The sequence below is a fragment of the Pseudobacteroides cellulosolvens ATCC 35603 = DSM 2933 genome, assembly GCF_001262605.1.
GTDB lineage: Bacteria > Bacillota > Clostridia > Acetivibrionales > DSM-2933 > Pseudobacteroides > Pseudobacteroides cellulosolvens.
Map to the genome: position 1 here is coordinate 1,038,085 of NZ_LGTC01000001.1, position 230,686 is coordinate 1,268,770.

Annotated in this window: 195 protein-coding genes and 4 pseudogenes (1 of these 199 cut by a window edge); 51 read left to right on the plus strand and 148 right to left on the minus strand. The window is 34.5% G+C overall.

Annotation, left to right across the window (positions count from 1 at the left end):
* Positions 1-227: 227 nt before the first annotated feature.
* Positions 228-1,391 carry a stalk domain-containing protein gene (locus Bccel_RS04325; RefSeq protein ID WP_050753109.1) on the plus strand — a complete coding sequence of 388 codons (1,164 nt, stop codon included), beginning with the start codon at positions 228-230 and terminating at the stop codon, positions 1,389-1,391.
* A 139-nt stretch (positions 1,392-1,530) separates the two neighbouring features.
* Positions 1,531-3,312, plus strand: a complete 1,782-nt coding sequence (locus Bccel_RS04330; RefSeq protein ID WP_036940830.1) for a glycosyl hydrolase — start codon at positions 1,531-1,533, stop codon at positions 3,310-3,312.
* Positions 3,313-3,421: 109 nt separating this feature from the next.
* Here Bccel_RS04330 and Bccel_RS04335 read toward each other — a convergent pair whose 3' ends face one another.
* The gene (locus tag Bccel_RS04335) at positions 3,422-4,312 is read right to left on the minus strand and encodes an AraC family transcriptional regulator (protein WP_036940827.1); all 891 of its coding nucleotides are present in this window, start codon (positions 4,310-4,312) and stop codon (positions 3,422-3,424) included.
* 132 nt (positions 4,313-4,444) lie between these two features.
* Between Bccel_RS04335 and Bccel_RS04340 the strand changes: the two genes are divergently transcribed.
* Both Bccel_RS04340 and Bccel_RS04345 read left to right on the plus strand, forming a co-directional pair.
* Positions 4,445-6,283, plus strand: coding sequence for a sensor histidine kinase (locus tag Bccel_RS04340; protein ID WP_036940822.1), 1,839 nt, complete (start codon positions 4,445-4,447; stop codon positions 6,281-6,283).
* Positions 6,258-7,817 (plus strand): response regulator transcription factor, encoded by a 1,560-nt coding sequence (locus Bccel_RS04345; RefSeq protein ID WP_036940819.1) that lies wholly within the window; start codon positions 6,258-6,260, stop codon positions 7,815-7,817. Before Bccel_RS04340 ends, Bccel_RS04345 begins: the two co-directional genes overlap by 26 nt.
* Positions 7,818-7,829: 12 nt before the next feature.
* Here the strand turns inward: Bccel_RS04345 and Bccel_RS04350 are convergent, their stop codons facing one another.
* Together Bccel_RS04350 and Bccel_RS04355 are read right to left on the minus strand one after the other, a co-directional pair.
* Positions 7,830-9,347 (minus strand): ABC transporter substrate-binding protein, encoded by a 1,518-nt coding sequence (locus Bccel_RS04350; protein ID WP_050753110.1) that lies wholly within the window; start codon positions 9,345-9,347, stop codon positions 7,830-7,832.
* A 103-nt stretch (positions 9,348-9,450) separates the two neighbouring features.
* On the minus strand, positions 9,451-11,436 hold the full coding sequence (locus Bccel_RS04355) for a CotH kinase family protein (protein ID WP_081926884.1): 1,986 nt from the start codon (positions 11,434-11,436) through the stop codon (positions 9,451-9,453).
* A 426-nt stretch (positions 11,437-11,862) separates the two neighbouring features.
* On the opposite strand from Bccel_RS04355, the gene Bccel_RS04360 reads away from it, so the two are divergent.
* The 6 genes from Bccel_RS04360 to Bccel_RS04385 all read left to right on the plus strand — a co-directional run bounded on the left by Bccel_RS04360 (position 11,863) and on the right by Bccel_RS04385 (position 24,899).
* On the plus strand, positions 11,863-15,126 hold the full coding sequence (locus Bccel_RS04360; protein ID WP_036940816.1) for a leucine-rich repeat protein: 3,264 nt from the start codon (positions 11,863-11,865) through the stop codon (positions 15,124-15,126).
* 325 nt (positions 15,127-15,451) lie between these two features.
* On the plus strand, positions 15,452-16,369 hold the full coding sequence (locus tag Bccel_RS04365; protein ID WP_036941157.1) for a nucleotidyltransferase: 918 nt from the start codon (positions 15,452-15,454) through the stop codon (positions 16,367-16,369).
* A 34-nt stretch (positions 16,370-16,403) separates the two neighbouring features.
* Positions 16,404-19,271 carry an excinuclease ABC subunit UvrA gene (gene uvrA / locus Bccel_RS04370; protein ID WP_036940813.1) on the plus strand — a complete coding sequence of 956 codons (2,868 nt, stop codon included), beginning with the start codon at positions 16,404-16,406 and terminating at the stop codon, positions 19,269-19,271.
* Positions 19,272-19,481: 210 nt separating this feature from the next.
* On the plus strand, positions 19,482-21,494 hold the full coding sequence (locus tag Bccel_RS04375) for a dockerin type I domain-containing protein (protein ID WP_050753111.1): 2,013 nt from the start codon (positions 19,482-19,484) through the stop codon (positions 21,492-21,494).
* A gap of 227 nt (positions 21,495-21,721) precedes the next feature.
* A complete protein-coding gene (locus Bccel_RS04380) occupies positions 21,722-23,311 on the plus strand; it encodes an NAD(P)/FAD-dependent oxidoreductase (protein ID WP_036940806.1) in 1,590 nt (529 codons plus the stop codon).
* Positions 23,312-23,363: 52 nt separating this feature from the next.
* A complete protein-coding gene (locus Bccel_RS04385) occupies positions 23,364-24,899 on the plus strand; it encodes a stalk domain-containing protein (protein WP_242853110.1) in 1,536 nt (511 codons plus the stop codon).
* Positions 24,900-25,178: 279 nt separating this feature from the next.
* On the opposite strand, the gene Bccel_RS04390 is transcribed toward Bccel_RS04385, so the two are convergent.
* A complete protein-coding gene (locus Bccel_RS04390; protein WP_050753112.1) occupies positions 25,179-26,081 on the minus strand; it encodes an IS982 family transposase in 903 nt (300 codons plus the stop codon).
* 250 nt (positions 26,082-26,331) lie between these two features.
* Here Bccel_RS04390 and Bccel_RS04395 point away from each other — a divergent pair, with 250 nt between their 5' ends.
* Positions 26,332-26,928, plus strand: a complete 597-nt coding sequence (locus tag Bccel_RS04395; RefSeq protein ID WP_036945606.1) for a hypothetical protein — start codon at positions 26,332-26,334, stop codon at positions 26,926-26,928.
* Between the two features lie 19 nt (positions 26,929-26,947).
* On the opposite strand, the gene Bccel_RS04400 is transcribed toward Bccel_RS04395, so the two are convergent.
* The 4 genes from Bccel_RS04400 to Bccel_RS04415 all read right to left on the minus strand — a co-directional run bounded on the left by Bccel_RS04400 (position 26,948) and on the right by Bccel_RS04415 (position 30,442).
* The gene (locus tag Bccel_RS04400; RefSeq protein WP_036945605.1) at positions 26,948-27,643 is read right to left on the minus strand and encodes a DUF421 domain-containing protein; all 696 of its coding nucleotides are present in this window, start codon (positions 27,641-27,643) and stop codon (positions 26,948-26,950) included.
* A 12-nt stretch (positions 27,644-27,655) separates the two neighbouring features.
* Complete coding sequence (locus Bccel_RS04405; RefSeq protein ID WP_036945604.1) at positions 27,656-28,030, minus strand: DUF4363 family protein; 375 nt, start codon at positions 28,028-28,030, stop codon at positions 27,656-27,658.
* Between the two features lie 220 nt (positions 28,031-28,250).
* Complete coding sequence (gene clcA, locus Bccel_RS04410; RefSeq protein WP_036945603.1) at positions 28,251-29,843, minus strand: H(+)/Cl(-) exchange transporter ClcA; 1,593 nt, start codon at positions 29,841-29,843, stop codon at positions 28,251-28,253.
* A 14-nt stretch (positions 29,844-29,857) separates the two neighbouring features.
* Positions 29,858-30,442 (minus strand): TetR/AcrR family transcriptional regulator, encoded by a 585-nt coding sequence (locus Bccel_RS04415; RefSeq protein WP_036945602.1) that lies wholly within the window; start codon positions 30,440-30,442, stop codon positions 29,858-29,860.
* Between the two features lie 283 nt (positions 30,443-30,725).
* On the opposite strand from Bccel_RS04415, the gene Bccel_RS04420 reads away from it, so the two are divergent.
* Genes Bccel_RS04420 through Bccel_RS04440 form a run of 5 tightly spaced genes read left to right on the plus strand, consistent with a single transcriptional unit; the run spans position 30,726 to position 33,285 of the window.
* Entirely contained in the window at positions 30,726-31,049 is a 324-nt protein-coding gene (locus Bccel_RS04420) for a PadR family transcriptional regulator (protein WP_036945601.1), read from the plus strand.
* Entirely contained in the window at positions 31,049-31,396 is a 348-nt protein-coding gene (locus Bccel_RS04425; RefSeq protein ID WP_036945600.1) for a DUF1048 domain-containing protein, read from the plus strand. The genes Bccel_RS04420 and Bccel_RS04425 overlap by 1 nt, the downstream gene beginning before the upstream one ends.
* A 9-nt stretch (positions 31,397-31,405) precedes the next feature.
* A complete protein-coding gene (locus tag Bccel_RS04430; protein WP_036945599.1) occupies positions 31,406-31,756 on the plus strand; it encodes a DUF1048 domain-containing protein in 351 nt (116 codons plus the stop codon).
* 15 nt (positions 31,757-31,771) lie between these two features.
* Positions 31,772-32,533, plus strand: coding sequence for an ABC transporter ATP-binding protein (locus Bccel_RS04435; protein ID WP_036945598.1), 762 nt, complete (start codon positions 31,772-31,774; stop codon positions 32,531-32,533).
* Positions 32,530-33,285, plus strand: a complete 756-nt coding sequence (locus tag Bccel_RS04440; RefSeq protein WP_036945597.1) for an ABC transporter permease — start codon at positions 32,530-32,532, stop codon at positions 33,283-33,285. Before Bccel_RS04435 ends, Bccel_RS04440 begins: the two co-directional genes overlap by 4 nt.
* Before the next feature lie 680 nt (positions 33,286-33,965).
* Here the strand turns inward: Bccel_RS04440 and Bccel_RS04450 are convergent.
* The 8 genes from Bccel_RS04450 to Bccel_RS04480 form a co-directional block, all read right to left on the minus strand.
* On the minus strand, positions 33,966-34,148 hold the full coding sequence (locus Bccel_RS04450) for a DUF4926 domain-containing protein (protein ID WP_036945595.1): 183 nt from the start codon (positions 34,146-34,148) through the stop codon (positions 33,966-33,968).
* A 444-nt stretch (positions 34,149-34,592) separates the two neighbouring features.
* Positions 34,593-35,774, minus strand: a complete 1,182-nt coding sequence (locus Bccel_RS04455) for a phage/plasmid replication protein, II/X family (protein ID WP_036945594.1) — start codon at positions 35,772-35,774, stop codon at positions 34,593-34,595.
* Between the two features lie 176 nt (positions 35,775-35,950).
* The gene (locus Bccel_RS04460; RefSeq protein WP_050753113.1) at positions 35,951-36,652 is read right to left on the minus strand and encodes a zonular occludens toxin domain-containing protein; all 702 of its coding nucleotides are present in this window, start codon (positions 36,650-36,652) and stop codon (positions 35,951-35,953) included.
* A 13-nt stretch (positions 36,653-36,665) separates the two neighbouring features.
* Positions 36,666-36,917, minus strand: coding sequence for a hypothetical protein (locus Bccel_RS04465; protein ID WP_036945609.1), 252 nt, complete (start codon positions 36,915-36,917; stop codon positions 36,666-36,668).
* 1 nt (position 36,918) lies between these two features.
* Complete coding sequence (locus Bccel_RS04470; protein ID WP_036945593.1) at positions 36,919-38,229, minus strand: hypothetical protein; 1,311 nt, start codon at positions 38,227-38,229, stop codon at positions 36,919-36,921.
* Between the two features lie 61 nt (positions 38,230-38,290).
* Positions 38,291-38,539 (minus strand): hypothetical protein, encoded by a 249-nt coding sequence (locus Bccel_RS04475; RefSeq protein WP_050753114.1) that lies wholly within the window; start codon positions 38,537-38,539, stop codon positions 38,291-38,293.
* Positions 38,540-38,687: 148 nt separating this feature from the next.
* The gene (locus Bccel_RS30090; RefSeq protein ID WP_160317691.1) at positions 38,688-38,843 is read right to left on the minus strand and encodes a hypothetical protein; all 156 of its coding nucleotides are present in this window, start codon (positions 38,841-38,843) and stop codon (positions 38,688-38,690) included.
* A 4-nt stretch (positions 38,844-38,847) separates the two neighbouring features.
* Positions 38,848-39,153 (minus strand): hypothetical protein, encoded by a 306-nt coding sequence (locus Bccel_RS04480; protein ID WP_036940293.1) that lies wholly within the window; start codon positions 39,151-39,153, stop codon positions 38,848-38,850.
* A gap of 380 nt (positions 39,154-39,533) precedes the next feature.
* Here Bccel_RS04480 and Bccel_RS30700 point away from each other — a divergent pair, with 380 nt between their 5' ends.
* The 3 genes from Bccel_RS30700 (at position 39,534) to Bccel_RS04490 (ending at position 40,787) form a co-directional block, all read left to right on the plus strand.
* Positions 39,534-39,710 (plus strand): hypothetical protein, encoded by a 177-nt coding sequence (locus Bccel_RS30700; protein ID WP_162838927.1) that lies wholly within the window; start codon positions 39,534-39,536, stop codon positions 39,708-39,710.
* A 10-nt stretch (positions 39,711-39,720) separates the two neighbouring features.
* Positions 39,721-40,056: a hypothetical protein gene (locus tag Bccel_RS04485; protein WP_036940297.1), complete on the plus strand. Its 336-nt coding sequence runs from the start codon at positions 39,721-39,723 to the stop codon at positions 40,054-40,056.
* Between the two features lie 518 nt (positions 40,057-40,574).
* Positions 40,575-40,787, plus strand: coding sequence for a hypothetical protein (locus Bccel_RS04490; protein WP_036940300.1), 213 nt, complete (start codon positions 40,575-40,577; stop codon positions 40,785-40,787).
* A 138-nt stretch (positions 40,788-40,925) separates the two neighbouring features.
* Here the strand turns inward: Bccel_RS04490 and Bccel_RS04495 are convergent, their stop codons facing one another.
* The 9 genes from Bccel_RS04495 to Bccel_RS04530 all read right to left on the minus strand — a co-directional run bounded on the left by Bccel_RS04495 (position 40,926) and on the right by Bccel_RS04530 (position 47,928).
* Complete coding sequence (locus tag Bccel_RS04495) at positions 40,926-41,108, minus strand: DUF4926 domain-containing protein (protein WP_036945595.1); 183 nt, start codon at positions 41,106-41,108, stop codon at positions 40,926-40,928.
* A gap of 445 nt (positions 41,109-41,553) precedes the next feature.
* Positions 41,554-42,735 (minus strand): phage/plasmid replication protein, II/X family, encoded by a 1,182-nt coding sequence (locus Bccel_RS04500; protein ID WP_036945594.1) that lies wholly within the window; start codon positions 42,733-42,735, stop codon positions 41,554-41,556.
* A gap of 121 nt (positions 42,736-42,856) precedes the next feature.
* Entirely contained in the window at positions 42,857-43,612 is a 756-nt protein-coding gene (locus Bccel_RS04505) for a zonular occludens toxin domain-containing protein (RefSeq protein ID WP_050753115.1), read from the minus strand.
* Between the two features lie 13 nt (positions 43,613-43,625).
* The gene (locus tag Bccel_RS04510) at positions 43,626-43,877 is read right to left on the minus strand and encodes a hypothetical protein (protein WP_036945609.1); all 252 of its coding nucleotides are present in this window, start codon (positions 43,875-43,877) and stop codon (positions 43,626-43,628) included.
* Position 43,878: 1 nt separating this feature from the next.
* The gene (locus Bccel_RS04515) at positions 43,879-45,189 is read right to left on the minus strand and encodes a hypothetical protein (protein WP_036945593.1); all 1,311 of its coding nucleotides are present in this window, start codon (positions 45,187-45,189) and stop codon (positions 43,879-43,881) included.
* Between the two features lie 61 nt (positions 45,190-45,250).
* The gene (locus tag Bccel_RS04520) at positions 45,251-45,499 is read right to left on the minus strand and encodes a hypothetical protein (RefSeq protein WP_050753116.1); all 249 of its coding nucleotides are present in this window, start codon (positions 45,497-45,499) and stop codon (positions 45,251-45,253) included.
* Positions 45,500-45,920: 421 nt separating this feature from the next.
* A complete protein-coding gene (locus Bccel_RS04525; RefSeq protein ID WP_036945548.1) occupies positions 45,921-47,201 on the minus strand; it encodes an IS110 family RNA-guided transposase in 1,281 nt (426 codons plus the stop codon).
* 261 nt (positions 47,202-47,462) lie between these two features.
* Positions 47,463-47,618, minus strand: a complete 156-nt coding sequence (locus Bccel_RS30095) for a hypothetical protein (protein WP_154673454.1) — start codon at positions 47,616-47,618, stop codon at positions 47,463-47,465.
* A 4-nt stretch (positions 47,619-47,622) separates the two neighbouring features.
* A complete protein-coding gene (locus Bccel_RS04530) occupies positions 47,623-47,928 on the minus strand; it encodes a hypothetical protein (RefSeq protein WP_036940293.1) in 306 nt (101 codons plus the stop codon).
* A 380-nt stretch (positions 47,929-48,308) separates the two neighbouring features.
* Between Bccel_RS04530 and Bccel_RS30705 the strand changes: the two genes are divergently transcribed.
* The 3 genes from Bccel_RS30705 to Bccel_RS04540 all read left to right on the plus strand — a co-directional run bounded on the left by Bccel_RS30705 (position 48,309) and on the right by Bccel_RS04540 (position 49,560).
* Complete coding sequence (locus Bccel_RS30705) at positions 48,309-48,485, plus strand: hypothetical protein (RefSeq protein WP_162838927.1); 177 nt, start codon at positions 48,309-48,311, stop codon at positions 48,483-48,485.
* Between the two features lie 10 nt (positions 48,486-48,495).
* The gene (locus tag Bccel_RS04535; RefSeq protein WP_036940297.1) at positions 48,496-48,831 is read left to right on the plus strand and encodes a hypothetical protein; all 336 of its coding nucleotides are present in this window, start codon (positions 48,496-48,498) and stop codon (positions 48,829-48,831) included.
* Between the two features lie 516 nt (positions 48,832-49,347).
* Complete coding sequence (locus Bccel_RS04540; protein ID WP_036940300.1) at positions 49,348-49,560, plus strand: hypothetical protein; 213 nt, start codon at positions 49,348-49,350, stop codon at positions 49,558-49,560.
* A 332-nt stretch (positions 49,561-49,892) separates the two neighbouring features.
* Here Bccel_RS04540 and Bccel_RS04545 read toward each other — a convergent pair whose 3' ends face one another.
* From Bccel_RS04545 to Bccel_RS04620, 17 genes are all read right to left on the minus strand, one after another.
* On the minus strand, positions 49,893-50,150 hold the full coding sequence (locus Bccel_RS04545; protein ID WP_036940303.1) for a hypothetical protein: 258 nt from the start codon (positions 50,148-50,150) through the stop codon (positions 49,893-49,895).
* Positions 50,151-50,314: 164 nt separating this feature from the next.
* On the minus strand, positions 50,315-51,679 hold the full coding sequence (locus tag Bccel_RS04550) for an SGNH/GDSL hydrolase family protein (protein WP_036940306.1): 1,365 nt from the start codon (positions 51,677-51,679) through the stop codon (positions 50,315-50,317).
* Positions 51,680-51,690: 11 nt separating this feature from the next.
* Entirely contained in the window at positions 51,691-51,843 is a 153-nt protein-coding gene (locus Bccel_RS30710; RefSeq protein WP_162838928.1) for a DUF5989 family protein, read from the minus strand.
* A complete protein-coding gene (locus Bccel_RS04555) occupies positions 51,843-52,262 on the minus strand; it encodes an SxtJ family membrane protein (RefSeq protein WP_050753117.1) in 420 nt (139 codons plus the stop codon). Before Bccel_RS04555 ends, Bccel_RS30710 begins: the two co-directional genes overlap by 1 nt.
* Before the next feature lie 11 nt (positions 52,263-52,273).
* Positions 52,274-54,115, minus strand: coding sequence for a carbamoyltransferase family protein (locus Bccel_RS04560; protein ID WP_036940308.1), 1,842 nt, complete (start codon positions 54,113-54,115; stop codon positions 52,274-52,276).
* A 182-nt stretch (positions 54,116-54,297) separates the two neighbouring features.
* Positions 54,298-57,486 (minus strand): methyl-accepting chemotaxis protein, encoded by a 3,189-nt coding sequence (locus tag Bccel_RS28705; protein WP_050753118.1) that lies wholly within the window; start codon positions 57,484-57,486, stop codon positions 54,298-54,300.
* A gap of 189 nt (positions 57,487-57,675) precedes the next feature.
* Positions 57,676-57,948: a hypothetical protein gene (locus Bccel_RS04570; protein WP_036940310.1), complete on the minus strand. Its 273-nt coding sequence runs from the start codon at positions 57,946-57,948 to the stop codon at positions 57,676-57,678.
* 363 nt (positions 57,949-58,311) lie between these two features.
* Complete coding sequence (locus Bccel_RS04575) at positions 58,312-59,796, minus strand: zinc ribbon domain-containing protein (protein ID WP_036940311.1); 1,485 nt, start codon at positions 59,794-59,796, stop codon at positions 58,312-58,314.
* 32 nt (positions 59,797-59,828) lie between these two features.
* Complete coding sequence (adhE, locus tag Bccel_RS04580) at positions 59,829-62,441, minus strand: bifunctional acetaldehyde-CoA/alcohol dehydrogenase (protein ID WP_036940313.1); 2,613 nt, start codon at positions 62,439-62,441, stop codon at positions 59,829-59,831.
* 96 nt (positions 62,442-62,537) lie between these two features.
* Positions 62,538-63,710 carry a SpoIIE family protein phosphatase gene (locus tag Bccel_RS04585; RefSeq protein ID WP_036940317.1) on the minus strand — a complete coding sequence of 391 codons (1,173 nt, stop codon included), beginning with the start codon at positions 63,708-63,710 and terminating at the stop codon, positions 62,538-62,540.
* A complete protein-coding gene (locus Bccel_RS04590) occupies positions 63,707-65,428 on the minus strand; it encodes a [Fe-Fe] hydrogenase large subunit C-terminal domain-containing protein (protein WP_036940319.1) in 1,722 nt (573 codons plus the stop codon). The genes Bccel_RS04585 and Bccel_RS04590 overlap by 4 nt, the downstream gene beginning before the upstream one ends.
* A 1-nt stretch (position 65,429) precedes the next feature.
* On the minus strand, positions 65,430-65,675 hold the full coding sequence (locus Bccel_RS04595; RefSeq protein WP_036940321.1) for a (2Fe-2S) ferredoxin domain-containing protein: 246 nt from the start codon (positions 65,673-65,675) through the stop codon (positions 65,430-65,432).
* Between the two features lie 126 nt (positions 65,676-65,801).
* Entirely contained in the window at positions 65,802-66,086 is a 285-nt protein-coding gene (locus tag Bccel_RS04600; RefSeq protein ID WP_036940324.1) for a hypothetical protein, read from the minus strand.
* Between the two features lie 29 nt (positions 66,087-66,115).
* Positions 66,116-66,361, minus strand: a complete 246-nt coding sequence (locus tag Bccel_RS04605; RefSeq protein WP_036940327.1) for a (2Fe-2S) ferredoxin domain-containing protein — start codon at positions 66,359-66,361, stop codon at positions 66,116-66,118.
* Positions 66,362-66,376: 15 nt separating this feature from the next.
* Entirely contained in the window at positions 66,377-68,062 is a 1,686-nt protein-coding gene (locus tag Bccel_RS04610) for a [FeFe] hydrogenase, group A (RefSeq protein ID WP_036940330.1), read from the minus strand.
* Positions 68,063-68,066: 4 nt separating this feature from the next.
* Complete coding sequence (locus Bccel_RS04615) at positions 68,067-69,938, minus strand: NADH-quinone oxidoreductase subunit NuoF (protein WP_036940333.1); 1,872 nt, start codon at positions 69,936-69,938, stop codon at positions 68,067-68,069.
* Positions 69,928-70,416, minus strand: coding sequence for a complex I 24 kDa subunit family protein (locus Bccel_RS04620; protein ID WP_036940336.1), 489 nt, complete (start codon positions 70,414-70,416; stop codon positions 69,928-69,930). The genes Bccel_RS04615 and Bccel_RS04620 overlap by 11 nt, the downstream gene beginning before the upstream one ends.
* 281 nt (positions 70,417-70,697) lie before the next feature.
* Here Bccel_RS04620 and Bccel_RS04625 point away from each other — a divergent pair, with 281 nt between their 5' ends.
* The gene (locus Bccel_RS04625) at positions 70,698-71,558 is read left to right on the plus strand and encodes a hypothetical protein (RefSeq protein ID WP_036940339.1); all 861 of its coding nucleotides are present in this window, start codon (positions 70,698-70,700) and stop codon (positions 71,556-71,558) included.
* 202 nt (positions 71,559-71,760) lie between these two features.
* Here the strand turns inward: Bccel_RS04625 and Bccel_RS04630 are convergent, their stop codons facing one another.
* The 20 genes and pseudogenes from Bccel_RS04630 to Bccel_RS04720 form a co-directional block, all read right to left on the minus strand.
* Complete coding sequence (locus tag Bccel_RS04630) at positions 71,761-73,134, minus strand: ABC transporter substrate-binding protein (RefSeq protein WP_036940342.1); 1,374 nt, start codon at positions 73,132-73,134, stop codon at positions 71,761-71,763.
* 1,015 nt (positions 73,135-74,149) lie between these two features.
* Positions 74,150-76,045, minus strand: coding sequence for a cellulase family glycosylhydrolase (locus tag Bccel_RS04635; RefSeq protein ID WP_050753119.1), 1,896 nt, complete (start codon positions 76,043-76,045; stop codon positions 74,150-74,152).
* 82 nt (positions 76,046-76,127) lie between these two features.
* Positions 76,128-78,623, minus strand: coding sequence for a glycoside hydrolase family 9 protein (locus Bccel_RS04640; protein ID WP_050753120.1), 2,496 nt, complete (start codon positions 78,621-78,623; stop codon positions 76,128-76,130).
* Between the two features lie 280 nt (positions 78,624-78,903).
* Entirely contained in the window at positions 78,904-80,547 is a 1,644-nt protein-coding gene (locus Bccel_RS04645) for a response regulator transcription factor (protein ID WP_036940345.1), read from the minus strand.
* 74 nt (positions 80,548-80,621) lie between these two features.
* The gene (locus tag Bccel_RS04650; RefSeq protein ID WP_036940347.1) at positions 80,622-82,433 is read right to left on the minus strand and encodes a cache domain-containing sensor histidine kinase; all 1,812 of its coding nucleotides are present in this window, start codon (positions 82,431-82,433) and stop codon (positions 80,622-80,624) included.
* Positions 82,434-82,485: 52 nt separating this feature from the next.
* Positions 82,486-83,760: an ABC transporter substrate-binding protein gene (locus Bccel_RS04655; RefSeq protein ID WP_242853101.1), complete on the minus strand. Its 1,275-nt coding sequence runs from the start codon at positions 83,758-83,760 to the stop codon at positions 82,486-82,488.
* A 471-nt stretch (positions 83,761-84,231) separates the two neighbouring features.
* On the minus strand, positions 84,232-84,972 hold the full coding sequence (gene recO / locus Bccel_RS04660; RefSeq protein WP_036940353.1) for a DNA repair protein RecO: 741 nt from the start codon (positions 84,970-84,972) through the stop codon (positions 84,232-84,234).
* A 46-nt stretch (positions 84,973-85,018) separates the two neighbouring features.
* Complete coding sequence (locus Bccel_RS28710) at positions 85,019-85,159, minus strand: YqzL family protein (protein ID WP_081926868.1); 141 nt, start codon at positions 85,157-85,159, stop codon at positions 85,019-85,021.
* 196 nt (positions 85,160-85,355) lie between these two features.
* Positions 85,356-86,255 carry a GTPase Era gene (gene era, locus Bccel_RS04665; protein ID WP_036940355.1) on the minus strand — a complete coding sequence of 300 codons (900 nt, stop codon included), beginning with the start codon at positions 86,253-86,255 and terminating at the stop codon, positions 85,356-85,358.
* A 77-nt stretch (positions 86,256-86,332) separates the two neighbouring features.
* On the minus strand, positions 86,333-86,752 hold the full coding sequence (gene cdd, locus Bccel_RS04670) for a cytidine deaminase (RefSeq protein ID WP_409372123.1): 420 nt from the start codon (positions 86,750-86,752) through the stop codon (positions 86,333-86,335).
* A gap of 96 nt (positions 86,753-86,848) precedes the next feature.
* A complete protein-coding gene (locus Bccel_RS04675) occupies positions 86,849-87,223 on the minus strand; it encodes a diacylglycerol kinase (RefSeq protein WP_036940357.1) in 375 nt (124 codons plus the stop codon).
* Positions 87,213-87,707, minus strand: a complete 495-nt coding sequence (ybeY, locus tag Bccel_RS04680) for an rRNA maturation RNase YbeY (RefSeq protein ID WP_036940361.1) — start codon at positions 87,705-87,707, stop codon at positions 87,213-87,215. The genes Bccel_RS04675 and ybeY overlap by 11 nt, the downstream gene beginning before the upstream one ends.
* A 123-nt stretch (positions 87,708-87,830) precedes the next feature.
* Positions 87,831-90,008, minus strand: a complete 2,178-nt coding sequence (locus Bccel_RS04685; RefSeq protein WP_036940364.1) for an HD family phosphohydrolase — start codon at positions 90,006-90,008, stop codon at positions 87,831-87,833.
* A 37-nt stretch (positions 90,009-90,045) separates the two neighbouring features.
* Complete coding sequence (locus Bccel_RS04690) at positions 90,046-91,044, minus strand: PhoH family protein (protein WP_036940366.1); 999 nt, start codon at positions 91,042-91,044, stop codon at positions 90,046-90,048.
* Entirely contained in the window at positions 91,045-92,244 is a 1,200-nt protein-coding gene (gene yqfD, locus Bccel_RS04695) for a sporulation protein YqfD (RefSeq protein ID WP_036940370.1), read from the minus strand. It lies immediately after the preceding gene.
* A gap of 46 nt (positions 92,245-92,290) precedes the next feature.
* Entirely contained in the window at positions 92,291-92,602 is a 312-nt protein-coding gene (gene yqfC, locus Bccel_RS04700) for a sporulation protein YqfC (RefSeq protein ID WP_036940373.1), read from the minus strand.
* A 57-nt stretch (positions 92,603-92,659) separates the two neighbouring features.
* Positions 92,660-93,411 (minus strand): annotated as a pseudogene (pdaA, locus tag Bccel_RS32485) (delta-lactam-biosynthetic de-N-acetylase).
* Positions 93,412-93,749: 338 nt separating this feature from the next.
* Positions 93,750-94,445, minus strand: coding sequence for a DUF881 domain-containing protein (locus Bccel_RS04710; RefSeq protein WP_036940378.1), 696 nt, complete (start codon positions 94,443-94,445; stop codon positions 93,750-93,752).
* On the minus strand, positions 94,432-95,169 hold the full coding sequence (locus tag Bccel_RS04715) for a DUF881 domain-containing protein (RefSeq protein ID WP_036940381.1): 738 nt from the start codon (positions 95,167-95,169) through the stop codon (positions 94,432-94,434). The genes Bccel_RS04710 and Bccel_RS04715 overlap by 14 nt, the downstream gene beginning before the upstream one ends.
* A 269-nt stretch (positions 95,170-95,438) precedes the next feature.
* The gene (locus Bccel_RS04720; RefSeq protein WP_036940384.1) at positions 95,439-97,901 is read right to left on the minus strand and encodes a mannose-1-phosphate guanyltransferase; all 2,463 of its coding nucleotides are present in this window, start codon (positions 97,899-97,901) and stop codon (positions 95,439-95,441) included.
* Positions 97,902-98,146: 245 nt separating this feature from the next.
* On the opposite strand from Bccel_RS04720, the gene Bccel_RS04725 reads away from it, so the two are divergent.
* Positions 98,147-98,467, plus strand: coding sequence for a carbohydrate-binding protein (locus Bccel_RS04725; protein ID WP_036940386.1), 321 nt, complete (start codon positions 98,147-98,149; stop codon positions 98,465-98,467).
* 88 nt (positions 98,468-98,555) lie between these two features.
* Here Bccel_RS04725 and Bccel_RS04730 read toward each other — a convergent pair whose 3' ends face one another.
* The 5 genes from Bccel_RS04730 to yneA form a co-directional block, all read right to left on the minus strand.
* Entirely contained in the window at positions 98,556-99,260 is a 705-nt protein-coding gene (locus Bccel_RS04730; RefSeq protein ID WP_036940388.1) for a zinc dependent phospholipase C family protein, read from the minus strand.
* A 173-nt stretch (positions 99,261-99,433) separates the two neighbouring features.
* Positions 99,434-100,603, minus strand: a complete 1,170-nt coding sequence (locus Bccel_RS04735) for a cysteine desulfurase family protein (protein WP_036940390.1) — start codon at positions 100,601-100,603, stop codon at positions 99,434-99,436.
* A gap of 47 nt (positions 100,604-100,650) precedes the next feature.
* A complete protein-coding gene (locus tag Bccel_RS30100) occupies positions 100,651-100,818 on the minus strand; it encodes a hypothetical protein (protein ID WP_160317692.1) in 168 nt (55 codons plus the stop codon).
* Positions 100,819-101,105: 287 nt separating this feature from the next.
* Positions 101,106-101,765, minus strand: a complete 660-nt coding sequence (locus tag Bccel_RS04740) for a PilZ domain-containing protein (protein ID WP_036940393.1) — start codon at positions 101,763-101,765, stop codon at positions 101,106-101,108.
* Positions 101,766-101,846: 81 nt separating this feature from the next.
* Positions 101,847-102,134: a cell division suppressor protein YneA gene (yneA, locus tag Bccel_RS04745; RefSeq protein WP_036940394.1), complete on the minus strand. Its 288-nt coding sequence runs from the start codon at positions 102,132-102,134 to the stop codon at positions 101,847-101,849.
* A gap of 197 nt (positions 102,135-102,331) precedes the next feature.
* On the opposite strand from yneA, the gene lexA reads away from it, so the two are divergent.
* The gene (lexA, locus tag Bccel_RS04750; RefSeq protein ID WP_036940395.1) at positions 102,332-102,973 is read left to right on the plus strand and encodes a transcriptional repressor LexA; all 642 of its coding nucleotides are present in this window, start codon (positions 102,332-102,334) and stop codon (positions 102,971-102,973) included.
* Between the two features lie 78 nt (positions 102,974-103,051).
* Here the strand turns inward: lexA and hfq are convergent, their stop codons facing one another.
* The 10 genes from hfq to Bccel_RS04795 all read right to left on the minus strand — a co-directional run bounded on the left by hfq (position 103,052) and on the right by Bccel_RS04795 (position 116,365).
* On the minus strand, positions 103,052-103,294 hold the full coding sequence (gene hfq / locus Bccel_RS04755) for an RNA chaperone Hfq (RefSeq protein WP_036940396.1): 243 nt from the start codon (positions 103,292-103,294) through the stop codon (positions 103,052-103,054).
* 72 nt (positions 103,295-103,366) lie between these two features.
* Positions 103,367-104,308 (minus strand): tRNA (adenosine(37)-N6)-dimethylallyltransferase MiaA, encoded by a 942-nt coding sequence (gene miaA, locus Bccel_RS04760; protein ID WP_036940397.1) that lies wholly within the window; start codon positions 104,306-104,308, stop codon positions 103,367-103,369.
* An 8-nt stretch (positions 104,309-104,316) separates the two neighbouring features.
* Positions 104,317-106,443, minus strand: a complete 2,127-nt coding sequence (mutL, locus tag Bccel_RS04765) for a DNA mismatch repair endonuclease MutL (protein WP_036940400.1) — start codon at positions 106,441-106,443, stop codon at positions 104,317-104,319.
* A gap of 100 nt (positions 106,444-106,543) precedes the next feature.
* Entirely contained in the window at positions 106,544-108,439 is a 1,896-nt protein-coding gene (gene mutS, locus Bccel_RS04770; protein ID WP_476748369.1) for a DNA mismatch repair protein MutS, read from the minus strand.
* Positions 108,439-109,158 carry a MutS N-terminal domain-containing protein gene (locus tag Bccel_RS32795; protein ID WP_476748352.1) on the minus strand — a complete coding sequence of 240 codons (720 nt, stop codon included), beginning with the start codon at positions 109,156-109,158 and terminating at the stop codon, positions 108,439-108,441. The genes mutS and Bccel_RS32795 overlap by 1 nt, the downstream gene beginning before the upstream one ends.
* Before the next feature lie 56 nt (positions 109,159-109,214).
* On the minus strand, positions 109,215-109,601 hold the full coding sequence (locus tag Bccel_RS04775; protein ID WP_036940404.1) for a YlbF/YmcA family competence regulator: 387 nt from the start codon (positions 109,599-109,601) through the stop codon (positions 109,215-109,217).
* Between the two features lie 283 nt (positions 109,602-109,884).
* Positions 109,885-110,757, minus strand: a complete 873-nt coding sequence (locus Bccel_RS04780) for an EFR1 family ferrodoxin (protein WP_036940406.1) — start codon at positions 110,755-110,757, stop codon at positions 109,885-109,887.
* Positions 110,758-111,296: 539 nt separating this feature from the next.
* Positions 111,297-113,063, minus strand: coding sequence for an S-layer homology domain-containing protein (locus tag Bccel_RS04785; RefSeq protein WP_050753121.1), 1,767 nt, complete (start codon positions 113,061-113,063; stop codon positions 111,297-111,299).
* A gap of 405 nt (positions 113,064-113,468) precedes the next feature.
* Positions 113,469-115,268: an S-layer homology domain-containing protein gene (locus Bccel_RS04790; RefSeq protein WP_036940409.1), complete on the minus strand. Its 1,800-nt coding sequence runs from the start codon at positions 115,266-115,268 to the stop codon at positions 113,469-113,471.
* Positions 115,269-115,513: 245 nt separating this feature from the next.
* Positions 115,514-116,365 (minus strand): cohesin domain-containing protein, encoded by an 852-nt coding sequence (locus tag Bccel_RS04795; protein WP_036940412.1) that lies wholly within the window; start codon positions 116,363-116,365, stop codon positions 115,514-115,516.
* A 352-nt stretch (positions 116,366-116,717) separates the two neighbouring features.
* Here Bccel_RS04795 and Bccel_RS32490 point away from each other — a divergent pair, with 352 nt between their 5' ends.
* From Bccel_RS32490 to Bccel_RS04805, 4 genes are all read left to right on the plus strand, one after another.
* Complete coding sequence (locus Bccel_RS32490) at positions 116,718-116,891, plus strand: zinc-ribbon domain-containing protein (RefSeq protein ID WP_152965924.1); 174 nt, start codon at positions 116,718-116,720, stop codon at positions 116,889-116,891.
* A 30-nt stretch (positions 116,892-116,921) separates the two neighbouring features.
* Entirely contained in the window at positions 116,922-117,269 is a 348-nt protein-coding gene (locus Bccel_RS04800) for a hypothetical protein (RefSeq protein WP_036940415.1), read from the plus strand.
* A gap of 26 nt (positions 117,270-117,295) precedes the next feature.
* Complete coding sequence (locus Bccel_RS32005) at positions 117,296-117,424, plus strand: hypothetical protein (protein WP_276326142.1); 129 nt, start codon at positions 117,296-117,298, stop codon at positions 117,422-117,424.
* A 108-nt stretch (positions 117,425-117,532) separates the two neighbouring features.
* Complete coding sequence (locus Bccel_RS04805; RefSeq protein WP_036940417.1) at positions 117,533-118,390, plus strand: YitT family protein; 858 nt, start codon at positions 117,533-117,535, stop codon at positions 118,388-118,390.
* A 118-nt stretch (positions 118,391-118,508) separates the two neighbouring features.
* Here Bccel_RS04805 and Bccel_RS04810 read toward each other — a convergent pair whose 3' ends face one another.
* From Bccel_RS04810 to Bccel_RS04830, 6 genes are all read right to left on the minus strand, one after another.
* A complete protein-coding gene (locus Bccel_RS04810) occupies positions 118,509-121,292 on the minus strand; it encodes a UPF0182 family protein (protein WP_242853103.1) in 2,784 nt (927 codons plus the stop codon).
* A gap of 31 nt (positions 121,293-121,323) precedes the next feature.
* Positions 121,324-122,154, minus strand: a complete 831-nt coding sequence (locus Bccel_RS04815; protein WP_050753122.1) for a carbon-nitrogen family hydrolase — start codon at positions 122,152-122,154, stop codon at positions 121,324-121,326.
* Between the two features lie 9 nt (positions 122,155-122,163).
* Positions 122,164-123,072, minus strand: a complete 909-nt coding sequence (ftsY, locus tag Bccel_RS04820; protein ID WP_036940420.1) for a signal recognition particle-docking protein FtsY — start codon at positions 123,070-123,072, stop codon at positions 122,164-122,166.
* A 59-nt stretch (positions 123,073-123,131) separates the two neighbouring features.
* On the minus strand, positions 123,132-123,389 hold the full coding sequence (locus Bccel_RS32800; protein ID WP_338053626.1) for a hypothetical protein: 258 nt from the start codon (positions 123,387-123,389) through the stop codon (positions 123,132-123,134).
* Entirely contained in the window at positions 123,365-126,703 is a 3,339-nt protein-coding gene (smc, locus tag Bccel_RS04825) for a chromosome segregation protein SMC (protein ID WP_242856992.1), read from the minus strand. Before smc ends, Bccel_RS32800 begins: the two co-directional genes overlap by 25 nt.
* A 232-nt stretch (positions 126,704-126,935) precedes the next feature.
* A complete protein-coding gene (locus Bccel_RS04830) occupies positions 126,936-127,382 on the minus strand; it encodes a response regulator transcription factor (RefSeq protein WP_050753123.1) in 447 nt (148 codons plus the stop codon).
* 393 nt (positions 127,383-127,775) lie between these two features.
* Here Bccel_RS04830 and Bccel_RS04835 point away from each other — a divergent pair, with 393 nt between their 5' ends.
* The 4 genes from Bccel_RS04835 (at position 127,776) to Bccel_RS04850 (ending at position 132,484) form a co-directional block, all read left to right on the plus strand.
* Entirely contained in the window at positions 127,776-128,372 is a 597-nt protein-coding gene (locus tag Bccel_RS04835; RefSeq protein WP_036940429.1) for a helix-turn-helix domain-containing protein, read from the plus strand.
* Between the two features lie 159 nt (positions 128,373-128,531).
* Positions 128,532-129,551, plus strand: coding sequence for a C40 family peptidase (locus tag Bccel_RS04840; RefSeq protein ID WP_050753124.1), 1,020 nt, complete (start codon positions 128,532-128,534; stop codon positions 129,549-129,551).
* Positions 129,552-129,575: 24 nt separating this feature from the next.
* Complete coding sequence (locus Bccel_RS04845; RefSeq protein ID WP_036940432.1) at positions 129,576-131,450, plus strand: ATP-binding protein; 1,875 nt, start codon at positions 129,576-129,578, stop codon at positions 131,448-131,450.
* 386 nt (positions 131,451-131,836) lie between these two features.
* The gene (locus Bccel_RS04850) at positions 131,837-132,484 is read left to right on the plus strand and encodes a hypothetical protein (RefSeq protein ID WP_050753125.1); all 648 of its coding nucleotides are present in this window, start codon (positions 131,837-131,839) and stop codon (positions 132,482-132,484) included.
* Positions 132,485-132,663: 179 nt separating this feature from the next.
* On the opposite strand, the gene Bccel_RS04855 is transcribed toward Bccel_RS04850, so the two are convergent.
* Positions 132,664-132,906, minus strand: a complete 243-nt coding sequence (locus Bccel_RS04855) for a hypothetical protein (RefSeq protein ID WP_036940438.1) — start codon at positions 132,904-132,906, stop codon at positions 132,664-132,666.
* Positions 132,907-133,133: 227 nt separating this feature from the next.
* Between Bccel_RS04855 and Bccel_RS04860 the strand changes: the two genes are divergently transcribed.
* Genes Bccel_RS04860 through Bccel_RS04870 form a run of 3 tightly spaced genes read left to right on the plus strand, consistent with a single transcriptional unit; the run spans position 133,134 to position 136,907 of the window.
* The gene (locus Bccel_RS04860; protein WP_050753126.1) at positions 133,134-133,787 is read left to right on the plus strand and encodes a TetR/AcrR family transcriptional regulator; all 654 of its coding nucleotides are present in this window, start codon (positions 133,134-133,136) and stop codon (positions 133,785-133,787) included.
* On the plus strand, positions 133,780-134,487 hold the full coding sequence (locus Bccel_RS04865; RefSeq protein ID WP_036940440.1) for an ABC transporter ATP-binding protein: 708 nt from the start codon (positions 133,780-133,782) through the stop codon (positions 134,485-134,487). The genes Bccel_RS04860 and Bccel_RS04865 overlap by 8 nt, the downstream gene beginning before the upstream one ends.
* 50 nt (positions 134,488-134,537) lie before the next feature.
* Positions 134,538-136,907: an ABC transporter permease gene (locus tag Bccel_RS04870; protein WP_036940443.1), complete on the plus strand. Its 2,370-nt coding sequence runs from the start codon at positions 134,538-134,540 to the stop codon at positions 136,905-136,907.
* A 19-nt stretch (positions 136,908-136,926) separates the two neighbouring features.
* Here Bccel_RS04870 and Bccel_RS04875 read toward each other — a convergent pair whose 3' ends face one another.
* A complete protein-coding gene (locus Bccel_RS04875; protein WP_050753127.1) occupies positions 136,927-137,847 on the minus strand; it encodes a VanW family protein in 921 nt (306 codons plus the stop codon).
* A 161-nt stretch (positions 137,848-138,008) separates the two neighbouring features.
* Here Bccel_RS04875 and Bccel_RS04880 point away from each other — a divergent pair, with 161 nt between their 5' ends.
* The 5 genes from Bccel_RS04880 (at position 138,009) to Bccel_RS04895 (ending at position 140,801) form a co-directional block, all read left to right on the plus strand.
* Complete coding sequence (locus Bccel_RS04880; protein ID WP_050753128.1) at positions 138,009-138,698, plus strand: N-acetylmuramoyl-L-alanine amidase family protein; 690 nt, start codon at positions 138,009-138,011, stop codon at positions 138,696-138,698.
* A 175-nt stretch (positions 138,699-138,873) separates the two neighbouring features.
* Positions 138,874-139,431, plus strand: coding sequence for a sigma-70 family RNA polymerase sigma factor (locus tag Bccel_RS04885; protein WP_050753129.1), 558 nt, complete (start codon positions 138,874-138,876; stop codon positions 139,429-139,431).
* Entirely contained in the window at positions 139,424-140,134 is a 711-nt protein-coding gene (locus Bccel_RS04890) for a DUF4367 domain-containing protein (protein WP_036940448.1), read from the plus strand. Before Bccel_RS04885 ends, Bccel_RS04890 begins: the two co-directional genes overlap by 8 nt.
* 48 nt (positions 140,135-140,182) lie before the next feature.
* The gene (locus Bccel_RS30105) at positions 140,183-140,353 is read left to right on the plus strand and encodes a hypothetical protein (protein WP_154673456.1); all 171 of its coding nucleotides are present in this window, start codon (positions 140,183-140,185) and stop codon (positions 140,351-140,353) included.
* A 49-nt stretch (positions 140,354-140,402) separates the two neighbouring features.
* Positions 140,403-140,801, plus strand: a complete 399-nt coding sequence (locus Bccel_RS04895) for a hypothetical protein (RefSeq protein ID WP_050753130.1) — start codon at positions 140,403-140,405, stop codon at positions 140,799-140,801.
* A gap of 202 nt (positions 140,802-141,003) precedes the next feature.
* On the opposite strand, the gene Bccel_RS04900 is transcribed toward Bccel_RS04895, so the two are convergent.
* From Bccel_RS04900 to Bccel_RS04915, 4 genes are all read right to left on the minus strand, one after another.
* A complete protein-coding gene (locus Bccel_RS04900) occupies positions 141,004-141,756 on the minus strand; it encodes an amino acid ABC transporter ATP-binding protein (protein WP_036940722.1) in 753 nt (250 codons plus the stop codon).
* Between the two features lie 16 nt (positions 141,757-141,772).
* Positions 141,773-142,429 carry an amino acid ABC transporter permease gene (locus Bccel_RS04905; protein ID WP_152965925.1) on the minus strand — a complete coding sequence of 219 codons (657 nt, stop codon included), beginning with the start codon at positions 142,427-142,429 and terminating at the stop codon, positions 141,773-141,775.
* Positions 142,430-142,523: 94 nt separating this feature from the next.
* Complete coding sequence (locus Bccel_RS04910) at positions 142,524-143,366, minus strand: transporter substrate-binding domain-containing protein (RefSeq protein WP_036940451.1); 843 nt, start codon at positions 143,364-143,366, stop codon at positions 142,524-142,526.
* Between the two features lie 32 nt (positions 143,367-143,398).
* Positions 143,399-143,782, minus strand: a complete 384-nt coding sequence (locus Bccel_RS04915; RefSeq protein ID WP_036940454.1) for a hypothetical protein — start codon at positions 143,780-143,782, stop codon at positions 143,399-143,401.
* A 264-nt stretch (positions 143,783-144,046) separates the two neighbouring features.
* Here Bccel_RS04915 and Bccel_RS04920 point away from each other — a divergent pair, with 264 nt between their 5' ends.
* Positions 144,047-144,958, plus strand: coding sequence for a DMT family transporter (locus Bccel_RS04920; protein WP_036940455.1), 912 nt, complete (start codon positions 144,047-144,049; stop codon positions 144,956-144,958).
* 14 nt (positions 144,959-144,972) lie between these two features.
* On the opposite strand, the gene Bccel_RS04925 is transcribed toward Bccel_RS04920, so the two are convergent.
* The 6 genes from Bccel_RS04925 to Bccel_RS29570 all read right to left on the minus strand — a co-directional run bounded on the left by Bccel_RS04925 (position 144,973) and on the right by Bccel_RS29570 (position 158,952).
* Positions 144,973-146,709, minus strand: a complete 1,737-nt coding sequence (locus Bccel_RS04925; RefSeq protein ID WP_036940458.1) for an ABC transporter ATP-binding protein — start codon at positions 146,707-146,709, stop codon at positions 144,973-144,975.
* Positions 146,706-148,511, minus strand: a complete 1,806-nt coding sequence (locus tag Bccel_RS04930; RefSeq protein ID WP_036940459.1) for an ABC transporter ATP-binding protein — start codon at positions 148,509-148,511, stop codon at positions 146,706-146,708. Before Bccel_RS04930 ends, Bccel_RS04925 begins: the two co-directional genes overlap by 4 nt.
* 317 nt (positions 148,512-148,828) lie before the next feature.
* On the minus strand, positions 148,829-155,923 hold the full coding sequence (locus Bccel_RS04935) for a S8 family serine peptidase (protein WP_050753132.1): 7,095 nt from the start codon (positions 155,921-155,923) through the stop codon (positions 148,829-148,831).
* 861 nt (positions 155,924-156,784) lie between these two features.
* Entirely contained in the window at positions 156,785-158,095 is a 1,311-nt protein-coding gene (locus tag Bccel_RS04940) for a methyl-accepting chemotaxis protein (protein ID WP_036940462.1), read from the minus strand.
* 60 nt (positions 158,096-158,155) lie between these two features.
* Positions 158,156-158,686: a hypothetical protein gene (locus tag Bccel_RS04945; protein WP_050753133.1), complete on the minus strand. Its 531-nt coding sequence runs from the start codon at positions 158,684-158,686 to the stop codon at positions 158,156-158,158.
* Entirely contained in the window at positions 158,665-158,952 is a 288-nt protein-coding gene (locus Bccel_RS29570) for a hypothetical protein (protein WP_152965926.1), read from the minus strand. Before Bccel_RS29570 ends, Bccel_RS04945 begins: the two co-directional genes overlap by 22 nt.
* Positions 158,953-158,995: 43 nt before the next feature.
* Here Bccel_RS29570 and Bccel_RS30110 point away from each other — a divergent pair, with 43 nt between their 5' ends.
* On the plus strand, positions 158,996-159,157 hold the full coding sequence (locus tag Bccel_RS30110; protein ID WP_160317693.1) for a hypothetical protein: 162 nt from the start codon (positions 158,996-158,998) through the stop codon (positions 159,155-159,157).
* Between the two features lie 271 nt (positions 159,158-159,428).
* Here the strand turns inward: Bccel_RS30110 and Bccel_RS04955 are convergent, their stop codons facing one another.
* Together Bccel_RS04955 and Bccel_RS04960 are read right to left on the minus strand one after the other, a co-directional pair.
* Positions 159,429-160,493, minus strand: coding sequence for a DUF58 domain-containing protein (locus Bccel_RS04955; RefSeq protein ID WP_050753135.1), 1,065 nt, complete (start codon positions 160,491-160,493; stop codon positions 159,429-159,431).
* Positions 160,494-160,499: 6 nt separating this feature from the next.
* Positions 160,500-161,467: pseudogene (locus tag Bccel_RS04960) on the minus strand (AAA family ATPase).
* Between the two features lie 390 nt (positions 161,468-161,857).
* Here Bccel_RS04960 and Bccel_RS04965 point away from each other — a divergent pair.
* Together Bccel_RS04965 and Bccel_RS04970 are read left to right on the plus strand one after the other, a co-directional pair.
* A complete protein-coding gene (locus tag Bccel_RS04965) occupies positions 161,858-163,699 on the plus strand; it encodes a protease inhibitor I42 family protein (RefSeq protein WP_050753136.1) in 1,842 nt (613 codons plus the stop codon).
* A gap of 162 nt (positions 163,700-163,861) precedes the next feature.
* Entirely contained in the window at positions 163,862-166,192 is a 2,331-nt protein-coding gene (locus Bccel_RS04970) for a putative bifunctional diguanylate cyclase/phosphodiesterase (protein WP_036940469.1), read from the plus strand.
* A 6-nt stretch (positions 166,193-166,198) separates the two neighbouring features.
* Here the strand turns inward: Bccel_RS04970 and Bccel_RS04975 are convergent, their stop codons facing one another.
* From Bccel_RS04975 to Bccel_RS05105, 25 genes and pseudogenes are all read right to left on the minus strand, one after another.
* A complete protein-coding gene (locus Bccel_RS04975; protein ID WP_036940471.1) occupies positions 166,199-167,947 on the minus strand; it encodes a tetratricopeptide repeat protein in 1,749 nt (582 codons plus the stop codon).
* Between the two features lie 27 nt (positions 167,948-167,974).
* The gene (locus tag Bccel_RS04980) at positions 167,975-168,595 is read right to left on the minus strand and encodes a type IV pilus inner membrane component PilO (protein ID WP_036940473.1); all 621 of its coding nucleotides are present in this window, start codon (positions 168,593-168,595) and stop codon (positions 167,975-167,977) included.
* A 121-nt stretch (positions 168,596-168,716) separates the two neighbouring features.
* The gene (locus Bccel_RS04985) at positions 168,717-169,256 is read right to left on the minus strand and encodes a PilN domain-containing protein (RefSeq protein WP_036940476.1); all 540 of its coding nucleotides are present in this window, start codon (positions 169,254-169,256) and stop codon (positions 168,717-168,719) included.
* Position 169,257: 1 nt separating this feature from the next.
* The gene (pilM, locus tag Bccel_RS04990; RefSeq protein ID WP_036940478.1) at positions 169,258-170,265 is read right to left on the minus strand and encodes a pilus assembly protein PilM; all 1,008 of its coding nucleotides are present in this window, start codon (positions 170,263-170,265) and stop codon (positions 169,258-169,260) included.
* A gap of 20 nt (positions 170,266-170,285) precedes the next feature.
* The gene (locus Bccel_RS04995) at positions 170,286-170,732 is read right to left on the minus strand and encodes a hypothetical protein (protein WP_160317694.1); all 447 of its coding nucleotides are present in this window, start codon (positions 170,730-170,732) and stop codon (positions 170,286-170,288) included.
* Complete coding sequence (locus Bccel_RS05000; RefSeq protein ID WP_036940482.1) at positions 170,713-172,440, minus strand: PulJ/GspJ family protein; 1,728 nt, start codon at positions 172,438-172,440, stop codon at positions 170,713-170,715. The genes Bccel_RS04995 and Bccel_RS05000 overlap by 20 nt, the downstream gene beginning before the upstream one ends.
* Positions 172,441-172,499: 59 nt before the next feature.
* Positions 172,500-172,892, minus strand: coding sequence for a hypothetical protein (locus Bccel_RS05005; protein WP_036940484.1), 393 nt, complete (start codon positions 172,890-172,892; stop codon positions 172,500-172,502).
* Positions 172,889-173,371, minus strand: a complete 483-nt coding sequence (locus tag Bccel_RS05010) for a pilus assembly FimT family protein (protein WP_036940486.1) — start codon at positions 173,369-173,371, stop codon at positions 172,889-172,891. The genes Bccel_RS05005 and Bccel_RS05010 overlap by 4 nt, the downstream gene beginning before the upstream one ends.
* Before the next feature lie 4 nt (positions 173,372-173,375).
* Complete coding sequence (locus Bccel_RS05015) at positions 173,376-174,623, minus strand: type II secretion system F family protein (protein ID WP_036940488.1); 1,248 nt, start codon at positions 174,621-174,623, stop codon at positions 173,376-173,378.
* Positions 174,624-174,724: 101 nt separating this feature from the next.
* Complete coding sequence (locus tag Bccel_RS05020; protein WP_036940489.1) at positions 174,725-176,416, minus strand: GspE/PulE family protein; 1,692 nt, start codon at positions 176,414-176,416, stop codon at positions 174,725-174,727.
* A gap of 121 nt (positions 176,417-176,537) precedes the next feature.
* Positions 176,538-177,089 carry a type II secretion system protein gene (locus Bccel_RS30865; RefSeq protein ID WP_050753137.1) on the minus strand — a complete coding sequence of 184 codons (552 nt, stop codon included), beginning with the start codon at positions 177,087-177,089 and terminating at the stop codon, positions 176,538-176,540.
* 508 nt (positions 177,090-177,597) lie between these two features.
* Complete coding sequence (locus Bccel_RS05030; protein ID WP_050753138.1) at positions 177,598-178,485, minus strand: hypothetical protein; 888 nt, start codon at positions 178,483-178,485, stop codon at positions 177,598-177,600.
* Positions 178,486-178,658: 173 nt separating this feature from the next.
* Positions 178,659-180,491: an HD domain-containing phosphohydrolase gene (locus Bccel_RS30870; protein WP_050753140.1), complete on the minus strand. Its 1,833-nt coding sequence runs from the start codon at positions 180,489-180,491 to the stop codon at positions 178,659-178,661.
* Positions 180,492-180,575: 84 nt separating this feature from the next.
* Entirely contained in the window at positions 180,576-185,390 is a 4,815-nt protein-coding gene (locus Bccel_RS05045; protein WP_036940492.1) for a diguanylate cyclase, read from the minus strand.
* Positions 185,391-185,467: 77 nt separating this feature from the next.
* Positions 185,468-185,650 (minus strand): DUF6472 family protein, encoded by a 183-nt coding sequence (locus Bccel_RS05050; protein WP_036940495.1) that lies wholly within the window; start codon positions 185,648-185,650, stop codon positions 185,468-185,470.
* 83 nt (positions 185,651-185,733) lie between these two features.
* The gene (locus Bccel_RS05055) at positions 185,734-186,570 is read right to left on the minus strand and encodes a DUF1848 domain-containing protein (RefSeq protein WP_036940498.1); all 837 of its coding nucleotides are present in this window, start codon (positions 186,568-186,570) and stop codon (positions 185,734-185,736) included.
* A gap of 29 nt (positions 186,571-186,599) precedes the next feature.
* Positions 186,600-187,244, minus strand: a complete 645-nt coding sequence (locus tag Bccel_RS05060) for an MBL fold metallo-hydrolase (protein WP_050753141.1) — start codon at positions 187,242-187,244, stop codon at positions 186,600-186,602.
* Between the two features lie 95 nt (positions 187,245-187,339).
* Positions 187,340-188,425 carry a GerAB/ArcD/ProY family transporter gene (locus Bccel_RS05065; RefSeq protein WP_036940501.1) on the minus strand — a complete coding sequence of 362 codons (1,086 nt, stop codon included), beginning with the start codon at positions 188,423-188,425 and terminating at the stop codon, positions 187,340-187,342.
* Between the two features lie 7 nt (positions 188,426-188,432).
* Positions 188,433-188,642 (minus strand): hypothetical protein, encoded by a 210-nt coding sequence (locus Bccel_RS05070; protein WP_036940503.1) that lies wholly within the window; start codon positions 188,640-188,642, stop codon positions 188,433-188,435.
* Between the two features lie 3 nt (positions 188,643-188,645).
* Entirely contained in the window at positions 188,646-189,803 is a 1,158-nt protein-coding gene (locus tag Bccel_RS05075; protein ID WP_036940505.1) for a Ger(x)C family spore germination protein, read from the minus strand.
* 5 nt (positions 189,804-189,808) lie between these two features.
* The gene (locus Bccel_RS05080) at positions 189,809-191,359 is read right to left on the minus strand and encodes a spore germination protein (protein ID WP_036940507.1); all 1,551 of its coding nucleotides are present in this window, start codon (positions 191,357-191,359) and stop codon (positions 189,809-189,811) included.
* A 79-nt stretch (positions 191,360-191,438) separates the two neighbouring features.
* Complete coding sequence (locus tag Bccel_RS05085; protein WP_050753142.1) at positions 191,439-192,989, minus strand: spore germination protein; 1,551 nt, start codon at positions 192,987-192,989, stop codon at positions 191,439-191,441.
* Between the two features lie 60 nt (positions 192,990-193,049).
* Positions 193,050-194,009, minus strand: coding sequence for an alpha/beta hydrolase (locus tag Bccel_RS05090; RefSeq protein ID WP_036940509.1), 960 nt, complete (start codon positions 194,007-194,009; stop codon positions 193,050-193,052).
* Between the two features lie 50 nt (positions 194,010-194,059).
* Positions 194,060-194,635, minus strand: a complete 576-nt coding sequence (locus Bccel_RS05095; RefSeq protein ID WP_036940511.1) for a TetR/AcrR family transcriptional regulator — start codon at positions 194,633-194,635, stop codon at positions 194,060-194,062.
* Positions 194,636-194,779: 144 nt separating this feature from the next.
* Positions 194,780-195,903: pseudogene (locus Bccel_RS05105) on the minus strand (GGDEF domain-containing protein).
* Between the two features lie 317 nt (positions 195,904-196,220).
* Between Bccel_RS05105 and Bccel_RS05110 the strand changes: the two are divergent.
* From Bccel_RS05110 to Bccel_RS05125, 4 genes are all read left to right on the plus strand, one after another.
* Positions 196,221-199,295 carry an MMPL family transporter gene (locus tag Bccel_RS05110; protein ID WP_242853104.1) on the plus strand — a complete coding sequence of 1,025 codons (3,075 nt, stop codon included), beginning with the start codon at positions 196,221-196,223 and terminating at the stop codon, positions 199,293-199,295.
* A 112-nt stretch (positions 199,296-199,407) separates the two neighbouring features.
* Positions 199,408-199,608, plus strand: a complete 201-nt coding sequence (locus Bccel_RS05115; protein WP_036940516.1) for a hypothetical protein — start codon at positions 199,408-199,410, stop codon at positions 199,606-199,608.
* Between the two features lie 135 nt (positions 199,609-199,743).
* A complete protein-coding gene (locus Bccel_RS05120) occupies positions 199,744-201,261 on the plus strand; it encodes a BsuPI-related putative proteinase inhibitor (protein ID WP_081926873.1) in 1,518 nt (505 codons plus the stop codon).
* Positions 201,262-201,557: 296 nt separating this feature from the next.
* Positions 201,558-202,208, plus strand: a complete 651-nt coding sequence (locus tag Bccel_RS05125; RefSeq protein ID WP_036940519.1) for a flavodoxin family protein — start codon at positions 201,558-201,560, stop codon at positions 202,206-202,208.
* A gap of 41 nt (positions 202,209-202,249) precedes the next feature.
* Here the strand turns inward: Bccel_RS05125 and Bccel_RS05130 are convergent, their stop codons facing one another.
* The 11 genes from Bccel_RS05130 to Bccel_RS05180 form a co-directional block, all read right to left on the minus strand.
* Positions 202,250-202,450 (minus strand): alpha/beta-type small acid-soluble spore protein, encoded by a 201-nt coding sequence (locus tag Bccel_RS05130; protein WP_036940521.1) that lies wholly within the window; start codon positions 202,448-202,450, stop codon positions 202,250-202,252.
* A gap of 187 nt (positions 202,451-202,637) precedes the next feature.
* Positions 202,638-202,862 (minus strand): alpha/beta-type small acid-soluble spore protein, encoded by a 225-nt coding sequence (locus Bccel_RS05135; protein ID WP_036940524.1) that lies wholly within the window; start codon positions 202,860-202,862, stop codon positions 202,638-202,640.
* 115 nt (positions 202,863-202,977) lie between these two features.
* The gene (locus Bccel_RS05140; RefSeq protein ID WP_036940527.1) at positions 202,978-208,608 is read right to left on the minus strand and encodes a non-ribosomal peptide synthetase; all 5,631 of its coding nucleotides are present in this window, start codon (positions 208,606-208,608) and stop codon (positions 202,978-202,980) included.
* 173 nt (positions 208,609-208,781) lie between these two features.
* On the minus strand, positions 208,782-209,504 hold the full coding sequence (locus tag Bccel_RS05145) for a M50 family metallopeptidase (RefSeq protein ID WP_036940530.1): 723 nt from the start codon (positions 209,502-209,504) through the stop codon (positions 208,782-208,784).
* A 61-nt stretch (positions 209,505-209,565) separates the two neighbouring features.
* On the minus strand, positions 209,566-210,129 hold the full coding sequence (locus Bccel_RS05150) for a glycoside hydrolase family 9 protein (RefSeq protein WP_050753145.1): 564 nt from the start codon (positions 210,127-210,129) through the stop codon (positions 209,566-209,568).
* Positions 210,107-211,951: a glycoside hydrolase family 9 protein gene (locus Bccel_RS05155; protein ID WP_050753146.1), complete on the minus strand. Its 1,845-nt coding sequence runs from the start codon at positions 211,949-211,951 to the stop codon at positions 210,107-210,109. Before Bccel_RS05155 ends, Bccel_RS05150 begins: the two co-directional genes overlap by 23 nt.
* Before the next feature lie 163 nt (positions 211,952-212,114).
* Positions 212,115-212,870 (minus strand): class I SAM-dependent methyltransferase, encoded by a 756-nt coding sequence (locus Bccel_RS05160; RefSeq protein ID WP_036940533.1) that lies wholly within the window; start codon positions 212,868-212,870, stop codon positions 212,115-212,117.
* Positions 212,871-212,951: 81 nt separating this feature from the next.
* Positions 212,952-213,305 carry a VOC family protein gene (locus Bccel_RS05165; RefSeq protein WP_036940536.1) on the minus strand — a complete coding sequence of 118 codons (354 nt, stop codon included), beginning with the start codon at positions 213,303-213,305 and terminating at the stop codon, positions 212,952-212,954.
* Positions 213,306-213,401: 96 nt separating this feature from the next.
* Complete coding sequence (locus Bccel_RS05170) at positions 213,402-214,097, minus strand: DinB family protein (protein WP_036940539.1); 696 nt, start codon at positions 214,095-214,097, stop codon at positions 213,402-213,404.
* 87 nt (positions 214,098-214,184) lie between these two features.
* Positions 214,185-215,996: a WD40/YVTN/BNR-like repeat-containing protein gene (locus Bccel_RS05175; RefSeq protein ID WP_036940542.1), complete on the minus strand. Its 1,812-nt coding sequence runs from the start codon at positions 215,994-215,996 to the stop codon at positions 214,185-214,187.
* 177 nt (positions 215,997-216,173) lie between these two features.
* Positions 216,174-218,363, minus strand: coding sequence for a glycoside hydrolase family 11 protein (locus Bccel_RS05180; RefSeq protein WP_050753147.1), 2,190 nt, complete (start codon positions 218,361-218,363; stop codon positions 216,174-216,176).
* Between the two features lie 240 nt (positions 218,364-218,603).
* Between Bccel_RS05180 and Bccel_RS05185 the strand changes: the two genes are divergently transcribed.
* On the plus strand, positions 218,604-219,830 hold the full coding sequence (locus Bccel_RS05185; protein ID WP_036940545.1) for an MFS transporter: 1,227 nt from the start codon (positions 218,604-218,606) through the stop codon (positions 219,828-219,830).
* 37 nt (positions 219,831-219,867) lie between these two features.
* Positions 219,868-220,104 (plus strand): hypothetical protein, encoded by a 237-nt coding sequence (locus Bccel_RS05190; protein WP_036940548.1) that lies wholly within the window; start codon positions 219,868-219,870, stop codon positions 220,102-220,104.
* A 136-nt stretch (positions 220,105-220,240) separates the two neighbouring features.
* Here the strand turns inward: Bccel_RS05190 and Bccel_RS05195 are convergent, their stop codons facing one another.
* From Bccel_RS05195 to Bccel_RS05265, 15 genes and pseudogenes are all read right to left on the minus strand, one after another.
* Complete coding sequence (locus tag Bccel_RS05195; protein WP_036940551.1) at positions 220,241-221,083, minus strand: MBL fold metallo-hydrolase; 843 nt, start codon at positions 221,081-221,083, stop codon at positions 220,241-220,243.
* Positions 221,084-221,388: 305 nt separating this feature from the next.
* Positions 221,389-221,848, minus strand: a pseudogene (locus Bccel_RS05200) (GrpB family protein).
* A 26-nt stretch (positions 221,849-221,874) separates the two neighbouring features.
* Positions 221,875-222,432: a hypothetical protein gene (locus tag Bccel_RS05205; RefSeq protein ID WP_036940554.1), complete on the minus strand. Its 558-nt coding sequence runs from the start codon at positions 222,430-222,432 to the stop codon at positions 221,875-221,877.
* Positions 222,433-222,486: 54 nt separating this feature from the next.
* On the minus strand, positions 222,487-223,095 hold the full coding sequence (locus tag Bccel_RS05210) for a putative immunity protein (protein WP_036940557.1): 609 nt from the start codon (positions 223,093-223,095) through the stop codon (positions 222,487-222,489).
* 144 nt (positions 223,096-223,239) lie between these two features.
* A complete protein-coding gene (locus Bccel_RS05215) occupies positions 223,240-223,806 on the minus strand; it encodes a DUF4256 domain-containing protein (protein WP_201781998.1) in 567 nt (188 codons plus the stop codon).
* A gap of 51 nt (positions 223,807-223,857) precedes the next feature.
* On the minus strand, positions 223,858-224,472 hold the full coding sequence (locus tag Bccel_RS05220) for a hypothetical protein (protein WP_036940562.1): 615 nt from the start codon (positions 224,470-224,472) through the stop codon (positions 223,858-223,860).
* 80 nt (positions 224,473-224,552) lie between these two features.
* Positions 224,553-224,828, minus strand: coding sequence for a hypothetical protein (locus Bccel_RS05225; protein WP_036940564.1), 276 nt, complete (start codon positions 224,826-224,828; stop codon positions 224,553-224,555).
* Between the two features lie 43 nt (positions 224,829-224,871).
* Complete coding sequence (locus tag Bccel_RS05230; RefSeq protein ID WP_036940569.1) at positions 224,872-225,528, minus strand: class I SAM-dependent methyltransferase; 657 nt, start codon at positions 225,526-225,528, stop codon at positions 224,872-224,874.
* Between the two features lie 109 nt (positions 225,529-225,637).
* Positions 225,638-226,183 carry a GNAT family N-acetyltransferase gene (locus Bccel_RS05235; RefSeq protein ID WP_036940572.1) on the minus strand — a complete coding sequence of 182 codons (546 nt, stop codon included), beginning with the start codon at positions 226,181-226,183 and terminating at the stop codon, positions 225,638-225,640.
* Positions 226,184-226,507: 324 nt separating this feature from the next.
* Positions 226,508-226,951, minus strand: coding sequence for a hypothetical protein (locus Bccel_RS05240; RefSeq protein WP_242853105.1), 444 nt, complete (start codon positions 226,949-226,951; stop codon positions 226,508-226,510).
* 63 nt (positions 226,952-227,014) lie between these two features.
* On the minus strand, positions 227,015-227,362 hold the full coding sequence (locus tag Bccel_RS05245; RefSeq protein ID WP_050753149.1) for a hypothetical protein: 348 nt from the start codon (positions 227,360-227,362) through the stop codon (positions 227,015-227,017).
* A 147-nt stretch (positions 227,363-227,509) separates the two neighbouring features.
* Positions 227,510-228,598, minus strand: coding sequence for a DUF5991 domain-containing protein (locus tag Bccel_RS30875; RefSeq protein ID WP_201781945.1), 1,089 nt, complete (start codon positions 228,596-228,598; stop codon positions 227,510-227,512).
* 46 nt (positions 228,599-228,644) lie between these two features.
* Positions 228,645-229,109, minus strand: coding sequence for a hypothetical protein (locus Bccel_RS05255; RefSeq protein ID WP_036940575.1), 465 nt, complete (start codon positions 229,107-229,109; stop codon positions 228,645-228,647).
* Between the two features lie 26 nt (positions 229,110-229,135).
* Positions 229,136-230,014, minus strand: coding sequence for an NADAR family protein (locus Bccel_RS05260; protein ID WP_036940578.1), 879 nt, complete (start codon positions 230,012-230,014; stop codon positions 229,136-229,138).
* Between the two features lie 105 nt (positions 230,015-230,119).
* A protein-coding gene (locus Bccel_RS05265; protein ID WP_036940581.1) for a hypothetical protein crosses the window boundary here: on the minus strand, positions 230,120-230,686 show its 3' portion. The gene runs 456 nt beyond the window's last position; only the last 567 of its 1,023 coding nucleotides appear in the window; its start codon lies beyond the right edge, outside the window; its stop codon occupies positions 230,120-230,122.

Below are 230,686 nucleotides of genomic sequence, written 5' to 3' on the forward strand. Positions count from 1 at the left end.
ATTTTTATTTATATTCTGCTTTATCCTAACACAGACTTTATTAGGAATCAATAACATAATTGATAATAAGATATCAACAAAATAGCAATATTTACAGACAAAAAGTTTGCAATCTTTTAATAACATTATAAAGCTAATTTAAATCTATTTTGCTTAAATATTTAAAATAAAATGTTATAATTAATTAAAAATGTAAAATGACTATTGCAAAACATATAGGAGGAATTATGAAATACAAAGAAACTAAGCTTATTTTAAAATTCTTGCTTTACATATCTGTCATATGTTCGGTTCTAACACTTCCAGTTCACTTTACATACTGTGAACAGCCGAACAATACCCAATATATTGTCCAATTTGCATCTACAAGTCCTATAATAGACGGCATGAGATCGGACAAGTGCTGGGAAAAGGGAGAATGGGCTCCTATAGAAAGCCTTTGGCTGGGTGAGCAGCCTTCTAAAACAGATTTTAACGGCCGGTATAAAATATTATGGTCAAAAGAAAGATTGTATTTCCTATTAGAAATTGTTGACGATGTGGTTTCCGATACTCATGATGATCCACTAAAAGACTATTATAAGGATGATACCTTGGAGATATTTATTGATGAGGATTGCTCAGGTGGTGACCACAGGTTTAATTATAATGCTTTTGCATACCATATATCAGTTAAGGATTTCAATGCAGTTGATTTGAACATAAACCAGTCACCCATGCTGTATAATGATCATTTAAACATAAAAAGGACAAATGTCGGCAATACATATACATGGGAAATTGAATTAAAGGTGTTTTCCGATAAATATAAAGAAAATTTTAAAGGCAATGAACAAGTATTATTGACAAAAAATAAGGTTGTGGGATTTGGAGTAGCTTATTGTGATAACGACGGCGGGGAAGACAGGGAAAGCTTTATTGGCTCCTTTGATATTCCCGGCAATGATAAAAACCTTGCATGGCAGAATGCAAGCGTATTTTCGCAATTAAAGCTTGTTGATGAAGAAAAAATTATACAAAAATATTATATTGATAAATCCTATTATTATGTGAATGACTATAAAAAGTTGTTGGATACCCTTCCGATAATTAAAAACGGTCGCACTTTTCTTCCCATAAGATACATTACTGAGGCAATAGGAGCAAAGGTTGATTGGAATAGCAGGGAGAGAAAGACAACGATAGATATAGGGGATAAAAAAGTTGAACTTTGGGTTGGAAAGAATTTGGCACTTGTGAATGGCAATACTATAACAATTGATTCAACCAGTAGGGAAGTGGTACCATTTATATCCAATAATAGAACGTATCTTCCAATTAGGTTTGTAAGCGAGTGTCTTGGTTTTAAAGTAAACTGGAGGCCGGAATTAAAAGAAATAGAAATCTATTAGTTGCTGTGTAAAATACAATGAGTTAAGGAAAAAAGATTATTGCACCCCCAAACTTAGAATTTAATTCCTTTAATTAATTACCATGTGTTATAATTATAATAAAAGAAGAAAGAGTTTTTACAAGGGGTGTATTTAAACTATGAAGAAAATTTTTAAAAGAGCATTGTCTATGTTGACAGCCATTACAATGGCATGTTCCGTTCTTTTAACCATGCCTGCTTCGGTACAGGCTGCCAATTCAGTGCCTGTAGATGTTGAAGCGGAAGCTTGTACTCTCAGTAACGGTGCTGTTGTTGCTACCAATGTTTATGGCACTAATTATCCTGGGTATTCAGGTGATGGATTTGTATGGGCAACCAATGCAGGTACAATAACGCTGGAGGTCAAAATTCCTAAAGATGCTATGTATGAGCTTAAAACAAGATGTTGGATGTATTTGGGGAAAGAAAATGAAACCAGGCTTCAGGCTGTTACTGTCAACGGCGTTTCATATAGCGATTTCTATATTCCAAATAAAAATGGATGGATTGATTATAGTTTTGGATTCTTCTTTCTTAAAGCAGGTACAGCAAAAATTGAAATTGGTACTTCCGGAAGCTGGGGCTATATACTATATGATAAAGTGAAATTTGACTATGCAGATATGCCTGATCTTAAAATTGACCCGGCTACATGTGATACAAAAGCTACTTCCGAAACAAAAGCCCTTAAAAAGTATCTTACCAACGTTTATGGCAATAGTGTCATTTCCGGCCAGCAGGAAATTTACGGCGGGGGAAATAACGGTGATATGGAACTTGAGTTTGAATATATTTACGGTAAGACAGGCAAATATCCTGCAATTAGAGGCTTCGATCTGATGAATTATAACCCATTGTATGGATGGGAAGACGGTACAACAGAACGTATGATCAAGTGGGTAAAAGAGAAGGGCGGTATTGCAACAGCATCTTGGCATATCAATGTACCATCTGATTTTACATCCTATAAACTCGGTGATAAATTGGATTGGACAAAATGTACATATAAGCCGACTAAAAGTTTTAATACAGCCAACTGTCTTGATAAAACAACAAAGGAATATGCCTACCTGATGAGTGCGATAGATGATCTCGCCGAGCAACTCCTCATTCTCCAGGATGCAAATGTTCCTGTACTTCTGCGTCCTTTCCATGAAGCTGAAGGTAACAACAACACTGACGGTTCAGGTGCATGGTTCTGGTGGGGTTCTGCAGGTGCAAACGTGTACAAGCAGCTCTGGAAACTCCTTTATACAACTCTAACTGAAAAGTATGGCATTCATAATGCAATATGGGAAGTAAATCTTTATTTAAATGCAAATTCATATGAATGGTATCCCGGAGATGACTGTGTAGATATCGTTGCATATGATAAGTATGAAGGTTCACCTTATACATGGAAAACAAGTGCTGCAACAACAGCATTTCTTAAACTTGTAAATTACACAAAGGATACAAAGATGGTTGCAATGACTGAAAATGACGTTATTCCTGACATTCAGAACATAGTGAATGAAGGAGCTTGGTGGCTGTATTTCTGCCCATGGTATGGTGAGTTTATTACTAGTCCAAGTAAAAATGATCCTACACTTTTAAACACTATATACAACAGTAAATACGTAATTACACTAGATGAACTGCCGGAAAACTTATATGAATTTACACAAACCGGTGAACCATCTATTACACCAACTGTTACTCCAGTGCCAACACATGTAAACAATCTTGATATAAACCATGACGGTGCTATAAACATGGCAGATGTAATTATTTTGGCGAAAGTATTTAATTCAGTCCGTGGTGATTCCAAATATGTGGATGCATACGACCTTAATAAAGACGGAGCCATAAATATGTCGGATGTAATAATGCTTGCATCCAAATTCAATACGGTTGTTTAAGGTCCGGTACAAGTAATGATAGGGAAGTGGGTATTGAAATCAATTTATACATTTCAATACCCACTTTTATAATCTTAGGTCATTTATTATAATGCTTTCTTCAAAAGCCTTACAAACACCCAATTGGAAAATATAAATCACATTCACAATACTGCTTGCTGCACCGTGCATAGTTTATGTATTGCAGCCAGAATGACTCTTTTAAACAAAACTCTACAGTTGGCATCCATTTTATGTTGATGAAGTCCAATAATTCCTTAAGATTCCTGGAGGAAATCTCTTCAGGCCTATGAAGTCCCATATATGTAAAAACTCCATATTTATGTGCGGGTATTTGTTTTTTGGCCATTCCTGGGGGAATGATACTTGATCCATCAACTTGTATTGACGGCTGATAATAAGCATATTTCAAACCATCATTCATTACTGAAGTATATCCGACATAAATGTCTTTTTCAACGGGATTTAGCACTTTTGTACGGTGTTGGTGGAAAAATTCAACGCCCAATCGATTGGCTGTTTGATTATACATATTATCTTCAAAATCCAATTCATGAGTAATGCCAGCTATAGAAAAAGCAGGAAGCACCGTCACGGATTTTAGAAAGATTAATCCGCTGCCTGCCTGATTCATAAAATCCGCATTGAAACGGTCAAGTATATTGAGAGGAGCAGGGGTTTTACGCCATTTTGCCGGAGTAATGCCAAACTCATCCTTGAAGGCTCGATTGAATGTTCGTTCCGAACCGAATCCATACTTGTCTGCAATAAAATTAATTGTATTGATATGACTTAAAAGATCAGACAGGGTAGAGGCGATACGGCGTCTTCTCACATACTCCATAAGACCTGTTCCTGTTGCACCTTTCCATATCCGCAGCAAGTGAAATTTTGACATATTAACATTTTCAGATATGGAATCAAGTGTCATTTCATTGCAAAGGTGGTCTTCAATATATTCTGTGGTATCATTAAGTATTTTTAAAAGATAATGTTCCATAATCAGCCTCAAATGTAAAAGATATTACATACTATTGTACTACAACCCAATAGACAAGTTCAAATAATGATTTTTCTGATATAATGAAAGTATTATGTAATTTTAGTTATTACTAAACATCCGGGTGGTTATATGGTTATCAATAATTTATACGAACGATATATAAAGCGAAAATTATTCAATAAAATATTTATTATATTTTCATCAGTTGCTGTTATTTGTTTTTTTCTCTTTGCATATATGGCATCTGTAAATATAAAGCTTTATTTTAAGAGCAAGTTGAAAGAAGCAAATGAAATGGCAGCGGTAAGTATACATTCATATATTGAAGAAAAAACAAATGAATCAAGGGACATCATTGATAACATATATACCAACAAAGTTTTGTATACCGAAATACTCTACCTCATGGAAAATGGTTATAACAAACATATAGAGTACAAGATGAATAAGCTCTTTGAGAGTCAGGATAACAAATATAACGGATTTGAGAACTATTTCAACTCATGCCTGTTAAGAGACGCCGGAATAACAGGAATCAGCATATATAGCAGTAAACAAGTCGAAGCATTTGTTTATTCTCTAAATTGTGGCGTCACATTTCCAAAAGACAGCTATGTAATTAAATCTCTGGAAAAATGGAACGAAAGCTTTGAAAGCATAAGAATACTGCCTAGTCATAATGCTCATTATCTTAGTAACCCAAAAAATGTTTTTTCCATGGTCTATATAGTGAAAGAAAGATTCACTTCAAATAATCTTGGGTTTATAGTTATCGATTATGCAGTAGATGGTATAAAGAGCAAGCTTCCGATATCAGCTAAAGGATATCATGTTGAAATTGCAGTCTTTACACCTCAGGGCACAAGTATATATGTTTCATCAGGCAAGCTGGAATATCAACATCTTTTTAGTGATTTGAAAAATAACAATACTTCATCAGTAATACATAAGAATAATATGATATATACTATGACTTCAGGAAACATGGGTATTATAACTGTAGCCGTTCTTCCAAATCAGTATGTTTTATCACATTCATCGGTGTTTACAAAAACTATCTTTTTAATTGCGTGTATTTTTATTGTAGCTATTTTATTGTTTACAGCCTTTTCTATCAATAGGTTTTCTTCAAGGATTGCTTCACTTGTTCATGGCATCAAAATTATAAAGCAGGGAAATCTTTCTTACAGGATTGATACTGCAAAATCCGGAGATGAGCTAAGTGAAATTGCAGTGAGTTTTAATGGTATGTGCGAGGATTTGAAGAATTATATCGATAGGGCATATATGTCGGAAATAAATCAGAAAAATGCACAGATAAAAGAACTGCAAGCACAGATCAATCCTCATTTTTTGTATAATACCCTGGAATCCATAAGGATGAGGGTTTTAGCAGGGGAGAATAAGGAAGCTGGAGATATGATTTATCTTTTGGCATCGTATTACCGCAGTACCGTAAAGGGAAAAATGGTAATTGGCATATGGGAAGAAATAAAACATGCCAAAATGTATGTGGAACTTCATAATATCAAATCCACCTATATGGTTTTTGTTGAATTCCATACAGATGAAGAGCTATCGGACTATGGGATTCTTAAGCATACTCTTCAGCCTCTCATTGAAAACTATATCTGCCACGGTATAAATTGGGAGAAGGATGATAATCAGTTGGTAATAAGTGTATATAAAAAAGAAAAAGACATATTTATATCTCTTGAAGACAACGGAAACGGAATCGCAAAAGAAAAGCTTGATGACATAAAGGAAACTTTGGAAAGAGGAAGTAAAAAAACACAAAATGGAATTGGCATAAAAAATGTGCATGATAGAACTGTATTGTTTTTTGGAGATGGATATGGGCTCACAATAAAAAGCAGTGCAGGGCAGGGAACTTCTATAACCATAAGGATTCCTGCAATACCAAAGGAGGAAATGGAAGTATATGTACAAAGTTTTCATAGCGGATGATGATCCTGCTATTGTCAGAGGTCTAATGAATATAATTGATTGGGAAGAGTATGGATTGGATACTCCTGAGACAGCATGCAACGGACTGGAGGCATGGAAACTTATTGAAAGCAGCACTCCGGATATACTTATTACCGATATTAAAATGCCTTATATGAATGGACTTGAGCTTATCAGTAGAGTTAAACAAATAAAGCCTTATACTCATTTTATAGTACTTAGCGGCTATGATGATTTTGAATATTTGAAGAAATCAATCAAGCTTGGTATTGAGAACTATATATTAAAACCTGTAAATGTAGAGGAATTGTCATCAACCCTGGTAAATGTCCTTGAAAAGCTTCAAAACAGCAGATTATGCCCTACTCATTTTGAAAGGGATAAGGATATCATTAGGAATAATGTCCTCTATCGCCTTGTTGCAGGTTCTATCAGTGAGGAAGAGTTAAATGAAAGACTATTACATCTAAACATCAAACTTAATGGACCTTATACAGTTTGTGTTTTTAGGGCTATAGAAAGTAAGACAGGGCAGACGGTATCCGGTGAAATTATGTCAGGTGTTGAAAAAGTATGCAGCAGAATTATTGAAAAGCATGGATTAGGGCTAACTTTCCGTTCGCCTGAAGGAGGTACCCTGTTATTGATTTGCAGTAATAAGGAGCCTCTAGAGTCAATTATGCTAAGAGATGTGCTTCATGAGTGTATGATGGAGGTAAAAAATTCGTACTGTATCAACCTTTTTATTACTGTTGGAAGCTATGAAAACAACTGGAGGCTTCTTGAGAAAAGTTATAAAAAAGCGATGGAACTTCAGCAATATTCAATAATACTGCCTCTTGACAGTATACTGGACAGTGAAATCGAAAAAGACATTTGTGAAATAGAAATAAAGGAAATTCTTTCTTTTAATGAAATGATTAGGTTTATAGCTTCAAAAGATATAGAAGGTCTACTATCTTATATTGATGGCATATTCGGAAGGATAGCAAACATGAAAGGCATTACGCCGCACTTTGTTCAGAATACTTCAGTGGAAATTCTTTTTTCCATAATTAACATAGTCATGAATACTCCGGAGGGAAGCAATGTACTGGATCAGGAATTTAACAAGCCTGTTTCGGATATCTTCAATCTTCAAAGTCTGGAAGATATAGTTGTATTCACTAAGGACAAAGCTAAAAGGATTGTTCAGCATCTATTTTATAAGCAGGAAAATCTGCATCCAATCATAAAGAGGGCAATGGAGCATATAAAAATAAACTATTCCAAGGATATCTCGCTAAAGTGCATGGCGCATGATTTCAATATCAATGCCAATTATTTGGGGCGGCTTTTTAAAGAAGAACTGGGAGTGTATTTTACCGATTATGTCAATACAATTAGAGTTGAAAAAGCAAAGGAGCTTTTGCTAACCACAAATAAAAGCACCCGAGAGATTTCAATGGAGGTTGGCTATTCTGATCCAAACTATTTTTACAGCTTATTTAAAAAATACACAGGTATTTCACCATCTGAATTTAAAAACCAATAAAAAGGGGAAATGCTACTTTTTTATTCTCTTTTTATCTTGCCACGAATTAAGCCACGCATCAAGCTGCTTTTGCTGCTGGGCCATCACTTTATCAAGTCCTGCAGATTTGTACTTTTGAATAATTTTCGGCAGATATATTTCAGGGTCTACAGCACCAACAAAGAGCGGTCCTTCAAATTCTTCGGTGACCTCGGTTATCTTCTCAATTTCGTTTTTAACAGGTTCAGGATCAAAATTAAATTCAAGTAATGGAGAAATTATCGGAGAAGCATTAAAATTCTCAATTTCCTTTGATATGCTTTTAGAATAAGAGGAAAGCTGATATGAAAGCTTCATGTTTCCAAATGAAAATGGCTCTATATGATATGAATTATCCAGCAGCTTAAGTGTATATTCACCTGTTTTTTGGTAATGGATTTCCTCTATTCCGTAAGCTATCAAATTGAAGAGATACTTGTCTGTGTTAAGCAGTTCCAAAAACATGACAGCCCTTTCAGGGTCTTGGGAAGTAGATGATACGGCGTGCATGAAGAATACCGTGTCCTTTTTTGTTATAAACGGACTGTTGATAGGAATAATTGCAACATCATAACCTAATTTTTCCTTTAATCTACTTTGTACCAATGGATTATAGGACGCTGAACCTGAAAACCAGTTTCCTGTATTTTCAAAGTTACTGATATTTTTTAATGATGCTGCATCCTTTAAAATATACCCGGCTTTATACCACTTGTGCATAAGGGACAAATACTTTTTAAATTCAGGAATCTCCATGGCACTAACAATCTTGTAGCGTGTCCTGTTATCCAAATACAGACCGCTTGGTACCTGCTCTTCAATTCTCTCCATAGGCATGGAAAATGCATGACAGGAATAAGGATAAATGAGGTAGGGAACAACACCTTTTTCTTTTTCTTTAATCACTTTAAGCATAGGCTCAATATCTTCTATTTTTTTAATACAAGACACATCAAACCCATACTTATCGACATATTTTTTATTTAAAGAAATTCCCCATTGATGTGCAAGATCCTTGTTTGCCGGAAGGGTATAAAGTTTATCTTTGACCCGTGCTCCGTTAAGAAGTTCTTTGGGGAGCACATCCAATGTGCCCTTGCCATATTTTTCAAGGAGAGGATCAAGCTCAATAAAAGCCCCCCTCAGAGCATTAGAAGTGTAGCTATTCATCCAAACAGACGTAAAGCAAATATCAAATTTCTCACCTGAGGAAATGGCTGACTTAAGCTTGCTATCATAATCAGCTTCTGGAATCAGCCTCATTTCCAAAGTTGCATTTATTTTTTTCGTTAAATATTCATTGACTTTTTTAAGTACAAGCTGCATATCCTTTTGGGGGGGATAAGCGTGATACCATATAATTTTATATGGCCGGAGTGACTTGCCGTTTTTATTACTTTCAGACACCACAACGTCTCTATTGAAATCAATGCTGCAAGTGCTTCCTTTAATATTGGAGAATAGCATAATTATAATAAAAAATGTTAGTAATGCTTTTTTAGTATTCTTCATGCAATATCCTCCGTAATTTCCTTAACATAAATAAAAGCCTGCACACTTTGAATATATCAAAATGGGCAGGTTTTTTCAATGTCTAAGAAATTATGGTAATACATTAGTCATTTATTGTTTTATTGAAATTTAAAGCAATAATAACTGCATCAGCCATATTAATTGAACCGTCATTATTCAAATCACAAGAAGCTTTATAATCGCCGTCTCCTATAACCGAATTGAATACGGCTGCCATAAGAACCACATCAGACATGTTAACAGCACCGTTTCCGTCTATATCACCTATAAGTACTTTTGTTGCAGATTTTTTTACAAGACTTAAGTTGTCAAAAGTAACAACTGTACCGTTAAAAGTGTCTTCGCCAAGGCTAAATGCTAGAGCACAGTTTGAGTCATTTGCCGATGCTGTAAAAGCAGCCTGGTAATGTTGAAGTTCACTAGTAATATTTAAGTTACCTGAATGAAGTGGTGACCAAGGTGCGTGATTTAGCTGAACAGCGAACGGAAGTGTGCGTTCATCGGTGCATTTGTAATCGAAAGAAAGAACATATTCTTCTCCCTTTTCCAGCATGAAACCGGAGGCAATCGCCTGGGTAGCCCAGCTTTCTGAACCACCGTTTTGAACTGCCACAGCAATTCCTGTGTTGGGTAAAATTTCATAGGTCATTTCGTTTCCAAATGCCAGAATTGAACTTAATTCCAGTAAATTGGATTTGGCAGATAATTCTTTGCCGTCTTCCTTTACAAATATTCCATTTTTAAAATCTTCGTTATTAAAATGTTCTGTTAGCCAGCTTACACGCTTGGACAGCCAATTACTAAGGTACATATAATGGTCTTTATATGTTGGAAGTTTAACTATTTCCTCTGGAGAGATATTTGTCTGCTTACCTAATATATTCCATTTGTCAAAATTTCTGCAATAAGACTTATAATTGGATTCAGCTTCACTAATAACTATATTTGGCAGGTCATTTAGGTCGTTTTGAAGTTCATTCCAACGTTCTTTTACCAATTCGCGAAACCATTTATTAGTAAGTGCATTGCAGAACCATGGATTTGAGTTTGCATTGACATTTAAGACAGTATATGGACTAAATCCTACCCAAGAGTCAAATCCTTTAACGCAATTTGCATTTCCCATAGCAAGATCAAAATCCCACATAGGACCAAAGCAAAGTTTTCCATTAATATCTTTGTACATATAGAAGCTGTCCCAGCCGGCATCAACATTTTTTACAATTTCATTGCCTATGTATATATCAACTAATGAGTCTAGGTCAATATACTTTTTTGCATTTTCCTGATTGCCATTTTTTAATGCGTCATAAGATTCTTTAATGTAATTGGATATGTAATTAATCTGCTGTTCTTTTATTGCTGCAGTTTCAGATAATTCACTTTTAATTACATAGCTCTCAGTATCGACGTCAAACTTATTTTCTCCCTCATACCTGGACATTTCAACTAAATAACCGTTGTTTTCAACTTCATCCGGTGATTCTTCGATTGCTACACGATTTTTATTAACGTTATTGTCCTCACAAAGCAGATAAACACCTTGATACTCACCGTTAAGATACAATTCTATAGAGCGGCAGTTCGGTGAATAAGACATTCCGGTAAGTTTCTCTGCAAAACGATAGGCTGTAAGGTTTCTTAAAAGAGAGTGGTCGGAATGATTAGCTATTAAAAGCCAGGGCTTTCCTTTACCGTCGCCAATACCTAATAAATTTTGTTTTTCTTCAAATTTCATTTTATAGCTTTTCTTTTCAGCATACATGGAACTGCTGCCGCGAAGTCTTACCGATGTAGTCATATCAGTTATTTCATAATTACCCTTATCATTAATTATGCTGACTTTCGCACCGGCATATTCTTCATCGGAATTGATTTGGCTTCCCGAATCGGTGTTGATTGCAAGTATTGGCATTTCAAGCTGATTATATTTAGTATTTAAGGAAGCTATTGTGGTACTTCCTGTTTCAGACGCATACACTTTTTCTTTATATCCCCATCCAAACATACTTATAGCTAAAACCATAACCGTTAATGATACTGTTAAAGCGGGTAATTTTACTTTCATAGCTATAATCCTCCTATTCTAAACTTATAAAGGAATGATTAAAGAATTACTTCCCCTTGCGAGTGCGAGTTCACGAAATTAGGTGAACTTGAAAACTAGCATATAGTAGAAGTTATTTCTTTAATATGCCTAACGATTTTGCCCGGGCGTTTTACTACAAGAACTTTACGCTTCTAAATATAACATTTAAATACATATATGGATACTTTAATAATTGTAAATTTACTTTAAAAAAAATACATTTTCTTAAATATCTTTAAAGCTATAAAAAACTTAAACAACCAAGAAGTTTTTTACTACTAACAGGTAATTATATTCTCAGTTGTAAAATTAGTCTAACTTTGATACAGTAAAATAGTAGATGTAAATAATATTTTACATTATAACTAACAGTATGTTGATTAATTTATAAGGGGAGGGTATTACATGAAAATGAAAAAAGTGTTATTTTATTATGTACTCTTATGCAGTATTATTGCCACATTTTTTGTGCAGGCCAGTGTAATGTACGCTGCTACACCATTAACAGAACTATCGATTTCTTCTGTGGACTTTAATGATGATGGGGCGGTAAACATGCTCGATGTTATTGTTTTAGCATCAGCATTTAATTCTAAATCTGGAGACACCAGATATCTTGTCAAGATTGACATAAACCATGATGGTGTAATAAATATGAGTGATGTAATTTATATAGCCAAATATTTTGGAAGAATAATAGAAAAACCGACATCAACCCAGATGCCAACTCCAACCAGCACTGATCCTTCATTGATAGACACAGGTGATTTTATAATAGATACTGATACAGGAACAATTGTAAAGTATAAAGGAAGCAGCAGAAATGTTACAGTACCGGAAGGGGTAAACGCAACTAAAGTAACTCGCATAGGAACCAATGCATTCTATTATTGCAGCAAATTAACAAGCATATCTATACCGGATGGTGTTACCAGCATAGGTGATTCTGCTTTCTATGAGTGCAGCAGCCTTAAGGATATTAAATTACCAAAGAATTTAACATATTTAGGCTGTGATGCATTTTATGGCTGTGAAGCATTAACAAATATAGTGATACCTGAAGGTGTGAGCATGATAAATGATGGTGCATTTTCCGGCTGCAGATCCCTTGCAAATATAACCATACCAAGTAGAGTATCAAGGATAGGCATGTCAGCATTCAGCGGCTGTACAAATCTAAGTAATGCTTATTTCGTGGGTGACCAGCCGGATTTTGGAAGTTATGCCTTTTCCAACACAAAACTTGGTTTCAAAATTGTAATTTTACCCACTGCACAAGGCTTTGGCAAGCCTGAGCCATACAATAATGAAACTTCCTGGGTTTGGTTTCTCAGTTGTTCAGAAAGCTATGATGTTGTTATGGCTGATAGCATTTATACTTTTGATGCAGCTACAGGAACAATTCTGAAGTACAATGGGCAGGGTGGAGATGTGGTGATACCAAGTACGATAGATGGAGTAAAAGTGACAGCTATAGGTGATATGGCATTCGGAGATACCGGTTATAGTATAAAAAGTGTAATAATACCGGATGGTGTCACCAGCTTGGGAAACTGTGCGTTCCATGAGTGTGCAATAAGTGATATTACAATACCAGCTAGTATTACCAGCATGGGGCCTGCTGTATTTATGGAATGTCCGTTAAAAAATGTTACTTTTCTAGGAAATGAACCGTCATTTTCGGGGTTTATTCCTTTCTGGGAAATTTATAACGAGAATTTCAAAATTACTGTTATGCCAAATTCAAAAGGCTTTGGTAAGCCTGTGCCATACAATAGCGAAACGTCCTGGAATTGGACTCTGGCGGTTCCAACGGTGGGCAATGTTACATTAAGGGTATGTTTATTTGATTCGTCAGTAGTAGAGAAAGGTGATTATGTTATCAGTGCTAAAACTGGAACAATTATAAAATATAAAGGTAAGGGCGGAGATGTTATAATACCCGGCGAAATAGACGGAATTAAAGTGATCTATATAGGCGAAGATGCGTTTGCCGGATGCAAAGAACTGACAAGTATATCTATCCCTCAAGGTGTTAAAGAAATATATTATGGTGCGTTTACAGACTGTACAGGACTAAAAAGTGTGAGCATGCCAAAAGATATGACAAAAATAGGTGCACGTGCATTTGAAAGATGCAATAATCTTACTGATATAACAATACCCTATGGGGTATCAAGTATAGAGAGATATGCATTTGCAGGATGCTGGAAACTAGAAACAATATCACTGCCTGATAGTTTGATCAGTATAGGAGAATATGCTTTTTCCTATTGCATTAGCCTAAGCGAAATAATAATACCTGAAAATGTTTACAGCATAGGAGATAATGCATTTTATGGTTGTACGGAACTAAGTAATGCATCATTTCGGGGTGATCAACCACAAAACTTTGGTAGGAGTATTTTTAGTAATGCAAAAGAAAGCTTCAAGATTACTGTATTTCCAAATGCATATGGTTTTGGTAAGCCTGAACCGTACAATAATCAGACGGAATGGATTTGGGATTTAAGTTCCAATAATAGCGAAATATATAAAGTAGTTTTAGATAGTAACTATTATGATTTTGATGCAGCAACAGGAACAATTTTGAAGTACCGTGGGCCAGACGGGGATGTTGTAATACCAAATACCATTAATGGAGTAAAAGTGACAGGTATAGGTACAGTGGCATTTGGTGATCGTTGTAATAATATAAAAAGTGTAACTATACCGGATGGTGTAACCAGTATTGGTAATTGTGCTTTTCATGAGACTTCAATTACAAGCATAACAATACCAGCCAGTGTAACCAGAATGGATGGAGCCGTATTTGCGGAAACTCCATTAAGAAAAATAACATTCCTTGGTAATCAACCGTCATTTGAAGAATTTGACCCGTTTTATGCTGTGGGTAGTCTTGCAATCACGGTTTTACCAACTGCAAAAGGTTTTGGCAAACCTGATCCATATTATAATGAAATTTCATGGAATTGGATCCCTGACCCGGAAAATTGGGATGGTGTCAATATACACAGAGTTTTTTTACAGGAACCATCTGTGATAGATACAGATGATTATGTTTTTGGTGCTTCAACAGGAACAATTATTAAATATAAAGGCAAGAGTGAAGATGTAATAATACCAGACAAGATAAACGGAGTTAGTGTGAAAGGCATAGGGGATGATGCATTCTCAGAGTGTAAAGAACTGACAAGTATAACTATCCCTCAGGGTGTGACTGCCATACATTATGGAGTTTTTAAAGACTGTACAAAGTTAAAAAGTGTGTCAATGCCGGAAAGTTTGATACGTATAGGAGTGTGTGCATTTTCAGGATGCACAGGCCTGACCAATATATCAATTCCAAAGGGTGTGACCAGCATAGGATTGTGTGCATTTGAAGGATGTACAGGCCTCACAGGTATTGAAATTCCAGATGGTGTAACTTTTATTGATGCCTACACCTTTAGAAATTGCAGCAGTCTGGCTAGTATTAAACTGCCTGAAAGTTTGAAGAGTATAGGAAGTCTTGCTTTTAGCGGTTGCCATAGTTTGACTGATATAAAAATTCCAGAGGGTGTGACCAGCATAGAAAATGGTGCTTTTTCTGATTGCCCATACCTTGAAAATATAACATTACCTAATGGTTTAAAGCAAATAGGGGAACATGCTTTCGGTAAAGTTTGAATAAAATAAACTCTTATGCATTCAAAAATTGCAGTAACCTAAGTGTCCGACAAAGAATATCTCTAAAGATCGGGACTTACATAAAGTGGTGATTAGTGATATGGATTTTTATTACGGCATTTAATCAATAATTAAAATAAATAACAGGTACAGGTATTTAAATCAATTCCTGTCCCTGTTATTTTTATTTGTTTACAAACTCAATAAACTTTTTCAAAAGCAATTTTTGTCCTGTATAATATTAAATTTACTAGTATAATGATTATGAAAAAGGGGTCTTATGAGGTATGAGACAAGATTCGCCTATATGGAAAGGACGCTGACTATGAATAAAATAGAACAGGCAGAGCTTAGAATTCGCTATCAAAGTGCAATTGATCAATTTATCGATAAGATAAGGGATGATATCAATGTAATTGCAGTTATAGTAAGCGGTAGTGTTGCCTATGATGTTATATGGGAAAAAAGTGATGTTGATATAACAATAGTTGTTAGGGATCAGAAACTTATGAGTGAAAGCCTGAGCATAGTTGAAGACGGCATTACCTTTAATGTGTACATGAAACAGAGAAGTTTATTTAAAAGAGGTATGGAACAAGCTGTAGGAGGTTCTATTTTACAATCCTACTTATCAAATGGGAAGATTGTATACACAACTGATGAGAGTTTGTACGATTTTTTTGAAGATATAAAACAAATCGGTGAGGATGATATGGCATTAACTGCATTAAATATTGCCAATGAGTTGATTTCAATAATGCACAAAGTGCAGAAATGGATGACAGCAAGAAATGATCTGATATATTCCCAGTATTTCTTATTGAAAGCAGCGGAACCTATTGCCAATATGGAATTATGTATCCGGGGAATTCCTACTTCCCGCAGTGCCATACAGAAGGCTATAGATTTAAACCCGGAGATCATGAGAGTTTTTTACCAGGAACCGATGGAGCATCTTCTTACGGAGGCAGAATTGAATAATGGAGTTAAGTTGTTGGACTCATATATAGAGGATAAGATGGACATATTCAAGAAGCCCATTATAGAATACCTCTCAGACCAGGAAATTAGAACAACCTCTATGATTGCAAATCACCTTCGTTCAGACAGCCACTTTATAATAGAGTCACTTGACTATTTGTCTGAAAAAGGTGTTATAGAAAAGGTGTCTCAAATCATCAAGCTAACGCCAAAAAGCCGTTTGTCCATTGAAGAAATTGGGTTTTTATACATTCCGTTGTAATAAAGCAAATGAATTTGAGAAAGGGGAATAGAGGATGTCCATTCGTACAACCATTGAAGTTTCGGGTGCAAAACAAAACAACCTTAAAAACATTTCGGTAGAAATCCCAAGGGACAAGTTAACCGTCATAACCGGAGTTTCCGGTTCTGGCAAGTCTTCTTTGGCATTTGATGTCATTTATGGAGAGGGGCAACGCCGTTTTTTAGACTCAATCTCGACATTTGCCAAGAGTCGTATCAGCCAATTGAAGAAGGCAAAGGTGGACTATGTACGAGGGCTTTCACCTGTTATAGCAATAGAGCAGAAAAAAAGCAACAATAACCCTCGTTCAACTGTTGGTACGGTAACTGATATTAACGATTATATGAGACTTCTATTTTCAACTGCAGGTATTGGACGATGTCCCGAATGCGGCTATCCACTAAAACAGTTGTCAGCTGCACAAATCGCTGAGCATATCATGACTTTGCCTGTCGGGACAAAGGTAGAACTAAGGGCACCGGTCTATAAAATCTTCGGTGAGGACTATGTTTATACATTCCATGAACTGCGTGAAAAAGGGTATAAGAATTTACTTGTAGACGGTGAAGCATTTTCTTTGGCACAAAAGCGGGAATTGGACGAGAGCAGGGATTATCACATAGAACTGATCATTGACCAGTTTACGCTTAGAAAGGATTCCTACATACAATTAACCAAGTCAATAGAAGCTGCAATGTTGTCATTAGATGAAGATATCATGATTAAAGTAGAGGTGTTAGGTGAGGTTGATCCAATGTTTTATACTGGATTTGCCTGCCCTGAACATCATTATTCTTTATGTGAAATGCAGCCTTTCCATTTTTCGTTTAATACGCCTGCCAGCAGCTGCCATACCTGTATGGGTGTGGGAATGTCATATGTAGTAGAGCCGCGATTTTTAATTGTTGCACCTGAAAAGAGTATTAACCAGGGGGCATTTAAAAATACAATATTTAATCCCTCAGGCAAGGATAGCTATAGAACGGTAATGATGTACAGTTTATCACAAAAGTACAATTTCAGTCTAGATAGACCATTCAATGAGTTACCAAAGGAAATTGTTGAAATCCTGCTATATGGAACCAAGGGTGAAACAGTTGAAATGGTTCAACCGCCGTTTTCTCAAAAGCGTAATTGGATGGTTGGACGGGATCGGCCGTTTCCTGGATTTGTGCATGAGTTTGAAAATTGGTACAAGCATTATATTCGTAAATCAGCTACATCAGAAGCATTTGAACCGACATTTATAAAGGATTGCATGATCGAGAAAGTTTGTCCCGAATGCCATGGGGCAAGGCTTAAGCCACAACGCTTACAGGTAAAAGTTGGTGATAAAAATTTCGACGAGCTCAGCCGAATGCAGTTACCGGAGCTCCTTGAATTCCTGGAAAGTCTAAGCTTTGATGCTGACATTGAGGATGTAGCAAGAACCATTGTACGCGAAATCAGTACACGTATCAAGCTGCTAGTTGATATAGGCTTGCATTACATAAACTTAGGACGCAGGAGTGACAGCATCTCCGGCGGTGAAATGCAGAGAATAAAGATGTCAACCCAGATAAGCAGTGAATTGATGGGCATGCTCTATGTTATGGATGAACCAAGCATTGGACTTCACCCAAGAGATTCAGGCCGAGTTATTGAAACAATGAAAAAGCTAAGGGATATAGGTAATACAGTCATTGTTGTGGAACATGACTTGGAAACCATTATGAATGCCGACCATGTGATTGAAGTGGGCCCCGGTCCAGGAGTCCATGGAGGTCAAATTGTTGCTTCAGGCCAGCTTGAAGATATTATGAAATCACCGGATTCCGTCACAGGAAAATATATTTCAGGCAATGCAAAAATTCCAGTGCCAAAGAAGCGTCGTTCACTAGGGGATTTGTTTCTATCAATACAAGGTGCAAGAGAGAACAATCTTAAAAATGTGGATCTGGATATACCTCTTGGAGTTTTCGTCTGCATTACCGGAGTTTCCGGCTCAGGCAAAAGTTCACTCATTAACGAAATATTGTATAAACAATTAAAAATAAATAAAACCGGTGCAAGGATTGTATCTGGAGAACATGATTTCCTGTTCGGTTCGGAACTAATAAATAATGTAATAAACATTGATCAGACACCTATAGGAAGAAATAGTAAATCAAATCCTGCAACGTATATAGGGATTTATGATAAAATCCGTCAAGTTTTTGCAATGGAACCTGATGCTATCGCCAGGGGATATAAGGAAATAGACTTCAGCCTTACACATGCCAATGGTACACGATGCGAACACTGTGCAGGGGACGGTATTATAGTTACCAATCTTCAGTTTATGGCAGATATCGAAACAATCTGTCCCGTTTGTAAGGGTATGCGTTTTTCAGACGAAGGGTTGGAGATTAAGTATAGAGGTAAGAATATTGCCGAAGTCTTGGAAATGACAGTTGAAGAAGCTCTTGTGTTCTTTAAGGATAATCGGTACTTGAAGCATAAACTAGGCATCATGAATGAACTAGGGCTTGGTTATATATGCCTTGGGCAAAGCTCAACAACACTATCCGGCGGTGAAGCACAAAGGGTTAAGCTTGCCTATGAACTCTCAAAGATTAAAAGAGGAGCACACAACTTGTACATATTGGATGAACCGACAACAGGGCTCCATTTATCGGATATTCAAAAATTGTTGGACTGCCTAGGTAGACTTGTTGAAATGGGGCACTCTGTTCTTGTGATTGAGCATCATATAGATGTCATAAAATCAGCGGATTATATAATCGATATGGGACCTGAAGGAGGCAACGGAGGAGGCTATGTAGTGGCAGAAGGTACGCCTGAACAAGTTGCGAAGGTGGAAGCATCCCATACTGGAAGGTACTTGAAGGATGTTCTTTAATCATCTAAGTGTTAAATCCCGATTGGCTATTGCCTTAAATCGGGATTTTTTTATACACTGCTTAGCATTAATTGTTTTTTTGTCTATTTTTTGATATAATTTTAAAAACAAGAGACAAGCTTGATAGTAAAACAGATAAAAGTGGTGTAGTTATATAGAATTAGTGAGATTCTTCTATTATTTGATTATTTAGTTTTCATAGGGGGAAATATGTTGAACAAGAAAGTTAAAAACTATATTTCATATCTTGTGTTGTTATTGATAGTATTGTTAAGCTGCAAGGTATGTTTCTCAATCAATAATCAATACCAATCAGAGGCTACATTAAAAAATCATTTAGTATCAAATCAAATATACTCGTCTTCATTGGCTGATATATTTGAGAAGTCGGTTGCACTTAGTAGAGGTATACAGGTTGACGGAAAAGTAAGTGTTCCATATATGGATTGTTATACCATAATGCCTGAAATGGACTCAAACATTGTTGTTCGAATTTCTCAAGCAACTCCTTTAAGTATTTATTTATATGATGAAAATGAAGAGTTAATCAAAGAAGAGACAAACAGTGATAGAAAGGTTACATTAAGATTTTATGGACTGAAAGATAAGAAATATTTTTTGATTATTTTAGGTTTGGAAAGTGGTAATTGTGAATATTCAGTTAAATTTGACTATTTTAGTACTGAAGATGATTATGGCAATACTATGGAAAATGCTTATCCAATCTTTATTAATGACGAAATAAAGGGAAGTACAAATTTCAATAATGATTGTGACTACTTTAGTTTTACACCTTCCTCTGATGGAAAATATTTTATAGAAAACCTTTCTTTTATCACCGATACTTCTTATACCCCACATTATTATCTTGTATTTAATATTTATGACTCAGATGGTAAAATGGTATATACTTCTACAGATTACCATAAATACGTTTACTTTGATCTAATAAAAAATAACACTTATTATGTATTAATTACAAATAAAAATTATTCTAGTTATATGGATTATTCATTTAGTTTAAAAGGGCCTGTTATTGACGACTGCGGCAATTCATTTGAAACTGCAAAGGAAATCAAACCAGGAGAGAAACTTTCGGGATCATTGGATTATTTTTTTGATTCAGATTACTTTAAGTTTGTGCCTTCAGAAAGCGGCAGGTACTATTTGAAAAATTATAAAGTCGATAACGGAAATGACATAAGTAAAATTCCTGAATTAGGTTCAATTATAGAGTTGTTTGATGGAAATGGAAACGGATTAAGAAACATTTATTTTGGCTCAGAAAACATAATTTTTGACATAATAAAGGATCATGAATGTTATATTAAAATTTCAGATGGTTATGAATTATTTAACTATTCCTTGGATTTTGAAGGACCTTTTGAGGATGATTATGGAAATTTTATAGAAACAGCAACTGAAATAAGCTTAAATAAAGAAGTTCATGGAAAGGTGAATTATTATGATGATTTAGATTATTTAAGTTTCACTCCTTCAACATCAGGTAAATATTATTTTAAACTTGATTGTAACTTTAATTATTATTTGACAGTTCGTGAAAATAATTATTCTTATGAAACATATGAAAAAATCAATAATAATATAATGATGTTTAAACTTTTAGCTGATACTAAATATTATATTATAATAGGTGATTATGATACAGAAGAAGGAGGAATTTATAAATTAGCTATTAGTGATAAAGTTGAAAACCTTTTGCCTGAAACAGTTATAATAAGTGGATATGTAAAACCTGAATTTTCAAATGAAAAAACCTATCCATCACGAACAGGATTTCTAGTTTCATTAAAAGATACTGATCTTTTTGCATATACAGATGAAAATGGATATTTCCAGCTTCCAAATGTACCAGTCTCTGATCAAGGCTATGTGATTGAAGTCTCAAAAAACGGTTATTTAAGTAGAATGATACATAATGTTATTGCAGATAGAGATATTTTAATAGCACAACCCATAGAAGTTTGGGCAGGGGATATTGATTCTTCAAGAGATGGAATTATTAATATGCTTGATGTTTTAGTTCTTGCAAAGACTTTTAACACAATTAAAAATGATCCGGATTTTATGGAAAGTGCTGATATCAATGGAGATTTTGTTATTAATATACTTGATGTATTCTTAATGGCAAAGCATTTTAACCAAACTATCAATTGTTACCCCAAATATTTTAGGTGTTATTCTATAAGCTTTCCGAATTAATTAATTTGTATTTATTAAAATTAAAGCTGGTTTACATATTATATATCATGTTATAATATTAAAATGAGCACAATTGGTGATTTTATCTTTATAATTATTAATAAGGTTATCTTACCCTTATTTTAATAAGTTCATTAACATAAAAAAACAAAGATTGATATATTATTTAAAATATATTTTTATTTAAATATAGAAAGTAATTTTATTTTATAGGAGACAATTGGATAATGGAAACCAACAAAAAGATCGCTATTATAATTGGAGCTGGTCCAGCAGGTTTAACTGCCGCACATGAAATTTTAAAACAAAACACTGGTATTCATCCTATCATACTTGAAGAAAGCAATGAAATAGGCGGTATTTCTCGGACAGTAAAGTACAATAATCATCGAATTGATATTGGAGGTCACCGTTTTTTTTCAAAAGATGATAAAGTAATGGATTGGTGGATGAACTTAATGCCAGTTCAGGGTGCACCTTCAAAGGATGATATATTGCTTAATAAACAAAAAGATTTGGTATCAGGCGGACCTAATCCGGAAACAGAGGATAGGGTAATGCTGATCAGGGAACGTGTTTCCAGGATATTTTATTTAAGAAAATTCTTTGATTATCCTATATCATTAAAACTTCAGACTTTTACAAACATGGGGCTTTTTAGAACCATTGCTGCCGGTTTTGGTTATATTTCAGCAAGATTTCACAAACGTGAGGAAAAATCACTTGAAGACTTTATGATAAACCGTTTTGGTGTTGCACTTTATAGAATGTTCTTTGAGGATTACACCGAAAAATTGTGGGGAGTTCACCCTTCAAAAATAGCTGCTGACTGGGGGGCTCAAAGAATCAAGGGTTTATCTTTAAAAAAGGCGGTATTAGCGGCTATAAGTAAGATATTCAGTTCAAAAGGAAATAAAAATGGAATTAAACAAAAAAATGTGGAAACATCATTAATAGAACAATTTATTTATCCCAAGCTTGGCCCTGGCCAGTTATGGGAAACTGCTGCAGCTGACATTCAGTCAATGGGCGGCGAAGTTCGCTTAAATAATAGAGTTGTAGAAGTAAAAATGCAAAATGGAAAAGTTACATCTGTTATAGTTGAAAAAAATGATGGTCAAAAGGAAGAGGTTTTTGGAGATTATTTTATATCATCAATGCCTATTAAGGATCTTGTTACTTCTATAAAAGGAACACAAATATCTTCAGAAATTAAGGACGCAGCTGATAAACTACCTTATCGTGATTTTATCACAGTAGGCCTTTTGGTAAATAAATTAAAAATAAAAAATAAAACTAAAATCAAAACAGTAGGGGACATAGTACCAGATACTTGGATATATATTCAGGAAAGAGACGTAAAAATTGGTCGTCTTCAAATCTTTAACAACTGGTCTCCATATCTTTTAAAGAACTTTAAAGACACCGCATGGATAGGTTTGGAGTACTTCTGCAATGAAGGTGACAACATGTGGAACATGTCAGATAAGGACTTTATAGAATTTGCAAAAAAAGAATTAGCTAAAATTGATATTATTGATGAAAAAGATGTTCTTGATCAAGTGAGGATCAGAGTTAAAAAAGCTTATCCAGCCTACTTCGGAACATACAGTAAATTCCCGCAAATAAAAGAGTGGCTGGATGCAATTCCTAACTTATATTGTGTTGGCAGGAACGGCCAGCATAGATATAATAATATGGACCACTCAATGCTGACAGCTATGGAGGCTGTAAATTGTATTACTAAAAATATTAGTTCAAAAGATTCAATTTGGGCTGTAAATAGTGAGGAAGAATATCACGAAACAAAGAAGTAATATAATTACTTTATATTTAATATTTTATATTATTTTGAAAAGGGGATAAAAAATGTTTTCTAAAAAAATTTTAATGACATTAGTAGCAATAACAATGTTGGTGGTAATGAGTTTATGTACACAATATGCTTTTGCATCCATGAGTGATGAGGCTAAGCCAATATCAGTCAATGAGGTATTTACTGATAATTTACTTAAACAAGATTCTGTTAAATATTACAAAGTAGAATTACCATCATCAGGCAAAGTAAACATAAGTTTTAACCATAGTAATATTGAAAGCTCAGGTATATATTGGAAGATTAATATGTTTGATAATGTAGAAAATGAGGTTCTATATCTTGAGTCTACTGGAAATAACACAACGGGAAAATCAATAAATGCTTATTTAGACAAGGGAACACACTATATTCGCGTTACTACCAAATATGGTAGTCTTTATCACAGCGACACAGATTATAACCTTACTGTAAATTATACCGAAAATAAAGGCGAATTCGAAGTTGAACAAAACAATGAAAAGGAACAAGCAACGGTTATTTCAGAAGTGAATAAGCCCATTATTGGTAATCTTAGATTAGAATCTGACGTTGACTATTACAAATTTAATTTGCAAAACCCCGGCAAAGTAAACATAGGTTTTAACCATGGTAATGTTGAATCCTCAGGTGAATATTGGAAGATCAATATGTTTGATATTAATGAAAATGAGGTTCTTAATTTTGATTCAACAGGAACTAATACAACTGGAAAATCAATAAATGCTTATCTTGACAAGGGTACATATTACATAAGAATTACTGCAAAATATAGTAGTCTTTATCACAGTAATGCTGATTATAATCTTACAGTAATTTATGAGGAAAATAAAGGTCAATTTGAAATTGAACAAAACAACCAAAAGGAACAGGCAACAGTTATTTCCGAAACAAATAAGCCAATTACCGGTAATCTTAGATTAAACTCTGATGTTGATTATTACAAATTCACATTGCAAAGTTCTGATAAAATAAATATAGGTTTTAACCATGGCAATGTAGAATCTTCAGGTGAATATTGGAAAATTGCTTTGTTTGACAGTAATGACAAGGAGCTGTTACAGCTAAATTCGACAGGTACTAATACTACAGGAAAATCAGATGATATTTCTCTTAACAAAGGTACATATTATATTATAGTTACAACAAAATATAGTAGCCTCTATCATAGCAATACCGATTATAAGATCTCTTTAAATTCTCGTCAAATTAAAGTTATGTTAAATGATAAACAAATACAATTTGACCAGCATCCTATTATTCAGAATGGACGCACACTTGTTCCTCTTCGTGCAATATTTGAAGCAATCGGTGCTAATGTTACATGGAATGAAAAACTTAAAACTATAACAGCAGTATATAAGAATACTACAATAATTATGAAAGTAGGAGATAGGACAATAACCAAAAACGGATCAAAAATTACACTTGATGTTTCTCCGCAAATTATCAACGGAAGAACATTAGTTCCTGCTCGTGCCGTTGCTGAAAGCTTTGGTGCAAAGGTGGACTGGAACAGCGATATACAAACAATTACAATTACTCAGTAACTATAACTTGAGTTTAATAATTTATATAATAATAATGCTGTAGCCTTCAAATAACTGTAGGGCTACAGCATTATCATTATATAGTTTTACTGGTTGTATGAATATGAAGAAGATGTTAAAAGAAAATGTAATCATTTTTATGATTATAAAACAAAAAAAACATTTACTTAACGTGAGTTCGATATAACAAGTGCCATAATTAACCATATCTATAGATTATAATTAAGTAAGGCTTTAGTATCTTGAAATTTAGAGCCTTTTTTATTATGAAAAGCAGCCTTAAAGTGTGGCAACAAGAACGCTTTTACTAAACTTTAAGCTTGGTTTATTCGGTAAGAAGCTATAAGCAGCAATACCAGCTACGACATTAGTTAAAAAGTTTGTAAAGCTTCTATGCCTAGTATGTTCAATCTGGCAAGTATTTTTCAGAAAATCATTTATTGTCTCAATAAGAGCTCTCTTTCTGAGAAGAAGCTTTTCTTCTATATCAATTAGCTTATTTTTCATGTTCTTTTTTAACTTGGTTATTAGTTTTATCCCTCGGTTATACAACTTTTTAAATAAAGGCTGTGATAAATAACCCTTATCTCCAAAAAGTTTTCCAAACAGGTCTTTTGTAAGTATATCTATTACCTTTGAGTCTCTATCATCTATATCACCCGGTGTTAAAAAGAATGATAAAATTTCTCCTATTTCATTTACTACAATGTGCAGCTTAAACCCATAGAACCAACCTGTAGAAGATTTACCTCTCTGAGCAATCTCTTTAAAAACTTTGTGAGAGTGAATTCTTCTGTTATCACAAACATCTAATGTCGTAGAGTCAATAAAGGAAATTCCTGTTGTCTTGCCTAGTCTATATTTTTGTGTGTATAATATTAATGGAATTAGTGCTTGTTGCATTAACTCTACAAACCTTGTATAACTTACAAGGCTCGGAAAGTACCCATTTAATCTTTTACAGACAAATTCTTTATAATAATGCTTAAAGTTTCTATAACTCGAATGATGAAAATATATTGTTATTGTCATTACTTCACTTAATGTCATCATTCTTGAAATGTTAAAGAGGTTAGGTTCCTGCAGTCTATTATCAGTAACCAAATGATGCTTTAAATAGTTGTCGAGCCTAATGCAAAAATCATCAGTATCGCAGAAAATTTTAATAAGTAAATCTTCCATGAAGCTCCATCCCCTCTGTTAAATTTGTTGCCAACATTGATTATACAGATTTGGACAGGAGCTTCATTTTTCATTTCTGTTTCATTCTTATTACAACCATATTATCGAACTCACGTTACTTACTGTAATAAGATGCAATATTAAAAACACAATTTATTCACATAATTCTACAAGTTACTTGTAAATTATATGTTATAATGTTTATGGAAATGGTTTTAACACATGTTTAAATTATGCAAGGAGAAATATCATGAATAAGAAGCCAATAATCGCTGTAATAACAGCATTAATAGCATTAACAGTGTCAACAAGTATTTTATTGGCACAACCAAGATTATCAAAAGAAAAAAAGGATTTTTACGATAATAAACGTATAGAACACAATAAAGAAAATGAAGAAATAGGTAAAGAAAAATTAAAAGTTGCTAACATGCCTGAGGGATTAGAACGGGAACAAAAGATTAAGGAGCTTGAACAAAGAGAAATTAAATATAAAAAAGATTCAACTGAAACTTTAGAAGAAATGAAACAAGATGGTTATGTTAATGATGAAGATATTATAGATAATAATGCTAAACTAATTAAGCAATTAGAAAATATGAGAAAACTAACTGAGTGGGATATTAAAAACTATACCGATAAGGAGAAGGAACTAGCAGATTATGATACTCAACAACTTAATAAAGTGAAAAATCTATTAGATAAAGTGAAAAAGTCTGATGAATCAAACTTTGCTAACTTGTATAGTGAGTTCGATAAAATGGTCAAAGGGTTCCAAGAGGATAGACCAAAGTTTGAGGAACAGTACAGGCAGAAGAATAAGGAATCTATTGGACGAGCTCTTTAATGATTGTTATTTGAGTGCATTAAATAATTCCAGGCTTATGATCAGGTGATTCTTTATACAAATCAATATTCAGTTTCCCGCTGGTATCCAATTCTGCTAAAAATATATCTTCAGCTTTTGAAGCACCGGATTTCAGTATTTCCTGTTTTAGCCATGCCTTATCTAACTTAGCAAATTTGAGGTTATTGTATTGAATTTCTCCATCGATGATTAGCGGCAATGTAATTCCTTCATATGGAGTGTCTATCTTCAAGTCATTTGGTGTAACTGGACGACTTTGGGATGTTGGGATTACGGAAAGATTACCATCAGGCTCTATTATTGCAAATTCTACATCAGATACCTTTGTGTATCCTTGCAGCCTTAATAAGGATAGTAAGAATGGTAAATTCATTCTATTTCGTTTTAAAGCATTTTTGTCTATTTTCCCGTTTACAATAATAATATCCGGTTTTGCATCGATGTTATAGAATATCTTATTTAAAGATATTCTACCTATGATGACAGCTACAACAGCTATTGTTACTGAACCCAAAAATGCTTTTGAACTTACCTTGAACACCAATGGCTCTGCTGCCACATTCGCCAAAATCATTAAAGCGGTGAAGTCGTAAGAAGTTAATTGTGAGATAGACTTCTTTCCGATTACTCTTACGCAAAACCATGAAAACAATAGAACAAGAACACAACGGAAAATATATATTATTGCTTCCATATATCGCCCTCCTTATGGCTCTGGTATAAACTTCTTGAAGTTTTCCCATAGTTTTAAAGTTGATAATGATTGATTGACAGTTTCGGCTACATCTTTAGTTTGGATTCCACCCTTGATTCTAGAAATATTATCCAAAAAAAGAGAATAATCAGCTTCCGCATAATTCAATGCAAGGAGATATTTACCTTTTTCCCATGATTCTAGCAGCTTATTGACAGATTGTTCAGCCTCTTCCCATTTATCATGTTGTGCATATTCTATTATATAGTTCAAGTGGCTGACTATTGGCTGACCGGAAGGAAAAACTATTCTTTGAGCAGCAAAATAAATGATGAAAATTAGGAGAATAATACCAAGGAGACCGTAGGTTATTGTTCTGTTTCTCAAGTGTTTGGCCTCCCTATTCTATCCCAAATTTCCAATGGTTTTCTTCAGCATTATGTTTCTTCACGGATTCATAAAGACTTCCTGCAGAATAAATTTCAGCATATAAAATTTGATACATTAAAATATCCCCTTGGTTTTTTGTTTACTTAATCTATTTTAACCAAAGGAGATAATATTTATCATAGCAAATTTAGGGGTACACATAAATTTACCTAAAATATTATTTGGTATGTGTCTCGCAGTTACCAGCCATTTTTATAAATGCATCATTAATTTTAGACACCTTATCCTCATTTGTAAGTACAATTAAATAATCACCTGCATTGATAATAGTATCTCCTTTAGGAATTATCTCTTGCTCCCCGCGTTTGACTGCTACTAGCAAACAATGAGCCGGCCATTTCACATGTTTAATTTCTTTGCCATCCAACATAGAGCCCATACAAATAGCAAATTCTAAGATTGCTTTGTGTTTTTTATTTCCAATAACGATCCCATCATCCTGCTTATGCAACACTCTATCAAGTAAAGATTCATATATAGGTTTTGAGCCTAGAATATCGGCAACTATATAGGCTGTGATTGATACTATGGCTAGAGAGAGAAGATGATTAAAAGAACCTGTCATTTCTGTAATAAGAATAATCCCAGTAATTGGTGCTCTGACAACAGCAGTAAAATAGCCAGCCATAGCTAAAATTATAAAGCTATAAATATGTGTATTGTCAAAATGAAAATAATATACCAGAACAAATCCATACAGATTTCCTATTAAGGCTCCAATAGCGAGTAGAGGTAGAAAAATTCCCCCAGGGGCACCTGAGCCATAACTTATCATAGTAAACAAAAATTTTACAAGCAATAGAACTAGAAGGGCAGCTATTGAAAAATTGCTTGTTGTAAAAAGTCTAACTATAAGCTCATGACCGCCGCCTAAGACTTCTGGTAATAAAAGGCCCATAGCTACTGAAACTAACAAAGGTACTATAATCCATAGTTTCTTTGGTATCCAATTTAACCTGGAATAAAGGCCTTGAGTTTTTAAAAGTGTTTTATTAAAAACAACTCCAAAGATTCCTATAATAATCCCTAAAATGATGATGTGAAAATAATAATCCAATGGTAAGATAGATAAACTTTTAAAATTTAGTACTGGCTTTAATCCAAAAAATTTACTGCTTACATAATCTGCAGATAAAGCTGCTGATAAAGATGAAAGAAGTACCAGAGGCGAAAAGTTTTTGTGAACCTCTTCTAAAGCGAACATAACACCTGCTAGTGGAGCATTAAATGCAGCAGAAAGACCAGCACTGGCACCACTTGTAATAAGATATTTTTCTTCAACCTTTATTCTTTTAAATACTTTGCTAAAGCCTTGCCCAACAGCTGCACCCAATTGAACTGAAGGTCCTTCCCGTCCAAGTGAAAGTCCTGATCCTATGGTTAAAATTCCTCCTACAAATTTGCCAAAAATGACTTTCCACCATTTCATCTTAAGTTTCCCAAGGAGTACACCTTTAACTTGGGGGATACCGCTTCCACTAATCATAGGTTCATGTTTGACCAATACTCCAACTATATAGCCTATAAATATCAATGCTCCTATCCAAAAAGGAATAAGAAAAGGTCTTATTGCTAGAATAATATAAATTTCTAACAGTATTTCCAGTGCTTTTTCAAGTGCGTAACGATACATAACAATTAAAAAGCCGGTGATAATTCCTATAGCTATTCCCTCAAAGACAAGCTTCAGTCTAAAGCTTTGCCAATGGAATAGTGAATTATATGTATTATGTTTATTTTGCACATCCATTAAATATCCTCCGTCTAAATCAATTCATATCTATGAAGTATATCTTTAACAAGAATTTCACGATTTCCGATATCAAACCCCAAAATAATTTGAATCATAAAGCCATCAAGTAGAGCAACAAAGTTCCTGGCTTTTAGTTCTGGATTAGCAGCACCTGCTTCCCTAAATAACAATTCAAGTTCACTATAAAGCTCATTGTACACATTAATGATATCTATTGATAATATCTGTTGCATATCGGTATTTGAAAGCATCTGAAGTATAAGCATACACCCTTCCTTGCGTTCGTAGTAAACCTTAATCATTTCAGAAATAAGCTTTCTCAATCTTTCTAAAGGAGTAAAGGAAGAATCCTGGATAACATTTGCGGCTGCAAGCTTTATAACTTTAAATTCATACAAAAAAGCTGCTTGAAATAGCCTTTCTTTTGTTTCAAAATACCAAAAGATCATTCCTTGACTTACACCCAGTTCTTTCGCTATTTCTGAAACATTAGTACCTTGGTAGCCTTTTTCAGAAAACTTTTTTATTGCTGTACGCAAGATCTCTTCTTTACGTGTTTTGGTTAAATTTTCATTTTTCTCTTTATTTCTTGGCATTCTATAACCTCTTTCATATAATTGACTGAGCAATTAGTCAATTATATCATATTCCTTATTTTATTGTAATGTTAAAATTAGTTTTAAAATAAAACATTTTAGGAAGACAGCAAATATTAAGAACTGTTTTCATAATTAAAATGAAATGATTACACATATTACATAGGGGATATTTTGATTCTTAAGATATACCTATTGACTACTATGCTATTCTGTGATACTATATACCTGTAGTAAGTAATACAGAATACTAGTAATACAGAATAGTGAGGAGGGGGTTACACTGGAAAATCTTACGGAAATGTTGAAAGGTGTGCTGGAGGGCTGCGTACTTGAAATCATCAGCCATGAGGAAATCTATGGTTACGAAATCACACGGCGGCTGAACGCTCTGGGATTTTCGGATGTTGTGGATGGGACAGTATATACCATCTTGGTGCGGCTTGAGAAAAATAAGTTGGTGGAAATTACGAAAAAACCATCCGATATGGGGCCGCCGCGAAAGTTTTTCGCACTCAATGACGCAGGACACAAGGAACTACAGAAGTTCTGGCAAAAATGGGAGTTCGTATCATCAAAAATAAATGAGTTAAAGGAGGGGAAATGATGAATTTCTGGGAGAAAGTAACTGGAAGTGACATGACTAAAGAATTGAAAACTTTTGAATCACGAGCCAAAAAGCTGCCGACTGATTATCAAGCAGCATGGGAAAAAATTAAAACCAACCTTTGGTCGCATTCAAATTTCACTGGTCGCAACCTCATGCCAATTCTTGACGGTGTGCTTAGCTTGCTCGAAGAAACGGCGGCGGACGGTCAGAGTGTCCAAGAGGTTTTGGGTGACGATATCAAAGGCTTCTGTTCAGCATTGGCTGACATCGATGGGGCAAAGTCTTATCGGGACAAGTGGCGCGAGCAACTCAACAATAATATCGCTAAAAAATTAGGTAAATAGGAGGGTAAAATGAGAATAGAAGATATCATAAAAGGCAAAAAAGAGTGGCGAGCACACGTGGCACGTGTCAAAGCACTCCCGCGAGATTATCAGATTGTTTATAAAGAGATTCAAAAATATCTCTTTAAGGTCGGCCCAGTTGAATTAAACGACGGGACGGGTTTACTCTCGGGGATTATTGATCTTTTTGAAGAGGGTGCGGCCTTGGGAAAAGGCGTATTAGAAGTGACAGGCAGTGACGTAGCGGCTTTCTGCGACGATCTAATCAAAGATTCAAAAACTTATGCTGATATCTATCAAGAATCTGTTGACCAAGAAGTTTACAAGGCCATAAAAAAAGTTACGGATAAAACAAAGTAAAGGGGGGCTATCGGCATGGAAAAAGCAATTGAAGTGAAAGGCCTGAGAAAATCTTTCAAGGATGCTGAAGTCCTAAAGGGCGTCGATTTTGAAGTGAAGCGAAGCGAGATTTTCGCATTGCTCGGCTCCAACGGTGCGGGCAAGACCACAGTGGTCAACATCCTTTCCACACTTCTGAAATCTGACGGAGGAACCGCAAGCGTCTGCGGCTTTGACGTTTCACGTCAGCCGGAAAAGGTACGGGAAAATATCAGCCTGACAGGGCAATTTGCTGCTGTGGATGAGATACTGACCGGGCAGGAAAACATGATGCTGATCGCAAAGCTAAGGGGTGTGCCCAAACCAGCCCAAGTTGCCCACGATCTGCTCAAACACTTCGGTCTTACTGACGCGGCAAACAAACGGGCGGGTACGTATTCCGGAGGCATGAAGCGCAGGCTGGATATAGCGATGAGCCTTGTGGGAACGCCATCCGTCATCTTTCTTGACGAGCCGACAACCGGACTTGACCCAGAGGGGCGGATTGAGGTCTGGAAAACCGTTAAAGAGCTTGCTGGTAGCGGAGTGACGATTCTTCTCACAACGCAGTATCTGGATGAAGCGGAACAACTTGCTGACAAAATTGCAATCCTGAACGAGGGCAAAATTATCGCTAACGGGACGCTTGAAGAACTCAAAAAGCTGTTCCCGCCAGTAAAAAAAGAATATATCGAAAAACAGTTGACACTCGAGGAGATTTTCCTCGCAATCATAGGTAAAGGAGGTCAAACAAAATGAAAAACAATACAAGCGTACTGACCGGGCGTTTATTAAAGCACATATTGCACAGCCCAGACACGATTATCACTGTGGCACTAACACCGATTGCGATGATGCTGATGTTTGTCTATGTATTCGGCGGTGCAGTAAAAATGAGTATGGGTGCTGATGTGAATTATATTAATTACCAACTGCCGGGCATACTGTTGATGGCTATTGCGTCCGGCATAGCCTACACCGCCTTTCGACTGTTTATGGATATGCAGAAAGGGCTTTTCTCGCGGTTCAATTCAATGCCTATCGGCCGCTCGTCAATGCTGTGGAGTCATGTGCTGACCTCGCTTGTGTCCAACATGCTTACCGTCGTTATTATAATCCTTGTCGCACTTATTATGGGCTTCCGTTCAAGTGCGGGAATACTTAACTGGCTTGCGGCAGCGGGAATACTAGTGCTATACACGCTTGCACTGACATGGATCGCAGTCATTCCGGGACTCACGGCTAAATCTATGGAGGGTGCGTCCTCGTTCTCATATCCGCTGATCTTCCTGCCATTTCTCAGTTCAGCTTTTGTTCCCACAGAAACAATGCCAACCGTCATCCGCGTATTCGCTGAGAATCAGCCTGTAACGTCAATTGTTGAGTCGATTCGCTCACTGCTGAACTCTAAACCCGTTGGAAACGATATTTGGATAGCCCTTGCGTGGTGTGTTGGTATCATGGTTGTTGCTTACCTATTCGCGATGAAGGTATATCGACGCAGGATATGAAAACACGAGGTAAGGGATGTACCTAACATCCGTAAAGATCTGTGATATAGTCATAGCAGAAATCTATTACCAATATTTATACAACACAAATAGAATAATAATACTAATAATAATTGTTAATGCAATTTCAAAGAAATCAAATATATCTTTTATAAACTTTTTCTTTGTTAATTTGTTTCTATTAATAAGTTTATTTTTCATATTTAACATCACTTAAGGTAAGCACACCTTTATTACAAATAATATCGAATAAACATCCAATTTGTAAAGAATCCCAATATAGATCCGAAAAAGATGTAAAAAATCCTAGATAGCAATTTGTTTATTTTACTACTAAATTTAAATAAAATATATACAAGAACTAAAGAAAAAACAATATGCATATAAAATGAAAATTCATTTACTATTAAGTGGTCATTTGCAGAATATACACCCATTGGAAACTTTTGAGTAAAGTCCATAAGATTGAAGGCAATATTTATTAATAAGTTAATAATAAATGGGCTTGCATAATACGACAATTTATATCTGTTTTTAGCTTCAAAACAAAGGAACATATATCCTCCATCTGATTACACGAAATCTTTATTTCGTGTAATCTATTGTAAATCTTTTTACCCCATACCCCTATTATCTATTAATATTCAAAACAGACTATTTATTTAAAAATAATAACTTTTCTAAACTTTCTTCAAATCATTTAATTTAAGAGTACCTAAAAACTGAGTTAATCCTTCATCGTCACAAATCTCAATTTCACAATCAACATCACTATAAATTTCAAGAATGGTACCTTTTTGTCCTTTTATAAGACTATGTTCTGGTATGTCACATAATAATTCTACCACATCAAATTCTTTCATTATTTTCAATGCCCCCATATATAAAATTTAATTTTATTTTACACTTCAAATATATTATTGTAAAAGCTTTTCCAAGCTTTTCTTAATTTTATCAAGTTCTTTCTTATATTTGCAAGTTTCACATTCAAAAAGTCTATCTTTAATACGGCGATTGCTTGAATGATCTTCAATAAAGTTTTCACAATATTGTGGTATGTAATGTCGATTATAATTGTTTCTGATGTTAATGCATCTAATACAATGATCTAAACATTCAGCACTATTAAGACAATAACCGCATCGACACCAGTAACAATTATATAAAGGTATTTTATAAGGCATTTTATATATCCTTTTTGCAATTTTTTAATTATTAAATTTCATATTTTAGTCGATTTTGGGTACGATCCGAACAGAATCTGCACAAAAACATGAAATTTAGACTATCGTTGACTGCATCACATATTAAGCAACTGCATCTATTTCAGCCATAATTTTTTGTACCTCTTCGCTAACAGAATCATCAACATATTTATTATCAGCAAAAGTAAAGTCATCAGGAACAATAGAAAATTGCTTGAGGTTAACAACTGATGTTGTCCATGATATTCCTGATTCAATTAATATCTTTTTATATTTGTAGAATGTAGCTTTTTTATAATTTTGCTTTGTTTGTTCTTCTCCAAACTGTACCATTTGTGTCCACATTGAATATAAACTATTAGATAATCTTGTATCAAATAATTCATTTAATTTTTCTAATACTAAGTCACTACGCCTTACGATATCCATTTGGTCGTCCTCCTTAATTATCTTTTTTAACTCTGAATCTCTGAATGATTCTAAGGTTTTATCATCAATCATATATACAAATACCTTCTCTGAATCATATAATTCTTTGAGTTTTCTTATTTTTATTGAACATTCAAAACGGATAGTTCTCATTGCTCTTTCTAATATTTTATCAAACTTAATTTTTAATAATGCTAGTTTATGACCAATATTATAATCACCATGAACTACAGAACAACTTTTATCTAATTCCCTTTTTATATATTTATCAATTCTCTTCCAGTCATGTTTTTTAAATTCAGGGCCCTTCCAGTAAAATTTATCAGTACATGTTGAACCAGAAAACATTAATGAAGTATCAAATATTATAGGTTTTCTTCTAGTATAATAAGCATTCTTTAAATTTTCCATAATTTTCTTACATATGGAATGATGCTTAAAAACAAATATTTTTGACACATCAATTTTTTCTACTTCCCACCAATGATAAGGTGGTAAATTAACATTCATTGCATTTTCTAAAAACTTTATTAAATACTTGACTGATTGTTGTATCTTTGTAGGACCACCGAAACAATTATGATTCATCATTAACTTATGTAAACTACATTCAACCTTTATATACCAAGGCACTTTTATTTTTTCAGGTATACCATTTTCATTAATCCAATCGGTATTATCTACTGTTAACCTTATTCTATAATCATAACTGCCTTCAAGTTCACCAGAAGTAAATTGATATAATATTTCTCCTGTTTCAAAATTTAGACCCTCATAAATATTGCAAAAAGTTATTATTTTATCTTTAGTAATATCATCTATTTCAGGAGATTTAATAATTATTGTATCGTACATTTTTGTTTAACCTCCATTAAAATTTTTTATTTTGTCTATGTACGTAGACTCTCGTCGGGTGTTACATAGACCCGACGTGTTTTTCTCTTCAAACTATCTACTGCTTTTGTAGGGGTTTTTCTTAAAGTCTGTAGCGAATGGGTACCCCCTCCACACAGTGGAGCCTCCCCCATTCACTACAGACTAAAATCCAAAGACCTGTCAAAAGCTGAATAGCTATCATAAAGATTAGAATACATTTTTTTGAATGTAAAAAATTGTATTCCACACTTTTCATTTACACCATACCAATAGGTAACAACGACAAATGCCTTAAGCTGTAAAAGTGATATTATCATTCCTACAGTTCCAAAATTGTTAATTTTACGGTGCTTACAGTTATACTCAATAAATGCCCTAATCTGTCTATCAATAAGCCTATCATTCTGAGCAATTAATATAACGTTATATCCAAGATGCCTATGCAACTGAAAAAACTTTATCCAGTTTGGGCGGTCTTTTCTGGAATATTCCCTGGGATTAAATATTACAGGACATTCATCAATAATTAAAAGTGTCTGCCCTTCCCTACCCTTTTTATGATTATGTTTAGCAAAACATACAAGCAAAGTAGGATTAAGCTTAGAATTATCTATGTAAAGGAATTTTCCTATTTTATACTCTAACTTGCCCTGAAGCTTTTCTTTTACCTTTTCTTCTTTCTTAAATAGTCTTGCAATTTTTAATATAATATTCTTTATAGGCTTAAATTTAACTATTTCAAGATTAATAGGAAAATTAGATATTACATTATGTCCACGTCTTAATTTGAACATTATATCCCTTGCAACATTAAGACTTTTCCCACTTCCTGGTGTTCCTGAATTAAGATAAATCATATTTTAACACCCCTTATTTAATCATTCTTGCCCATCTCAAAATGAGCTGATAAGTATAATAGACAGCCACTACAATTAACCATGCTTCTAATATGCTAATCATTTGGGCTATAGGTAACACCCAATTTAGTCCACCAAGAAATGAATTTACATCGGCATTATTTACAGTGTGAAATGGTGAATCAGGCAAAAGATTTATAATCCTTGCAACTAATTCAATTAACTTTTGTGTAATGCCTCCAAAAATATCACCAAATATATCCATATTAATCACCTATAAACCTTCTTGAATTAATAATTAAAATAAAAGTGAAAATTAAAAGAGTTCCCCACCTTACAATTTTTGCCCATGCTTCAAACTGTGAAAAGTCTATAGTAAATTTACCTCCGCCCTTAAAAACAGAGTTTGAAAGGTCAATTTCCCATACGGGTGCTTTTGGTGTTGATTTTAATGCAACTACTGAATTATAAATGTCATATGGTATACAAAATGGAAACTTTCTTTTCATGAAATCACTTGGAATTGTTGGTGTATCTGTTCCCCATGTATTTGTTTCATTTGGGTCTGTCCATTCAAGCAAAACAAACTTTTTTGTAAATACAATTTTTCCAGTTGCATCCTTTATTTCAACTATGTTTTGTCCAATTTTATAAGGATTATTATATTTACCTTGCTCAACATTATAAAAATGATCATCGTAATAAGTTATTTGTTGATTTATAGGACAATCATTATATTTAACACCATTAACATATATAGAATGCAATTGTTTGTTATATGTACCAGTACGTAAAACATACCATGTTGGAGCATATTGATATGTCTTTTCATTGTCAAATCCTATTATGTCTATTTTATTTGCATTAGTTTGCACTATTTCGAATTGTACTTCTGCTAATATTTCTCCAAATCCCGGTTCTCCTGGTGCAAGTCCTGTATTTTCTATGGTTATGCGATTTATACCTGGTACATATGGAATAATTTTTCCGGGAACATAAAAACCACTTAATGATTCGGTTAAATCCCATATATAAGTCATATTCATTTCCCAATTACCATTTTTATCTTTTCCATATAAAATTACATCATAAGAAGAACCGTTGGTATCTGTAATTATTTGTATATTTGGATTTTCATCTATATATTTTTTTGAACCTATAGGACTAATAAATTCAAATGTTGGTATATGTTCGTTACTTATTTTGTGTATTGTGCCATCATCATATACTACATCATAATTAGTATATACAAATGTTTGCCACGTGCCACCATGATAAAAATTTGCTGTTTGAAACCATTGTGAAATTTGCCCATTGTACAATTCAACTTCTATATAATTTCCTGAATTCTGTTTCCATAGTTGTTCAGTTTTATTATTCATTATTAACTTATCTTGCGAGTATATTGTTGTAGATACTAATTTACCATTATTTATATGTTCAATTACTGTTATATAAGGATAGTCAATTGCATTATATTGCGTTAATGTTGTTGGTGATATTGTGTATGCAAAACAATTTATATAAAATCCTAAAGAAACAACTAATAAAATCATAACATATAGTATTTTTTTCATAACCTCACCGTCCCTTCAAAAAAAGGGACAGCCGAAGCCATCCCCATTCCCTTTGGCAAAATTATTTTGCCAGGCTTGCAAAAAACCTTTTGCCATACTTCCAAACCAAAAATGCACCAAATACAGCCAAACCATATGGAGCAACTTTGGCAAGACCTGCTAATACATCCGATTTGATAGCAGTAAAATCAGTATCCATAGCAGTTGCTGTTCCTTCATCAAGTGCAGCAAATGACTGTATTGATACCATTGCAACTGCTAAACAAGTAAAAATAACTGATAAAAGTTTCTTTTTGTTTAATCTTTTCATAAAAGACCCTCCTTAAATATGTAATTAGATTATCTAAACAGTCTTAAACAGACCGTAAAGCCAAAACTTAAAAGAAATGCACTACCTGTAATTACTAAACCCCATTTCAAACCCATAAACACTAAACTAAAATCCATATCAGCACCACCTAAGAATTACGATTAAAGCATGATACAAATACCAAAACAACAACTGTTGCAATAAAGAAACCAAAAAATATATTAATTAAAGATATTGCATCGTTTACTGCTTTTAATGTCTGATATTCGTAATATGTACCATAAACCGCTTCATAAACTGCCATGACACTATACCTCTGAAAGTAATTCAAGTGAATCCAGTTTAACCTGGAGTTTACCTTTAACATTCTTAAATGCAAAGGTCATTGTGTAAAATGCTGGCACAACTGTAACTGAGCCGATTTTTTCAGTTGGAAGACTTTCTTTAACAACCTTTGTTCCTAAAGTGCCATCTTCATTTAATAAAGGTTTAAGAGAATCTACCGGAATATACTCAATTGTATTCCCTTCCCTTACTTCCCCTGTTCTTTCATCAACCATTGACCACTTGTTAGGATTGGCGAACGTTACAAGTCCGATTACTTTATTTTCCATGCTCATTCCTCCTCATCATCTTTATAATTACATTGTGTACAATGCCAAAATGCGTCTTCATAAATTCCCATTGCGTTACATCCGATGTCAACCATTTCTGCCCCACAGTTAGGACAATTCATAACAACCCCCTCCACATCGAACAATCGTTCTAATATTATTGTACTACTTGTGTAACCTATTAGCAAAACAGTTATTCCTACTTCTGTAACCTATTAGTAAAACGAAAATATTTTTAAAAATCATATAACTGACAACATCAAACGTATTACACTTTTAATTATATATCTGTATAACATTCAATGTCAATAGTATGATATATTATATCTTAGGCAATATGTTATAATACTTTTAAAATATACTTAGAAAGGATGTTTTTAATGGCAAAAGATATTTTCACACTAAGAATTACACCTGAAATTTTGAATAAAATTAAAGCTATAGCAGGAATAGAAAAAAGAACAACAGCAACACAAATAGAGTATGCATTAGAAATATATATAAAAGACTATGAAAAATTACATGGTAAAGTTGAAGTAAAAGATAATGATGAATAAAAGGTGAATTATGCAAAATAAAAGCTTAATTAAACATAAAAAAGAAATTTTATTATATTATAAATTATTGTCTATTTTATCTATAATATGTCTTGGTATCATATTTCCTTTTATATTTAGCTTTTTGCATAAAGCAGATTTAATATCTCCATATATTATTAACATACCATTAAAATATTTTTATATATTTTATAGTGTTTTAGGAATGGTTGTAGGGTTTACAATTAGCTATATTAAAATATTAAAACTAAAGTTGTTTTTAGAAAGTTGTTTACGTATAGAAAAAATTGAAGAAGATATATCAAAAATATTATATGAAAAGAATGATATTTATCAATCTTCCTAATAAATAGCCCTAAAATGGGCTTTATTTTATGTCGAAAATGCGTAAGGGTGAAGAATGAAGAATTCACTGGATTATCGAAATTTGGGTAGTTTTCCCCGCAAAAATTCGCCTTAAATCGTAATATCTTACCGCCCTTTACGTGCCTGTCAAAATTTATTCTGGGAACCCCGAAGTAATTAGTTCCTAATTGTCTATACCTGCCCGCGTTCGAACTCTCACCCCAAGAAAGTACAGAGATATTTTATAATGCAGTGTCGGGGTTCAACAAGCTTTAAGAGTGCATTAGGTCACTCGTTGAAGTAATGCTAATTTGTTTGAACTCACCCCCCGCCCCTTGAAGGGGAGGCAATTACCTTTCATTCTTGGCTTTTGATTTTACCTCCCCTTTTTGTCAAGGGATGACGGCATAAGTAGTAATAATAACGGGTCGCTCAACTTATACGTCATTAACCCTTGACATGGTCATCCTATTGGGTCGGCGGTCTTCGAAGCCAACAAGAATGAAAGGATGATGAATTATGAATATCGAATTTAATGGAAAATCAATTGCAAATTACAAACTTGAAGTTAGCCAAATAGAACTTTGGGAAATCAAGAACGCAATCAAAAGAAAATTGAAAAAAGAAAGAGAATTTATTGATGAGATGTACACTGAAAATCAAGATGAAGAATTTGAGAAATCAAACAGAACATTAATACTTATGCTTGAATCTATCGAAAAAATAATATAAGCCGGAGAAATCCGGCTTTTTTCCATTTCAAAAAACATTCTCTTTATTTCGTGTAATCTATTGTAAATCTTTTTACCCCATACCCCTATTATCTATTAATATTCAAAACAGACTATTTATTTAAAAATAATAACTTTTCTAAACTTTCTTCAAATCATTTAATTTAAGAGTACCTAAAAACTGAGTTAATCCTTCATCGTCACAAATCTCAATTTCACAATCAACATCACTATAAATTTCAAGAATGGTACCTTTTTGTCCTTTTATAAGACTATGTTCTGGTATGTCACATAATAATTCTACCACATCAAATTCTTTCATTATTTTCAATGCCCCCATATATAAAAATTTAATTTTATTTTACACTTCAAATATATTATTGTAAAAGCTTTTCCAAGCTTTTCTTAATTTTATCAAGTTCTTTCTTATATTTGCAAGTTTCACATTCAAAAAGTCTATCTTTAATACGGCGATTGCTTGAATGATCTTCAATAAAGTTTTCACAATATTGTGGTATGTAATGTCGATTATAATTGTTTCTGATGTTAATGCATCTAATACAATGATCTAAACATTCAGCACTATTAAGACAATAACCGCATCGACACCAGTAACAATTATATAAAGGTATTTTATAAGGCATTTTATATATCCTTTTTGCAATTTTTTAATTATTAAATTTCATATTTTAGTCGATTTTGGGTACGATCCGAACAGAATCTGCACAAAAACATGAAATTTAGACTATCGTTGACTGCATCACATATTAAGCAACTGCATCTATTTCAGCCATAATTTTTTGTACCTCTTCGCTAACAGAATCATCAACATATTTATTATCAGCAAAAGTAAAGTCATCAGGAACAATAGAAAATTGCTTGAGGTTAACAACTGATGTTGTCCATGATATTCCTGATTCAATTAATATCTTTTTATATTTGTAGAATGTAGCTTTTTTATAATTTTGCTTTGTTTGTTCTTCTCCAAACTGTACCATTTGTGTCCACATTGAATATAAACTATTAGATAATCTTGTATCAAATAATTCATTTAATTTTTCTAATACTAAGTCACTACGCCTTACGATATCCATTTGGTCGTCCTCCTTAATTATCTTTTTTAACTCTGAATCTCTGAATGATTCTAAGGTTTTATCATCAATCATATATACAAATACCTTCTCTGAATCATATAATTCTTTGAGTTTTCTTATTTTTATTGAACATTCAAAACGGATAGTTCTCATTGCTCTTTCTAATATTTTATCAAACTTAATTTTTAATAATGCTAGTTTATGACCAATATTATAATCACCATGAACTACAGAACAACTTTTATCTAATTCCCTTTTTATATATTTATCAATTCTCTTCCAGTCATGTTTTTTAAATTCAGGGCCCTTCCAGTAAAATTTATCAGTACATGTTGAACCAGAAAACATTAATGAAGTATCAAATATTATAGGTTTTCTTCTAGTATAATAAGCATTCTTTAAATTTTCCATAATTTTCTTACATATGGAATGATGCTTAAAAACAAATATTTTTGACACATCAATTTTTTCTACTTCCCACCAATGATAAGGTGGTAAATTAACATTCATTGCATTTTCTAAAAACTTTATTAAATACTTGACTGATTGTTGTATCTTTGTAGGACCACCGAAACAATTATGATTCATCATTAACTTATGTAAACTACATTCAACCTTTATATACCAAGGCACTTTTATTTTTTCAGGTATACCATTTTCATTAATCCAATCGGTATTATCTACTGTTAACCTTATTCTATAATCATAACTGCCTTCAAGTTCACCAGAAGTAAATTGATATAATATTTCTCCTGTTTCAAAATTTAGACCCTCATAAATATTGCAAAAAGTTATTATTTTATCTTTAGTAATATCATCTATTTCAGGAGATTTAATAATTATTGTATCGTACATTTTTGTTTAACCTCCATTAAAATTTTTTATTTTGTCTATGTACGTAGACTCTCGTCGGGTGTTACATAGACCCGACGTGTTTTTCTCTTCAAACTATCTACTGCTTTTGTAGGGGTTTTTCTTAAAGTCTGTAGCGAATGGGTACCCCCTCCACACAGTGGAGCCTCCCCCATTCACTACAGACTAAAATCCAAAGACCTGTCAAAAGCTGAATAGCTATCATAAAGATTAGAATACATTTTTTTGAATGTAAAAATTGTATTCCACACTTTTCATTTACACCATACCAATAGGTAACAACGACAAATGCCTTAAGCTGTAAAAGTGATATTATCATTCCTACAGTTCCAAAATTGTTAATTTTACGGTGCTTACAGTTATACTCAATAAATGCCCTAATCTGTCTATCAATAAGCCTATCATTCTGAGCAATTAATATAACGTTATATCCAAGATGCCTATGCAACTGAAAAAACTTTATCCAGTTTGGGCGGTCTTTTCTGGAATATTCCCTGGGATTAAATATTACAGGACATTCATCAATAATTAAAAGTGTCTGCCCTTCCCTACCCTTTTTATGATTATGTTTAGCAAAACATACAAGCAAAGTAGGATTAAGCTTAGAATTATCTATGTAAAGGAATTTTCCTATTTTATACTCTAACTTGCCCTGAAGCTTTTCTTTTACCTTTTCTTCTTTCTTAAATAGTCTTGCAATTTTTAATATAATATTCTTTATAGGCTTAAATTTAACTATTTCAAGATTAATAGGAAAATTAGATATTACATTATGTCCACGTCTTAATTTGAACATTATATCCCTTGCAACATTAAGACTTTTCCCACTTCCTGGTGTTCCTGAATTAAGATAAATCATATTTTAACACCCCTTATTTAATCATTCTTGCCCATCTCAAAATGAGCTGATAAGTATAATAGACAGCCACTACAATTAACCATGCTTCTAATATGCTAATCATTTGGGCTATAGGTAACACCCAATTTAGTCCACCAAGAAATGAATTTACATCGGCATTATTTACAGTGTGAAATGGTGAATCAGGCAAAAGATTTATAATCCTTGCAACTAATTCAATTAACTTTTGTGTAATGCCTCCAAAAATATCACCAAATATATCCATATTAATCACCTATAAACCTTCTTGAATTAATAATTAAAATAAAAGTGAAAATTAAAAGAGTTCCCCACCTTACAATTTTTGCCCATGCTTCAAACTGTGAAAAGTCTATAGTAAATTTACCTCCGCCCTTAAAAACAGAGTTTGAAAGGTCAATTTCCCATACGGGTGCTTTTGGTGTTGATTTTAATGCAACTACTGAATTATAAATGTCATATGGTATACAAAATGGAAACTTTCTTTTCATGAAATCACTTGGAATTGTTGGTGTATCTGTTCCCCATGTATTTGTTTCATTTGGGTCTGTCCATTCAAGCAAAACAAACTTTTTTGTAAATACAATTTTTCCAGTTGCATCCTTTATTTCAACTATGTTTTGTCCAATTTTATAAGGATTATTATATTTACCTTGCTCAACATTATAAAAATGATCATCGTAATAAGTTATTTGTTGATTTATAGGACAATCATTATATTTAACACCATTAACATATATAGAATGCAATTGTTTGTTATATGTACCAGTACGTAAAACATACCATGTTGGAGCATATTGATATGTCTTTTCATTGTCAAATCCTATTATGTCTATTTTATTTGCATTAGTTTGCACTATTTCGAATTGTACTTCTGCTAATATTTCTCCAAATCCCGGTTCTCCTGGTGCAAGTCCTGTATTTTCTATGGTTATGCGATTTATACCTGGTACATATGGAATAATTTTTCCGGGAACATAAAAACCACTTAATGATTCGGTTAAATCCCATATATAAGTCATATTCATTTCCCAATTACCATTTTTATCTTTTCCATATAAAATTACATCATAAGAAGAACCGTTGGTATCTGTAATTATTTGTATATTTGGATTTTCATCTATATATTTTTTTGAACCTATAGGACTAATAAATTCAAATGTTGGTATATGTTCGTTACTTATTTTGTGTATTGTGCCATCATCATATACTACATCATAATTAGTATATACAAATGTTTGCCACGTGCCACCATGATAAAAATTTGCTGTTTGAAACCATTGTGAAATTTGCCCATTGTACAATTCAACTTCTATATAATTTCCTGAATTCTGTTTCCATAGTTGTTCAGTTTTATTATTCATTATTAACTTATCTTGCGAGTATATTGTTGTAGATACTAATTTACCATTATTTATATGTTCAATTACTGTTATATAAGGATAGTCAATTGCATTATATTGCGTTAATGTTGTTGGTGATATTGTGTATGCAAAACAATTTATATAAAATCCTAAAGAAACAACTAATAAAATCATAACATATAGTATTTTTTTCATAACCTCACCGTCCCTTCAAAAAAAGGGACAGCCGAAGCCATCCCCATTCCCTTTGGCAAAATTATTTTGCCAGGCTTGCAAAAAACCTTTTGCCATACTTCCAAACCAAAAATGCACCAAATACAGCCAAACCATATGGAGCAACTTTGGCAAGACCTGCTAATACATCCGATTTGATAGCAGTAAAACCAGTATCCATAGCAGTTGCTGTTCCTTCATCAAGTGCAGCAAATGACTGTATTGATACCATTGCAACTGCTAAACAAGTAAAAATAACTGATAAAAGTTTCTTTTTGTTTAATCTTTTCATAAAAGACCCTCCCTCAATAATCTTCCCTCCCTCAATAATCTTTAAATTTCTTCATTTTCCTTTACCTATCATAGAATTTGATTTTATTTTTCACGACCATCATGGATAAATCACTTATAAAAGTGTTTTTCTGGAATGCAATGGTGAATCTCATTAAGCCTAACGCATTTTTTATTATGGCCTATTGGGATTCCACATAGTCTCCGGCGGCTACCCTCCCATGTCTCACAGGGTCAAATTGCCCTTAATTCCTTCGTTCAGCCTTTCCATGAGGTGGAATGTCAGTCATGCTCCAAAACTGGGTCTATGCCCTTAGGGAAAAATTCAATCCGACTATCCCGGCTCGTGTTTTTATTTCTATTCTGCCTTTATCTCCGCCGTTTTTAGGCATTTACGGCATCATCGAATATGTAGTTACATCTTATGCTGCTTTTGGTTCTATACGCTTAATATCTCTGATCATCTTCTCTCCGTCATAAGGAGTCCCTTTAGTTAACAATGTATAAAATACCCTTATCAACTTACAGCTGATTGCCATAATGGACTGCTTCTTTTTCAATGGATTTTTAATCCTGTTTGTATAATATAAATGTAGTTGCCTGAACTCAGCATTCTTGGCCACAAGTATCATAACCGCTTGGAATAAAAGCCTGCGAAGCCTCTTTCGACCTCTTTTACTTAAGGTGGTTTTTCCCTTATGCTTTCCAGAACTATTTTCTTTAAGGTTAAGTCCCGCAAGCTTTTGTATCTGTTTGGGATGCTCAAACCTTGATATATTTCCAACTTCTGCAATAAATCCAGCTACCGTGACAACTCCAATTCCTTTGATTGCAAGTAATTCTGTAATGTTAGGAACCTGTTGGAGTAGTTCTTCTATCAGACTAAGAGTGGCTTCCAGCTTTTTTGTTACAAATTCATACTCTTCTATTAAACTTAACAAGTCGTATTCAGCAGCTCTAAGGCCTTCCTTAATGCCTACACTCGTTTCTGCTGCCTTCATTAGTCTTACTGCATGTTTTGTTCCTACAGCACGCTTAATCTGAGATTTCCATTCATTCGCAATAGCTTCTATTCCTTTTGCAATAACCTTTTCAGGTGTTGCGAAGCTCTTTAACGCAATCATAGCTCCTTGTCCGCTCCAGTCCTTGAAAACAGTCTTGAATTCTGGAAAGTATATGGAAAGCCATCTTTGCACCTTGTTATTAATTACTGTCATATGCTTGATATAGCGTTCCCTGGTTTCCATTGATATCCTTAATTCTCTGAACACACCTTCAGGCATATACGGCTCCAGGTATCTTCCGTCTTTGACCAACATTGCAATTGTCTTTGGATCTTTGCGGTCATTTTTAGTAGGATTGTTGTCATCAAATTCCTTGCTTCTCTTTACATGCATAGGGTTTACTAAAACAACCTTTCTATTGTTTTCCTTTAGTGAGTATCCGAAATTGAACCAATAGTGCCCTGTAGGCTCCATTCCCACTATTAATTTTGATTTGTCATGCTTCATCATCAACTCGTGCGACCATTTTTCGAAGGCTTCAAAACCTACAGCATCATTGCTAATTTTGAATACTCCTGACAATTCTATTCCTCTGTAATCAAAGGCTCTGGCATAGTGAAATTCACTACCTACATCAACTCCAACCACCATTGTTGAAAAATCTAATTGATTAAGCTTTTCATTTTGTGTATACTTCATATTACATACCTCCGTTTTGGTTAGTCTTATTAAATTAGGAGTAAGTTACAAACCTTACATCCCGTATTCTAACCCGGAGGTATTTATTTTTCAAAGGTCATTTTATTTCATTACAGGAATGCTCCTTAAATATGTAATTAGATTATCTAAACAGTCTTAAACAGACCGTAAAGCCAAAACTTAAAAGAAATGCACTACCTGTAATTACTAAACCCCATTTCAAACCCATAAACACTAAACTAAAATCCATATCAGCACCACCTAAGAATTACGATTAAAGCATGATACAAATATCAAAACAACAACTGTTGCAATAAAGAAACCAAAAAATATATTAATTAAAGATATTGCATCGTTTACTGCTTTTAATGTCTGATATTCGTAATATGTACCATAAACCGCTTCATAAACTGCCATGACACTATACCTCTGAAAGTAATTCAAGTGAATCCAGTTTAACCTGGAGTTTACCTTTAACATTCTTAAATGCAAAGGTCATTGTGTAAAATGCTGGCACAACTGTAACTGAGCCGATTTTTTCAGTTGGAAGACTTTCTTTAACAACCTTTGTTCCTAAAGTGCCATCTTCATTTAATAAAGGTTTAAGAGAATCTACCGGAATATACTCAATTGTATTCCCTTCCCTTACTTCCCCTGTTCTTTCATCAACCATTGACCACTTGTTAGGATTGGCGAACGTTACAAGTCCGATTACTTTATTTTCCATGCTCATTCCTCCTCATCATCTTTATAATTACATTGTGTACAATGCCAAAATGCGTCTTCATAAATTCCCATTGCGTTACATCCGATGTCAACCATTTCTGCCCCACAGTTAGGACAATTCATAACAACCCCCTCCACATCGAACAATCGTTCTAATATTATTGTACTACTTGTGTAACCTATTAGCAAAACAGTTATTCCTACTTCTGTAACCTATTAGTAAAACGAAAATATTTTTAAAAATCATATAACTGACAACATCAAACGTATTACACTTTTAATTATATATCTGTATAACATTCAATGTCAATAGTATGATATATTATATCTTAGGCAATATGTTATAATACTTTTAAAATATACTTAGAAAGGATGTTTTTAATGGCAAAAGATATTTTCACACTAAGAATTACACCTGAAATTTTGAATAAAATTAAAGCTATAGCAGGAATAGAAAAAAGAACAACAGCAACACAAATAGAGTATGCATTAGAAATATATATAAAAGACTATGAAAAATTACATGGTAAAGTTGAAGTAAAAGATAATGATGAATAAAAGGTGAATTATGCAAAATAAAAGCTTAATTAAACATAAAAAAGAAATTTTATTATATTATAAATTATTGTCTATTTTATCTATAATATGTCTTGGTATCATATTTCCTTTTATATTTAGCTTTTTGCATAAAGCAGATTTAATATCTCCATATATTATTAACATACCATTAAAATATTTTTATATATTTTATAGTGTTTTAGGAATGGTTGTAGGGTTTACAATTAGCTATATTAAAATATTAAAACTAAAGTTGTTTTTAGAAAGTTGTTTACGTATAGAAAAAATTGAAGAAGATATATCAAAAATATTATATGAAAAGAATGATATTTATCAATCTTCCTAATAAATAGCCCTAAAATGGGCTTTATTTTATGTCGAAAATGCGTAAGGGTGAAGAATGAAGAATTCACTGGATTATCGAAATTTGGGTAGTTTTCCCGCAAAAATTCGCCTTAAATCGTAATATCTTACCGCCCTTTACGTGCCTGTCAAAATTTATTCTGGGAACCCCGAAGTAATTAGTTCCTAATTGTCTATACCTGCCCGCGTTCGAACTCTCACCCCAAGAAAGTACAGAGATATTTTATAATGCAGTGTCGGGGTTCAACAAGCTTTAAGAGTGCATTAGGTCACTCGTTGAAGTAATGCTAATTTGTTTGAACTCACCCCCGCCCCTTGAAGGGGAGGCAATTACCTTTCATTCTTGGCTTTTGATTTTACCTCCCCTTTTTGTCAAGGGATGACGGCATAAGTAGTAATAATAACGGGTCGCTCAACTTATACGTCATTAACCCTTGACATGGTCATCCTATTGGGTCGGCGGTCTTCGAAGCCAACAAGAATGAAAGGATGATGAATTATGAATATCGAATTTAATGGAAAATCAATTGCAAATTACAAACTTGAAGTTAGCCAAATAGAACTTTGGGAAATCAAGAACGCAATCAAAAGAAAATTGAAAAAAGAAAGAGAATTTATTGATGAGATGTACACTGAAAATCAAGATGAAGAATTTGAGAAATCAAACAGAACATTAATACTTATGCTTGAATCTATCGAAAAAATAATATAAGCCGGAGAAATCCGGCTTTTTTCCATTTCAAAAAACATTCTTTTTATTTCGTGTAATCAGATATTAATCTTTTCCCTTATATCCTATTATAAATAAATAAATTATCTATACATAGTTAACTCAAATCATCTCTATACATTAATATTATAAAAAAACTCAATAAACATGAAACCATTATCTTCTTTGTATATTTATCATCTTTAAATGCAAAAAATCATCATCAATATTATGTGATGAGTAATTTCTCATTACATAAGTTACAAGCAAACATATAGTTTGTTTTTTATAAATATCTATTGTGGATTCTTGCAATTCAATAAGGTTTTTTAGTACTAAAATACTATTATCTCTAGCATTAGTTTTAAACTCTTTTGTAAATAATTGATTATAAGACTCTTTAATAATCTTGAGTACTCATATGCAATATTCATTATTAATTCATAATGAGATAATATTTTTTCCTCAAGCATTTCATTCATAAGCATATCAATCTCATTATAATAGTTATATTTTTCTATTCTTGTTCCAATATAATTATCTGCATCAAAAATTTTATTATTTGTATCTCTTTCAATAAATAAACATATCATTTTACTTTAACCTCTTTTTTAATCAAATTATCCTACCTTTACTAAATAACGTATATAAACTATTATAATATATTTTTTTATATTAAAAAGACAAATTCTTTGCATAAATAAAAAAGCCTAAAATTAGGCTTTATGTATAACACAAAATTATAATTATTAAAAAATCAATTCAATATCATTTTTGCCATCTCATCAGAAACTATCTTATTTCCTTTGCTGTTTATATGGCATGCATCTATAAATATATTATCCTTTTTATTCAAAAATAGCTCTGACCAGTCAAAAGCTGCAACATTCTGCTTTTTTAAACTTTCTATTGAATTTCTAAGTGCAGCATAGCCTTCATCACAAGCTAAAAAGATTTTAGGCATGTACTTCTTTGCCCAATTGTGCACTCTTTTTGCATCCTCATAACTATCAGGATAATTCCCATAGACTCCTACAGGTTGGACAATACAATAATACTTAAAGCCGTACTGAACCGAAAGATTGTACATTTTTAGATTGTTGTCGGTAAATACTTCGCCTGTTTTTACAGCCAGCTTTTTGACCTTGGAAATATCGTTCATATGCTCTGATACAGACCTTATATTATCGCTATTTTTATCAGATTCAAGCCTAATGCGTTTGTATATATTGCTTGGTACTACTTTTGATATAAACTCTTTAACTTTGTTACGGCTTTCGTAATCGAACATTACACCTTCAGGCTCATTGAAGTAAATTCCGTTAACAATATCGTTATAAGCATGATAACCAATTACTATATCTGGCTTTAACCCTGCTTTCAGCTCAAACTCGAGCCTTTCAAGTTCCTGGCTCGAATTTGCCGAGTCTACCCCTGCATTAATTACAAAATACTTGTTTTTTCCTGAAGAATTCAGAATTTCGGAAAGCTGGCTGCTTATGGTAAGATTATCCGGGACATCATTACAATACATTGTGGAGCCGCCCAACATTAGCACCTTTATAACATCATTGTCATCATAGTTGTATTTGTTTATGGTTCTACGTACAACATTTTTTGATCCAAAAGCTGCCGGTTCGGCATTTATGTACTTTCCGTAAAACTCCTTTTTAAATATAAGCCTTGTTCCTTCAGGTGTATTCCACTCTCCGGGCTTCATTGCTGCATATTTTTCCAATAAAAACTCATGAGAGTAAAATGGTTCAGTTTCATAGGCTGCTTTAGCAGCTATCTCAAGTTCTGACTCCCAAGGTTTTATTGGATTAATGTACCCATAGATTACATCTACCAAAAAGAAAAGTATATATGACACCAGTACGATAATTACTGTTGTCTTAATATAATACATAATCTTTTTGTAATGCTTTTCTATTTTTCCCTTAAATATAATCATCAATAACCCTAAAAAGAACAGGAATATATCAAAACCCCAAATAGCATATCTTCCTGAAGAATCTCCGATTATTCCATCTGATGTAAACAGCCTTGCAATGGTATATTCATTTACTAACAGTACTGAAATCAGGAATATAATTCCTACTAACTTTATATGTTTCTTCATTGTTTTTCTCCTTAAAACAGTGAATATATAAATGGTGCAAGAGCAGAACCTGGAACAACAACTACAAGTACACCTATGACTAAAAGTACAATTATTATAGGCATTAGCCAGAATTTCTTTCTTACTTTCATAAAGCCCCATAAATCTTTAAGCAAGTCCAACATTAAAAAGGCACCTCCATTCTTTCAACAGGTATTTGGTTACTTTTCTTACGATATGTATTTGCCGTAGCATCAAATTTATCATCTAAAGGCCTGTATCCAAATAGTTTCATAACAATTCCTATCGGTGTGATAACAATAAAAAACACTACAATAAGAAGTATTGTTGTGTTTATACGGCCTAAAAACATACCTATCTTCATCCACACTTTATAGAAATTTTTAAGGGTGGATGGCATAATTAATGCCCACATAAATAATATAGCTGCTACTATCCAAGGCCATATTCCATAAGGCTTATGTCTTAAAAATGGAATTAGTAAGCCAAATAGTAAACCTATTGCAATACTTAAGGTGAAACCAAACCGTCTTAATTCCTTTAAATCCATACCTTTGTTATCTATATCTTTATTAGATTGCATTTTAAATCCCCCTAATCCAGCTCAAATTCAGTTTTCCATGATTCATCTTTTTGAACCTTTGGCTGATCATTTTTGGCCAATATAAAATTTTCAAGTACAAGATAATCCATATCGGTACGCATAAAGCAGCGGTATGCATCCTCAGCAGTACAAACTATAGGTTCTCCACGGACATTGAAGGAAGTGTTCACAATAACGCTGCAACCGGATAACTTCCCAAACTCTTTAATAAGTCTATAATATCTTGGATTTGTTTCTTCATGAACTGTTTGTACCCTGGCAGAATAATCAACATGTGTAACGGCGGGGATTGAAGAACGTGCAACATTGAGTTTTTCAATACCAAAAAGCTCATCCTGCTCTTTAGTCATGTTAACCCGTATGTCTTGTACAACCGGAGCTACCAGAAGCATGTATGGGCTTTCATGATCCAGCTGAAAATAGTCTCCTGCTTTTTCATGAAGAACAGAAGGTGCAAATGGCCTGAAGGATTCACGATACTTTATTTTAAGGTTCATTACAGATTGCATTTTTGAGTTTCTGGGATCGCCTATAATAGAACGGCCACCAAGAGCCCTCGGACCAAATTCCATACGCCCTTGAAACCAACCTATGACCTTGCCTTCCACAAGTATTTTTGCCAGATTTGCATACAATTCGTCATCATTGAGATTCTTGTATTTAGCTTTTACAGAATCCAAGTAATCTTTTATACTCTCTGGTTTTTGTGAAGGACCTAAATATGAACCTTTCATGCTATCGCCTTTAGCAGAATTTCGTGGCTGCTTTAAGTATTGATGCCATACTGAAAGGGCAGCTCCCAGTGCCCCGCCCGAGTCTCCAGATGCAGGCTGTATCCATATATCTTTGAAAATACCTTCACTTAATACTCGTCCGTTTGCAACACAGTTAAGTGCAACTCCGCCTGCTAAACATAGGTTCTCTGCTCCTGTTTCTTTTTTTATTGTGCGGGAAAGCCTTAATATGATTTCTTCTGTAACTTGCTGTATAGAGCGAGCTATGTCCATTTCACGCTGTGTAATAACTGATTCAGACTTTCTTGGAGGTCCGCCAAAAAGTTTGTGAAATTCATTGCTTGTCATTGTAAGACCTGTAGTATAGTTGAAGTACTTCATATTTAATCTAAAAGTACCATCGTCTTTAAGATCAATTATATTATCAAGAATCAAATCAACATAGGTTGGGTTACCGTAAGGAGCTAGTCCCATTAATTTATATTCTCCGGAATTTACTTTAAAGCCGGTATAGTATGTAAAGGCAGAATATAAAAGACCTAATGAGTGTGGGAAATCCATTTGCCAAAGAGGAGTCAAACTATTATCTTCACCCATCCATACAGATGTTGTAGCCCATTCCCCAACACCATCAACACATAAAACAGCAGCTTTTTTAAATGGGCTTGGATAAAATGCAGATGCTGCATGGGACATGTGATGCTCGGTAAAGAGCAGCTGCGGGAGCTCATTAACCTTGCAATTACCTAAAGAAGCCAGCTCTGTTTTTAAGAGTTTTTTAAGGAACAACTTTTCCTTAAGCCATATCGGCATTGATTTAATATAGGAAGCAAATCCTCGAGGAGAGCATGATATATATGTCTCAAGTAATCTTTCAAACTTTAATAAAGGCTTTTCGTAATAAACTATCTTATCTACATCACGAATACTTATTTTTGCTTCGGACAGACAATAATTTACAGCGTTTACCGGGAACCTTTCATCTTGCTTTTTCCTTGTAAATCTTTCTTCCTGGGCTGCCGCTATTATTACGCCATCAACTAATAGTGCAGCGGCACTATCATGATAATATGCGGATATCCCAAGTATTTTTTCCATCCTAACACCTCCCCCATATAATTAAAAAAATAAATTTGTATTTGATTACTTCTAAAAAATATATATATAAAATTATATGTTAATTTTGTATCATAGACAATAAAAAAATTAAAAACACCCTAATTTAGACAAAAAAAGTGGAGAGAATTTTCATCCTCTCCACTTATGTTGAATATTATCCATTAATATTTCCCAAATTCATTATTACTTAAAGAAATCTTCTTTATACCTGAAGCTCCACCTATTGCAGATGGCTTTTTATTTGTAGACATATTCTCAATCATTTTCAACACTTCAGGATTAAGATCATTACTGCTATCAGTTTTCTTAAGATTAAATTTATTTACCATTTCCTTGAGGACTTCTGCCTGACTGGAAAGCTCTTCACTTGCAGCTGCACTTTCTTCTGACGTAGCAGAGTTTGTTTGAGTAACTTGTGATACCTGCATTATACCTTGATTAACCTGTGCAATACCTGAGGCCTGCTCATTAGAAGCAGAAGCAATATCTCCTACCAGGTTTGCAGCTTTTGCTACACCGTCAACTATTTTATTGAGGGCTTCTGCTGTATCATTAGCAATCCTGGTTCCACCCTCAACCTTCTTAATAGAACCTTCAATAAGCACCGTTGTTTCTTTAGCAGCATTAGCAGACCTTGCAGCGAGATTTCTTACTTCCTCTGCTACCACTGCAAAACCCTTGCCGTGCTGTCCTGCTCTTGCAGCTTCTACAGCAGCATTAAGTGCGAGTATGTTTGTTTGGAATGCGATTTCATCAATGACTTTTATAATCTTTGAAATGTTTGCTGAAGATTCATTAATATCACCCATTGCCTTTAACATTCCAGCCATTTGTTCATTTCCTTTGACTGCATCCTGTTTAGCCGATAGAGCCAATTCATTCGCCTGATTTGCATTAACGGCATTCTGCTTGGTTTGAGAAGCAATTTCATCCATTGAAGCTGTTAATTCTTCAATTGAACTGGCTTGTTCCGTAGATCCCTGTGATAAAGCCTGTGCAGAATCAGATATCTGTCTGGAGCCTGAAGCCACCTGTATAGCAGCAATGTTTATATCATTTAAAACATCATTAAAGGATTTTAATGTGAAATTAAGATCATTTTTTATTTTAGCATATTCGCCTTTATAATCGCCGGTCATGCTAACTGTAAGATTACCTTTAGCCATTTCCTGCATGACAGATGTAGCCTCTTGTATTGGTTCGGCAAAAGCTTCCATTGTCTTATTCATACCCTCAATGATTTCTTTATACCCACCTTTAAATTTACTCTCATTCCCTCTTACATCCAATTCACCATCTATTGCAGCTTTGGCAAGAATACCTGCCTCGCTTACCAAATCACGTATTGATCTCATGGCTTCGATACAGGCAGGCATAATCTTATCATTTTCGGATCTTTTTCCTATCTTTTCAAAATCTTCCAACTTGCTTGAATCACCTTTACCAACGCGTTCAAAAGCATCCTGTATACTTATTAATCTGGTATGGACTTGATTTATAGCTTCTGCAAACTCTTTAAATGTACCTTTATATTGGCCGGTCATTTGTGTAGTAAAATCATTGACAGAAATCTTTTCAAGTACTTTCTTTGCTTCTGTTAAAGGTATTTCTATTGCATCAATGGTATCGTTTACACCTTTAACGATTGTTGCATATCCACCCTTTAGCTTATTAACATCGCTTCGAACAGAAATTTTACCCTCCGTGGCAGCTTTTGCAAGCATAGTCGTCTCATCAATAAGTGTATAAAGTGAGGCCCTTACTTTATTAAGGTTATCAATTAATACCCTGAAATCACCCTTATACTTATTTTCTATTATTTCCAACTCTTCACCTTTTGACATTTTTTCTATGTACCCTGCTGCAAAATTTAGTGGTTCCATGACAGCATCAAGCGTATTATTAATGCCCTCGACGATTTTTCTATACTCCCCATTGTGCTGCGAAGCATTTGCTCTTGATTCAAGATTGCCGTTAATTGCAGAAGATACAAGAGTTTCTGCATCACTGATCATTAGGTTAAGTGCTGATTTAACTTTAGTGAGACTATTATTGATCTTTACAAAGTTTTCTCTGGCTTCTTTGGTAAATTGGTCTGCTTCTTTTACACTAAGATCCATATCCAGTCTTCCTTCAGCCAGCATATCTAAATTTGCAGCAAGACGTTCAACTTCTTCTTTTGTGTAGGAATTTACTTTAAGAATTGATGTTAGGTCGGTAACAACCTCAACAAACCCAATACTTTCACCCTTCCTATTTCTAAGATATGAAGTGTCCTGTTTGCAGCTCATTCCGCACCAGTCAAAATAGCTTTCGGCTTTACCCTTTAAAAGTTGCTTTATACCACAGTTTTGCGTATTACAAATATTGGCTCCAGCATTACTGCATTGTCTGCCATATCCATCCTTTCGTTCCCTCACTACGCCCTGTTCAATCATCAATTTCTCAAAGGATTTATTCATATAAGTCCAGTTCATATCATTATCAGTTACATGTATTGGGAAAGGCACTGCATCAATAATCGCCTCATACCATGCATTCCTATCGTTTACCGTATCCAATGTCTGGTTTACACCTTCTACTATCTTCCTGTATTGCCCATCATGTTTTTGAGCATCCGCTCTTACTGAAAACTTACCTGCAATTGCTGAATCGGAAAGCATGGATACATCTCCAATCAGCTTTCCTATTGCTTCCTTTGTTTTCTCCAAGGAGTTGTTTATTTTTATAAAGTCCTCTCTTGCTTCTTCTGTAAATTGGTTGCTTTCAGCTACTTGCATATTCAGATTGAGATCGCCTTTTGAAAGTAAATCAAGGTTAGATGCCAAACGATCTACTTCTTTTTTTGTGTATTCATTAACACTTAATATGGAAGACAAGTCAGTTACTACTTCAACATATCCTACTACCTCTCCTTTTGCATTTCTTAAATGTGAAGTATCTTGTTTGCAATTCATACCGCACCAATCAAAATAGCTTTCCGGAACCCCTTTTTGAAGTTGCTTGATACCACATTTCTGAGTATTGCAAATATTAGCCCCAGCATGGCTGCAAGCTTTTCCATATCCAGACCTGCGGTTTTTAATTACACCCTGTTCAATCATTAATTTTTCAAAGGCTTTATTCATGTAAGTCCAGTTCATATCTCCATCAGTAACATGAATAGGAAAAGGAACAGCGTCGATAATTTCTTCATACCAGGCCATTCTTTCTGCAATTTTTTTTAGCAGCGATATTATTCCTTCCGAATCTTTTGAATCTGATTCAATAGTAATGTTTGTCTCACCAGCAGCTATTTTTTCAGCCATTACCACAATCTTATTAAATGCTTTATCGCTAAACCATTTCATAACTCGCTCTCCTTTTTATAAGTTTTATAAAGTAAAACATTCTGGGCTATATATTTATCGGACATTATGTAAACAATATTAATAATTAGCATCTGATTATCCAAGCAACAAAAAAATGAGAGGATTTGATCCCCTCATTTATATTGAAAAATAGAATATTATGTAAGAGCATTGATAATTTTCATACCTTTAACCGCATAACCTGCAGGTGCCAAAAGAAACACATGCCTTTAACTGCTCGCATATATATTTATACTCGCTTATACTGATACCATACTTGTCAAGTATCTGCTGTGTAGGCATAGCGGGTTTAAATGCCATGTTGCCGCACATATTAGGTCTGCGTTTATCAGGTGAGATATCATACTTATCGCCAAAATCCTTATAATTTGCCTTAATACCGTTAATTTTAAACATTTTAGTCTCGCATATTGTGCTGTATACGTCTAATTCCAATTTCATTTAAAACCACTCCTTCTATAGACATTTTCATTATTCATAAGGTTAAAATTTTGTTAATTGTTTGACAATTTAATTTTACTGCAATCAAAACTACCCAACAATTATAATTTTTCAGCCTGTCAAATGGTCTTTTCAGCTACCTGATTGTTAGATACGGTATAGAGATTCGTGGTTTTAATCTCCATTAAAAAACGCAAAATACCCCCATGAAGATTAATCCTCATGAGGGTATTGCTAGATAGCTGCTCTTTCACATCAAAACGTTCTTGTATTGATGTCTTACTCGGTAAGATTTCCATTTAATTATGGAAGTGGTGCGGCAGCAAAAGCACATATTGGTCAGTAATATTAATTTATTATATATTAAATATACTCTATCAAATCCATGAAATTTTCAACGCTTTCTAATTTCCTTATAAGGCTTATTCTGGCAGAATGAGCTTTTTTATCTTGAGTCTTAACTATAAGTTTCGTATCTTCAATTATCTTTTGGATTTCATTCTTAAGCCGCAATAGTTGGTCCTCTTTGTAACTTGTAAAACAATCCAGACCAAGGATTTTATTGGAAAATACTACTCCACTGTCAACTCTCTTTATATTGATTTTAATTTTTGAAGTATTGTAATCAATAAGCTTTCTTGCTAGATTAAGGCTTCCCAGCTTGTCTATATCCATTGTGGTTCCACAGCTTGAGCATATTAGCAAATCCTTGTTGAACCTGTTCTTTTTGGAATTCCGCCCACAACTGCAGCATGTATAATAAATACCTATAGGGCTTACCTTAATAGGCTTGGGAAGTCCTTTCCATTGAAGCTTGTACTCTAGAAGGCTTACCATTCGGTTATAGTCCTTCCTCTTAAATCGAGGCAGGTATTGATCCAGATCATTATCACTCCACCCCAACCCATCTCCTCTTTGTGAAAGGTTTTGAACTATTATCTGTGCTTTATGAGAAATGGCTATATCGGTAATTATATTAGCTGCTTTATGCAGCTTATTTAAAGGTATTCCTGATGAATCATCATTTTTTTCCAGAGTATCAATCTCACCGGATATTATTATTTCCCCGTGAGAATTCACAACAGTATAATGAAGGTTGCTTTTTAGCCCTCTGCTAACACCCATATACGCCATAGTGCTTATGCTCTTTGACTCACCCGCTTCTATTGATATGGCCAGATAATATTCATTATCCCTTACTAAAAGTCTCGCAGTCTTGAAACACTCGGGTGCTTTAGACGCCTCCTTTATAATCCTCTCCTGCCATTTACCGAAAGAAAGCGGTACAATAATATGAGTTTCCTTCCTTCTCTTTCTTTCCAGCATCTTATTGTCTTTATGAACATGAACCAGGCCTTCCCTTATATTAGCCTCCGCCGCTGTCCTTGCATTAGGACCGTTAAGCAGATAAAGTTTAACATAATACCTGTCCTTTTCCTTGTCATAAAGCAGGCAGTAACCTCTTTTGGTATCGTACCTGCAAAAATAAATAGGACGGAAATAACTGAAGGCTGCTTCTTTATTCACATTTTCCTGGCATACGCTTCCAGTTCTCAAACAGTCGGCCATGGCATATGCAAATTCAAGTCTCAAAGAATCTTTAAACGGCTGTACATCGAATTTGTTCAGCTCCTGACTTAAGTTGCTGTCAATCCATTTTGAAAGTGCCAGTATATTATATTGACCGGCCTTCACTTTAAACCTTTGTTCAAGTTCAGGTAAGCAGTTGCCTGCTTTGTTTATGAGAAATTCAAAGGCCTTGTTATAGCCAAGTAAAGCATCATTAATAATTTGCTGCTTTGCTTTACTTGGCTTATGAAGTTTTAAAACAATTGTCCTCATCCCCATAGGTCAAGACCCTTTCACTTCACACAATTTCCTTATTTTCCGCCGTTATAAGCGGTTAGGTATATCTTTTCCAACTCAGACACCAATGGGAGTCTTGGGTTAGCAGTTGTACACTGATCTTCAAATGCCTTATCTGCAAGCTCAGCAACCTTGGCATTGAACTTTTTGCTGTCAACCTTGCATTCTGCTATTGTGGAAGGCATATTAAGCTCTTTCATAAGATCCTTGATGGCTTTTATCAAGCTTTTTACCCCTTCCTCATTGGTTGATGCAGGAAGTCCCAGTGCTTTTGCTATTTCAGCATATTTTTTGTCTGCAATGAATGTTTCATATTTAGGGAAAGACACAAACTTAGTAGGCTTTTGTGCATTGTACTCTATAACATAAGGTAGAAGTACTGCATTTGCCCTTCCGTGAGGTATATGGAATTCTCCACCCAGTTTGTGAGCAAGGCTGTGGTTTATTCCCAGGAATGCATTTGTAAATGCCATACCTGCTATACATGAAGCGTTATGCATTTTTTCTCTTGCCAACGCATCATTGCCATTCTTGTAGGCCCTTGGCAAGTATTCGAACACCAACTGAATAGCCTTTATTGCCAAGCCGTCAGTAAAATCGGATGCCAGGATGGATACATAGGCTTCAATAGCGTGGGTAAGAACATCCATACCTGTGTCGGCAGTTACTGAAGGCGGTACAGACATTACGTAATCAGCATCTATTATTGCAACATCAGGAGTCAATTCATAATCCGCCAGAGGATATTTCACATTTCTTTCTTTATCGGTAATAACCGCAAAGGATGTAACCTCTGAACCTGTACCCGAAGTGGTGGGAATTGCTACCATCTTTGACTTTTTGCCCAGTTTAGGGAACTTGTAAACTCTCTTTCTTATGTCCATAAACTTAAGCCTTAATGAATTAAAGTCAGTTTCAGGATGCTCATAGAAAAGCCACATTCCTTTAGCCGCATCCATGGCCGATCCGCCGCCTAAAGCTATTATAACATCTGGCTGAAACTTGTTCATAAGCTCGCAGCCCTTCATAACAGTCTCAACAGATGGGTCCGGTTCAACATCTGAGAATATCTCACAGTGAACATACTGCTGTCTTTTTCTAAGGTAGTAAAGAATTTTATCTACATATCCAAGCTTAACCATATATGGGTCGGTTACTATAAATGCTTTTGATATATTAGGCATCTTCTCTAGGTACTGAGTTGAGCCAAATTCAAAGTATATTTTTTCAGGTATCTTAAACCATTGCATATTCACTCTTCTCCTTGACACTCTTTTTTTGTTGATAAGATTTGCTGCAGAAACATTCTGAGTTGTTGAATTTTTTCCGTATGTTCCGCATCCTAATGTAAGAGATGGAGTGTTTGTATTGTAAATATCACCGATAGCACCATGTGTTGAAGGTGAATTGACTATTAACCTTCCCGATTTTAGCCTCTTTGAAAACTCCTCGATTATTTTCTCGTCGTTGGAGTGTATGACGGATGAGTGTCCCAAACCTCCGAATTCAACCATCTGTTCAGCTTTCCTTATTCCTTCCTCAGAAGAATCCACAATATAGTATGCAAGGATTGGGCTGAGCTTTTCCCTTGAAAGAGGGTACTCCGGACCTACATCTTCCTGCTTTGCTATTAGAATTTTTGTATTTTCAGGCACATTTAAACCTGCCATATTTGCTATGGTATAAGCAGATTGTCCTACAACATTTGGATTCATGGCACACTTTACTTCATCTATGGCCAGCTTTGCCAACTTTTTAGTTTCATCTTCATTTAAGAAATAGCATGAATTGTCCTTCATAAATTTTTCAAACTCCGCAGAAACCTCACGATCTACGATAACAGCCTGTTCAGATGCACAGATCATCCCGTTGTCGAAGGTCTTTGACAATATAAGGTCTGTTGCAGCTCTCTTTATATTGGCAGTTTTTTCAATATAACACGGTACATTACCCGGTCCAACACCAAGGGCAGGTTTGCCTGTGCTGTATGCTGCCTGAACCATTCCTGCTCCTCCGGTTGCAAGTATCAGAGATACACCGCTGTGGTTCATAAGAAGTTGAGTCGCTTCAATTGAGGGTTTTTCTACCCAAAGTATGCAGTCTTCAGGAGCACCTGCTTCTATAGCAGCGTCCCTCAATACCCTTGCAGCTTCAGCACTGCATTTTTGTGCAGATGGATGGAATGCAAATATAATGGGGTTCCTTGCCTTAATTGCTATTATTGCTTTAAACATGGTTGTGGATGTAGGATTTGTGACAGGTGTTACAGCAGCTATTACGCCTACCGGTTCCGCTACTTCAAAGAAATCTTCATTTTCATTATCGTTTATTATTCCAACAGTTTTCTCGTACTTGATGCTATGGTAAATGTACTCTGTAGAAAATAAATTTTTTGTGATTTTGTCTTCATAAACACCCCTGCCTGTTTCCTCAACAGCCATTTTAGCAAGTCGCATGTGGTCATCTATTCCGCTTAATGCCATAGCTTTAACGATGGCATCGATCTTTTCCTGATCGTATGTCATGAATTTTTCCAATGCTTTTTGTGCCCTTGAAACAAGTTCACCTATTTCCTTATTAACATTAACCTGCTCATTAACTTGATTGTTTTTAATTTTTTCTGTCATAATGATCACTCCTCTAATCTCTTTATCTTTTTGTCACTTTGTTAATTATTTAACACTCTATTTTAAAAAATCACATGGTGATTTTGTACCTTTATGTTAATGGTACTCCAAGGTAACTTGTTTACCCAGTTTCCTCAAATATATCACTATCTCTTCTACAAGTTTCAGCTTAAGGCTTAAATTAAAAGGAAATTCAGGGTTCTGATGTGCCGGATTCATGGCACGCCCTACTATAAAATGAATATTTGTGCTCTCCTCCAGAAGAATTTTTGCTAGTCTCGATGCTCCATCCTTTTTATTTAGGTTTAGAAAATCCTTCATGGTGCTTTCGGATGAATCACAGGCTTTTATATAATCAAGAGTCTTCCTTAATGTAAGTACACCTTCAGTAGCAAGATCAATTCCATCTATATCAGCTGTTGGTGGTACACTGGGATTGTAGTAGTCAAAGTTTGTCTTTATTTCTTTTTTTAGAACCCTTGCCACTATTTGCGAGGTAGTACCGCCGCAAACTACCTTTTTTCCTTCCAATGCAGTAAAATCATATATGATCTCTCTATCTTCCTGTGAATCTATTGGTGGCCCCACCATTACGTTGAGCCTAACGGGCTTTCGTATATTGACGGTTACCACAGTTGTATCGTCACCGGGCTCCTGGGCATACAGGTTGTCACACACCGAAAGCAGCAGCTTTGTAATTGCTTTTGCAGAAATATCGTTTTTATATGTCCTTTGAATGTACTCTGAAACATTGTTCCACTGCCATCCAAGGTTCAAGGTTTGACCGATTCCGGCATGTATTACTCCATCACTTACTATAATAAACATGTCATCAGGAGTTACCGTAAACCTGGCTTCCTTGATTTTCTTACCGCTAATTAACCTTATTGTTGTTTCTATGTTAAAAGGTTTCCCTTTTCTTAGCCTGAACACAGATGGATTATCGAATTCAACCAGATACCCTTCACCGGAGTTGAAAACCTGAAGTATTGAAAAGGTGGAATACGCAATTCCTCTTTCCCGGCAAACCGGCAGTGTATTTGCAATTGTTTCAACTGCTTCATCGATACTTGAACCGTTTGCCATAATTGTTCCAATAATTTTGGCAGTAAGGGTAGCAAGGATATTTGCCTTAACCCCGCTCCCAAGCCCATCTGCAAGCACTACTACAACGGAATTTTCATCTCTTATGATCTCAACCTTATCTCCGCACAGTTCCTCATTATGCTTGTTAAGGCTTTCAAAACTTGTATCTATATATAAGCTCACTTAACATCACCCATTTCCGACATGATCGACTTTTTGAGCTTGGTTAGTGCAACCTTCGTTTCAGCTGTTGTTTCTCCTAAGAGGCTGGCAATCTCTTGTGCAACTCTCATTTGCTTTTCTATTACCTTTTGTGCAAGCTCCACATTCTCTTCACGGATTTTATGCATCTTTTGTATTTGTCTTTCCTCATCCGTTATATCCTTTATAACTACAACTACTATGTTTTGGTCGGGTACGTAAATTATGGACTGAGTGACAGTCATGTCGTACTTTTCATAATAGTATTTTTCATCATATATATTTTTCTTACTGTCAATAACAAACTGGAAATCTCCGCATTCCAATACCTCAAAAATACTTTTACCTTCAAGGGATGATTTATTTAGTCCAAATATCTTCTGAGCCGAGTAATTGGCTTCCTGTATGCACAGCTTCTCATTAAGGGCAAAAATAGCATTTGGTGTAGTGTTAATAATTAGGTTGGACATGGACTCGGCTCTTTCTCTCATATATGGCAAACACATATGGAGTTGGGCTCTGTTGTTATAAACGGCAATTGCTTTGTCCCTGCAGCTTGAATAACCGCATGCCCCGCAATTTAATTCCTTATCCGCTGTAAACTTCCCTATACTGTTCAATATACCTTGTATAGCCGACTCTGAGGGTACTGCACCTTTCTTTTGCATGTCAAAGAAATTTCTTTTTAAATCAACCTTCGAATCTCTCGTACTTACAAGTTTTTCTTCTTTTAATCCACGTTTTAAATAGGTTAGCAACCTTCTTCTTGCCTCTAAAAATCCACCCTTTATATGCTTCATGCATGGACCGCCAATGCATCCGCCTGAACAGCTGTTCATTTCAATAAAGTAATTTTCAAGGCCGTCATTTTTTATAGAATCCAGTATCTTTATGCATCTTTCTACTCCATCCACACTGAGACACTGGTAATTTTTATTGTTTCTGCTTTCAAGCGTTTTAATAATTCCTCCGGGAACTGGATAAATTCTTGCTCTAAGCTCCCTTACTCCCTTTATTTCATCAGTTAAATCGATATCATCGGTAATACCTTCCTCTAAAAGCCATGCATCCAATTCTTCAAATGTTATTGCTGCATCTATTACTCCTCTGGTTTGAAGATCATTACACTCATCCTTTTTAGAAAGGCATGGTCCAATAAATACTACCTTTATCCTCGGCCCATACATTTCACGAAGCATCTTTCCATGGGCTATCATTGGAGATACAACTGGAGCCAACTGGTCTACCAGCTCAGGATAATATTTTTGAACAAGCAGTGTAATTGATGGACAGGCAGAAGTTATAATATTTTTCATCTTCTTTTCTTTGATCAATTGATCATACTTCTTGGAAACCTGTGCAGCACCTACCGCTGTTTCTTCTATATAAGTAAATCCTAACTTTTTCAAAGCTGCGTATAACCAAACCTCGTCGGCATTTTCAAAAGCGGATACGAAAGAAGGTGCAAGGCTCACATATACCTTTTCCTTTTTCCTAATAAATCCCTTTACCGTGTCCACTTCACTTTTTACAATCTTGGCATTTTGTGGGCATACCGTAAGGCAATTTCCACAAAGCATGCAATCCTCTTCCACAATACGTGCCTGATCATTAATAAAAGCAATGGCTTTCACGGGGCAGCTTCTTATGCACTTGTAACAGTTTTTACAGTTTGCTTCTTTAAATTGAATAATGCTCATATCATAACCTTCTTACTATATACTCTTGGAATTTTTCTGCCGCATTGCCTATCGTAAGTTCGTCAATAAATTCATCTTCAACTTTTACAGAAACACCTTTTGTACACCGTTCCAGGCAAAAGGATGCTTTTAGTTCAACCTTATCCTGAAGCTTGTTGTTTTTAATAATTTCCTGAAATATTTGTATTATCTGGTATGATCCTTTTAAGTGACAGGAACTGCCAACACATATGCTCACCTGAATCATTCGCAATCCCCCCAAGCTATAGTGTTAAAATTAGTTTGTTAACTATTTAACAATTTAATTATACTACTTTGATAAATATTTGTCAATGTGAGATTGATAATTTTTTATCAATCATTAATCATTGCATTATAAAGCATTTCTTGATCTGATGGTTTCGCCAACAGGGTGTTTGCTTTTATAGGTGAGCTTCCAATCCTCCGGTTTGAGCCTTGAAACACTTACAGTTGTTTTTTTGCGATCTAAGTACTGCTGATAAGTTATGTGTCTGCATGGGTACTCCCCTTCTGGACTTTCGAAAAAGTCTTTAAATAGTATAACATCTGCGAAAGAACATACCGCTGTCGCATAATTATCCTTAATTCCATTTCCGCTGATATGCTTGTAGTAGTCACAGTATTCACAATTATTCATAATCAACACTCCTTTTATGGCCATTTCTTTTACAGTCTTTTTATTACAACCGTTTCAAAGAAGTCTCTGACATTATCTGCAGATAATGATACAACCTCTTCACCATCTATCTTCACTGATACGGCATTTGAACAGTGCCCCAAGCAAAGGGCCGGCTTTATACTCACTTTCTCATCAAGCTGTTTTTCTTCAATAATCTGCTGTAGTTGATTTATAATGTTGTAGGCCCCCTTAATGTGACAGGCACTACCAATACAAACAGTAATACTTAACAACTTAACCACCACCTATCATTTATTACTCCTATGAAGAAGTTTATGGTTTCTTTTGAGAATGCCATTATATAATGCTACTATTGTCGGATTTTCCTCAGATCTCTTTATAGCTGATGCACTATCTGCATTATATATTCCTTTTGTCCTTTGTATCCTATCATTTAACGAATGTGGAATAGGTTGACCTGCACCGCCGATACACCCTCCGGGGCACGCCATAACCTCAATGAAGTTATAGGATTTTTCACCATTTATAACAGACTTTATAAGATTATCTGCATTTTTAAGTCCATGGACAACAGCAATTCTAATGGTTTTGCCGTTTAATTCAACTTCCGCTTCCTTTACACCCTTCATCCCTCTGATTCCTGTAAATGCAAGGTTCTTAAGGCTTGAAGATGATTTATCCATATAACAATGCCTTAATACAGCCTCCGCCACACCACCTGTTACACCAAAAATTATTCCGGCTCCGCTTGCAAGCCCAAAGGGCATATCAAGTGCTTCATCTTCCAGCTCGTTAAATACTATTCCCTGCTCCTTTATCATCATGGCCAGCTCTTGAGTGGTAATGACCATATCAACATCATACTCGCCATTATTGAAATTTTCAGGTCGCACAGCCTCATACTTCTTTGCAGTACACGGCATAATAGCTATTACAACATTGTCTTTTCCATCTGTTTCCTTTAAGCTTCTGAACTGCTCTTTTATCACGGCACCAAACATCTGCTGGGGTGAGCGGCAGGATGAAATGTTTTCGGTAAGCTCAGGATACTTTTGTTCAGCAAACTTGACCCATGCAGGACAGCATGAGGTAAATAGTGGCAATTTGCTTTCGGAATCCAGATGCTTTTTAAATTCCTCGCTTTCTTCTATTACTGTCAAGTCAGCTGCCAGTGCCGTATCGTATACCTGGTCAAATCCCATTTTTCTTAATGCTGCTACAATCTTACCCATGGTTACTTCGCCTGCTTTAAGTCCAAATTCCTCGCCCATTGCAACCCTAACTGCAGGGGCAATCTGTGCGATAACTCTCTTATTTTTATCGTGCAGCACGTTCCAAGCCCTGTCTATATCCTTTTTGATAACAAGTGCACCTGTCGGACATACTGTCCTGCACTGTCCGCAGTTGACACAGTCAACCTTATTCATTGCTTTGTTAAACGCAGTGGTCACCTGTATTTTAGCACCTCTGTATGCAAAACCCAATACGCCAACTCCCTGAACCTCTTCACACATTCTTACACAGTCACCGCACATTATGCATTTATTAGGATTTCTTACTATTGAAACACTGCTGTCGTCTACATGAAGGTCTTTCTTCTCTTCCTCAAACCTAACCTTTTTTACACCAAGGCGTATGGCAAGTTCCTGCAACTTGCATCTTCCGTTCTTCTCACAGACAGTACAATCCCTGTCGTGGTTTGCCAGAATAAGCTCAAGAATCATTTTTCTGTGCTTTTTCAGCTTTGCTGTATTGGTATATATCTCCATACCGTCTTTTGGCGGTGTAGAACATGATGCAATAGTTCCTCCCCATTTATCTTCAACCATGCACATCCTGCAAGCCCCATAAACACTAAGTTCTGAGTGATAGCAGAATGTGGGAAGGTCGATCCCGCATTTTCTCACTATCTCCAAAAGATTTTTTTCATTACTAAACTCCACTCTTTGACCATCTATTAACATGCTTCCCATAAATTTATTCCTCCTTTACCGCTGAAAACGGACAAGCCTCAATACATGCACCGCACTTGATACAAGTATTCTGATTGATCACATAAGGATTTTTAATTTTACCTTCAATGGCACCTACAGGACATACCCTCGAACACTTGCTGCAGCCTTTGCAAAGATTTTCAACTATTACTATGGAATTTAGTGCCTTACAGGTATGTGTTGGGCACTTCTTATCAACAACATGTGCCATATACTCATCCCGGAAGTATTTCAAAGTACTGGTTACCGGACCTGCTGCACTCTTACCCAGTCCGCAAAGGGCAGTGCTGCTTATGGTATCAGCCAGTTCTTCCAGCATATCAAGGTCTTCTGTAGTTCCCTTTCCTGCAACAATTCTTTCAAGTATCTCCAGCATTCTTTTTGTGCCTTCCCTACAAGGAACGCACTTACCGCAGGATTCATTCTGTGTAAAATTCATAAAATACCTTGCGACTTCAACCATACAGGTGTCTTCATCCATTACCACAAGTCCGCCAGACCCTATCATTGCACCAACTTTTTTTAATGAATCAAAGTCCAGAGGAAGATCAAGATGTTCTTCAGTGAGGCAGCCTCCAGAAGGTCCTCCGATTTGTACGGCTTTAAACTTTTTGCCGTCCCTAATTCCACCGCCGGTATCAAATATGATTTCCTTTAGCGTTGTGCCCATAGGAACTTCTATAAGTCCGGTATTGTTCACATTACCAGTTAGTGCAAAAGCTTTTGTCCCCGGGCTTTTCTCAGGTCCTATGGATTTGTACCATTCACTGCCGTTTTTTACAATCAGCGGTATATTTGCAAATGTCTCAACGTTATTTAACACTGTGGGTTTTTCCCAAAGTCCTTTTTCAACTGTTCTTGGAGGTTTAACCCTCGGCATGCCCCTTTCGCCTTCAATTGAGGCGGTTAGAGCACTTCCCTCCCCGCATACAAAGGCTCCTGCTCCCTTATTTATGTGTATATCAAATGAAAATCCCGAGCCCATGATGTTCTCACCAAGTAAGCCGTATTCCCTTGCTTGTTCAATTGCAATTCTAAGTCTTTCAACCGCCAGAGGATACTCTGCCCTCACATATATATAACCATCGGTGCTTTTAGTTGCAAATGCAGCAATAAGCATTCCTTCAATCACACGGTGGGGATCACCCTCCATAATACTTCTATCCATAAAGGCACCAGGGTCACCTTCATCACCGTTGCATACCACATACTTAACATCGCTTTGCTGTGATAGCACCTGCTGCCACTTACGTCCCGTTGGGTAACCTCCGCCCCCTCTACCTCTAAGGTTTGAGTCGGATACTATCCTGCATACATTATCAGGATTCATCTCTAAGAGCATTTTTACAAAGGTCTCATATCCGCCTTTTGCAACATATTCCCTAAAAGATTCGGCATCAATGCTACCACAGTGATCAAGAACCAATCTGGTCTGCTTTTTATAAAATGGAATTTCTTCCTGTGTTTCATAAATTCTTCCATCAAAGCTGTACAGAAGCCGCTCAACCGGCTTGTTTTCTATCAATGTTGTTTCAACAATTTCCTTACAATCTTCTATGGATACCTTAACATATAGATAATTGAAAGGTTCTATCTTAATTAACGGGCCCATTTCGCAAAATCCATGACATCCGCTTTTTTTGACTCCTATACCTTCTTTTTCCTCTTGCAGTTCCAGATCAACTAAAAGTCCTCTTTCTTCAACCATTGCCTTGATTGTTTTGTATATTTCAATGGAGCCGCCCGCAACGCAGCCGGTCCCGGCACAAACAAGCACTTTTTTCTTTTGATTTTCCAAAAGACCCGATACTGCTGCAGAGAATTCTTCAAATTTATATTTATCCTTAATTTTCATCTGAATTCTCCTTTCTTATCTCATTAATTACATCTATAGCCGACTCAGGCGTCATCTTTGCATATACCTTATCGTTTATTGTTATAACCGGAGCTAGCCCACAGGCACCAAGACAGGACACAGTTTCAAGGGTAAAAAGCATATCATCAGTCGAGTGCTTTTTATCACTTAATCCCAGCTCTTTTCTCAATGCATTTAAGATGGGTATCGACTTTCTTACATGGCAAGCCGTGCCATCACAGATTTTTATAATGTATTTTCCTTTGGGATCAAGAGAAAAGTTTTCGTAAAAAGTAGCTACACTAAATATCTTTGAAAGAGTAATCTCCATCTTCTTAGATACATACTCCAGCACATCCTCAGGCAGGTATTTATATTCACTTTGAATTTCCTGAAGCACAGCTATTAATGAAGATTTTTTATTTTGGTATCTTTCCAATATCTCATCAACATTGGAATATTGATTAATCTTACACATCAGTAACACCCCACATCCATTTTGTACATTGTATACATACCAAAACGAATTCGTTAATTATTTATCAATCTAATATTAACGCAGATATGACTTTGTAACAACGAAAAAATTATCTATATGCTGGTGTGTTTTTAGGGGTTGATATTAATAGATACGGTATGAAAATTTGATGTTCAGAAAATGAAATGGACAAAATCACTTACAGTTTTGCTTACTACTTGCTTTTTGTCATAACAAATGTTATGTTAATACTATATTAGCTAATGTAGGAGTGATTTACATTGCAATACAGCTTTATCAAAGAAAATATCTCAAGGTGCAACAGAAACTTTCTTATAATAAACCTCATATTTACATTATTAATTATTTTAATATCTAAAAATACTGTAAATGACTATTACAACATGATTTTTGGCCCTTTTTCAGTTGATAAGTATGTGTTTATTAATAAACCAGATGATCAGAAAAGCAATGGCTTATGGTCTAAAAAAGTTTATCTGGATGAAAAAACGTCAATAAAAAGATTTTATATTGATAATAAATACTACTTGAAGTTTGATGATCCTAACACGTTTCATTCTGGAGTAGAACAAGTTTATGAAAACAGCCTTAACTATAAATTGTATATTAATCCCTTAAAGCCTATTTATGGTACTTCCGGTGAGTATATAATTTCAAGCATTGGTGATAAATATATGATCATAAAGGTCAAAAAATATGATGAAAACATGACGTCCTTTAAAGGTGTTGTCGTCGAAACTGGAGACGATTTCCCTCCTAGCATAATCAATGAGTCTGATCTTGATATTGATAAGAAAAAGGTGTTGCCTTTTATTTTTGATACAACAAGAGGTATTGAAAAATTCTACTACGTATGGGCACTAATTATATTAAGTATTTTTTCTGTAAACATATATAATTACATAAAAATTATAAAAATAAAAATAGACTATAGAAAACATCCCATTTATAACAAGCTTGCCTTTTTTGGTGATAATGCTTGTATTATGGACCAAATTGATAGTGAAATACAGGGTTCTCAGCACTCAAAACAGAAGACTATATACACCGATTCATGGGTCATTTGGAGAAAATTATTGACTATAGGTATTTATAAAAGCTCAAAACTCAATAAGGAATAACAACAATATAACGTTATGCTGTTATAGTAATTATATTTTTTTAACCTTCCGATTTCCTCATCTGTCATGCTTTTATCAATACGATCAAAAAGTATACAATATTACATTTGATGCTACCTTTTTATAATATAATATAAAATTATAAACTTACATATAAAAATAAGGGTGTTGTCTTTATGACAACACCCTTATTTTTCAAATATTACTCAACAGTAATATCCTTTAAGTTAATCTTAACTTTATCTTTGAATGTCTTGAGCATATCATCTTTGGACTTAATCTTACCAGCGAGGTATGATCTCATAACATCGATAAATGCATTTTCAATTGTATCATCATACTTGGTAAGAATCTTACCATTGATTTTTTGTACGAATGGCTCATAGAATTTGAATACGTTAGTACCCATGATCTTACTATCTTCTGGTGAGCCTTCACCTATTGCCTGCAAGTTGTTCGGGAAGTCCTGATTGTTAGCTGCCCATTTCTTCATAAATTCTTTATCAGTTGTAAAGTACTTAATCAACTCCCAAGCAACATCTTGATTTGTTGACTTGCTGTACATACCAAACCAAGTTCCACCCCAGAAGAATGGGAATGGTGGTTGAGCTAAGCCCCATCTTCCGCCATCAGCAGCTTTTTTGTCGTTTGAACCAACTATCCATGGAATACCCCATGTTGGGCATGCCCATACGAGAGCTTTTTCATCATCAGCAATAGCAGCTGACCATCCTGGTGACCACTGGTCGAGGGATGCTTCATATTTGTTATCTCTTAATTGTTTAGCAAAGTCGATGAAGTCTATCATCTTCTGGTCTATATTAAGTTTGTTATCTACAACCCATCCTGCACTACGTCCACCGAGGTATAACTTCTGTGGCTCTTCAAAAGTTGGGAACAATGAAGCTTTTCCACCGCTCTTTTCCTTCAATGTCTTAGCAGTATCTAACATTTTCTCAGGAGTAGAAAGCATATCAGCAATCTGAGCAGCATCATCAGTTCCGAGGTATTTCTTGGCTAATGGTTTTTTATAAGCCAAAGCACCTGCTGCAGCCTGGTGAGCAATAGCTCTAAGAACACCGCTCTTGTCAGTTCCTACATCAATAGTATATGGAACCATGTTACCAACATAATCTTTTGCTCTTTCAGTTATGTCTGCAAATGCATCTGGCATATCAATAAATCTCTTAACAAATGCAGATTCAACACCAAATAAGTCTGGTGCGCCTGAACCAGCTCTTATAGCTGATGTAAGTTTGTTCTGATACTGTTGGTCTTTATCAGGAATAACTGATAAATTAACTTTAACATTTGGGAAAGCTGCATTGAATTCTTTAAGAATGTTTGGAGCTTCATCCTTGTTGAAGTACCAGAATGAAACTTCGCCTTTAACATCTGCCTTGTTTACAGCTGAAGGAGCCGCTGAAGGAGCATCTGAAGGAGCTGCTGAAGCTTCAGTTGAAGGACTTGGTGCTGGGGATTCGTCTGTTCCACCTGTTTCACCGCCACAAGCAAACAATGTGGACATCATGGAAACGCATGCTACCACTGCCAATAGTTTTTTGAACCTTTTCATTAATTTTCCTCCTTGTATTTATTATATTTATATCAGTCCATATAAATATATGGAGTAATACCTACAATAATAAGGATATAGAGTATTTTGATATTTAGAACAAAGAAATCAGTATATTGTTATGTAATTTCTATATTTATCAACTAAACTGAACTGAACCCTATTTTCTACTTACTTTTATATTATAACAAAATATTTTTTAGAAGACCATATATTTTTAATAATTTTATTAAAAAATATTAAATTTTTTTTAAAAATATGTGAATTTTTTAACGCATGCAGACTACTACTCTTATTCATATAATTCATATAATTCATATAATTCATTGGTATACCTCCTGCAGAAGCAAAGTTAAAAAATTAGCGGTTAAGAATAAAATTATGCAGTAACATTTAATTCTATACTAAATTAAAAGTGTTATAAAACTTACATTTGTCAGAGCAAATAAAAAACTGATTTATTGGGATAAATGTAAATGATTTCACTTTTAATATAAATATAGAAAACATAAAAAAAACAGGTATTTCGTTATTAAGAAATACCTTAAGCTTAATAGATTATTTATTCTAAGGAGCGAATGTTATGTATTCGTCAACTTGTACACTTATCTTTTATCTCATCCTTATTTGTAATACCATTTTGTAATATTACAAACGATGTTTTTTTCTATCTCTCTAATAGCATTATAGCATAGCTTATATAGAATTCCAAGGATAATTTTTAAAAAAAATTATTTTTTCTGGAGATTGTAATGTTACAAAATACTAAAATCCGCATTATTCTTCATTTTACAGAAGAAAATAATGGATGAGTTACTTTCAAAAAAGCAAAGGATTTTCTACAATAAAAGATCATTAACTTTACATTTGGCAAAACGTGTAATAAAAGTATGTGCAAACAATGGCGAATACTCTTTGCTGAAATCCGCCAAAAAATAATCGCTATAAAAATCAATTAATTTTTATAGCGATTATTTTTATATTTTTAAATTTAAATTACTATCCTATTACGTATTTAATAATCTGCTGATGTCTTGTTAAAGTTTTTTGCAACTATCATAACATCATTCATATTAATACTTCCATCACCATTTAAGTCATTAATATCATCATAATTGGAACTTTCTTTAGTAGCATTGAATGACTTGGCAAGCAGAAGTATATCAGACATGTTTATGCTATTATCTCCGTTCAAATCACCTGCAAAAAGTGCTAACGGCTCTGCCTGTGAACTTATGACCGTATTGGCAGCATTACTTATATGGCTTATTGTTCTTGAAACATATCCTGCTTTACTGATTTTTATACTATATGAATCAAGTGCTTTGAGAATATTGCCAATTTCAAAATATCCTTTCGAATCACTCGTTGTACTACTAGAGGATTGTCCAGTAACTTCAACCTTGAAACCATTTTTTAGTGCTGTATCGGTAAAGTCAGGTTTAACATAGCCTGACGCCTTATTACCTGCTCCACTCGTCGGTACTGTTGGTGTTGGAGTGTTGCTTGGTTTTGTACTTGTTGGTGTCGGCTTTGAAGTTGATGGTGATGTTGAAACTATAGGTCCATCATTATACTGGGATAAGCTGATACCGTTAGCTCCAAGAGGAACCTGATGGTCCAGACCTACAAATTTACCTGCCTTGTTTTGCCATAATGCAGGCTTTAACAATGCATACTTTTCTTCATCCCATGTTATAAAATCATGGGTTACAAGTCCGCCAGTATCTCCTGAGTTGGCATTGTAGCACCAGAATGTGTGATGGATTTTATTTTCAATCATAAAATCTCTTAAAGCTTCCATCCATTTTTCATTAGGTCCGCCGTCCATGAATCCGCCCCATTCACCCATAAGGAGTGGAGCAATATTCTCCTCATTTATAAAAGCCCAGTTATCTCTCCAGCAGTCATTATATAATGTTTCCTTTGTAAAACCTTCATAAAACCATTTTTGCTGATATACCAATGGACCATAGTCATGTGGAGAGTATACCAGCTGGCTGTTGCCAGCACCTAAATCCACAGGATAATCCTTCACACCTCTAAGACTTCCGCCCCACCAGGTAAAGTAATATTTGCTTTCCGCTCCCCATGCATCCTTTGCAGTATAATCATAATCAGGCTTTGGATAAGCTTCAACACCTTCAACCATTATTAAAAGGTTTGGGTTTATGGCCAATACTTTTTTACCTGCTTCTTCAGCAACATATTTCCAGTTTGTTTTGTCTTTTGAGTTATCCCATTTTGCAAATTCTGCCGACTGGTTGGGATTACCGTGAGGCTCGTTCTTTAAATCAATAGCAAGAATTGTATCATCATTCTTGTATCTTTTTGCTATCCATTCCAATGATTTGTAAAAATCTTCAGTTGTGAACGACCCATCATACCATAAAGGTATTGTATGTCCCATAGCTGCTGATGGAGCACTGTGTATATCCACCATTACTTTTATACCATATTCCTTACAATTGGACAGAGCTATGTCAAAAAGCTCCAAGCTGTTTTTTCCTTTTAACTCAGGATTTACAAAGTCATTAACCTGTGACTTGGGATAGATTCCTGCAGCCCACTCGTTTATTATCTGAACAGACATTGGTATTCTTAAAAAGTTGATACCCCTGTCAGCCATGTTTTTGAAAGCTGCCTTCATATTACAGCTCCATACTCCGTCGAAAACTCCTGATCCTGTATTAAAACCAAACCAGTTTGTACCTGTCAGCCAAACTTCTTTGCCATCCTTATCAAGGATCTTGTTACCTTTTACATGAAGCCAGTCGTCATTACCTGGAGCACTTAAAGGATCTGCTGCATCCGCAGCGTTGACAACAAAAGATACCGGTAATAGGGATACTAACATTGAGACAACCATGATGAATGTGATGATTTTTTTTGTACACAAGACTTTTTTCATAAACTTATACCTCCAAATTTTTTAGGATGCTGCAAAACAATATTTTGCAGCAATCCATTTTTCTCTATATATTTATTATATTTTAAAATACTACTTCAGAATAATCTGCTGTAGTCTTATTAAAACGCATAGCTGCTATAACAACATCACTCATATTAACAGTGCCGTCCAGATTAATATCTGCATCTTTGTTATAATTTGCTGCTTCAGATGTACTGTTGAATGCTTTTGCAACAACTATAATATCCGACATGTTAATTGTGCCGTCCTGATTGCTGTCTCCACCCCAAATAAGTATTGGTGACTCTTGAGTTGATAATTCAATGTTGCTGTTTTCAACAATGATATCACTTATTGTCCTGGAAAGCATTCCACTTTTCTTTATAGTAAGAGTGTATCCGGAAGCATTGGGTGCTATATTTTTCAACTCAAAGTAACCCTTTGTGTCTGTTGTCGCTGAAATTGCTGTACCGTTTAATTTTACTGTAAAACCGGTTAATAACCCGGCAGATGTTGCTGTAAAATCAGGCTTTATATATCCTGATATTGTCTTTCCTGTTTGAGGGCTTGTAGGTGTGTTGGATGGCTTGATTGGTGTGCTTGAAGGTTTCGTAGGCGTAGGCTTTGGATTATCTCCAGGCTCTGGACCGTAAACCAATACTCCATCGTCATAAACCGGTATAAACTTGGTCAGTGAACCTTCCCAACTTGATGAAGTTTCAAGATCCTGTGCAGAAAAATCATTTTTCGCATCCCATGCATTAGAACCATATGGGAATTTAACATTAAAGCTGATTGTCTTTTTGTAATTATTAACTCCGCCAGGATACATTGTAAATCCTGTAAAGTCAATATCAATATAGTAAATATTTTTTGATTCATCCCAGGGAATCAAGCCTGTTACCTTTGCGGCACTAGTTCCACTAACAGAAATCTTGTAATCCTCAGGCTTAAGCCCTGCTTTTAATCCTTCAGAAATATCTATAAAATATTTACACGAAAGCTTATTGCTGGATCTTGCAGGCCAAGCAGTCTGGTTTCCAAGTGTAATTGTTATCATGGCAGCATCACCCTGGATAGCTACAGCTGACATTGTCAGGTATTCATCAATAGGTTCTTCTATAGCTTTAAAATCAGGAATAGGATTTCCACCGTATTTATTGTACATTCTCGCCAATATTCCTACAAAACCTGCATTATAGTCACAGGCTACTTCGTTGTTTTCATAGTTTTTAACATCATCCATATAACCGTCTGTGTTGCCAGGTCCGCCTACAAGTGCACCATACAGTACATGCCTGTGATAATTGGGTATGTCACAGTCCAGGTAACCCATCCAGGAACCGTGTGCAGTTCTGTGATGAGGTCTTTTTGGTGGATTTACGCCAAATCCGCAAACATAACTTCTTCCGGTGCTTCCTAATGCATAATCAATCTGGCTCTTTGCAAAGGCTTTGTACGAAGTTACCTTGTCTGCACTGCATACCTTTGAATCAGCATATACATCAGCAAGGAATGCCTCTGTTGTTGCATATCTTAATGATCCCCATCTATCAAGCCAGGCAAGGCCTTTTGGAGTATATGTTATCTTTTCGGATCCATTACCTGCCCACCAATCCAAATGTCTTTCAATGGATTCTTTGTATAATGGCTTGTCTGTTTCTCTTGCAAGGAGCAGCAAAGCACCAAATAGCTTCTGATCCCAACAATGTGCCCACTTATACTTGATTAAAGTTGTGATTCCTTCCTTTTCCCAATTGGATTCGAAGGATTGAGCTTTTTCAAGATACGTTTTATCATCTGACGCATAGTAAAGCCACATAGCAGCCCAGGTAAGTTCATCATAAAAACCGCTCCATGAAGCGTAGAAACCATCTGCAGCAGTATAACCCTTATCGCTTCTCGTTTTATCCGCAAATGCATAAAGCTCTTTTGCATGCTTCAAACACTCTGCAGCATATGTAGGATTTGTAGGCTTGAAGATGGCAGCAGCTGAAGCTAATGCAGCAGCAGTCTCAGCTACAACAGCTGATCCGGGGTTAGCTTCTGTCAAAACATATGATGGTCTCTTCATAACCTCAAGTACTACCTCGGCAGGTCCCCACCAGGAATGGTCAGCCTGACCGTCACCAACCTGATAGTAATAAACATTTGGTGAAGGATGGCATTTAATAAAGTAGTCTGTTGCCCACTTTATGTTGTCCAAAATGTATGGGAGCTGACCGCTTTTTTCATAAGCATCCCTGTTCTCATAAACACTCCATGCAAGCATTGTTGAAGTATAAGCCATAGGTAAATTGAATTTTACATGGTCTCCTGCATCATACCAGCCGCCTGTCAGATCAACATTATGATCAGCTCCGTCAGTCATACCTGAGTCACCACGCCAGTTGTTACGACTGTCTTCAGGAATATCACCTGCACGTTGGAACTCATAAAACATGATTGCTTTCTGCAATGCTTCGCCATAATTGTAACTTGCAGCAGCATTTAAAGTTGGTCCTGAGACAGTAAATACCGTTGTAAGCAAAAACATAGCTGAGAGAACAGAAACTTTTTTTAGGAAACTTCTTTTCATAGTACACATATACCTCCTATTTTTTTATATGTCTTTAGGATACAAAATAAGTAATGAGTAAAATATTACTTCCGCTTTTGAGCGGGTGTTGACGAGTTAAGTCAACACATGAGCGAAATTTATAGCGGAAGTTATATTTTAGTTATTACAAAAAAGCAAAATTTTGCATACTTATTCACAGTAAGTATAACATTTTGCTTTTTGTTTCTTCAATTGCACAGCTTGGCATATTATAAACATATTTGCATTTTAAATGCGTAAGTAATATTTGAGTCCTTCCTCATGGTCTGTCACTTTTGTTATTTAATTCTCTATATTCGGTAGGGGTCATATTTGAATACTTTTTAAATGTTTTTGAGAAATACTGGGAGTCTGAAAAACCCACCAATTGTGCTATTTCATAAGTTTTATACTTTCCGTCCTTCAATAGTTCCTTTGATTTTTCCACCCTTATTTCATTTAGAAAATCAATAAAGTTTTTCCCAAGCTCCTTTTTAAACATCCTGCTTAGATAAAATGAGCTTACATATATGTTTTCCGCAACCCTTCCAAGGGTTATAGGCTCGTTATAGTGGTTATTCAGGTAATCTACTGCCTTCTGAACCATCAACTTTATCCTCTTGTTGTTAAAGTTATTGATTTTTGAAGCAACATCTATTGCAACCTCCTCCAATAACGAGTTTAGGTCCTTTATGTTATCACAGTTTTCTGCATATATATAGAAACTGCTGATCTTACTGGAGCCTGATTGGCCTCTGTCATCGTCTGCTGCATTTATGGACAGCCGTATATTGTTTATGGAAGATGTTACGTTTACAAAATATATTTTCAAATATGCCATATTTCTTTCATTCTCTTCTAATGAAGATATGAATTCTCTAATACTCTGCAGCTTGGTTCTGACTTCACTAAGATCACCTGACTTTATACCTGCTAAAAGCTCATTACTGTATATCTCAAGCATTGAGTAGTTCTCATACTTGAAGAAAGAATTAAGATCTTTATAGAAAATAACAAGGTTATTACCTAAATAATATTTAAACCTTAATGCCTCATGGCATTCGCTTAATTTAGCCGGCAATTCCAGTGCACCCACACCCTCGGAGCTAACAGAAACTGAAATATTAAAATCGTAATAGTTTTGAATTATTTGTTGAAGGCTCAGACACTTCTCTTCCACCAATTCTGCATAACCGTCATTATATTCTCTCATATGCAGTATAAAAGCTGTCCACTTGCTTTCAAGAGAAATGCTTATTACATCAAAAGTATCCTGAAAAAGATCCTTGAAAGTATTAATTATACCCAATTGATGAAGAGGCTTATACCTGTCAAAGCTGCTTTCATTACCTTCCTTGACTTCATTTTCAACAAGTATCAGAAAGAAATTGCTTATTTCAAGATTGAAAAGCTCCATTTTGGCCTTGATATCCTTAGGGTCCTTATTAATAGCATATATTATGTCATATAAAAACTTTTCCCTTAAAATAGGAATATTCTGCTCAAACAAAACTTTTAATTTATTAATTTCTTCATTTTTGTCTCTGGCACTTTTGAGTTCAGAAACAGCTTTTTCAACCACCTCATTTAAAACCTCAATTTTTGATGGTTTTAATAAGAATTCAAAAACCCCGTATTTAATGGCATCCCTTGCAAACTCAAAGTCTCTGTGGCCTGTTAGAATTATTATTTTGCTCTCAGGCACAAGATCAATTATTTCACTTATCATTGTAATTCCATCCATACCGGGCATTTTAATATCAGTAAAAATTATATCCGGCTTTACTTCCTTTATGACATCTATAGCAGTCAAGCCGTCTCCCGCTTCAGCACATACCTCGCAATCGTACTTATGCCAATCAATAACATTTTTTAATCCTCTTCTGATTATTGGTTCGTCATCAACTATTATAACTTTGAACATAATTCCCCCACCTCAATAAAATATGAATTAACTGTTTACACATTAATACAGCAATTTTGCTTTTTCTATTTTTATTAATCTTTTATCGGCCCTTTAACCGGTATTGAAACAGTTACCTTTGTAAATTCGTCTTTTTCACTGGTTATACTAAGGCCGTACTTTTCGCCATAAAACAGCTTTATTCGCCTGTTGACATTTTCTAATCCTATACTTTTTCGCTCTTCGTTTACCCGCACTCTAAAATATGTATCGTTATCAAGTTCCAGGATTTCATTAAGTGCTTTCAAACTTTCCTTATCCATTCCTATTCCGTTATCAATAACCTCTATTACAAGAATACCATAGCTGATAAAAGTATTAAGCCTTATGACCCCAACATCATTTATATTTCCAATTCCATGGTAGACAGCATTTTCAATTATTGGTTGTATCAACAGCCTGGGTATGTTTATTTCGAGGATGTCGTTGTTTTCAACATATACATTTAGCTGTATCCTATCTTCAAAGCGTTTTTTTAATATGGAGATATAATGGTCAATATATTTAAATTCATCCCTTAACGGTATAAGTTTATCATCTCTGCCGATGCTTGCCTCCATCAATGAAGACAGAGCTGTAACAGTCTCACTTATTTCAGGGACATTCTTTAACATAGCCATCCAATTTATAGATTCCAAGGTGTTAAACAGGAAGTGCGGGTTAATTTGAGACTGAAGTGCCTTCAGCTGAGCTTCCTTTCTAGTAATTTGCTCCCTGTAGATCCATGTAATAAGATGGCTGATTTCCTTAGACATTTCATTAAATGTCTTGGTAATAAAACCGAGCTCATCATCTCTATCCACCTCTACATCAACATGTGTTCCTTTTTGAATTTCCTTCATACCTGTAACAAGCCGTTTTATTGGAATAATAAAATCATTTGATACTTTTCTGTTCAATAATGTGAATAATAAAGCTGTAACAAGGCATATGCAGATAATTATTATCCTGAAACTGTATATATCTTTGTACAGTATATCCAGTGGTATATATGAAATAATCTTCCAGGCTGGATCTATCATTTTTACATAAGTAATCAGTGCCTCCTCACCCTTATCAACAAAAGACCCTTCCCTCTTTTTTATATCTTTTGAAATATTTTTAGTAAAATTTTGAGGAAAATCATTATTCCGGCTTACAATAGACTCGTTCTCGGCAGAAACTACAATTACATCCTTCATGTCATTGTTAGCAAGACCTTTATACACTGATTCGAAAAAGGCCCGGTTTATGCGAATAACCATAAGACCTATTTCTTTAAAGTTATCTCTGTCGTATACAGTTCTCACCAGAAAAATCTGTTCTGCCTTGCTTGTATTCCTGGTAAAATACCATCTTACCTTGCCATGACCTTGCCTGGCCTTCACAATCATTTCATCGAACTTAACAAGTTTTTCTATACTTTCTTTTGAACTACTGCTATCTTTGAAAAATTTCACTTTTCTGTCTGCAGACTCAAAGTATATTCCTTGTATCTCATTCCTTGTATTTGTATATTTTTTCAATGTGTCCATTGTTGAGATATTTCTTTTATACTTATCAAGGCTTGAAGCACTGTTTTTATCCTTATCCTTCAATCTTTCATAAATATTATTGTCGTAGAGTAATTCCTGGGACATACTTGTAAGACTGTTTATACAGTCAGAAAGCCTTAGCTCAATAGTTCTCATTATATATAAGGAGTAATCAATGGATTTACTCTGAATAATTTTTTCAGATATCATACAGCTTGCAAGGCCAATAATAATTACAGGTATAAGAATTTGAAAATATGATATCAAAAGCATTTTATGTTTGATCGGAAGATTTTTGTATAATTGCCTAAGTTTTGTCAAAGGATTTTTCATTTATTTGCCCCCGTGCTGAACTATCATAAGAATGACTAAAATATTACAAAGCTTAATTTATAAGGCCTCGCGTTCTTAAATTTTTCATATATTCCACCCATACTTCATCTGCTTTAGCCTTATCTTCAAGAATATATGGAAATTTAGTAACAATAACTTCTTCCCAGGCTGTTCTGTCAACATAGCTGTCAGGCGGACCCACCAACTCATTGGCACTGTTAATAAGATCAAGACCTCTTAATGTCAAATAGTTATAATTAAGCCCTTTTATGTCAATATCTATGTTGCTAATCATACCTGTCTTGAATGAAAATATTTGTGCAGATCTTTTTGATGTCAGTGCCTTAAGAAGTTTGATTGCTGCTTCTTTCTTATCTTTGTTTTCCCATGCATTCCGACTTATATAAAAAGTACCGCACCCTAACCCATTTATCATTGTAGGACTTTTAGATACCCCCTCTTTTATCTGAGGAAATGGTATGATGTCATATGTTTTCTGATTTTCCTTTATCTTTCCTATAAACCAAGAGCCTTGTGCAATCATTGCAGCATTTTTTTTAAGGAACATATCATCCCTTGCCTTGTTGTCCATAACACTGGCTTCATCATAAGGCGGAAAAGCGTTCAAATCATGAAGTTCCTTCATATATTTCATTGCATCAATATAGCAATCTTTGATTGCTCCTCCAAAAACAGGATATTCAAGAACATATTTTCCACCTAATGCGGCAAGTATGTTCTGGTATAAATATGTCCCCTCTGAGCTGTAATTAAGTGCTATTGGTGTTATACCATTGGCCCTGAATTTAATAACTGCTTCTTTTAACTCTTCATAATCTTTTGGCACATTAACATTGAATTTTTCAAACAAATCCTTATTAATGAAAAGACCCTCAAATATTCTTTCAAAAGGTAATCCGTATATCGACCCTAAATCGGTGGTATAGTCCCATCCGCTATCTTTAAAAGTTTTTTTCCACTCGGGATCATTATTTAAAAGCTCAGTTAAGTCAGCTACCTTACCTGCTTTTATCAATGCCTTAATATCTGATCCTGGCCATAATCCGAATACATCAGGGTCATAGCCGGACGCAAAATCGGCTTTGATTTTTGGCAGGAAATCATCACCCGATACAGAATCGTTTATTATTTCAATGTCTTTATTACTTTCCATAAATTCAGTAAAAATATCATTTAAAGGCTCTGCCTGTGGATCAATGCCTCCCCAACTACTGATAAACCTTAATGTTGTCTTCTCCTTTTCAGAGCTTGTATCAATATTATCGGCAGGCCTTGAATAAAGATCACATGAAGTGGAAAGTAACACAAATGATAAAATTAAAATGCAGAAAAGTCCGCACCTAAAGTATTTATTAATATTAAACCGCCTCCCCTATGATTTAATATTATAACATGTATAACTGCATATCCTACATAAAAATACTATTAATTTTTACATATTATAATTATATAAAATATATTCTAAAAATGTAATAAGTATGGTGTATATTTTATTGTCATATTTTGCTTGATATTGTTAAAATAATTGTCATCTTTTGAACAATTATCGCAACGATGCTCAGGAATCTTTAAAGTACCCGATCTGTCAAATTTTAACATTATAGACTTTTAAGTTTTTCTATTTCTGCAGTTTTTATTTGAAGAATTTTCTGAATCTTTTCTGATAAAATGGTAAGAAGGGATTTAGCAATATTGAAAAGTTAGCAATAATTTGATTTTAATAGGCGTGCCATGACATTAAAAAGCCCTTACTTTACCAGTCAATATACAATTTCTCTTAAAGCGACTTTAAAAAGTCCAGTTTCTTGTAATCCTTGTCAAATCTATCCTTGATAAATCGTTTGGTCACCCTTGAAAGTTCTTCTAATACGCTGTCAGAAACCTCAAAGCTAAAAAGATCCTTGATATTGCAGTGTATTATGTAATAAATTGCCTTTGCTGCTCCTATAGACAATGCCTGAGCGTTTATATCTTCTATAGTACATGAATTGCACAGGAAACCGCATTTTTTAAAGCTGAAACTCATTTTATCCGTTTCAAGGCTTCCGCAGTTAATACAACCGCCTACATATGGTGCATAACCTAGAATTGACAAAAAACGCAGCTCAAAAATTCTTGTAAAAAGTTCACTGCTTCTATCTGTCTTATCTATAAAATGCAGAGTATTTAGAAGAAGTTGAAGGGTTTTCACCGCAGGCTGTTCCTCTTGAATTATATCATTGACAAGCTCTAGGATATGAGCCGAATATGTAAGTTTAAACACATCACATCTTAATCCGTAAAAAGGCTCCAAAACGTCACAGGAACTTATGGTATACATATCCCTTCCCTTAAACAGCACAAAGTTGCTGTAACACATAATCTGAGTTCCAGCAACAAGGTTGCTTCTGGGACGTCTGGAATTCTTTGCAAAAGCCGATATTTTCCCCCTGTTTTTTGTCAGAATGGTAACAATTCTATCGGCTTCACCTGTATTAACTTCTTTAATAATTATTCCATCGGTCTTAACGTAACTCATTTTTTTCCTTTATTCTTAATGGAAGCAATACGAGCTGTCTTCTCATTCACTTGCTGATTGCCACCTCTTCTTTAGTTGTAACAATTTCATTTTTAATATAGCCTTTTTCACTTACTTCCTTGTAAAATATATACTTATCTATTTCTCCTGTTTTTTCAAAGGCTTTCCATATTAAATCCCTTAACATAATATCCAATCCCCCTCATTCTTTTGTGCCTGGGAAATTATGTTGTGTTCTACATCACAATTTCTCACGACAGCGGCTATGATGCAAAATCACTTTGTGATTTTGTTGTATGGTTTAATAGTATTATGTTTCTCCATATTTTTTTTTGTATACTTGAAAAATTATCATACTAGGGAAAACTGCTACCTTTTATAATTTATTGGCTGTCCTTATAACCCAAGGTTTTAAGCATATTGTTATTGTTTCTCCAATCATCCTTTACCTTAACCCAAACCTCAAGAAAAACTTTTGTCCCAAGTAAATTCTCAACATCTTTCCTTGCCATCATTCCTATCTTTTTAAGCATCTTACCTTCTCTGCCTATAAGTATACCTTTATGAGAATCCTTTTCGCAATAGATATTGGCTTGTATATCTATTATATCCCTACCTGGCCTTTCCTTGAAGGATATAATATCAACACCGGTTCCATGAGGTACCTCATCCTTTGTAAGATATAATATCTTTTCCCTGATTATTTCTGCAACAATTTGCTTTTCAGGTTGATCGGTAATCTGGTCGTCAGGATAATACATGGGACCTTCCGGCAGCACCTTTTTGATTTCCCTTATTACAATATCTGTACCCTCGTTATTTAACGCTGAAACAGGAATTATAGAATCAAATTCCAATTTTTCAGAATATGCTGCAATTAAGGAAAGAATTTTTTCTTTAGGCACCAGATCTATTTTATTGATTACCAGAAAAATAGGTGTCTTTATGTGGGAAAGCTGTTCCATTATGTACTCATCCCCTGGTCCTATACCCTCACTATCAGCTTCAATAATAAATATTACCGCTTCAACGGTACTTATTGTGCCTTGTGCACTATTGACCATAAATTCGCCAAGCTTATTTTTAGGCTTGTGAATGCCAGGGGTATCAATGAATATGATTTGACTGTCTTTATCCGTTATGATAGCCCTTATGGCGTTTCTAGTCGTTTGAGGTTTGTCTGAGGTGATGGCGATTTTTTCACCTGTAATCCTGTTTAAAAGGGTTGATTTACCAACATTGGGTCTTCCAACGATGGTAACAAATCCTGATTTGAATTTCATTAATGTCTTACCTCCGTAAAGTATACTTTTTTATATAACTATCGATGCAACAATATCATCAGTTATCCTTGAGCTAATTACAATTCAAACATGCAGGGCATTATCTCACTAAGTGAAAAGCTTCTATACTGACCGGATTTATTGCTGCAAATAACCTTCATTTCACCCTTGTCAAACTCACTTAGAACTTGCCTGCATATCCCGCATGGGTATATAAAGCTGTCTGCATCTGATGAAATTGCAATGGCTTTATATTTAATATCTCCCTCTGAGACGGCTTTTATGACTGCTGTTCTTTCTGCACAAATAGTTGCACCAAAGGAGGCGTTTTCAATATTTACACCTGTATACACTTTACCTTCAGCAGTAAGAAGTGCAGCACCCACCCTGAATTTTGAATATGGCGAATAGGATTTTTCCATTGCCTTTTTCGCTATTTCAATAAGTTTTTTTTCCAATTCATCTTGAGATAAATTAAGTAAATTTATTGTATCCAAATTCTACTCTCCCTTGGGTTTACATTATTATAAAAATTATTAACTATTAATTATTAATTAAAACTTTTTTATATAGTCATACCATATCACACTCTATCAAAAAAGCTTGATTATATCTCCTGATACCCTGTCGAAAAATACTAAAAAGCCAATAACTATAGAAAATACAGCTGATACCAACACTGCACCTGCTGCCACATCCTTTGCTATCTTGGCTTTTTCATTGTACTCGGATGTAGCAAGATCAACGACAGCTTCTATCGCAGTGTTGATCATCTCAGCTGTAATAACAGCCGAAATGGTAAGGATAACTGCAATAAATTCCAATTTGCTTATTCTGTAATAAATGCTAAGTGGAATTATAAGACAGGTCGCAAAAACATGGAACTTCATATGCCGTTCATTCTTAACAGCTGTTACTATACCTCTTATGGCATTTAAAAAGTTGTCCCAAAAGTGCTTATTTTTCATTTCTTACAAGCCCCAGCTTTCTTAAAACCAATTCCTGTTTTCCTAGCATTTTTTCCTCTTCTTCCTTTTCCATATGGTCATACCCAAGGAGGTGAAAAACTCCATGCGTGGTAAGAAAAGCTATTTCACGTTCAAATGAGTGACCATATTCAGCTGCCTGGCTTTTGGCTGTTTCCAAAGAAATAATTATGTCTCCAAGCAAAAGGAGGTCTTCATCAAGGTCAAAATCACCTTCGTTTGATAATATCTCTCCTTCATGCATATCGACAACAGGAAATGACAATACGTCGGTAGCTTTATCAATATGCCTGTGCTCATTATTTATCTCACGTATTTTTTCATCATCAACAAGAAGAATGCTGACTTCAGACTGTATATCAAACTCTTCAATCTCCATGCTTGTTTTAACTGCATCATTTATAATCTTTTCCAAATTTGGGGTTACCTCTATTTTATCCTGTATGTTTTCAATGTAAATCTCCAACTACTTCGCCTCTTTCAATTGTTTTTAAATAAATGCAAAATCACATGGTGATTTTGTTATGTCTAGGAAATTATGGTGCTTCCATCACCATAATTTCTCACGACAACAATCAAGGTTGCAAAATCACATGGTGATTTTGTTATTAACGGGTTTTATTTCAGGATACTTCTCCCTGGCATGGAAAAAGCCGCTTAATACCTTCATAAAAGCTACTGCTATAGTATCAAGATCCTTCAGCGTAAGATTACACTGGTCCAGCTGTCCATCATCCAGCTTATCCTTTATTATTTTCCGCACAAACCCTTCTATCTTTCCCTCTGTCTTATCGGTCATGGATCTTACAGCAGCCTCTACAGAATCTGCAAGAAGTACTACGGCTGATTCCTTGGTTTTTGGCTTTGGCCCTTGATATCTAAAATTTTCTGTCTTTACATCTTCAGCTTTTTCAACCGTTTTTGCCTTATGGTAAAAGTATGCAACCAATGTTTCTCCGTGATGCTGCCTTATTATATCCTTTATTATATTAGGCAGCTTGTATTTATCAGCAAGTTCTATTCCATCACTTATATGTGATGTTATTATAAGGGTGCTTAAATTAGCAGTTATCTTATCATGAGGATTTTCACCCATTTGGTTTTCTGTAAAAAAGTGAGGTCTTTTAAGCTTTCCGACATCGTGGAAATAAGCACCAACCCTAGCTAAAATAGGGTTACCGCCAATCGCTTCGGTAGCCACCTCTGCAAGATTTCCAACCATGAGACTGTGATGGTACGTTCCAGGAGCCTCAAGGAGAAGCCTTTTTATCAACGGATGGTTTGGATTTGCCAGCTCTATAAGCTTTAATGGTGTGACTATATTAAAAATACTTTCCAGAAAAGGAGCAATACCAATAGTCAGTACCATAGACCCAAGGCCATTCATGAACACAATAAGGCTGTTTTTTATTATATTATTCCAGTCCTGCTTATATATCAACCCAAAGCACAGCATTATAATCACATTAACGGCACCAATAACTACACCAGCTAATGAAAGCCTGCTTCTCTGGGTTGAGTTTGATACAAAATAGGCAGCAAAAGTTCCGCTTATGGTAGACATATATATGAATGAGATATCACCTTTTACAATTATTGCAACTGCAATGGTTAAAACCAGGTTTATAACTATAGCCAGCTTAAGATCCAAGAGTATGGATATAAGCATTGCTGCAACACAAACAGGTATAGTCATAGGAGAATATGTGGGTGATATTTCATAAAGTCCCCTTGCAATAAGTATAACTATGGATATGACAATGCATATAATAGCAATATCCCTTCTGCTGTATAAGGATTTTCGGTTAAAATGCCTCATATAGAGAATAAGAAAAAAAGCCAAAAAGATAACCAGAACTAAAATGCCTCCCACAAATGCAAAATCAAATCTGCTTTTTGTTCTAAGAAGGTTTAAATCCTCAAGAATCTTAAGCTTGTCCTCGGTAACTTTTTCTCCAATTGCCAGTATCCTTGCTCCCTTTTCAATTGTCACAATGTTTTTTATGTCATCATATGCTTCTTTTTTTAACTTGCTTGTAGCCACCTCGTCAATGATCCAGTTAGGCTTTATTATTGACTTTATGATTGAAGAGGCAACAAATTTAAGTTCTTGAGGCATATTGGAACTATTGATGCTTGCTTCAATTTTTGATATCTCAAGTGAAAGCTTTTCCTTGCTAACGCTTTTACTGATTATTTCATCAATATGTCCTTCAACGATATCCTTAAAGTTATCAAGTTCCTTGTCTTTGCAGCTGTTTTCCGAAACGACGTATAAGAGAAGGTCATTAGTAAGGCTGATATCCAATTCTTTTAGCTTTGTATCCAAATTAAGAGCCTCTTTTTGCAATATTTCCTTAATGCTGTCCTCAATGACACTTCCATCTGTTTCAAAAGCTTCAATGTCTTTAATGCTTTCTCTTGAATTTTTTCTTGACTTTTCTACTGCAAGTACAAAATCTACCCATTTTTTTAAAGCTTCTGCAGAGGCTTTAACATCCTTAATCATAACGGAAGCAATTGCTGCTTCTGCTTCTTTTCTGTTTTTGGTAGTATTTACCTCATCAACTATATTTCCAGGTGAAATAATATCATAACTGGAAATTTCGCCCACTGATAGACTGTATTTTTTTGGAGACGCTCCATCAACTACAACAATAAAAAACAATATTATTGTGAATATAGCAATTAAATATCTGTGTACCGTTTTACTTTTTAGAAATATCTTTAGTAATCCGTGGGTATGCAACTCCTTTTCTTTAATCAAAAATGCTCTACCCCCTCTTTTGTATAAAAACTTTTTATTAATTCTTTTTTGTATGCTTATTCGGAATATCCTTACCTTTATCGCTGTCATATTTTTCATATGCTTTTATGATTTTTTGTACCAGCTCATGTCTTACTACGTCCTTATCTGAAAGATGAACAAACTCAATTCCGTTTATACCCTTCAAAACCTTCATAACCTCTCTAAGGCCTGATTTTTTATCTCCCGGAAGGTCAATCTGGGTTATATCTCCCGTTATTACAGACTTTGAACCAAACCCAATTCTGGTAAGAAACATTTTCATCTGCTCAGGAGTGGTATTTTGTGCTTCATCCAGTATAATGAACGAGTCATCAAGAGTCCTACCCCTCATATATGCCAGCGGTGCAACCTCGATCATTCCCTTTTCAAGAAACTTTTGATATGTTTCCGCACCCATTATCTCATAAAGTGAATCATATAACGGTCTTAAGTATGGATCAACCTTGTTTTGCAAATCCCCAGGCAAAAATCCCAGTTTTTCACCGGCTTCTACTGCAGGTCTTGTGAGAATTATCCTGTTTACTTCCTTGTTCCTAAAGGCAGTAACAGCCATTGCCACTGCAAGAAACGTCTTACCCGTACCGGCAGGTCCAATACCAAAAACAATATCGTTATTCTTTATAGCATCAACATAAGATTTTTGACCCAATGTCTTAGCCTTTATCTGCTTTCCTCTTGCTGTAAGGCATACATAGTCAACAAGCTCTTTTACCTTGTCCAACTGATCCTCAGCTGCAAGCTGAACATAATACCTTACATTTTGCTTGGTAATTAAATCACCTTTTACAGCTATGCCTTTCAAGTGCTGAATAATGGACTCTGCCTTTTCAACACCTTCCTGAAGGCCTACTATTTTAATCTCATCATCTCTTGATAATATCTTTACATTAAAGGCATCTTCAATTATGCCCACATTTTCATCATAACTCCCAAACAAGTTAATTGCATGCTCTATCCTGTCAAATTCTATGGTTCTTTCTATTAAGCTATCCAATCAATTATCTCCTCCAATCTCTTTGCTTACACCAATGTTCTCTATACACTCTATTATAACCTTAACTGATTTTGTTCCATCATCATTACTTAATATTTTTGTATCTTTTTTAATAATTTCAGCATCCTCAGGAATAGTTTCACTTGCCATATCATATGCCTTATGTGTTGCTATATCCTCGGCTTCCTTTGAAGATATTTCCTTCTCCACCTCATGGGTTTCATAATATATATCGTCAATAAATTCAAATGGAAATACCAGATCTTCCCCTAATGATAGTGCTTTTTTTATTTCTATTTTATCATATTTGCTGTAAGAAACCTTCCCCCATGGTAAACTTATTCTTTTTCCAAAGAGGACCAAGGTGTATTTATTGGTTTTGTTCCCTGTTCTCTCCTTTACAGTTGGCTTAATTACAACAGGGCTTATACCCTCGTACCACGTTCTAGCCTTAACAGTGCTAATAGCATGTAATGGTGTTACTTCACTGTTTTCTTCCTTGCCTGGGACATTTCCTGTAACAAGAATTTGTCCCTCTACAACAGTATCTCCTGGTTTTACAAGATCAAAACCTGTTTTTGAAATAACGGATTTTATTATTCCATCTTTTTTAGCAACAATATCACATGGCTTATCTTTTTCAATCAATACGGGAGGCATTATCCTCTCATCAATCTGTACCTTTAATTTGGTTCCTTTTACAGATACCCCAACCCATCCTAATTTATCTATTTTAAGCATTAAATCACTAACCACTTTTTTTGTATCGACTTTATATTTCAAAGTACCTTGCTTAACACCTGACTCACTGAGTTTTTCCATTATAAAATCACTGTTTATTTTTTTATTACCGCTTATCTCAATTGACCATATAAATGATGTCATTATATAAAATAAAACAATACATGCTACTGCACCTATTAAAAAGGTTTTCCTTTTTTTGTACCTGTTTTTTACAAAAGGCAAGCCGACCCTTTTAGCTATTCTTACCCTGCACTTGGTTTTTAATGCAATAGGCCGTAACATTTTGAAGCCGTTTATGCTTATTTTCAAGGTCATTTTTCTTGAACCGTGCCTTTTTATATCCCATAAAAATATCTCTCTATGAATACATATATTGATAAACTTTTCAAGGAAATAGCCTTCAATAGTTATAATAACATATCCCCTGAAATAATTCCACAATTTCAAGATTAACATAACTCCACCTTTATTCATGCATTTTTATTTGAGTAATGATTAGGAATTAAGTACAAAATTCCAAGCTTTCAATTTTACCATATACCATTATATCTTCAGATGTTATTTCCTTTATGACAAGTTCCTTGCCTCCTATTCTTATAATACCTATACCGGTATTTAAGCGAATCTTTTCTACATCATACTCAATAACACCTTTATAATTTTCTACTACAAGGTTAGTATTACCAATCATTGTTAGTTTTGGTATATCCAATATAACTTCTTTAGGAAGGTCCAATACCTCTGTTACCTTCTCCTTAAGCCTGGGCTTTGGAATCTCTTCCTTCTTCTTTTTTGATCTTCTATTTGATGACATACGAATCTCCAGTTATATAAAAATTTTGCTCCGCCAAATGTTAGATTATTAGCACTTTTAATATATATTATTTATATTACCGAATTCATAACCCAGTTCACGTGCACCCTTTATAATACTGTCAAGTGCCTCTGCATTATCCTTTGACACTGCATGCAGCAGGATTATTTCGCCATTATGCAGGTTTCTCATTACAATATTTTTTGCATACTCCGGCCCTTTTTCTCTATTGGTGTACCAATCTTCATAGGCAAAGCTCCAGAACAGGTTTGTATAGCCTAATTTTTGGCTTATAGATAATGTCCTTTCGCTGAATTCTCCCTTTGGCGGCCTCAAATAAGTCATATGCTTTCCATACCGTTCATAAAAAACCCTGTCAAGTCCTAGTATCTCTTCCTCAAGCCTTTCATCATCAACTTCCGGCAAACTTGGATGATTCAGTGTATGGTTGCCTACCTCATGGCCTTCCTCAACCATTCTCCTTATTAAATCCTGATTTTCTTTCAAGTAGGGACCTGTAATAAAAAAACTGATTTTACATTGTTATCCCTTAGTACATCTAGAATTTTTGAAGTATAACCATTTTCATATCCCTCATCAAATGTAAGATAAATTTCTTTTTTATTGGTATCACCTATGTAGAATCCACCATACTTTTTTAATAACTTCGGTGTTCCCGGATTGACTGAGGGAGGCTTATTGCCCGGATTTCTCTTCAGTCCCCAACTAATAGTTTTGTTATCTAATGACGATTTGCTGCTATCTTCTTCTGATAATATATTGGTTAAAACTTTACTCCCAGTACTCATATCTTCAGGCAGACTGCCTGTTATCTCTTTTTCAAAATCTATCGGTTCCCTGTTTTCAGAATATACTCCGCCTAAATCGCTTAATTTTGTGGTATCTAGTGTCTTTGTGCAGCTTGCAAATATAGTTATGGACAATAAGGCTAAAGCACCTAAGTACAGCAATTTACTCACTCTTTCACCTCCTGTAAAAATAAAACCCCAAGAAAAATGTACCTGTCAATAATTCATTAGTACTTTTCCTGGGGTATTATTATTATATTTTAATTGTTCTTAAATATAACAAATATTTATTTGTTATTATCATCAAGGGTGCAAAATCGTTTTGTGATTTTTTAAGCTTATTTACCCACTATGGGAGTTAGCAAATCTGTTTTAATAACAGACCCATCATCCCTAACCTTATTTATTATTATATTGTCTTGTTTTTTCAGTTCCACCTTAAGTTCTTCAAGTGAATCCAAAACCCCTCCTAAAAGCATCAGTGCCCTATCGAGCTTCTCAGGGTTGGCAATAGCCTTTATAACAAAAGGCGCCCTCATCTGCTTTCCATTTATCATAATAAACTTTCTTCCTGCTTCTCTAATTTCGCTTGATCCTACAATCCTTTCATCATTTATCGATATGGCTTGTGCATCTGAAGCCCTAAGCTCATTTACAACATTTAAAAGGTTGCTTTCTGTAACATCCACCAGGTCATTATCAATTGTTATAACAACCCCCTTACCCTTTACATCAACTAGTCCCGCAATAATCCTGGCACGCTCAAGTTCATGCTTTAAAATCTGTGTTTCCTTGGTGACATCACCTTTTGAATTCTCATATTCTTTATTCTCTTTTTCAAGCTCAGCATTTCTAACCGATAGATTTTCATTGTTACGCTGTTCTCTGATAAGCTCATCTTTAAGCTCTTCTATAGACTTCCTCTCAAGGCTTTTTTCTCTCTCGTTATAATCTATGCTTTTGTACTGCCATGCCATTATCATTCCCAGCAAAACACATATTGCAGTAATTGCGATACTTCTACCGTATTTCATTATCCACGACCTCCAAATCAGAAAATAAGCTATCAATTTTTATACTATCATACTTCGGAATTGTTATGTCACTGACTTTACTAATACTGATTTTAATCATATCCCTTGTCAACAAGTATGCTATTTTGCTGTTATTCACCGTATCATATAGTATATCCGGATCACCTATAGCCTTAATTTCAAATGGCGTCGTGTACTTCCTTCCATTTATCATTATCGTTGGTCCTGCACATACAGTTTCGGTCAATGCAGTAACCCTCTCATCATTGATGGATATTGCCTGTGCATTAGCTTTTTTTAGCTCATTCACCACTCTTAGTATATCCCTGTCATGAAGAATCAAAGTGCTTTCATCCTCAGTAATCCTGGCATCAGCATCATCAAGGGTTATTATCACTCCAGCACCCTTTACAGACACCATACCTGATTTGATTTTTAATGAGTCAAGCTCCTCTTTAAGCTTTTTTAAATTAACGTCTTTTCTAATGGCTATTGAATTTTTTAAATTTTCTTCCTTTATTCTTTCATTTTCTGAAACTTTCTTGGATAGCACTTTACCTATTTCCTGCTCTTTTTGTATTTCATTTTTTAATTTTTCGATATCATTAACCATCTTGGCTTCCAAGTTTCTATTTGCATAAATTATGCTTTTTACCTGAAGAGAAATAACTATTCCCAATATTGCAAATATTAAAACCAATACGAAACTTTTGTTTTGCTGCATAAAAACAGCTCCTTATATATGTGAAATTGAAAATCACAAACTGATAATCCGCACTTTAAATCTATATAAAAATATATTAATCTAGATATTTCCGTGAGAAATTGTGATGTAAAAGACATCATAAATATATTCTACTTTTAAATCATCATTAATTCAAGAACAAAATAATGAAGTGGTATAAGCATAAAAAAATATTACCCTTAAATAAGGTAATATTTTTTTAATTTGTGATCGCACATTTATGTTAATAGTGTTAATATTGCATATATTTAACCACGACTTATTTCTCTGATTTTGTTTATATATATGCTTGTCAGTTCTTCGGCAAATTCTGCTGAGTAGCTCTCGCTTATCACGTTGCATACAGGCTTTTCGGCATCAGGAAGAACAAGAACCCATCCGCCATCCTTGTAGATTTTAACTCCTTCAAGGGTTTCAATGCTATCTCCGTTGTTTTCCTGCATAATATGCCTGATTACCTTTCCCTTAGCTTCCCAAGGGCATTCTACTTCTTTTTTATCTATATAAAAGTTTGGAATCATGTCCACAAGCTCAGATAATTTGTAATTATTTTTTTGCATGAAATCCAATATTTTAACAAGACCCGCCATTGCGTCAAAATGCATTGTAAACTGATCCAACATCTCCTCTTTCAATTCACTGCCCAATATCTTTTCCATTATATCCTGAGTTGAAGTTTTTGATCTAATTACCTTACCATTGCATTCATCTGCAATCCTATCTACAACCTGGCTTGCTGAAATTGGTACAACTACTGTACCACCCTGCACATTTTTGAAGAATATCAGAGATATAAGTGCAATAAACATATCCTCTGTTATAATTCTGCCTTTATTGTCAACAAGCATCATTTTCTCGGAAGTATCCTCAATTGAAACTCCCAGATCAAATTTCCCCATTTTTATATGGCTTGTAAAGTATTTTACATCATTTGAAGTCATGCTTTTGCTCATGGTTTTTATGTTCATTAGCTTTACATTGACTACCTCAACTTCACAGCCTAAACCTGTCAGCAGCTCATTCATGGTTGATAGAATAAATCCTGATCTGGAGTTTAATGCTATCTTGTACTTCATTTTACTTGATTCTACATTATTTATAATATTTCTAAGGTAAAATTTACTGTAATCGGGAATTTGCTTAATTTCTTTAATACAATCGCCTTCACATCTGCTGAAGTCTTCCCTTACAAATGCATTTTCTATTTTCCTCTCAGTGCCCCTGTCCACATTGCTGCCGTTTTTATCGAGAAAATCAACAAATAATCTGGCTACATCTTCGGTAGAGGTACTTATATGAATTCCACCATCATTTTTGTAAAACCTTATTGCGGACCTTGTAATTGGTAAAAGCATTTTTCCAAAATCAAAAACTTCAATACCTGCTGACAGAAGGCCAGAAATAAAAGAAACCTTCAGCATCTGGGCAGGTGTTGAGTCATCACAGCTAACACCTATTTTCGCCTTTCCCTTGAAAGTAGCACCATAAGCAGCACCAAGCTTGGAAGCATATTCAGGTGTAATATCAACATTTATTTCGCCTGCAACGCCTCTGTTGCCGAATATGGAACGGGTAAACTTTGAACCCCATACAAGGTTGGAGTTAACCTCAGCACCTTCCTCTATCAGCTTATTTGGCCAAATTTTTATATTTGGCTTTATAAGTGCATTGTTCATAATTATTGTGTCATCACCTATGACAGAGTTTTCAAATGTTGATGCGTTACTCCTTAAATGAACCTTGTTGCATATTACGCTTCCTCTAACCTGAACATTCTTTTCAACCAGGTTATTTTTCCATAAAATACTGCGTTTAATCCCGCTTCTTTCATCAATAATATTATAATGACCTATTACGGAAAAGCTGCCTATATTTGCTGTTTTCTTTATTTTGGTATTCTTTCCTATTACACATGGAGCTTCAAGCTTTGCACCTTCTTCAATTTCGCATCCATCATCTATCCATATACCCGGTTCTATTTCCTTACCCGGTATATTTACCTTGACCTTTTTTTCAAGGATATCCATGTGTACACGGCTGTAAGCCCTTAAGTCACCTATGTCGCACCAGTAGTCATCTGTAACGAAACCATACAAAGGCTTTTTTTCCTTCAATAGTATAGGAAAAAGGTCCTTGCTGAAATCGAACATTTCATTTTTATTAAAATATCCGAGTATTTCTGGGGAAAGTATATATATACCGGTATTTACCGTGTCACTAAACACTTCTCCCCAACTGGGCTTTTCAAGAAACCTGGAAATCCTTGATTCCTCATCTGTAACTACAACTCCGTATTCTAATGGAACATCTACTTTTTTTAGTATTATTGTTGCAATTGAGCCTTTTTGGAAGTGAAAGTCAATTGCCTTTTTAAGATCAATATCTGTCAAAGCATCACCACTTATTACAACAAATACGTCATCCAAAAAATCCTCTGCATTTTTAACGCTTCCTGCTGTACCTAGCGGTGTCTGTTCCACATAATATCTTATATTAACACCAAAATCACTACCATTCCCGAAATAATCCTTGATCAATTCAGGCATATATTGTAGTGTAACAGCAATATCAGTCAAATTGTATTTTTTGAGTAGTTCTATTATATGTTCCATAACAGGCTTATTTATAATCGGTACCATGGGTTTTGGTCGATTACATGTTAGCGGTCTTAATCTTGTGCCTTCACCCCCCGCCATTATAACAGCTTTCATTTAATCATCCTTTCCTTCCTATCGTTATTATATGTTAAGCCTTTAAAAATATTATTAAAAATTATATTTTTTTAATAATTATTTGGAGCGAAGCTTTTTTATTATGCTCTATATTTAAAAATATATTCCCACATAATTACATGTGCTTTATTTTAACAGTTGAATTATTTTAATAATATTTGAAAATAATAAATTAGATTAGGCATATTGAAAATATAATTTTTCGTTTAAAGGAGGATGTTGACATGGCAAGAGCTTCAAAGAATAATGAATATCTTCAAAACGGCCTTACCATAAGCCCCGCGGTGCCTACAGCCGGGGAAAAGGTAAAAGTGCAATATGATGGGCTTCTATCAAAGAGCGGTGCAAGCGATCTTTATGTTCATATAGGATATGGCAGCAACTGGCAAAAATCATCGTTTTTCAAGATGAACAAGTCACTTACCGGATTCGAGGCTTCTTTACCTGTAGAATACGGAGACACTATGAACTTATGCTTTAAAGACAGTGCAGACAACTGGGATAACAACTCAGGAAGGAATTATAGCTTTGATGTAAGCCAATAATAATATAAATAATAAATAAGTTAAAGGCTTTAAGGATTGGAAGTTTTTTATCCTTAAGGCCTTTATTATGGCATGAATAAAAATACATTTACATATTTTCTTTCATTGTGTCTTTATAAAATCTCATCAAACAGCCTGCAGATGTTCGTTGAGCCAATGGAAGTATATACCTTGTAAGTTTGTAAAAACGCTCATTTTCATTCTCTATTTCTTTTAGCTTATTATATATATTAATGGCATTTCTGGAATTATATTTTACAAACTCATCTATGTTATCAAAATAATATCCTCCGTCTTCAGCTACAAAATCTTTATAGCTTTGGTAATTTCTTCTTACAAAGTTTTCGTATTGCCTGTGGCTGTCAAGAAGCCTTATGTTTGCATGCTGTGGTATAGTCATATCCTGAATAATGTGAACTGTTGCACCAAGATAAAATACTGAATCCTGTAGGTTATTCTTTTTCCAACATTCTATTGTATTGTTATAATATTCCTTTGCAAGTGAAAGTGCATCACGGTTACCATATAAACCTCTTTCTTTATATGGATTGTAAAAATGGCCGGAGCTCTTAAAATCCTGATCTGCCCATACTACTCCATCGTTTAGAGATACCAGGTTATCAGTGAAAAAGTTAAATGCATCCAAGTAGTTATCATTTTTTAATATTTCCAGAGACTGCAAATTTATAAACTTGTGAATGCTGCATGGAGTATCAATAATTTGTTTTTTTATTGGGTTTATTGAGTAGAGAAAATAGTAAAACACTTTTCCGTAAATTTTTTCCAATACCATAAACTATACCTCAAACATGATATTTTTTAATGCTCATAAAAAATTAGTTGTTTAAATATTATAAGGAGAATGCAATAAGATTATGCTTTTTGAATCGTCATATTGAGTAGTTTTTATTAATCCTTATATTCAATTTTACTATCAAGAGGATAAATTAAACAACTATATTATGCTCACTTACAACTCCTTTGTGCGGAAGTTTTCCTAATCCTTGGCAATATTTCTTTCAATGAATTAACAGTAGTTATGATTTGTTCCTCGGTGTTATAGGAAGAAAAGCTTATTCGTATAGCACCGTCAATATATTTAGGAGGAATTCCCATAGCTTTGAGTACTCTGCTGTGAATTTTTTTGCGTGAAGAACATGCAGATCCTGTTGAAATATATATATTCTTCTCTTCAAGATGATGCAGCAGAACTTCTGATTTTATCCCGCCAAAAGCTATATTCAAAATATAGGGAATGGATTCATCGGGTGAAATAATCCTATAGTCCTCTATATTGTTATTTAATTCTTTTACTAGAGTGTTTTTCAAAGCTTCAACTAATTTATAATTTTCCTTTAACTTGCTGAAGGTTATTTCGGCAGCTTTTCCAAAACCGCAGATACCCGGTACATTTTCAGTTCCTGACCTTAATAAGGACTCTTGTCCTCCACCTAAAATCATCGAGTTTAATTTAATGGATTTATTAACATATAAAGCACCAACGCCTTTTGGACCGTGTATTTTATGTGAACTCATTGACATCATATCAATTCCGGCACTTTTAGGAAAAATGTCAATCTTACCAAATGCCTGTACAGCATCTACATGTATAACGGTATTCTTGTTTATGGAATCCTTAATTTTGATTATTTCATTTATTGGCTGTATTGCTCCAACTTCATTATTTACAAGTATTATGCTTATTAAAGCCGTTTCATTTGTAATTTTTGACTTCAATTCATCCAAATTAACCATACCGTTACTGTCAACATTAAGGTAATCAACAGTATAACCAGTACTTTTTAAATATTCATAAACTTCCATTACAGAAGGATGTTCTACAGAGGTGGTTATTATATGCTTGCCTTTTCTTTGATTACCATAGAGGTATCCCATAATGGCTAAATTATTTGACTCGGTGCCTCCTGAAGTAAAGTATATTTCATTTAAATTTACCCTTAGGCTGTCAGAAATTATTTGTCTGGACTTCTTTACTTCACGTTCCGCCTCAATGCCTTTTCTATGCAGAGATGATGGGTTACCATATACTTCCTTGCTTATATATCCCATTAAATCTATTACTTCATCATAGGGTTTGGTTGTTGAACTGTTATCTAAAAAAATTTCGCTATTCATCATTTTCCTCAATAAATATATTATTTTTAGTATTCCTTAGGCATTACTTACTTACGCTTCTTAATAAAATCTTCTACTTTTACTGATCTATACTCTTCATTCTGTTCTAAACACTTCTCACAATTATTGCATCTTTTTGTGCTGTCTAAATCACATTTCTCACAATCATAGCATTTAATGCAAGCTCTATCATATAACAAACATTCTTTTTCCATAAGCTTCAGTCCTTTTTGCAAAAGATTAATTTTAAATACAAACCATTATTAAACACTTTTAATATAACACAAATTATATTAAAAGTGTTATTAATATTGCCTTAAAAAAAAACAAAATCATGAAATAATTTTGCAATGCTTGATTGTTGTCATGAGAAATTGCTGTGTAGAATACACCATAATTTCCCTGACATAATTAAATTTGGCTAAGCAAAACATCGTATCAACGGTATTTTGCTTAGCCAAACTTAATTTGTTGTTATTAACTTGTATCTAAAAAATTATGTTTATGGATTATCAAATTTAAAAGTATTAACATAATGATGCAGATTTCTTCTGTTGACTTCAGATATCTCATAAATCTCGAATCCATACTCATATAAATCCATAATCTTATTCTTTCTTACTATTTTACCTCTGAAAACAATTTTTTGATTCTTATCAATCATAACAGTAAGTTCCATAACGTCTTCCATCAATAAATTGATGTTGCAAACTATTTTAATCCCACTTGTGCTTATATTGGTAGCTATACCGAATATAGGTTCCATTATTCCTTGAACCTTGATATATGCTGCATTGCTTATAAAGAATCTTTCTGCTTTGCGCAGATCCTTTAGCTTTTCAATTTTTAGAGATGATACTGTAAACTGATAGGGTTCATCATCTTCAATAGATATAATACTGGCACTTAAGAGATATACATCATTGTCACTGTTATAGCTTAAAACAATAATATCACGGGGTGCCAGTGCCAAATCTTTCATACCCTCTTTTATTGTAAGCTTTATTATTGGATCATTAACTAACTCTACAGTTGCTACCAAATTATTATAGACATTATAATGCTTCATGCCTATATCGCTGCTTACCTTAATAACTTTAAGGCTGGCTTTGTTAAATACACTTAGCAATCCAGTCTTATCATCAAGATTATATCCTGCCATAGTATCACATCCCTTAATATAGTTAGAGTTGCTATTTATCCAATTATAATACTCAATTTTTCAATAATAATTAATAACTATTTATCCTGAAACAGGAATTCTCAACATGTCTCCTATGTATATATCACTTGTATCTAGTCTATTAACTTTTTTAATTTCATATAGAAATTTTCTTATTTCAGTGTCACCCTTATAACGATCTGCAATATCCCACAAAGTATCTCCTAATTGTATTTCCACCATCTTATATTCTTTTTTCTTATAACCATATGATATATCGGCAAAAACGAAAGTAATCATAATACCAAAAATCAAAAATATTAATGTAAAAAATCTTTTTTTATTCTTCAAAGTATATTTCCTTTTCATAAGCAACCTCCTGCGAACATTTGTTCTTTTACATAATTATACCCAAACGTGCGTTCTTTGTCAATTAATTTTCGAACGTTAGTTTGATTTTTCAAAATAATATGTTATAATAAAATAAATATATTAAAAGTGTTAATTTTTATATTAAAGGATGTAAACATACTTATAATTCATTAAATATAGACGGGGTGTATTGTATGCATGAGAAACAAAATGAGAATCAAAAGAAAATTTTAGAATTTATAAACAAAGAAGTTGCTGAAAAGGGTTATCCGCCATCTGTTCGAGAAATATGCAAAGCAGTTGGCTTAAAGTCAACCTCTACCGTGCATGGGTATTTGGAAAAGCTCAGTAAGACTGGTCAAATTAAAAAGGACCCCACTAAACCACGTGCTTTAAGTATTGTTGGCTCAAAATCTTTCAACGCCCAAAGGAATGATAAGGGATATTATTCTGTAAAAGAGATGGTTGATGTTCCAATCGTGGGTAAAGTAACAGCAGGACAGCCAATTCTAGCTGTTGAAAATGTAGAAGATACTTTTCCTTTACCTGTAGACTTTGTGCAGAATTCAACTGCTTTTATGCTAAAGGTGCAAGGGGACAGTATGATTGAAGCAGGTATATTCGACAGAGACCTTGTTCTTGTTAAGCAGCAGGCAACGGCTAATAATGGAGATATAGTTGTTGCTTTGATAGGTGATGAAGCTACAGTAAAAACATTTTACAAGGAAAATGGTTATGTACGGCTCCAGCCGGAGAATAAATACTTAGAGCCTATAATTGTCAGAGAAAATCTGAGTATTTTAGGAAAGGTTATTGGTGTTTTCAGAAAACTTTAGATTTTTTTTAGGTATAACCAAAATATAACTTACACTATAAATTTGCTGGAAATTAAAAAAGCCGCTAAGCGGCTTTTTTTACTGTTCTCTGTTATCATTAAATATAAGATTTACAAGTTTCATTGGGCTTATAGTGGATATTGCATGCTTATAAACAAGCTGCTGTCTTCCATCACTGTCCAATACAACTGTAAAATTATCAAAACCTTTTACCATACCTTTCAACTGAAATCCATTTGTAAGGTAAATTGTTACTGCGATATGTTCTTTCCTTACCTGATTTAAAAAAACATCTTGTAAATTAATATTATTCTTGTTCACGGGACTCCTCCTCTATCTATCTATTTTTATCCATGCCAAAACTTAACACTTACCCGAAACTATACAATTATTCTATAGGAAATTACCATTTGTTGCAATATCATTTTTAATATTTTTTGCAATTTTATTAATATCCATTTCTAAATCCAAATCAATCCATTTAACACCCTCAGTCTTTTTAAACCAGGTGATTTGACGTTTGGCATACCTTCTTGAACCCATTTTAATTATTTCCTTTGCGTCATCCAAAGAAATCTCATCTCTAAGGTACAAAAGTAATTCCTTATATCCTAAAGCTTGCATTGCTACTGAATGTTTGTCATAGCCCATATTAATAAGGCCTTTTACTTCTTCAATCAATCCCCTTTCAAACATTATATCTACTCTTTGGTTTATCCTGTTGTACAATCTTTCCCTATCCATTTTGAGACCGTAGGCATAAAATTCATATTTGGAAGGGATTTGCCTGGACACCTCCTGATGCTCTGTTATTGTCTTTTTCGAATACTCATATACTTCTAAAGCCCTTATAATGCGCTTTAAGTCATTTTTATGAATCTTCCCGGCAGCAATTGGGTCAACAGATTTTAACTTATCATGCAGATATTCATTTCCCATCTCAAGAGCTTCTTTTTTGAGCTCTTCTCTTAGCTCCCAGTCACTTACAGTCTCTGAAAAATCTATGTTATAAAGCAGGGAATTTATATAAAGCCCTGTCCCTCCAACAACTATTGGTTGTTTTCCTTTATCCAGTATCTCATCTATATATTTTGTTACAAGTTCTTTGAACCGTGCAACACTGAACTCTTCATCAGGATTAACTTCATCAATAAGATAATGCTTGATACCTGACATCTCTTCCAAATCAGGCTTTGCTGTGCCTATGTCCATATATTTATAAATCTGCATTGAATCTGCGGATACTATTTCTCCATTCATTTCCTTTGCCAAACTTATGGACAAAGCTGTTTTACCTGATGCTGTCGGCCCAACTATTACTATAACCTTATTCATATTCACCCCTACAAAACCCTTTTAAACATTTTTTCCAGTTCATATTTGGTAAGCTTGACTATAACCGGCCTTCCATGAGGGCAGGTATAGGGATTTACTGTATCTCCAAGCTTTTCCATAACGCTTGTTATTTCTTTTACATCAAGCTTTCTGTTTGCCTTTACAGCTGCTTTGCATGCAATTGTATATATGGCTTCATCGGCCATAATATCGATGTCATCCACATTTGACTTTTTTATCTTATCAAGTATTTCTAAAAACAGCTCCTTTATGGAATTTATATCATTTATAAATGGAACTGATCTTATAATAATTGAATTATTTCCAAAACTCTCAAAAATAAAACCTAAATTATAAAAAATTTCCTTCTTATCCTCCATAAATTTGATTTCGTTATATGGAATCTCCACAACCACAGGCGTTAGAAGCATTTGAGAAAAAGGTTCCTTTTTACTGAACTTATCCCTGTAATGCTCATACATTATTCTTTCATGTGCCGCATGCTGGTCTATCAAAAGAAGTTCATTTTCCCTTTGCAACAGGATATATGTAGAAAAAACCTGCCCGATTATACTTGCATTTTCAAATATGGATGCATTATCCTTATTTTTTATCTCATTTTTTGCACTATCATGTGATTTATCAAGGACTTCTTCATTTATATTGTCCCCAGTTAAGTATTTATCAGTATCAAAAATCTCTTTACATATATTGTCTGTAAATTCAACTTTATTACCTTTATTTTCAGCGGCTATATTTTCTAAAGCTTTGTATTCTAAAGCTCTGTTTTCAATAGTATTATTTTCAATAGCATTGTTTTCAATAGCATTAGTTTCAACAGTATTGCTTTCAATAGCTATGTCTTCAGTAGGCATGTTTTCAACAGTACTGTTTTCAGCAGTTTCTTTTAAACTGTCACATGACATGCTATCTTTTTCTGGAACCTTTTTTTCAAAGCTGTTCTGAATCTTATTATAATCTGTGCTCGCACCAGCATTTTGAGTAGGTACATCAGCTTTATTTTTAAATATATCAGTTTTGGCAGTTTCAATATTTTGTTGTACATAATCAGCCTTACGTATCTCAGGATCTTGAATTTTAAAAATATTATCGGCTTTTTCCTGAAAATGTGCATCTCTTATTAGAGGTGCACTTAAAAGTGCATTATTTACTGCATGATAAACGCTTCTAAATACCTCCTGTTCCTTAGAAAACCGTATCTCCATTTTTGTTGGGTGGACATTCACATCTACAAGAAGAGGGTTAATCTCAATGTTTAGAACAGTGAAGGGGTGCTTGTTTTTCATAACAAACGTTTTATAAGCTTCCTCTATTGCTGCAGAAATGAGCTTGCTTTTTATATAACGGCCATTTATAAAAATTGATTGGTACTCCCTGGTAGAGCGGGATATTTCAGGCTTACCGGCATAACCTTTTATCTTAAGGATTGAATCCTCATAATCGATGGGTAACAGATTTCTGCTTACTTCTTTTCCATAAATACTGAAAATAACACTTAAAAGGTCATTATTACCTGGGGAATGAAGAGCAACTGAACTGTTACCGGTCAATTTAAATGAAATGCCTGGCTTAGCTAATGCTATCCTGTTTACAATCTCAGATATATATCCAAACTCAGTACTATCTTTCTTGAGAAATTTATACCTGGCAGGGGTATTATAGAACAGACTGCTTACAACAAAGCTTGTTCCAACAGGACATCCCACCTGTTTCAATTCTTTAACAGTGCCGCCCTCTACCCTTGCATAAATACCATATTCCTTATTTATGGTCCTTGTTGTAAGTTCTACAACAGAAACAGATGCAATACTTGCCAGTGCCTCTCCCCTAAACCCTAATGAATTTATGGACTCCAAGTCATTTGCACTTCGTATTTTGCTGGTTGCATGGCGTTCAAAAGCAATTTCCACATCATCATCATCTATTCCAGAGCCATTGTCGGTAACTCGCATTAAGCTTACTCCACCGTTTTTTGCTTCAATGGATATACTATCAGCACCGGCATCAATTGAATTTTCAATAAGCTCCTTTATTACAGAAGCGGGCCTTTCAACAACCTCTCCTGCTGCAATCTTATTAGAAGTATTTTCATCCAGTAGTACAATCTTTCCCATAGCGTCCCTTCTTCATATATGTTTTGCAATAATCATTTTACTTTTTAATTATTGTAAAACATTTTCCTTGATTCATATGTTTGAAATGCCCTTAAATATATCAGGAATTTCTGAGCTTTTGCTGGAGTTTATAAATTACATTAAGTGCATCTAATGGGGTAAGAGCACTTATGTCAACAGTCTTTAATTCATCAATAACCTCCTGGCAGCCCTTGTTTTCAGGTTTAATAGAAAACAAATTCATTTGCCCGTCAATTGGTAATTTGCTTTTTCTGAGCTTTGTTTCCTTCTTGTTTATATCAGCGTCTTCAAGATCTTTCAGTATCTCCTTTGCACGGCTCAACACAGCCTGAGGCAAGCCTGCAAGCCTTGCTACTTCAATACCATAGCTGCCGTCGGCACCTCCCCTTATAATCTTTCTTAAAAATACTATATCCTCGCCTTTTTCCATAACTGAGATACAGTAGTTTTTAACGCCCCCGCTCTTACCCTCCAGTTCTGTAAGTTCGTGGTAGTGGGTTGCAAAAAGAGTTCTGCTTCCAATCTTGTCACTTATATATTCAACAACCGACCAAGCTATGGAAAGTCCATCAAAGGTACTTGTTCCTCTGCCGATCTCATCAAGTACAAGAAGGCTTTTATTGGTTGCATTTAACAATATGTTTGCCATTTCCGACATTTCCACCATAAACGTACTCTGTCCTGCTGCCAGATCATCAGATGCACCAACCCTAGTAAAAATCCTGTCTACTACTCCTATTTTGGCACTTTTAGCCGGAACAAAACTTCCTATCTGAGCCATAAGAACAATTAATGCAGTTTGCCTCATATATGTTGATTTACCTGCCATATTTGGGCCTGTAATGATGGCCAGCCTGTTATCCGACATATCGAGATTAACATCGTTAGGAACAAAAGAACCTTCATCCAACATTTTTTCAACCACAGGATGCCTGCCATCAATTACTTGTATCTCATCTCCATTGTCAACAACAGGCATGCAGTAAGAATCCCTGTCTGCAACCTCTGCAAAGGAACATAATACATCCATCTCAGCAATTCCATTGGCTGTTCTTTTTATTCTTTCAATCTCAAAAGCTATTTTATCCTTAATCTCAATAAAAAGCTTGTACTCAAGGTCTACAACCTTTTCCTCCGCACCTAATATGGTATCCTCAATTTCCTTTAGCTCGGGTGTTATAAATCTCTCACAGTTTGCAAGGGTTTGTTTTCTTATGTAGGTTTCAGGAACCAATGAAAAATAGGACTTTGTAATTTCTATGTAATAACCGAAAACCTTGTTAAAGCCAACCTTAAGGTTTTTAATACCGGTCTTCTCCCTTTCACTTGTTTCTAAAGCCGCAATCCATGTCTTTCCTTCGGTAGTTGCATTTCTGTATCTGTCAACCTCTTCATTATAGCCAGTTTTAATTATTCCGCCTTCCTTTACCGAAACAGGAGGCTCATCTGCTATTGACTTATCTATTAATTCATAAACATCATTTAATGAATCAATCTCATTGTTTTTTCTCACAATAAGGGATGTACTTAAGTTATTTAAAAGCTCCTTTATGTATGGGATCTGCCCCATTGAATTCTTTAATGAAACCAGGTCTCTGCAGTTTACATTTCCCAATATAACCTTTCCCATAAGCCTTTCAATGTCATAAACTCTTCTCAAAAGCTCTCTTATTTCCACCCTTATCATGAACTTGTCTTTTAACTCATTCACAGCTTCAAGACGGTCGTTGATATCGGAAATATTCAAAAGAGGCTGTTCAATCCATCTTCGTATTGTTCTGCCTCCCATGGACGTCATAGTTTTATCTAAAGCCCATAAAAGAGTACCTTTTTTGGACTTTTCCCTCATGGTTTCGGAAAGCTCAAGGTTACGCCTTGTAGACATATCCAGTACCATAAATTCTTCAATCCTGTATAATTTTATGTCCTGTATATGATGAAGGCTAACCTTTTGTGTCTGTTCAATATACTTTATTAGTGCCCCGAAGCCTCAAGGGCTAGATTATAAGAAGATTCTTCTTCAATGTTTTCTCCCAACTTTCCGGCAAATTTGTCAATTGCCTTTTCCTTGGAAAAACTATCGTCATCAAGGCAGGTAATAAAGGAATTAAACCTGTTCTTTATATTGGAAACAATAGAACTATCCTCACATAGTTCCCTGTTTGTTATAATTTCAGAAGGTGAAAATTTGGCTATTTCATCTATGGTTTTTTGAATGGTATTACCCCAGCTTACAGATGTTGCTGAAAATTCTCCTGTTGTTATGTCGACTGCAGCAATACCAAAGTAATTATTACTCTTATAGATGGACATGAGATAATTATTCTTTCTTTCATCAAGCATTGATGAATCGATTACAGTTCCAGGAGTAACCACCCTAACAACATCTCTTTTAACTATACCCTTTGCAACAGATGGATCTTCAACCTGTTCACATATTGCTACCTTATACCCCTTATTTACAAGTCTTGCAATATAGCCTTCAGCAGAATGAAAAGGCACTCCGCACATCGGTGCCTTTTCTTCTTGTCCACAATCTCTTCCCGTAAGGGTTATTTCCAGCTCCCTTGAGGCTGTTTGGGCATCCTTGAAAAACATTTCATAAAAGTCTCCCAAACGGAAAAACAGGATGCAGTCATCGTACTTTTCCTTTATATCAAGGTATTGCTGCATCATTGGTGTAAGTGTTGCCATTGCTACAATCTACCTCACTTCAATATAAACTATATTAAGGCATTCCTAATCTCACATTAATGATCGCAGCCGCATCCGCAGGATGAACAATTATCATCGGAACATGGTTCCTGCCCAGTGAGGCTATACATAATCACATCGTTTATTTGTTTCATAAGCTTATCAAAGTTTCCCTTTGCTTCAAAATATGAACGAGTTACTTCATAAGATAAAACTTCATTTTGCTTTAGGGAATATCTATTATTTATATCCTCTATAACACTCTTATCTGTTGTCTCACTCATAGCATCAGACATTTCCTGCTGCAACATGTACAAATCATTCAAAAATCCCTTACCTTTATCATCCTGCATCAATGTTTCTTCAGCCTTTTTTAAATTTGCCATTTGCTGCGATTCCTTAAGCATGTTTCCTAGTTCTTTAGCCTTATCGATAATATCCATAATTACTCTCCTTAAATATATTTAAAAACGCATTAACGTAATTTTATCATAAATTTCAAAAAAAAACCAATAATTTATGTTGTTTTTAAAAAAATCAAAAAATATTATAAAATATCATGATTATTATGTTCCATTTAATATAAATACATCCAAAATATTATAAACAGTAAAATTATAAAAACAACTTCACAATACCCTTTTTAAGCTGGAAAGGTAATGTGAAGCTTTTAAAATAAATTAATAAATAATAATATTACATTAAGAGGTTTATATTAAGATTTTATTAGTCTTCATTAAAAATATAATTGTAGAATTCTTTGTATTTCCCATTTGAATCCCGAGTTATATATTCACCTTTTATTTCAGGATTATCTATTATACCTTGGAGGTTATAACCGTCTTTAAATACTGCAAACTTAAACAATGTGGGTTTAATTGAACCTTGAGGGCATCGGTATATGCATCTAAGACATGCCATACATCTCATACCGAACTTAACCTTCAAACCTTCCATCCTTATGTTGCCGCGAGGACAATTTTTAACGCATTTGTTGCAGCTTGCACAATTATCATTTACTTTGAGATCTTTCCCGAATAAAGGTGCACCAATTCCTTCAAAAAAGCTGACTATCCTTGTAAAAAGAGTAAGCATGGCTGAATTTTTCTGCCTTCTCATTTTACCGTTCAATATTTCCCGAACAACTCTGTTAACTTTCTTTATAGAAGTCAAATACAATTGCTTTGACAGCTCATCAGGATATTTGGTAAATATATTGCTAGGCATTAAAATTAGGCTTTCGTTAAAGAGATCATATCCCTTTGCAATTAACTTATTTTTAATGATTGTTGTTGATCCGCCTTTTAGGAAATTAGATCCGGCATTTTTTATAATGAATGTATATTTATCTTTAACCCTTGGAAGCTTTTTTATAAAATCAAATACTATACCAGGTGCGTTAAAAGCATGTATAGGGTAGCATATGCCTATCAAATCATAACTGTTTACATCAAAATATACATTGTCCTTCAAAATATCTTCTATCCTGATTATTTCGATTTTATTTCCGCTTTTTATAAGCTCATTTCCCAGAGCATTAACAATTATCTCAGTATTTCCAGTACCAGAAAAATAGAATACACCTACTTTTTTCTGCACATTAGTCCCCCCCAAAAAAGCTATATGAGAATATTATCATTTACATAGATTAAACTGATTAAATTAGTGTTTATTATTATAAAAATATTAAAGCTTTGCAATAGATCAATTGTTTTTATAATTATATATCTTCATAATAATTATAATACTTATTTATTTAAATTCCAATTAAAAATACATTAAAGATTTATAAACAATATTAAAAGTTATTATAGCCTTACATTTTACATTTTTTATAGAAATAATTAATTTCGAATAAAATATCATTAAATTAAAATAAATATCATTAATATTTTTGCTCAAAAAAAATATAATTGAATTGTAAGAAAATTAAGTTTTTAAATGTGTTTTAAGATTTGTTGTTAGGGGAGTCTAAAAATTGCTAATATCTTTATTTTTATAGATTCCATACTTTCCTGAAATAATTACTGAGTAAAAAGGCTGTTAAAACATAACAGCCTTTTTACTTTTTATGAAATTAAATAGTGCTACTACTACTCCAGGTAGTTTGCAGCACTATTTCCAATTAATCAATATTTTTAACCAATTATTTCAACACCGTTAATGTCCCTGGTGCTTGAATGATCGTTTGCAGCTTCTTCAATATGGCCTATTGCCCAATAATCATAACCAACATCGTCAAAGGTAGACGTCCCTCCCATTAGGGGGCCTCTGAACAGCATATTGTTAAACATTACAATTGCCTCAGCTCTTTTGATTTTTTTATTAGGTAAGAAACTCCCATCCTTATATCCGCTTGTAATCTTCACCCTATATATTTCTTCAATATACTTTACTGCCCAATGATTGGCGATATCTTTGAAATGTACGGAAATAGGCTCTGCTTCACTTAGTCCTAAGAATCTTGAAATAGCGGTTGCCATTTCTGCTCTTGTTATAAATCCGTTAGGTAGAAATCTTCCGTCACTAAAGCCCTTAAAAATGCCTTCTTTATTAACAACATTGATGTATGGAGCTGCCCAATGATTGACACCCACATCGGAAAAAACCTGTTCCTTACTTTTGGGTACATCTATGCCCAGTATGTTGCAGAACATAACAGCAGCTTCCGCCCTGGTAATTTCCTTATTCGGCAAAAACAAATTACCTTTATATCCTTGAACGTACTTTTTATGCGAAACTTTACCAAACTTATTGGATACAGCCAGTACTTTTATGGTTGAATCTGCAGTTTCTCCCGTACCTTCTGAGGCACTGATGCTCACAGTATTTGATATTTCCACTTCCGCTTCACTAAGTGGTAATACCTTTACAGAATACTTGATTTCACCTGATTCGCCCGAATCGATATTACCTATATTCCATTTAATTCTACCGCCTTCACTAATTGAGTCAGATTCGTCTATAATTATTGTATTATCCAAAATATCTGCTGTAATTTCAACACCTATTGCAAGTTCATTTGTTCTGTTTTTATATTTAATAGTATAAGTAATAGTATTTCCTTCATTGTATATCCTCTTATCAGCACTTATTGATATTGCCAAATCCTCAATAGCCGTTTCAGGTTCATATGGAGTTACATTAGTTCCTTGAGATGGTTCAGGCGTACTTGAAGACGATGAAGGTGTTACAGTTGTATTAGTTTTAGTAGGAGTGCTTGTAGGAGTCGCACGCTTTGTAGGAGTCACTCGCTTTGTGGGAGTTGCATCACCCGAAGTTGGAGTGGCATCAATCGTTGGGGTAGGTGACTGTTCCTGTGCTTGTCCGATCAATTCTACAGTTCCTACTACCGTATAATTACTTTGCTGTGCTCCATCCCAGTCAAACGCCATAGTTCCACTCACAGCATTGGTTAAGGATGCTGAATCTTGCAGCTCTATTTTTGTATTTTTTGACTCTAGGACTTCAAAATAAATATACGCTATAGTGCCCGTTGATTCAGGAGTATTATTAGCTTTGTAGCCTGTCAAATTCATATAAGTTCTTCCGAATGTGAGAGTACCCTTAGCAAGATCATTAGCTGCCATATCTGTCGGCGAATATCTCTTTAATAACAATTCACCTGTTTCAGGAGCAGAATTATTGTCAAAAGGTGTAGCATCGGAGTAAATAGGCCTAAGAACTTTCGGGTCAAATTTAATATTAGCCTGATAGCCGGCAAAGTTAGGCATATCTTTTACACTTAGAGATACTTCAATGACATCTTTTTTTGCTATATTGGTTTGGTCCGCCTCAAGTATAAACTGTGAGTTGACTGCATTTACATTGACATATGATATTGCAAGACTACTAAAGATGATTAAAAGCGAAAGAATTGCAGATAAATTTCTTTTATACACCATTTAAATATAATCCCCTTCCAAATAAAAATAACAAGGCTTGTACTTTTTATATGAAAAGTGATTAGTCTTATTAATTGTACTACAAACTGCCTGCCCAATAAACTTTTCATATAGCACAAGAATGACAAAAGTCGCCATGTCCAAAATAATTAATGTTTCTTATATAGATATTTTCTTATACTAAACTTGAATGAAATAACTCTATTGACAACCCCTCCTCATAAAAATTTGATAAGTTAGAATTAGTAATACATAGCTTAAATATAGTAATATTATACAACACTTTTCCGCTTTTTGCATTAGCTGTTTAGACTTAAGCAAAATAAAATGGGAGCTGATGCCTTAGTTCTGCAACAGCTCCGTCGTTTATTCATAATGTCTTTATAAAAAACAATTTTTTAGCAATTATTGCTTAATTTCAACCTGTCCATTTAGTATTGTATTATGATCTGTTGTGCTTTCAATAATATGTCCAAATGCCCAGTGTTTCTTGCTAAGATCCTTGAACGGACTTGCCTCGTCGGTTGATACCGGACCTCTGAAGGACATTCTGTTTAACATTACCAAAACTTCTGCCCTCTTTATTTTATTGTTAGGAAGGAATTTTGCATTGCTATATCCGCTTACAATATTAAGCCTATATGCCTCTTCAACATATTTCATGGACCAGTGCCCAACTATGTCTGAAAAATGCACTTCTAGTGGAGTCCGATTTTCACCAAGCTCCAAATATCTTGATATTGCAGTAGCAAGTTCTGCCCTTGTAATAAAATTATTTGGGTTGAATAATGATACACCCTTAACTGTAGATCCTTTAAATATTCCTGCTTTCGAAACCGCATTTATGTATTTTAATGCCCAATGTCCCTTTTTAACATCCTGATATGCTACTGTTGTATTATCAGATGTATCCAGGGCTAAAAGATTTGCAAACAATACAGCTACTTCAGCTCTTGTTATTTCCTTGTCAGGCTTGATTGTACCGTCAGGATATCCGTTCATATATTTCTTATGACTTAGAACAGTATTGTTTTTTAGCAGAAGGAATCTGGCAAGTGATTTATTGTCATCATTTTTAAGTATATTGTCATTGCTGTCAATTGTAACAACAGCGGTTGTAGTTGTCATAGCTATTGGTAGCTTACTTACCTGTAGCTGATATTCTATCTCGCCAACTTTCCCTATCCCAAGGCTGTCAATTTCCCATTCCATGCCATTATCCTTTAATTTTCCCATGGGCTTTATTGAACTTAATATAGGGACTGTTCCTGCAGGGAATTCTGCACTTATTACAACATTCGATGCTTCCTTGTCCAATCTGTTTAGATATTTAATTTTAAAACTGATTATCTCATCTTCCTTGTAAATATTCTTGTCTGTCTTAACAGTTATAGCTAAATCAGCAGGTATGCCTTTGGGAATCAGCTTCTTATTCTCATTTACAAGAACTATTGGAGTAGCCTTAATAGCAGAAGTTGGTGTAACCCTTGATTCTGAAGAAATTGGTGTATTTACCGGATTGCTATTAGAAACCACTGAAGATGGAGCTGTTGAAGACTTAGCTGAAGGCGACACTTTTACTGGAGTAGGAGTTACAGTTGCGGTAGGAGTTGGAACCTGTCCAGATGGAGTAGGTGTTGGCGTTGCTGCATTTGTAACCGTTATGGCACCATCATTAAAATTAACATTTACTGGTACAAGCTTCTTATTAGCCGAATCAATTGAAGAACATGAACCGATTTCGTACTTTTGAATTTTATAAACACCTTGAACAGCGGATTTCTTAACTTTGAAGTTTAATTCAACCATAACACCTTCTTTTTTCAATGGTTGGCTGCCCTGGGTGGTATCGCTGAATAAAAATTTTATTTTACCTACACCATTTTCAGATGTATTAAAGTAAGAAAAATCCGTAGGAACATCATATATAGCACCCGGAATAGCACTTATAAATTCAAGGTTATTGCTATCATAACTCAATTCAAAATCTATGTTATTTATTCCTAAAGACGGGATACCTGATATATTTACCGGTATTTTTACAGAAGCTTCAGGATCTCCAGTCCCTGAACCTATGCTTATACTTACTCCCCCTTCTGCTGATGCCTCGGAAGGTGTGAACAACAGGTTTGTCCCTACTACCGATAAAATCACTGAAAATAGAAAAAGTTTTTTGATTAGTTGCTTAAAAACAGCTCTTTTCAATGTTAATCGCTCCTCTCAATTAAGAAACTGGATTAGCCCATTTTCTTTGTAATTATCAAATTGACATGTACATTCTTAGAAGATATTGACATGTACATTCTTAGAAGATAAATGATTTGAAAAATTGAAATGTAGATTAATAATGCTTTAGATTAACTATAAATAAAAGTGCCTAATCTTACATTTTATGCCGCAAATATCAGTGAAGAAAATGTAAGATTAGTGTCACTTTTATTTTGAATCACTTACGTATTATCTTTATCGTTCGTCTCGTCATACTCACTGCTCTGACCTTCGTCATCATATTCATCCTGGCCTTCTTCATTATCCAGATTATCATCACCGGAAGATTTGTTTTTACCTGCAAATATAAATACAAAAAGCAATAGAACAACAATTGCAATAACAGCTACAAGTATTATTATGTAAATATTATTATTCTTTTCAGCTGTTGGCTGTTCAACTGGACGAGAAATGGGCTTAACAGTATATTTGGGCAAAGGAGCAGGGCTTGAATTTGGATTGATTTTAGTGGAATCATTTACACTGTACTCTTTAATAGTATTCCCATCCCAGTCAAACAGTAATGTACCCTTATTTGAGCCTGGCATTGTTCCAAGTTCTTCAAAAACTATTTCTGTTGCTGCATCCTTAATTACTTTAAAATATAATACTGCCAGAGAACCTGTACTTTCCGGCTTGTTACTCTGTCTATAAGACCCCATATCTATGTAGGTTCTACCGAAGTTCAACACTCCTGCTGAAATAATATTTTCTGCCGCAGGGAAAAGTGAATAGTTCTTATTCATGATCAATTCACCATTCTCAGGACATGTTTTATCATCAAAACTTTCTGATCCGTCTTCCGATACTATCTTCAGAACTTCCTGGTTGAATCTCATGTTTAGCTGAAAGCCATTGAGGTTTTTAATATCATTAGCTTTGATAGTAGCTTTGATTATATCTCCTACCTTTGCTTCTGTCTTGTCAAGCTCGATACCGATACTAGGAAGTGAATCTGCAAAAACAGATGTTAAAGATAGACTGCTAAAAACCAATACAAGTGCCAAAACCAACAGAATTCGACTTTTCTTCATATGACATCCCCTTTTGAAAAATTATTTTTATAATATGGAAATGTACTTTTTATATCGGCGATCCCTAACGTTGGTTATTGCGATCAGCCAGTCGAGCTTGATGCCTGGCATAAAATAACGTTTAAAAGAAATGAAAAGAAAAAATTTGGAATAGCATACAAGCATATTAACATATTAATGTTTAAAGTCCATTGTCCATATAATATGATTATACATCGAAAAAAGGAAAGTCGCAATTTAAAAATTAATTAAGGCATAATTAAAATAATAATTATGTCATATTGAATATATTAGTCATTGATGAATTGTTCTAAATTAGATATAATTACTTAAAAGGAGTAAAGGAGTAGATATGTTTCAAATTCTTTACCAAATATTCTTTAGAAAAACAAATTCTCAAGAATATGTCGATCATAGCAAAAAAAGTTGTCGAACCTGCGGAAAAAAAATTAAAGCTGAATTTAGTTTTTGCCCTTATTGCGGATCCAAGCAGGATAAACAGACACATAATGATAAAGAGAAATAATGTATGCAATAGATGGAGGAAAGAAACGTTTTGAATAGATTATTAACATTTTTATTGCTGTTAGCTTTTAATGTTAATGCATTGTTCCTTCCGTTTTGTTTTGATGTTTCCGACCAAATACAAGACACGAATACTGTTATATTAACTCATTCTTATCATGGTAGTATTGTATCGGTTAATGATGCTAAAAAACCAGTCTTTAAGCAGCTTACATCAAAGCTTTTCTTTTCATATGATCCTTTTGCCTTACTGTCAAATATTCCTCAATCCTATGAGGAAAAGAAAAATCCGTTCAATTTTCGCAAACAAATAAAAATTTTTCTCTCTAGTTATTTCCACGGGACCAAATACAAGTATATTTCATCTTCAATATTATAAATACTAATTGTATTGGAGGTGAAGAAATGAATCCTGTTTCCATAATAATACTTGTACTTGTTGCAATTTTTATCGTTGGCGGAGCTATAGCTGGTCATTATGCTACCAAGATAAGTGAAAACGATACCGATACTATGAATAAAAATCAGAAATAATTTAGTCATGAGCGGAAGTAATTATTCATTCATGCCTTAATATAAATATACAAGGGCAGGTATACCTGCCCTTACATACCTACTACACACACCAAAGGAGGTCAACCTATGACTAAAAAAAAACGTGCATTAAAGGTATTATACAGATACTTTTTCCTATTATCCGGATCAATTATGGCAGCAGCAGGTTTGGAATTCTTTTTAATACCAAATAAAATAATAGATGGCGGTATCGTAGGTATATCAATTATTTTGAGTTATTTATCACAAATTCCCCTAGGACTTTTTACATTTTTCCTGAACATTCCTTTTCTTGTGTTTGGTTATAAACAAATCGGTAAGTCCTTTGTGCTGCAGTCAATTTTTTCAATTACTTGTTTTTCATTCTTTGTGTCCGTATTCCACCCTATACCCGGACTAACTGATGATATTTTATTGGCTACAGTTTTTGGAGGAATAATTTTAGGAATCGGTGTTGGATTTATTATTCGTTATGGAGGATCATTGGACGGTACCGAAATGATTGCTATTGTATTAAACAAAAGAATGACATTCTCAGTGGGTCAAATTGTTATGTTTTTTAACATATTCATTTTAAGCAGTGCAGGCTTGGTTTTTGGATGGGATAGAGCCATGTACTCATTAATTGCATACTTTATTGCATATAAGGCAATAGATATTATAAACGAAGGAATAGATGAAGCCAAGGCAGCAATGATTATTTCAGAAAAAGCAGAAGAAATTGCTGAGAATATTATGGCCCGTTTAGGAAGAAGTGTAACTTATCTAGATGGTATGGGTGCTTATGCTGAAAGGCAGCAAACTATCATTTACTCTGTCATAACACGTTTGGAAGTTGCAAAATTAAAAGCTATTATTAACGATACTGATGAAAATGCATTCGTTACTATACATGATGTATCCGATGTCATGGGAAGAAAACACAAAAAGAGATCAATACATTAATTTCAATAATCAAAAAGGCCAGCTTCGAACCTTCGTAAAACATTACATCTATCATTTTACAAAGGTTCGAAGCTGGCCTTTTTAGCTGTTAATCATGCCTTAGGGAATTATGATCTCCCTATCTTAAATCTTGCATAAGTTTATCAAGTTCATCCATCTGCTTCTTAAGTACATCATATTTTGAAAGAATCTGGTCAATTACCTGCTGCTTGTCGCCAACATTTTGTGAAGGCTTATCTTCATTATCATTTCCAGCATCTTTATTATCCGTAGTTGTATCTGTCTTGTCATCAGTTACAGTGGCTGGGTTTGCTGAAAACATATTATTAAGTGCACTTCTTAAGTCAGTACCAATTCCATATCTGAACTCATTTCCCTCCTGATACCCTGTAATAATCCTTCTTACTTCGGGTATTGCGTTACCGGTTGATCTTATATAAATTGGTTCAACGTAAAGAATACTATTTTCAATAGGTATAACCAGGAGATTTCCTTTAAATACAGCCGAACCGCTCTGACTCCATAGTGTAATATCCTTTGATATGGAATCTATCTGGTTTATTTTTACTTCTACCTGATATGGGCCGAAAATATTCTGTGCTTCATTTGGGAAAGTAAACTGTATCAGCTGCCCGTAGTTCTCCATTGAGTTTCTTACAGAGAGCCATGAACCTAAGTTATGTCTTTCACCGGATGGAGTAAACGGTCTCATCAAAATAAGTTCTTCATTTTTACCGAATTTACCCGGAAGCTTTATCATATTATAATAAGGCTCAAGTACTTCTTCTCCTGATTCCTTGTCAGGTATAGAAGCTAATTTCCATAAGTCCTGACCGCCGTAAAAATTAGTTATATTCTGCTCACTGTCAGGGTTTATATGATATTTCTTTAATACCTCAGTCTGAAGCTTAAAAAGATACTCAGGATATCTCATGTGCTGTTTTAGAAATTCAGGCAATTTATCCATGCTGTTAAAAATACCTGGATATATCTTGTTGTATACCTTTATTATAGGATCATTATTATCGATGATATAATAATCAGTTGCTCCTGTATATGCATCAATAATTATTTTAACCGAGTTTCTTATATAGTTGAATCCGCCAAAGTCCTGAGAATATGGAAATAGATTGGTAGTAGTATATGCATCTAAAATCCACTTCAGTTTTCCGTCATCCGTCAGCAGTATATATGGATCGTTATCTACCCTTAAAAACGGCACAGCCTTTTGGGCTCTTTCCACAACCTGCCTGTTTAGTAGAAGCTTTGAATTGGAAGAAATATTGCTTGAAACAAGGAAATTGTAATCATGGAACCTTAATGCAAAAAGTACCTTGTTTAAAAATCCCAGCTTAATTCCTCCGCCATTTTGGGTATCATAGCTCACCTCAGTTTTCCCGTCATAATCGGTTTCCTTTAACTTACCTTCTTGAGCAGGATTGACAACAACATAGTCCTTAGTGAGCTCTCCATAATATATCCTTGGTTCATTTATTTTAAGTTCAGTCTCTTCATTCTGAAGTCCGCTTATTATAAAGTCAGACTGTCCTTCTCTTGTAAACCTGTTGATGGGGTTCATAACAATACCATAGCCATGAGTATACTTAAACATCATATTGGTGTATGACTTGGATTGAAGTAAATCCTTGTTGATTTCCCTGGCAGATATGAAAACAGGAGTTTCTTTTCCATTTATATTGTAATTTATTATATCTCCTTCATGAAAACTGTAGAAGTTTGTCAATCCCTGAAGCTGTTTATTACTGTCAAGGGTTGCCTTATAGTCAACAACTCTTATGTTGTCTACAGTTTCCTTATTCCTTGCAATTATTTCCGGCTTTAATGGTTCAAGTTTGAAAGGATAGCTTTCTATATTGTCAATATTATATGCTTTTCTTGTCATAGTCATATTGTTTTTTAGATACTTTCCTTCTGCATTTATTTCATCAGGTTTAACATAAGCAACTTGGGTTATGGCTGCTATTATGCTTACTACAATCCATACAGCCGGATAAATGGCTATTGAAAACCCAGCGGACTTAAGCTTGCCGCGCCATACAAAGAAAAATGTTACAGCCACAATTGCCAAAAGCAGAAATGGTGCTATTGTAAAATACAATTTCCATATGTTATTGGCAATATACCCGGCTCCAAGAACAGATCCCACACCTCGTACATTTGCAAAACTCCCAAAGAGAAGTCCCTCTTTTTCAAATGTATAGGAAACCGCCTTAATGAGGAAGAATATTGAAACATTAATGATATTATGCCTTATAAGACTTTTAAACTTTAGATCTTCAAGGCTTACATTACTATATACCAATATGAGGGATATAAGATAATAAGCTATGGTATAAAATATTACGAAAATCCATAAGTATAATATAAAATCATAAATGGATATTAAGAAGGGCCTTTGAAATATATAGTAACCCACATCTTTACTAAAAAGCGGGTCCTTAAGGTTAAAGGCTTCAGAGTTAAAAAATGTAAGTGCTTTCTGGAAGAAGAAATTTCTTGTGATAAATGCTCCTAAAAGTCCAATCACAGCAGCTATGGAATAATTAGGAAACTTTATATTGCTTTGGGTACCATTCTTCTTAAGAAATTTAAAAAGAACCCTCTTTATAAATATATTGGTTACACTGATGGCAGCAAATATCAATATAAAGGTAAATACGCTGAAAATCAATTTGTATTGAATGTTCTTAATATAAATACTTGAAAGTTTTTTGCCTATTTCATTTAACTGAATGATATCAAGATAAATGCCGGCAGCTACAATTAGTCCTACTACAACAGCGAAGACTGCTATAACTGCAATTAACCTTCCCTTAAGCTTTTTTGCAGTATTCCTAAACTCATTCCTGTCATAAAAATTGTTAAATTCATTAATGTCCATCCAGTCTAAGACCTCCCTTTTAAAATTTGAGTCATTCCTTAATATCTATTCGATCATTGCATTTATTATTATTAATCAATCCTTCAAGCCTTAGCATATCATTGTAACATGGAATAAATTTACGCACCTCATCTCTTTTATCCATAGATATACAGCACTTTATAATTCCTTCACTTTCATTATCAAGAGTTTCTAAAACATTTCCCCAAGGATCTATTATACTGCTGTTTCCCGCAAATTCAAGACCATCCAAACTTCCAACCCTGTTTGATGCAATTATATATAACTGATTTTCAATAGCTCTTGCCTTTAAAAGAGTATTCCAATGCTCTTGTCTCTGTTTGGGAAATGCTGATGAAATTATGATGACACTACATCCATCCTTTAAATAATATCTTCCCAGTTCAGGAAATCTTAAATCATAGCATATCATAACGCCAACTTTAATATTCTTTATAACAAACGACTGGGGATTTATGCCTGGTGTAAAATAATCATTTTCCTTACTCAATGAAAACAGGTTGATTTTTCTGTATTTCAAAACTGTTTCGCCTATATTGTTAAAAACATATAAGGTATTGTAAAATGTCCCATAGCCCTTCTCAGTCAATCCCGCAGCTATAAACATGTTGTTGTCTTTAGCAATGGCAGCTAACTCATCAACTGCTATATGCTCATCAATATCCAATTTTACTAATGAGGAAAGGTCATATCCTATATCAAACAGCTCAGGAAAAACCAGAATTTCAGTGCCGTTTTTCACAGCCTTATCGGCAAATTCCCTGGCCTTTTTAAGGTTATACTTAATATCTCCCGGTTTACAGTTCATTTGTACGCAAGAAACATCTAATCTATCGCACATAGCTCCACCTTATGAAAACAAGGCTTCAACAAATTCCCTTGCATCAAACTTCTGAAGGTCATCCATCTTTTCGCCAACGCCAATTAGCTTAACAGGAATATCCAATTCTGATTTTATGGCTATAATTATTCCACCTTTGGCAGTTCCGTCTAGTTTTGTCAAAACAATGCCTGTTATGTCGGAAATCTCATTAAAGGTCTTAGCTTGTGAAACGGCATTCTGACCCGTTGTAGCATCTAGAACCAGAAGGGTTTCACGTGAAATTCCTGGTAATTCCCTGTCTATAACTTTATATATTTTTTTCAATTCGTCCATAAGGTTCTTTTTTGTGTGGAGCCTTCCAGCCGTATCACATATCAGAACATCTGCTTTCCTGGACTTTGCAGCTTGAATTGCATCAAATATAACCGCAGCAGGGTCCGAGTTTTCTGCCTGTCTTATAATGTCTACACCAACCCTGTTTGCCCATATATCCAGTTGATCTATTGCAGCAGCCCTGAAAGTATCTCCGGCAGCCAAAATAACTTTTTTTCCCTGTTGTTTTAATAGATTTGCTATTTTACCTATTGAGGTAGTTTTTCCTACTCCATTAACGCCCACAACAAGTATTACAGACGGCTTGCTTTCAAGATTGAGCTCGGAATTTTCCTCTGCAAGCAGTTCTGCAAGTGATTCCTTTAAGAGATCTTTAACCTTCATGGCATCAGTGACCCTGTTTTCTCTAACCTTCTTTTTAAGATCCTCTATTACCTTCAGCGAAGTATCGACACCAATGTCGGAAGTAACAAGTATTTCTTCAAGTTCATCAAATAACTCGTCATCAACCTTACCAAATGCAACCAAAACCTGATCGATCTTTTCTGTTATACTCTTTCTTGTTTTTGTTAATCCTTCTTTTAGTCTGTCAAAAAAACCCATACGTAATCTCCTTTTGTAATTCTTTGTATATTGTTATATTTGTACTTTTTTGTCATGCTTTAACTTGCTTTCTCTCCCATTCTCATGGACACTATCTTTGATACGCCATGCTCCTGCATTGTTACACCGTAGAGGGTATTTGCAGCCTCCATGGTACCTTTTCTGTGAGTAACCATTATAAACTGGGTGTTGATGGTGTACCTTTTAAGGTACTCTGCAAACCTGTAAACATTGGCATCATCAAGGGCAGCCTCAATTTCGTCAAGTATGCAGAAAGGTGTCGGTCTAAGCCTTAATATTGAAAACAGCAGAGCAATTGCGGTAAACGCCCTTTCACCCCGGAGAGCAGCATCATATTCTGCAGTTTTTTCCCTGGAGGCTGTACCTCTATTTCTATACCGCTTTCAAGGACATTTTCCATATCCACCAGTATAAGTTCAGCTCTTCCGCCTTCAAACAATTCACGAAACACTATATTGAAATTATCATTGATAAGCTTGAATTGCTCTAAAAACTGTCTCTTCATTATGCTTATCATTTCACTTATTACCTTTTTTAATTTTTCCTTGGCCTGCTCCATGTCATTCCTTTGGCCTGACATAAATTCATAACGTTCCTTTGTTTTTATATATTCCTCAATTGCAGCAATATTAACAGGTCCTAATGCTTTAATATCATTTTTAATTTCATTTATTCTTTTTTGTGCCTGAGGTATGCTTCCAATATCCTTTTTAAATTCCATGGCATTGGTAAATGTAAGCTCGTATTCATCCCACATCCTGTTTTGTATTACCTCAAGCTCCGCTTCAACCTTGGCCTTTTTAACCTCTACCCTGTTATAATCCTCTTGAAGGAGTATAATATTTTTGTTGGTATTTTGTATCTGGTTTATAGTATCGGATAATTCCTCCTCCAACACCTTTTTTTCCTCCACAGTCTTATCAATGGAGAATACCTTTCCTGTCTTTTCCTCTTCAAGTGCCTTAACTCTCTTTGAAAGTCCCGTATTTTCTGCCTTTAAGTTATCTATTTCAGTCAGGTACTTTTCTTTCTCACCTGATTTTCTGTTAAAACTCTTTTCTAAATGTTGTCTTTCTTCTATTATTCTGGCTAAAGTCTCTTTTACAGCTTCAAGACTTTCCATGACTGAATTTACCGATATTTTAAAATTCATAATATCATTATGGAGATTATCCCTTAATGATTGGTCTTCTTTGTACTTTTCCTGATGCTTCGAAATTATTTCCTTTGTATTGTTTATGTCATTTTCAATATCTAAAAGCTCCTTGTTGTATTTTTGAAGCTCAATGTCTGTATCCGACTCCTGCTTTATAAGCTGTGCCTTTTCATCTCTTAACATATCAGCCTTTGCATCAGCTTTTTTAATTGTTTCCTCTATTTGTGCCAGATGGCTCTCGTCTCTCATCTTAACCAGTTCATTTGTGTTAATATTTTTTTCCTCATTTGAAATATCCGTCAATATTTCCTGAAGCATATTAGCTGCCTCATTTATTTTTGTATCAAGGGATTGCTGTATTGCGGCAAGCTTTGATATCTCTGTTTTCAATTCTGTAATTTCCCTGTTCCTGCTTAATATTCCAGGGCCTGCATTATCAGTGCTTCCGCCTGACATGGAACCGCTTGTGCTTAATATATCTCCTTCTAATGTAACTATCCTGAAGCTGTAACCAAACCTTTTGGCAATTCTGATTCCTGCATCAAGGTTTTCTACAACAACAACTTTACCTAAAAGGTTTAATATTATACCGTTAAATTCGCTGTTACATCGTATAAGATCCGATGCAACACCTATAAAACCCTGTTGGTTTTTGACTTCATTTAGTATATGGTTATCCAAATACCTTCCTTTAACAGAAGTTATTGGAAGAAAGGTAGCTCTTCCAAGCTTGTTCTTTTTAAGGTACTCAATTGCTCTTTTGGCATCTTCTTCAGTTGATGTTACTATGTTTTGCAGTGCACCCCCAAGAGTCATCTCAATTGCGGTTTCATATCTCTTATCAACTGTAATAAGCTGTGCAAGAGCACCATGTATGCCATGTCCGAATTCTTTGGACTGCTGGCATGCTTGAAGAACGACCTTAACACTTCTATTGTATCCTTCAAGCTTATTTTCCATATCCTGAAGCATTTTATGCCTTGAGGATTTGAATTGGTAGTCATTTACCACTTCATTATGTTTTCTTCTAAGGTCTGAAAGAGCAGTTTCACATTCCTTCTTTTGCTCTGTAAGTCCGTTAATTTCTGCCCTGGCTTTATCAATTGCAGCCTTAGCTTTGTTGATGTTTTCCTGGATATCTTCTTTTTTAATTAATTCCCTATCCTTATCCAGGGTAATCTGGTAAATTTCCATGTCAATGCTGTGCTGCCTCTTTTTGAGGTTCTCAACATGAATCTTGATATTTCCTATTTGCGACTTTTTGTCGGACAAAAGGTCCAGCTTGTCCATTATGCTGTCTTTCAGGTTTTCAATATATCGTTCATTTTCATCCAATGTCTCATTTAATGAAGCCATTTTGCTTTCATGCTCAGAAAGCTTTTGGGAGTACTCTTCAAGCTGTTTGGACAAATAATCTATTTTTTGATTTTTAATGGTCTCATCTTTATTAAGTTGCTCTTTCTTCTCGTTTATTTCTAATACTTCCAAGTCCAGTCTTTCTATATTCTGGTTAAAGTTATTTGTTTTTTCATCATTAAGCTTAATTTCAGAACTGCATTTCTCCAAATTGTTTTCAATGTTGTAAAACTCCTGTCTTGTAATCTCTAGAGCTTCTTCCATTGCTTTCATTCTGTCGGTCTTTTCTTTGTTCTGTCTTGTAATATTTTCAAGGTTTAAGTTTTCGTTATCAATACTTTCTTTTATCTTTAAATACTGTTCCTCATGTTCTTTTATTTTTTCCTTGAATTTGGCAATATTATCGATATACACGTTAATTTCGAGCTCTTTCAAGGAATCTCTATATGAGAGATACTTTTTTGCTGTTTCAGATTGTGCCTTTAATGGCTCAAGCTGAGTTTCCAGTTCGCTTATTATATCATTAATTCTTACCAGATTTTGCTCTGTTAAATCAAGCTTTTTTTCTGCTTCCTGCTTTCTTACCTTATATTTCATAATACCGGAGGCTTCCTCAAAAATATGCCTTCTTTCCTCCGATTTGGTGCTTAAAATCTCATCAACTCTGCCCTGTCCAATAATTGAGTATCCGTCTTTACCGATTCCTGTATCTAGGAAAAGCTCATGTATATCCTTAAGGCGGCACAGGGTCTTGTTTATAAAGTACTCACTTTCACCTGAACGGTAAACTCTTCTTGTTACAGTAACCTCATCAAACTCAATCGGCAGTGTATGGGTGGAATTATCAATGGTAAGGGAAACTTCAGCAAGGCCCATTGCCTTTCTGTGTTCAGTTCCTGCAAATATGACATCCTCCATTTTTGTTCCCCTTAAGGTTTTAGCACTCTGCTCACCTAAAACCCATCTTACAGCATCTGCTACATTGCTTTTGCCGCTACCATTCGGGCCTACTACAGATGTTATTCCTGAATTGAATTCCAGATTTATTTTGTCTGCGAAGGACTTAAAGCCTTGAATTTCCAACCTTTTAAGGTACAATTATCAACACCTCGGCCTTTGGTATTTGTCTATAACTATGAAATTATGATGAATTCACACCACAATTTTGTTCTATATTCCTAATAATTTTAACATAAATTTATATTTAATCAATTATAAAATGATATTTTGCATAATTCCATTGAAAGTTAAATAATACACTTTCAATAAAATAATTGTTGATACACTTTCTTTTGATTTGTGATTAGGAGTTTCTTTTCAAGTTTTTTTATTAGGAAATAATTTTCAATTCTTTTGCTTTTGAAATGGCTTGAATCCTTCTGTTTACACCAAGTTTTCCGAATATGTTCAAGATATGTGTCTTAACTGTACTTATTGTAAGACATAATATTTCAGCAATTTCCCTGTTTGATTTCCCTTTATCAATCAATGTCAAAACATCAATTTCTCGGCTGGTTAGACAAGATAATAAATCATTGGAGTGAGCATCGTATTTAAATTTATTGATAGGATTTTGCTCAATAAATTCTACTTCTAAAGAGTCTGGCAATATTAGAATTTTGCATGAATAAATGCTTTTGTTACCAGATACCCTGCTATGAAAATCTGAAATAATATGTGCCAATTGAAGTTCGTTTATATTGAAATTTTTATTTATTGTAGACTTACATAATTTATGAAAACAATCATCTATTTTAATAGAATATTTTTGAGACATAGCAGATTCCTCCTTCAATCAATTATTATTAAATAAATATTATAAATGTTATTAATCTTACATTTGTCAGAGCAAATAACGAACGGTTTTAGTGGGATTTACGATAGACAAATGTAAAAATTTATCACTTTTAATATAATGTCACTATCGATAGCATTATTTACAATAAGTATATGTCATTATTAATGACGTGTCAATATGTTCAATTATATAATTACATCATTATTATCACGGATAATAAAAAGTTTGCATTGTATTTATAGTGCGTTATAATGGCAATAATCTTTTGCGTGAACTTTTACAATTGTCACGTATAATGAATTTATAGATTGATTTTTTATAAATATTTTGCTAAAATACAAATATTAGAAAAGTTAGTACGGAGGAATAATAATGAAGGAACTATTTAAAATTGCTGTAATAGATGATGAAGATGGCATAATAAAGTCAATTCAGGCAAACCTATGCCCCAAATATAATATAATAGGTTATACAAGTTCAAAAGAAGGTCTTGATGCTTTAAAAGAAGAAGTTTTCGATATGCTTATATTGGATTATTTCATCGATAATATGAACGGGCGGCAAGTTGTAGAGAGAATCAGGAAATTTAATGATGAAATCTATATTATGCTCTTAACTGGCAGGGCTGAAGAAGCACCTGGCCTTGAAATTCTTAATACAATGGATGTTCAAATGTATTGTGAAAAATCTGCTGATTTCGAAAAAATATTGATTATTATTGAGTCCGCAATTAAATCCATTGAACACTCAAGGAAAGATGGAAGTTTTGGTTTAAGGATTAAAAAACTCAGGAAAATTAACAACATGAGCCAGGATGATCTTGGAAAACTTCTTGGTTTAGGTAGAACGGCCATTGCGAATTGGGAAGCAAACCAAACTGAACCGACAGGTGAAAATATAAAAAAACTTGCAGAAATTTTCAAGGTAACAACAGATTATTTATTAGGATTTAAAGCTAATTTCAGCTAAGTCATGATCTAAAAATAAATTCCGCCATAAATTTCGCTCATGTGTCGACTTAAATCGTCAACACTCACGCAGGTAAACAAAGCACAGTTCAAAGGGATTTGCTATAGATAAATTTAATAGATTTATCACTTAAATATATATTAATTAAGGAGAGAATCAATGAACGAAAAAACTATTAAAATTGATGATTTAAAGCAAGCTGATGTTTTATTATTCTCAGCATCTGAAGATGCAGTGTCTCAGTTGATATCCAAGATTACCGAGTCTCCCGTAAGCCATTCAGCTTTGTCATACTATGATTGTAATAAGATTGCCGAAGAAACTCCACCCTATGCTAAGATTAATGACATCAAAGAAAGAATAGTTAACCGTGAAATCACTGTGATGCGGCTGACTCCCTGGAAGGATGACATGTCTAAAGTTCTAGATATAGCTGCAAATTATATAGATTCAAAAGTGCCTTACTCAAAATTAAATCTGGCATTTGTTGGCATGTACATGTTGTTAAAAAAATCATTAGTCAACTTAAAGCTTCAGAGATTGGTTGGCCTCTTATTAAAACACATTACATATGAATTGATAAAAATTGTTGATGGTGCTGTTTATGGAAGCGTACAGCCAATGGTATGTTCCCAATTTGTTTATAATTGTTATGAAAATGCAGGAAAGGATTATAAATTAATTATCAAGAATGAATCTACCAATAAAAGCTTGCTCAAATACATCCAGGAATATATCGACAAAAACAAATCTAACTTAGAACCCAAGCTTTTTACAGATATTCTTAAACTATTTGAAAATAAAGTTAATTCAGATGGTAGTATGCCAAGCTCAAATTATGAAGAAGATTTGCTCAAAGAAATATACTCAGAATTAGAAGCAGATAAACTTCAAACATCACCAACTGATAACATTTCTTTAGATGAAGAACTTGTAGTCGCCGCTCATGAGTTTTGTTCAGTTATCCAGCATATTTACGGCAGCACCAACAATACCGCCCTAGTAATCAAAGGCGAAAATAAGCTTGAATCCAAACCAATTAATGAAATGGTTGATATCGAACAGTATTTCGTTACTCCAGGCGATCTGTTGACTAATTGTATAAATCTTACTATAATAGGTACATTAGATAATAATTCCGGTGAATTAAGTAGTAATGAACTGTGTTTTACCGACTAAATTAGAAAAGAACAAGTGAATTTTATGGCTATAGTAAAAACTTTGGTATATTTTGTTTCGTGTTGTATTCTTATTGTCTTTATAAAATCAATATGGTTTAATAAAAACCAAAAACAAATATACAAGTTTTGTTTATTAAATGTTCTGCTTGCATTTTTTTGGACTATTTTATCTTTTATAAACGAGTCTATAAGATACCTGACAGGACATTATATTTTTGCTGTTTTTTTCTTAAGTACAACCTGTACCTACTTTTTGCCATCCGCTGCTCTTATTCTCTCCATTATTATTGCAAAAGACAGAATATCCTTAAAAAGCATGTTTTTATTTTCATTTCCCCCAATTGTATTTACATTACTGCATGCTGCCAACAGCTATCACAGCCTTATATATAAAAGCTATGACAATCTCAATAATACCATGACAGGTATGGGTCCCTTATTTATTATTTATGCAGCATATCAATTTGTATATACTATGTTTTCGGTTATATATATCATGAAATTCAGCTTGAAGCATACAAATGGCCTGTCAAAGCAAATTTTGCTTTTCGTAGCCGGTATATTAGCTCCGATTGTATTTTCAAGCTTTTCGCTTTTAAAACGTTATTTACCGGAAACAAGTCCATTCCCATCATATTATGTTGTCTTTATATACCTGTTTTTTGCATTTTGTATAACTTACAGTATAAAAAAATACAGGTTTCTAGATATAATCCCCATAGCTTTGCAAAATGTGGTTGACAACATGAGCGACCCTTTCATTGTAACCGACCTTAACGGAAATATAATAGATAAAAACAAAATATTTGTAGATCTATTCGGAAAGGAGGCTATTAAAAAAAAATCAAATCACTTTTTTGATTACCTGAAAAACATGAATATCACAAACATCCATCATTCAAATCCTAATATTATGGAAAAACAATTTTTCAATTTGATAGATAAAATGGAATATTATTTTAGTTTAACAAAAACCAAAAAAATAATAATAAATATGGAATGTGCCGTTACAATAGGTACTCAAAATAAGGACTTCAAAATTGAAATAAAGCCCATTCTAGTACAAGATCGTTTTTTGGCAATATTGATAATGTTTAAAGACATTACTGAACACAAACAAATCCTGAAACTTATGGAGGAAAATACTAATCAATTAATCGAAAAGGCTCGGCTTTTATCGTTAAATCAATTAATCGGAGGTATTGCCCATAATATCAAAACACCCCTCATGTCCTCTTCAGGCGGTATTCTTGCACTAACCAGATACACTGAAAGATTAGACGAACTTTTGAAAGATGAGGATATATATATAAAACATCCTGAATTTAATAATGTTTTAAAAGATATGTTGCAGTGGGAAAAGATGATAAAGCAGTACCTTCTTTACATATCCGACGTTATTACGGCTGTAAAGGATCAATCTGTAAGCCTTAACAGCAGTAAAACCAATAAATTTACAATTGCAGAAGTTGTTGAAAAGATAAACCTGTTAATGTCTTACGAATTTAAGAGGAAAAACTGTAAATTCAACGTTTATTTCAGTATTGATCCCCAAACCCAAATAATAGGTGATATTGTTGTTTTAACCCAGATTCTCAATAATGTTATTATGAACTCAATTCAAGCATATGAGGATGGAGGAGAAATTCAATTGACAGTTTGCAAGGATAAAAATGATATTGTTTTTGTTGTCAGAGATTATGGAAAAGGTATATCTGATGATGTCAAACAAAAACTCTTCAACCAGATGGTCACAACAAAAGGCAAGGATGGGACAGGCTTAGGTCTGTACATTTCAAATATTGCATTGCACGGAAGTTTTAATGGAACAATGGGTTTACAGCCCAATATAGACAGGGGAACTGGCATTTTTATTTCTATACCCATAAAAATATAAAAATCATCTCTATTTCTTTAAATACAAAACTGTAAAGTTATATCATTGATAACGTAAAACTTATTTAAGACATATAGCGTTTATAAATTAATTTCCTTTAATTTCTTTAAATATAAAAATCATACTTTTGGTTGATGTGCGAAACTGAATATTCTTGTATTATATTCTTGTAAAGAACTTGCAAGCAATTTACAAAAGTAATACCAATATTACTTTACCAATTTTCATGGAAACCAGTAATTATTCAGGAGGTGGGCTATATGAACTTCAGGGTTACTTTAGCAGAGAATTTATCAATTGCTACACCTAATGCACTGTGGATGGAGTATAAGTATAGGAATGGACATGAATAAAAATAAATATTTTAGAAATGGAGAGATCAAATTATGAATAACTTAAAAATAAAAACAATGGATTTTTTAAAAGCATTAAATGATGTTCAAAAATCAGTAAAGGTCTCAATAGACATAAATGATTTGCAAAATCTTAAAGCGGCCAACTACTGCCTGTGCTTCGCAAAGAAAGTCAATAATGCTTATACTGTAGTATGGCAATCCTATGATAAATATTTAGTTGACAATACATTTTCGTGGACTCCTCAATATCAGCTCTTCGGTACTAACACTTTTCAAGATAATATCACTGTAAATGTAAATACAAACATTGTAAATATCGGATTAAGTGAGACCAGTATATTAAATCAATATGGTGTATTGGGAAATCCGGTAACCGGTGGTGCGGATACTGGATTTACTATGGATAACCAGTATGGTTCAATCCATCCTGGAGTAAATCAAGTTTCAACAGGCATAAACGGTCAAATAACCGCTACGCCTATTTATGTGGCTGAAGCCCCCATTATGCAAGGCACCTGTTTTCTACAGCCTGTTGAAAAAGCACTTATCTGGTTTGAGCAGGACATACAGACCGGTACAATGTTCAGTACTGCCAGATCAAGAGATATTGAAGTTGACCTAACACAAACTAACAGTGTACATATTCAATATAAAAACCAGCAGTGGTCAATAATTTGATAAACACAAGCAATCGGTCGGCTGTTCATAAGTTGAATAGCCGACCTTCCATTCAATACATACTAACATTTCTATATTTTCAAGCTGGTTCTCTTTTCTTCATCTGAGAGAACCAGCTTTCTACTTAAATATTTACCAAAAATATTTTACAAATTAAAGGACGCCACCTATAAATAATATTAGGTTCTCCTATTAATTCTTTCAACAACTATATATAATTTCCTTTTATCTATGGAATAACGTCTTGAATTAATGAGATAAACATGGTCATCAAGCATGATTTCGTTAACTTTTAACAATATATCAATAACACCCTCATCCTCAACCGGCCTTAAACTTAATTCACCATCCGAAAAAGCATCATGTTCAATAAATTCATGTGTATTCTTATCAATAAATACCACATTTACATTGTATTTCATTATTTGCCCTCCTGTATTCTTTTGTAAAATATTCTTTGCATATAATCCATATTTTATCAGATTATATCTGTTTTGGCTCATTATTTTTCTGTATAAATACTAACGATTATGAAAAATTTAGCAAATGGCTGTTGACTGACTAACAGTCAGTGAGTTATAATATAATTAATCGATTGACAGTCAGTCAGTCGCAAAAAACTTACATATAAGAGGAGATTGATTAATATATGGTAAGGATATCAAAGGACCCTGAAGAAAGAAAAAATGAAATAGTTGACGCCGCTGAAGAGCTGTTTTATTCAAAGGGATACGAAAAGACATCAGTAAGTGATATCGTTAAGAAGGTAGGTGTTGCCCAAGGACTCTTTTATTATTATTTCAAATGTAAGGATGAAATCTTAAATGCCCTGGCAGAAAAGTACCTGAACTCTCTAATGAAAAAAACTAAAAAGGTAACAGATAGCCCTCAGTATGATGCAGTAGAAAAAATACATAAACTTATTGAAGAAATGCTTGATGTATTCGGAATTAGAAAAAAAGGAATTATGAGCTTGGCCAAGCACTTTCATAATGATGATAACATGGTAATGCATCAAAAGGTGTCTAAAAAATATGTAGAATTAATGACTCCTGTTATTTCAGAGGTTGTCAGGCAAGGAGTCATTGAAAAAAGCTTTGATACAGAGTATCCGTATGAAGTAACACAAACACTTTTGATGTGGGCCGGAATGCTCCATATAAATATTAAATTTCCGTTGGAATACTCAGAAGTTTTAGAGAAAAGAATTATGGCCATCGAGGACTTTGTAGAAAGACTACTCGGTGCTAAAAAAGGCACAATGAACTTTGTGCAATATGGAAGGTGGTTAAAACATGACTAATACAATTTTTAAGCTTGATAGTGTAATGAAGGAATATAAAACAGGTGATGTTTCGGTTATGGCCCTTAGAAACACAACCTTTGAAATAAAAAAAGGCGATCTGGTAGTAGTTTTAGGACCCAGTGGATCTGGAAAAAGCACACTTCTAAACATAATTGGCGGCATGGACCTCCCTACAGGCGGCAAAGTTATTTTTGAGGGTGAAAACATTTCCTCCTATGATAGTAAAAAGCTGGCTTTATTTAGAAGAAATAAAATCGGTTTCGTATTCCAGTTCTATAACCTTATGCCTAATCTTACTGCAAGAGAAAATGTAGAAATCTCTACAGAAATTTCAAAAAACTCATTAAACATTGATGAAGTACTTGATAAAGTTGGTCTTAAAGACAGAGCTAGTCACTTCCCTGCTCAAATGAGCGGCGGTGAACAGCAAAGAGTGGCAATAGCCCGTGCTGTTGCCAAAAATCCCGATATCCTGCTTTGTGATGAGCCTACAGGTGCACTTGATTATTCAACAGGCATCAAGGTGCTTGAACTTTTAAAGGACATTAATAGAACCATGGGAAAAACAGTTATAATAATAACCCACAATCAGCCCATAGCACAGATTGCAGACAAAGTTATTAAAATGCGAAGCGGAGAAATTACAAGCATTTATGATAACCCCAATCCTGTTGATCCACAAACCATAGAATGGTAAATAATGCTCAATAGTAATAACAAACGTTTATTAGAAAGAAGGTGATCTTAATGAGAAAGCTTGATAAAATGCTGTTTCGGGAAATTTTAAAAACAAAGTGGCAGTTTATAGCGGCTGCAGCAGTTATTTTTGCCGGAATTACCATATTTACTGCAACTATTATTTCATATAGAAATCTAAAAAATTCCATGGATTACAGCTACGAGAAATATGGCTTTTTGGATTATTATGCAAAAACTCTTGGAAATAATATATCTCCTGACCTTATTGAAAAGATCAGGATAATCGATGGAGTAGATAATGTCATGGGCAGGTTGACTGTCGATGCATCAAGCGATATAAAAGATAAGAAAAAGATTCCTGTAAGTATAATATCAGTTCCCGATAAAGGTATGCCATCTATAAATAACTTTTCAGTCATGTCAGGAAATTATATCGATGGTAACAATCAATGCCTCCTGTCAAACAGATTCGGTAAGTTCTATGATTTGAAAAATGGGGATAGTATAAATGTATCCATCAATAATAAAAATTACAGTTTTATGGTAGCAGGCCTTGCATTGGGCCCTGAATTCTTCAAGCTTATGAAGTCCCCCTCTTCCCTATCTAGTTCTGACGGAGATTTTGGGCTGGTTTTTGTCAGAGAATCTCAAATGTCAGCCATACTTGGTTCTAAAGGAAATTACAACGAGGTTCATGTACTATTTAAAAAAGGCAGCAAAAATCAAGCTATTATTAAAAATATTGAAAATCTCCTAGAGCCTGTAGGATTAATGTCTTCTACAGAACGCAATAAACAGCTTAGCCATATAATGGTAAGTGACGATATTGACCAGGTAAAAACCCTTGCATCCATTATTCCTGTTCTGTTCTTACTTGTAGCAGCAGCAATAATATACATAATGCAAAAAAGAATAATTACCAATCAGAGAGTAATAATCGGTTCTATGAAGGCATTTGGTTACTCGGACAATAGAATTCTTTTTCACTATATTAAATATTCCATTGTACTTTCACTTATGGGTTCCATTCCGGCCATCATTGCAGGCATACTATTAGGCAGGCTAATGACCTATGAAATGTATCTTAAAATGTATGAATTCCCCAAGGTAATCACAAGTTCAAGCTTTGACCTGTTTGCTTTTTCCATACTTTTAAGCCTTGTATTTTGTGTCGCTGGAAGCTTTAGTGCAGCTAAAAAGGTTCTTAGGATAGTACCTGCACAGGCAATGCGTCCTGAATCTCCTAAAGCAGGTAAACGTATTCTGATTGAAAGGCTGACCTTTATATGGAATAAGCTTGGCTTTGGCTGGAAGGTTACTTTAAGGAATGTTTTTAGAAGCCGTCAAAGATCACTTTTGACAATAATGGGATTTGTTTTCTCAATCATGCTTTTTTTAGTTGTGTTCTCCATTACAGATACAGTTGATGATCTTATTGATTTTCACTTTAACACCCTGCAGCTCCAAGATTATACAGCCGATTTTAAAAAACCTCTCCCCTATGACGATGCTGTTAAGTTAGTTTCAAAAGACAGCAAAGTAAAAGCTGAGCCAATACTGGAACTGCCAGTTGAAATAATCAAGGAAGATGAGAAAAAGGATACCAAGCTAATTGCAGTTAATAGCAATATGACGCTAAACAAGCTAATAGATGATGAAGGAAATGATGTAGCTGTGCCTGATGACGGAATTCTTATATCTAATGGCATTTCAAAAAAGTTGTCCATAAATAAGGGAGATACAATAAGTGTAAAGATTTACTTTAACGATGTAAAAGTAATAAAAATTAAGGTTCAAAGCATAATCAAGCAGGCAATCGGATTTAATTGCTATATAAATATGAATTCTGTCATTAAATACATGAATTTTCCCAGATATGCTACTGGCGTAATGGTAAAAACATCAGATGGCAATAAGGATTTTATGGAAAAAAGCCTTTTAAATACTCCAGAAATTGAATCGGTTGAAAACCGTGAGAAATCATTATCCTCCATAAGGGCACTTATTAAACTTATTTATTATTTCGCAGGATTTATGGCTGTATTTTGTGTTATTATGGGCTTTTCAATAATATTTATAACAACAATTATCAATCTTACTGAAAGAAACCGTGAGCTTGCTTCATTAAAGGTTTTGGGGTATTCAGACAAAGAAATCGGCAGAACCATATTTAGAGAAAACATCATTCTTGGGATAATTGCTCTTATTCCCGGTATCTTACTGGGTATAAGCATTAGTAATGTCATAATTCCCGAGCTAAACAGCAGGATGATGTATTTAGAGTCGGTCATTTCAGTAAGATCCTATATTGTAACCATATTAAGTGTTTTAATCTATATATCATTGGCACAGTTAACTATAAAAAGGAGCATAAGAAACCTTGATATGGTGGAAGTTTTAAAGAACAGAGAGGCATAAGATGGAAAACCGGAATTCATCATGAATTACGGTTTTCCAGTATTTTCACAGTCAAAGTATTACTATTTAAGTATGTTCTGATCATAATAGGATAACTACGATTATTGCTGAACCTGAAATCATATGCTCCGTAAGTAACAGTGGCATCTTTACCCTTAGGTACATATCCCACAGCCTTTGAGTGCTTATGCCGCTCAATTATTTTGAGCCCACATTGATCTATTGCATTGTACAATGTAGAAGATACCTGGCATATACCTCCTCCAACACCTGTACCTTTTTTGGGCATGCCGTCTTTTCTAGTAATAATTGTAGCTTTCTCATAACCTTTTTCTTCTGTTCTCCTTCCAACAATCTTATTGAAAGAAAACTGCTCACCAGGTGAAAGTTTAAGGCCATCTATCCTTTCAGAGGCTAATTCTATATTATTCACCCTCGACTCATCTTTGTCCAGTATGGAAGTAGTGTAACTACCTATAGTTACAATGTTTTCAATTAATATTTGTGATGTAACCAAAGGCAGTTCTTCATCAACTATAAGGTCAACCTTATTTCCTTCCGGTGCATTAAGAAGTGCTTCCATTGTCTTCTCTACGTTTACCTTTTTCCCTATCCTGCCTTGTTTTACCTTCCAGGTAGTATTGTCCATAGTAGCATTTGATGCCTGGGTATCAATTCCAGCAGCATATGCTCTAACTTTTGTCAGTACTTCCGATTCTTTCAGGTTTCCAACATTTTCGTTATTTAAATAAACGTTTTTCCTAATAGTTCGTTCCATTGTGCCAAACCCAATGAAATTAGCAGGAGGAGTTTCTTTTGACTGGTATTCAGCATCATTAATTTCACCCTTTGAACCGCAGGAGGTTAGTAGTAGTAATGATAATAAAATAAGCACAACATTAGGATACCTTATGAAATTGCGACTGTTGTAAGTTTTCATAATGTGAAATTGCACCTCCTCAACTTTATTATTAGTGACAGAACAGAAAAGTATGTCTTGCTATTTTTTCTATTATTGATTAAAGTACCAGGTTTTTTTCAAAACAATATGCAGATATTAATGATTAATCATTAATTTTGAATATGGAAAGGTGTATTGAAGTGTCTAAAATTAACAAGAGGAAGTACTTCTTAACAATATCAATAGTTTTAATTACTTTGCTCTTATTGGTATCTATACCTGCATGTGCTCATGCTGCACAAACTAAAAAGATAGTTATAGATCCGGGACATGGAGGAATAGACAGTGGATGCACAATAAAAAATATATATGAGAAGAATATCAATCTTGATATTTCTATGAAGGTTAAAAGCTATCTGGAACAAAATGGCTTTAATGTCGTTTTAACAAGAAACGGTGATGAATCATTATATAAATATTGCAAAACCGGTGATACCATTGAAAAAAGAGATCTCAATGCACGGGTAAATAAGATAAATGAAAGCAATGCCAGTATTTTTGTTAGCATCCATGCTGATAGTTATTATGACCATACCATCAACGGATCAATAGTATACTTTTTCAGTGAACAATGTTTGCAATCCAAAGCTCTGGCAAAAAGTATACAAAGGTCTTTAAATGGCCTTACTGCAGACGGAAAAAAGCGAATGTCCCATAATTCCCGGGCAGAGGATTATTACATTTTAAGAAATACATCTATACCGGGTGTATTGGTTGAAACCGGTTTTCTCACAAATCCCAGGGAACGTTCTTTGCTTGCTACAGACGAATTTAGACAAAAAATAGCAAACTCAATTGCTTCAGGGATTACACAATATATGAAAAACTAAATTTTGCTAAAATACCATATGATCCCAACCGGTTCCTGTTATATTACTTTGACCTCCATTTGAGGTCATTTTTATATCCTGGAAATCTCCTAAAAAAATTTTATAAGATTTATGGAGCGAAAAAACGTGTTGCTGCGTCAAATAGGTGTATGCATAATAAGGAAGGAGGCAGTTTATGTATTCCCTTTCGGTACCAAAGGAGAATTACTCAGGTGATAATCAGGATAAAGACAAATTAATGCATAGACTAATGGACACTTATGGTAAAGACGTGCTCAGAACCTCGTATATGTACTTGAAGGACATGCAAAAAGCCGAGGATGCTTTTCAGGAAGTATTTATTAAAGTTTTTAATAAGTATGAAAGCTTTAAAGGAGAAAGCAGTGAGAAAACCTGGATTATAAAAATAACAATCAATGTATGCAAGGATTTATTGCGTAGTTCATGGATAAAAAGAGTGCTGCTTACCGATAAATTCAAGGAGCGAAGCAAAGGAACGGGTATTGAGAACAGAATTATTAAAATGGATGAAAACAGGCTCCTGTTTGATGAAGTGCTATCCCTTTCCCAACCGTTCAAGGAAGTTATTTTACTTTACTACTACCAGAACTGCGATACCTCAGAAATAAGCAAAATTTTGAATATTGCAGAAGGAACTGTAAGGAGCAGGCTCCACAGGGCTCGTGAGATACTTAAAAACAAGTTGGGAGGGAGGATTGACTTGAATGAGTAAAATGAAGGACTTTAAAAACATAGCAGATGAAATTATGTGTGATATAAATGTTAGCAATGAGCTTAAGGAAAAAACATTAAATCAATGCAAAAAGAAGAGACAAGTTTCAAGTAGCAGAATTTTAATAGCAGCTGCGTGTTTTCTCTTGATTATCGGCTCTGTAAGTGTATCACATTTTCTCTCGTTAAAGATTCAAAAAGGAACAGATAAGAACCCGCAGGTAAATATAATGTCAGGTACTTCTGAGGGCACAAAAACCCTTCCAGGAGAAATTGGAATAAGCAGCAATCCTGAGGTTGGCAAAATTAAGGAGTGGACCCTTACTGCACTTGATGAGGCAAAAAAGGATTTTGGGAATCTTTTTCTTACACCCTCGTATATACCTGGAAACTTTAAACTGGATAAAGTTTATGCATCAGGAACCGAAGATCACGTAGCTTCTAAAATTACACTTACCTATTTTGCCGGAGATAAATCGTTTTTGATTATTGAAGAAAAAAGTGAGATGGATTATGGACTAACTAATTTTAACAAAATTGATATAAATGGTACTACCGGATATATAAAGCCAGTTCCATTAGATAACGGCGAAAATGCCGGTTTGGATACCGAAATTCATTGGTTTAAAAGCGGGGTTCACTACTCCGTTATGGGACTTATAACACAGGATGAGGCTACCAAGATAGCCGTGTCTATGAAGTGATTAAATATAAATTTATAGATGTAAAAAAAACAAATGGAGGAATTATTTATGATAATATCAAAATTAACCAAAGCTTTTATTCTCGGATCTTGTATAACAGTACTTTCATCAACTGCTGCTTTTGCTCAAACAGGAGGTGAAGTGTCTCAAGGAGTATCTTCAGTCCAGCAATCAGATATTGAAAGTCCTCTTTTTAAAAAAACAAACAGAAATCGATAAGTTTGTTTTTGAAACACACGCTAAAGAAATTGCAGAAAAGGGGTTCACAGTGACCAGTACCGCACCTGTAGGTAACTATGTTGAAATTGGCATTACACCATATAATGAAGCAAATGCCGAATATCTGTACAACGCATTTGGAAAGGACATGGTTAAGGTAATTGAAGGTCAGCAGGCTATGACTATGGATACCGCGACAACAAGTGTCAATACCGGAGATGAAATTTCCCAAACAACTGCTAGCGGTACAACTGGAGAGGAAATTTTCCAGACAACTGCTAGCGGCAATACCGGAGAGGAGATTTATCAAACGACTGCTTCAGGAGAAACTAAAGAAACCTCTCAAATGCTTTCACCAATGGTAATTGCTCTGTCCTGTACAGCCGGTGCAGGTATACTTGGGAGTGCCATTATTGTATTAAGAAGACGCAAAGCTGCAAATAGCTAAAAATATAGGACCCGTGACTTAACTTTTTTCACGGGTCCTTTTAATATAGCAATTTATGATGGCTTGTGTTGCTTGCATTTCAACAATTGAATTTCCAGAGTGCTTGGATATTTAGATATAGTTAAACATTAATAAAAGCTGGCGGATTTAGCTCCAGCCAGCTTATTTGTATGTCCAGGAAATTATGGTTTATGCACCACAATTACAGAACTTTTTGCAAAAATGATTTAGTTCTCTCATGTTTAGGGTTTGTAAAAATCTGTCCTGGTGTACCATCTTCCAGAATTTCACCTCTGTCCATAAATAATACTCTACTTGCTACCTCTTTGGCAAATCCCATCTCATGAGTCACAACAAGCATTGTCATCCCTTCTCTTGCAAGTTCTTTCATTACTTCTAAAACCTCGCCAACCAATTCAGGATCTAAAGCCGATGTAGGTTCATCAAAGAGCATGATTTTAGGCTTCATCGCAAGTGCCCTTGCAATAGCAACCCTTTGCTGTTGGCCTCCTGAAAGCCTGGAGGGAAATTCATCTTTTTTGTCCTCAAGACCAACCTTTCTAAGGAGTATTAAACCATATTCCGTAGCTTCCTTAACACTCAGCTTTTTAACTGTAACAGGAGCCTCAATAACATTCTGAAGTACAGTCATATGAGGAAAGAGATTAAACCTTTGAAAAACCATTCCAAGCTTTGTACATATTTCTGAAACCTTTTTCTGAGATATCTTTAACTGATCCCTTCCTGATACTCTTTGATCTATCAACTCCCCCTCAATATAAACACTTCCTGAGGTGATACGCTCCAAGTGGTTGAGACATCTTAGCATGGTGCTCTTACCTGAACCGCTGGGGCCGATTACGCACACAACCTCACCCTTTGAAATCTCGAAATTGATATTTTTTAATACCTCCAGATTCCCGAAGGATTTTGCCACTTTTTCCATTTTTACCATCATGCTAATCACCTCACTATTCATAAACCGAATACTTTTTCTCAAGTTTTTCAAATATAACTGTAAAAAATGTTGTCATTGCTAAAAACAATATAGCTGCAGGTATATATATAGCCGCATTTGACTCTCTTGTAGATATCTGGTTGGTAACTTTCATAAGCTCCGTCATTGCAATCATGGCAACTAATGAAGAATCCTTCAAAAGTGCAATGAGTTCATTTCCCACAGGGGGTATAAGACGCCTGTATGATTGAGGCACAATAACTCTTCTCATCGCCTGCCCATAACTCATACCCAAAGCCTTGGCCGCTTCCATCTGGCCTTTGTCGATTGATTGTATTGCAGCCCTTATAATTTCTGCAAGGTAGGCTGCAGAGTTTAAAGCAAGTGCCAAAAGAGCAGGAATCCATTGCCCTGGCAAAGTAAGAGAAGGATGGATATTCGGAAGTGCATAGTAGATGAAGAACAACTGCATTAATAATGGTGTACCCCTAAAAAGCCATATATAAAACCAACAAATTCTATCAATAAATTTATTCTTTGACAGCCTTCCCAATGCTAAAAACAGTCCCAATATGGCACCGAAAAAAACAGAGATAACAGTTAACAGTATTGTATTTCTTGCCCCCTCAAGCAGTGCGGGCATATATCCCATAAGTTTATCCAAGTCCAATTTTAACAACTCCCCCGAAAAAACGTTTATCATTTAAAAATGCGTTGAACAGAACAACAAACACAATCTGCTCAACGCATCTAGGTATGGCTAATTATTGTAAATTCTTCGTTACATCTTCACCGAACCATTTTTCAGATATCTTCTTCATGGTTCCATCAGCCTGCATATCATCCAATATTTTGTTTGCCTTGTCTCTCAATTCAGTATCCTTCTTTTTGAAGCACAATGCCATTGGCTCAGCATCAGGACTTTCCCAGGCAATGATATACTTATCCTTGTTGTTAGCTATGTAATATTTTGCAACAACTATATCACATATTACCGCATCTAGCCTTCCTGCATCGAGATCCATGAATGGTTGTGTTACCAGTGGGTATGTAGACATATCATTTTCAACCACTTTTTTGTTTTTTATAAGATCCCTACAGAAATCCTCAGATGTACTTCCTGCTTGTAAACCAACTTTCTTACCGTTAAGGTTATCGGTTGATTTTATATCAGTTGTTGATTTCTTGGTTACAATAACCTGTTTATTAGCTATGTAAGGCTTGGTAAGTGAATGCTCCTTTTGCCTTTCTTCATTGATGCTGACAGATGAAATAATGGCATCAAACTTGTTAATCTCTAGTGCCTGAAAAATACCTGTCCAATCGTTTGAAACAAACTGTACATCTGATTTTCCAAGTCTTTTACCCAATTCTTTTGCCACATCAACATCAAACCCGATTGTTGTTTTACCATCGGAATCTTTAAATTCCATAGGTGGATAGTTATCATCAACACCTACAAGCAAAACATCACTTTTAGTTCCGCTATCCGAGCTTTGATCTGTATTTGTACTTTCTGTACCGGTTCCGCAAGCAGTTAATGTTAGAATTAAAATGACCACTAAAGCTGTAACTCGAAGTAAATTTCTTTTTTTCAACCTCAACATAAAAAACCTCCTTTAAACTTCTTGTTATGTGTTTATGAATTTAACTTTTTAAATATGTTATCTTTAATCTTATTTCTTAAATGAATTGAATTAACACCTTCGTTGATAAGAGCCTGTCTTATGTACTCTATCTCAGCTTCGGTAAGGAGTATTGACCTGCCCCGGTTATCGGATTTAATATGTATCATTATTTCTGTAATAGTTTTTTTAGCACATTCCATATCATCAAAGAAGTAAACTTCATGCTGCTCATCATAAATTCCATTATTTTTCTTATAAATAGCAGCGAGATCCGGTGTATTGATTCCTGTACGTATTGAAATGTCATTTAATTTGTAAAGCCCAACATAGTCTACATAATATTTATTTTGGTGCAGACTGGAAGCTCTGACTAAAAAACTTTCTCCACTTATCATATTTTTCTCTCCCGGATTTTTTTGGAATTGTCATATTAATTATAACAGCATTAATATTATGGCACAATAAGGCTAACATCATTATTTTGTATATTGTTCAGGTGCTATTTTCCCAACTTTATAAGAATTATGCCGCATTAATCTTATTTGCTAATTAACGAAAACAACATGTTATGTAAAATTATTATGTTAATTTGTAGATTGTAAATTTAAATTGTGTTATATTAATTGTGTTGTTTTAATTTTAAACTCTGGAGTTTTTTTATGGATAAACTAAAACTAAAATCTAATCTATTGCTTCTTCTTACAGCTGCAATATGGGGATTTGCGTTTGTTGCCCAGAGAGTGGGTATAAAGTATGTCGGTACATTTACATTCAACGGAATCAGGTTTGCATTGGGCGGCCTTTCACTTATTCCGCTGATATTGTTTTTTGATTGTAGATCAAAAGCCAAAATACCTTCTGATAAAGATAATAATCACAACAGTAAGAAGGAACTTTACCTGGCAGGCCTTTTGGCCGGATTATGTCTATTTATTGCTGCAACATTGCAGCAAATTGGATTAGTTGAAACCACAGCCGGAAAAGCCGCTTTTATCACTGGTTTATATATAGTTTTAGTCCCTATGCTCGGCATGTTTTTCAAACATAAAGTGGGGATTTTTACCTGGATTGGAGCTGTAACAGCTGTTGTAGGGCTGTATTTCCTATCAGTAAATGAGAATTTTTCCCTGTCCAGGGGTGATCTTTTTGAACTGATTGGCACTTTTTTCTGGGCTGTTCATATTCTACTCATAGGATATTTTTCACGCAGGGCTGATGCTTTAAAGCTATCATGTTTGCAGTTCTTTGTCTGCTCCTTTCTCAGCCTGGTAACAGCCATATGTGTTGAAAAAATAACTCTTTCTGGTATAGTACAGGCAAGTACCCCTATTCTCTACGGAGGACTGCTTTCTGTAGGCGTTGCTTATACACTTCAGGTTATAGGTCAAAAAAATGCCAATCCTTCACATGCAGCTTTAATACTTAGCCTGGAGACTGTCTTTGCAGCTCTGGGAGGATTCATATTGTTAAATGAACGTTTAAGCACAATGGGTTTTATCGGGTGCATTTTAATGTTTTCAGGAATGATCTTTTCTCAAATGCAAAGTCTTTACAAAAAAGATTATTCATAGGATTGAACATAAGTTTATGCTGGTTCAAACTGACTTTTATATAGCATTGTGTAATGACCGTTCTTCTTTAAGAGCTGCTCGTGGGTTCCACTTTCCACTACATTACCCTTATCCATTACTAAGATCATGTCCGCTTCCCGTATTGTTGAGAGTCTGTGTGCTATAACAAAGCTTGTCCTCCCTGCAATCATTTTCATAAATGCCTTTTGTATATGTATTTCTGTTCTTGTATCTATGCTGCTTGTAGCTTCATCTAAAATCAAGATAGGCGGGTCGACAAGCATTACACGTGCAATAGTCAGAAGCTGTTTTTGTCCCTGGGATAGATTTTCTCCCGTATCATTTATTAATGTGTCATAGCCCTTAGGTAAACGCATAATAAAGCTGTGGGCTTCAGCAGCTTTAGCAGCTGCAATAATTTGTTCTTCCGTAGCATTTTCCCTGCCATATGCAATGTTATCCCTTATACTTCCGGCAAACAACCACGTATCCTGAAGCACCATGCCAAAATTCCGGCGAAGACTGGCCCGTGTGATAGCTTTGATATTTATGCCGTCAATGAGTATGGAACCGCTGTCTACATCATAAAACCTCATCAGAAGATTAACAAGAGTTGTTTTTCCAGCACCGGTTTGACCTACAATGGCTATTCTGTCCCCCTTTTTTACCTCCAGGTTAAAACCTCTTATTAGCGGGCACTCAGGCTCATATGAAAAATCAACATTTTTAAATAATATATTCCCCTCAGATTCTTTCATATCAAATGAATTTTTATCATCCATTGCTTCCGAAGGTAAATCCAGTACATAAAATATCCGCTGCAGTGAAGCGAATGCAGCCTGCCTCTGTGCCAAAACACCCGATATTTCATTAAAGGGTTTGCCAAACAGGCTTGCATAGATCAAAAAGCTGGATATGCCTCCCACAGATATGATTCCTGAAATAGCGGCAACGCTCCCAATTATTCCAATTCCCGCATAAGTGATGTTATTTACAAGGCGAGTAGATGGATTGGTGAGTGAAGAATAAAACTGTGCCTTTACCCCTACTTTGTAAAGAAGATTGTTGGTATCTTGAAATTTCCTGAATGACCGCTCCTCAAAGCCGAATGCCTTAACTACTTTTTGCCCTCCGATTATTTCTTCTGCATAACCGTTAAGCTGGCCCAAAATCTTAGCCTGTTCCTTAAAAAAATGCTGTGTACGTTTGGAAATAAAACGTGCTACAAAAAAGGCCCCTGGAGCCGACAAAAGTACAAATACCGTCATAAACGGATTGATATAAAGCATTAACCCCACTGCCCCAAAAACAGTTACAATACCTGTAAATAAAGTCATTATTCCTTGCTGCACCCCATCAGAGATCGAATCCATATCGTTTACAAACCTGTTGATTGTATCACCATAAGGTGTATTATCATAGAACTTCAACGGCAAAGTGCCGAGCTTTTCAAAAAGCTTCCCCCGCATATCGTTTACAGTCCGGTATGCTATTGTGTTGGTCAAATATGTAAGAAGCCATCCGAAAAGGTTGCCTCCGGCATAGATAAAGGCTAAAGCAATTAAAATATGTGATACAAAGCTAAAGTTTACCGCACCTTTTCCAACCATGTAATCAATAGCCCATCCAATGAGCATTGGTCCTAACAGGCTTGCTGTAACGCTCAAAAGTGCACATATCATTGATAATATTAAAAATCTCTTATATTTACCAATATGAGTTAAAAGCCTTGTCAATGATTTTCTGTTCATACGACTGCCTCCCCGTTTGAAAGCTGGGATATGCATATTTCATTATATACCTTACAATTTTCCATAAGCTCATCATGTGTTCCTATTCCCTCAATATATCCATCACCAAAAACAATTATTTTATCTGCATGTTTTACTGTGCTAACCCTTTGTGATACAATCAGAACAGTCATATTGCTGCAGTTTTGTTTAATTGCCTTTTTGAGTGCTGCCTCTGTGGCAAAGTCTAATGCACATGATGCATCATCAAGTATCAGTATCTCAGGCTGTACAACCAAAGCACGGGCTATAGCAAGCCGCTGCTTCTGCCCACCGGAAAAGTTTGCACCTCCCCTTGATACTTTTGTGCTATACCCTCCAGAAAAGCTCAAAATAAATTCCTCAGCCTGTGCAATTTTTGCAGCTGCCATAACCTCTTCATCGGTAGCATCTTGCTTCCCCCACCGGATGTTTTCTGCAATTGTCCCGGTAAAGAGTATGGATTTCTGAGGTACAACAGAAATTTTACTTTTTAATACACTTAATGGATATTTCTTAACATTTATACCATCTATATAGATTTCACCAGTTACTGCATCATAGAACCTTGGAATGAGGTTTACAAATGTGGATTTACCTGTGCCTGTACTTCCTATAAGCCCTACAGTTTCACCATGATTGATTTCTACTGATACATCCCTTAATGCCATATCACCGGTAACACTATAACCAAATGACACTTTATCAAACTTTATTGCGGGATTATCTTTATTAGTTATAAATGTATTACAATTTTCTGTGTTAATATTTTTTATGTTAATATTTTTTATGTTAATATTTTTTGTATTACTATCCTTTACAGTATTTTTTTCAACAATAGATGATTGTGTTTCCAACACCTCATTAACACGTCCTGCTGATGCAAATGCCCTGGTAAATATTATAACCAGGTTGGATACGACAACAAGGGCCAGCAATATCTGAGTAATATAGTTCACATATGCTATAATTTCTCCCTGGGATAGTCTTCCTGCATTGATACGCAGCCCACCGTACCACAAGACAGCAATGATAGCCCCATTCATTACAAGAGATGTCAGTGGGTTTAAAAGAGCGGATATCTTGCTTACATTAGTGACAATATCGGTTAAATCATCATTTGACTGATTAAATCGCTGCTTCTCACTGCTATTTTTTGCAAAGGCACGGATTACTCTCACTCCTGAAAGGTTCTCTCGAAGCACAAGAGCTATTTTGTCAAGGTATTGTTGAGACTTACGATAGAGCGGCGATGATCTGCTTATAATAAAATATAGTATAATTCCAAAAACAGGCGTAGCTGCTATAAGAATAAGCGAAAGCTTAAAATCCAGTATCATTGCCATAATAACCGCACCGATGCATATAAATGGGGCCCTTATAACTAGGCGTATGAGCATGGCTATTGCAAGTTGAAGCTGATTTACATCATTTGTGATCCGGTTTATCAATGATGGTGTGCCGAATTTATCAATCTGTGCATATGAAAGAGATGATATGTGCTCAAAAATTTTATTCCGCAGGGTTGTTCCAAAACCCTGTGATGCCCTGGCTGCATAATATTGGCATACTACTGAACTACCAAATCCCAATATTGCCATAAGTACCATAAGTCCGCCCATTTTTATTACATAATCCACATCACGTTTTATAACGCCATTATTAATTATAAGTGCCATGATTGTAGGCATAAGAAGCTCCAATATTGCTTCAAGCAGTTTAAAAGCCGGCCCGACAATGCATTCTTTTCTATAAGGTTTCAAGAAAATCGCAATTTTAAACAAAATTTACCATTCCTAACTTTTCTTTATTACTTATTTTTTCATTCTCCGGCTATGATTATAACATAATATTATGTAAAGTTAAATTTGTGATTTTATTTATATGTTTTGCAATAATCATTTTACATTTTTAATTATTGAAAAACATTTTCCTTGATTCATATGTTGCGAAAATTTATTTTTATAATGCAAATGCAGACGATTCAACTACATTTGCTAATGTAAGACCTTTTTCGTAACATATTTAATTCTTTTCTTAATATAAAGAAAAACGACAAGCTTAAATTTGCTCGCCGTTTTTATATAAGAATAAACTAAAATTAATAAGATGAACTGGATGTATTAAAATTCTTGATGATTATAAATATATCCGCCATATTAATAGCACCATCCCTGTTAATATCAAGATCAACTTCATATCCATCATCTGTTGATATGGTATTAAATGCCTTGGCTAATTGCATCAAATCCATTATATTGATAGCACCATTTTGAACACCGTTTATTGCTATGTCACCTGCCCATAGAATTATGGGAGTATCCTCGGATGAAACTAATACATTACCTGTTCCGGTAGCATTAACATTCCTTTTAAGATAACCCGGTTTGCTTATTTCAAGTGTGTATTCATTCATATCTTCCGGTATACCAGATAATATAAAGTGTCCATTAGCATCTGTCTTGGTGGATATATCAGTTCCAGCCAATTTAACTGTAAATCCTGACTTTATCTGTGCTTCAACATCAGGTAAATATTCAAAATCCACAGAGACATAACCTGATATTTTTGCCTTATCGCTATTTAGAGCAATTAATTGACTATTGTCACTTGTATACAGTTCTTCTTCATCTGCTGTTACGGTAAAATACAATAATTCTGTATCTTTACCCGCACACAGTTCATTTTTATCAAATTTGTATTCATACTTGACTATACCTTCAACATTGTCTATAACCTTAGTATCTATAACTTCGCCATCTTCACTGCCCTTTGTCACCTTTAACACCGCTCCTGAAGGTACATGGCTCAAGTTTAAAATATTAGCTGCAACATGTTCAATATTTCCTTCGTTGTACCTTTCAATTTGTAATGTTATGTCGGTATATCCTATAGTAAATTGTTTAGTGTTATCGTCTAAATTATATTCTTCATCTTCTGAAGCAGTAACCTTGATACTGTATGTTTTCTTGGTTATGGTATCGGGTAAATCCATGAGTGCAGTTATATTTTTAGTCTCACCCGGCTTAATACTTACCTTCACAGATGATGAATTGATGACTTCACCGTTTTCCATAATGTCAACAACCACTTCTTCAACGCCAATCTCACCATTATTGGTTACATCAACATCAATCCCAAGCTGTGTTCCAGGAATGACTTTACTGTGATCAAAGCTAATGCTGTCAACTGACAGATTGTATGATGGAGTTAATTTTATAACGCAAAGATCAGCCTGTTCATTTCCACCAGATAACTGTGTCAATTTATTGAAAGCTATTTTTAAGTTGCCGTTGCTGTCAAAAACACCCTCCGGAGTAAGAATTTCTTTTCCAATATTGGATATTTTCACAGCCTCGCTCCATTCACTGCTATCTGCATCATAGATTGCCGAATATATTTCAGTAGAACCATTTGCAGTGCTCGGCCAGATTATTGCCAGTTCATTATTATTACCTGTAAGAACCTTAAACTCATCCTTCAAGCCTGCTTTGGGCCCCTTGAAAACACTACTTGGCATTGTGCCAAGCCCATTTATATATGATATATTTCCTTCATTATACCAATACAAAGCATGTTTTCCATTAAAGACCGAGAAGGCAGGTGCTGAATCCAAAGTGTTGTTATTAGTAAGTCTTGTACTTGTACTGCCAGGTCTTACTGTATAGATTTCCCTGTCATTTATAGTATCAAGAACATTATCTCCATCCAAAACATACGCAACTGTAAATGAATTTTCTATAAAACCTGCACTTATAGATGGAACAGCATTTAAGCCTTCACTAAGCAATTTGGGGCTTGACCATTTATCATCTTCCAACTCGCAATAGTATATCGAGTTTTTACCTTTAACACCGAATATATCACTTTCATTATTGCTTGTCCATGTAATATAAGCCTTATTTCCTTCTGCCGCTATCTTAGGTAATGTATCAAGCAAATCATTTTGAGTCAGTTGAACTGCAGAACCAAAGGTATTGGTTTGTACATCAAATTTGCTTACAGCAATTTCACCGGAACTGGCAACCTGCTCCAGCGTAACATCGTCAGCAAACTTCTTGTTGCTGTTCTGCCAAACAACATAGATATTACTTCCGTCAGCTGCCAATTGAGGGTAAAAGTCTGCTGTGCCGTCATCAGCTACTGCCATAGGTTCACTCCATGAGTTACTTTCTTTATCGTATATGGAATATACCAACATTGTTCTGTTTGAAGATGTTCTCTCCTTATTATCAGAAACCCAAACCAGAATTTGCCCATCACCATAATTCACCAATTGCGGTTGTGCATTAGGATATATGTTGGTGCCCAATACTTTAACCTCTTTATTTGTATACTCAGGAGCCGCTGAATTTCCCATCGGAGGCTGTGTTTGACCATTTCCGTTCCATACTGAAGGCCTGTTTATGTAATCTCTTTGCATTAGTGAATATTCATTTAAATTGTACATATCGAATTTATCAAACTCAGGCGGCGGCAAAGCCATATAATTGTTTGTAGGGAGCGATTCATAGATGTTCCATGTGCCTTTTGCTATTGATTTTTTAGCTTCGAAAAATAAGGCTTTAACTTTTAAGTTCAAACCACCTGTCAATGTTATCTTTATATAGTCTCCATCATCACGAACCAGGAATTCAAGTTCTGCTTCGCCGGTACCGCCTATCGTTAAAACATTGGCTACTCCAATACCTCCGCCCACTTCAAATCTAGGCGTTATTTTCAGCTCCGAACTTGTCTTTATATTACTAAACCCTGATGATATTCCCTTTATATTACAAATAGACTCCAGCTTGATACCCCCGCCAATCTCAAAATAAACCGGAAAAGGTCCTATCATGTATTGTGTTTGACTGGTGTAATTTGCTTCCACCATTAGAGTTATTGAGCCATTAGTAACTGTGGGTACACCATTAACCATTACCCCTTCGATATAGCCATATACATCCAATTCTGGCTTCCATCCTTTTGTAACGCTAAACTTTCCTGTCTTAGCTCCGAATCCCGACATCACGGATTTTAATCTACTAACTGTATAAATGCCTTTTTTTGCATCTACTAAAGTATTTTTAAAATCTCTCCAATTTTCGCCGACGCTCTTCACATCATTTACACCCACGGCAATCTTAAATTCTTCTTTTCCAAAGTTTAGTGTAGCAGGTATAAAATCCAAACCAAATTCCAATTCATAACCACCTATAACCGGCAGATCTTCGGGGATTGTAATGCCGCCATTAGTTTTTCCTAAACTAAGTGGTTTTGTATCCACCTCAGACTCCATATCAACTTTAACACTGCAGGTTGCTGTCTTTCCTTCATAAGCTGCAGTTATTAGAGTAGTTCCTTCAGTTATCAGACCGCTTTTGATATACCCTTCATTATCTACATAAGCAATTTTACTGTTTCCTGATGTAAATGAAATGTTAGATGTAACATCATAAGCACCATTATCGAAAATCGCCATAACTTTTGCTTTTGAACCACGCTTATTGAATTCAGTTATGGTTTCACTTCCTGGAATTATAGTTAAGCTCCGCAATTTTGGAGCATTAGGAGATAGCACATTTACATTGCATACAGCTCTATACCCTTCATAGCTTGCAGTCATCGTCGCACTTCCAGCTTTTTCTCCACTAATAATGCGGCCGTTTGAAACTGTTGCAACACTGTTGTTGCTGCTTGAAATTACAGTTTTATTTGTCAGGTCCACATTACCGCATGATGAGCATGTGGCACTTACCCTAATAGTACTGCCCTCTTTATTGAATCCATTTATTGTTTCGATTGAAGGTGTGATTTTGAAAGTAGAATCTATTATCTTATGATGTGCCGGAATATCTTGTGATAAAATTACATCACCACACCTTATACATAATCCTTCTTGCTTTCCATCCTGAGAACATGTAGGTTTTTTTACAACAGTAAATGAGCCGTCAAATTTATGGCTACCTCCAAGTGGCGGAGTATCAACAGTCGATACGACTTCTTCACATACAGTACACATTCCCTTCATGGTTCCCTTTTCAGTGCATGTAGGCTTTTTATCAACAACATATGAACCGTTGAATGTATGTCCTGTTTTTCCAAGTGATGGAGTACTGATTTTTGATACAACTGTTTTACATTTGGTACATCTTCCAACTTTCGTGCCCTCGTCAATACATGTTGGCTTTTTATCTGTTTCATATATGCCATCGAAATCATGTCCTGTAGGAGGTATGGATTCTGTGGTTTTTTCTGAACATCTTGAACATGATCCTATTCTGCCTCCGGGATTGGTACAGGTTTCCTTCTGTACTATTGTCCATGAGTTAAAATCATGTCCTAATTTGGGAATTGAAACGGTCGAAACAACTGCATCACACCTTGTACATATGCCTTCCTTCTTCCCAGGCTCAGTACATGTAGGTTCTTTTGTCGTTGTATATGATCCGCTAAATGAGTGTGACCCATTTCCAAGTGATGGGATACTGACTGTTGATACCACCGTACCACATTTGGTACATTTTCCGACTTTAGTACCCTCATCAGTACATGTTGGCTCTTTATCTGTTTCGTATGAACCATCAAATTTATGTCCTGTAGGAGGTATGGATTGTGAGGTTCTTTCTGAGCATCTTGAACATGATCCTATTTTCCCTCCGGGATTTGTGCAGGTTTCCTTCTGTACTATTGTCCATGAGTTAAAATCATGTCCCAATGCAGGGATTGAAACTGTTGAAACAACCGCATCACATCTTGTACATATGCCTTCCTTCTTTCCAGGCTCAGTACATGTAGGTTCTTTTGTCGTTGTGTATGATCCATTAAATGAGTGTGACCCATTTCCAAGTGATGGGATACTGACTGTTGATACCACTGTACCACATTTGGTACATCTTCCAACTTTTGTGCCCTCATCAATACATGTCGGCTCTTTTTCTACCGCATATGAACCGTTGAATGTGTGTCCTGTTGCAGGTATGGATTGTGAGGTTCTTTCCGAACATCTCGAACATGATCCTATTTTACCTCCGGGATTTGTACAGGTTTCCTCCTGAACTACCGTCCATGAACTAAAATCATGTCCCAATGCAGGGATTGAAACTGTTGAAACAACCGCATTGCACCTTGTACATCTGCCTTCCTTCTTCCCAGGCTCAGTACATGTAGGTTCTTTTGTCGTTGTATATGATCCGCTAAATGAGTGTGACCCATTCCCAAGTGATGGGATACTGACTGTTGATACCACCGCATTACATTTGGTACATCTTCCGACTTTTGTACCCTCATCTGTGCATGTTGGCTCTTTTTCCACCGCATATGAACCGTTGAATGTATGTCCTGTTGCAGGTATGGATTGTGAGGTTCTTTCTGAACATCTCGAGCATGATCCTATTTTCCCTCCTGGATTTGTACAGGTTTCCTCTTGAACTACCGTCCATGAATTAAAATCATGACCCAATGCAGCAATGGAAACTGTTGAAACCACCGTATTGCACTTTGTACATCTGCCTTCCTTCGTTCCGTTCACTGTACATGTGGGTTCTTTTGAAGTTGTATATGATCCGTTGAATGTGTGTCCAGTAGCTGCTATTGTCTCTGTGTCAGTATCAGGACATCTCGAACATGTTCTCTTTCTGCTTCCTGCTGTAGTACAAGTTGCAGCATTGGTTGTCCATGCTCCATATGAGTGACCCAATGCTGCAATGGAAACTGTGGAAACAACCGCATCGCACTTTGTACATCTGCCTTCCTTCGTGCCAGTCGCTGTACATGTGGGTTCTTTTGAAGTTGTATATGAACCGTTGAATGAGTGTCCAGTAGCTGCTATCGTTTCTGTGTCAATATCAGAACATCTTGAACATGTTCTCTTCCTGCTTCCTGCTGTAGTACAAGTTGCAGCCTTGGTTGTCCATGCTCCATATGAATGTCCCAATGCAGCAATGGAAACTGTGGAAACAACTGCATCGCACTTTGTGCATTTGCCTACCTTTGTACCGGTCGCTGTACATGTAGGTTGTTTTGAAGTCGTATATGATCCATTAAATGTATGTCCCGTAGCTGCTATTGTATCTGTGTCAATATCAGAACATCTCGAACATGTTCTCTTTCTGCTTCCTGCTGTAGTACAAGTAGCAGACTTGGTTGTTGTCCATGATCCATATGAATGCCCCAATGCAGCAATGGAAACTGTCGAAAGAACTGCACCGCACTTTGTACATTTGCCTACCTTCGTGCCAGTCGCTGTACATGTAGGTTGTTTTGTAGTTGTATATGATCCATTAAATGTATGTGCACATGCTGCAGCATATAATATGCCATCAACTGAACCGTTTTGCTCAATATCATTTTTTATTTTTCCATTTGTGATATGTTCTCTGATTTCTTTTACAGATATAGAAGGATTGTTTTCTATTATTTTTGCCGCATCTGCAACTATGGATTGTGTTGAGTATGATGTCCCTTCATACAAGGGAATTGCATAAACATCAACATATTCTCCATAATTTGAATATTGTGTAATTTTTGAGTTTTCATTTACGGCACCTACTGATATTACAGTTGTATAAGCAGCAGGATATAAAGGTTTATCACTAGATTCATTACCAGCGGCAGCTATAACAAGGATATTATTATCCTCTGCTTTTTTGATAGCCTTTTCAAGAATACTTGATGCTTCAAAGCCAACAACACTTAAAGAAATAATGTCTATATCATTTTCAACCGCCCAATCAATTCCCTTTGCAAAGTTGCTGTAAGTACCCTCATTTTTGTTATTAAGAATTCTGACATCATACAGTTTAGAATTAGGAATCATGTTTCTTAAATTACTTGCTATAATATTCCCATGGGTGCTTAGAATTTCTTTATCTTCAACAAAAGAAACTCTTCCGGCTGTATCAATATTACTAATGCCTGAATCGAAAACGGCAATTTTTATATCCCCGCATGAAGCACAATCGCATATAGCCTCATGACTATGTCCATCACACTTATCATGACTGTAATCGCAAAAAGCTTCATGGCTATGTCCATCACACTCATCATGGCTGCAAACACATAGAGCCTCATGGCTGTGTCCATCGCATTCATCATGGCTGCAATCACTTAAAGCCTCATCACTATGTAATGAATGATCTGGAGATTTCTCTATGGTGTTTTGTTGAGCAATCACAGTGTTGGAAAAAATTGTTCCAGGATAGTTGATAAGCATCATTAAACAGACTAATACAGTTGCAATAATACTCTTAATTTTTTTTCATTTTACATATTTCCCCCTATTAATTTGATCTATGCTAATAACAGCATTTTAGATTAACTGATTTGAAGAACAAAACCACTTGGGATTTTGCAACCTTGATTGTTGTCGTGAGAACTTGCGGCACAACATATACCATAATTTCCTAGACAATAATTATTTCTTCAATATTCATACTTTTTATTTAATCTCTCTGAATAAATAACCTCAAATATTAATAGATGTGTATTTATATATAGATACCGAATTGTATTATCCTTATCACCTCCCCAAGTGACCAGTCAGCAAACCTGGTCTCAATACTTTTTACTAAACTCATTTATCATATTTCTCTCCAGTGTTTATCTTTATCAAATCCAGTTATGACAAAATACACATACTGATTTTGATATAAATAATATTAATATAAAATGCCACCTAGATTATATCAGATTAGAATAAAAAAGTGGGGAAAAATAGAAACTTTTTATGTGAACATATTTTGCTCAATAAAATTCTTCAAATCCTTCGTTATTTGTAAATAAAACATTTTGGTTTACCACAATTTTTGTTTTGAATATTAGCTTTTAGATAGCTGAGCATTTGTGTAAAAAGCACAAAACCCGCCTAAACGAGTGTTAAGCGGGTTTGTTTGACAATTACATATTAAATTTTTTATCTATATGTTTTGCAATAATTATTTTACGCTTTAATTATTGCAAAACATTTTTCTTGATTCATATGTTGCGAAAAATCCATTTTTATATTGCAAATTCAGACGATTCAACTGCATTTGCTAATTTAAATCTTTTTCGTAACATATATAAATAGTTTATTCAGTTATCTTTTTGAAGTCTTGAACATTTTTATCATTTTGTTCAGATCTTCTGCCATATTCGCCAGTTCACCGGAAGAATTCAATGTATTATACAACTTCTCTGAAATAGTGTTTAAGGCATTTATTTGGGTTTGTGACAATTCTTCTACAAGTACGCTCTTAGTAGCAATATTCTCCGCAGTACTCTTTATTTGTGTCATTGAATCTAGTTGTTTCTGGATTGATGTTGATATATTTTTTATTTCACCATATGTACTGTTTATATTATCTATTACATTCATTAATTTTAACTTTAAATCTGCCGAAATGGTTGTTCCAATCTCAACTTCTTTATAGCCCATTCTTGTAATATCATCTACAGTCTTTATCTCCTCTTGAATGCTTTTTACCAATTGTTTTATATCAACAGCAGACCTCTTTGAAGTATCAGCCAGCTTTCTTATTTCATCAGCAACAACAGCAAACCCTCTACCTGCTTCACCTGCCTTTGCAGCCTCAATTGCAGCATTTAGTGCTAAAAGGTTGGTTTGTTCCGAAATTGAAGACATAACATTTATGATCTTCCCTATAGCGTTTGATGATTCACCTAATTTTATTACTTTTTCTTCTATATCCTTAACTGTATCATTTATCCTTTTCATAGTTTCCAAGTTCTTTTCAACATATTTCCATCCGTTGTCAGCCTCTATGGAAGTTGTCTGAGATAGCTTCATTGTATGTTCTGCAATATCAGTAATACTGAAAACTGATTGAGTTATGCTGTTAATTTCTTCAGATGCTCTCTTTATTTCTTTCGATTGGGATTTTATGTTTTCAGTGGTATCCGAAGTGTTATTCCTTAATGTTTCTATGTTATATATATTATTGTTCTGTTTTTCATCCTCATTCAATATAAGCTTTATCTCAGTAAATTGATTTGATGAGAATTCAGTCAGGGAATTACTCATTTTATACATCTCACAAACCATGCCTTCAAGCTTATCAACAAACTCATTAAAGCATAAAGATAATTTCCCTATTTCGTCATTGCTTCTGACATTCATTCGTTTGGTTAAATCACCCTTACTTAAACTATCAAAGTGATATATCAAATCTTTAATTGAATTAATAAGCGTAAACTTTCCTATATAGTATGAAATAAGACCTACAACAATACCAGCTGTTACACAGGATAATGTAAACGGCAAAGAGTACGATTCTTTCCTGTAATATGTAAATAAGCCTGCAAACGGGGGAAATATCAATCCCATAGCAATACCCGTAACTATAGATAAAATAAAGTACCTTCTTATTACACTTTTGCGAAAAATCATTTAGCCCTCCTATCAAACTGCTGAAGATAATCTATGATAGTTATCGGCTAAATAGGAAAATTATTTACTTGTCATATAAGATTTATTTCCAAACTTTTTTACCAGCATTTCAACTTCATTAATCCCAACACTTTCATTGCTATAGCGAGCCTTGTTATAAGCAGAAGTAAGGTGAGAAACATCTTCTTTATAAAGCTCTTCCACCTCTTTACCCAATTCGCTTGGTGTAAGTATGTTTTTAAATTCATAACCTTTTTTTATAAAGGACCAAACCTTTTGCCTGTATATAAACCTGACTTTATCCCTGTTTGTAACAATATCCTTCCACGACAATCCTTTTTTGTTAAAAATTTTAAATATATTTTTTATATTAGGCCAGCGTCGTGAAGAGGATTTTAATAGTGTCTCTTTTTCATCTACATATCCGAGTTTATTTTCCTTAGTTACATTATTTTTAGATTTACCATAAAGCTCCAGAATCATTTTCACTACTCGTCTAAAAATAGCACAGACCGCAAACACTATTAAACCTATTATTATAACCACCATTACAATTTTAAATAAGATTATCAGCAGGGAATCATGTCCCATAGGTATTCCCCACCAACTCCCTCGATTGGAGGTGTTTTCTTCCAGTTTTTATTTACAAGAAAACTACTAACAGCTAATTTTATAATCTCTAACAGAGAGGTCCAAAGCTTAAGCTTTGCAAAAGCAATTATTAATGCCAATGCCGCAATCAACGAAGCTAAGTTAAACTTTAAAATTGTAGCAGGGATATAAATTTTGTTTCCTGACTTGAAAAAAGCAGCCTTTAGCTGGTCAAAGCTGCAGATTGAAAGAAATACAACTATCATTACCAATCCTGCTTTATTTAATAGACCTATGTGATGATAAAGGGTGTTTGACATAAAAAATAGTGCGTTGAAAATCAAGTATAATGCAAAAAGCATAGTAAAAACAGGCACAGGAGATTGTTTTACCCAATTGCTGCTATTTATGCGAATGCCTCTGAATGTTGAAAATGTTACCATACAAATATATATGATTGAAAAGGAATAAAAAAGACTTAAGGCAAATGAAACAATTAATCCTATTATAAAACTAATAATAACATATAAAGCATTTGTTTTATCTTTTAGAAAATAACCTATAAGTATACCTGTCAAGTAGTAAACTGATAGCCCTGATATAATCGGTAAAACCCAGCTTTCCGGAAATTCAGATGCCGTTAAAAAAAGCAGAATTGGGAATAAAATAAAATTTCAATAGCAGACTGTAAGAACTTTATTGTAATATGTTTTAAAAAATTAGACATTAAAAACCACCCTCTTTACCGCAAATTCAGTATTTCAACATTACATCTTAAATCTTTAATCCTTTGAATGCTTTTTTTCATCTGTTCGTCAATGTAAGACGTAACAATAAGGAAATCCGTATCTCTTACAAAATTATCGGGCAATTTGTCCAATAATAAATGGAACTGTACCGATCTTTTAAGATGCATTAAGGACATTGATTCAAGTATCAGGTTCATATGGCTGCTGCTGGCACTTGCAGGTATAAGTACTGGGTTCTCAATCCCTTCCGCTAAATAGCAGTTACAGCAAAATCCCGTTTCAATACTTTGTGACACCATGTGGTTGGCAATTGAAGCACAGTAAGATACTGCTTTTTCCATAAGATCAACATCGGTGGTATCATCCCAGCTATTTTCACTTGCTTGAATATTTAAAAGTATAACAATCTTCATATTTGATGTGCAGTCTGTATTATAAACCTTAATAATTCCGTTTCGGGCAGTTGATTTCCAGTTTATCCTGTTCATTGAATCACCATATCGGTAGTCTCTTATGCCTGAAATCATAAATGGGTCATCAATTATCCAGCGTCTTATTATGGTATCACCCATCCAACTGTGACAAGGAAGATTCAACTCATCAATGGGGAATATTTTAGGATATACGGTTATGCTGGCATATAAGGATAAATCTTTATATGTATGAACTATGTTAAATGCATCATTGCATGATAGTACTGCGGATTTTAGGATATAGAAGCCACGTTTACAGCATTTTACTGTATGTTTTCTTGTTATTTTGGTATATGGCATTAGACTAAAGAAGCTTCTATGGCATCGCTGGTGCTTGATGTCCAGATTGCCTTGTTTTTGAAACTGGAGGTAAGGTGTAATTTCCGATTCCAATTGCAGCAAAAGCATTGGAATCATCTTATTATTGGAAATCACTTCAATCATTTGAACCTCTTCTCCCTCAAAAACTCGGGATAAACTAAATGACCTTGAATATGTTAGATCCCTAAGTCCCCAGTTTTTGTAAATAAAAGCCTGGACATATACGATTATCAATGTTGCTATGATTAATAAACCGGCACTCATAATTCATCAGGATCCTTTCAAAATATTATCTTCAGTTGGTACTGGAGTACCCGAAACAATTTGATCCAGAACATTTTTAATATTACCATTATTTCTTCCAATAATAGAATTTCTTAATATCAACCTGTGACCAAGTACAGGATTCACAAGGTATTTAACATCGTCAGGAATTACGTAGCTGCGGCCCTTAAATATTGCATATACCTGACTGGCCTTTAAAAGTGCCTGGCTGGCTCTGGGGCTTGCTCCAAGAACTATATCGGGGTGGCTTCTTGTTTTTCTACAATTTCAAGGATATAATTTAAAATATCATCACTTACGTGAACGCTGCTATAGGACTTTTGAGCCGCAAGGATGTCATCAAATGATGCAACCGGTTCAATATTTTCTATAGGATTGCTTCCAATAAATCGCTTTAAAATTTCAAAACCTTCCTCATTTGATGGATAACCCATTGATACTTTAAACAGGAATCTATCCAGTTGTGCTTCGGGTAAAGGGAATGTTCCGTGAGTTTCAACAGGGTTTTGTGTTGCGATGACCATAAAAGTTTTGCCAAGCGAACGGGTTTCACCGTCAATAGTTACCTGCCTTTCCTCCATACATTCCAAAAGGCTTGATTGGGTTCTGGGGGTGGCTCTGTTAATTTCATCAGCCAGGAGAATATCGGAAAATATCGGCCCGGGACGAAATTGGAATTCACAGCTTTTCTGGTTGTAGTAGTTAATCCCGGTCAAGTCGGAAGGAAGTAAATCAGGAGTAAACTGTACCCTTTTGAAGGAACAGCTCAATGATTTGGCAAGAGTCTTTGCAAGCACTGTTTTACCCATGCCTGGAACATCTTCTAAAAGAATATGTCCTGAGGTAATTAGAGCAATAAGTGAAAGGTCAATTATTTCATCTTTTCCTACAATGACCTTGTTAATGTTTTGTTTAATCTTTAATGCCAGTTCTTTTATACATACAGTTTCCATGTCAACACCACCAAAGTTATTATTTTTGTGTTACTTGCTGTTGGCTTTCTTAAATATATGTTATTCCTTGTAAGCCTCTATTTCAACCGATTTTATTGCCTAATTACAATATGACATGATTTTTAATATTGTATTAATGTGTATACATAAAATTACTATGAGTTTATATTTTTTTGAGGCTAATCAGCAAGATTATACAAATATTTTTTGAAAATTCCCCGAAATAATGGAACAAAACTTTCCTTTTTTCGTCTATCATTTAAGGCATGATTGAAATAGTACTTCCCGTTTTGAGCGTGTGTTAACGAGTTAAGTCAACTCAGAAAGCGAAATTATACGGGAAGTTATATTTTCAACATGCCTAAATAAAAAAATAGGAGGTTTTAAAAAATGAAAAGAATTTTGCTGTTTCTAGTAACAATGCTGTTTTTTGTTTCATCTCTAACTGGCTTTGCAGCAAAACCAGCAACAAAAGGCATTATTGCAAAGACAGTCACAATCACAGGTGAGATCACCAAGTTAAATCCTGGTGTACCTTACAACAAAGAAATGCTGGCAGTAAAAACATCAGATCAATCCTACTTACTTGTAGGACAAACATCCGGTATGAATAAGTACATAGGCTACTCAGCTAATATTACCGGTACTATTACAAAGGGCCCTCAAGGAATAATGATGTTTAATGTAAAATCCTATAAGCTCATTGGTAAAACTACTCCTACACCCACTTTAAAGCCGACAGCAACAGCTGCAGCTACGGCTACATCTTCTCCTGTATCAAGATATGTTACTTTACAGGGTTATCTTTACAACCTTAACTCCGACATGAGCAAGTTTTATTTAAAAACAGAAACAGGAATTAGTGAGCTTATCGGTAATACAAAAGGCATGGAAACAGCCGTAGGCAATATGGTTGAAGTTGTCGGAAACTATGTACAAACATTAGTCGCAACTGAATATCCACCTTTTAATGTTGTTTCCTATAATGTTATTCCAGCACCTACAAGTACATCTGTTCCTCCAGTAAAGTATGTAACATTAAAGGGTAATATTTTCACACAAAACTCCGACATGAGCAAGTTTTATTTAAAGACTGAAAATGGCCCTTATGAACTAATTGGTAACACTAAGGGAATGGAAACAGCTGTGGGCAATTTTGTTGAGGTTAACGGAAACTATGTTGCAACCCTAGTAGCAACTGAATATCCACTTTTCAGTGTTATTTCGTATAAGGTTATAGCAACACCATCTCCATCTTCCGCCCCAGCTTATAAGGAAATTACAATAGAAGATAACGGCGGATATGCTTATGTAAAAAAAGGTGATGAGCTGAGGCTTACACTTGAAAGCAATGCTACCACCGGTTACAAATGGAGTTATGTTGAAAAACCTGACGCAAACGTTCTGGTTGAAACAAGTTACAACTATATTCCTGATCCAAGTAAACCCGACATGGTTGGAGTAGGCGGAAAAGAAGTATGGACATACAAAGCCATAGCTGATGGAATTGCTAAAATTGATATGGTATATTCAAGGCCATGGGAATCCGTCACACCTTATAAATCATTTGTTGTTAAAGTTATGGTTGGGTACCCTGCACCTACTCCAACACCTGAACTCCAATATATTCAGGGAACACTTTTTGTTAAAGAAACATATCCATTAACCTATGAGTTAAAAACACAGGATTGTCCATATACTTTAAAAGGTAATACCGACGGCATGGAAAAATATGCAAATATGCAGGTTGAGGTATGCGGTAATGTAAGTCCGCTTAAGATCTATCCTCCCATATTCAATGTTGTATCTTATAAGGTATTGCCGGAGCCTACTCCAATAACAGATCCAAAGGTTCATACAATAATCTCAGAAAAGCCTCTATTCTTTTCTGAAAAATCAGTAGGAAGCATTGGTAGTCCTGAAAGCTTATCAGGCTCTACAACTTTAAGCTGGAAAGAGGGCTCTAAAACTGCTTTTTTCAATTCAAGAATTACTGTATCTGCAAAAGAAATGAACATTAATTACGAGATTGAATTAATTGAGACAATTTCTTCAACAAGAGAATCAATTGCAGGCCTCTTTAACATAATAAAAGATGGAACGGTAATTGCCAAAGGTGTTAAAGGTGAAGTATATGGTTTGACATTAAACGTTGGTGATTATTTCAAATTCTATTCGCAAGAATGTAATTTAAATCTGGCGTCGTACATCACACAACGTTTGGATTTTTAATATTGTTTAAAAAATAAATATTATTCTCGGCCAAAAAGGTGAGTATCAATATGTGATGCTCACCTTTTTTCAAATCAATCACTTTTAATTTATTAAAAATTATTGTATAATATGTCGAAGTATATAATATGACCCAAAATCTTATGCACAAGGTTTGGTAGGATGAAAAAACAAACATATATATCGATACAAATAGTTTTAGGAATCTATTTTATTATATATTTTATTTCGGCAGTTTTTCAATCCGACTTTTGGGGTAATATATTATCCCCTATCGGTACTTTTGCTGCGTCGATCATTCTTTTTACAGTTTATCTACGACCAAGGAAAATTAGATTCCACTGGCTGTGTGCAAGCTTAGCCTGTTTTTTCTGGTTTTTAGCCGATATTCTTTGGGCTGTATATGATCTTGTACTTGGCCTGGATCCTGATGAAATTGATTTAATTACGTATATTTACATGCTACCTAATATTTTCTTAGCTATAGCATCAGGTATATTTTTTATATCTCAATGGCACAAATGGAATAAGGTGCAGTTAATTCTAGATGTTTTAGCTATCACGTCTTCAGGTATTACACTTGTCTGGATACTTCTTTTTCATAAGCAGTCCGAAATGATTTTATCAATAAGTGCAGATAGCTTTACAACATTCATATCAATAATTTGCGACTTTTTTGCAGGCTGTTGCATAGTCATCTGGTTTAATTCCAACCGTAACGGTAAAATTGCCAACAGCATCCATTTGGTTGTAATCGGAGTTTTTCTATATATCTGTTCAGACTTATACTATAGTCATCAGCTCTTTCGAGATGAATATATTCCAAACTCACTCATAGATTCAGCATATATGGCTTCCTTTCTTCTCATCGCATGGGGTGGATTAATCGACATATTTTACATGGAAAAAACAAATATTACAACTGATAATATTATGCACCAGAACACAGGTGCCAGCCGTAAAGCACTTATAATACTTTCTGTACCAATATTATTAATTTTAGTTAATAACTATGAATTTAAAGAAGTGCTCATCTTTGGCTGCATTATAGCAGTATATCAGATCCTCAGCAGTTATGTTCAATACACAATTAGAAATGAACAATTATTGCAACGGGAGAAGGAGTTAAATTCATTACTTGAAGAAAAAATAGCTGAACACACAAAAGACTTGCTGGATGCTAACAATAACCTTAAAATATTATCCCAGCGAGATCAAATAACAGGCCTTTTTAATAGACGATATTTTCTGGATTCACTTGATCAGATGCTAAATGATACTATGTCTGGTGAATCAGTTTATATAATATTTATGGATATGGACAGATTTAAATCAATAAATGACTCTTACGGCCATGATATTGGTGACAAGGTTTTGATGGAAATCGGAGACAGGCTTGAAAGCTGGAATACATATAATGCTTTACTTGCAAGGCTTGGCGGAGATGAATTTGTCATTGCCGTTCGGGGCCGGTTTCAACATTCTGAGATTAAAAAAATGGTATCTGAACTTATTAAATGCTGTAATAAGCCCATAAACATAAACAACTATGAATTCAACATTACTCTAAGTGCCGGTATAACGCAATATCCCAATGACGCAAACGAGCGAAGTTCACTTATGAAAAATGCGGATATAGCTATGTATAACTCTAAATCCCAAGGCTATAACCAATACTCATTTTTTAATTCTGAATTAAACAGTAAAATCCTAAGGAAGAACGAAATCGAGCTTCTATTAAAAAATGCAAATTTTGATAAAGAGTTTGAATTATATTACCAGCCTCAGATAAAAATTCCTGAGAACAATCTGATAGGAGTTGAAGCACTTCTAAGGTGGAAAGCTTTGGAGAGCGGCCATATATCTCCTGCTGAATTTATACCTATTGCTGAAGAAATCGGTATCATCGTTCCCCTTGGAGAATGGATAATTAAACAAGCCGTAATGCAAATTTCAAAGTGGAACAATCTTTATGATTCCGATTTAAAAGTAGGTATTAATATCTCACCCAAGCAATTGGACACACCAAACTTTATAGATTATGTTCTATCAATTATAAAAACATATTCTATAAAACCCTCATGGCTGGATATGGAAATTACCGAAAGTATCGCTATGAAAGGCGAATCAACTGTACAAAGTATTTTTGCAACCATTGCCAATCTTGGAATATCCATATCAATTGATGATTTTGGTACCGGCTACTCATCGCTAAGTTATATAAAAAAATTTTCCTTTAATAAACTTAAAATAGCCAAGCCTTTAGTGGATAATATTTCCACAGATAGCAGTGAAGCTCAGATTATAAAGGCTATTGTCATGATGGCAAAAACCCTTGGTATTAAGGCAATTGCAGAGGGTGTAGAATCGGAAGAGCAACTGAAGCTGTTAATTAGCCTTCAATGTGATGAGGTACAGGGTTATATATTTGGCCATCCTCTCCCTGCTTCCGAATTTGAAAGGATGCATATAAAACAATTTGCAAACAAATAATAATTATTAATTAAGCTGCTGCTCTCCTTTGTCATAAAGCTTTGCAGCTTTTTTTCTTGCAGTTTCTGCAGCAATATTCTTATTTCTTAATGAGTACACATTAGATTTTATCAAATAATTATAATAGTCATTCGGATCAATCCTTATTGCCATATCCATATAGTCATCAGAAAGTATTTCATGATCAAGCTTCTGTTCTGTAAAAGCTTTTGCAGCATAAGCTCTTGCAAAGTAAGGGTTATATTCAGTTGATAAACCGAAATAAATTGATGCATTTTTATAATCATTATTTTGCAAAAGGAAATTTCCTTTTATAAAGTATGCATAATAATCCGATTTGTTTAATTTAATTGCTATATTAACTATAGCCTCAACCTTGTTCTTATCTCCGCTGTCCAGCAATATAGCTGCTTTCAAGCTATAATACTCTGAAGTTCCGGGACTTCTTACAATAGCCGCATCTATAGCTTTAAGTGCCTCATCATAATTCTGAGTTTCTTTTAGAATATAGGCTTTCATAAAACACGCTTCAGGAACATTGCAATTGTCAGGTACTATGGCTTTAATATCATCCTTTGATTTTTTCAACTTTCCCTGTTTAAGTTCAATTAATGCCAAACCTGCTTTAGGGAGTATGAAATCCTGTTTTATTCTTATAGAAGAATTAAAACATTCTTTTGATTTATCCAGTACATTTTGGTTAAGAAGTATTATTCCCTTAAAATATAGGTATTCATAGCTTTTAGAGTCAATTTCCAAAGCCTTGCCTATGTTAAACAATGCACCATCAAAATTACCAAGCTTAAACTGAGCCTGTGCCTTATCAAAATAAAGGTTTGATATTCCAGGCTCCAATTCAATTGCTTTGCTGTAGGCACCTAATGCCTCACTAAAATTGCCCTTTTTCAAAAGTATATTGCCTTTTAAATGATAATTCCTATAATCGTTTTTATCGATGTTGAAAGCTTTTCCCAAAAGTTCATCAGCCTTTTCAACATACCCTTTCCTAAAGTAAATGCTTGCGGTTTCATTATAAGCAGGTGCATATTTTTTATTTATGTGAAACAACCTGTATAGCATATCAAGTGCTTTATCATCCTGCCCTTTTAAAGAATAGATACATGCCAGCCTGTAATAAGCCTGATGGCTGTCGGAATGTCCGGCTATGGCAAGAAGATATGCATTTTCAGCCTTTTCTATAAGCTTTGCTTTTTCATATAACATACCTTTTTTGAAATAAGATTCTTTATTTTGCGGGTCAAGGTTTATAGCAATATTATAGAAGTGCTCCTTATCCACATCTATTGAGAATTTTCCAAATAGATCCGGCAAAACACAATAAAATTCTGAAAGGGCCTTGCTTTTAAAAGATTTGTTGGCTATATCCGATATTGTGTAATATGCTGATACCAAAAAAATGGACAAAAAGCAGATCAATACAACAATCTTCGGATAAAAATCAACCCTCCGACGTTCTTTATTCATTATTCCCTTTACAATATATAATATAAAAGGCAATGAAACAAGAATGCATGTAATAAAATAATTTTTATCCAGTAAAGGAAGAATAGATATTATAAAATATGAAACCGATAAAATTCTATATGGTATTCCTCTTGTCCTTAAATCAGGCAATAGGGAAGCTTTAGGCTTAGGCACAAATGACAGGTACTCATCAAAGCCTGCTGTTGATTCTTCAGAAATCAAATTAACTTTCAGAGTCTCAGATGATTTTTTACCTTCTTTTCCTCCCATGCTTATTCTCCTGACCTAATGGTTTTATTAGTTTTTTCTGAATATATCCATCCAATCCTTGTCGCTTCCAAAGTTTTCATCCATAAAATCATATTCAGTTTTCTTAACTCCAGCTATCTCTTCCTTCGACAAATAAACCTTCAAATTTAAAACAACATCAAACTCCTTGTTTTCTAGGGGTTGAAAACTTATCCTTTCAATTGATATTTCACTATTTAGGTTCTCAACATCTTCAAGAAAGTTCTCAACATCTCCACTCTTTCCTGTTATTGCAAAGTTTATATTGAAATAGTTGTAAGTTTCTTTTTCAATAATACCTCCAAAATTAACTTTTCCAGACTTTAAAGCATTTTCATTAATAGCTTCATACAACTGGACTAAAATACCGGGAACATCCTTTTTATTTGTAAGTTTGCGATTAATGGAATTTAACCTCAAATTAACTTCGCCAAGCTTTTTTATAAATTCAGGCACTTTTTTTTCTGCTGCTTTTAATTTCTCCAACTTCTTATTATTGGTTTCGTATTCCGCTTTAAGTTGTTCTATAACTTTTTGCTGGGCACTATATACAAAAATATAGAATATTATGCTGATACCTACTACAATTACAGAAACGAGTGCTGCTAATTCTTTATTTTTTAATTTCACATTAAATCACCTGCTTAAGTTGATTTTTCCTTTAGGCATGTTGAAAATATAACTTCCCGCATAATTTCGCTTTCGTATTAACTTAACTCGTAAACACACGCTCAAAACGGGAATTAATATTTCAGTCATGCCTTAGTACAAGGGAAAATGTAAGTATTGTATTACCTTTTGTTAAAGGTAGAGATGCAGCATCAACATTTTCAAACAATCCTGATTCATTTAGCTTTATAATGAGCTTTGCAGCATCTATCGGATCTTTTACAACAAAACTTACATTTACAGCTTTGCCGTCACTTATAGTCATTGATGTAATATAAACATCCTGTGGCAAATAGGCAATTATCTTTTTTACCACTTCAGATATCTTTACTTTTTCTTCTTGAATCACTTTAATCAGATCACTTCTTACTTTATAATCATTTTCTTTTTGTTCCAGATTTCCTGTAAGTGCAGCTATATCGCCTAAAAGTGCTATCTTGGTCTTTAATTCCTTGTTCTCAAGCTTAAGATTGTTTATTAAACCCATAGGGATAAAATATGCCAGTATCAAAGCCCCAATTAATACTATTAAGGCAAAAATTAATGAGAAGGCTAATATCTTTTTTCTGTATAAACTCCTGCTTTCTTGCCAAATCAAGTTTATATCCTTTTGTGCCTTCAAATTAATCACCTCTCATAGCAAGTCCCAGCCCGCATGCATAAAGTGCAATTTTTGTCGATTCCTGCGTGTCTCCGGTATTTTTCAACCCCTTTGACAACTCAACCTTTACGATATCAGAGAGACCTGATTTTACCTCTATCTGAAGGAAACTTCCTATATAAGCATCAATATCTTTTATAAGTGCCAGCTCACCAATAATATACAGTCTGTCAACACTTGCTCCAAAATGCCTTGATGAAAAAAAGTTAAGGTATGTCTTCACATAATTTGTTATTTCACCTAAAGCTCTTTCAAAATTCTTATCCTCATATACTATATTTTCTGCCTTCCGGTCAATTAGACTCAAAAAATCAGGAGAGCTCTCAAGGTATATATTAGAATGCATAAAAAGATTATTATTTTTTAATATTATGAAATCCAAAGCATTGGAATTTACATCTAAAACAGCAATATTTTTATTTTGTATTTTGGAAAATACCCTTGCAATACAATTAGGGTACAAATCTACAACTGCAGGATTTAATCCGGTTTTCTTCAGTAAATCCACATATCTTCTAATCATCTGTTTTGGAGCAGCAATAAGCATTACATTCATCTGTTTCTTCCCATCTTCCTCAAAGCGATCAAGTACTTTGTAGTCAATTATAGATGAATTTGAATCAACAGGTATAAACTGGGAAATCTCTTCCTGTAAAAAAATCGAAAGGTCCTTTTCCTGCATATGTGGTAATTTCACAATCCTAAGCACTATTGGAGGACTTGAAATATTCATGTAAACATTCTTTGTTTTTATCTTTTCCTTTAGAATAAAGTTTGTTATAGCTTGCAATGTAGTTTCATTTTCACATATAACGCCTTGATCTACACAATCCTCAGGTATTATAAAAGTTCCGTATTTTAACACATCAATATTCTGCACCCTTTTGTTATACTTTGCCAGAATAAACCTGAATACCCTATCTCTTATATCCAAACATAAAAGCTCATCCTTGAATAAGTCAATAAACATTCCGACCTCCAATCTATTAATTATGGGTCTATTAATCTCCATTCAGTAACCTTTATCTTATTATCTTCATCAACTTCAAAGGCTGCCATAATCTTCCGGGTGTATTTACCATATACACCGGTAGAAATTATTCTGTATGTTAAGCTGCTGTTATTCTCCATTACTTCCCATTTGGATGTATAGCTTTTGACATAGTCCATAGTAGGAAAAATATTATCACTATTGCTCTTTACCTCACTATGCCCTAAGGGTACATCCCTGTGCTGTAAGATATAATCGTAAGCGAAATTGACCGAGCTATGACAAATATAGTATGCTTTTAACCCATCTGCATATGTTTGTGATAATTTGACTTCGGTAGTTATCAGTGCAAGCAATGTGCTTAAAATAATTAATATTATTGAAAGAACAATTGAAACAATAATGAATACTGCACCTTTTTTATTTTTAGTTTTCATAAATTCCATATACATATACATCATCTAAAAACCCATCATTCTTGTTTTTATTTAATTGACATGTAAACCTTATTTTAAAAAGCGGATTGTTAGCAGCCCCGTCAGGTAAATACCATTTAGATATTTTCCATGCACTGGTTCCGCTAAAAGACTCCAGTGTGTGCCATACAGCCCCATCAAACCACTCGCATTTAAACATATCATCAGTTTCACAACTCCTGGTCATTCTGGCGTATTGGATGCTTATACTCCTATATCCTGTTGTATCTAAACTTTTGACAAGGTAGCTGTTGAATGAAAATTGTGCAGCATATGTGCCGCTGTACTTAACACTTGCCTGTATATAGCAGCCGCTGTAAGTCCAACTGCCGAAAGAAAATGAATTATTTTCAAAACCCTCAGTAAAAATAGGTTGTGGTACAGGCGTTGGTGTTGCTGTTGGGGTTGACGTTGATGTTGGTGTCTGGGTTAATGTTGATGTTGGCGTTGATGTGGGTGTTGGAGTTGATGTGGGCATCGGTGTTAATATGGACGTTGGCGTTAATGATGCTGATGGCTTGGCTGTTGGTGTTGGTGTTATTGCAGGTGTCGGTGTGGCTGATGCCGGCGTAGGTGCCCTTGTTGGTGTAATTGTAGGTGTAGGTACATTTAATGTTCCGTTAATCAAAACATCATCCAGATATGATGCGGCACCGCCTGTTCCTTCAGTGTAAAATCTTATTGCAAACATATCATTATTTTCTGCTCCTTCAGGAAGAATCCACACTTTATTTTTCCAGACGTTATTACCATATATTCTTTCCAATGCATGCCACAAAACTCCATCATACCATTCACATAAAAAATAACCTGTTGATTTCATAGAATTTGTCATTCTTGAATAACTTAACTGAATTCCTGAAAATCCTTCAGTGCTTATATATTTAACTAATGAGTCATACCTTGCTATTTTGGCCGAATATACCCCATTCATTTTATAGCCCGTTTGAACAGTCGAATATGATTGAATCCAGTTTCCTTCAGTAAATCCACCGCTTTCAAACCCGTCAAAAAACGGCAGCAACCGTATAGGTGTAATAGTTGGTGTAGAAGTCATCGTCGGTGTCGGTGTTTGTGTTGATGTAGCTGTTGGCGTTGCTGTAAAAGCCGGTGTTACTGTATAAGTGGGTGTAACAGCTGGTAGTGTCGGAGTAGGGCTTACATTGGACTGATTGTTTACAGGCAGATACATAACAAATTCATTAAGTTCTTCAGATTCTTGTCCTGCCCTGATAACAAACTTTATGCATGATAAATCAGGTACATACTCAGGAGTTGATAGGCTTATATTTTTAACCAATACCTTGGGTACAGGAGAATCATCCCTCAATTCGCCCAACACATCTCCAAGCTTGCAATAATACCACAGCTTCACACCGCTCCCCGGATAATCTTCCTGGGGTTTGTAGTTTAGTATATTACCGTCTTTTGTCCTTATAACATTTTGATAAGTGTCATTTTCAACAAAAGATGAATTTCCTCTTTTTACAGTATTTAAAATGATGTTTGCAGCAAGCCTTGCATTTTGTGCATTATCCAAAGTCTTCTCTTCTTTTCTGGAAAAATTAAAACAAAAATTAAGAAGCTGACTCATAAATAATGAAATTAGGCTAAGAACACTAACAACTACCATTAATTCAATTAGAGTATAACCCTTTTTACCAGTTGAAAGCTTCATATATGATACCTCTGTATTCCTTAATAATGGCTAAGAAATTATTTCTAAGGCATTACTTACTACTGATAATTACTCCTGTTCAAGGAATAATAAACCATCTTGTATGGATTAACATATTGGGAAGGTGACTTTAACCCAACAGTGATTGTAATCTTTTTCAAGCTGCTGCCTGTCTGGGGCAGCACATCTACATTAATGCTATATTCTTCATAGTCCTTTGATATATTGTTAATAACCTTGGCAACATCTGAACATGCTTCATAGGATTCGGCAGTGTTTTGTGCTATAGCAGCCATGGTTGTATTTTCCTTGGCAATGATTTTATTGATATTGAAATACCTGAACATTACCATAAAAAAGGAAAATCCCAGAAGCAAAATACCCATACCCGTTACCAATTCTATATATGTAAAACCATGAATATCTTTAACCCTGGACTTAATGAAACTCATTTAATATCAATCGTCCCTCCTGAAGAAATTATTATGCTTATATAAGCAGCAATGCCATTTGACAAAACAATTTCTATGTCCTCACTGCTGTCAGACACCCCTTTAAATGCAAGAAATTCAAAATATTTTGATGTACCATCAACCTTTAAACCTGCAGATTTTCCACTGTCAAAAGTAATACCATAATCAAAATCTAGAAATCTTAATACATCTGCATCATCCCTAAACCTTACAATATAGCCGGTACCTTCAGAGTTAAACACCATCTGACATGTTTTACCTTCATTGACAGCAAGGAGTTTCATATATTTTAAGTTGGATACAATTTTTTTCGCCTCAGAATATAACTCATTATTATTTTTTGTGCCGGAAAATATGATAAATGAACTTACAGTAAGCACAGCGATTACACTAATAACTATCATCATTTCAATCAATGTATAGCCGCTGTTTCCGTGTTTAATTTTGTCTTTTGACAAAATATCACCCACTTTTAAAATTAGATATCATGCCAAACATTGGTAACATTAATGAAATTATTAGAATTGATATAAAAATACCAATGATTATTGTAAATATGGGTTCTAGTGAAGAAAGCAGCCTGTTTAATACAGCGTCGGTCTCCTTATCAAAAAAATCTGTCATCTTTTGAAGCACATTTTCAAGCTGTCCCGTTTCTTCACCGACTTCAATCATATTTATAACAAGAGGATCAAAAAAATTTGACCCTGCCAGGTTTTCGCTAAGCTTTTCCCCTCTTTTTACACCTTCCATACATGTGCGGATTGCATCTTCCGCAATGGTATTTCCTAAAGTTTTTTCTACCGATTCAAGTACTGCAATCAAAGTAATACCACCATTTAACATTATATACATGCTTCTTAAAAACCTTGTAGTAACCATATTTTGTATACATACATTTAATAGCGGAGCCTTTATCAGAAATTTATCCTTTGCCGCTCTGAACTTTTCCTTTGGAACAAGAACCCTGATTAAAACCACCATCAATATTATTGCGGCGGCAACTATAATTCCATATTTTTTAACGGCATCAATTGACCCGAGAACCATTGTTGTCAACACAGGAAGCTTTTGACCCGAATCCAAAAGTACACCTGTTATTTCAGGCAAAACAAATGTACTAAAGAAAATAAGCATTCCTACACCTACAACCGTAAGGATTACAGGATATATCATAGCCCCTTTTAATTTCTGCCTCATAAAATTTTCTTTTTCATAATAAATAGCCATTTGCCTTAAAATTTCATCAAGGTTTCCGCTCACTTCTCCAACCGCCACCATGTTAACCAGTAATTTAGGCAAAGGGCACTGATCATTATCCATGGCTTCCGACAAGGATTTCCCTTTCTGTACCTCACTTATTATGCTGGATACAATATCTTGCATCAGCTTGTTTTTATTTTGCTTGCCTAATATCTCAATACCTCTTAGTATATTTACACCGGAGCTTATTATTGAATAAAGCTGGGTGCAGAAAATAGAAACGGTGCTAAGATCTACTTTTTTTGTAAATCCCCTGTTCATTTTTGAGTATACTGAAATATCCGAGTCAACCTTAATAGGTATAAGATCATTATCTTTGATCTTGACCTTAGCCTCATCTATATCCTGTGCTTTTATTCTGCCCTTTATGGTTTTTCCTGTATGGTCAACTGCTCTATATCGAAAACTTTGTACACTGCCAGCATTTTTCGTTTGAATGTTATCCATGATACACCATTATTTCCTAGACATTTTAAAATACATCCTTAAGATATATATCGTCAAAAGTATCATTTTTCTACAATATATTCAGTTTATTTAATCATGCCTTAACAACTGAAGGCCACTCTTGAAAGTTCATCTACCGTTGTCTGCCCTCTAAGCACAAGCTGAATGCAACTGTCATACAGCGTTACCATTTGATTCGCTACAGCTGCATCCCTGAGCTCATCAGAAGTGGCAGCTTTATCTATAAGCATTCTTAAGTTTTTATTAGAAACCATTATTTCAAATATGGCAGTTCTTCCTTTATAGCCGCTTCCATTACACATGGGACACCCTTTACCTCTATAGACTGTTATGTTGTCATCGTGGGAAAGCCTTAGTATCTTGCTTTCCCTGTCATCAGGTTTATAACCTTCACGGCAAAAGGTGCATATTTTTCGGACCAGCCTCTGTGCAATTACTCCTATAACAGATGATGATATGAGAAAAGGATCTATTCCCATATCCATAATTCTTGAAACTGCACCTGGTGCATCGTTAGTGTGAAGTGTACTTAATACAAGATGTCCTGTCAAAGCAGACCTTATAGCAATTTCAGCTGTCTCTCTGTCTCTTATTTCACCAACCATAATAACATCAGGGTCCTGCCTCAATATTGCTCTTAGGCCTATAGCAAAGGTTAATCCTGATTTAGGGTTTAATTGAACCTGGTTGATTCCCTTTAAGTCGTACTCAACAGGGTCTTCCAAGGTGATAATATTCTTACTTTCATCATTAAGCTCGTTTAGCATTGCATATAAAGTAGATGATTTACCGCTTCCTGTTGGGCCTGTTACAAGAATAATTCCATGGGGTCTTCCAATCATACTCTCAAACTTTTCCATATCTGTTTTTGCAAAACCCAGCTTATCTTTGGATAATAGAAAGTTAGTTTTGTCCAACACCCTCATAACTATCTTTTCGCCATATGTAGTAGGAAGGGTAGATACACGCAAATCCACTCTGCGATTATCAAAAGTATAGGTTATTCTGCCGTCCTGAGGAAGCCTTCTCTCCGCAATATTTAAACCCGACATAATTTTAATCCTGCTTACTATTGCATTCATTGTTTCAAGACCGGTTACCATGGAAACTTGCAAAACACCATCAACCCTTATTCTTATTCTAACTCCGCTTTCTTCGGGCTCTATGTGAATATCGCTGGAATTATTTCTGACAGCGTTTTCTATTACTGAGTTTATAAGCCTTACAATGGGAGCATTATTTACATCATCGTTTGATTTTTCTTCATTTATGTTCTGTTTCGGATTTTGTTCCTTATATTGCTTGAAAAAATCCTTCACTGCTTTTTCAGCTATAGTTTTACTGTAAAAACGTTCAATTGCATCATTAATTGCTTTTTCGGTAGATATAGCCTGCTTTATAGGCATTTGAACAGCAAGCTTTATATCTTCAAGTGCAAAATAATCCAGAGGATCCTTCATCGCTAAAACAAGTTGTCCACCGGAAAACTCCACGCCCAATACACTATGCTTTCTCGATAAATTTTCAGGTACAAGCTTTACAGCCTCGGGATCAATGTAAAACTTTGACAGATCAAGGCTTTTAATACCTAGCTGGGATTCTAAAACTTTAATAATTTGCTCTTCTGTTACAAATCCTTCATTAACAAATACTTCACCCAGCTTGCCGCCTTTCTTCCTCTGTATTTCCAGTGCTTGGTGAAGCTGTTCTTCAGTTATTACACCACTTGTAACCAATAATTCTCCAAGCCTTTTCTTAGAGTTCATCTGCATAGGTATCATCCTCACAGTGTTTAATTTTTAATTAAGTTATGACTAAAAATCAAAAAAGAAGGTGTATTACTACACCCTACTTTTTTATGTAAACATATTTTTTTATATAAACATTTATACATTATTTTTTGATAGTATAGCTGTCTGCTTTTTCAACAGATGTCATTGTTTTACCATCAGCGTCTATTCCATAAATTGTTACACCTGATAATGTTGTATCTGTTCCCCATGGAACTACCACTACTGCACCAGGCATATTAAATACTGTCGCAGCCTCTGTAGACAGCACTAAATCGGCATCTGCCTTTGTTGGCAGAGCTACAGCAGGATTATATACCAAAACTGCACTTTCTGTTGCTTCTGCGGGAAATGTGGCACTAGTGGATGATGAATTTGATGAGTTAATTGGATTTTTTATTGATGTTCCGAGCTTTGCTGCAAGAGCTGTAGCAAACTTATCTTTTGCTGAATAGCCATCAATCATACTTTCAATGGTAGCCTGTACAGATCTTATGTTTGTGTCAACTCCAGCAACCTTTGCACTTTTCTTCATATTGAGTGCTGAAGGAATTAATACCGCTGCTAAAATACCAATAACAGCAACAACAATCATTAATTCCACAAGAGTAAAACCTTTCTTCTTGCCTAACCTCTTAACAAATAACGAGACCATTGCATTTCCTCCTCAAATTTTGACTTTTATTGGAATTTGATTTACATAAAAACCGTTATTAACTTAACATTTGACAGAGCAAATAACAAACTATTGAACGGGGTTTGCAAAAGACAAATGTAAAAATTAATAGATTTTTATTCAGAAAGATATAATTGAAGTGTTACTTTAATTGTAACATACTTATGTTCATTAATCAATACTATTTATTACTATTATGTCGTTTTGTGTTATATTATATCGGATAAAGAAACATCTATATTAATAGTAAAGTTACATTTATGTCACTAAACTTTTAGTACCCATAATAAAATAAATCGTTAAAAGCTGCATATAATAACACTATAATATGAAGTAAAGATTATATTTCTTTTTGGATAATAATTTCTAAAGAAAATTTAATGGAAATTTTCGAAAAGATAAGTATAGAACTGCACTAATATCATTATATCAGTTTTTTAAGTAAAAATCAATAATTTTAATATTAAAATATTAAGAATATAAAATATCACCATTCACTTAGATTGGCAGAATATGGGGCGGGTTCGTTAACATCATAACCGATCATAAATAACGCCGCCTCTAGTGCACGTAATTGAATACGTTTGTCCAGACTGTTAAATTTTGATTGGGTTGTATCAATAATCTCCTTTAGCAGCCAATTTGCTCTTAAATTATTTTCCAAATGTCTTTTAGGGTTACTCAGTAGTTCTGGAAATTTATATTTCTCACTGCTAGGATTTCTCTTATTACACTGGCTGGTTATATATGTAGTTTCCTTACCCCTGCCCCATGCAAATTCCAATTCACATGGTACTTTATCCAACTCAGTATCTTCGCAGTATTTCCTAACCAGCAGACCTAATGCTGCTCCAACCCTGCCATCATATATAATAAAATCATCTAAAAGAAGCGAATAAATCTTTGCAAATCCCGAATTCATTATAATAAAGTCTTCACTGTTTTCTATACAGAAATTATAGTCGTTAAGCTGAATTCTTACTTTCTTAAAGTACTTGCATATATCATTTCCAAGTCCTTTAACCTTTTTATCATTTTTACTGATAACCCCTCCCCACTCCAATATTGAGAGACAGCATTCAGTGCATTTTTCACAATCTTCAGATTCTATACTTATATTTAATAGTCTATATAGCTTTGAAAACAATTTAGTGCTTTCAGTAAAACTGCTTCCTGTAACTTTATTTCCCGACTCAGGATCAGTTGTTCTGAACTTCCAGTTGTAGTTCTCAAAAGCGGAATAGATTGAGTCACAAGACCAACCAACAGCAGGCTTTTTCATAGTATAATGATGATAAAAAGATCCAGGTGCATCAAGTATTTTTTGTATCCAAACAATAAACTCCTTTACTTGCCTGGAAATAAGAAAATCCATTTTATTGATATTAACCACTCCTCAGGGAAATCATTCACTTTATTATACATTATTACCCTTTGATTTACCACATTTTGAACAAAATAGCTTGGGATTTTGTCATCTTTGATTTTTTGTCGTGAGAAAAGGATAAAAAATACCCCCAAAGTTTTCTTCAGGGGCATTTCCATTAATTATTCCCAATATAATTTTCTCAATTCCGTACGTGCTTCTATCAAACACTCTATTAATTTCGGATTAAATACACCACATTCACCATTTAAGATCATAGCAAACACCTTATCTTCTTCGTATGCTTCCTTATAGCATCGCTTGCTGATAAGGGCATCATATACATCCACAATTGAAACCACTTGGGATATTATGGATATTTCTTCACCCTTAAGTCTATCAGGATACCCTCGTCCGTCATATCTCTCATGATGATGTCTACATATATCATAACAATACTTATAATATTCTTCATCCTGAATAACCGATGCACTGTTTATAATCTTACAACCGCGTATGGTATGTTCTTTCATAATTTCAAATTCGTCTACAGTAAGCCTTCCCGGTTTTAATAAAATATTGTCGGGTATAGCTATTTTCCCAATATCATGCATTGTTGCCGCAGAAGACATTATCTCGATTTTTTCTTCGCTCAAACCATATTCCTGATATTTTTCCATTATAGAAGTCAGGAGCACCTTAGTCATACTTTTTATCCTGTGAATATGATTACCCGATTCTACATCCCTGGACTCTACAACAGAACTTAATACCTCTATAAGATGATTATTGGTATTTCGGACTTCCTGCTGCCTTTTAAGTCTTATTATTTCGTCCATATCATAAAATGTCAGAATAATATCTTCGCTTAAACCGTCAATACTCTCCACATAGTATACATTTGCCTCGTACCATCTATATTTGCCGGGTTCAACTTTTATCCTAAGTTCATACAATTGGTGCTGTCCGTCCCTGTTAACCTCACTATTAGACATCAAAGCATCTACATAAATTTTTCTGTCATCCTCATGAATAAATTCTTTTACATATTCAGCAAGTAATTCCACATTTCCCTGATTAGAAATAGGACCTACAGGTTTACCTATACAGGTATACATTCTATTTTTCCTACTTATATAAAGTATGGTATCATATTTTTCTGCCATTATCTGGTACATTCTTCTTTTCATTGCGTTTATTGAAATTATCATTTCTTCCTGCTTTGCATCTAAACTGTTTAAATACAATAGAACTCCTATTGCACGGTTTTGATTCAATTTACTGTTTCTAATCCTTGTCAGGGTTAAAAAACCTGAATGCCAATTCTCATTATTGTCCATTATATCAAGGACAAGTACAGCTTCTGTTTCGCCGCTTGCGATTTTGTGAAACATCTTGGACACAGCCTGCTTAGATCTATCTTTTATCCTTCCGCTGTTTATAAAAAACTCTTCAAAACATTCATTACCATCAAATCCAATATCAAAATCTTCCATCTTTTTTAGTATAATAGCATTGCCAGTCTTAATATCATAATCAAACATAAAGCATTGTGAACCGTAATATGCCTCTACCTGTTCTTCAATTTCGGTATTCTTTTCATCTATATCCATCTCGGCAGGTGCTATAACGAGTCCAAGAATTCCCTCTACCTCTCTATCCTCATTAATTAGCGGTTCCTTATAAATATCATAGTATTTTATGGTATCTCCGCATAAAGTAGGAGATAAAGTTCTACTTCCCTGCCTTGTAGCCATTATTCTCTGGTCATCATCATAAAAGCTTTGGGCTATCTCATTTGAATTCTGAAGATCAAAATCAGATTTTCCTTTGATTCCGCCTCTCTCCACACCATTTATCATATCACAAACTCTGCTTGTAATCTGATACCTGCAGTATGTATCCTTTACAAAAAGGTTTATGGGAATTGCTTCGAGCACCATTCGAAACATCCTGTTTTCTTCTTCCAGTTCTTTAATTCTATCTTCCATGGACTTCTCTTTTACACTATTCAACTTTCATTCCTCCTTACCTGCCATATAAAACCATTATAGATTTTATCGGCAAATTTATTATTTTTTATAGCATAAGAATTAACTTTAAAATTTCGTAACCCTGTCTCTTCCATTTTCCTTAGATCTATATAGTGCTGTATCAGCAGCTTTGATTAAAGTAGCGAGACTTGCAGCATGTTTTGGGTATGAAGCTATTCCCGCACTTATTGTAATCATTATCTTTTTATCTTCATAATGAATTTCCTTTTTTCTGATAGCATCTACAAGTCTTTGTGCACAAATCAAAGTACTTGCCTCATCAGTTTCAGGAAGAATAATTGCCATCTCATCTCCTCCATATCGAGCAATTATATCGGCAATTCTGAACACCTCTTTCATAGTCGTTGCAACATTTGATAGTACCAAGTCTCCAGTTTGATGACCATATGTATCATTTATGGCTTTGAAATGATCTACGTCAAACATAATAAGGGAGAAGACTTTGTCATATCGTTTGCATCTTTCTATCTCCTTCTCAAGAATAAACTTGAAATGCCTGTGTGAAATTAATCCCGTGAGACCATCAGTAGTAGCTATTTTAAAGAGTTTTGCATTTTCTATGGAGATTGCCGCCTGTGCCAGGACAGAATTTAACATATCAATATCTTCAGGTGCAAAAACCGCACTTGAAAGCTTGTTTTCAAGATAACATATCCCAACTATTTCTTCATTTGACTTAATAGGTAAACACAATACCGATTTGACTCCATTTATTAGAACACTTCGGTATATTGAATATTTTTCTTCTTCAGAAACATTTGTACTAACCAATGCTTCTCCTTTTTCATATACCATCTGAATTATCTGATCCGATATGTCATTAATGCTTCCGCTTGTAATTTTTTGTGCTAATACTTCCAACCTACCGTTTTTTTCATTTTTTAGCATTAGACAGCCGTTTTGGGCACCTGAAACTTCAATAACAGTCATTAAAATTTTGTCTAAAAGCGTGTTCATCTCCAAAATAGAGCTTATATTTCTTATTAACGCCATGAATGATGACATTCTTTGATAGTTCCTGATTTCCTTTGATAACCCTTCTCCCAAATTGGTGTTTCGATAATCTATACCAAGAAAATCTGCAGCTTTCCTTTCATATGCTGTTGCTCCTATCTTATGAAACATATGATAAGCACATTCAAAATTTGACTTTGCCTCGTCTTCCCTTAATGTTAATTTTAATAACAGGGCATATTCATAATATCCCTTTGCAGCTTCAAATTTCCTATTATATTTGTTGCAATGATCTATACTTTTTATAAGAAGTTCTTCTGCATTTTTGAGATTTCCGACAAGACACTCATACCTGGCATTTACCCTTAATGCACCTCCATAATGAAGAACCCATGCTTTTGTTTCCTTCAAAGCTCTTTTGCACATATTTTTAATTTTTCTAATGCTCTTAAGCTGAGTAATTTTATCCATGCTGCCTTTGTTTTTTGCATAGTCCATAATGTAAGTATTTGCCAGATTGTGATAAATTAAAACTGTATATTGCTTTAAAAAATTACTCTTTTCATTGAGCTCTTTTGCTCTTTCAAGGTATACTAAAGCCTTGGAAATCTCATTACGTTCCATATACAAAATTCCCAGTTCAATACTTATGGAGCAGTAATTAAACCAATCCTTTATATCAAAAGAAAGTTTGCTGCACTCAAGCCCATATCTTTCCGCCTCTTTATAATCTCCCTTATCCCTGAAGTATTGTAAGAAAAAAATTTTTGAGGCACACAGGGTATAATTATCGCTGATTTTACATGCAATTTCCTCAAATTGACTGTTTATAACAAACATATTATCGTAATCACCCTGGTAGTAGTATCCTTGCAGAAGTGGGTTCAGGGACATATTAAACTCTTTTATATCTCCTATTTTTTTAAATAAGTCGGCACTTTTTTCAGCACATGTTATACCTTCAGTTAAATTTCCTATCCAATTATAATAATGACTCATAAACTGATAAATTTCTGCAATTGCCCATTGGTCGTCAATTTCTGCTGCATGGTCCAAAGCTCTCAGAAAATATTCTTTTGACCAGTTAAAGCGAGGAATTGCCATACACATACAGGCATATTTCATTTCACTCATAGGAAGATAGTTACCTTTATGACCTTTGTTTTCCGTTAAATTAAGTGTCTTTAATGTTACATAAATCATCTTATAGACATCTGTCATCGCATATGACCATGTTACAGCATGCATGGAAAAACAGACCTGCAGCAGTGTGTCATCAATTTCACAATTATTCTGGTGGGGCTTTTTATGAAACCTATGAATTATATGAACAAGAATTTCTTTTAAAATATCAATGAAAAGGGGAACTCTCTTATTTTTTATATTGTAACCGTAATACTCTAGAGATTTTTCAAAATATTTCTGGCAATTTTCATTATCACCATGTTTTGCATAAGCATTTCCAATCATGCTATAAATCTGGGATGTTTCATTGCCGTTTTTGGTATTGGAGATAGTATTTTTAAAAATATCAATTGCTTCATTTGTTTTTCCTGTTGTAGCATAAATATTCCCTACTTTTAACATACATGAATTCCAATGCTTGCTTCCTTTTTGCCCCATTTCCTCCATGTAATTTATAGCCTGCAATAAATAATTAACTGCATCTTCATTGGCACAATTCTCAAGTGATTTGTTTCCTGCAAGGTACATGCACTTTGCAGCATTTTTCCTATCATCAGCTTTTTCATAGTGATGAGCAAGATCAAATACAAACTTGTCAACTTGATCTTTATAAATATCCTCAATTATATGAGCAATTTTCAAGTGAAGTTCTCTTTTCTCTTTATCCTCAATATCTCTATAAAAGACTTCTTTAATTCTATCATGGACGAAGAAAACTTTACCTTTTTCATACAAATTTTGTTCCAAGAGCCGCATACCAACAGCTTTATCTATAACCCTCAATATATCGTTTCTATCATATTCCACCAGAAGAGAGAACAAGATTTGAATATCAAACTTATTTCCAATTGCACCAGCATGTGAAAGTATATTTTTTTCCTTATTATCAAGTTCAGATATTCTTTTTAAAATAATATCTATAATTGTCGAAGGAACTTCAAGATTTTCAATAGCTTCTTTATCTATTTGCCATTTGTCTTTTATACGGGTTATTACCTTCTCATCAATTAATCGTTTTAATATTTCTATGGAAAAAAACGGATTACCTTGTCCCTTCCTCAATATGAACCTGGCTATTTCCACAACGTTTTCTTCTCTGTCATATAAAAGGCTGGAAACAAATCTGGTCATTTTATTTATATCAAAGGGTTTAATAAAAAGCTGCTCAAGAGGAAATTTATTTACATTTGTGTAGTTTATAAATTTTTCAACAGAATGTCCTTCACTGATCTCATCATCTCTATAAGTACCTATTATGAGTAAATGCTGACTTTTTATATTGCTTGAAATCTCTTTTAACAGATCTGTACTTGCTTGATCAATCCACTGTAAATCATCAAGGAGAATTACCATTGCTTTATGTATCTGTCCTAATGCGGAGAAAAACTGAGTTAAACCCATCTGAAACCTGTCTTTTTCTCTGTCAGGTTCAAGTTCATTTAAAGGTGCATACTCACCTATTGCCTGTACCATGGATGGATTTATCTTCAAAACCACACTTCCTAAGTTTCCCACGAAACTTTTAACTCTTTGTTGCACGTTAACCTTTTCTTCTTCAGATAACTTATTAAAATATTCCATGTATGAATCCAATGCTTCTTTAAATGGAGAGTATGGAATTTTGCCATCGCCTGGACAGCTCTTTACATTTATGTATATACCCTGCTTTTCATACACATAATTTCTCAGCTCTTCTGCCAATCTGGTCTTTCCTTTGCCGGCCTCACCGCCTATAAGGCAAATAGAACCCTTGCCTGCTAGAGCCTCATCAAATTTTTCCTTTAGTATTTGAAATTCTTCTTCACGTCCTATAAGATTTGTCCTGTAGTTTAATTTGATCTGCCGGTCATGCATCCCCGGCTCAAAATCATTTAGTCCGTTTTTAAACTTTTTAATATCCTCAATCAAGCCTTGAACAGTTTGATACCTTTTTTCAGGTTCCTTTTCCAAAAGTTTAAATACTATCTTTTCCAATATTGGTGGTGTTTTAGAATTCTTTTCTACGATACTTAGAGGAATTTGGGCAACATGCTGGTGAATAACACTACTCGCACTTTCCCCATCATATGGAAGAGTGTTTGTCAGCAATTGATAAAATAATATACCCAATGAATAAAGATCTGACCGCTCATCTACGCTCTTTTTTATAGCACCGCTCAGCTCCGGTGATGAATAATAAAGCATATCAATAACTTTATTTGATCGATTTAAATTATATTTAAGGATATGCACAATACCAAAACTAATTAATGTAATTTCAAAATTCTTCTCATTTATTTCCCTCATGGTATTAACAATAATATTACCAGGTCTTAAATCCTTGTGAATAATATTTGCTTCATGAACATGGTTTAAGGCATTACAAACGCCATATATAATATCTACTGCCTCATCTATATTAAATACCCTTCCCTCCTGTATCATTTCCAGGAGGCTTTTTCCTTGAATAGGGTCCATGACAACGTAATGATAATCTTCACATTCACCAATATCCAATATTTTTTCGATGCCGGGTACAGATAGCTTGGCTACTTCAGAAGCCTCGTTTCTAAACCTTATTACATCCTCTATTCTTATTGATAAATCCTTTTTTATTAAATTTATAAACACGTTTGTGATATCATGCAAATTTTCAGCAATCCATACAGTACTCAATTCACCATCAACGATTTTTTTTATGATTCTATATTTATTGTTTATGGTTTTTCCTCCGATATCCATACATAGCCTCCAAAGGTGATATCTACGCACTATATTTATATATCGGAAAAAAGACCATAAAAAATAATGATAAAAATTCACATTTGCTTACGTACAATCTTATATTCATCGTTGAACTGGAAATATGGGCAATTATTAAAAGAATTGCTTATGAACTTTCCCATTTCATCTTCATCCAGATTAATCTCACATACATAATAGTTATAATCCTCATCATAGCTGTAATTAATACAACATTCACAGTTTGTTTTGCTGCTCACTTTCTTTCCTCCATTATCAATTTCTTAAGTCTATAGATACTAAGTTGTAAATTTATATAAGTTCGTTATCTATAATAATATTTTTACATCCCATAGCAGTACTGGCATCCATGCATGCAATGCTGTCCATTGTATGCCCCGATATCTTTTGACCTTGTACAGCCGCATCCTTCTCTTTGCCCTGAATCTTTAGCTTTGGACGTTCTTTTACCAAACAACTGCTCAAGATACACCCCATCAATACAATGACTCTTATTAACTCCTGGTATTCCCTCAAGCAGCGGACTTGCACATGTATAGATCCTTACTCCATATTTGTCAGCAATCTCAGTCATCTGTTTTACAAATTCAATTTGCTGCTTAAGTGTAGGTATGTGATATTTTATTTTCTTTGAATTTAATCTTTTCTCAACCTTTTTGTATAGCTGGAGAAAACTTATGGTACAGCGATTTACTCCAAAGGATGAAATATCTCTGCATAAACCATCAAAGGTCTTTAATCTAGCTGCCCCACAATTAACCGGCACATCCATTTCCTCACCCTCGCTGGAAAAAATAATGGGGTCAAATCTCCAGTTTATTTGCGAAGGTGAATACTTTTTAGCCAACTTCTCCATCTGCCTGACTGCTTCTAATGTATCAATCACATTGGATTCCAATATTTTGGTGTAGCCTGTAATTGTAAACTGGAAATAAAGGTTATATTGCGACAGATACCCTGGATTATTAAGAACATTCTTGTATGATTTTGACCATAAACATATAGAATGAACCTTTTGCGGAGACAGGTCAACCACATATGTTGACTGATTATAAGGGTTTTTAACTGCTGCATAATTATCTTTTAAGCATTCCTGCAGCCAATCATAATAAAAAGCAGGAATATCGGTTCTTCTACTGCAACTTATTATTTCTAGCATAAAAAAATTATTTCCTTATTTAAGAATTTTTATTTCCAGGAATAAATACTGTTTTGGAAATCCGCAGTATACCCTGAATGTGCAGTAAACATGGCTTTTACATTATTTATTCCTGCAAGTTTCTTTATTGAATATTTTTGGGTTTTCGTGTCCTTGTTTATAAAAAACGGAAATGTATGCACTTTGTTTCTTATGAGTGATAATGTATCTCCTACAAACAAATATGTATCATTTATGAGGTATGACATTGAACCAGGAGTATGCCCTGGTGTTGAAATGCCTTGTACTTTAATATTTCCCACCTTAACTATATCCCCATCTTGTAACAAATGATAAGGTCTTTTTATTCTGCTGTTATACCTTATTCCCATAGCCCTTGGAGTTGTACCGTTAATCATTTGCTCTTCATCTTTTGATAAGTGAATTTGAGCATCAGTGAATAATTTAATGCATCCCGCATGGTCATAGTCGGAATGTGTAAGAAAGATATTTGAAACAGATGATGGATCAATTCCAAACTTTCTCAATGCATACTTCACAGTCAACTTGCTAAACCCGGTATCTATGCATATGATATCGTTTCCGTCCTTAAACACAAACATATTTACCATCACAGTTCTTATTGAAAAAACATTATCATTAATTTTCATCGTTCTTATAGGTATAAAAATCATAATCATGACCTCCCTCAGACCAATTTCACATAAGAATTATATCATATTTTTCTATAAAGAATAAACGGAATAAAAGTGATATTTATAGAAAGTTTTTAGACTTTTTTCATTTTCTTTGCTTTGAATTCGATTATTATCCAAATGATAAGGGGTAGAATTACTTGGAAGGGAAAGGCATAGTATTGATAAACATTATAAGCCCAATATCTCATTTCCATTATATTTTTATATAGTGTATATGATAAGAAAATCATCAATAAACCGGTTTGTATTACAACTGACCTGTAGTCATTCAATTTAAATATTTTACCTATGCCTTTGCTTGCCACATACAGGCATACACTGGCTTTAGTAAATGCACAAACAACAAATACAAAGGCAACAGATACTTCTATCCTTTGTAAAAATTCAGAAACACTGATCCTGCTTACCGCAACATGTGAAGGAAAGTTCAAATGTCCGAGCAATTCTCCTAAAATAACAATATTTCTGATTGTTAGAAATACTATTACAATACCTGCAAACAAAATTCCGGTAAAATAAACTTTATAAGGTGATTTTTTTGTTTTTAATGAGAAGAGAACTCCTAATAAAATTACAGATTCAGCAAAAGGAAAGGCAAAAGCTGAAAATCCTCCTTTTATTACTGGAGCAAAACCTTGACTTAAAACAGGCTTAATATTTCTTATATCGAATTGGGGGATTGCTAAAACATTAACCGCTACGATTATAAAAAGTACAATAGGAAGAAAGTATGTACTTATTCTACCAATTACTTCCACACCCATTCTTGCTACATACAAGCAGACAACGCTTATAAAAAGCATGGGAACAAACATTGGCGTTTCAGGTAAAGAAACAGTATTTATAAATTCTCCAAAATTCCTAATAACCAATGCACCAAGATGAAATGCATACCAAATATAAAAAAGCGAAATAACTTTTCCAAATACCTTTCCAAATGCAATATTAATAATATCAAACAGGTCTTTGCCTGGAAATAAAGATAGAATCCTGGAATATAAAAATATAACAGGTAAAGACATAAAAATACCTACAATGCCGGCGATCCAAGCATCGTTTTTTGCACCACTGCCAACACCTATAATCAGAGAACTTCCCATGATAAAAAGTGTCGATAGACAAATTCCTTCTTTATCATTAATTTGCTCCTTGAACATCTGATACCTACCTTCCAAACAATGAAGTAATTGCTTCCCTTATAGGAGGTGCCGGGCTTGGTATATCTACATTTAATGCTATAAGTGAACCGATAGTAAATGAAAAAGTCCATAGTGCAGCATTAACCCAGAAGTCCTTCCACTGTTTCTGTTTATATAAAGGCACAAATTCATAAATTGCCAATGTTATATACAATATAATAACCAGTATTATCATATATTAGTCACCTATCTCTAACGGTTTTGAAAGCATCGCACTGTTCTTGATGTTTATTTTTGTTTCTACATTTACTTTCAATTGTTTAAAATTTTCTTCCCAATCCCCTGATATGGTTTTCCATTCTTTGTTTTTCTCTTCCTTCAGTTTTGTACCAAAACCGAATATGTCAACACCATATTCGGTCTGTACTTTTTTTATAATACCCTCAATATTTTTTTTAAGTGATTTTTCTGCCATTTCCTCCAATGCCATTCGCCCTTCATCCTCAATGAAATTTATTGTACTGCCTAATTCATCAATCGCAGTAGACACTTCTACCTCTATTTTCATTTCTACCTTTCCATCATTAATAGCGGGATTAACCTTTGTATGGCTCTTGAATATTTCAAGAGTAACTGCCGAAACTTTTCCTCCGTTACTATTTATTTCTTCAACCAGTACTCCGCCTTTTACTTCATCTTGTATAAATAACATGTATTTTGTTTCATCTCCATCAATAAATCCCATTAGTCTATCATCCTTAAAAATTGCAGTTCCCATAATATGCGGGCGACTTTGTCCATTTTCTTCCTTCAAGTCAACAGCTCCAGCAATTGTACCAACACCTTTAGCTGCTAAAGAATTGGTAAATCGCCACACCTCTATATGAGGAGCATTGGAAACACTTCTTTCATTTGTAATTACATCATCCAATAAAAAAGAAGTGACTTCTTCAGTCGGCCCCTTGGCATTCAATATTTCCCTGGCACTTTTTTCTTTTGATACGAGAATATGTATATCTGAACGAGTCTCTGCATCCCTGTTGAACCAGTCTATAACTTCCAAAATTCCATCCCTTGCTATTTCCTTGCTTATTATTACCACCTTTGCATGGCTCCAGTAAATTCTCTTTCCTATTAAAGATATTTCATGTCTAACTGCATCAAATATGGTTTTTCCCTCTATGGTTACTGTTTTAGACTTTGTTTGCTGCTCTTTCCCACTGGTGGTTTCTACGATTTCAACAGTAATGGTGAATTTTTCGTTTTTTCCTTTATCAATTGCAACTCCGGCAACAACTGCCAACTGGTCGATTTCTCTGTAGTTCCAGCATCCCGCAGCAAGAAATGAATTCAAGAAAAAAAACATTGAAATAAGTATTATTCTTATAGTTCGCATGTAGATTATTTCCTCCTTGATCTATCCCTTGACTGTCTGACTAAATTCTTTGCCCCTATGATTTTGGGCCTTAGTGTCATGGTCCACCATGGAGCACGCACCCAAACATCCTGTCCGTTATGGTTCTTTAAAGAGGTAATATTTAAAGTATAGGGAATACCAAAGGAACGAATACTCATTAGATGAATAAAAAGGGTAATGAAACCCAATACAAACCCATAAATGCCCAAAACAGAAGCTGCTATAATAAATAAATACCTTATTATCATGGTGGAGCTAATAAGGTTTTTATTCATTAGCGTTAATATTCCGGTTAACGCTGTTATTATAACAACTGGGGCACTTACCAGCCTTGCTTCAATAGCAGCTTGCCCCAATACCAGCGTACCGACAATATTTATTGCTTCACCTATCGGCGAGGGCATTCTTGTACCAGCTTCTCTTAAAGCATCAAAAATCAGAAGCATTACAATCAGTGATAATACTGTTGGAAACGGGACACCTTCACGGGATGCTGCTATGCTTAGAAGCAAATGTGTTGGCAGCATTTCCTGATGGTATGTTGTTACAGCAAGGAATAAAGCCGGAACACTTATACCCAGTATTGCACTTGAAGTTCTTAAAAACCTGTTAATCGTAGAAAAAATGTAGTTGTTATAGTAATCCTCATTTGACTGCGTGGTTTCCGCTAATATAAATGGGACTGTTAGGACGAATGGACTGCCGTCAACAAATAAAGCTACCCTTCCCTCTAAGAGCTTTGCTGCTATTACATCAGGTCTTTCACTGGTACCAATCGTTTCAAAAGGAGAAAATGGCTCATCCTTTATATATTCCTGTATATAACCCGAATCCAATATTGCATCAATTTCCATCTTATCAATACGCCGCTCCAATTCATTTACTATGCTTTCCAACGCCAATCCTTCTATATAGCATACACATGTTTTGGTCCGTGTTCTCTCTCCAAGCTCTTTAAATTTGTACTTTAGGTCAGGATTTTTAATTTTTCTTCGAATTAGAGACAGGTTATCATTTATTGATTCAGTAAACCCTTCTCTCGGTCCACGAACCACCCTTGCTGACTCTGGTTCACTTATCGGCCTTGACTTCCAGCCTTTAGAATTTATTATAATAGCTTTTTCATAACCTTCAAGTAAAAATATGGTTTCCCCTTCTATTACAGAGCTAACTATGTCACTTAAACCATCTGTTATTCTTACGTTGTTTGACACAATCACTTTATATTGCAACTCCTCTAGCAAATTCCTGATATTTATTTCTTCTGAAAGATTGTTGCTTAAAATGGGTTGAATTATATTTTCATTTAAGATTTCATTATTCACCATGCCTTCAAAGTATAAAACACAACACTTTGCTTCAGTTAAATGCTTATTTTGAAATCTCCTTATAACCATCATTTCATCGCCTGAAAAAATTTTTTTAATTAATGAAATATTATCCTCAAGGGATTTTTTCAAGCACATATCGCTATATTTATTTTTACTATTATCCACCAATTTATTATCAATTGTTTTATTCTTTTTATCAAACAAGCTTTATCACCCTTAAACGTTATTCCTTATTTTGTCCAAGTTGTTTGAAAATATTAATAATAGCTGTTTATTGTACTAATTATTTCTTATTGGATTTTCCTCTTGATTGCCTGACTAGATTCTTTGCCCCTATGATTTTCGGCCTTAGTGTCATAGTCCACCAGGGAGCACGTATCCATATATCCTGACCATTATGGTTTTTTAAAGAGGTAAGGCCTAAAGTATACGGAACACCAAAGGAACGAATACTCATTAAATGAATAAGCAGGGCTATAAACCCCAATATGAACCCATAAATACCCAAAACAGAAGTTGCTATTATGAATAAAAACCTGAATATCATAGCCATTGTGATAAGGTTTTTATTCATAAGTGTTAATATGCCAGTTAATGCTGTTATTATAACAACTGGTGCACTTACCAGTTTTGCTTCAACAGCAGCTTGCCCCAATACCAGCGTACCAACAATGTTCATTGCCTCACCTATAGTTGAAGGCATTCTTGCACCAGCTTCTCTTAATACATCAAAAATAAGAAGCATGCCAATAAGTGATAATACCGTTGGAAACGGAACTCCTTCACGTGAAGCAGCTATACTAAGAAGCAAATGAGTGGGCAGCATTTCCTGATGATATGTCGTTACCGCAAGGAATAAAGATGGAATACTTATTCCCAGTATTGTGCTTGATGTCCTAAAAATCCTGTTAATTGTAGAAAAAATATAATTGTTATAGTAATCCTCATTTGACTGGGTAGCCTCTGCCAATACAAACGGTACTGTAAGGACAAAAGGACTGCCGTCAACAAATAAAGCCACCCTTCCTTCCAACAGCTTTGCTGCTATTACATCTGGTCTTTCACTGGCACCTATAGTTTCAAAAGGAGAAAATGGCTCATCCCTTATATATTCCTGTATATAACCAGAATCCAGTATTGCATCAATTTCCATCTTGTCAAGTCGTCGCTCCAATTCATTAATTATGCTTTCCAACGCTAATCCTTCTATATAGCAGATACATATTTTTGTCCTTGTTCTCTCTCCAAGCTCTTTAAATCTGTACTTCATATCAGGATTTTTAATTTTTCGCCGAATTAAAGACAGGTTATCATTTATTGATTCAGTAAACCCTTCTCTCGGTCCACGAACCACCCTTGCTGATTGAGGTTCACTTATTGGCCTTGACTTCCAGCCTTTAGAATTTATTATCATGGCTATGTTATAGCCTTCAAGTAAAAATATGGTATCCCCATCTATTACAGAGCTGACTATGTTGTCTAAACCATCTGTTATTTTTACATTGTTTGATGCAATTACCTTACATTGCAATTCCTCCAGCAAATTTCCGGAATTTATTTCTTCTGCCAGGTTGTTGCTCAAAATGGGTTGAATTATATTTTCATTTAAGATTTCATTATTCACCATACCTTCAAAATATAAAACACAACACTTTGCTTCCTCTAAATGCTTATTTTGAAATCTCCTTGTAACCAGCATTTCATCACCTGAAAAGATATTTTGAATTAATGAAATATTATCTTCAAGAGATTTTTTCAGGCACATATTGCTATATTTATTTTTACTGTTATCCACCGATTTATTAGCTATTGTTTTATTCTTTTTTCCAAACAAGCTTTATCACCCTTAAATGTTATTCCTTATTTTGCCCAAGTTGTTTGAAAATATTAATTCTTATTGTTCTGCAAAATAATGCTCTACCGCAAACTTAAATGAATTCACCAAAAAAGCTGTAGCCTTCCTGCTTACCTCAGCTTTGGGACACATCTGATCAAAAGCATGATAACAGCCCTTATATATTTCAAACGCAACGGGAACGCCGGCTTTTTTTAAATTTTCTACATATTGAATGGTTTCATCCCTAAATGGCTCCAATTCGCCAACAAAGGTTAATGTCGGAGGGAGCTTGCTGTAATCCAGTGCTCTGGCAGGTGCTGCATAGCAAGGCACATCATGACTGCCGAATAATTTCCCAAGATATAGTTTCCAGGCATAATAGTTGGATTTGGAGTTCCATACAGGTGCGTTATTGTCCTTTGCAGATTCACTAGTCATTCGATCGTCCAACATTGGATATAATGGCATTTGAAATGCAACAGATACTTCCCCCTTATCCCTTGCATAAAGGGTGAGGGAAGCTGTTAATCCTCCTCCCGCACTGTCACCACCTACCATCAACTGGTTATCCTTGATTCCCAATTCTTTTACGTGGTTCTTCATCCATAAAAGTGCATCATAGCAGTCTTCTATGGCAGCTGGATATGGTGCTTCAATGGACATGCGATAATCTGGAGCTATAACTACACAATTGCTTACTTCAATCAGCTTTTTTGCAATTGTCTTTGCCTGCTCAGGAAAGCCAATTGCATACCCTCCTCCATGCAGCCAGAGAACTCCCGGAACATTTTCTTCGGGCTTAAGCGGCTTAAATACACAAACACGCATATTTGAACCGTCTTTACGAGGAATGTATTTTTCGGAGAATTGTATGGTATCATCTTTTACCTTAAATTTTATCTTACAAAGCTTACTAAATAGTCTCAATCTTGATTCAGTAAAAGTGCTGTTAAATATCTTAAAGATTCTTCCCATAGTTCTTAAATCCTTATCAATCATACTGCTTTTTATTTTCATATTCTCTTCCTCCAATTTTAATATGTTAAAAAACAAGCAGTAATAATCATTTAGGAATAAAAACCAGAAACACCTTTGAAAATTATTTTTGAAATAAGTTCAGACATTTTTTCGGTTGGTTCGGTAATACCGTCCTGTAGCCATTTTTGCACTATGCTTAAAGCACCTGTAACAGCAAAGCACTGTAAATACTTTGAAGTACTTTCATCAATACTGGGGTTGTTATGAATATCTGAGATCGTTTTTTGCTGTGCAAGGGACATGATTTCTCTATGAAAATTGGAATTGCCGTTTTCACTAAGTAAAGTTTTAAATAGGTCGGCATTCTTTGCTATATAATCAAGTATCTGGCTCATTGCTTGTGCTGTTTGTTCTGTATGTTTTGAAAAAGCATCATTGGAGAGGTGCTTCTTAAGTTCTGAAATCACTTCCTGTTCAAGCTGCTTAAGCAAATCATACTGGTCAGTATAATGAGCATAAAATGTACTTCTGTTGATATCAGCGGCTTCACATAACATTTTTACCGATATCTTTGAGATTGGATTTTCTCTCATTAACTCAACAAGGCTTTTCTTCAGCAACATTTTTGTAATTTTTACTCTTTGGTCAGCTTTTTCACTTTTCATGACGACTCCTTAATAATAAAATTGGTTTAAAGACCATGTTTAGATATTAACACAGGCACCCCCATGGTGGGAATGCCTGTGTGGTAACAAAACAATAATTTATTTTAGTTCAGGGGGTGCATCGGATATGAATAACATGTAAAATTAATAATAATTTTTGCATAATCCGACACCATTCTTTCCGGATTTTTTCACTTTATACATGGTTTCATCAGCTGCTTTTATTATATTCTCCCATGAGTCCCCATTGTCAGGAAAAACTGCAATTCCCATGCTAGCTCCCATCAAGATAGTATTATCCATTATTTCCAGAGGCTTTTTCAGTGATTCGAGAATTCTTAAGCCGAGACTGTGCACTAAAGATGCTTCGGCAATATCATTTATTACTATAACAAATTCATCCCCGCCAATACGACAAATGGTATCGTTAGCTCTTGTCAAGGAAGCTATTCTTTTTGCAATAGTGCACAAAACCTTATCCCCCAATTCATGCCATACTCATCATTGATTTCTTTAAAACCGTCAAGATCAATAAAAATAACTGAATATTTTAAATTGTTTGTTACTGCCATTTCATGAATTTTTTCAAGGTGCTCTTCCAATAGCATTCTATTTCCTACACCTGTCAGTCTATCTTTGTGAGCCAGTTCATAATTGCTGATGCTTTTTTCATATATTTCTCTTTGGTTTCTAAGAAGCCTTTCAACTGTGCCGGGTATAAATAACATCAAGAAGCCACACAAGAGAATATAAATGGTTCTATAAGCTTGACCAAAAATATTGCAACTGCTTAATTCCTTAGTTACTACAGGATCAAAATAAGGGGATGCAAATGCATATAATATGTCCATAGAGATAGCTGTCAGCAATGTTGAGTAAATAATAAGCCGACGGTCCAATCTTAAAGAAGCCAGAAATATAATGCAGGGATAAACCAAAATTGTTGCTGTGGTCACCGGAACAAGAGGTGTATGAAAGTATGTATCAATAGCATTATATAATGTAAGAGCCATTACATCAACTGTTGCCGAGGTATAACGAATCCACCCATAATAAAGTTTCTTTCTTATAAAATAAGTTATGATTAAATTATACAAAAGGGCACATAGGGATAAAATCATTCCAAAAAGCCCGCTGATTCCATCTTGAAAAAAATATACAATCGCAGCAAGAAAAAAAGCAAGACTATATAAAGCCCATCTAAAAATCCACGCAATTTTTTCTCCACGCCCAGCCTCATTTTGCAAAAGTGCTTTATAAATATCCATATCGTTTCCAATTCACCATAATCTATTATTTTTTTAATACATATAAATTTCAGACTTAAACTATTTCTTAAATTATATATCGGAACTTAAGCATAATAGATTAATCATTCCATATATGGATTTCAAAATTTAAAATTTTTAATTTTTGATTATAAACCAACACATCTGCAAAATGTGTTGTAGTACGCACAATATTAAACTATTCTGTTGGTTGTAACACATCACCATGTATATTATAATACATTTATGGGTTTTAAACAACATTGTGTTGTTTAAAATTATTTTTTAATATAAAGAAACTAAAAAGAGGAGTAGTGATGATGAGAAAAATTATTAAAGCTCGTTGGATAATTTTTTCACTTTGGCTTATTGCAACCATAGTGCTTACAGTAATTCAGCCTGATATTAATGCAATACTAAGGCATAGGGGTCAGCAAGGCCTGGATAAAAATAGTTCTTCAGTAATTGCAGATTCAATATTAAGTAAGATGGAGGTTTCTAAAGGTAACAATAACATTATCGTTTTTTATGATAAAGATAAAATTTCCGATGATGAAATGAAAAAAATCGGTGATGGCGTAAACGCAATCAGGGATAGCAGTTCTGAGCTGGGTCTTGATAAGATAATGGATCCTTTTAGTATACCAGAGGCTAAAAGTTCCTTAATTTCAAAAGATGGTACCACACTGATGGTAAGCTTTAAGCTTGACAAAGGATCAAAAGAAATAGATGATGTTAAAAAAGCCTTTGATAGTAAACTTAAAGATGTAGGTGTAGAGCACTACCTTACAGGAGAAGACTTTTTAGGTAATGATTATCTGAAAGCAGCTTTATCCGGGGTAGAAAAGAGTGCTGCATTGACGGTTATATTTATTTTAATAGTACTTATAATCATGTTTAGAGCAGTGGTTACCCCTTTGGTATCCTTGCTGGCAGTGGCGTTTTCCTACCTGTGTTCCATGGGAATTGCAGCACAGTTAATTGACAAAGCAAATTTCCCCATAACGAGCCTTACACAAGTACTCCTTGTGCTTATACTTTTTGGTATAGGAACAGACTATAACATACTCCTATTTAATCGATTCAGGGAAGAACTATCCCAAGGCTGCTCTATCGATGATGCTATAATAAACACATATAAAACTGCTGGAAAAACAATTGCATATAGTATACTTACTGTATTGATAGCCTTCTTCAGTCTTATATTTTCCGAATCACCCATTTATAAATCTGGTATAGTTGTTGTAATCGGTGCAGCAATTCTATTGCTTGAAATTATGACCTTGACACCTTTTATAATGAAGGTTTTAGGCAACAAGCTATTTTGGCCGTCAAAGAATGCTGCAGGCCACAAGGAAAGCAAAATGTGGCATAAAATATCCTCTGCTTCAATTAAACATCCGGCTATTTCCGTTTTTATCATAGCTCTGATTATCATACCAACGGTTTATTTCAATCAACAAAAGCTAAACTTTGACACCATTAAAGAGCTTGGGGATACTCAACCCTCATCTAAAGCCTTTAATATAGTTGCAGAGCATTTCGGCAAGGGCCAGGCAATGCCCGCTAATGTTGTTATTGAAAGTACTAAAGCCCTTGATAATAATGAGGCTCTTTCAGTAATTGATAACTTGACTGAGAGACTCAAGAAAATTAAGGGTGTACACCAGGTGTCTTCAGTAACTCAGCCAGAGGGTAAACAAATTGATAATTTTTATATTGGAAGTCAGGTAGAAACTGTCACTGGAGGCTTGTCAAAAACCAAGGACGGTGTCGGTCAAATATATGATGGATTGAAACTTGCTCAAGATAAGCTTGGCACAGCAGACTTTTCCCAGGTAAGTAAAATGATTGACGGTACCGCACAGCTTCAAAACGGTATGGCTTCTTTAACTAATGGACTAAAGCAGATTCAATCAGGTTTATCTGGCAGCTCAAGCAATTCAGAAACAATAGGTAACGGCATAGCTGCCATAGAAACCAATCTCTCAAAAATGAGCAGTGGAGTTAAGCTATTATCTGATAATTATAAAAAAATGCAGGCAGGTTTCAAAGAGATGGGTGCCCACTATCAAGGTTCTGCACAGGCTCTACTCGGTGTAAAAAGCACACTTTCTCAGATGAAATCTATGGTAGATACCTTAGGAATAAATTATTCAAATTCTGCATCTGATCCAAGTTATCTTGGATTAAAACAAACCATAGATAAGTTACTTGAATCACTAAGTCAAATTACGCCTGAAGGAATAAAAGCATTAAATGAAAATTACAACAATGCCACTTTAGGTTTTGACACAGCCAACAAGAGCTTGTCGGAAATAAGCAGCGGTTTATCCCAAATGGCTGCTGGATTAAAGAAGCTTGAAGGAGGCCTTGGTAAAGCATCTTCAGGAATCGGCACCATAGTTACCAATATGGATAATATAACAAATGGACTTGGAGAGATGAAATCTGGCCAGCAGCAGCTTGTTTCAGGGCTCAATGGATTTGGCACCTTTGGAAGCAAGCTATCCGATGTAAACAAAGGATTAAAACAAATTTCTGATGGAATTGGACAGACTAATGGATTCCTTTCACAGCTCAATACAAATAAAACATTCTACATTCCAAAGGAAGCTTTAACTGATGACGGATTTAAGAAATCTTTTGATATGTTCATGTCCAGTGATAGAACCATTACCAAGATGATGATTGTTCTAAATGACGACCCATATTCAGAGGAAGCTTTAAATACTGTAAAAGAAATAAATGAAGCATTAGCTACCGGACTTAAAGGATCAGTTCTTTCCAATGCAAAGTATGGAGTGTCCGGACCAAGTGCAATGACCGGCGATATGAATGATACACTAAAAAGGGACCTTAATAGAATGATAGTAATAGTACTTATCGGAGTATTCCTCGTACTACTTCTTGTCATAAGATCCTTATGGATACCGGTTTTCATAACAGCATCCCTTTTGGGCTCATACTATGCAGCAATGTTTGTGTTAAACAATGTGTTCTTAAATATGATGGGATTAGATGGTGTTTCCTCGTATGTTCCATTCTTCTCCTTCATAATAATTGTAGCTTTGGGTGTTGACTATAGTATATTCCTGATGATGCGTTATAAGGAATACCCTCATATGTCCCCAACAGAAGCAATAGTTATGGCTTCCAAGCATATAGGCGGAGTGGTAACATCAGCAGCCATAATTCTCGGAGGAACCTTTGCAACACTCATGCCTTCAGGATTAACACTTTTATCCCAATTGGCCATAGCCGTTATTGTCGGACTCATAGTACTTTGCTTCATAATGCTTCCGATTTTCCTTCCGGCTATGATTGCACTGCCAAATGCTATTAAAGATATATTTTCGAGGAATAAAGCTGGATTAATTTTAGAGGAATAATATACATTAAAATCCATTTAAATGAAGAAATACGCCCATTATTTCCTTAGCATTAAATTATTTTTATCAGGAAAAATAATTTTGAACTCTATATTAATGGGAGGTTGTGTGTATGAAGATACGTGAAGGATTGATACCTACTGTACTAGGAACAGTTGTTACAGCAACCGGATTGTCATTAAAACCAATGGCTTCAAGAAAAATGGTTTCAAAAAAATTATCTTCAAATATCGCATGGGGAGTTGCAGGATTTGGTTTAGCTCATGTGGTTCTTGGAGCAATAGATCTTATTGAACATCGTAACCGGCATTAGGAGTTGATTGAATAGATAAGGGATGTATTTCTCTTATCTATTTTAATGTCTAGGAAACTATATTTGATTTGAGGAACAAAATACAATGTTTAGTCGTCTATTATATAGACCTGAAAAAACTAAGGAGGATTTTTTATGAGAAAAAAATTACTTGGAAGTACCATTTTATTATTAACATTATCTTCATCTTTGATGTTTACGTCTTATGGACAGACTAAAAATATACAGCCAATATCTTCTGGGAATAAGGTAGTTGTATCTGGAAAACAAATTAAGCATTGGTCTCAAACATATATAGATCAATTATCAAAAAATCACGATGCACAGTCGCTGTTTAAGGGAAAAGATCTTAACTCAATTGTCAAAGCTGATACTTTTAAAAATATCGTAAGCCTAGTATTCGATGCGGAATATGATAGTACATCACAGACATTAACAAGAGAAGCTGTCGTTTATGAACTTATGAAAATATGGTCGCAAAAGACTGGGCAGGATCTCGATAAAATTCCGACTATAAAAATGATTTTGTATTCAGATATGGGAAAAATAAATGCTAAATACCACCAGGCCATTACTGCTGCATATATGAAAAATATAGCCAAAGGCCGAGGCGGAAGAATTTTTGATCCTAAAACAGGTATTACATATGGCGAATTAGCAGCCCTTGTATTTAACACATCCGAAGCCATACGTAAAGAAGTAAAGCCTGATGTTAAGCCCATAGCCAAGGGACGGTTTGAGACAAGAGGAAATTATGAAATAAAGGACGGAAATGTTGTATTTAACTTTGAATTAATGAGTCACTATACTGAGCCCCAAAAATTAATGTTTGGTTCCGGACAAATGTTTGAAGTATCTGTAACCGATGAAAAAGGCAAGGAAGTTTACAGGTTTTCTGATGGAAAATTCTTCACATTAGCACTTGTATCAAAAACAATTAACCCGGGAGAAGCGTTAAAATGGCAGAATAAATGGGATATGACCGATAAAGATGGCAAGAAGTTAACATCCGGTAAATATAGAGCAGAAATCATTGTTATGGCTTCACCAGAAGAAAATGGTGAAACAATTGATAAAAATCATCTAACAACTGTGATAGAATTTGAATTAACCGATGATGTTAACAAAGATATCATTAAACCGGAATTGGCTGAGAAAATTATTAAAGATACATCAGATAAGCTGATTAATGCAATAAGCACAAAAGACGCAGAATCTATATCCCAACTTACTCATCCTGTTAAAGGAGTTAGGTTTACTCCCTACACCAATGTATCTCTAAAAAATGATTTGGTTTTTAAAAAAGAGGATATTAAGAATTTCTTTAATGATGAAAAGGTATACTTATGGGGATCTTACGACGGATCAGGAGACGAAATTTCTTTAACCCCAGGCAAATACTATGAGAAGTTCATATATCCGGTCGATTATAAAAACGCCGAACAGGTTGGATATAATAAGGTATTAAGCAGCGGAAACATGATAGAAAACCAGTTTGAAGTTTATGATAATCCTATAGTAGTGGAGTATTATTTCTCTGGATTTAACCCAGATTATGAAGGTATGGACTGGAAGAGCCTTCGACTGGTCTTTGAACAGTACGAAGGTACATGGTATCTGTCAGGTATCATCCACAACCAATGGACCATTTAGTAAATCACATTCACTATAAACTATTATTAGAAGGAGGCAGCTCATATTTGGGCAGCCTCCTTTTTCGACATTTGAATATTTATTTTAAAACTAATTCAATTTTGAAACAATGAACGGCAGTGTTGATATAAATAAATTCCTTACATTTGATGACATATAACATGTAAAGTATTTATACAATTATCAATCATTGCATAAGAAAGATAATAGGTATAAAATTGAATTATAATTTGTATTATTTATATAATATGTAACTTTATCGCATATATAAATATTTATTATAAAGGAGCAAAAGCATGAAAGTATTAGCAATTAACGGAAGTCCCCGTAAAGACTGGAATACTGCAACTTTAATAAAAAGTGCCCTTGAAGGTGCTGCATCAGTCGGTGCTGAAACTGAGCTTATTCATCTATACGATTATAATTACAAAGGCTGCATAAGCTGTTTTGCTTGTAAATTGAAAAATAGAAAGAATTATGGAAAATGCGAAATTAAGGATGAATTGACAGATGTATTTAATAAAACAAGTGAAGCAGATGCACTTCTTTTAGGAGCTCCGATTTATCTTGGAGCAGTTAACAGCATGATGCAAGCTTTTTTTGAACGGCTAATATTCCCCATTTTTTCTTATGGTAGTAAGCCTACCATCGATCAAAAAAAGAAAATATACACAGGTTATATTTATACTTTAGGAGCAACTGAGGAGCGTATGAAATTGATGGGCTATGACCGTCCTGCCGGTCTTAATGAAATATTGATGAAGAATGCTTTTGGAAATTCGGAATATTTAATAGTTAATGATACATACCAATTTGACGATTACTCTAAATACGAAACAAGTGGAATAAATGTGGAACACAAAACAAAAAGACATAATGAGGTTTTTCCTGAAGATTGCATGAATGCATTCGATTTAGGAGTTCGACTTGTACAGTATAACAAATGAAAGCAGATTATTAATGTCTGCTTTCATTATTTTGATTCTTTTTATTTGTTTGTAAGCTGCTTTTCAGCCATTTCAATGAGTTTCTTTGTTATATTCCCGCCAACCTTACCTGCATCCCTGGCAGTTATATCTCCATTATATCCGTTTTTCAAATTTACTCCAACCTGTGAAGCAATCTCGTATTTCATCTTATCTATAGCATTTGCTGCTTGTGGTACTACTTTATGATTATTATTTGCCATTATATTAGCCTCCTTATTTAGAAAGGGTAGATATTGCAATAATATTTTGTGTTGGTATTTGATTTTTATGTATACCATATATTTTTAAAATGCACTGATGTATATACACTAAAAAATAGACAATGTATCAGATCATTGTCTATTTTTTATAGTTATTAAATAGTATTTCGTTATAAAAACAGTAACTTTACTCAGAAATCATACTTTCTGCCATTTGAATCATTCTCTTTACCATCTGACCGCCTATAGGGCCGCCTTCCAAACCGTTTACTTTGGCCGGAACATCTCCCTTGTAGTGGTCATTGTTTTCCTTTATATATTGAAGGTGTCCAATTTCTTGTGCACACTCTATTTTGAATCTTGTAAGTGCTTCTCTGCTTTCAGGTACCAGTGGTTTTCTTGGATTTGACATATTTTCACCTTCTTCCTTTAATGTATTTTACAATAATCATTCTATAGTATTTACGATTTTAATAATTATTTGTCAATGAAATTTTAGTTAAATTAGAAAAACCAAGAAACAGAATTTATATTTTTCTTGATAACAAATTATTAAGCATCTTTGAAAACTGGTTTACATATGGACTTCGGAAAATTGTAACATGCTCGCCAAAAACTTCGTAGATTTCTATTTTGTTTTCACAATAATTGTTCCAAATATTTTCATCATCTACTATATTATCATTAGTAGATTTAAAAAAATCCACACGAGCATTTACCTTGCCACATGGAAAATAGTTTGCTCTTAAAGTATGCAACGTTCTAATTGCATTCAAATAATAAACTATTTCCCTTATGTTTAATTCTTCAAATTTTGGTATTGCATATATTACACTTTTAGGAACCGTGTTTTTCAATATCTCTTTTAGCGTTGCAGCCATAAAATTAGTTTCAAAATATTCTATTGCCCATTCCCACAGATCTTTCATAGTCTTATGATTTGATGAATACATATCAGCCTTAATATTAAAGTATTTTTCTAAAAACAGCTTTTCTGACTGCAAATCAAAATATTCAATGTTTTCCCAATGCATAGGAGGTATGGTGTTTGCAAGAGCCAGAAAACTCACTTTATCCCCTTCTCTTTCAAGCTTCAGTGCCAATTCAAATGCTATAGTACCACCTATACACCAGCCAAAAAGATAATAGGGGCCCAGAGGTTGAACTTTTTTAATCATTTTAATATATTTATCAGAAAGATCATCAATTGTTATATTTATTGGAGACAAGTCTTCCAAGCCGTACATCTTTATACCCCAATAGTTGAATTCCTTGTTGAGCTTAAAACAAAGCTCCATATAGGTACTTATTTCACCGCTCCCCGAATGTATGAAAAAGACATGTTTATCAGGGTTTGTCCCCTTTGCAAGAGGAATCAAGTTTTCAGATATACTATTTTCCTTTTCTCTTTCCATTATATAATTTGATAAACCTTTGATGCTTGCGTCTTTGTGCACCTCTTCAAAGGAAATATTTATATTAAATTCTCTTTTTATAGATGTAACTAGAGTTACCATTTTAATTGAATCCAACCCAAGATCAAATAAATTATCGTGTGTACTTATATCCGAAACACCAAGCAGTTTTTCTGCTATTTTTGACAGTTTAACTTCTATATCATTCGAAGGTTTATAATGAGATTTTTCTATATTCTGTTCAAATGGGTTCGGTAACTTCTTTTTATCTATCTTTCCATTTGTATTTAAAGGAAACCTTTCCATTTCAACAAAATATTGAGGAACCATATAGCTTGGAAGTTTTTCAGCTAAATATTTTCTTAAATGGGACAGATCGGTTTTATCTTCCAAAACCACATAGGCACAAAGCTGCTTTTTTCTTGAACAGATATCTTCAACATCCATAATAAAAGTTTCTTTAACACCTTTGCATGCTGCTAAAGAGCTTTCTATTTCTCCTAATTCAATCCTTATGCCGTTTATTTTAACCTGTCTGTCTATTCTTCCAATGTACTCTATATTCCCATCAGGAAGCCATTTAGCCAGGTCTCCTGTTCTGTATGTTGTACTATTGGGATCTATGGGATTTTGAACAAACTTTTCATTTGTAAGTTCCGGAGCCTTTAAGTATCCTCTTGCAATTCCGTCACCTGAAAAACATAATTCTCCCGGAACCCCTACAGGGACCGGAAAATTGGAATTATCCAAAATCATTGCCGAATAATTATAAAGTGGTTTTCCAATAGGGATAATATTGGTATTTAAATCTCCAGGGCACTCATATAAGGTTGCATTTATTGTACATTCTGTAGGACCATAAATGTTTATTATATTTTCAACCTGGACTGTGCTTTTAATCTTATCAAAAAGCTTTTTCTTAAATATGTCTCCTCCAACCATCATATATTTAAAGACATGACTGCTGGAAATATTGATATTATCAAGCAAAGTATCAATATATGCAGGAACAGTATTGATAACACTTATCTTATTATCATATACAAATCTCCAGAATTTATCTGCATCCTTTAATATTTCACTATCAGGTATAAATAGTTTTGCACCGGTTGTGAGTGAAGCAAATATATGCTGTACAGAAACGTCAAAAGTAATTTTGGCTAACAGTATATGATTATAGGAACTGTCGAATTTTAGTTTTTCCCCAAGCCCCACAATCTGATTAACCAAATTTCTATGTTCTATCATAACTCCTTTGGGATTTCCTGTGGAACCTGATGTAAATATAATATATGCCAGATCGCTTGATGAGTTAATCTTACTTAAGTTTGAGCAATCTTTATCATAAGATTTTTCATCTTCAAGGTAAACAGTTTCGCATTTATAAAGAGGTGCAGGGCATAAATATTTTCTGCTCAACAAAAATTTCACATCACAGTTTTCCAGTAAGTAGGTTACCCTTTCATCAGGATAATCAGGGTCTATGGGAAGGTAGGCAGCTCCAGCTTTTAATATTGCCAGAATACCAACAATGAGTTCTATAGAAGGTTTATCCATTATTCCTACAAAAGTATCTGGGGTAACCCCAAGTTTTCTTAAGTTCCTTGCCAGGCTATTTGATTTTTCATTTAATTCTTTATAGGTTATAGAAGTTCTATTTGCTATCAATGCTGTCGAATATGGGGTTAAAGCAGCTTGCTCTTCAAACAGCTCATGTATGGTTTTCTCTTTCGGAAATTTAAATTTTGTGGAATTAAAACTTTCCAGCATATTAATAGCTTCTGACAATTCATCTTCTGAAAGTATATTAAAATTGCTTATTTTTTTATCAGGGCAGTTTATTACGTCCTTCATTAACTTTATTAAACGTTTACATAATTTATTTATGTCCTCTTTGGAAAACATATTTACAAGATAGTCAATATTTATTAAAAACTGTCCCTGTTCTTCCCTATCGTCTACATGTATTACCAGGGAGTCCGACTGATTTTTATTAAAGTGCCATCTGGCCTCATAATCAATATTCTCCGTTGAGTCGGCATACTTGGCATTTTGATATGAGAATACTACGTCATAAAGTTTACCTCTTGCAATATTGTGGGTTTTTCTATAATCATTTAAAATCATGTCATAGTTATATCTTTGATTTTTAAGGCATAAACTTAGTTCTTTTGTGACATATAAAAGATACGATCTAAAATCCATATCTTTGTCAGCATATAGCCTTACAGGTATAGAGCTTACAAACATTCCCACTGTATCCTTTTCCTTTGCCCCAGACCTATTTAATATAGGGGTTCCTAGTACAATATCATTAAAACCCGAAAGTTTGCTGAAATATAAAGATATAATAGACATAAACATTGAGAAAACTGAAATCTTTTTTTCTTTACAATAACAGGTTAAAAGGGAGGATAGCTCCTCTGATAACACTAAGGTTTTTCTCTTTGCTTCTGTACTCGGGACAAGGCCATCTTTCTCAAATTCTGTTAACTGAGGAATTGTACTAAACTTCTCATTCCAGAAAGCTTTATTTTTATCAAATTTATTTGAATATTTATATTCTTCTTCATCCATTATAAAATCCAAATAAGATGGTTTATTTTCAAACAAGGTGCTATTATTATTTTTAAGACAGTCGTATACCTCAATAAAATGGCTGCCTAAAAGATTTATAGTCCAGGCATCGGAGATTAAATGATGGGTTTTGAAATATAAGAGTGTATGTTGGGGTAATCTTATAATGGCAAAATAGTAGAGGGGTGAATCATATAAGTTAAAAGGTCTTTGAGCCTCTTTTTCATCCCACTCATAAAAGCTTTCTATTCCCGATTCTCTAAAATCAATAGTATCAACATTAAAGTATTTATATTGACTTACATACTGTTTTTGCTGTCCATCCTCATCAATAATTCTAAGTCTCATTCCTTCATTTTTCTCAACAATAATATTAAATGATTTTTCAACCAGAGAAAAATCCAGTTCATTTTTAGTTTTTATACTTCCGATTATATTACCTATACTGGTGCCTGGAAAAACCTTTTCAGTAAACCATATGGATTTTTGCGGCTGTGTCAGCGGATAATATTTTGAATAGGTTTCAAAATTCGAAGTTAAAAGCCTGGAAAACTCAGTTATTCCTTGTCTATTCATCATTACCTTTACAGCACTTCCCATAAATTCAAGTCCCTTTAAAGCAGGATAAAAAGTATCAAATGTATTTTCAGTTGAAGAATCGCTTAGAATTATGGTAAATTTGTTCTTGTTGTTTATTTCATAAAACAAGGATATTTCATCTGCCAGAGAACTGAGAAATTCATTAATATTAATTTTGTTCTCCTTTAGATATACTTTTACAGTGTCTAGATAATCTCTTTGATTTTCTCCATAGGAACAGGTTTCTGCAATTGCATATGCAATAATACAGTCATCTTCTTTTACATAAAAAAGTTTCCTTAAAAGTGTCATGTCCAACGAATTGTATACTTCTTTTATTTCATCTAAATAAAAACTGTTCTTTGTATAGTCAAAACATTGAATTTCCAACTGTGACATATTGTTTTTACAGTATTCCCAAAAATCTGAAGCTTCAACAGCTGCTTCAGTAGTGTATATATTTGCTGTAAGTCTCTTATTCATACCTTCTGATGTACATTCAAATACTTTTACTAAATGTAACTGATACAAATTTGTATCATCAATTATACAGCCTATTTTTTCAAAAATGCTTTTGTACCATTCAAGATTATCCATAAAATAAGAAATATAGTTTTCAAAATATGTGTGATTTAAAAGATTTTCAATAAGCCCTATATGTATGTCAGTTTTGGCCTTTGGACTAAGATAAGCCTCAGGTACAATATATGGAAGATACCCTAAAAATGTACGGCGGTATATCCGCAAAGAGGTACCTACACCTAAAAGCTTGCCGCTCTTTTGATAAATCAGATTTATTGCAAGGGTAGATTTGTCCTTAAAACTCTCCAGCTTTTTTATGTAATTTTCAAATTCATTGTCATCATTTAAATACAAATCTTTAGATAGATATTTGGCCTTGTGATATAGTTTCCATAATTCTTCCATATGATAGTAAGTAAGAGATTTAATCTGCGGATAGGTCTTTTCAAACAAATAGCCGAAGATTTTTTGGCTTGTAGACCATTCAAGGCTTACAATATTCAATCCGTATCTATATTCATTTTCCGTATGTTTAACATATTTGACTTCTCCATCGACATAAAGAGTAGTATTTTCATTTAAAATAAGACAGATATTCCTTACCAATGAACCCTGTGTTAATATCTCTTCTTTTGTACGAAAGGAAAAGCCTGAGGTACTTATATCAATAATTTCATATTTTGTATCACTGCCTCTTAAAACAATATATGCCTTTTCTTCAGCTGACAGCAGATATCTTGACCTGTTTCTTAGAAAACATATTTTAACTTCTTCAGGTATACTTATTCTAAAAGAACTTTCCAGAATCGAAGTGATTTTTGATTTGAAAGAAAAATAACACTCTTTATAAAAAAAGTCCATTTCTATGGTATCATCTATTTTTAAATCCCCTTGATTAATATAGCTGACTATAGGGTTGTTACCTGATTTATAGTTAAATATGATTTTTGTGTGAACTTGTTGATGGTCCAACTTCAGCAGAATAGGTATTTCTTTTATTTTCGCAAGGTTTGTGTACAGATTTAAAATATTTGATTGATCATTGATTATACGATATGTATACATAAATAGACACCGCCTAGTAACTTAGAATAATTTCTATAAACGTTTTAATATTGGTGTGAAAAATTCATTTGAACATTAGATAATGTTTGGTAAAGTTTTTATGTATACTTATTATCGGAAAAAATTATATTTAAGGTTAGAATTATTTTATGTGCTTTTTTGGGACTTAACTATTAATCAATTTTGCAATCCTTTATAATAATAGATGGTACTTTGCTCTTTATTTTATTCATTTCTTTTATGAAATAATCCATTTTCTCTCTATCAGATACAGCCCTGTAATATTGGAATGCATAATAATATCCATAGTAATTAATTCTTATTTCTTTTGACTTCAATAGTGGTTCAATGCTTTTTAAATCAATTTTTGAGAAATCACTACTTGTAATTTGATTTTCTATCAATTTAAATAATGCAATTTCTTCATCTTTCTCTTGTCCACCCTTATGTAATCGTCTCCATCTTCCCCCATCAGTATATAAAATACCTGTTTTTAGAGGAAGAGGAAGGATACAAATTACTCCCATTCCTAACGGCATTGCTCCTAATAGCAAAAGCACAGTACTTCCTGTAATAATTCCCAATGGTAGAAAAATAACTCCCATTACTATTGAAGCAACTGGTCCACCTAATAAAACCTTTGACCATATCTTTATGTTATCATTATTAGATTCATAAGGAGCAGTGCAACCAACACCGCCCCACATTACAATCTGCTTTTCAAGATAAAATTTAATGTTATTATTTTCATCTGACTTTATTCCTAATGGTCCAATGACCAATAAGTAAAATCGCCAACCATTAATTAATCCTACAATAACATGCCCTAATTCATGTATTACTCCAGAAATAAAATAACATAATATTGTAATCAATACAAAAGTAACAATCTCCACTTGTTCCCCCTCAAACTTAATATATTCATCAGAAGACAGGCTGCATTAAATTTTTTCAAATCTAAACACTATAAACAAACCCGAATTTTAAAGCTAATATCATGACATCCGCCATGTTAATCCCATTATCATTAGTAAGGTCACATCTTTTATCAAATATCTTATCACCCGGAACCGTTCCAAAAGCTTTTGCAATAATAACAACATCATGCATATTTACAGTACCGTCATTGTTTATATCTTCTACAACTCCTGGAATGGTAGGAATAGTAGTTACTGGATTTGTAGGAGTATTGCTTGGTCTTGGATCACTGCCGTCCAAATAATATGTAACCCATGCCAATGCAGCATTTAGGCTTATAGTTACACTATTTGTCATAAATGATTCAACATGATCAACATAGCATGTCTGAGCAGCAGGTCTGCCAGTTTTCGAACCTGCATAAGCCCATGGATCTAGCGTTCCTGAATTTGGTCCGCTTGCTACAAATCCTGGAGGAACAGATGGGTATAAAGGGTCAGCCTGTGGACAAAAGAACCTGTGGTGCGGATACTTCATGGGGTTTTCACCATATCCAGAAACATATACCTTTAACAGTGGATTACGTCCCATAAGATAATCCAAAGCCCTCGTTTTCCTGTATTGTCATAAATGTGTCAGCAGCTGTTTTAATACTATCTGCAACTTCCGGAAATTCATCTATTTTATGCAAAGCCAATGTCAGAGTTCCCAATCCACCTGTAGCACTCCAATCAAAACATCCTGCCAATCCGTTTGATGCACCTTTCAATGTAACAGGCATTTTCAAACTATATTCGTAAGCCTTCAAATCACTAAGATATTCTTCCTTTCCTGTTGTAACATATAATTCACATGCAGCCCAATAAAAATCATCTTCAAGATAATTATCCCCATATGTTTCACTGCCAGGCTCCTGTCCATACGGTGACATCACTGCGGGATGCTTTTTAGCAGCTTCATATGCAGTTTCTGCTGAAGTAAGGCACTTAGCTGAAAAAGATTTGTCTTTATCCTTCCATATGCGAGAAGCCTGTGCTGCACAAGCAGTAAGATTTAATGTAGCTGCTGTTGAGGGTGGATAATATATCCTTCTTTCCTTATCCTGATCAGGACGGGTTGGAAAGGATGTCCATTCCTGATCTGCCATCTTGTGTACTGCCATACCTGCTCTGTCAAAACCTTCAGGAATCTGCATTTTTAGCATCCATTCCATTTCCCATCTGGTTTCATCCATCAGATCATTTTTAGAATTCCCACCTTCTGGTATATTTAGTTTTCCGTCACCAAATTGTTCCTCTTTTGATGTTGCAACAGAGTGTTCATATTGGTTTTGGAGAATCCATAAAGCCAGTCCGCCATGGACAACATATTTACCATGATCTCCTGCATCATACCAGCCCCCTGTACTTTCTATAGACTCAGGACCACTGTAATTTCTACCGTTAATAAGTATTGCTGTATCATTAGCATGACCTGCTGCACGTGCCCATTTGGTTTCTACACAGTAAGGCATTTCAATATTTATACCGCTTCTTGCATGGTAGAAATATTTAAGTGCATCATATTTCATTTGTGAATACATGTCCGTTCCGATATCGAAGGGAAAGCTTACAGCACTTCCTGCAACAAGCTGATAGTTCTTACCAGGTTTTGTATAGTATGAAAAATCTATTATTTCTAAAGTTTCCCACGATGCATGATCTCGACCGTATGGCTTTGTTTTTCCGGAAGCAACAACAACACCTGAGCTGTTCTTTAGCTGCCATTCAATAGGTAGTGCACCATAAGACTTAACCTTTAATGTAGCTTTTTTAGCTGCATGTGGAAAATACCCTAACTGATTAACCCTTATATCCCTTGCTGGTGTTGATGTAGGTATAGGAGTAGGTATAAATTCAGGATCAACTAATGACATTGAAATAAATTGAATTTCACACGGTAGAGGACCAGGCAGATCTCCACCAAGGTAGAAAGCAAACTCTGCAGACTGGATGCTCTCATTTACTGTAAATGTGTCATTTATATTAAGAATCTGCATTGCTTTAACTGAAAACGGTTGATTGTTATTATTCCATACATCCCCAAAAGGCTCGCTACTACCACCGACTCTGGCATAAATTTTACAATCCTTATTTGCTCTGAGTGAAAACTTCACGTTGTATGTATGGCCTGCAACTATTGATATGTCTTTATGGCTCAATTGAACATCCTTACTATTTGTGCTTTTCTGGTCAATGTGAACAACAAGATTACCATCACTTATAAATGAGTAAGAATTGTGATTGTTGTTTTCAAACACTTTCCAAGGCAAAGTGATTTCATCCTTAAAATTAGTTTTTTGCAGCAGCTCACCCGCACTGGACGCCATGGAAACCCCAATTAAAACAAGCAGTATTATGCATATCAAACCTAATTTTTTAAACACGTTGATCACCCCTATAATTTTCATATCATATAATTTAATTATACAGTAACTTTCTATAAATATAGATAGTTAATATCAGATAATTTATGTATTATTTATAAGTTTTTTACTTATGTTTCTTATATTCATCCACCAATGTCATATTGAGATGCCCAGTCAATAATTACACCTTACCCACATAACAGCGAGTTCTATTGGGCAAAATCAGTACACTGTTATTACTGTATTTATGAAAAAGGCTAGTCAACCCATCTATAAAGCTCTTGTAGTTTTCATCCCTTTCCGATGGAGCATAAGATGCCGATAAGCTGCTTCCTATATAGCTTTCTAAAGTTAATAATCTATTGTTATCAAATTCACGATACTCACAATATCCGTCTTTAAAGAAATCACTATATAATAATGGGCTAAAACCGCTCCCACCAGAAAATCCAGAAAATTCAGGGCAAAGTGATCTGCATAATTCATCATTTTCCTTAATCAATTCGCTCTCAGGCACTCTACTGTTCCAAATAAGAATAGCCTTACCGTGAGGCTTAAGTATCCTTTGGAACTCAACCTTGGTTTTCTGTCTGTCAAACCAGTGAAAGGCTTGTGCTACAGTTACATAATCCACTGATTTGTCTGACAAGTTTGTATCCTCAGCACTTCCATCAACTGCAGCAAAATTGTTTAAATCAGAGCAATACTGAATACATGCTGTTCGCATATTAAAATTAGGTTCAACTGCATACACCTTACCAACCTTATTAGCAAGAAGCATTGTAAAGATTCCAGTACCTGCTCCGACATCAGCAACAATAGAATCATCAGCTAACCCTGCTTCAATTTCAATATAATCAATTAACTCCTTCGGATATGACGGGCGGTATTTTATGTAGTCTGTTACTTTGTTTGTAAACTTGTCTTTACTGTTCATAGACTTCATCCCTCTTCTATAAGTTTTACTTTAATGTAATTCCTCTTCATTAAAAGATGAGCATTTGGTTTTGGAATAATATTACTTAGAAAAACTTCTGAAGTAAATATGATTACCATCCGGATCACAGAAATGCATATTTCTTGCACCCCAAGGTCTTGTAATTGGCGGCTCAATAATATTGACTCCAAGGCGTTTAAGTCTTTCATATTCAATGTCAACATCTTCAACGGTAAATGAAATGCACATATTTTGATTAGAGTTATTTTTCTCTTTTCCATCATTATAAATTGTCAAAGTTGTACCTGTCCCACTTATTGGTATTACTTGGTGTATTTCATCATCACTATCTGATGTGGTATTGAGAACCGCTTTGTAAAACTCTGCCATCCTTAAAACATCGTTTGTCAACAAACACACTTCAGCTAAAAACATGTAGTAATCCTCCCATAAAAAAGCAATTTTCACTTCATGATATTAAATTTACTAAATATATTAGACTTACATAATATATTTAGAATATCAATATAACTATGTTCTGAAATATTTCTTTTTCTTAAGTATTGATTGCTTGATTTTAAATCCATCATTAATATGAACTATTTGGTGTCGCGTGATTGGCATGAGGATTATTCCTGCTACGTCTTTCTTGCCCCAAAAGTCCAAAAGCCAGATACTATCTGGGTGTTCCAAGATTCCTCCTTCATTAAAAATCTTGGTTAAACCTTCAGACTTTATTTTCCTTTTCATATCCTCAGACTTAAGTTTTGACAATATTTTTTGCGTCTGTAATCCAACAGCAATACGATAATCTTTCAATGCTTCAATATCAATTCTTTTACTAAAATCCATAATTTCATCATCGCTCATAGCATTACCAGTATCTGTTACATGAATATGTAGTCTAGAAAGCCATTCGTCACTTAGAACCTGATTAGTCTCATTGACCAGAATATTTATTGTCAAATCCTCAATTCTTGTAATATGCCAAATGTTCCATGCTATTGTCACAGCTTTTTCCGACGGCATAATTGCAAAATCATAATTTTGCATTCCATCCCACAACTGATCAATAAGCGTGGCCTCTTTTTGTCCGCTCATTTCGGCAAAATGTACAGATGAATGCATATCAACCAAAAGTCTCTTTGCCTCGGCAAACAAACTGGGATTTCGAATAGTCTCTGTTAGCCTCTTTTGCTTTAAGTTCCATTCTGACGTTATGCTCATATTTCACTCCTAATCACTCTAATAGTTGTGATTTAAACAGGTGCAGCTATATTTTATTCTGCTTCTTCTTTTCTTTTTCATGTTAAATTAGTTGAATGATCGTTTCCAAACACCCATACCATGGGTTCCTGCAAAAATATTTGTACCATCCATGTAAGACGAATATACATCAATATTATTCAATACTGAATCATCTGCTCTCCAGTTTTCGCCGTTGTCGGTTGAAATAAAAACTCCGCCGCCGTAAGTTCCCGCAAAGATAGTCTTATCTCTCACTGTAATAGTATTGACATTTTTGTTTGTCAGACCTTTATTAACCTGACGCCAACTTGTACCATAATCGGTGGAAATAAAAACGCCGTCCCCTGGAGTTGCTGCAAAGAGATTTGTGCCACTTACAGCAAGGGAGAATATCTGAGTGTTTATCAATCCTGTATTTACCTCAGTCCAGCTTGCACCGTTATTGGTGGAAAGTAAAACGCCATTGCCAAATGTTCCTGCAAATATGTTATTACCGATGACAGCAAGAGGCCCTATATTATAGTTTGTCATACCTGAGTTAACCGGGTTCCAGCTTGTGCCATTATCAGTAGAGTGAAAAACTCCTCCTCCTAAAGTACCGGCAAAGATATTGTTATCAATAACCGCAAGTGAATTGATGAATTTGTTTGTTAAACCTGAATTAACTTCCGTCCAGCTTGTACCGTTATTGGTGGAAAGAAAAACTCCCCCTCCGTTAGTCCCTGCGAAAATATTGGTTCCGCTAACTGCAAGGGAAAAAACATAAGGATTGTTTAAACCCGAATTTATCTCTTTCCAGCTTTCGCCGTTGTTATCGGAAATAAATGCACCAGCACCGCTGGTTCCGGCAAACATATACTTACCGCTTTTGGCAAAAGATCCAATATGAGTATTTATAAGACCTAAATTAACCGACATCCAACTTGTGCCGTTATCGTTTGATAGGAAAACACCCCCGCCATTTGTTCCGGCAAAGATATTTGTGCCATTTACCGCCAGCGAATAAACAAATGTATTTGTAAATCCTGAATCAATTCTATTCCAGCTTACACCTTTGTTGTTGGAAATAAAAATGCCATCTCCTGTTCCGGCCAATATATTTGTATCGCTGACAGCAAGAGAATATACATATTGGTTTGTCAAACCTGAATTAGCTGCATTCCAGCTTTTCCCGTTGTTATTTGAAAGAAAAACACCACCGTTGTAAGTTCCTGCAAAAATTGTTGAACCACTTGAAACAAGAGAAGTTATTTGTGGATTTGTCAAACCGCTATTAACTTGATTCCAGCTTTTGCCGTTATTTTCGGAAAGGAAAACGCCTCCATCCTCTGTTCCGGCAAATATGTTAGTGCCGCTTATTGCAACAGAATTGACACTGCTGCTTGTCAATCCTGAATTGACTGCACTCCAGTTTGTGCCATTGTCGGTGGAAAGAAAGACACCGCTGCTGGTTCCGGCGAATATATTCTCACCACTTACAGCAAGAGAGAGGACAATGGATTCTGCTAACGATGAATTAACCATCTTCCAACTCATTCCTTTATCATCTGAAGTAAAAATACCGCTGTTGGTTCCGGCAAATATACTAGTGCCCTTGATAGCCAGAGAATAAACATTTTTGTTTGTAAGGCCCGAATTTATTTCCTTCCAACTTGCACCATTGTCTGTGGAATGAAAAATACCTCTGCCTTCTGTCCCTGCAAAAATATCCTTCCCCTCAATTGCAAAGCAATGTATATAACCGCCCCATGGTCCATTAGTTTGTACCCATTGTGTAGATGGAGTTTCTTTAGGAATAAAAAGCAAAAGAATGATCACAAAAAAAGTTACGAGTACTAGAAAGGATACAATCATCACAGGTTTGGAAACCTTTTTCATATTTTCCTCCTTATACATAGTGATAAACTATATGGGTTATAAAATCTACACTTCTATAATAGCTATAGTTATCATTTGATGCAATGCTTTTTGCTAAATATAGGACTTTTAACTAAGACATTTTAAAAGCCGCTTGCTAAATAAAGCAGGCGGCTCCTAAAATCATTCTTCCTGTTTTTAATATTGAGCGAAACCGAGCCCTCGGCTTTTGAGGTTCTGAACAATGGTTGAAACAGCTTGATTTGTGGCTTGATACTGATCATGCATCAGTGGGTTACCACCAGCCTGTAAGCTGTTGCAAGCCGAAATTATTGACTGTGTGTTTGCACCATTCCAGTCCTTAGTATCAACCGTAGGACTAACGATGGATAGGCCAAGTGCTGAACATGCTTGTTGGATTGTAGAATTGCTCTCCAGGTATGGAAGACGTATCTTTGTTGGTTTGGGCTTTCCAGCATTCTGAATAGCATCGCTGCATTGCTTGAGGTCATTGTAAACCTGCTGGTAGCTCCAGCTGGTCATATGCTGGTGTGACCAGCTATGGTTCTGGAGGCTGAAACCTGAATTTTTATAAGCATCCCAACCTGTTGAGTTGCTACTGATCTTGTTGCCCCATACAAACATTGTGGCTTTATCACAGCCTGCACTCTTGAGGTTATTTATCAGTGTTTGAGAGTTACTATTATTTGGTCCGTCATCAAAGCAAAGATAAACATTGCCGTTGGCACCGTTTTGGTTTGAATTATTATTGTTGTTATTATTGGTATTGTTGTTTGTATTACTACCGGTATTACTACCTGAGAATACAAATGAATTAACATTTACTGGTCCTGAGAATACCAATACTAGATCCTGTACTCCTGTAACTCTATTGATGTTACAGGATTTATTTTGATAAGTGTCCCAGCCTCCTGTTGAGACATTTGACAATGTTCCTAAAAGAGTTCCGTTTGCACTTCCTACTCTAATCTGGATATTTGAATTTTGCTGTGAAGCAACAGCTGCACTAAATGAAGTTGCACCACTTCCAAAATCAATATTGCGATATGTTACAGTATTTCCGCTATTAATATATCCTATTGAACCTCCATTTACTTGGATAGTTGAGGAATTTGTAGCGTTATAACTTTCTGCTTCTATTGTAGAGAAAGCACTCTTTGCTGCCGTATTGTTATTATTATTGTTGTTATTGTTGTTATTGTTATTGTTGTTATTGTTATTGTTGTTGTTATTGTTTGTATTACCACCTGAGAATACAAAAGAATTAACATTTACAGGTCCTGAGAATACCAATACAAGATCCTGCACTCCAGTAACTCTATTAATGTTACAGGATTTATTCTGATAGGTGTCCCAGCCTCCTGTTGAGACATTTGACAATGTTCCTAAAAGGGTTCCGTTTGCACTTCCTACTCTAATCTGGATATTTGAATTTTGCTGTGAAGCAACAGCTGCACTAAATGAAGTTGCACCGCTTCCAAAATCTACATTGCGGTATGTTACAGTATTTCCGCTCTCAATATACCCTATTGAACCTCCATTTACTTGGATAGTTGAGGAATTTGTAGCGTTATAACTTTCTGCTTCTATTGTAGAGAAAGCACTTTTTGTTGCAGTGTTATTATTGTTGTTATTATTGTTATTATTGTTATTATTATTATTGTTGTTATTATTATTGTTATTGTTGTTTGGTGTTCCGCTACCTTCTGACACTGTTATATTTGCACTTCCGCTACTTTGATATCCTTCGGATTCCATTATTTGATAATCCCAAGTAGAACCCATATTCATGCCTTTACTTTTCCATGCATTAATATGGTTGCTAAAAGTGATTGTTCCGCTGGATCTCTTTGTTGTACGAACGCTAAAATACTGTGTAAAAGTAGCTGTTCCCTCGATGGAAGGTTGATTGACACGTTGCATCTTGTATAAATTATATGTACCGCCGTCAGAGTTAAATGTTCCTAATGATGTTCCTCCCGGAGGGGTCCATGCACCATAGTTTTCGATTACATAATATTCGATAAGTGGGTTTTTGGTCCATCCATAGAGTGCTAAATATCCATTGTTTCCACCATTAAAACTACCCGAAAAACTTACATTTCTATTCGGTGACCCAGTTTTCCATCCCTTACCGCAAGTAAAATTAGTACAATTGCTCCAAGTAACACTGTAATTGCCGCCACTTCCCAAAGTCATGGCAACTGAACCACCGCCTTGGTTCCAAAACGAATAGTAATAACCATCATGGGTTCCAGTTTGATTTGTAGTGACTGTTGTTGCTGCCTGTCCATTTATTGGACACATGGTGAACAAGATAGTAAAACACATCACAATTGAAAAAATTACCTTCATTTTCGTTTTCATTGTACACTCTACCTTCTTTCTTAAAATTATAATTATGTAAAATATATATATAATATACAATTTATAAAAAAATTATGTCCAAATATGTAAAAAACCGCGAAATGTTTTTACCCTTAATTGTTGTAGTGAGAAATTGTGGTGTAGAACTATTGATTATTATGCTGAATCTGTGTAGAATGTATCCATGCGTTACTCCCTTATCCTTATTTTCGAATGCTAATAACAGAGGACTAAAAACATATGAAGAAGAAAAGCTTATTATCAGATACAAGGAAAGAACTTAAAATATATTTTGCTATAATAGCATTAACGGCTCTAGCACTTGGGTTTAGCAATGATATCATATCAAACTACTTTAAAGATGCATATAACGCTTCAGCTTATCAACGGGGACTTATAGAATTTCCAAGAGAAATTCCAGGAGTTTTATGTATATTCTTGATAGCAGGATTAGGTTTTCTAAGAGACATAAAAATAGCAATTCTTGCTCAAATATTAAGTATTTTCGGAATAGCTGTTCTTGGCATATTAACACCATCTTTTTCTGTTATGCTGATATTTATATTTATAAATTCACTGGGTATGCATTTATTTATGCCGCTTCAGGACAGTATCGGCATATCTCTGACTGACCCCAAAAACACCGGAAGACTCATGGGGCAATTCAAAGGTATTACAACTGCTTTTCAGATGCTTGCTGCAATATTGGTACTTATCGGATTCAAAACTGGATACTTCAGTTTTACCAAACCCATAAAATCTGTTTTTTTGATTTCAGCAGGTCTTTTGATAATAGTATTAATGTTTCTTATTGTTCTCAATAAATATCATCACATCAACCAAAATGACAGGCAAAATAATAAGAAAAAGTTGAACTTTGTTTTCAGAAGAGAGTATAAGTATTATTATATACTGGTTATTATGTTTGGTGTGCAAAAACAAATCATGATTGTATACGGACCCTGGGTACTTATTGACCTGCTTAACAAAAAGGCCGATACTATTGCGTTATTGAATATAATCGGAGCGTTTATAGGTGTATTTTTCATCCCGGCCGTGGGCAGGTGGCTGGATAAGTTTGGCATAAAGAAACTCTTATATGCTGATGCCTTTTCATTTATAGGTGTTTATTTTCTTTATGGGCTTCTCAGTATGGGCTATTCAGGCGGAACTTTATCCAAGGTTGGACTGCCGGTATTTCTTGCATACATCCTGTTTATAATAGACAGAATGTCAACACAATTAGGCCTTGTAAGAACAGTTTATTTACGCACAATAGCAGTAGATAAATCAGACATAACACCCACATTGTCACTTGGTTTAAGTATGGACCATGTAGTATCAATAGCCAGTGCATTTGTGGGAGGAATCATTTGGGGTTCATGGGGCCCACAGTATATATTTTTCTTTGCATCATTCCTGTCATTAATCAACCTTTATGTGGCTGTTAAAGTAAAGTTAAAATGAACATATAGAAAAATAATTTACCGTAAAGGGAAATCAAATGTTAGAATTACTTGGTGGTATAATCGAAATTATTTTTGACAATAAAAAAGTTCCTAAATGGGTTAAATTATTAATAGGAACTTGTTTGCTTCTGCCTGCCATTATTTTACTTCTTTTAGGAAGTATCGTATCTTTATTCTCTAAAGAAATAATACGGGCATTTTTAGGTTTGATTTTTGCAATAGGGTTGTTTTTGTTATGGATATTCTTTTTATATAAATCTAAAAAAAACTAAAAAACCCTGTAGTTCATTGGACTCATTCCCTTCCTGGTAACTTTTTTACCAATCATTTAATATATATACCTTATATATTAGTATTTAAACAAGGTTTTTTAAAATTTTTCCCTGTTGTAAAAAATTAAGTATCTAATCATTTCAATCTTATGAACTTGGTTTTTCCAGCCTCAATATCATCTTTGCTTATGGCAAGAGATTCCATTTCCTGTCTTTCTGTAATACCAAGCTCTTTACATGCTGCGTCTATAACTTCCGGAGAATTGTGTGTAGGTATCACTATACTTGGTTTAAATTGTTTAAGAACAGTAATACACTTTTCTGTGGATGTACCATATTCGGGTGCATTTGTAAATATCATAAAGGCAATATCTATCTGCCCTAATTTTTGTAACTGTTCGTCAGTAAGCTTATCCTGACCCAAGTCGCCCATATGAGCTATGCGTAATCCATCTACTTCATATACATATATGGCATTAGTAGGATACTCCTTATTGATGTCACCTGAATAATGGGAAGCAGCTATACCTGTAACCTTAATATCATCTACAGTAAGGCTTTCCTCCTTCATCATGGACTGTTTGCAATCATTTTGGATATAGTTATAGTCTATATGATCTGGGTGATCATGGGTTATTGTAATGATAGAAGGCTTGATTTCTGTCACTTCTGGTGTAAGCATATAAGGGTCAAGAACAGCCGCAGTACCCTTTTTTGATACTATAAGATAGGATGTATTGCTTCCTTCCTTGTCGGTCGTAGCACTTTTTATAAGCACTTTTCCAGTATCGTTCTTATAAACGGAATTCTTCTCCTTCTCAACTGTTCCTGCCGCATTACTGGTATTGTTTTCTGTAGCAGCAGGTTTTGTTGGTGTATCCTTTACAGCAGCTTCCTTATTTTCTCCACAGCCCTGTAAAGATAGACATATGGCCAAACTTAGTATTAGAGTCAAAACTATTATTCTTCTTTTTCTCATATAGGTAACCTTCCTTTTTTGTTTTATTGAGAACATTTTACTACTTTGCAATCCGTTTAACAATTGTTTACAGCTTTTTTTAAATACTTATAATAACATGCTATTGCTTAAATACCTTTTTATCAAGCGATTATATTGCCTAGATGCAACATGACATAATTTTGAAGATGTTATTATTTTGCATACATAAAAATACTGTGAATTTATATTTTTTTGATGTAATGCAACAAAAATTTACAAAACTTAATCCTTTGAATCTATTAATTTAAAGTTTAGCAACAAAATAATACAAATTTACTGGCATCTCATGTTTCATATCTTTTACCATAATGTTTTCTTGCCATATTTGTATACTTTAAAATGAATTCTGTTTTTGCTTCAGTATAACCATCCCTATTATGCTCATATTGTTCTTTTAATGCTTTCTTCAGTATTCCATATTCATCCGCTGATTTCCTATGATCTAAAAGAAAAGTCTCTAAAATATAATTCATCCCAATCTCCCAAAAAACGAATATGTTAATAAAAAACTTTTTCGGCACTTACTTCCATTAAAATATCAATAATTGGTTTGGACATTAATCCCTTAACAGAGCTGCTTCCTATATGGTTTATCCTCTTAACAACATTTTTTCCTACAGCGTTTTCTATTTGGTCTTTCTCATCTATATGCCATTGTTTATAAGCTGGATTATGTTCTTTTAAGACAATAGGAAATAGTTGCCATAGTTCTTCTAATGACATTTCATTTAATGCTTTTCCCATAATAGTTCTCCTAAATTAATCTTATATTAATACTCGACCTCTTTACCTGCATATTTAGAATACTTTTCAGCAAGTATACATGTTTCAATGTGATGATTATTCCCTATCTGCTCTTCAGGCTCATTCCTCCATCCCGGCACTATGGTTTTCATATATATTGGCTGAAAAGAACTACCTATACTGACACCAGCATTGTATAAAATTGTTTCACGATATCCCTCTTTATAAGCAATTAAAGTAATAGTTCCTCTTATGTCTTCAGTACTTTCAAATTCAAGGTTTAAATACCTTTTATCTAAAGGAACTGTTATCTCTTTATGCACAATACCCTTTTCATTTGATACGGCAACCCCAATTACTTCTCCATCATCTTTAATCATTACAATTCTTACATTCCCAATAGGATTATCATTTTGGTAATTTTTCGTCATAAACCCCATCTTCACAGTTATACTTTTAGGAATATTCTTATGTACAAATGTGCCTAGAAATTGGCTTATACCACCGTTAAATACAGTCGTCAATACAGCAATAAGCACAATCATCAAAATTAGAACTATCATAGGACGTTTAAGACTTTCCATGCTCTTTAAGCCATTCCTTTAAGATAAATTTTTGATTTGGATAATTATGTTTAGTTATGAGTTAACTTTCTTTTGTTGCTTTAACATCCATTTTTCGCTTAATAATCTTTCCTTGTTAGGTCTGGTGTCATCCAGTAAAAATTCTGCCCATTCAACTTCGATTTTTTCGACATTCTCTTTCCAGTAAAGCAAACGGTTATAGTAGTAATTTATTTTTTCACTTACCGGTTTTGAAAAGTTATCTTTTCCGTATTTTAAGACTATTGCCGTTAATTCATAAAAAGGTAGCCCTAATGCATGTGTTTCCACATGAACGGTCGCTCCAGCATGACCAATTGCATGGCACAAATCACCATATTCACTGTCATCAATTGTCTTTGCTACTGCATGTGAATCTAAAATAGCCTGTTTTGCTATGGGCATTTTTATCTTGCCCCTTGCCCAAGCTTCACAAAGCTCTAAACAGGTTCTGGGCCTAGATTCATCAGAATACTTTGCTTCGAATTGTTCCAAAGGCAGTTTTGCACAATCTAAAGCCCACATCACAATAGTTCGGTGGTTTTGTAACTGGATTAGTTTTATCAACTCTTGCAAGCATTGACTGTCACGTGAAAACAATATTTTATTTCTTTTCTTTAACTTGATCTCCACATCTGAGAACATAGTATAAATCTCCCCCAAACTATAAATAAGCATTGATTAGACTTATTAAACATTATTGTATAGGATTTTAAACTACCTCTGCTGTATAACTTATTCTGAATACAGCAGAGCTACCCCCAACTCACCTGAAGCTTGCTACCAAAATTATACCCTTAGAAAGCCACGAAAACCTCTGGCAGTATAGTAGGATTCTGCTCCATTATGGTACACAAAGACAGTGTCATAACGACGATCACAAAAGATAGCCCCACCGAGCTTTCTAATATTAGCAGGTGTTTTCACCCAGCTCGATGTTTTTGTATCAAAATTCCCAAGTTTCTGCAGCTCCCGGTATTGTTCTTCTGTTAAAATCTCAATGCCCATAGAGGCTGCCATATCAATAGCGTTATTTTCTGGTTTGTTTTCTTTCCTTGACTCCCATGCTTCACAGTCGTAACAAACACTTCTGCGGCCTTTAGGACTTTCCGCTGAACAATCATAAAAAATGTATTCGTCTGTCTCTTTATCATGTCCAACAACATCCGGTTGACCACCAGTCCTTTCCATTTCGTTGAGCGACCACAGTTTTTCAGCATTAGATTCGAGCTTTGCTTGTACTTTAGCCCATTCAAGACCTTTATGGCAGTTTACATTTTTCTCAAAACGAGCTTTCAATGTTCTGAGTAGTTCTTCACTTTGTTCTGGTGACAACTCCTTTTTATCGCTGATCATATTACTATTTGTCATGTTAGTTTCCCCTCGTTTTTTCTCATAACTCTCTCACTATTTATTATGCCAATGATAAAGATTAACCCCAACACTTTTATAAGTGTTTTCATCCCAATCATAATGCACATGGGGAAAAAAATTGTAATAAACGTCCCCATACTCTGCCATATTACCAGCTCCATACGCCAGTGAAGAAAAACCATCTCTATTTGTTGAAATATGTAAATATCTTTTGTAGATTTTAACTGTAAGTCTTCTATCTGTTTTCCATCTTTCAATATATTTTGTGTTTATTATTGGAGAACGGTCAATAATTTGTTCCGAGCAAACCTTTGTTTTAAGGATTTTTTCAATATCTTTAAGTGAAATTTGTGTTTCACAGTAATTTGTACATACAATATTTAAATTGTAATCACAATTACCAAATACCTGGATAAATTCATCATTACCCTTGAATTTTGCCGGAAGATAAAGAATTTCATTTTTCTTAAGTTCTGATGCTACTGAAAAGCACTCAGCCAAAAATTTGTATCCACTCCCATTCCCCCAAATAAGGACATAACCCTTATTGTCATGACCCGATGTTATATTCGAATTTACCATAAGTGGAGTTAAAAGAAATATCTCATGTCCTCCATGAACTGTAATAGTTTTTTGGGTTATTTTCACAATCTCCTCCCATTATTGTAATTAAAATTTTAATAATTCTTCATCTATATACATATAGTCATCGTGAACATTAAGGTTAATCACCTTAAATTCAAACCTCCAGTTTCAGTAAATTCAAACTTCCAATTACCATCGGCATCTTTTGTACTGACACCTTCAACGGTTGTTTCTTTCATAACTTCAAACCCAAGTGATTTGTACAGTGCAATCGCATTTTTGTTACATTTCGTAATTAAATTTTTATACTGTTCATAATATTTCTCCTCAAATGGAATAGGTGATAAATTCGATTCCGCCGTGCTGCCTTTGTATTCCATTTGATACATGTTAAACCTTACTATCTGCTTGTTTTTCATTTTTTCCCCCCTTCTCTCACACATTCTAACATATGAATATTTTTTAAAGAATTAGCCAATTACTTGCAATTATAATATTTTTTTTACATATTATCATTATAAATTTAAATGGAGGTTTATTTTCCGCATTCTTATGCGGCTCAACAATTTCCGAAAATTCTACCAGTCCATATTTTCCAAATTCTTGTTTTATAGAATCAGAATCATAAAAAAACATTCTTACCCCTTCCATTATCTCGAAATAGTCTTTACCTAGTTGTTTACCCTTTCCAAACATTGGGGCTTCTTTTGAAATAGTAGTAAAAATCATATATCCGTTTGGCTTTAACTGATTATAGCAATCTTTAATAAACTTACCTCTCTCATTATTATTCAGTAAGTGAATAAGTGCATAACAAAATATACCATCATAAATTTTATTATCAAAAGGCATATCAATTACTGAACCATGAAAAATACTAATATTAAGCCCATTTTGCCTTGCCAGATCAATCGCTGTTTTCGAAATTTCAATACCTGTTACATTTATTCCGTTGTCAATGAAAATCTTCGCATTTCTACCATATCCAATTCCTGGTATCAATATATCCTTAACTTTCTTTTGAAGGAAAAAGTTCTTTGTGAAGATTGCTGAATCTGAGGGTTCATACCCCCACATCATTTGATTTTCTACAAAACTTGATTCCCAGAATTCTGTCATGCCTATATCTCCTATGCTTTCAATAGTTTACAGTTCTTAAATGATACGAATTTAAAACTCACCTATTATGCTCATAAGACTAAGAAAATATGTATGAAAAAAATTGTTTTTAGCATGGATTAATTAAACCATACAAGGCAATATCACATATTCCAGTGTTGTTTTTATCTGCCTGTATTCTCGTACCTTCATAAACCAGTCCACACTTCTCCATTACTTTACCTGATTTTGGATTCTTTGTATCATGTCGAGCCTCAATACGGTTTACTTGTACATCATTAAAAAAGAATTTTATTATTGCTTTCAAGGCTTCAGAAGTTATCCCTTTATTCCAAAAGTTATACCCTATACAATAACCAATCTCAACATAGTTTACTTCTTCGCTTAAATGAATAACTGATATACTTCCAATCGCTTGATTAATTTCTTTTAATTCAATACACCACTGATAAAATTTTTCATTAGAATAATCATTTGTCCAGGATCTTAAAACTTCTCTACTTATATCAACATTTGAATGTGCAGGCCATGTAAGAAATTTAGTTACTCTATCATCATTTGCCCAATTATTATACATATCTTCTGCATCGCTCATATTAAATCGTCTTAAAATCAACCTTTCTGTTTCAATCCTCACAGTCCCTAAATTTTTCATATTACACTCCCTTTCAGTTTGATTTACTACCTTCTTATCAAGATGATTCCATAATCTTTTATATAGCACCTAATAACATTATCCCATTTGTACTCATTATTAATATATTCCCTTGGGGTTTTTAGGTAATAATTATACAAATAATCCTTAGTTTGTAGTTTTACACTTGTATATATCTTTAAAGCCCTATGCCTACATAACCCACTTTATAACAATAATGGCACATAATGGTCATAGCAATAAAAGATACGTCTCTTTACAACTTTTACGGCTACAGATGCCCACAAACAACTCATGTAACTTAACCTTCTATGTCTCACTGGATTAACCTTGAATTTCATTTATCTGCACTGCAACCAGCCTTTCAAGATAAACCTTAATATCTTGTTGTTTAGCCCAATAAGAGACATTTTCAGGTCTTACATCATCTCTCTGAATCTCAAAATCACTGCCTGAATTCAAAATTAAAATTCTTTTTCCGGATTTAAGATTAATTATTATGCCCGACTCAGGTGTTGTTCCTGCAAAATCCTTGTTGATTCTTATATCACTCGCCTGATTAAACCATTTAATGATATTATCTACTAATACCCCATCTTCTATCTTTTTTGTTCCAGTACTCCCATAAACCTGAATATCTGAAATGTCTTGTTTAAAAATACTCTGATGCAATGGACTCTGCATTACCTTTGAATATAAAATACCCCAAGAAATTAAAAGCATAATCAATGTTATTGATACTATTATGAGTCTCTTCAATATGTACACACCTCAACCATTCATTTTATAATATTAAAGACTAACATCTCTTGCGTTCTTACTTAAGATAAATTAGTCTCCATTTTTCCCGAAGTACATTCTATAACCTGTTAAGCTATCAAATGCTTGCCAGGATGTTTCTTTACATAATTTGCAAATAATATCTATCACTTCTCCCCTTATATAAAGCACAATTGATTCAACAGGGTCTTTATCCCCAATACTAAACTCAATAGAGCCTTTTTCCGTACCAAGAATGCCCCAAGAAGGATTTGAAAAATCCACATCAGGTAATAGTTCCTTTAACATTTCTAATATATCATTTAGTGTACCAAGCGGTGGAGGACTATAATCCTTTGGTAATTCCGATAGAGTTCTAACCTCATCTGGCACCTTCACTAAGACAATTCCCCAACTCATATTCTCACTCCCTTACCACTTTAAACTACTTTTGAATGACAAATTTTATCACTAATACCATCCACTACTTACTATACCTTTTACCTCATCCTCAAGGTCATATACTGCAATAACCTGACATCCTTATTGACCATTTGGCAATTTACGCTATGGTATTAACTCAAAATAAGGACTTCCAGACTTTTTATCGTTTTTATCAATCGGTTCAATCTTTCCCCATAAAGTATTCAAATCGGACCCACTTTTTTCAAAACTCAATAGGATGTCTCCAACTTCATAAGGTTGGAATCTGTTGTCTGGCAAATACTTGTCAAACCTAAGTTTTATTGAATTTTTATCACCATCAACTTTTGCCCTTAATCTTTCAATTGTTTGAAATCCATCGATACTTATATCAGCATAATAATTTCCCTCTTCTTTGTATATGGAAATTCCATAAAACATGTTTTGGTCTGGAGGAACAAACTCTGAAAACGAATAATTACCAACCCACGTTTCCAATAAGGAATCATCAGACTTTTCAGCAATAGGAGTAACATTAATTAATTGTATCTCAATTGAATCTCTTTCAGCACCATATCCACTTCGATAATTTATCAATCCCTTATCTTTCTCCCAAATAAACGATTCATAATATCCTGTTCCAACCAAATTATTATAAGAGTAATACTCCCGTTTATTTCCATCCACTTTCAGATAGTGGTGCCATCCATGTTCTTCATTGCTTAAAGTATCTTTTATTTCTTTATCCTGACAAACAACAACGCTATCATTTGGCATTTCTTTATTCCTTATTAACTTATTTAGATTTTCTTTAGTTGGTTCTATTTTGTATATTTTATCTTTCTGAACACAAAAGTATCCTAAACTTAAACGCTCCGTAGAAACACCATCTATTGAATCAAGTTTCAATTCATATATTCTTCCGCTTTTTGCAGATGTCACCTCATTAATATGAAGTTTTACATCTTTTTCAACTGGTTCGTCAAATAGAAACCTTCCATTATAATTCAACTCCGAAACACTGTCTTTAAAGAAAAATGCATTATCTACATTTTCTTTATCAGAATTGTTATACTTTGAATCTGCTTTATTAGTATTTAAATCACTTTGTTCTGGCTCTAAACTACTTGAACTAGCATGTGGCTGAGATAAATTTGAAGAATCATTTGTTTTTCCGCACCCTGAAGCAACTATCAATCCAAGCATTAAAATAATAATTAGTATTTTTTTCATTAAATCACATCTCACTTTCAAAATATCTGCGGTAATATTCAATAATTTAAGTTTCTTTACCATAGCTTATTGAATAATACCAAGCAATTGTATTCACATCTAAAGCATACATTTGTTTATTCCATCGATTAGAATTGTAAGGAATCTTAATTATTCCATTTTGTCCAAGTTCGGCTAATTTGCAGTCCATCCATACAATTTCATCCGTTGAATCTGAAATTTCAATATTAATATAAATAGGAATATAACTTTGGTCTGATACCAACACACACATGCCTATAATACTAATTTTGTTCTTACCTGTCATTAATATTTGGCCTTCATATATTCCATCTAAACTCTCATATTCCCAATCATCGTATTTTTTCCTAAGTTCCAACGAAATAAAAGTCTCGAAAAGACTAAGAGCCTCTCTTAATTCCTCGGAATCATAAATATCAACTCCAGATTCGAATTTATTAATTATTATACCGATTAGTTTACTTAATGATTTTTCAATCTTTTGAGTCAATAAACAGCATCCCCATAAACTTATAATTAACTGAACTCTTCATGTAATGCTTTTAAATCAAGTTTATCAACATTATGGCAAACACGGATAAGTTCGTCTCGTACCTCCATCAAAGCAAACCCCAATAGGTTCTGTCCTTTCCACTCCAGAGGATTTTCAATATGTTCATCGTCAGCCGCCATTCCAATTCCCCATATTTTATCATAAGGGCTAGCTTCAACAAGCACTCGATTTTTTGTTTCTATCAAAAATCTCCTAAGACTTTCATTTTGGAGAAATTTTGCATAATTACCATTAAGAACTATGGAGTACCGCTTTTCCTTCCACACCTCTTCATCAAAACTTTTAACTTTCCTACCTAACTCCTTTATCTGCTTAGGATGTTTACTTTTCAGTATCTCCTGTAATGTTTCTTCATCTTCAAACAATCTTGCCTTTTCAGCCATCATATACTGCTCCATACAGCAGTAATCGTCTATGTCAATTGAAAAGTCAGACATCCACCATTGGCTTAAGCAGGTTTTTGTAATAATACCATCAGTAGACGGCTGGTGTCTCCAGAAAAACAGATACTTAATCTTTTTACCTTCACGGAAATCCTTTTGTAAACTATCAATTGAATACTTCATTTTACCGTCTTTATGCCAATAAAGATACCCATCATCATCATAAGAATCTTCCTCATTTTCTTCCCCTTCATAAAAATCGAGCCATCCCTTTGGTGGTGGAAACATTAGTTGAAACTGCCTCTGCTCATCAATAGAAAGAGCAGAATACCAGTCACCAAATTCATATCTGTATTCTTCTCCACTCCCCATTCTCCAACCTATACTTCCACTACTTATATGCGGATACATTAGCCACAGAGGAGCCATAGGATTGTTTATATCATATTTTTTCTTCATACTTTTTCTCCTTAAACTAATTTCAAATTTCCAAATCTTATTTAAACTAACATAAACATTTGCTATTCTATCTTTCAAATCTTAATAAAGTCTCATTTCTCATATTTAAGCTCTATATTTTAACATTTTTATTATGAAAAATACTATCAAAGCTAAAATCAAAACAGGTACTCCCAGGACCATTATAATGGCTTTAAACCATCTCAAATTCAACTTCTTGTCTATAGCTTCATATATTTTTTGAGCGGCATTAAGTGACTTATAAACTTGAAATTCAAGGTTCTTTTCTGGTAGAGTAGCAAAATGACCTGTATATATTCCTTTCTCACTTTTTACTTCATATAAATCGAGATTACTTTCTATAATTTTATAGCCTTTGGGAATCTTGACAGTTATATTTAAATCCCGAAAGCCCTTCCAGTACTTCGCAGGTTCTAGAAAATAGTTATAGATGTATGTATAGTCCCTGGTCTTATATCTGTCTTCTCCTCCAATCTGATTATATGAAACCTTAAGCTCACTTGTAGAATTAGCTGGTATTGTAATATCAAAAAGTATTAATACAACTAAATCACTTCGATAAGCTGTATTAATCAGTTCGCCACTAACAGGGTCTCTGTCAATATATTTTGTAATATCAAAGTCTTCTGCATTAATTGCTGATTTCATATG

What these genes read in the sequence shown, in the direction of transcription:
- Bccel_RS04325 (WP_050753109.1), top strand. Translation starts at nt 228, where the DNA reads ATGAAATACAAAGAAACTAAGCTTATTTTAAAATTCTTGCTTTACATA.
- Bccel_RS04330 (WP_036940830.1), top strand. Translation starts at nt 1,531, where the DNA reads ATGAAGAAAATTTTTAAAAGAGCATTGTCTATGTTGACAGCCATTACA.
- Bccel_RS04335 (WP_036940827.1), bottom strand. Translation starts at nt 4,312, where the DNA reads ATGGAACATTATCTTTTAAAAATACTTAATGATACCACAGAATATATT.
- Bccel_RS04340 (WP_036940822.1), top strand. Translation starts at nt 4,445, where the DNA reads ATGGTTATCAATAATTTATACGAACGATATATAAAGCGAAAATTATTC.
- Bccel_RS04345 (WP_036940819.1), top strand. Translation starts at nt 6,258, where the DNA reads ATGTACAAAGTTTTCATAGCGGATGATGATCCTGCTATTGTCAGAGGT.
- Bccel_RS04350 (WP_050753110.1), bottom strand. Translation starts at nt 9,347, where the DNA reads ATGAAGAATACTAAAAAAGCATTACTAACATTTTTTATTATAATTATG.
- Bccel_RS04355 (WP_081926884.1), bottom strand. Translation starts at nt 11,436, where the DNA reads ATGAAAGTAAAATTACCCGCTTTAACAGTATCATTAACGGTTATGGTT.
- Bccel_RS04360 (WP_036940816.1), top strand. Translation starts at nt 11,863, where the DNA reads ATGAAAATGAAAAAAGTGTTATTTTATTATGTACTCTTATGCAGTATT.
- Bccel_RS04365 (WP_036941157.1), top strand. Translation starts at nt 15,452, where the DNA reads ATGAATAAAATAGAACAGGCAGAGCTTAGAATTCGCTATCAAAGTGCA.
- uvrA (WP_036940813.1), top strand. Translation starts at nt 16,404, where the DNA reads ATGTCCATTCGTACAACCATTGAAGTTTCGGGTGCAAAACAAAACAAC.
- Bccel_RS04375 (WP_050753111.1), top strand. Translation starts at nt 19,482, where the DNA reads ATGTTGAACAAGAAAGTTAAAAACTATATTTCATATCTTGTGTTGTTA.
- Bccel_RS04380 (WP_036940806.1), top strand. Translation starts at nt 21,722, where the DNA reads ATGGAAACCAACAAAAAGATCGCTATTATAATTGGAGCTGGTCCAGCA.
- Bccel_RS04385 (WP_242853110.1), top strand. Translation starts at nt 23,364, where the DNA reads ATGTTTTCTAAAAAAATTTTAATGACATTAGTAGCAATAACAATGTTG.
- Bccel_RS04390 (WP_050753112.1), bottom strand. Translation starts at nt 26,081, where the DNA reads ATGGAAGATTTACTTATTAAAATTTTCTGCGATACTGATGATTTTTGC.
- Bccel_RS04395 (WP_036945606.1), top strand. Translation starts at nt 26,332, where the DNA reads ATGAATAAGAAGCCAATAATCGCTGTAATAACAGCATTAATAGCATTA.
- Bccel_RS04400 (WP_036945605.1), bottom strand. Translation starts at nt 27,643, where the DNA reads ATGGAAGCAATAATATATATTTTCCGTTGTGTTCTTGTTCTATTGTTT.
- clcA (WP_036945603.1), bottom strand. Translation starts at nt 29,843, where the DNA reads ATGGATGTGCAAAATAAACATAATACATATAATTCACTATTCCATTGG.
- Bccel_RS04415 (WP_036945602.1), bottom strand. Translation starts at nt 30,442, where the DNA reads ATGCCAAGAAATAAAGAGAAAAATGAAAATTTAACCAAAACACGTAAA.
- Bccel_RS04425 (WP_036945600.1), top strand. Translation starts at nt 31,049, where the DNA reads ATGAATTTCTGGGAGAAAGTAACTGGAAGTGACATGACTAAAGAATTG.
- Bccel_RS04430 (WP_036945599.1), top strand. Translation starts at nt 31,406, where the DNA reads ATGAGAATAGAAGATATCATAAAAGGCAAAAAAGAGTGGCGAGCACAC.
- Bccel_RS04435 (WP_036945598.1), top strand. Translation starts at nt 31,772, where the DNA reads ATGGAAAAAGCAATTGAAGTGAAAGGCCTGAGAAAATCTTTCAAGGAT.
- Bccel_RS04440 (WP_036945597.1), top strand. Translation starts at nt 32,530, where the DNA reads ATGAAAAACAATACAAGCGTACTGACCGGGCGTTTATTAAAGCACATA.
- Bccel_RS04450 (WP_036945595.1), bottom strand. Translation starts at nt 34,148, where the DNA reads ATGAAAGAATTTGATGTGGTAGAATTATTATGTGACATACCAGAACAT.
- Bccel_RS04455 (WP_036945594.1), bottom strand. Translation starts at nt 35,774, where the DNA reads ATGTACGATACAATAATTATTAAATCTCCTGAAATAGATGATATTACT.
- Bccel_RS04460 (WP_050753113.1), bottom strand. Translation starts at nt 36,652, where the DNA reads ATGATTTATCTTAATTCAGGAACACCAGGAAGTGGGAAAAGTCTTAAT.
- Bccel_RS04465 (WP_036945609.1), bottom strand. Translation starts at nt 36,917, where the DNA reads ATGGATATATTTGGTGATATTTTTGGAGGCATTACACAAAAGTTAATT.
- Bccel_RS04470 (WP_036945593.1), bottom strand. Translation starts at nt 38,229, where the DNA reads ATGAAAAAAATACTATATGTTATGATTTTATTAGTTGTTTCTTTAGGA.
- Bccel_RS04475 (WP_050753114.1), bottom strand. Translation starts at nt 38,539, where the DNA reads ATGAAAAGATTAAACAAAAAGAAACTTTTATCAGTTATTTTTACTTGT.
- Bccel_RS30090 (WP_160317691.1), bottom strand. Translation starts at nt 38,843, where the DNA reads ATGGCAGTTTATGAAGCGGTTTATGGTACATATTACGAATATCAGACA.
- Bccel_RS04480 (WP_036940293.1), bottom strand. Translation starts at nt 39,153, where the DNA reads ATGGAAAATAAAGTAATCGGACTTGTAACGTTCGCCAATCCTAACAAG.
- Bccel_RS30700 (WP_162838927.1), top strand. Translation starts at nt 39,534, where the DNA reads ATGGCAAAAGATATTTTCACACTAAGAATTACACCTGAAATTTTGAAT.
- Bccel_RS04485 (WP_036940297.1), top strand. Translation starts at nt 39,721, where the DNA reads ATGCAAAATAAAAGCTTAATTAAACATAAAAAAGAAATTTTATTATAT.
- Bccel_RS04490 (WP_036940300.1), top strand. Translation starts at nt 40,575, where the DNA reads ATGAATATCGAATTTAATGGAAAATCAATTGCAAATTACAAACTTGAA.
- Bccel_RS04495 (WP_036945595.1), bottom strand. Translation starts at nt 41,108, where the DNA reads ATGAAAGAATTTGATGTGGTAGAATTATTATGTGACATACCAGAACAT.
- Bccel_RS04500 (WP_036945594.1), bottom strand. Translation starts at nt 42,735, where the DNA reads ATGTACGATACAATAATTATTAAATCTCCTGAAATAGATGATATTACT.
- Bccel_RS04505 (WP_050753115.1), bottom strand. Translation starts at nt 43,612, where the DNA reads ATGATTTATCTTAATTCAGGAACACCAGGAAGTGGGAAAAGTCTTAAT.
- Bccel_RS04510 (WP_036945609.1), bottom strand. Translation starts at nt 43,877, where the DNA reads ATGGATATATTTGGTGATATTTTTGGAGGCATTACACAAAAGTTAATT.
- Bccel_RS04515 (WP_036945593.1), bottom strand. Translation starts at nt 45,189, where the DNA reads ATGAAAAAAATACTATATGTTATGATTTTATTAGTTGTTTCTTTAGGA.
- Bccel_RS04520 (WP_050753116.1), bottom strand. Translation starts at nt 45,499, where the DNA reads ATGAAAAGATTAAACAAAAAGAAACTTTTATCAGTTATTTTTACTTGT.
- Bccel_RS04525 (WP_036945548.1), bottom strand. Translation starts at nt 47,201, where the DNA reads ATGAAGTATACACAAAATGAAAAGCTTAATCAATTAGATTTTTCAACA.
- Bccel_RS30095 (WP_154673454.1), bottom strand. Translation starts at nt 47,618, where the DNA reads ATGGCAGTTTATGAAGCGGTTTATGGTACATATTACGAATATCAGACA.
- Bccel_RS04530 (WP_036940293.1), bottom strand. Translation starts at nt 47,928, where the DNA reads ATGGAAAATAAAGTAATCGGACTTGTAACGTTCGCCAATCCTAACAAG.
- Bccel_RS30705 (WP_162838927.1), top strand. Translation starts at nt 48,309, where the DNA reads ATGGCAAAAGATATTTTCACACTAAGAATTACACCTGAAATTTTGAAT.
- Bccel_RS04535 (WP_036940297.1), top strand. Translation starts at nt 48,496, where the DNA reads ATGCAAAATAAAAGCTTAATTAAACATAAAAAAGAAATTTTATTATAT.
- Bccel_RS04540 (WP_036940300.1), top strand. Translation starts at nt 49,348, where the DNA reads ATGAATATCGAATTTAATGGAAAATCAATTGCAAATTACAAACTTGAA.
- Bccel_RS04545 (WP_036940303.1), bottom strand. Translation starts at nt 50,150, where the DNA reads ATGATATGTTTATTTATTGAAAGAGATACAAATAATAAAATTTTTGAT.
- Bccel_RS04550 (WP_036940306.1), bottom strand. Translation starts at nt 51,679, where the DNA reads ATGAAGAAACATATAAAGTTAGTAGGAATTATATTCCTGATTTCAGTA.
- Bccel_RS30710 (WP_162838928.1), bottom strand. Translation starts at nt 51,843, where the DNA reads ATGTTGGACTTGCTTAAAGATTTATGGGGCTTTATGAAAGTAAGAAAG.
- Bccel_RS04555 (WP_050753117.1), bottom strand. Translation starts at nt 52,262, where the DNA reads ATGCAATCTAATAAAGATATAGATAACAAAGGTATGGATTTAAAGGAA.
- Bccel_RS04560 (WP_036940308.1), bottom strand. Translation starts at nt 54,115, where the DNA reads ATGGAAAAAATACTTGGGATATCCGCATATTATCATGATAGTGCCGCT.
- Bccel_RS28705 (WP_050753118.1), bottom strand. Translation starts at nt 57,486, where the DNA reads ATGAAATGGTTTAGCGATAAAGCATTTAATAAGATTGTGGTAATGGCT.
- Bccel_RS04570 (WP_036940310.1), bottom strand. Translation starts at nt 57,948, where the DNA reads ATGAAATTGGAATTAGACGTATACAGCACAATATGCGAGACTAAAATG.
- Bccel_RS04575 (WP_036940311.1), bottom strand. Translation starts at nt 59,796, where the DNA reads ATGGGGATGAGGACAATTGTTTTAAAACTTCATAAGCCAAGTAAAGCA.
- adhE (WP_036940313.1), bottom strand. Translation starts at nt 62,441, where the DNA reads ATGACAGAAAAAATTAAAAACAATCAAGTTAATGAGCAGGTTAATGTT.
- Bccel_RS04590 (WP_036940319.1), bottom strand. Translation starts at nt 65,428, where the DNA reads ATGAGCATTATTCAATTTAAAGAAGCAAACTGTAAAAACTGTTACAAG.
- Bccel_RS04595 (WP_036940321.1), bottom strand. Translation starts at nt 65,675, where the DNA reads ATGATTCAGGTGAGCATATGTGTTGGCAGTTCCTGTCACTTAAAAGGA.
- Bccel_RS04600 (WP_036940324.1), bottom strand. Translation starts at nt 66,086, where the DNA reads ATGAATAATTGTGAATACTGTGACTACTACAAGCATATCAGCGGAAAT.
- Bccel_RS04610 (WP_036940330.1), bottom strand. Translation starts at nt 68,062, where the DNA reads ATGGGAAGCATGTTAATAGATGGTCAAAGAGTGGAGTTTAGTAATGAA.
- Bccel_RS04615 (WP_036940333.1), bottom strand. Translation starts at nt 69,938, where the DNA reads ATGAAAATTAAGGATAAATATAAATTTGAAGAATTCTCTGCAGCAGTA.
- Bccel_RS04620 (WP_036940336.1), bottom strand. Translation starts at nt 70,416, where the DNA reads ATGTGTAAGATTAATCAATATTCCAATGTTGATGAGATATTGGAAAGA.
- Bccel_RS04630 (WP_036940342.1), bottom strand. Translation starts at nt 73,134, where the DNA reads ATGAAAAGGTTCAAAAAACTATTGGCAGTGGTAGCATGCGTTTCCATG.
- Bccel_RS04635 (WP_050753119.1), bottom strand. Translation starts at nt 76,045, where the DNA reads ATGAAAAAAGTCTTGTGTACAAAAAAAATCATCACATTCATCATGGTT.
- Bccel_RS04640 (WP_050753120.1), bottom strand. Translation starts at nt 78,623, where the DNA reads ATGAAAAGAAGTTTCCTAAAAAAAGTTTCTGTTCTCTCAGCTATGTTT.
- Bccel_RS04645 (WP_036940345.1), bottom strand. Translation starts at nt 80,547, where the DNA reads ATGTTCAAAGTTATAATAGTTGATGACGAACCAATAATCAGAAGAGGA.
- Bccel_RS04650 (WP_036940347.1), bottom strand. Translation starts at nt 82,433, where the DNA reads ATGAAAAATCCTTTGACAAAACTTAGGCAATTATACAAAAATCTTCCG.
- recO (WP_036940353.1), bottom strand. Translation starts at nt 84,972, where the DNA reads ATGAGTTACGTTAAGACCGATGGAATAATTATTAAAGAAGTTAATACA.
- Bccel_RS28710 (WP_081926868.1), bottom strand. Translation starts at nt 85,159, where the DNA reads ATGTTAAGGGATTTAATATGGAAAGCCTTTGAAAAAACAGGAGAAATA.
- era (WP_036940355.1), bottom strand. Translation starts at nt 86,255, where the DNA reads ATGAAATTCAAATCAGGATTTGTTACCATCGTTGGAAGACCCAATGTT.
- Bccel_RS04675 (WP_036940357.1), bottom strand. Translation starts at nt 87,223, where the DNA reads ATGAAAAATAAGCACTTTTGGGACAACTTTTTAAATGCCATAAGAGGT.
- yqfD (WP_036940370.1), bottom strand. Translation starts at nt 92,244, where the DNA reads ATGTTAATCTTGAAATTGTGGAATTATTTCAGGGGATATGTTATTATA.
- yqfC (WP_036940373.1), bottom strand. Translation starts at nt 92,602, where the DNA reads ATGTCATCAAATAGAAGATCAAAAAAGAAGAAGGAAGAGATTCCAAAG.
- Bccel_RS04710 (WP_036940378.1), bottom strand. Translation starts at nt 94,445, where the DNA reads ATGAAATACGGTAGAAGTATCGCAATTACTGCAATATGTGTTTTGCTG.
- Bccel_RS04715 (WP_036940381.1), bottom strand. Translation starts at nt 95,169, where the DNA reads ATGCAGCAAAACAAAAGTTTCGTATTGGTTTTAATATTTGCAATATTG.
- Bccel_RS04720 (WP_036940384.1), bottom strand. Translation starts at nt 97,901, where the DNA reads ATGAAAGCTGTTATAATGGCGGGGGGTGAAGGCACAAGATTAAGACCG.
- Bccel_RS04725 (WP_036940386.1), top strand. Translation starts at nt 98,147, where the DNA reads ATGGCAAGAGCTTCAAAGAATAATGAATATCTTCAAAACGGCCTTACC.
- Bccel_RS04730 (WP_036940388.1), bottom strand. Translation starts at nt 99,260, where the DNA reads ATGGTATTGGAAAAAATTTACGGAAAAGTGTTTTACTATTTTCTCTAC.
- Bccel_RS04735 (WP_036940390.1), bottom strand. Translation starts at nt 100,603, where the DNA reads ATGAATAGCGAAATTTTTTTAGATAACAGTTCAACAACCAAACCCTAT.
- Bccel_RS30100 (WP_160317692.1), bottom strand. Translation starts at nt 100,818, where the DNA reads ATGGAAAAAGAATGTTTGTTATATGATAGAGCTTGCATTAAATGCTAT.
- Bccel_RS04740 (WP_036940393.1), bottom strand. Translation starts at nt 101,765, where the DNA reads ATGGCAGGATATAATCTTGATGATAAGACTGGATTGCTAAGTGTATTT.
- yneA (WP_036940394.1), bottom strand. Translation starts at nt 102,134, where the DNA reads ATGAAAAGGAAATATACTTTGAAGAATAAAAAAAGATTTTTTACATTA.
- lexA (WP_036940395.1), top strand. Translation starts at nt 102,332, where the DNA reads ATGCATGAGAAACAAAATGAGAATCAAAAGAAAATTTTAGAATTTATA.
- miaA (WP_036940397.1), bottom strand. Translation starts at nt 104,308, where the DNA reads ATGAATAAGGTTATAGTAATAGTTGGGCCGACAGCATCAGGTAAAACA.
- mutL (WP_036940400.1), bottom strand. Translation starts at nt 106,443, where the DNA reads ATGGGAAAGATTGTACTACTGGATGAAAATACTTCTAATAAGATTGCA.
- Bccel_RS32795 (WP_476748352.1), bottom strand. Translation starts at nt 109,158, where the DNA reads ATGGCAACACTTACACCAATGATGCAGCAATACCTTGATATAAAGGAA.
- Bccel_RS04775 (WP_036940404.1), bottom strand. Translation starts at nt 109,601, where the DNA reads ATGGATATTATCGATAAGGCTAAAGAACTAGGAAACATGCTTAAGGAA.
- Bccel_RS04785 (WP_050753121.1), bottom strand. Translation starts at nt 113,063, where the DNA reads ATGGTGTATAAAAGAAATTTATCTGCAATTCTTTCGCTTTTAATCATC.
- Bccel_RS04795 (WP_036940412.1), bottom strand. Translation starts at nt 116,365, where the DNA reads ATGAAGAAAAGTCGAATTCTGTTGGTTTTGGCACTTGTATTGGTTTTT.
- Bccel_RS32490 (WP_152965924.1), top strand. Translation starts at nt 116,718, where the DNA reads ATGTTTCAAATTCTTTACCAAATATTCTTTAGAAAAACAAATTCTCAA.
- Bccel_RS32005 (WP_276326142.1), top strand. Translation starts at nt 117,296, where the DNA reads ATGAATCCTGTTTCCATAATAATACTTGTACTTGTTGCAATTTTTATC.
- Bccel_RS04805 (WP_036940417.1), top strand. Translation starts at nt 117,533, where the DNA reads ATGACTAAAAAAAAACGTGCATTAAAGGTATTATACAGATACTTTTTC.
- Bccel_RS04810 (WP_242853103.1), bottom strand. Translation starts at nt 121,292, where the DNA reads ATGGACATTAATGAATTTAACAATTTTTATGACAGGAATGAGTTTAGG.
- Bccel_RS04815 (WP_050753122.1), bottom strand. Translation starts at nt 122,154, where the DNA reads ATGTGCGATAGATTAGATGTTTCTTGCGTACAAATGAACTGTAAACCG.
- ftsY (WP_036940420.1), bottom strand. Translation starts at nt 123,072, where the DNA reads ATGGGTTTTTTTGACAGACTAAAAGAAGGATTAACAAAAACAAGAAAG.
- Bccel_RS04830 (WP_050753123.1), bottom strand. Translation starts at nt 127,382, where the DNA reads ATGTCTCAAAAATATTCTATTAAAATAGATGATTGTTTTCATAAATTA.
- Bccel_RS04835 (WP_036940429.1), top strand. Translation starts at nt 127,776, where the DNA reads ATGAAGGAACTATTTAAAATTGCTGTAATAGATGATGAAGATGGCATA.
- Bccel_RS04840 (WP_050753124.1), top strand. Translation starts at nt 128,532, where the DNA reads ATGAACGAAAAAACTATTAAAATTGATGATTTAAAGCAAGCTGATGTT.
- Bccel_RS04845 (WP_036940432.1), top strand. Translation starts at nt 129,576, where the DNA reads ATGGCTATAGTAAAAACTTTGGTATATTTTGTTTCGTGTTGTATTCTT.
- Bccel_RS04850 (WP_050753125.1), top strand. Translation starts at nt 131,837, where the DNA reads ATGAATAACTTAAAAATAAAAACAATGGATTTTTTAAAAGCATTAAAT.
- Bccel_RS04855 (WP_036940438.1), bottom strand. Translation starts at nt 132,906, where the DNA reads ATGAAATACAATGTAAATGTGGTATTTATTGATAAGAATACACATGAA.
- Bccel_RS04860 (WP_050753126.1), top strand. Translation starts at nt 133,134, where the DNA reads ATGGTAAGGATATCAAAGGACCCTGAAGAAAGAAAAAATGAAATAGTT.
- Bccel_RS04865 (WP_036940440.1), top strand. Translation starts at nt 133,780, where the DNA reads ATGACTAATACAATTTTTAAGCTTGATAGTGTAATGAAGGAATATAAA.
- Bccel_RS04870 (WP_036940443.1), top strand. Translation starts at nt 134,538, where the DNA reads ATGAGAAAGCTTGATAAAATGCTGTTTCGGGAAATTTTAAAAACAAAG.
- Bccel_RS04875 (WP_050753127.1), bottom strand. Translation starts at nt 137,847, where the DNA reads ATGAAAACTTACAACAGTCGCAATTTCATAAGGTATCCTAATGTTGTG.
- Bccel_RS04885 (WP_050753129.1), top strand. Translation starts at nt 138,874, where the DNA reads ATGTATTCCCTTTCGGTACCAAAGGAGAATTACTCAGGTGATAATCAG.
- Bccel_RS04890 (WP_036940448.1), top strand. Translation starts at nt 139,424, where the DNA reads ATGAGTAAAATGAAGGACTTTAAAAACATAGCAGATGAAATTATGTGT.
- Bccel_RS30105 (WP_154673456.1), top strand. Translation starts at nt 140,183, where the DNA reads ATGATAATATCAAAATTAACCAAAGCTTTTATTCTCGGATCTTGTATA.
- Bccel_RS04900 (WP_036940722.1), bottom strand. Translation starts at nt 141,756, where the DNA reads ATGGTAAAAATGGAAAAAGTGGCAAAATCCTTCGGGAATCTGGAGGTA.
- Bccel_RS04910 (WP_036940451.1), bottom strand. Translation starts at nt 143,366, where the DNA reads ATGTTGAGGTTGAAAAAAAGAAATTTACTTCGAGTTACAGCTTTAGTG.
- Bccel_RS04915 (WP_036940454.1), bottom strand. Translation starts at nt 143,782, where the DNA reads ATGATAAGTGGAGAAAGTTTTTTAGTCAGAGCTTCCAGTCTGCACCAA.
- Bccel_RS04920 (WP_036940455.1), top strand. Translation starts at nt 144,047, where the DNA reads ATGGATAAACTAAAACTAAAATCTAATCTATTGCTTCTTCTTACAGCT.
- Bccel_RS04925 (WP_036940458.1), bottom strand. Translation starts at nt 146,709, where the DNA reads ATGAACAGAAAATCATTGACAAGGCTTTTAACTCATATTGGTAAATAT.
- Bccel_RS04935 (WP_050753132.1), bottom strand. Translation starts at nt 155,923, where the DNA reads ATGATGCTTATCAACTATCCTGGAACAATTTTTTCCAACACTGTGATT.
- Bccel_RS04940 (WP_036940462.1), bottom strand. Translation starts at nt 158,095, where the DNA reads ATGATTTTTCGCAAAAGTGTAATAAGAAGGTACTTTATTTTATCTATA.
- Bccel_RS04945 (WP_050753133.1), bottom strand. Translation starts at nt 158,686, where the DNA reads ATGGGACATGATTCCCTGCTGATAATCTTATTTAAAATTGTAATGGTG.
- Bccel_RS29570 (WP_152965926.1), bottom strand. Translation starts at nt 158,952, where the DNA reads ATGATAGTTGTATTTCTTTCAATCTGCAGCTTTGACCAGCTAAAGGCT.
- Bccel_RS04955 (WP_050753135.1), bottom strand. Translation starts at nt 160,493, where the DNA reads ATGAGTGCCGGTTTATTAATCATAGCAACATTGATAATCGTATATGTC.
- Bccel_RS04965 (WP_050753136.1), top strand. Translation starts at nt 161,858, where the DNA reads ATGAAAAGAATTTTGCTGTTTCTAGTAACAATGCTGTTTTTTGTTTCA.
- Bccel_RS04970 (WP_036940469.1), top strand. Translation starts at nt 163,862, where the DNA reads ATGAAAAAACAAACATATATATCGATACAAATAGTTTTAGGAATCTAT.
- Bccel_RS04975 (WP_036940471.1), bottom strand. Translation starts at nt 167,947, where the DNA reads ATGGGAGGAAAAGAAGGTAAAAAATCATCTGAGACTCTGAAAGTTAAT.
- pilM (WP_036940478.1), bottom strand. Translation starts at nt 170,265, where the DNA reads ATGTTTATTGACTTATTCAAGGATGAGCTTTTATGTTTGGATATAAGA.
- Bccel_RS04995 (WP_160317694.1), bottom strand. Translation starts at nt 170,732, where the DNA reads ATGGAATTTATGAAAACTAAAAATAAAAAAGGTGCAGTATTCATTATT.
- Bccel_RS05000 (WP_036940482.1), bottom strand. Translation starts at nt 172,440, where the DNA reads ATGAAGCTTTCAACTGGTAAAAAGGGTTATACTCTAATTGAATTAATG.
- Bccel_RS05005 (WP_036940484.1), bottom strand. Translation starts at nt 172,892, where the DNA reads ATGAGTTTCATTAAGTCCAGGGTTAAAGATATTCATGGTTTTACATAT.
- Bccel_RS05015 (WP_036940488.1), bottom strand. Translation starts at nt 174,623, where the DNA reads ATGGATAACATTCAAACGAAAAATGCTGGCAGTGTACAAAGTTTTCGA.
- Bccel_RS05020 (WP_036940489.1), bottom strand. Translation starts at nt 176,416, where the DNA reads ATGCAGATGAACTCTAAGAAAAGGCTTGGAGAATTATTGGTTACAAGT.
- Bccel_RS30865 (WP_050753137.1), bottom strand. Translation starts at nt 177,089, where the DNA reads ATGGTCTCGTTATTTGTTAAGAGGTTAGGCAAGAAGAAAGGTTTTACT.
- Bccel_RS05030 (WP_050753138.1), bottom strand. Translation starts at nt 178,485, where the DNA reads ATGGATTTTCTTATTTCCAGGCAAGTAAAGGAGTTTATTGTTTGGATA.
- Bccel_RS05045 (WP_036940492.1), bottom strand. Translation starts at nt 185,390, where the DNA reads ATGGATATCGGAGGAAAAACCATAAACAATAAATATAGAATCATAAAA.
- Bccel_RS05055 (WP_036940498.1), bottom strand. Translation starts at nt 186,570, where the DNA reads ATGCTAGAAATAATAAGTTGCAGTAGAAGAACCGATATTCCTGCTTTT.
- Bccel_RS05060 (WP_050753141.1), bottom strand. Translation starts at nt 187,244, where the DNA reads ATGATTTTTATACCTATAAGAACGATGAAAATTAATGATAATGTTTTT.
- Bccel_RS05065 (WP_036940501.1), bottom strand. Translation starts at nt 188,425, where the DNA reads ATGTTCAAGGAGCAAATTAATGATAAAGAAGGAATTTGTCTATCGACA.
- Bccel_RS05070 (WP_036940503.1), bottom strand. Translation starts at nt 188,642, where the DNA reads ATGATAATACTGGTTATTATATTGTATATAACATTGGCAATTTATGAA.
- Bccel_RS05075 (WP_036940505.1), bottom strand. Translation starts at nt 189,803, where the DNA reads ATGCGAACTATAAGAATAATACTTATTTCAATGTTTTTTTTCTTGAAT.
- Bccel_RS05090 (WP_036940509.1), bottom strand. Translation starts at nt 194,009, where the DNA reads ATGAAAATAAAAAGCAGTATGATTGATAAGGATTTAAGAACTATGGGA.
- Bccel_RS05095 (WP_036940511.1), bottom strand. Translation starts at nt 194,635, where the DNA reads ATGAAAAGTGAAAAAGCTGACCAAAGAGTAAAAATTACAAAAATGTTG.
- Bccel_RS05110 (WP_242853104.1), top strand. Translation starts at nt 196,221, where the DNA reads ATGATGAGAAAAATTATTAAAGCTCGTTGGATAATTTTTTCACTTTGG.
- Bccel_RS05115 (WP_036940516.1), top strand. Translation starts at nt 199,408, where the DNA reads ATGAAGATACGTGAAGGATTGATACCTACTGTACTAGGAACAGTTGTT.
- Bccel_RS05120 (WP_081926873.1), top strand. Translation starts at nt 199,744, where the DNA reads ATGAGAAAAAAATTACTTGGAAGTACCATTTTATTATTAACATTATCT.
- Bccel_RS05125 (WP_036940519.1), top strand. Translation starts at nt 201,558, where the DNA reads ATGAAAGTATTAGCAATTAACGGAAGTCCCCGTAAAGACTGGAATACT.
- Bccel_RS05130 (WP_036940521.1), bottom strand. Translation starts at nt 202,450, where the DNA reads ATGGCAAATAATAATCATAAAGTAGTACCACAAGCAGCAAATGCTATA.
- Bccel_RS05135 (WP_036940524.1), bottom strand. Translation starts at nt 202,862, where the DNA reads ATGTCAAATCCAAGAAAACCACTGGTACCTGAAAGCAGAGAAGCACTT.
- Bccel_RS05140 (WP_036940527.1), bottom strand. Translation starts at nt 208,608, where the DNA reads ATGTATACATATCGTATAATCAATGATCAATCAAATATTTTAAATCTG.
- Bccel_RS05160 (WP_036940533.1), bottom strand. Translation starts at nt 212,870, where the DNA reads ATGAACAGTAAAGACAAGTTTACAAACAAAGTAACAGACTACATAAAA.
- Bccel_RS05165 (WP_036940536.1), bottom strand. Translation starts at nt 213,305, where the DNA reads ATGTTTTTAGCTGAAGTGTGTTTGTTGACAAACGATGTTTTAAGGATG.
- Bccel_RS05170 (WP_036940539.1), bottom strand. Translation starts at nt 214,097, where the DNA reads ATGAGCATAACGTCAGAATGGAACTTAAAGCAAAAGAGGCTAACAGAG.
- Bccel_RS05175 (WP_036940542.1), bottom strand. Translation starts at nt 215,996, where the DNA reads ATGAAAAAGGTTTCCAAACCTGTGATGATTGTATCCTTTCTAGTACTC.
- Bccel_RS05180 (WP_050753147.1), bottom strand. Translation starts at nt 218,363, where the DNA reads ATGAAAACGAAAATGAAGGTAATTTTTTCAATTGTGATGTGTTTTACT.
- Bccel_RS05185 (WP_036940545.1), top strand. Translation starts at nt 218,604, where the DNA reads ATGAAGAAGAAAAGCTTATTATCAGATACAAGGAAAGAACTTAAAATA.
- Bccel_RS05190 (WP_036940548.1), top strand. Translation starts at nt 219,868, where the DNA reads ATGTTAGAATTACTTGGTGGTATAATCGAAATTATTTTTGACAATAAA.
- Bccel_RS05195 (WP_036940551.1), bottom strand. Translation starts at nt 221,083, where the DNA reads ATGAGAAAAAGAAGAATAATAGTTTTGACTCTAATACTAAGTTTGGCC.
- Bccel_RS05205 (WP_036940554.1), bottom strand. Translation starts at nt 222,432, where the DNA reads ATGGAAAGTCTTAAACGTCCTATGATAGTTCTAATTTTGATGATTGTG.
- Bccel_RS05210 (WP_036940557.1), bottom strand. Translation starts at nt 223,095, where the DNA reads ATGTTCTCAGATGTGGAGATCAAGTTAAAGAAAAGAAATAAAATATTG.
- Bccel_RS05215 (WP_201781998.1), bottom strand. Translation starts at nt 223,806, where the DNA reads ATGATCAGCGATAAAAAGGAGTTGTCACCAGAACAAAGTGAAGAACTA.
- Bccel_RS05225 (WP_036940564.1), bottom strand. Translation starts at nt 224,828, where the DNA reads ATGAAAAACAAGCAGATAGTAAGGTTTAACATGTATCAAATGGAATAC.
- Bccel_RS05230 (WP_036940569.1), bottom strand. Translation starts at nt 225,528, where the DNA reads ATGACAGAATTCTGGGAATCAAGTTTTGTAGAAAATCAAATGATGTGG.
- Bccel_RS05235 (WP_036940572.1), bottom strand. Translation starts at nt 226,183, where the DNA reads ATGAAAAATTTAGGGACTGTGAGGATTGAAACAGAAAGGTTGATTTTA.
- Bccel_RS05245 (WP_050753149.1), bottom strand. Translation starts at nt 227,362, where the DNA reads ATGAGTTGGGGAATTGTCTTAGTGAAGGTGCCAGATGAGGTTAGAACT.
- Bccel_RS30875 (WP_201781945.1), bottom strand. Translation starts at nt 228,598, where the DNA reads ATGAAAAAAATACTAATTATTATTTTAATGCTTGGATTGATAGTTGCT.
- Bccel_RS05260 (WP_036940578.1), bottom strand. Translation starts at nt 230,014, where the DNA reads ATGAAGAAAAAATATGATATAAACAATCCTATGGCTCCTCTGTGGCTA.